Consider the following 225588-nt stretch of genomic DNA (forward strand, 5'->3'; position numbering starts at 1 on the left):
TGTCTCGTCCGGGCAAACCAAGCTGGGCACTGACCAAATAGACCAATAGCGCTGAACCAAAGACTGCTTTGCCGCGCATGAGTGTTATGCCCAAGGCATTAAGCAGCTTGCTCATTCGGCACATGTTTGCATCGCGGTTCGGGAAGCTGGCCCATAGTCTTGGAAACTCCCCGGTCGACCGTGAGTTGTTTCCGATTTTCTTTCCAACGGGGAAGGCGGCGCATTGGGAATGCCAGCAACTGACGGAGATTGGGCAACCCTTGGATTTGAATGGCCGCCTAAAGAGCGATTTTGTCTAAAGCATCGCGACGACCTACGAGGCCGCCGCCATCTCCATAAACAGGACGATGATACTTGTGTCCAAGGATGTCGGCGCGTATCCGGTCGTCTACGCCTGCGTGTAAAAGCGCATCTTCAACGTAGTGTCTTAAACTATAAGCAGTGTGGCGCGGCGTTTCCTTCAAGCCATTGTTCCCCATGTATTTGTTGACTAACGCTGACCAACCCGAAGCTTTGCGGACGTATTTCTGGATGCCGCCACGCGCTACTAATCGTCGCGCGGCCTCTAGGGACGCGCCCAGTAGCGGAATTTCGCGCCGTGTATGTGCAACTTTCAACTCGCGCCCATTGGGGGCAATTCTGATAAAAGGTATGTTTTCTTGAATACAGAAGTCCTCAAGGGGTGCGTCCGTGACCTCGGAGGGCCTTAGGCCAGTGTTGATCATGACCAGCAGGATATCGGCTGCCTCTGAATTTAAACCGTCAAACGCTCCTTTCGCCAATAGTCGGTCCTGAAGCCATTCTCGGCTGAAAGATGGGCGTTGTATCTCCTTTGCGCCGTCCAGAGCCAACTTGGAAAACGGGTTTTCAAGATGGGTCGCGGTTAGCTCACACCAGGTTCCCCAAATCTCTGCCAAGTGCCCAAAGTCCTTGTTAGCAGTTTGTGCTGCCAGGCCATCAGTCTCGATGCGTTTCGACCACCAATTCCGAAACTTCAACGCATCTGAGCGTGTGATTTGATCAATCGGCGGTGAATGGGATGGGAACACGACCGAGACGAAGTTCCTGACTGCCCGCTCTTTGGACAATTTCCAACGGCGCTTTTGCGCGTCTGATTTACTCAAGTGACGGGTTTTAGTTAGGTCGATGTACTCATTGAGGACACTCTCGAGATCAGGGCGAGTGACCGGCACAGTCCCAAGAACGGCTCGGACTACTTCGGGTGTTTCAAGCTTTTTAGGTGTGCCAAGGGAATTTAGTCGACCAACGATTTCTTCAATTGGCGAACTAAGTAGGGTGTTCAGTGCGCGATATTGAAAACCTCGCACTCCAGCAAGTTTCTTTGCCGACTCGTAGTGCGCGCGGGCCGTGCCGCTATCACCAGCGGCCAGAGCTTCCCATTCCGCCATTCGTGCGACCTCAATTTGGGCAGCTTTAGCCAATGCCTCAGCTTTGCTGTCTGTATGAAGGGCTTGTCGCACCTGGGTGATCGGTTGTCCATCTTGGCCGCGAACAAGTCCTTTGAAACGCTTGGGAACGCGCTTCACCCAATAGTAACGCCCTCGGGCATTGACGATCCCCATTGCAATCCTCTCGCGCGCTCCGTTAAACGGTTCGATTTAGTCTCTGTTGCGGGATTTCTGACGACAGTCAATTGAATTTTTGAGTAACTAACTGGAAAAAATAAGTAAATTTTTCGAGCGAGCTTTGTTTCGGTCCGATTTTGGAGGCGAGTACCGGAATCGAACCGGTGTACACGGATTTGCAATCCGGAAAACTTCGTTGATTTCAAAGGGAAAAATTGTAAACGGACTTGTTTCGTTCAGGGTCATTTTTCAATAGGTTACGAAGCCCAAGTAAACGGTTTTTCGCAAGCTTCTCTACCAGCCTGCAGGCAAAGAAAAACCGCTGAGGGGGCGGCCACCCACCTCAACGGCATAGAAGAATATTTCCTTCCCCATACCTACGGCATTTCCGGTCTGACCTCAACCCAATTGGCGGTGAGATCATGAGCTGGCGCATAGCGAATGAATGCGCCGAGCGCCGCTTTGGCAGCGCCGCACGCAAGCAGATCATCATGTTCCTGGCCGACAAGGCGAGCGATGACGGCTCGGGCATCTGGTGTTCCAAGGGGACGATCCAGCGCCACACAGAGCTCAGCGAGAGCACGGTGAAGCGCACCATCATCGACTTCCTGCGAGAAGGCATTCTGATCGAGACAGGACGGCGGCACTGCAAGAACGGCTACACCGTCATTTACCGCATTGTTCTGGAGCGCGTGGCCGCGCTCGAACCCACTGCCGAGCCCGATATTGAGACGGGGGTCACTGTGAACCCCGTCCAGCCTGAACCCGGTACGGGGTCCACGGTGAACGGGGTACGGGGTTCACGGTGGACCCCAAACCATCCTAAAACCATCCATAAACCACCTACGCGCAGGCGCGAGGCGGCGGAGGAGGTTGAAGATCTTGAAGCTGAGAAGATCTTGGCGGCCTATCCCGAAGATAGGATCCGAGACCGGCGGACTACTCTGCGCCTGATTGCAGCGGCTGTGAAAGCCGGTGTGGAACCCGATGATCTGAAGCAGGCGGTCAAAGCCTATGCGAAGGAAAGCGAGGGCTACACGCGCAGCAAGGTCTGTTTCTCGGACAATTGGTTCAAGATGCGCAGGTGGGAGAAGGGGCTTGCACAGGTGCAGTCCGACCGCGAGAAGGCACGAGAGGCCAAAGCCAAAGGCCGTGCAAGCCTCGCCGAGTGGATCCACGAGCGCCATCCCCTGTGCCGCCATATCACGAACCGCCAGATCGAGGATTTGATCGCATCACAGCTGGTGACGCCCGAGCAGGTGCGCGCTGCGGGGCTGCAGGCATGACTTTCGAAGGAAGGCGACGCAATCGCTTCCTTCGAGCAGACGCGTTGTATGAGTGTGGTGAGGTGACCGGGTTGTGTTTCGTAATGGTAACCTTAATGCGCCCAATGTTATGCTGAGTTAACATAAGATGGGGTTCGTGTGGCGGCGTTGGGTTATGGAGCTAAGCGGTGAAAATTGACATTAATGTTTTCTCAGTGTAACATTTTTGGGCTTAGTGTCGCCTGGAGATATCATTATGGCTGTTCCGATCAAAATGCCCAGAGCGGCACGCAAAGAGCTCGTGACACTTGGGGAAAACATTCGTGTTGCGCGACTGCGTCGCAAACTGACCGCTGAGATTGTCGCGCAGCGCGCTGGCACAACGCGGCAGACCATTGCCAAGATCGAAAGCGGAAACCCCGCAGTCAAGATCGGCACTTACGTGGCTGTGTTGCAGGCGCTCGGCCTCTTGAAAGGTTGGGGGGATATCGATGATCCGGTTGGCGAGCAGATGGCCCTGGATGACCTCCCGCAGCGCGCGAGACTGAAAAATGGTTGAGGTATGGATCGACTGGAAGGGGCTGAAACAGGTCGGCACGCTCCACCGCACAGCAGGGCGCGGCCGAGAGCGGGTGTCCTTCACCTATCATGACGATTGGCTTGCCGACGAAAACGCCTTCGGGCTTTCGCCGGACATGCCCCTAGTCAAAGGACAATTCGTGCCTGGGGCAGGGCAGGACATGCTTGCACCGCTTGGGGATTCTGCCCCTGATACCTGGGGCAGAACGGTGATGCGGCGCTATGAGGGGCGCATGGCAGAGGTCGAGGGGCGACGTCCGAGAGTGCTGCAAGAAACCGACTACCTGCTTGGCGTAAATGACGAGACACGTTTGGGTGCGCTGCGCTTTAAGGTTGATGGTGAGTTCCAAGCGCGCGAGGGTATCGGGGTGCCTGCGCTCGTGAGCCTTGGGGATTTGCTTCATGCGTCTCAGCGCGTTTTGCGCGGGGAGGAGACCGCTGAGGACCTCAAAATGCTGTTTGCACCGGGGAGCTCGCTAGGAGGCGCTCGGCCGAAGGCCAGCATCCTTGACCAGCACGGCCGTCTTTCTGTTGCCAAGTTCCCGAAAGAGACGGACACCTATTGCGTCGAGCGCTGGGAAGCCATTGCACTGGAGCTCGCAAGACGCGCCGGAATTACGGTTTCGGACCACACGCTTGAGATGGCGGGCGACAAGCCTGTTTTCTTGTCCCATCGGTTTGACCGGAACGAGGACGGCAGGATCCCGTTTATCTCAGCGATTGCGATGCTGGGCGGAAAAGATGGCGAAAGCTACAGCTATTTGGACCTGGCAGACATTATCACCTCAGAAAGCGTCACACCCGATCAAGACCGCGAAGAGCTGTACCGGCGGGTCGCCTTCTCCATTCTCGTGACGAACCTGGATGACCATATGCGCAATCACGGATTTCTGCGCGGGCGTGGCGGCTGGCACCTCTCACCGGCTTACGACATCAACCCTGTGCCGAACCAACCGCGTGTGCTCAAGAGCTACGTTGATGACGACAATCCGGATGCGAGTATCGCTCTGCACCGCGCGCAACATGAATCCTATCTTCTTGAACGCGGGGAGGCCGATCGCATCATTTCTGAGGTAGCCGAAGCGACTATCGCTTGGCGTGATGTTGCCCGTGCCTTGGGAGCTCCGGAGAGGGAGATCAGGGAGATGGCAACAGCCTTCGAGCACGAGGAAGCGGATCTGGCGCGAGCGTGAACCGCGGTAGCTGTCGCCTCGCGTTGATTGAGCTCGAGGGCAAAGCAACACACCAGTGTGAAATTTACGCTGAAGCGCAAATCTAGAAAAATTACGCTGAAGCGTAAGATGTCGAGAATAATGGCTGCTGCGGTCTTTGAAGTTCCTGCGCCCTTATGGAGCAGGTTGACGAGACCAGTTAAATTCTGAGTTCCAAGTCCGTTCCTCAACGCCGTGTTTCTGATTGCTGAACATAAGCAGGCAGCCGTAGCAGACGCGGTGCAAGGCCCGCTTCAACAAGAAAATTCCCCTGCGCCAGCGCATTCCTCGCGAGGCAAGTTTCTCGCTGACAACCCCTTGGTGCCAGCTTTGGTCATGTTCATCGAAACACTCAAAGTGAGGATCAAAAAATGGCTACTCAAACTCTGAAACTGAACGTCAAATCCGGCGAAAAAGACGGCAAGAACTTCTGGGACCGCTGCGGCGTCGTCTTCGTCAACACCGACGACAGCGGCAACATCACTTCGATCAACGTCAAGCACAGCATGTTCCCCGACGTCGACATGGTCGCCTTCCCTCGTCGCGATGAAGACCCGGTCATCGAGTGATCTTAGCGCCAGGGCGGGATTCCCGCTCTGGTGCCCCGTTGCTCAAGGCTCTGGATCTTTTCTCAGAAGCGTCCCTTGTTCCATTCATGCTCTTCCGCACGCGAAAGGGGCTGCGATGATCCTTCTTTGCGTACGAAGAACTCCTCCTTACCTTCGGAAATCACGTAAACGGGTTTGTTCGCCCTTGTGACCTCAACATGACAAATCTGTTTGTCGTCATAGGTGGGCCAGTTGAGCTTCCAGAGCTTCATAACGTCCTTGCCGAGGAACTTGTCGAAGATATTAGCAATGTGGAGTTGAAAGCCGTCCCGATCTTTCTTTGAAAGTGTGCCGCAGTCGAGTTCGAGGCCAATGGCATTCCCATGGTCATCTACACCAATGAAGAGGCTTCCACCGTCAGAATTCATGAATGCCGCAACTGTCTTGGCGACCACATGCTCGAGCTTCTTGTTCACTTCGCCAGTACGCATGTCGTATCGCAGAGTGGATTTAAACTCTACCAGCTGGCCTTCCCCCTCGAGGATCATTTCGTGGATGGGATCGATCTGAGCAGGTGCCTCGGATGGTTCGATGCGCTTCAAGATCTCGGCATAGAGAACTTCTGAGCGACGCTTCAGGAATGCAGTGAAATCGGCTTGAACAACTGAGGCATCATCCAACTCGATGAGATGGCTGCTCAGCGCGTGTTTCAATTCTGAGTTCTCATCTGCAAAATCCGCTAGATAGACCGAGGGGGCCTTTGCGCCGATCCGCTTCTTGTTCAGTTCGGCGCTGACCAAAGTGATGTTGACAATCGAGTTGGCATAGGGGGTTTCTGCATCGCTGCCGTGTTTACGGACAAATGCCCTCGGAAAGAAATGGTGGTAGTTCTTACTGCTGGCGATCTTGAGATAGGAGTTATCCAGAAGCACTTTACCATTTGTGTCGAAATCTTTTGGTTCATGATATGCGAGAATGCACAGGATCGACTTGCAGATGGCGTTCCCGGTCGAGAAGTCTGTTTCACGAAGATCTTGAGCTGAATTGATGAAAAGTTTGAACTCGGGGTAAGCTGGCCGCTGGCCTGCTATGATTAGATCAACTTTCTTGATATCAGCCGCCAGCTTGGATTCAGTTGCCGATGAATACCGCAGCGACAAGGAAGAACGCCAGAAGAGCTCTTCCAGATATTTCCGTTGCTGCCCGCTGGGTGACTTGCCCGTTTTCAAGAAGAAGTAGGCAAAAGGCACGATAAGAGTGTCGTAGGGCAGAATTTGGGAAACAGGTATCCGCAATACTGTTCGGAAGTGATCGATGGTCTTCTCGATCGCAGAGATGACATCATCCCACCTTGCAATGATGTCCGCCTTGTCCAGGCCAAGGATCGTCTTTCGCTTGCACTCCTTCGACTCACTTATGACGAGACTCAGGATTTGCAGAAGAACAGAGGGAGAAATGTTTTCGTACTTGCTGTCATTAAGCCTTTTCTGGAACTTCTCCCAACGGGCCTGCATGTCGAAATCAGCGGCTTCGTCGTAGGTCTTGGCCGACATGATTTCGAAAAGCGTGAGAACCTTTCCCCCCGTATTTATTCGAGTAAACACCTCAATGGCGGACTCGATATCGTTCTGTCGAAGGGTGACGGTTGAGAACGCATAGGTCTTAAAGGCGCTGGAATAAGCACTGATCTGATTGATTTGTGGTTTCTCAAAACCACGCTGTTCCAGTTCATTGCCCATCTGGTAATCAAAGTTCAGAACGTCATGCAGAGGTATGAAAACCTCCGCCTCGTCTTTCACGGTGACGATGTCCTTTTCCTTCTCCTCGAGGTTCTCTTCCAGGTTCACGACGATGTCTTTGTAGTCGGTCACCTTTTTCTCGGTGGGTTTTCTGATCTGCGCACCAAGATAAGCCGCGAAGAGGGAAGTGATGCGTTGCTGCCCATCAAGGACATACTGAACATTGCGCCCTATGGGCGTCTCGGGTAGGTCAAAGCCACCAATGTTTTTTATATCATTGATGCGTTGATCCGTTTCCCAAAGGATGAAGGTTCCGATGGGATAACCTTTGAGGATAGAATCCAGAAGTTTGGCAGTTGCCTTCAAGTCCCAGACGAAATCCCGTTGGAACTTGGGCACCTTGATGATGCCTTTTTTGACGTCCGAGATCAGGTCATCGTATGTCTTCGAATCTGGCTTTGGCTGGTTATTCATTCTTTCGTCCGTTTAAATTCAATGCTTGTGCAATTTCGGAAGGTTGGCCAACAACGATTGCAGACCGTTGCGCTCACAATGGATCAGGTCAGCGAAGCGCCGCTGGGATAAGTGGGACAAACAGTTTTGGTTCAAATCAACACCGACCAAAGGTTATCTCCAAAGCATCGCTAGTTGCCCCGAACTGCGGACATGAGCTCAGAAAAGTCTGATACCACATCATACTTAACCCGGTCATTTGGGACGCTGTTTGCAATTTCCTCAAAAAACTTCCTAGCGCACTTGATTTTCTCTCGCTCCAGCTCGCGGAACTTGAGAGACGGCTGGGAACCCTTTGTTTCCGCCACAAAATAGATGTGTTGCACCGATTGCTCTTTGAAAGCTATCGCCCAGTCGGGGTTGTAGTCTCCGACAGGCGTGGGGATGAGAAACCCCTGCGGAAGCTTCGAGTAGACGACGATTTCATCGCTTGTATCCAGGTCTTCGACAAATTTGCGTTCGACCCCAGAGTCGACCACCGCATAGTCATAGATGTGGTTTCGCAACTTCCCGACGGCTTGCGTCAGATCAGTGCCACTCTGGGTCGCGGGGAAAATATCGGTGTCGTATCTGTCGGCAGTTGCATCATAGGTCAGATGCTCGATGACAGTCGTGGCCTTTTGCTCTTTGATTATGCGTGAGGCCTCAGAGATGAACTGTTCAGGGTTGGCCTGGAACGTCGAGAACTTCGCAGCGCTCATTCCGGTCAGAATTTTCCCGATCGTCCCACGCGTCAAGTCTGCACCTTCGGCAAGTTTGCCGATGACATCATATGAAACCAGCGAGTGGGCAGAGCTGCTTTCCTCACTGCGTATACCCGATTGCTTGAACGCAGCTCCGGTTCGAAGCTGAGCCTCAGTCAGCTCATCCGAAAGTTTGCCTTCGGTGACGACGTATTGCAGAGGCGAGACAACGAGATCCCGATCCAAAGCATTGACGCAGCGTCTGACCAGGTCATTGGAGTCAAATTCGACCTGATAAACAGCCTTGCGGTTGATGCGCTGCCAAAGTTCTTGAAACTCCTTCTTTTCGAAGTTCTTGTTTCGTGGGATTGCTTTGGGCTTGCGGCCATCGCCCATCATGTTCTCGAGCTGGCTTCCGTTGAACACGGTGTCGATCAGTTGCAGGATCTGTTCCTGTTGGTCCAGCAGTTCTTCGGGCAACGCAGCCAGCGTGCCCGCCTCACGCGCGTCATGATACGCTTGAGTGATGCCATCATTATCATCGATGTAGTCGTTCTTGACGAGATACCGCTCGATGCGTTTGGCCATGTCCTTGGTTACAGTGGTTTCACTGCCGTTGACCGTGATCGACTTGCCTTCGAAGTACTCGGCGTTCGCTTGGCGCGGGCGCTCCGACAGGTTTTCAGCGATTTCCTTCTGAAGCCCGCCGACAAAGTCTTTGTAGCTTTCACTGGCCACCACGGTCAGGACGTTGATGTCATGCACGGTTGCCGCGTGATCCATACGATCGCCGTTCTTGTTGACCGAAATGCGGAGGCCCCGGCCAACCTCTTGACGACGCGATATGGTGTTGTCGCTGTGCTTGAGCATGCACATCACAAAGACGTTCGGATTGTCCCAGCCCTCGCGCAAAGCGGAGTGGGAGAAGATGAACCGCGTCGGCTCTTCGAAGGAAAGCAGGCGCTCCTTGTCCTTCAGGATCAGGTCGTAGGCCGAAACGTCATCTGTCAAACCAGCGAACTCACCGCGCGCTTTGACCTTCGGGTCAACCAGCTTGCCCTTCTTGTCGATCGAGAAATAGCCGTTGTGGGTTGCACCGACGTCGATGCTGTCCAGATGCTTTCGGTAGGCTTCATCCTCCAAGGGCAGCTCGCCAAGATACTCGGTTTTCAGCGCTTCGTATTCCTCTTCGAAGACGCTGGCATATTCGCCTTTTTCGTCCTCAGCATCGTAGTCCCGATACTTCGCCACTTCGTCGATGAAGAACAGGGACAGCACTTTGATGCCCTTGGCGAAAAGCTGCTTTTCGCGCTCGAGATGGGCCGCGATGGTCTCGCGGATCTGAATGCGGCGGATGTCACGTTCAGTGATATCGCCACTGGCTTCACCAGCCTTCAGGACAGCGCCGTTCGTGAAATGTACCTCGTCCACTCGTGCGTCGATGTCAGAGACGACAAAGTCTCGGTATTGATCAAGCCCCTTGGACAGGTCGAACAGGTTGCGACCTTTCTCGACCTTCCGCAGCACCCGCTTGATGCCCGAGCCCGTCTTCACCTCCATCTCAATCCGCGCCACAGGGTCGCTTTTGGAAATCTGGATGCCTTCCAGATAGAGATACGCATTCGTGCCCGTCAGACCCTTGGCTTGAATGCCGCGCACCTCGATTTTCTTGACCAGCTTCTGGCTGAACGCGTCGACCGCATCCAGACGATGCACCTTGTTGTGGATCGTCTTGTGGGTCGCGGAATAGCGCAGGATGAAAAGCGGGTTGAACTTGGGCAGGGCATTCTGCGTTGCCGTGCCTTCCATCTTCTGTGGCTCGTCGAGGATCAGGATGGGGCGGTTCTTGGCAATCACGTCGATGGGGCGGCGGGACTGGAAATCATCCAGCTCTTCATAGATTCGCCGGTTGTCAGCGCCGCTCGCATTGAACGCCTGCACGTTGATCACCATCACGTTGATGCCCGCGTCCGAGGAAAAGCTCTCCAGCTCATGCAAACGCTTGGAGTTGTAGATGAAGAACCGCGCCTTCTTGCCGTAGCTTTCGACGAAATGCTCGGCCGTCATCTCCAGCGACTTGGCCACGCCTTCGCGGATCGCAATCGACGGCACCATGATGATAAACTTGGACCAACCATAGCGCTTGTTCATCTCGAAGATCGACTTGATATAGCAATAGGTCTTGCCCGTGCCGGTCTCCATCTCAATGTCGAGGTTGATGGCCGCGCCCGCCTTGTAGCTGGCCTTTTTGGGCTTGCCCTTGTCATCGACAAAGGTGCTCAGGCTTTCGGACAAGGGAAGGTTCTGGCGCTGCTGCACCTTGCGGATGTTTTCCAGCACTTGGCTCGTAGGCATGGCAATATCGGCGTTACGAAAGCCGTCTTCATCGGACCGCATCTGCTTACGGACACCGGGGTCGATCCGATAGACCTGGGCCGCCGTGTTGGGCTGGCCCTCGAAACAATCGACCACGGCCTCGACCGCCGCTGTCTGATAGGGTTGCGACTTGAACTTGATTTTCATGGTGTCAAATCGCCTTCACTTCGGTCTCGGGCGACATGGCTTTGAAGATTTGGCGCACGTTGATCTTGGTCTGGTCGTCGGCAAAGCCGGTGTCCTTGAACACGATCCGCATGGGAGCAAAGCCTGCTAGCTCTTTGACCAAATCTTCAGAGATACCATCGTCGAAACAGGCCATCAGGGCGGTGTCGGCGACGAAGAAGACTGTTTTGCCCTGAACCGTCTCGCGGTGGATGGGCAGGGTCAGGTCAACGCCCCAGTCGAGCAGGACCTGGAACAGCAAATCCTCGGCCGTGCGGTCCGGTTTGATATTGTCCACGCGGGATAGCAGATCGGCCTGAGCGGTCTGATCCGGCGTGTAGAACACATCCGCCATGTTGGAGCTGTCGATCTTGAGCACGCGGAAGCCGACATCCTTGTTCCAATCGGGGTGACACTCCCCTTCGAGGATTTTATGACCCGCGCGGCGGATGCGTTCTTTGGAGATTTCGGCGATGGTTCGATATCCGGCCTTCGCCGCATCCGTGGTTTCGCCTAGTTCTTCGGGGATCTGGATCATTACAAAGTGGCGATCGACGCCATCTTTTGCAGAAGTATCCATCAAAGCGTGAGCGGTTGACGATGACCCCGCAAAGAAGTCGATAACTATGTCGCCGTTGTTGGTCGCGGCCTGTTCGATGAAGGTTGTGATCAGTTCAGTTGGCTTCGGGAAGTCAAAATACTTGCCCGCAAGAAGCTCTGTCACTTGTCTTGTGCCATTTGTGTTGAAGCCTACCTGCTCTGAATCCAACCAAGTTGAAAAGCCGGTGACGCTACTCTGCAGGTTCGCGAGGAACTTCTTCTCCCTTGGCCGACCTTCGGGTTTGGAAGGGAATAGAATTCGTCCTTCCTCAATCATCTTCTCAACGTTGTCTTTGCTTTTGGACCAGCCGCGATTGGGGTTTGGAGGAAATACATTGCCGGTTGCTGGATCGACAATGTCGTAGTGCAAATTGGGTCTTTGGGTGGCGGTCGCGAGACCTGAAAGATCGATGCTGGCCCACGGACCTCGGGGGTCGTTGTCCGGATTCTTGTATTTGGCGGTGTCGATGTCGCGCCCCTTTAGGCGACCCTTGTCGCTTTTCGAATAGGCAACAATGTACTCATTGTCGAAAGAGACCCGCGTGAAATTCCGGTTGTCGGTCGTTTGCCTTCTTCGCCATTGAAAGACGCCAAGCAGGTTCTCATTCCCAAAGACTTCGTCGCAAACTTTTCGGAGGTTTTCGACTTCATTGTCATCGATTGAAGCAAAGACAATGCCGTCGTCGGAAAGCAAGTTGAAAGCAACCTTCAGCCGCGAATAGATCATGCTCAGCCAGTCAGAGTGAAAGCGGCCATTGGAAGTTGAGTTGGCAACGAGCCGATTGCCTTCGTCATCCTTCTGGTTCGACCGTTCTAAAAACTCTGCAGAACTTTCGGCAAAATCATCATCATAAACAAAGTCATTCCCAGTGTTATACGGCGGGTCGATATAGATCATCTTGACCTTGCCCAGATAGGTCTCTTGCAGCAGCTTCAGCGCCTCGAGGTTGTCACCTTCGATGAACAGGTTCCGGGTGGTGTCGAAATCCACGCTTTCGTCCCGCGCGGGGCGCAGGGTTTTGGCGATGGGGGCGTTGGCGGTGATCAGCGCCTCGCGCTTGCCCGGCCAGTTCAGGTGATAGCGTTCTTGCGGCCCCTCGACGATGCTGTCCGACAGCTCTTGGCGCAGCTGATCAAAATCCACCGCCAGACGCAGTTTGCCATCCTCACCCGCCGCCTCGGTCACGCAGCCGGGGAAGAGCGCGCGGATCTTGGCGATGTTGTCCTGCGTCAGGTCAGGGCTGTGCATTTTCAGCTTTTCGATCTCGTCACTCATTCTCGTCCCTCTGCCTATTCCGGCTTTTTCAGATGCTCGAAGTCCGCCTGCGCCTCACGCAGCTGACCGTGCAATGTCATTTTGATGTTGAATTGCGTCTCGCGTTTCAACTTGGATTTCAGCTGGCTGATCTCACGCTCTTTGGTTTTCAGAGCGTGCGTCCGGTCCATCCGCGCGCTCAAGGATTCCGCCGTTTGCGGCACAATCGGCATGAGCGCCGTCAGGATCTGTTCATAAAGCACGCCAAGGTTCAGCGCCACAGGCAATGGGCTGCGGGGCGTGTCGGCAGGCAGCCAGTCCGAGCGCAGATAGTCCGAAAGCACCCATTTGGCCGCGTCCGCCTCTGACGGGCGTTTATGGGCGGCGGCGATTTGGATTTGACCGTCCTGTTCCAGTTCGAACAGAATCGGAAAGGGGATGGCGCGGTCGATGGCCCTAAGCACGTCGTCCTGCACCGCGCCCGATTTCAGCGTGACGCGGAACACCTGAATTTCCGGCACGGATTTGGTGGCGGGCAGGTTGATGGTTTCCGGGGCCAGCTTGGCGCGCCATGTGATCTGGTCCACCTGGGCGACGAATTTGTCCTTGAGCGCGGTGGTGGCCTGATCGCGGTCATAGATCCGCGTTTTCGGAACGACACGTTTCAGGAGCGCGGTTTTTGGGTAGTCGTAGAGCGCTGTCATGCGGCGTCTCGCACGACGATGAAAGCGAGCAGCTCAAAGTCATCAAGTCCGGCGATGGTGTGGGTCAGCGCCGTGGTGTGTCCGCCCGAAAAGAGGCTGTCGAGGTCGCGCTCTTCCTTCACCTCGATCATCGACTTGATCGCGTCGCTGAGCAGTTCGGAATACTTGCCCATCTCGCGCCCGTCCTTGGTTTCCGCGTTGAAGGCGTCGCAGAGCGCCTTGATCGGTTTGTCCAGACCCTTGCAGCTGGAGCGGATCAGGTCGAGCAGGCGCTTCACCTCGGTGTGGTCCGCGATGACGTTCGCGTCGTTGTCGAGATAGATGAGGTAGTAAGGGTGCAGCCGGTTCTGCTGGTTGACGTTCACATCCTGGTGGATGTTGCGCAGAGCGAAGATCACGCCGGATCGCAGCCCCTTGGCAGGGTTGGACGGGACGATGGCGTGCAGGCCTTTGGGTTGGCCCGCCAGATCGCCATGTTCCTTGGTGTAGTTCAGCAGGTCCATGCGGAAGTCGTTCAGCCCGAGGTCTGTGATGGAAACGCCGGTTTTGACGTCTTCGAGCTCGATCACTTCTTCCTGCAGGCGCTGTAACTGGTCCTTGCGATAGGCGACGTCACTGCTTTTCGCCGTCAGCACGTTGTCTTCGCCGGTGCCAGTGAGGTCGACGATGTGCATCCGGTTTTCGACCCGTTCCTTGAGGTTGATGTACTCGTCGAGCGAGATGTCGGGCCAGTAGTTGACCAGCTGAATGGCGGTGTTGGGCGAGCCGATCCGGTCAACCCGGCCAAAGCGCTGCACGATGCGAACCGGGTTCCAGTGGATGTCGTAGTTGATCAGGTAGTCGCAATCCTGAAGGTTTTGCCCTTCGGAAATGCAGTCGGTGCCGATCAAGATGTCCAGCTCTTCTGGCACCTCCGGCATGATCAGCGCCTTCTCTTTCGCCTTGGGGGCGAAGAGCGTGAGAACCGACTGGAAATCGTAATGAGGTTTCAAGGTCGTCTTGGGGTTCCCTGAGCCCGTGACAATGCCTGTTTCGGACCCCATCGCGCCTTTGAGGGTGGGCGCGACGTGGCGATAAAGATATTCGGCGGTGTCTGCATAAGCGGTGAATATCAGAACCTTGCGATTGCCGGGGTTCAAGGGAGTAGCCATCTTCTGCTTGATTACGTCAATCAGGTGCTGCAGCTTTGCGTCTTCTTCGACGCCAACTTTTTCCATCTCGGTCAATAGACCTTGTATGATTTCGCGGTCGCCCCCCAAATCAGCCTTCCACGTTGGGATATCCATATCAGCGAGGTCGATTTGGATCTTTTTGCCGATGGTAAATTCGCCAAGTCCCGACAAGTCATCATCGTCGGTATCCAAGTTGTCCACGTCATTGAAGACGTCTTCGATCCTGCCGTTGCCGCCACTGGTTTCGAAGCGATCGATGGCATCCAGCATCGCACCGATGTTTCGGTCGAGCGCGCCAAGTGTAAGGCGGAAAGCCTCTACTGAGCTCTCAAGCCGCTTTAGAAGGTTCGTCGTCATTAGCGCTTGCAGGCTTCGCTCACGATCGGCCTGGCGCAACGTTCCTTTGGAGCCCTCGGTCTTTGTGTCGTAGAGCTCTTCGTATTTTCGGAGTCGGCTTGGTTGGATGTAGTTCACCGGCGCGTAGACGGCCATTTTTAGGAGGGACAAGTCGCTATATATCTCGTCAAACCCCACGACATCCTCGCGGAATGTGATCGGGAGATGATGGGAAATGGGCTTCTTACGCTCAGGGAACTGCCCAATGTCGGCCGTATCGTAGAATTGCTCGATGTGCTTGCGAGAACGTGCGATCGTCACCGAGTCCAAGAGCTCAAAGAAATCAAGATCCAGCGCTCTGAGAATGGATTGTGCCGTGCGTTCCGCTGGAGGGAGCTCTGACCAAGTATTGAAGGCGGTTTGAGCCTTCCGGAAAATCTCTTCAACACTGGATTTGGTCTTCAGGTTTCGGCTCAACGTGTCCGAATGCCCCTCGTATGCCAATGCGAGCTGGTTGCGAAGGTCGGTGAACCTGTTGTTAACGGGGGTCGCGGAAAGCATCAGAACTTTTGTCTTCACGCCGGACCTGATGACCTTGTTCATCAGCTTCTGGTACCGAGTTTCCCGATCCTTGTAGACGTCGTTGTTTCGGAAGTTGTGAGACTCATCGATGACGACCAGATCATAATTGCCCCAATTGACCCGATCGAGGGGGATGCCCAGAGACTCGCCCGATGTTCTGGAGAGGTCGGTGTGGCAGAGGACATCATAGTTGAAGCGGTCGGCTGCAAAGAGGTTTGTCTTGAGGTTCGTGTTGTAGTTGCGCCAATTGTCAGCAAGCTTTTTGGGGCAGAGAACCAGGACAGATTTGTTCCGTAGTTCATAGTATTTGACGACAGCAAGCGCGGTGAACGTTTTTCCCAAGCCGACGCTGTCCGCAAGGATGCAGCCGTTATAGGTTTCCAGCTTGTTAATTACCCCAGTGGCTGCGTCTCGTTGATAGTTGAACAGCTTGTTCCAGACGAGGCTATCCAAGTATCCCGTTTGGTCATTGGGCAGCACATCCTCGTCGACCTCCTCAAGGAATTCCCTGAAGATGTTGTACAGGATCAGGAAGTAAATCCTTTGCGGCGAATTCTCTTGGTAGACGGCCTCAATGTGCTGAAGGACTTGATCCGTCACATCTTGAACATTTGCGGGGTTGGCCCAGACCTGATCAAACAACGAAAGATACGTTTTTGCAGACAGATCATCTTGGAAAGCATGCGTGAAATTCGAAACAGCGTTGCCAGGCTGGTAGCCCAAATCGACGGCTGAAAACCCACTGATAGGCGAGAAAACCTTGTTTCCTTTGCGCGCTTCGATAGTCGCGAATTGCTGCATCGGGGCGTCAGTAGCGTTGGATTTGAAGGTGGCTTTCCTCCGGATCCAGTCCGCGCACTGTTTTGCAATGGCCTTTTGGGTCAATTTGTTCCGAAGATGAATTTCAAACTCTGTGCCGTACAGAGCAGTTTCTCTGAGCTGTTTCGGGATAAAGAACTCTCTTTTCTCTTTCCTCGAACGCCCGAGAGCTTCGTTCGGAATGAACGTCGGATCTGTCAAGATGAACTCGAGCTCTTTGACGCTTTCCAATTCATTCCGCAACGCTTCGTATGCAAAGATTGAGAAGCAACTGGCCGCCACCCGTATTTTCGCACCGGCTTCGGACCCTGCTTTCAGCTCATCTCCCAAGAGGACAGAAATGTTGTCGATGATTTTCAATAGATTGCCCTGAATTCGAACGGTTTTTTGTAAACGTATCGTGTAACGGCCTGTGTTCACAGCCCAAATTCAACCTATGTACACGGATTATCTCTTGGATCATCGCCAAGGCTGAATGATGATCAGAAGCGCCGCAACAGATTGTGGCGACACGCCAAGCTGATAATCGTCTTGTTTTGAGCCCACGCTTAAGCGCGCGGGCAACCTCATCCAATCGACTGAACAGGGGCTCAACGGGCCTTTGGCCCGCTCACCCCAATCCAGGCATCCTTCTTCTGATTTGGTCCGCCCAACATCCCTGACCGTGGCGGTCAACCTTAGTCCATCCCCAAAATCAGCACCAATTTCCCCTGTCTCGCGGACGAGCCATTCCTCGCAGGGCAAATTGGCGTCTGATTTTGGCGCAGACATTTTCTTCGCAAATGTGGCCGATTGACAGCCCCGTTCAGGGCCATGGGTCGGGCTTTGCCCTCTCCCACTCTGTTCCGCCGAATACATGCGTATTCGGTCAGATCAGGTGGCCGAGGCGCAGCCCATCGGCGGAAGGGGGCGCGAAGCCTCACCCGCGTCACTTTGATCGAGGAGGCCACAAATGGCACCGAAGTTTGATATTTATGGCCATGTTACCGAAACCATTATTGCAGAGATCGAGGCAGGCACGCCGCCATGGCGCAAGCCGTGGACAGGGAGCGCATCGGGCATTGCCCTGCCAACCCGACACAACGGGGAGGAGTATCGCGGGATTAACATCCTGATGCTCTGGGTCATGGCGGCGAAGCATGGCTATGTGTCCAGCCGCTGGATGACCTACAAGCAGGCGCAGGAACTGTGCGGCCAAGTCCGCAAAGGCGAAACGTCGTCGACCGTGGTCAAATACGGGACGTTCACCCGAGAGAACAAATTGGGCATTGAGGAAGAACTGCCCTATGCGCGCGCATACCGCGTCTTCAATGCCGATCAGATCGAGGGTTTGCCTGAGGACTACTACATGCGGCCCGAAGCCCCGCGAGACCTTGGGACGGCCGAAGATCCGGAGCTTGAGGCGTTTTTCAGCCGAACAGGGGCAGAGATCCTCACCAGTGATGATCCGCGCGCCTATTACAGCCCCGCCAAGGATCACATCCACATGCCGCCGATTGCCACGTTTCACGATGCGGCAGGCTATTATGGGACGTTGGCCCATGAGGTTATCCATTGGACCGGCAGCGAAAGGCGGCTTGAGCGGATCAAAAAGTTTGCGAACCGCGAAGCCTATGCCTTTGAAGAGCTGGTGGCGGAAATCGGGGCTTGCTTCCTTGGTGCTCAGATTGGCGTCGCGCCGGAATTTGGCCAAAGCGCAGCCTATGTTGAAGGGTGGTTGAAAGCGCTCAAAGAAGACAAACGGGCGATTTTTCGCGCGGCGTCCGAGGCGCAGAAGGCAGCCGATTTTGTATTAGCAGCCGCGGGACAATCGAAAGCGGCCGCAGCATGAGCCGCACCGCAATCCTGCCCCCGATGACGTGCCGCAAATGCGCCGCGTCAAACCCATTGATCTTTCTCGCGCCAGTCATCGTGAAAGGCAGTTGCACCTGTATTTGCTTGGATTGCGCAGAGGCGCGCAAATGGCTGGATCCGGACGGCAACTTGAAGGCCGGTGTTGAGCTTTGAGCACCTGCGCCCCGCCTCACGTGGCGAGGAGCAGGCATCGTGAATGAGATGAGAAATTGTGGCCCGTGCTGCTGCGCACGGGCCGCTCTGAAAAACGGACTGTGCGGAGGATCGACTGGCTTACAGCCCGCTCACCTCCTTCAGGCCTCTTTCAATTTGCTTGGTCCGCCCAACATCCCTGTCTCGTCCCGTCAATGGGCAAGCGCCGCGCGGGCGCGTCGTCAAAGCCTGCAACCCGTGTCCTCGCGCAAAGGCGCGCTGCGGGCCGCACCAGTTGCTGGCTTTGACCCATTGACTGGCCGCTCCAGGGCCGTGGGTCGGGCTGTGCCCCCACCCACTCTTTTCCGCTGAATACATGCGTATTCGGTCAGATCAGATTGGCCGGTGTGCAGCCCATCGGCGGAAGGGGAACCAAGCCCCAACCGCAGCACCCAAAAGGAGGCCACAAATGGCTCAAAAACATCAGCCCCAAAAATTCTGGACCTGCGACTGTGATCGCACGACCGGCGGTCACATCATCGACGGGCTCAATAGCACCTGCGTCTATTGCGGGAAGCATCGGCACGAGCTGAAGGAGATCGTTGTTCCGTCGGGTTTGGGCGGCGTGTTCTGCGTCGAGATCCTCAGCGTCGAGGATGATTGCGCCAAGGTGAAGGTGGTCAAAAGCTCGAACGGCTTTGACGCGCTACCGCCCTTCACTGTGCCGTTCAAAGACATCGCGCCGCGTTGGAAACACAAGGCGGGAGAAATCCGATGATCCCTGACTATCACAGCGATGATTTTGCGACGGCACGTCTGGAAGACACCGTCAGCTTGCGTAGCGCTGCCCGTGAGGCCCGCGCCACGCTTTACGCGGTGTTGAACCGGCTGGAGCTGAACGATCTGGAGGGTGAGGAGCAGCCCTATATCGAAGATTGTCTTGGGGCTCTCGCAATCCTTGAAGAGGCGTTGCGATGACCATGGAAGACATCAAAGCAGCAGTGGACGCGGGCAACCGCGTTCATGAACTCTTGAGATGGAAGCGCATCTTTGGGTTGAAACCAGTTGGTTGGTCGAGCAATGTTGCTCAAACAATTGAGGTTTGAAGAATTTATCTTGGGCGGAATGTGGGAAATTGGAAAATTCACAGTTTGAAATTCATGAAACACGGCAACTCAGCAGAGAACTTGACCGAGATTGGGAGCAAGAGCTTGTTGTATCTCGAGCAGGGGAAGCTTTCTTACGTTTGGCCGGAGATGGCACGGACTACCGTGTAATGACCGCAACGGCAGGCGAAAATGACCTCAGACTTGAGGCTTGCAAACATCCCGATATCCTTCTTCAAGCTGCGCATGATCTGGCCGTCAGAAAGATCGACGGATTTGACGGAATCGAGCGTGATCGAAAGGGAAGGAACTATGTCCAGCTGTTCCAGTTTTCGCAAGATGAGGGCGTTTCAGATGAAGACTTCACGAACGAACTCCGAGAGCTTCTTGAAGAGTTTTTTGACATCTACGATGGCTTGAGAGAGCTGAAGTAAATGAAAACAATCAAGTGGCTTTGGATCGCAGCCCTATTGGCAATAGGCTTCAAGTTCTAAGGTTTGATTAGTTCCGGGCCGGACGGCTACGGGGCGAATGAAATGGAAGCCTTTGTTGGCATGGTCTTAACTTTTGCCCTGCTATCCGCGGTCTGGTTGGTTCTGTGGGCAATTGGTCGAGCCAAACAGGCAGTTGCCAGCAGATTAGCTGATCGCGGCTAAAGGCAACGCACCACATAACTCTGCAGAATGAAAAGGAATGAGCCGCCAGTCTTGGCGGCTTTTTTGATTTGGCTCGGTAAGCAAACGTGATTGCGTATGTGGCCGGGCTTTGCCCGGCGGTCGCAGCCTGTGGCTGCTCCAAGCGGAATACAGGCAGTTGATTCAATATTATAATATTGAATCAATTATGGCGAAATGCCATAACAGGGCTGCCTGTATGATGCTGGCAAGAAATAGGGGTGATTACTTCACATGGGCCGACCGCGCGCACCACGGCACAAGCGACTGACGCAGAACCAGCGTTTTGCCATCGTGCGCAAGCGTGCCGAGGGGGTGCCGATCGAGGATCTGGCGCGCGAATTCGGCGTCACGACCCGCAGCATCTTCTACACGTTGAAGGCCGATCAAAGCCGCAAGTTGGATGCACGCGTGCGTTCAGAACTGGTGAATGTCCGGCTCACGCCAAAGGAGCTTGCGGGCTTCGATGCGGTGCTGACGCGGCATGATATTAACAGCCGGGCGGAGGGGTTGAGGCGGCTGATCCATGCTTCAAACGGTCTTTTTGTTCCCGACGACGAACTGGCCAATCAGATGCAGGGGCTCTCTGCCTCGCTCAATCGCACAGGCAACAACATCAACCAGATTGCACAGCGACTGAACGAGGCAAAGCGCCAGGGCAAGACGCCGCCCTATGGCAATTCTGCCCATGCCCAGGTGCGCGCTTTGGCCGGGCTTATCTTCGATATCGCCGACCAGGTTCAGGGCATGGCGCAGCGCCGCCGAAGCGCGCTGTCTGGCGAGGTTGCCCGCGTACTGGGAGGCTTTACCGATGGCCCGCAATAGCGCCGTTGCTGCCGCGCAAGAGGCCTTCTTCGATCGCGACTGGAGCCGCATTCGCGGCAGCGTCCCGCGCGCCCGCGCGAAGCAGATGGCCCGGGCGGCGATGGGGCAATCCCCCGCGATCTTCAAAGCCATTCGAGACGGCGGAACACACAACAAAACACAGCTGCGCAACCAGCTGGAATACCTGACCACCAAGTCGAGCTTCATAATCGACAGTCGTGGCACTTATGACGGTCAAAGCAATCTGTCAGCCAAAGAGATCGAGCAGGTCACGCGCCGATTTTCGGCGCAGTGGAATGAGCGGTTTTATCCCAAGCTGGGTCATACCTCGCATCTCTTGATGGCTTTCCCGATTGGCACGTGCGGCGAGGATGTTGCCGAGATCACGCGCGAGATTTGCGAGCGGTTCTTTCAGGGCGAAGGCAGCCATTTTGACTACATCGCAGCCGTGCATGAGGACCGGGATCACCCGCACGCCCACATCGTCCTGAACCGGCGCAGCAAGGATGGTGAATTCTTCTTTTTGAAAGAAGGGCACCATTTCAACTACGACAGTTTTCGCGAAGCGATGGTGGAGGTGTCGGACCGCTATGGGCTGAGGCTTGAGGCGACGCGAAAGCTGGAGCGTGGGGTCACGACGAAGAGGCCAAGTGATGTTAACCAACGTCGCGCAGAAATCACGGGCCAGAAGCTGACCGAGCGTGAGCGCGTGGGGCCGGAGCTTGACCGTGCCTTGGCTGAGGTGGCGCAGAACGCGCGGCTTTATCGCGGCTTAGCGGCCGAGGCCTCGCGCGAGAACCAGCATGACATTGCAGCAGCCTTGGACAAGGCCGCGACGCTTTTGGAGCAGGGCAAACCGATTGAAGCAGATGGAAAGGTATATGGCATGGCCGAAGAACAGCATTCGTTTGATGAGGTCGTGGATGCCTTTCACGACAAGATCAACCAGGCCGAATGCATTGTGGCGGACGCTCCAGTGGAGCGTCGCGCGGCGCTGGAGCATGAGCTGAACGACATCTATCGCTCTCTGTCGCATCTCAGCCCAATGGGAACGCAGTCCCACACCTTGCTCGAAGATGCGTCCCAAAGTGGGATCTATTCCGCTGCGAATATTGGGGCCGAGGCCCAAGGCGCTTTGCAGGATCCGGCGCTTGCCGAACGCCTCGAACAGGCTTTGAAAGGCACCGGCATTGACGCGCGTGAGGTGACACGTCGTGTCGAAATTGGCGCGGGCAATGCCGCGCTGGAACGCCAATGGCTTGGACAAGATCTGAAGGCGATTGCCGAGAAGGACGGCTTTGACCTGTCACGCGCCGACGAGCTTGAGAAAGCGATCGACCGTCTCGACCAAGTGCACAGTGATCTGGGCCGTGTGTTGGCAGATGCTGAGGTTCTTAAAGACAGTGGGGCGGTGGAGACCGACCGGCAGGAAACCATCATCGACCAGCTGCCGCCGACCACTGCTGAAATCCTGAGCCGTATGAGGGACGACCCAACCGCAGATCCATTCCGAAACGATCAGGAACGCGAGACCTTGCGTGCTGAGATGGAGGAACTGGTCGGTGAAGAGGGTAGCCCGGACTTGGCGATTGGCGATGAGACCACGCTGGAGGAGCATATCGAAGACCGCCTGGACCGGCTCTATGCGGCCAAGGCATATCTCCAGAGCGATGCTGCTCAGGCGAACAGCGTGGCGATGGAGCATGTCCTCGACGAGATCGCCAATGAAGAAATTGATGTTCAACGCGAGCGGCACGTCGATGTCGATGGCGAAAAGGGTGTGACGCATGGGTAAGGCGCGGATCGCACTTGGCGTCATGTGCTTTGCTCTTCTGGGCGCGGTGCTAGGGTATGTTCTGGCGTCGGCCTTTCTGACATTCCGCTGGTTCGGGGTCGGGGCGGACATCGATTTCTTGATGTTGGCGCGCAGCTATCGGGTTCTTCGAACGACCCACCCTGGCGATATGCAGATTGTTCACTTGATCGTGGGGATCAGCACAGGTTTCGGTGTTTTGCTTAGTGCCGTCTTGATGAACGACGCGCTGACCAAATTCGGTGAAACCCACTGGCAGCATATGTCCGAGATGAAGCGGAACGGCTTTTTCGGCAAGCCTGGCCATGGGTTTGTTCTTGGCAAAATGAGTAAGCCTAAGAGCCGAAAGCCCTTCGTGATTTCCAAGGTTTTTCCCCATGCTTTGATCGTGGCCCCGACCGGACGCGGCAAGACGACGGGTTTCGTCATCCCAAACCTTCTGACCTATCAGGGCAGCGCGGTTGTGCTGGACGTGAAGGGTGAAAACTTCGAGGCAACCGCCCGCCACAGGGCTGCGCAGGGTGACAAGGTGTTCCGGTTCGCGCCAACAGACTGGAAGGATGGCCGCTCGCACCGCTACAATCCTTTGTTGCGCATATCGGCGCTCGAAAATGTCGACCGTCAGCAGATGGAGCTGCAACTCCTGGCCTCTTTGTTCCTGCAAGCAGATAACGACCGGGTTCAGGGACTCCTCGATGGCGGTGTCGATCTATTCGTGGCGGCGGGGCTTTTGGCGTTCGAGCGCAAGCGGCCGACCTTGGGCGAGATCTATCGCATCACCGCATCTGGCGGGGACAAGCAGAAGGAATATCGCCGCCGCGCCGACGAAGTGGTCAATCCCGCTGCCAAGCTAATCTTCATGCGCATGGCCTCGACCAACAACGACACGCTCACCTCTTATCTGTCGCTCTTGATGACGTCCGGCCTGAAGCAGTGGTCAAACCCCGCCATCGACCGTGCGACCGCAACGTCAGACTTCGATTTCCGCGACATCCGAAAGTCGCCGTTTTCGGTTTATCTCGTGGTCGAACCGCTGATGGTAAAACCGCTCGCGCCGTTGATCCGCTTGTTCTTCTCGGATTTGCTGGCATCGCTTCAGGATCATGAACCCGGCAAGGACGAACCCTGGCCGGTGATGATCATGCTCGATGAGTTCAACCGCCTGGGCAAAATGCCGATCGTTCTGGACAGCATTGAAACCCTGCGATCGTACCGAGCCAATCTTGCGATTGTCACACAGACGATCCCTGCGCTGGACGAAATCTACGGCGAGAACGCCCGTCGCGCCCTGCAGGGCAACGCGGGTATCAAGCTCTATCTGACCCCTTCAGATGAAAAGACCATCGAAGAGCTCAGCAAAGCCGTCGGCAAAACCACAAAGCGTGTTGTGACCCGCTCACGGTCGGTCGGCCGCAACCCCTTCGCCGGTCGCAGCATGTCTGAACGGACCGAAGAAACTGCGTTGCTGCCCGAGGATGAAGCGCGGCGCATGGACCTTGATGACATCGTTCTGGTGGTTGACGCGCAAATGCCCGTGCGGGCAAAGCGGATCAAATACTATGAGGATCGGTTCTTTCAGCAGATCTTCGACAAGCAGGCAGGCGATATGCCATATCCCTCAGCCGGTGACCAAATGCGCGGGCTGCAAGGACAGATCAAGGCACTGGAGGCGAAGATTGGGGCGCTTGAGGTGCCTAAGGTGGTTGCTGCTGAGGTATCAAAAGTTGGTGGGGAACGGCGCGAAGAGATCGAAAAACTGGCGTCTTACGGGCAGGGCGTGCAGTCCAGCGATGAACCTAGTCTGGATGATTATCGGTCTGGAACAGAAAGGGTGGATCGTTTTTTGGAAGATGCGTTCCGGTAGTTTGACCGGGAGGTTTTTTGCACAGAAACTCTCAGGCTCGATGTGCAGTCAGTTTGGTGAGCTATGGCGTCTTAAGTCATCGAAGACACTCCCTCGGGGTTGCTGTTGATGGATGGGGGTACAATTCTGGCGCGAGTTTTCGGTTGCCAGTTCACTGGCCTCTGACACATAGTGAGAGGTGGCAATGAACTTCATTGTAAAATTTGAGTATTTGGAAATTTACATGATCCAACACTTCTTGAAGATTGAAAATCTTGGCGTTTTTTCAAACTACAAAAAGCCTGCGGGGATGGAACCCTTTAAGCGATTTAACTTGATCTACGGGCTCAACGGCTCGGGAAAGACGACACTGTCCCGTTTTTTTGCAGACTTGAACACGGGACAAGCGGAAGGTTTCCCAAACCTCAAGTATAAGATCAAGACCGAAGATGGAGATTTTCAACAGGGAGCCCCCTATTCGCGCAAGATAAGAGTATTCAATGCGGAGTATGTGGATGCCAACATTGGCAAACTCGAAGGCACGCTGAATCCAATATATGTCATAGGTGAAGAAAATAAGGCGCTTGCTGAGACTGTGAAGTCGGACGAAGCTCAGCTTGCCTTGCTGAAACAGCAGCTTGAGGAAAAGTCGTCTGAAAGAGATAAGTTGGTAAAAAAGAAGGGGAAGCTCTTCACCGATGTGGCCCCAAAAATTACCGAAGCCTCCAAAGGGGCCGTCACTAGGACTTATAACAAACGAAACGCCGAAAAAGCCTATGGCGAATTGTCCAGTGCCAAGCAGCTTTCCATCGATGAGTTGGCCGTCACGTCTGCGGAAATGAAACAGACTGCTCTAGACCGTTTGGATGAATTTCCAACTGTTAAAATGGAAACTCATAAAGGTGAGCAAACTCTCTTTGAGGCGCTAAAACTGCTGAGAGACGTAATCCTAAACCTCGGGCGAAAAAGTGCAACATCTGCTGCAATAGAGCGCATAAAAACCAATCCCGAATTGGCGGATTGGGTCGAGCGTGGGAGAGATCTTCACGATAGGAAAGATGACCAGATTTGCGAGTACTGCCTGCAAAAAATCCCCGAGGACCGTGAAGCGGAGTTAGCTGCACACTTCAACGAATCTGATAGTAAACTAAAGTTAGAGATCGAGAGTGCGATTTCCTCAGTTCGTGCAGCCAGAGACAAAATTGAACGTATAAAAGGCTTGAGTGAAAAAAATCTTTACCCTGAACTTCAGGAAGAATTCTCAAAGAATTCAAAGGTCCTTTCCGAAGAACAAGCCCAGATACTGTCAAACCTGAAAGAAATGGATGAAGCGCTTAAGGACAAGCTCACTAGGCGTACAGAGAGCTATGAGGTGATGATTTCCGCACTCAGCAGTTCAACCTGGGATGCGGCAGTAGAAGCACTCAACACACTTATCAGACGCCACAATGCAGAAACTGATGATTACCAGAATCGGCTCGACAGTAATTTTTCGAAGATCGAAACACATTTCTTGTTGGTGATCCAACAAGATGTTCAAGATGTTTCAGATGAAATCAGTGTCTTGGATGACGAGATTAAGGCGTGCATTGACGGTGATGCGAAGAACAGCACTCTGGGTACTAAGGATCTAGAGACACGCATCAAAGACAACCGAGCTAGAATATCTAACTCCCATCAAGCGGCCGCTGACTTGTCTCAGAAACTGGCCTCTTTTTTGGGCCGTGATGATCTAAGGTTTGAACCTGAAGGAGAGGGTTATCGAGTAATGCGTTTTGGCCGAGCGGCAAAGAGGCTAAGTGAAGGCGAGAAAACAGCCATCACCTTCCTGTATTTCGTTGTCGGCTTGAATGACCAAGATTTTGACCTTGAAGATGGGATTGTTGTGATCGACGATCCGATCTCCAGTCTAGACTCCAGTTCAGTTTATCAGGCCTTTTCCTATTTGAAGAGTGCAGTGAAAGATGCGCGGCAGGTCTTTCTTTTGACACACAATTTTGAGTTCCTAAAGCTTCTTCTAGGATGGTTTGCCTATGGCAATCAGAAAGATAAGTCGTATTGGATGCTGCACTGCACCAATACCAGTCCTGGTGCCAGAGAGACCGACCTTAAGCCGTTGGATAAAGTTCTCATAGAAAACCGAAACGAATATATATATCTGTTTAGAACTCTTGCGGAATTTGTTTCAGATGGGACGATTGCTCAGTCTTATCCAATCCCAAACATAGCAAGAAAAGTGCTCGAGACCTTTCTAGACCAGCATTCTACCGGAAAATCTTTTTTCAAGAAGCTGGAGAATCTTGACTATGATGAGCAGATCAAGTCATCTTTGTATAAGTATACCAATGACTTATCACACCCGACCATGTCGGGCCTTGACCCAGCATTGGTTGGAGAAACTCAGACAAATATTAAGCACCTCTTAGAGATGATCCAAACCGTTGCACCAGTGCACTACAAGGCTCTTACGGGTGCGGAAAGTTGATTTGGATCGATCTCGAAAAGTTGGATGGTCTTACCCCAATTTGCGAGGGAGGCACTACGATTTCAGGCCAACTGCGAAACTGTTGCATCGGGGTAAGAGCCGCACCATTCGCGGAATACGGACGGAACAATTATGCGCCTACTAGTTTCAGCTGACACTCACCTCGGATCACCCATAAGATCTGTAGCACTACGCAATCCCGACCTCGGAGATCGTTTGAAGCAGGCCAGCCGTGATACCTTTGTCGAGATCGTTGATCTGGCGATATCGGATCAGGTCGATGCGTTTGTGCTAGCGGGTGACATTTTTGACAATGGTTACCCGGATCTTAAGTCCCGCGCTTTCCTTATAACTCAGCTGGCGCGTGCCTCAGAAGCTGGTGTGCCCACGGTGCTGATCAGGGGCAACCACGATGCACTGTTGGATCACAATGCACATGGAGAATTGGGACCGAACATCCACCTTTTGCACAAAGGCGCGCCCACGGTCGAAATCGGTGATGCTGCGTTCCATGGTTTGTCCTTCGATACGGCGCATGTGTCGAAGAGCTTCCTGCCTGACTACCCGGTTCCAGTTCCTGGAAAACGAAATATTGGGCTTATGCACACCTCGCTAGATGGTGCCCCAGGTCATGATCCCTATGCGCCTTGCGCTGAACAGGATCTGATGGGGCACGGTTTCGATCTTTGGTGTCTGGGGCACATTCACGCACCGTTTGAGCGAGTGGATGGATCGGTTCTGGCGGTTATGCCAGGTATCCCGCAACCGCGTCATTTTGGCGAGCGTCGCGGGGGCACGGTGACCTTGGTTTCGCTGGGGGATGGGGGAGCGGAATTTGAACGCCGAACGGTTGGGCGACTTGGCTTTTTCGAATGCTCACTAGACCTAAGCACCTGTTCTGACCAACAAGAGGTACTTAGAAAATTGCGCGACGGCTTGATGACCGCGCAAGCGCCAGGGCGCGATATAGCTGTGCGTCTTAGCACTACTTCGAAGCGATACGGTACGGAGCTTGTTACAGAACTGGCGTCAGAAGTCCTGGACAGTATTAGTGGCGTATTCCTCGACAAAGTAAAATCGGTACTGCCGGTCAGCCAATCCAGTGCCGAGACTGATGATTTGGTTCGCTTGATGCAGGAGGAATTGACCGAAGATGGTTTTCGACAAGCTGCTCTCCAACAGCTCGAAGAACTGCGTCTAGCTATGCCGTCAGAAATCACAGACGAGTTTTCTGAGGACAGATTGGACGCGCTTCTCGAAGAAGCGATTGCGGAAGTCTCTCTAACTCTGCATGCGGATATCTCCCAATGAGATTGAACCGGTTGGATCTTATCCGTTATGGGCGCTTTAAAGATGCCGATATTTGTTTTCCCAAACCGGTCGATGGGAAGCCTGATGTAACGGTGGTTTTCGGACAGAACGAGGCAGGCAAGTCTACCGCTTTCAATGGTTTTCTGGAATTGCTTTTCGGTTTCAAAGGCGGGGCCCATCCCTACGCTTTCCGGTTCGATCGAAGTGATCTTGTGGTGGGTGCTGAACTTGATCTGCCTGAACGTGGAACCACCGTATTGCGTCGCAACAGCAAGAGAACCCAATCACTGCTGGACTCGAACGAACGCCCTATCAACGAGGCGATTTTGTCTGGAGCTCTGCACGGCCTGACTCGAGACACCTATGAGGAACGGTTTTCACTCAATGAGAAAGGTCTGCGAGAGGGCGGCGAGCGGATAGCCGGAGCGCAGGGTGACCTTGGCCAACTCCTGCATGCAGGTCTCTCCGGCCTGACAGGGATGGCTCAAACTCTAGATTCCTTGGCTGAGCGAGCAGACAAATTCTACAAGAAACGTGGTCGGGGTACGGTATTGAAGACCGGCAGTGATCGCCTCAAAGAGATTGGTCGCGAATTGCGTGCTGATCACTTGACGACTGAGCGAGAGTGCAAACTTCGCCAAGATCGTGACCGGACAGTAGCCGATTTCGAAACTGCCGATGCTGAGCTTCGACAAGTTTATCAACGACAAGCAGCGTCGAAGGCTGCGGAGTTATGGTATGATCGGACCGAGAAGATGGGGCAACTAACTGAAGTCTTGGCCGATTTTCCCGGCGGTCCCGACCTTGCCCCCGATGCGGCAGAGCGTGTCGCTGCCCTGGTCGAGAAAATCGCGGCTCAGTCGATCCGAGTCACTGAAGCGGAAGAAGAAATCGTCAAACTAGATCAGATCATCGAAGACCACCCAATCGACAACTTGGCCCAGCCTTTGAAGGCAGAGTTGGAACGGCTTGATCAACTAACTTTTGATGGTGCACCGCTTTTGGGGCGCGCGAGCACCGCGAAGGCTGACCTCGACCGTCGCCGCGAAGACTTGGACAACCTCGGACAGCAAATAGACAAAATTTTGGTTCTCCTCGAGGTGCCGGATGCGCCGCCATCCACAATCGCCTTAGAGGCAAATGATTTGGAGGACCTCGCCACGGCAGTACAGGAGTGCTTGACGGCCAATCTTTCAGCCGGTGCTGCAAAGGAAGCCGCTGAAGTCGCTCTCGCCCAACATGGCAAAGCGCCCCGTGAGCCGCAAGATTTGACGGCTCTGAGACACGCCTATGAAAAATGGAAAGCCGTGGCGGATATGTCCGCTTTCGAAGTTGCCCATGGCCAAGCTTTGGCGCGCCTGACTAAGGTCGCAGCTGGTCTGCCGCAGTCATGGATGGACCTTGTTGCATCAGGCCTACCTGCGCGAGAAACGCTCGACGAAGTCAGTCAGGATTGGGCGACCCTAACTGCCGATCTTGCGTCGGCCCGGAAAGGCCTCGAGGCCCGCGTAGCCGAGTTGGTGGAGGCCCGGGCAGATCTATCTACGCAGGAGGCTGCACCTGACGCCGTTGACATCGTCAAGACAGAAGAGACGCGGCGGCAGCGTGATATCGAATGGCAGCAGCATCGGGGCGATCTGACGGGTGAGACGGCTGACCAGTTCGAGGCGGCGATGTACGCTGATGACAGCGCCCGAGCACATTACCTTACGGGGGCTGAGGCTCGACAGCGGCTGCAGGCGGCACAGGGGCAGGTGCGGAGCGCTGAAGCCCGGCATGAAACTGCAAAGAACCGTCACGACGACTTGATTGCGAGACATGACCGCTTGTCAGAAAGTTGTTCCAGATTGGCGCTGGCACTGGGGTTTGAAGCAGACACGCCCCCTTCGGCCTTCAACGCTCGCCAACAAGCTTTGACGACGGCGGCCGAAGCCGCGGCCGATGTTTCCAATGCTGAAAAAGCGTTGAAAGACCGTCTTGTGCAACAAGCGGAGGCTTGCGATGCGTTGACTGTAACGGCGCGTCCCCTCGGGTATGATCCCGCGCAAGGTGATCTGCCCACGCAGATTCAGAGAGCGCTCACGTTGGAAGAGAGCGATCGCGAGGCTTGGGCCAAATGGCAGGATGGCGAGAAGATCATTGCTGAGCTTGAAAAAAAGGCAGAGCAAACGCGCGACGATCACGACGTCGCTTTGAATAAGCTTGAACAGTTAACTGCTGCGTTGCCTTTGCCGGATTGTTCGTTTGACGGTATGCGAGCCGCTTTACCGAACCTGCGGAGCCTGCAGCAGCTTTATGGAGAGCATAGAAAGCTCTCGGTGCGGATTGGGGCCTTGGAGCAAGCAATCGCAGCGCTGGCAGATAGCGCGGAGCGCTTGGTTCGAATTTTGGGGGATACTGAAAACGATGCAGATCCTGTCCAGATCATCGACCGCGCTCGCTCGCGTCAAGCTTTGGCCGTGCGGGCAGATGAAAAACGGGAAGGGGCCGCATTGCGACGGGATGAACTTGATCGTTTCAAACGTCGCGCAGAGACGGAGCGACAGGATGCGAACGCCGACCTAGAATCTTGTTTCGAAGGGCAAGGTGGTCAGGACTTGATGCCTCGCGATCGTGTTGCAAAGTTGGTCGAACGTGATCGTTTGCGAGCGGAAAAGGCAACTGCGGCACGTGATCGCGAAAAAGCCCGTGAAGGAGTCGATGCCGATCTTTTCTCCGAGGAACTAGACCGGATGCCTGACGCAACGCGCTCGACAGAGCTGGAACAGGCTCAGCAAGACGCGCAGCTCACCCGCGACAGCGCCCGCGATGCTCAGCGAGAAGCTGACCGTTTATATCGCGAAGCTTTTCAGGCCGCCGACCGCAGCGATCTCGCGACTGAACAAGCGACACTGCTGGAAGAGCTACGGAGCGGCGCGCGTCAGGCTGCCGTGGCTCGACTCGGAGTGCTGGCGGCACGAGGAGCGCTCCGTCGCCTTGCGGCAGAGCGGCGCGGCAGTATGCTGCGCGACGTCGAAGAGGCTTTTGTCACCATGACCACCCCGGCCTGGACAGGCGTTGATGTCTGGACACAGTCGGAAGGTGAAAAGCTCGTCGGTATTCAGCCAGATGGAAACACGGTTCCCGTGGAGCAGATGTCGACGGGCACCATGGGGCAGTTGTACTTTGCGTTGCGTCTTGCTGGATATCGCAGCTTTGCGCGTGACCCTGGCCCACTGCCGATGGTCCTGGACGATATCATGGAGACATTTGACGATGTGCGGGCACGAGCGGCCTTGCAACTCTGTGCCGAGATCGGCGAGAACGGACAAGCAATCCTCTTCACACACCACGCGCATCTGGTCGAGTTGGCAAGAGACTGTATCGATGGGGTGGCGATCGTAAACATGCCAGACTGAGAGCTTTAGTCTGAACTAATGACGAGACTGCCGCACAAAACCCTGGAAGCTTGCTGTAGCGTTCTAAGGCCAACTTGCCCCATTACCATTATTCCAACCGCTTCGCCCGTTCAGCAACTCTCTGAACGATCGAAACGGCCGAGCCACCTGCCTGACGTATTCCAGCCCCAGCGATCTCCGCATTTGACCTTGTCCCAAAACGTGCTCGCGCCCGGGACCCCTTGGTACCGACCAATCCCTTGGCGAAGCCGCCGGGCCCCGGAATGCTTGGCGGTCCGGCCATCATGAAATTGCCTGAGATTGAGCGGACGATCAGCGGAGTCGCGATGATCATGCCACCTGCGAGAAACATCATCATAAAGAAAGGCACCAGCGCGCCGATGTTGCTTGCGCTGGAAGGATCTCCAAGTTCGGTCATCAGCGAGCGCGACATGCCGACGACCGTCGAAAACACGCCCGCGATCACGAGGGGGTAGAGCGCGTAGGACACCGTGCTGGACAGCCAGCGGTGGAAATAGTCCTTGCTCACGTCGAACAACGACAGCGCGATCATGATTGGTGCGATGCCGATCATGAAGGCCAGCATGATCTTGGCGAAGATCAGGACCAGGCCGCAGAGCGCGCCGATGACGCCCAAAAGGAACGCACCAATCGCGCCGATCAGGGCTCCGGCCATCCAATGCATGTTGTCTCCGGCGGCGTTCAGGTAGTCACCAAATTCGTCGATGAGATCGTCAAAGGCCCCGGCAAAGTAGGATGCACCTGCTCCGCCCCCGCCAAGTCCTGCCACCATGCCGCCCGCGAGCTGGTCGAGACCGTTGATGAGGGCGCTGGCGACCGCGTTGAATTGGACCCAATTCATCGCAAAGAGGGTGATCAGCATCAGCTTGATGGCGAACCAGAACGCGGTCCGCCCATCCATGGATTTGTACTGAAACACCATGTTGAGGAAGACGCCGATCACGGCGAGCGTCGAGGCCACCGCAATGACGCCGCCAAGCTGCCCGGCGACGTTGCCAAAAGTGGTTTGGGCCGCGTCGTCCAGAAAGTTGTCGGTTGTCTCAACCATCCAGGTGACGACGGCCATCGGATCCTCCTCGGTTTGGCTCTAGACGCTCGCGCCTGTTCGACGCTTCAAGAAGGCCTTCAGGATATGCTCGCCATCGAAATCCGGCACGACCGAGACTAGCTCCCCGCCATCTTGGCCAAGGGCGGTCAGCTGAGCTTCGATCTTCGGGGGCTTTGTCTTGGCGGTGTTAATCTGTTCAATCTTGTATTCAAACATGGGCTGTTTCCTTCGCTTGGGCCGGATCAATCGGCAGGTAAAATTCGGTGATGCCGCGCGCGCCTTCATGCCGACCGGCCTGGATAATCACATCGATCGAGCGAGTGATGTAGTCGTTCATATCCTGGTAGGTCATGGGCACGTCGGTCTTCAGGGCCGCGATGGCGAGGCGCTGGACCGCCAGCTGAGGTGTTTCAGCGTGCAGCGTGGTGAGTGAGCCACCATGGCCGGTGTTTATCGCCTCGAGGAAGGTCATGGCCTCTTTGCCACGCACCTCGCCCAGGACGATACGGTCCGGCCGCATGCGTAGGGTGGAGGTCAGCAGGACATCAGCGCTGCGCGTGGCCTCATCGCGGTCAGACATCAGCGTGACGACATTCGGCTGTGTCGGACGCAGCTCGGCGGCCTCTTCGATCGTAATAATACGCTCGTCGACGGGCACAAAGGAAAGGATTTTGCGTGCCGTAACGGTCTTGCCGGTCGAGGTGCCGCCGGACACGATCATGTTGAGCTTGTGCGTGACGCAGAACTTTATCGCCGCGTCGATGTCGCCTGTGGCCACGACATCGCGCAATTCGGCGTTGCGCCTGCGCCGGGCACTTTCATTGCTGCGCTCTTTGCCGAAAAGGTAGGATAGCTTGATCTGTTCAAGCGGCAGGTCGGCAAAGAACCGCAGGGAAATCGCGTAACCGCCATCGACAGCGGGGGGCTGGATGACTTGCGCGCGGATCGGGCGGTCGCGATAGGTGATGCTGACCGAGACGATAGGCTTGGTCCGGCTGAGCGTGGTGTTCGCGGCGGACGCAATCTGATTACCCAAGTCCTTGATCTCGTTCTGCGAGAGCTGTCGACTGACGCGCCGCATAAAGTGATCCCCCTGAAACTCGGCCCAAAGCGTGCCGTCAGGGTTGATACAAAGCTCAATCAGCTTTGGGTCACGCGCCTCGGGGATCTTGTCCATCGAGCTTTGCAGATAGCTGGCGGCCATTATCAGAAAATCTCCAGATCGCGGTCGACCATCACTGTGACGCGGGCACCTTGATCGACGTAGATCACAGGCGAGACCGAGAGATATTCGCCGATGACGCTTTGCGCGCTGTCTTGTAGGTCTTCGCCAATGCCTTCGAGCACGTCCGAGGTGATCCCGTCTTCGGTGTTCTGCGCGGCGACGGCAGGCAAAGCTCCGATCAGCGATATCAGGGCGGCGGACCCGAACCGCGTGCCAAAACGGCTGACGACGAACCCGGTGGTGCCGGAGCGACCCAATTCATCGCCACCGAAGGCACTGATTTCGACGGTCTGGTTGCTGGGCAGAATGATCCGGTCCCAGGCGATCGTCACGCGTTGTTGCGCGATGTCGAGGCCGGATTGATAGCGCCCGATCAGACGCGCGCCGCGCGGGATCAGAACCCGTGAGCCGTCATAGGCGTGGACATCTTCAGACACAATCGCGCGGACCTGACCGGCGAGAGAGCTGTCGATTGCGGTTTCCAGCACGGCCTGGATCACTGTGCCCTGAACGACGGTGTTTGACGGGTTCACAATCAACTGGGCTTGCGTCACCTCAGCGGGTTCAGCGCCATTGCGGACAAAGTCTGTGTCGCCATCAAGTCGACGCTGCTCGGCGGCGGTCTCTGCATTGCCGCCGCCGGAACCGCCAAAGGCGATGATTGGGCTGGCGATACGGGCTTGGAGTTCCTCAAGTTCGGCTTGCCGCCGCCGCTCGAGTTCCTGAAGACGCAGTTCTTCAGCCGTGGGGCCGGTTGGTGCGGGCGTGCGCGGCGTTTTCAGGCGTGCGAGCTCCAGATCATTCTGCAGTCGCTGGATTTGCCGCGCGCGTTCTTCCAACTCCTCGCGCAAGGCGGCTTGCGACGCTGCAGCCTCACTGCGCAGGGCATCGATCTCTGCACCCAATGTGTCCAGCGCTTCTGTATCGACGGTCGGAGTCTCAGGTGCAGGTGCGTTGCGCATGGCTTCGAGCTCGGACCGCATGGCGTCCATTTGCGCGCGCAGCTCTTCTGTTTCGCGGTCTGGTTCCGGCTCCGGCGGCGGGGTTGTGTCAATCGGTGCAGGCGTGGGCTCGAGCGCACCAAAGCCCGGTCCGGCTGCTTGGAACTCATCAGGGGACGCGGTTTCCAGGCTGTCGGGTTCAGAGCTGCCAGATAACAACAGCAAGAGGCCGCCAAGGGCAGCGATTGCCCCAATGCCCAAGGCAATCGTGATAACAGACGGCCGCACCTTTGGGTTTTGTGGTTTTCCTTCAAGCGCTTCGAGGCGCTTCTTAAGCTCAGCTGTTTCACTCATCCTGATTTGCCTCGCTCATCTCTTGGACGCAGATCTCGTCCTCACCGAGTCTGAGGACCCATTGATCGCTGACACCTGACACGCGGATCACGCCGTCTGGCCGCGCGAGCGCATTCACACTGCGTTCATTGCCTGCAGACCAGCGAAAGATCGCGGGCAGTGGCGCGTTCGCGGCAAAGCGGAAGTAAGTGAATGTGCCATCGTCCCAGATTTCTCGCGGGGTGATCTCGGATCGCGCGCTGACGCCATAGGCGTGGTTTGCAGGTTGGCTTGCTGCCACACGCGATTGCTGGGGAGCGGACTCGGGATAGGCGAAGCGGATGACGTAGAAGGTCGGTGAGCTCGCCTCGGTGACGTTGAAATAATAGCTACGCCGGTTGGTATAGACGGTGATGTTGGTATGCGCGCCGCGCGTGACGGGCTTGATCGCAAAGGCCTGGCCACCGGGCACGCCGTCCAGAAGGAAGCCTTCGGTGTCGCCCGCAATGATCGAGCGGATTGTCTCGCCCTGGCCGAATTCAATGCTGGTCACATGGGTCAGGCTGGTGCGGATGCGGTAGACCTGCCCATCCTGATAAGTGGCCAGCCGGACGCGGGCATCATAGGGGCCTTGTCGCGGCTGAGTTTCGGCGAAAGCCGTGCCAGCAAGCGGAACAATGAGGGCGAGGGTCAAGAACAGGCGGCGCATGGGTTACTCCAGACGATCCGAGCGGATCGCATATTCGGTGACAGTGAAGCCGAAAGGGTTCTGCCAGACATCGTCGATCAACCGGCTGTTCTCGGGACGAAACTCAAACATCAGGGTTGCGGTGAAGAGCCCGTTTTGACTGCCGCGCGGCGAGTTCAGCCGCTTGCGCAGGCGCACCTGGGCGCGATTGGCGCTGATATGCGTGATCGACAAAACTTCGACATCCAGACGTGCATCTGTGCCGTAGCTGTCCGGCGGATAGGCCTCATGACCGCTGGTCCATAATGCGCGCAGTCCTGCAGCGGCCGCGCCGTCCGACTGGTCTAGGACCCGCCGCACCCGCACGTCATTGTCGAGCTGATTGTAGGTCTCTCGATCGATGACATAGCGGTAGACCTGTGCCTCGATGATAGCGGGGCGTTCCGTGAGTGAGACCGCTTCAACCACGGCATTGGGGAGGGCCATGCCGGTTTCGCTATCAAAGGGCACGATCATGGGCGGCGGGTCCACGTCGAGCAGGGCAACAAGGGCAGCGGCGAGGCAGCCTGCCATGCCAAACGCCATGCCTGTCAGCCCCAGCTTCTGCCACAAGAGCTCGCGTCGTCGTGCGCCGTACACGAGCTCTTCTTCGATGATTTCTGCTTCACTGTTCATGGGTCAGTCCGCGCGCAGGTCTGGCAGGGTGAAGTCCATATAGCGGCGCTCTTCAGCTAGCGTGGCGGCATCCACCACGCCGGACTGGCCCGCGCCGACGGTCTGGATGGCTTCGAGTTCCCACATGCGCGTCATGGCAATGGCCAGCTCGGCTGTGACGCGGGTGTTGTGATCGACGGCTTCCTTGAGCGTTTCCATGTCCGGGATCAGGGAGACCAGCTGCTCGACCCGTTCGAGAGATTGCGCGGCCTCGTCATAGCTGTTCTCTGCCGCCGCAGACATTACCGCCCCGGTGCCCGCTTGGCTTGCTATGCGTTCAGCTCCTGGATTGCCGCTGCTGGCCATGTCAGAGAGGGTGTCTTGGTCAAAACCTGCATCCTCCAAGGCTTGCGTCATCCGGCCTTCCATCTGAGGGGCGGCGTTGCCGATAAGGCCGCTGAAGTCACCGCTTTGAATTTGTCGGATAGTCCCCAAGAGATCGCCGAATTCTTGATCCAGGAGGCCGTCGAGATCACCGCCCATGGCCATTTCGATGATATCCGTCGCGCCAGTCAGGGCGGCGTAGGTCTCATTGAGTGTGTCGAGTTGCTGCTGCAAGAGATCGAGTTGTTCGAGAAGCGTGTCGAGCTGGTCGGTCTGGATCCCGAAATCCTCCAGCATTTGCTGCAGCTGGCGAATTTCCTGCGCGATGTTGCGCGTGTCGACCGTGGGGACACCTTGGGCAAATAGGGGTGAGGCAACCAGCAACGCGCAGGAGGCTACGGCAGAAAGAAAGCGGATCATCGGAGTACCTCCAGATCGAATTGCATGAAGTCCTGTTCGCGCGCCTGCGCGGCCGCCATGGCCAGCTCTGCCGCGCTGAGCGGGCGGGTGTGGGCGGCCTTGAGGCGCGTGCGGATCGCGATCAGGCGGGCGAGTTCGGCCCGCGCGTAGGTGTTGAGCGACATCGCCGCGTGAATGTCATCTGTCTCGCCAATGCGGGTGATGATGTCCTGCACGCGCAACGCGGCCGCTTGCACGGAGACCAAGGAGTAATCGCCATAGACCCCTGCGCCGAATGAGGTCAGGCTCATTGTGGAGTTGGCGAGCAAAACTGGATCAATGGTGCCAAGCGCGTCGACGCCGCCCACGCGGGCAAGGTAGAGATTATAACGCTCGGGGATCACCTGAACGTAGTGTTGGGTTTCAGCGAAGGGCGGCACACCGCCGTAGCGCTGCACATTGCCGGGACCGGCATTGTAGGCGGCCAGCCCGTAAATGATGTTGCCATCAAACATGGCCAGCATCTGCGCCAGATAGCGCGCGCCGCCCGTGACCTGGATATAGGGATTTTCGTAATAGTTTGGGTAAATACCCAGATCCTGCGCCGTGCCGGGCATGATCTGGGTCAGGCCAAACGCACCAACCGGTGAACGCGCGCCGATGGTGAAGCGGCTTTCTTGCCAGATCAGCGCCTGCAAAAGACAGCGCCACTGCTTGGGCGATAGACCCGCTGCGCGCACGCCAGACATGCGGTGCGTTTCTTGCGCGGCACGAATGATCAGCTCTTCAATCGATCCCGAGGCATCGCCGAACATCTGGGCTGCGCCTGGGTTCGGGTCGACCGAACCATAGAGCGTGTCTGCGGCGCTTTCAGGTGTTGAACCAACTTCCAGGCTTGCGACCAGTGCGCCGGAATTCCCGCTGGCCAACGTCGTGGCATCGAGAATGTCTTCCAGCGCCTGGAGCTGTTCTTGCTCGAGTTCTTCAAGCTCTTCTTCTTTGGTCAGCCGGTCTCGCTGCAGCGCCAGATCTTGTTCGCTTTGTTGCAGCACGCGCTCGCGCTGCAAGAACATGCCTGCATCAAAGGTTGGCACGCCTTGGGCAAAGGCCATTGGCGCGGCGAGCGACACCAAGCCTGCAAAGATATGCAGGCGGTGCTTACTCACCAAGACCACCAATCGGTCCGAGCAGTTCGAAATTGCAGTTGCTGCGGCTGACCTCGGCAAAGGACTTGAAGCATTCGGCCTCTGATGGCCGGTATTCCGCGCAGGCTGTCAGGGTCAAAAGGGTGAGGGTCAGCACACAAAGGCTACGCATCAATCTGTCTCCAAAATTCGGGATTCTGGCGGTAATCCGCGCCGACCAGCGCCTCGCCTTTTTCCATGCCGCCAAGGATCGTGAGGTAAGGGCCAAGCGCGCTGAGATCGGCGTCGATCACGACCGAGCCTTGATCGTCACGCATCAGCGCCAGGCGAGAGTTGCTGCCCGTGCCGAGCAAAACGCTGAGCTCTTTCTCAGATAGTCCCAGCATGGTGTAATCGCTGGCCGAGGCGCGAATGTTGGGAAGCAAGAGTTGCGTCGGCACAGCCTCGACAATCGTTTTGCCGGTGCGAGTTTTCTCAAGTTGGCTTGCGTATTGAGTCATCATCACGACGACCGCGTTCTGTTTGCGCGCGGTCACAAGCCAGTTGCTGAGCCGGGCAGCAAAATACGGGTTATCCAGCGCCTTCCAGGCTTCATCGATGATGATCAACGTCGGCTTGCGGTCCTCGATCACCCGCTCCACTCGCCGAAACAGGTAGGACAAGACCGCCATGCGTTCCTTCTCGCTTTCGCTGTCGAGAATGCCGGTCAGGTCGAAACCGACCACATCACCATCGAGTGAGAAGGTATCCTCGGCGCTTTGCCCAAAGATCCAGCCGTAGCGGCCATCTGAGGTCCATTCCTGAATCCGTTCGAACAGATCCCCTTCGTCAGCTCCTGCCACAAAGAGCGAGGCCAAATCCTGCCAGTTGCGTAGGGCGGCATCGCTCGCTCCGGCGTTCTGGCGCACCACTTCTTGGATGCGATTGATCTGAACAGGGCTCAGGGGCTTGTCGGCACGATGCAGTAGCGTGGCCAGCCAATCAGAAAGCCAGGCTTGCCCGCGCCCGTCGATTTCGGTGCGGAGCGGGTTGAGACCGGTTGCTTCACCCGCCTTGATAGCGCTGTAGCGCCCGCCATTGGCCCGCACAGCCATTTCCATGCCCGCGCGATAGTCGAAGACAAACACGCGCGCATCGCAGCGCCGGGCTTGGGTCATGAGAAAGGCTGACAAGACCGACTTGCCGGAGCCAGGTCGGCCGAGGATCAAGGTATGCCCGCCCGTCGGTTCTTTGTCCGGCTGACCTGTCTCATGGTAGTTGAACAGGAAGCCCGAGCGTTCAGGTGTCGGAAAGAGGGTAATCGGTTTGCCCCAAGGCACTTTGTGTCCGGGTTTGCCAAGTTGACCGCGATGCAGCGCTGCGAGGTCCGCAAAGTTCGTGTTGGTGATTGCGGCCTTACGGCTGCGCATCTGCCCATTGCCCGGATGCTGCGCGAAATAATGTGTCCGAGCCGCAAAACTCTCATTCACCAGATTGACGCCTTCACTTGCCGCGATGTTGCGCACTTCAGCGGCAATCGCTTCCAGCTTTTCTTCTGTCTCGGCGAAAACAGTCACCGTCATGTGATGATCGCCGAAACTGAGCCGCTTGGATTCCAGATCGTCTAGCGCGTCGACCAGTTCTTCGGCGAGCGAAATCGCGCCATCATCGCTGGCCTTCATCAGGCGCTGTTGACGCTTTATCCGGCTGGCCATGATGTTGCTGTTGATGGGAGTGAAGGAATGCGTGACTACCATGTCTACGGGCAGGTTTAGCTCATCGAACATGGTGCAGCTGGTTTTGGCTGGGTAAGTCTTGATTGCGAAACTGGTGCCAAACCGCTTGCCCGCCGTCCCATCGTCGAGCGTGAAGCCTCGCCCCTGAAACGTGACGCGGGTGTTGGCTACATCTTCGGCAATGACGCCAAGGCGGGATTTTGCGAAGAGCGGTCGCTCCTGGCCAATGTTGAGCGCGCCGAGGAACCCGAGAAGCTCGCCGCTTTCGGCCCCCAGCAGATGCGGGTTCATTTCCGCAAAAGACGACAGCAGAAACCCAACGACCTCCTCGAGCTTGCGCAGCTGCTTGGCCGTCTGGTCTTTCAGCTGGGCGATCGAATCTGAGCGCTTCAGGCGCAGCCGCGCGCCGAGGGGAGGACGTTTCAGTACCGTGAGTGTGAGTGTCTTGTCTCGCAGATCCGCCCGCGCCAAGGCCAGTTGCCAGCGGGTATCCAGCGCTTGCGCAAACCCTTCCTCGCGAACCGGTGGCAAGGCCGGCTCGATCGCTTTTGAAACCTTGTGGACGTAGAAACTGTACTCTGGCCCAATCTGCGCAATGATCGCTGCAAAGAGCGCGCGGATCTTCTCCAAATGCACGTCATCGCTGGTCATGCTATTGACGCCATTAAGACGGATGCACTGGAACAGAGCATTGCCGCGCGTGCGGATCGTCACATCATTCACCAGGCTGACATAGGGCAGCATGCTGGCCATCGGGCGCTCTTTGCGCGCCCAGTCTGGCAGCGTTGCAAGATCATCCGAAGGATCACGGAGCATAGCTGTCCCCCGAATGGATCTTGCGGTTCGGGGTAAGCGGCGTTTCCTGCAGGGCAGTGACCATCACCTCAAGAAAGGCCGGATCCCAATCTGCCGCTTTCCACAGCGCGGGATAGGCCAGAGCGGCGATGATGATCACCGGCCAGCTTTGAACCCAAAGAAACAGCAACACAAACCCGAAGAGCCAAACCATGGCATACATGATCGGCAAGCCGATAAGCTTTGGTGGCCGGATCAGGCCGAGGAAGAGGCGGGTTTGCGTTGCCATGCCGGATCTACGCGCCCCAGATGGCGGTCACGATGGTCGGCGCAGCTGCAATGCCTGCGATAGCAACCAGCACCCAAAGGGCCTGGCGGAAATCCAGAATGCCAAAGAGCCAGGAGAGGAACACACCGATCAAGGCCAAGGTTCCGATGACAATACCCAAGGGACCGGTGATCGTGTCGACGATGCCCTGCAGCAGGTTCTGGACCGGCGAGAGGTCGATGCTTTGCGCAAGGGCGGGATTGGCAATCATCAAACTGGCCAGAGCCAGCGACAGGATCGTGCGGAATTGAATGTGCATCAGGAGGCTCCAGTCAGTCGGTCACGCACGGCCATGACCCGGCGCACGTGATTTTGGGTTTCTCGGTAGGGAGGAATGCCGCCATAGCGCGCGACCGCGTCTGGCCCCGCGTTGTAGGCGGCAAGCGCGAGTTCGGGCGTGCCGAACTGTGCCAACATCATCAGAAGGTAGCGGGCGGACCCGTCGAGGTTGGCCTGCCAATCATGCGGATCGACGCCGAGCTGCGCGGCCGTTGCGGGCATCAACTGCCCGAGGCCGATCGCGCCTGCGGAACTGCGCGCATTCGGGCGATAGGCGCTTTCAATCTCAATATTGGCTTGGAACAGTGCCTGCCATTCGGACACAGAGAGGCCAGCACGGCGCAGTGCGGGGTGCCCGCCATAACGGTGTGCGGTACTTTCAAGGGCTTCGAGGATTTCGGGGCGAGGAACTGCGCGGGCGGGTGCAGTAGGCGACTCTACAGGCTCAGGCGCTGCAAAAACGATCAGCTCTGGTGGGTTTGCACCATTCCCGTCGACATAGCTTTGCGCAAAATCGGATTGCGGTGCTTTGGTCTCCAGCTGGCCATCGGCCCGTATGGAAAGCACGAAGCCTTCAGAATAAGCGGGTGCAGCGACGATTGCTGCGAGTAAGGCAAGTGGCTTAGCCCGCGTCGTCCAGCTTGTGTGAGGCGACTTTGCCTTCGAGCATCGGGATCGAGACGATCGAAACACCAAGGCCCGCAAGGAAGCTTGATAAGCCGTTGATTGTCTTGAATTCCCGAGCTGCCATGTTGTTGCGCGCGGTGACGAGCAGGCGACGCGTCTCGCCATCTGGCGAGACGCAATGCACGGTCCAAACTCCGGACCACTGAGCACCTGTACGCTTGGGCGTAACCCGGCACACAACATCCGCCGAATGACCCTCGGCAAGTAGTGTGCGCAGCCCGTCTTCACTGACAACATTAGGGGCGTCTTGCATCAAATTCATAGGATCGAGCCTTGCAGAATTGTGCATTGGCCCGGCAGTCCCTCATGGACTACCGAACCGATACAATATTATAATAATGCAATCAATAGGTGCAATTTGAGTTATCGCGCCATTCATGCGTTGAAACAAATTTACTGCAACGGAGTGGCTGAGCCAAGATAATATGGCGCTTTTGAAACAAAATGGGCGGTTATGGTCGTTCTGAGCTGGGGTTCCGCCGCGATTGCGGGCACTTGCCTGCCGCCTGCGCCGCCTTGCCTGCCGCCTGCGCCGCCTTGGATGCCGACCAATGCCGACGACGTGCGGGCATATGCTCACCTGTTGAGGCGCGATGCGGAGACGTATTTTACCTATGTCGAGCGGTACTTCCGTTGCCTAGATCAGCAGAGGCGAGAGGTTTTTGAGCAGGCCCGCGAGGTCAGTGAAGACTATGCGCGCGTTCTGGAGTTCCTGGATGACATTAGGAATTGATACCCGTCATCGCATAAAGAAAACGGCCTTTCGAAAAGGCTGCATCGAAGGTGGGAAAGTGGACAATTTTGCTGTTCTTTCTGGGTGGAACAAGTCCCCGACCGATCGCCAATTGTGAGGCCTCAAAGTGGCAGTAAGCCAGTGTGGCTTTTGGTTCGGCGCGGTTATAGGTCAAATGAGTACGGAGTAAAGCCGCTAGGACTGATAGTCGTATCGCCAAGCTGCTCCGAATTCAAAAGGGTGGGCGACCGCTAGCAGCGCTCAATCGTAGCACCGGGCAATCATCAGCCGTCGTCGTCTTTTCTGGAAACCCGCCCAAGTCTTGAGAGCATACGTGCCCACTCATCTACATCATTGGAGAGCCGAGCTGCGGGTTCGGAACGTGGCTTGTGGGTTTTTTTGGCTGATTGCGAAACCGAATTGCCAGACAGGGTTCCAGATGAACGTGAGCGCTTCTTGGTGCGTGCATGTGGTTGCGGCTTCCGAGCCTTTTGAGGTTTGCTACCTGCGGTTCGTTTCTTTTGCCTAACCGGTTTTTCTTGGGAAACGCCGGATAGGGCAATCAGAAAAAAGGCAAGGCGAGGAGTCCAAAGCGAGCCATCAGCAGTCGTACGGCCGGTTTCATTCAAATAGTGAGAAACAAGTTTGGGCCCCACGATTCCCTTTTTGGCGAAATCTTCGAGGGTTGACCTCAATGTGCCTGATACCTTAGCAGTTATGCCGCTTCCTGACCCAAAGTGCCTTCTTTCGGATGGCATTAGCTCTGAAACCTCACCAGGAATTTGGCTAGGGTCGATTTCCTTTTCCAGCACTTCGAAGTTTACAAGCCGGTCACCGTTGACAACGGTAGTGTCTTCAAGTGACTGCGGGTGGAGAAATGAGAAAGTCTGCCTACGGCGACTGACGAGGTCACCTTCAACCAAAAGCGGCTGGTCACAGTAGATGAAAAAACGATATTTCTGGTGATTTTGGCTTGAAAGGTCTTCAATCTGAACGTCCATGCCGAAGTTAGCGAAGTGGACTTCAACAACCACCGCAAGCTTCCAGGAATCTCTTCTCGCTTTCCGGCCTACAGGTAGTATTCTCTGTTCGATTTTTTGTTCGGCACCGAGAATTTCTTTGATTTCGGCAACTGGTCGACTGGAGGGGCGAGTACGCACAGAGCCAGAGGCAGTGCGCTCGTTGTCCGTGCAAGGGTGCTTCGCCCAAGGTTTCCCGAGTTCATCAAAGAATACACGGCTGCCGTGTTCATTGGCATAAAAATAGACGGGCTGACCGCAGACGGGGCAGAATGCATTGGGATTCACGAAGCAGCGAGAGTAGCTTGTTGCGCCGTAGCCTTTCAGTGTTTGCGTCGCTTGAAGCTTTTCATAGTCGGAATAGACCGGCTGAGGGGACTTTGTTGCTGGCGCGGCGGAGACGCCTCCACCGTTTCGGTTGCCTCCGCCGACGCACCATCCGCATGTGCACCATGGGTAATGATTGTGTCCTGTCAATTTAACACCAATATGGTTTTGGTTATTTCCGTAGACTGAACCAAGATTGCGCCGTTAGGTAGCCCTTTTCCCATTTACCAAGAGCCTCAAGCCGCAGAGCAAGGCGACGTTACTTTCCAACGAACGTAATGTTTGATTTGGGCGGCTAGACCGGCGCGTGCGCGTGAAGCATGGATCCGTTCTGGCGAGCGCACTTTGTGCGGTTTTCAGCCGCTAGCCGCGTTTTGCGCCAAGGTTCGGTTCAGTAACCTGATTTTGGAAGCTTGGCGGCTTGCTTGATCCGTCTACATAAAGCGCGGCCTGCGTCTCGCCGTTATCCCACTGATACAGTAGACCGATTTCTTCGCCTGTTTGGATGCATGAAATACGACCGATGGCTTCGGCCGTTGAGCGAAAACTCTCAAGTTTGGGCAAAACTAGCCCCTCTCGTTAAACAATTCCTTGGGATCGACCTCGAGAGCATCCGCGATCCGCTCCAGAACATCGATTGATGCTGAATTTTTGGCGAGTTCAATCTCGCTGATATAGCTGCGATCTACATCCGCAGCCAAAGCTAGCTGTTCTTGGCTCAATCCTCTGGAACTTCTTAGATTCCGGACATTTAGCCCTACTCGTTCCCGTAATTTCATGGCCTCTATTCGGCCAGATCACAAGAATCGCTCTACGGAATATATTCCACAAAACGCGCGCGAACATCATAAGCCATATGCCCGCATATGGTGTGAAGGTCGGGGTTTGGGGTAGTGTATCAATAATACGATAATGTAATCATAAGGCATTTATTGACATGTGGTGCAGACTGATCAGAAATTGGACCGCCGGAGCTCTAGTGGCTCTGCTTTCAACCGTGGCCCCGCAGGCGGCAAAGGCCTATCAGGTTGACTGCGCCATTCTGCTTTGCCTGGCTGGTGGGTGGCCCGCGTCAGCAGAATGTGCCCATGCCCGTGCTGTGTTTATCCGCCGGATCACGCCCTGGCCGATTGAGCCGCCGTTGCAAATCTGGCGCTGCCCCATGGGTGTTTCTGAGCGCGCGCCGATGCAAAGCACGGCCCCGAAAATCTGGGAGGCCAGCAACCAAACAGGTCAGACGCTCGGCCAAGTCATTTTTGCACAGGTGGCCGAAGATGGTGCCGATATCGACATCAGTGGTCTGGAATTCGATTTTGTGCGCTCGATCCGTGTTTGGGATGTTCGGCACTACAGCCATCGCGAACGTGGCCGCGACGATGATTGTTCTGAGAGTTACAGCATGCGCCTCGGGACCTACGGCACCCAGGGCGAATTCGGATGGCAACGCACGACACCAGCGGCCGCCCCGCAATGGGTTCTGCCGTCCCGGCGCTGTTCGTCATCAAACTGGCGGCGCGGGGTTGGCGTTGAATGGGAAGATCACGAAGGCAACCATGGATATGAGTGGGTGGGCTACTAAGGCTATTCGCCGATGTCCTTCATACGTTCTGCGATATCGCCCGCAATGCGCTCATACAGGGCGGCTTGTTTGTCCCTTGGCGTCCCAGGCTTTGGGTTTCTTCGACGGATGCGTTTGGCGAGCCAGAACAGCATACGGGCCGCTGGATCGGATGTCGCATCCGGTTCTGCGGCCGGATACTTCTCCTCAAGGGCGACAACGATTTCCTGAGACAGGCTGCGCCGGTTCAGTGTTGCATGCGTTTCCAGACGCTTCTTGAGCGCGGCGGGAAGCAAGAGTTTGAATTGGACCAAGGCTTCTTCTTTCATGATTGCATGATGGACAATATTTGTCCTCAATGATATGGACATTTTATGTCCTTTTGTTGAGGTGTAAATATGAAGACAACCCAGTTCAAACTTAACCTTCCAGCGGACGTGAAAGCCTGGCTCGAAGAGGAAGCAGTGCGGAACTTGCGCTCGCAAGGCGCTCAGGTGGTGTCTTGTTTGCGGGCAGCCATGTCGCGGCAAGAAGCCGTAGGTGAGAGGGCTGAAAAATGAGCCCAAGCCATATTCAGCTGATTCCGACCCCAGAGCTTGCGCTTCTCTTCGGGTACAGCGAGCCGAGCACGTCCTTCTATGATTTCTGCCGTAGGACGGGTATCGCTCCGGTGCCAGGGCGGCGCGGGTGGTATGACCCGAAACTCATTCGCGCGCGATTGGATGCTGTTCAGGGCATCAGCGCGGCAGAACGCGAAGTCGCTTCGCAACCGAGCCTCGTTGCCCAGCGGAGAGCGCGCCGTGCCCAGAAGTAATCTTCCCAAGGGCGTCCACCGTGTCCGGCGCAAGGTCGTGTCTGGTGTTCGCTACCATTTCTATGCCTGGCGGGGCGGCCCCAAATTTTGGGAAGGGACGGACCCAAACCCCAAAGAACCCGAATTCTATCATGCGTTTTCACAGTGCGGCACGCCTGTGAGTCCGGCTGAATATCTGACGACTCACTTGGTCGACGAATTTCTGTCCAGTGCGTCCTTGCCCAAGGCTGAGCGTTCAAAGGCTGATATCCGCAAATGGCTGGAGCTGTTCCGCGAAGAATTCGGTGCCGATCCTGTCGCAATGTTCGAAGAGCGCGCCTCTAGGGGCGAGGTTAACAATTGGCGCAAGAAGTGGCTTCATTCGCCCAAGCAGCACGATATGGCGGGCACCCATGCGACGCGCGTCCTAAATTGGGCGGTGGAAGAGGGGAAGTTGAAAGAGCATCACTGCCACAAGCTCAAGAAGCTCTACCAATCGAACCGCACAGAAATCATCTGGACGAGCGGCGATATCGCACAGTTTAATAAACATGCACCCAAGTGGGTCCAAAGGATCCTGACCGCCGGATGCGAAACCGGCTTGCGAGCGGCCGATCTGGTTCAGGTTAAAATGGACCAATTCGAAGACACGCCGCACGGCAAGCGCCTTCGTTTCAGGACCAGTAAGCGAGGCCAGATCGCTTATATCCCAGCTACGTCCGCCCTCGAAAAACTGATCGCTGAGACGCCGAAGGAACAAGAAGTGCTGCTGGTATCAGAGCTTGGCAGGCCTTTGACGGCACGTTGGGCATCGAACCAGATCACTAAGTGGCGGCGCGAAGCTCAGATCCCCCCTTGGATCGATGGGCGAGAAAAGACTCTGTCTGATACTCGCGGGACGGCGGCGACAAGATTGCTGAATGCCGATCTGTCTTTGCGCCAGATTGCGGTGCTGATGGGGTGGTCGGTTCGCTACGCGGCGCAGGTTATCGAGCATTATGCGCAGGTTAGCCCGGACGAAAGCGATGCAGTTCTGCGCAAGCTCAATCGAGCAAAATCACTGTCTCTAGACACAAAAATGTAAACGCCCCTGTAAACGCGGGGCCCCAAACACGGCAAGGAGTGATGTAAGTGATTGTTTTTAAATGGAGGCGAGTACCGGAATCGAACCGGTGTACACGGATTTGCAATCCGCTGCGTCACCACTCCGCCAACTCGCCTTTTCAAGTAAAATCAAATACTTGCCGTGGTGTGACCGGCGTTTTAGCAGCTTTCGACAGGAGCGTCCAGAGGGGGGAGCGCAAATTTCAGGGTCGGGTGCAAACTTAGTCTTCCGTTGCGACGTTGTATCTTGTGAAGATTGGAAAGTTTCCGTGTCTGGGCCGTTGCTGGTTTTTCAAGGATGTGGCAGAACTCAATCACCCAAGGGAACAAGATGAGCGATCCAATGACAGATTTCGCAGCCCGCCGCCGAACGATGGTCGATACCCAGATACGTCCTTCTGATGTTACGAAGTTTCCCATCATAGACGCGATGCTTACCGTCAAGCGCGAGAATTTCGTGCCGGATGCACAGCGCGAGGCCGCCTATGTCGAGGGATTGATCGAGCTGGGTGACGGGCGCTGCATGCTGGAGCCGCGGACCCTGGCTAAGATGCTGGACATATTGAACATTTCCACCGACGAGTCGGTTTTGGATATTGCTCCGGCCTTGGGGTATTCGACCGCTGTGGCTGCGCGCATGGCACAGCTGGTTGTCGCCGTAGAGGAAGACGAGAGCCTTGCGGCCGAATCCCAGTCCATTCTGATGGAGGCGGAGGCAGACAATGCGATTGTCCATGTCGGTCCGCTTGGGCTGGGTGCCCCTGAACATGGACCCTATGACGTGATCATGATCCAAGGCGGCGTTGAACAGGTTCCCGATGCTTTGATCGCACAGCTTAAGGATCATGGGCGAATTGCCTGCCTTTTTGTCCAGGGTGCGCTGGGGGTCGTCCGTATCGGCCATAAATCAGGGGGTCGTGTGACCTGGCGGGATGCGTTTAACGCCAATGCACCGATTTTGCAGACATTTTCCAAAAATCGTGTATTTTCGCTATAGTTTGACAGCTGATTTTTCTGCCGCCTTGATTAGTTTAACGCAAACGCGCAAACTATAGGCAGAGCAGGGTAAATTCGATTTGAGAGGATTTCGTTATGGGTTCTATGGCGGGAGGGAAGCTGGTCAAAGCGCTGGCGCTGACTGCAGGGGTCGCACTTAGCTTTGTGCCGGGACGGGCCGTTTGGGCCGACAATATAACTGACGCATTCATTGGCGCTTACAATACCAGCGGTTTGTTGGAACAAAACCGCGCCTTGTTGCGTGCAGCAGACGAAGACGTGGCAATCGCGTTGTCGGCGCTTCGACCGATCATCAACTGGACGGTTGCAATTAGCCACGACTACACGCGTCGCGAAGTCAACAATGTGGTGACAAGACCCGACCCGAACAACTTCTTCACGGGGCTGACCCTCAGCCAGTTGCTCTACGATGGTGGGGCTGCTGTTCTGGGCAAGCAATCGGCGCAAGAAACGGTGCTGTCCACTAGGCAGACCCTTATTGATATCGAACAACAGGTTCTGTTCCGCGGAGCCAATGCTTATCTCGAAGTTCTTTTGCAGGAAGAAACCGTACAGATTCGCCTGAACAACGTCGACGTATCGGCCGAAGAACTGCGCGCATCGCAGGACCGGTTCGATGTAGGCGAGGTCACGCGTACGGACGTTGCGCTGTCACAAGCCCAGCTTGCAAGCTCGCAAGCTGATCTGGCTGTTGCGCGCGGTAACCTCGATACGGCACAGGCGGAATATGTGAATGCCGTTGGCAAATCGCCCGGACGCACGGCCGGTCAACCGAGCCTGCCAAACCTGCCAAACTCGGAACCGCAGGCCGTCAGCCTTGCGCAGCGTAATCACCCGGCCATTCTTTCGGCTCAGCACCAGGTGCGTGCCTTCGATCTGATCGTGGCGCAGCAGCGCGCCAACCTGGGTCCGAATGTCAGCCTGAATGCCGATGCCGGTATCACCGAGAGCTATGACAACGACGACAACACCAGAGACGGCACGGTTTCGTTGAATTTCAACCAGCCGATTTATGCTGGTGGCCGTTTGGCCGCAAGCGTGCGCCGCGCCATGGCCACACGGGATGCATCGCGTGCCAACCTGTTGAATGTGCAAAAAGATATCACTCAGGGTGTGACCGAAGCCTATGCCCGTTTCCAGGCGGCATCTGCAAGCCTGCGGGCATCAAGCGAACGGGTGCGCGCATCGAAGGTGGCGTTTGACGGTATTCGCGAAGAGGCCACTTTGGGTGCACGGACCACGCTGGATGTTTTGAACGCCCAGCAGGATCTGCTGGATGCGCAGCTGGCCGAAGTCGCGTCGCGGATCGAGCGTTCGCGCGCCGCCTACCAGCTGTTGCAGGCACAGGGTCTGCTGACTGCAGAACGTCTGGGGCTGGCGGTGCAGATCTATGATCCGACGCTGTATTATAACCTGGTCAAGAAAGCGCCGGCTCAGGTCAGCAGACAAAGCAAGGACCTGGATCGCGTTCTCAAAGCACTGCGCCGCGACTAAGAGCCAATACTATCTGTTGTGACGCCCGGCTTGTTTGGCTACACTCAATCCTGAGGATAGAGCGGTAGAGAACAATGACGGAAAAAGTCGTGAACGGCAGAGTAGAGGACGTGCTGTCCTCGATCAAACGGCTGGTCGGTGAAAGAGGTGAGCAAACCTCTGAACCCACGCCTTCAATCGCCCGCAAGCCCGGGCGATTGGTGCTTACCGATGCATTGCGAGTCGGCGGAACGTCCAGCATTCAAGACAGCCCGGAGATTGAAGCCGAAGCCAAAGCAGGCTACACGGCCGACGCGTCGGTCAAGCCGATGCTTTTGCGCGCGTGCGACATCGTAAATCGTGAAGATCCCGCCAACAAAGAACAAGCCGCGCCAGAGCCGCCCAAAAACCCGACCAACAGCCTGAGCGCAAAGATCGAAGCCCTAGAGGCGGCGATTGCACGCACTGAGGACCAGTGGGAGCCGGACGGCGACAGCGAAGACGAGTACTCCGGTACTCCGGCGAAAGCCCTTGAATTCAGCGCACGCAAAGAATTTTCGGATACCGGGGGAAAGAAAGCCGAACCCACTCAGGCAAAGGCTAAAGAAGCTGTGGCAACGACCAAGGCAACTTTCATTCGCGACCCCGAGGTGATCACCGCACCACCTGCTCACCCTGTCGAAGCAGCAGCGGAAGATTCTGCGATAGCTGGCATAAGCGAAGACGCATTGCGCAAAATGATCGCCGAAGTTGTTCGTGAAGAATTGCAGGGTGTTTTGGGCGAACGCATCACCCGCAACGTCCGCAAGATGGTTCGGCGCGAAATCTACAAGGCCCTGGCCGAGCAGGACCTCTAGTAGCGCTCAGGCCCTTTGGGGCGCTTCTGCAAGCGCCAGCAGGCGGTCCAGATCCATATTCCGTTCAAGGTGATCCGCCAGCGCGTCCAGCGTCTCTTCGACTCCGTCTTCATAGGCCAAGTCCGAGGTCACGCCCAACTGCGACAGGTAAGACGCGCGGAATGCATCCGAGCTGAAGATTCCATGCAGGTAACTGCCACGGATACGACCAGAGGCGTTTGCGGCACCTTCTGGCCGCCCCTCGACCTCCAGCCAAGCGCGGGCGCAATCAGGGCCTTCGGTACGGCCCATGTGGATTTCGTAGCCTGAAACCGGTTCTCCTCCGTCTAGGGCGAGGGCTGATGTGAGTGTTACCTGTTTCTTCCCTGCCATCACGGTCTCAACATCCAGCAGGCCCAACCCTTCGACAGCCCCCGGTTGCCCGTCGACGCCATCCGGATCAACGATCGTCTTGCCCAGCATTTGATAGCCGCCGCACAGGCCCAGAACATGGCCGCCCCGGCGGACATGGGCATATAGGTCGATGTCCCAGCCCTGCGCCCGGAAGTAAGCCAGATCACCGATGGTGGACTTGCTGCCGGGCAGCAGTACCAAATCGGCATCACCGGGAAGGGGGCGTCCTGCTGGCACGATTTCGACCGAGACACCGGGTTCGGCAGACAGCGGATCGAGGTCGTCAAAATTGGCCATGCGTTCCAACTGCGGAACAACGACCTTGCAGGCCCCGCCAGAGTGGGACCGGATATCCATCATATCCTCGGCCGGTAGTTTCCACGCATCATGGAACCAGGAAACGACGCCGAGACAGGGCCATCCGGTACGTGCTGCGATTTCATCGCGACCTTCGTCGAAAAGGGATACGTCGCCCTTGAACCGATTGACGGCAAAACCCCGGATCATCTCAAGATCGCCTGCATCCAATACCGCCTGGGTGCCCACGATCTGGGCAATGACCCCCCCGCGGTGAATATCACCTACCAGAATAACCGGTACGCCTGCAGCGCGCGCAAATCCCATATTGGCGATGTCACCCTTGCGCAGGTTGGTTTCGGCCGGGCTGCCCGCACCTTCGATCAGGACAAGATCCGCGTCACTGCACAAGCGGTCAAAGCTTTCAAGTGCCGCGCCCAGCAGTTTGGATTTATCCTTGCGGTAATCGCCCGCTTTCATCGTGCCCGCGCGTTGGCCTTGTACGATGATCTGAGCGCCAGTGTCGGTTTCCGGTTTCAGCAGAATCGGGTTCATGTCCGTATGCGTCGCACGCCGCGCCGCCAACGCTTGCAAAGCCTGTGCGCGCCCGATCTCTCCGCCATTTTCGGTGACGGCGGCATTGTTCGACATGTTCTGCGGTTTGAACGGTGCAACGCGCAACCCGCGCCGGGTAAAAGCCCGCGCCAGACCGGCCACTAGAACCGATTTCCCAACATTGCTGCCGGTGCCCTGAATCATGATGGATCGAACCATGGCCTGTCTCCTATGTTGACGCGCAGATGACCTGATTTGCAGGCAAAGGAAAAGCCAAAGTTGAATACGCCAGCGCATCTTTTGATCGGAGCTGCCGCCTTTGCCCGCCCCGCCCACGGACGAATCCTGTGGGCAGCGCTGCTTGGATCGTTATTGCCGGATCTTTCCCTTTATGTGATGGCGGGCACGTCCCTCTTCCTGCTTGGGATACCGCCAAATGTGGTCTTCGATCAGCTTTACTTTTCCGACGGCTGGCAGACCGTGTTTGCGATCGACAATTCATTTGTCCTTTGGGGGTCTGCTTTGATTGTTGGGGTCTGGGCACATCGGGCGGCCTTGACCGTCGGCGCATCTGCCGGACTGTTGCATCTTGCGATGGATTTTCTGCTGCATGCAGGGGACGGGCGGCCTCAGTTCTGGCCGTTCAGCGATTGGGTGTTTCACAGCCCGGTCAGTTATTGGGACAGTTCACATCACGCCGTGTGGGTCGCTCCCCTTTCCGCCGTGCTTTGTGTCGCGTGTTATACCGTTTTGTGGCGTCGCGGTATGTCAGTCTGGGCGAAAATATTCTTCGCGGTGCTGTTAGTGGCCGAGCTATGGGTTGCACGGCAGTGGTTGTTATTCTTTTGACAGTTGGCATAAGAAAAGCGCGCTCCCAAGTTGGGAGCGCGCTTTTTCATGCGATAGTCGCCCTGGATCAGGCGGCTTCTGCTTGCTGGGCGGCGTTGCGGCGCTCGCTTTCTTCACGCGACAGTGCAACCGAAGTGCGCACACCGCGTCCAACGAACTCCATCAGTCCGCCAACAACGCGCTCATTCGGGTCGATGCCCGCGCACGACAGTACTTCGCGACCATCGCGAGAACGTGCCCAACGGGCGATTTGTTCCGGGCCATTGCCATACTTCTTGTCGTCGGCAATAGCGTCATCCAGCGCAGCCAGTACGACGGCCGCGAAAAGTTTGCGTGCACGATTGCCTTGCTCGTTGTTAAAGGCAGTGCCGTCAACGAAATCTCTCATCTCGTCTTCCTTGTTGTTCTTGCTCTTGCATTTTCGGCGTGACGGTTCTTATGACCGATTAAGTGCGATTCGGATACACTTAAAATGCATAGTTGCGTTGCGTCATTTGCATAGCTTGCTGCAAGTGCAGCACTAGGTCTCGTCATCTTGTCAGGTGTGTTCCCGCCAGATATAGGAGCGGGAACTGACGCATCAACCGTTTGTGAAGGATTTAAGTCATGCCCAAGATAAATGGGAACGAAATTCGCCCCGGAAATGTGCTTGAGCATAACGGCGGGCTGTGGGCCGCAGTCAAAGTTGACCACGTAAAGCCCGGTAAAGGCGGCGCTTTTGCGCAGGTCGAACTGCGCAATCTGCGCAATGGCTCGAAGTTGAACGAGCGGTTCCGCTCGGCGGACAAAGTGGAACGCGTGCGTCTTGAACAGAAAGATCAGCAGTTCCTGTACGAATCTGACGGCATGCTGGTCTTCATGGATTCCGAGACCTACGAGCAGATCGAACTGCCCGCGGAACTGCTGGGTGAACGCCGCCCGTTTCTGCAGGACGGCATGACAATTGTCGTCGAATTTTATGAAAGCGAGGCTCTGAACGCCACGGTGCCTCAGAAAGTGACCTGCAAGATCGTAGAGACCGAGCCTGTGGTCAAAGGTCAGACCGCCGCGAATTCGTTCAAGCCAGCCATTCTGGACAACGGTGTCAAAGTCATGGTGCCGCCATTTGTTGGTCAGGATGAGATGATCGTGGTGAACACCGAAACCATGGAATACTCCGAACGCGCGTAACCACGCGTTTACCAGAGTAAAGAAAAACCGCGTGGACTGGTGCCACGCGGTTTTTCTTTATCAACTGCCCCGTCTGATTTGGCGATACCGTTCGGGGTTGGGGCCAAACAGTTCAAGCATCAGTTCATACTTGATGCGATTGGCGCTGACCTGCCGGTAAAAGGCGATCAGGAATGCTGTGGGCCCCTGAATGCGGCTGAGGCCGCTTGTGGCGGCGACAACAGTGCCGACATCCGTTTTCCCGTTCAGAACCAAATAGCCACCCAGCATCAGCACGCCAACGGTTCCCGCTCCATTTATGACGCTCAGTAGAAACTTGGCAGAAAGCTTCCAGATGAACATCCTGCGCCGCGTTTCGTAGATATCGTCGAACTGCGCCTCAACCTCGCGCGCGACTTCGTTGATCCGCTCGACATTCAGCTTATCGTTGGCTCCGCGTAGTATCCGGACACGTTCGGCGACAAACACGTTCACCTTGCGTTGGGATACCAGCACGATGATGATCTGCGGCACGATCATCGAAAAGGCGATCATGCCCAGCCCCGGTTGCGTTGACGAGATATAGCCGATCACACTGATCAACGTGCCGATCTGAACGACCGGGTCCGAGAAAGCGCCGCCCGCGAATTTCCCCAGCTCTTCTGCCTCGGCTGAAATCGCCGTGGTCATCGTGCCCTTGCGCATCGTTTCGCCCGAGACATTGATATCTGAGGCGCGCAGTAGCAGCCTTTGGCGGATCATGCGGATCAGGTCTTCGCCCAACGTTCCTGCGCGATAGCTCAAAAGCCACTTTAGGGCGAGGCTGAGTAAGATGACCGACATCATTCCGGCACCCAGGTAGATCAGCTTGTCCGTAGTTACGTCGGCTGAGGTCAGGTGGTTGATGATGTCGCGCTGAAACTCCAGCGGAACTGCAGCCAGACCCGCGATCGCGATGGACAGAACGATGAGGATGATCTGCCGTCCGGCGCTGGCGCGCCAGATTGCCCTGTATAGCTGGAACATACGTGCATCCGGATTGCTGAATTCAAACCAGTGTGACAGCGCACTTGGCTATGTTCAAACCACGCCAATTCAGTCAGCTGGTCAGCCGTGCCGGTTCGGCAACACGTTAAGTGTCCAACTGTATGGTGGCGTCACCAGCCTGCATGTCGTCACCTACGCGGTCCAATCGCAAATAGGCGATCCCGCGGCCATTGGATTGGGTGAACAATGTACCGGCCGGTTTTCCGCCAGAAGTAATTGCAGTTCCAACTGGTGCTGAACCACTGACGCTGACGCCACGCAAGCCTTTGCGCAGCTCGGTCTTGTGTTTCATCCTCGCGGTGACTTCTTGCCCGACATAGCAGCCTTTCTTGAAGTCCACGCCGTTTAGCGTCTCGAACCCGGCCTCAAGGATATAGCTGTCGGGGGTCAGTTCGATGCCGGTTTCCGGAATGCAGTGTCGCACGCGAATTGCATCCCAATCTGTATCGTCGTCGTTTTCCGCACCCGCAGTATAGGCCCGCCACCCCATGTCTGGATGGCGCGGGTCGGGTAGGGCACCTTCGGGGGCAGGGCCAGTACCGCGCTGCAGGTTCAGGCCACTGTCTTCGATGCTGACATCTGCACGCAGTTTGTACATGCCCAACCGTTTGGCAAATCCATCGGCAAGGATTTCGGCAACATCCAGTAAAACCGCGTCGCCCTCGCGCTTCAGGAAGAAGTCCGCCAAGTATTTGCCTTGTGGGGTCAGCAGAGCGGCGTAGACCAGCCCATTGTCTAATCCTGCGATGTCGTTGGTGATCAACCCTTGAAGAAAGCTGTCGGTGTCCGAGCCGCTCAGGCGCAATATACGGCGGTTGGGCATCTGGGTTGTCCTCGTCTTTTCCTCGGACCTCGTGATATAGGGGTTTCCGCTGCCATGACCAGAGGGTTTCCGCCGTGCCTGCGCCGATTAGCATCGTTATCCCGACCCTGAATTCGGAAGGAACCCTTCCCGCGACCCTTGCGGCCTTGATGGAAGGCCTGCATGCGGGGCTGATCCGCGAATTGATCGTCTCGGACGGTGGGTCGACTGATCTGACTTTAAAGATTGCGGATGAGGCCGGTGCTGAGATCGTGACCGGGCCACCTTCGCGCGGGGGGCAATTGGCCAGAGGATGCGCAGCAACCAAAGGGGACTGGCTGCTTGTTTTGCATGCCGACACAGTTTTGCAAGCAGGGTGGGTTAAGGTTGTAGTCGACCATCTTTTCACCGGAACCCCGGCTGCTTTTCGCTTGGCGTTTCGGGCGTCAGGCTTTGCGCCGGCATGGGTGGCGGGTTGGGCCAATCTGCGCAGTCGCCTGTTTGGCCTGCCATATGGCGATCAGGGCCTGTTGGTCCCGAGTGAGATGTATCGAAAGGCGGGGGGCTTTCCCGATCAACCCTTGATGGAGGACGTCGCTTTGGTCCGCAGCTTGCGCGGCATCACCTTGCTGCCCAGCCGGGCAGTTACGAGCGCGGATCGCTATGAGCGTGCGGGCTGGTTGCGTCGGGGAGGGCGGAACCTGTGGACTCTGACGCGGTATTTTCTGGGGGCAGATCCTGCGAAGCTGGCGCAGGACTATCGGCGCTGAGCGACGCGCGCAGCTCGACCACGGACTTGCCCAGCCGGAACGGCGCTGCGAAACTGACCAGACATAACGCGATGATCTGCAGCACAAGTATGTGCGCATTGTCTTGCAGGTATTCCCATTCGTCCTTCAACTTGCCGACCTGTTCCACCAGATCATCATAGCTTTGCGCCAGGATCAGATAGTCACCGGCAATCGCGGGAACCTTGCGGCGCATGTTGTCGATCGCGGCCTGTGTTATGTCGTCCAGAGTGGTAAAGACTAGGAACTGATCGATGTTGAACGCATCAGCCTTGTCGGCCATTGCGCGCATTTCGTCCTGTTCGTCTTTTGCCTGACTGCCAAACAAAAAATGCAGCCCCTGCAGTGGCGCGACCTCATTTGTGACTGCGATGAACAATGGCAGGTCGGCATTGCTGGCGGTTGAGGCCGACAGGAATTCAACCTTTTCGCACAGAATAGCAGTATCCGGGTCAAAGGCCGGGTCGCAGAACCGCAGGCGGAACCGCGCGGCATCGCGGTCAAAGGCCAGCCCGGCGGCGTAAGCCACGTCTATCTGGCGGTCCAGTCGCGAGCTATCCGAAGTGTAAAGCCCGGCCAAAACCGCGACCAGCGCGCCAACGCCACCCAGTACAACCCAGACGAGGTCCGCGAGTTTCCAGGCGCGATGCCCGGCGGGTTTACGGAAAAGAAAGGCGGTGCCAATCAATCCAATCAGAAAGAACAGGATCAAAAGCGGTAGTTGGTTTTGGGTCACGAAACTCATGCCTTCAAAGTGACGGCCTGCTATGCGGCTGGCAACACTCCTCACGCTCAGTTGTTCCGTTTGGGTGGTAAAAAGCCGTTATGAGCCCGAGCTTTGGCCGAATTTCCGGAACAGTTTGGTGCGGTCAAAGGCCTGTTCCAGCTCATCTGTGCGCTCTTTAACCGAATCCCACAGCCTTTCCTGTACTTCGGCGATGACGCATTCCATCAAAACCAGAATGGCTGCCATTGAATCCCACGCCGACGGCACGGCAATACGCGCCGCAAAGGTGTGTTTGGCCAGCCGATGAATGGGTGAGCGCCACTGATCGGTGAACAGAACAATTTCAGCCTCGCGTTCATGGCACAGCTGGCCGATCAGTAGGGACGCGTTTTCATATCGGCGAACATCCAGTGCGACCAGCACATCGTCTTTGCGTACGTCCAGCAAATCGTGTGTCCACGATGCCGCAACGGGAAGCAGCCGCACGTCGGGGCGGATCATCTGCAGGTGCAGGTACAGGTATTGGGCCAACGTGCCGGTAATGCGTCCACCGGTGATAAAGATGCGCCGGTTGGGGTCACATAACAAGTTGCAGAAACTGTCGAATTCGTCTGGATCAACCTCATCAATCGTGCGTTTTTGATTGGCGAGTGTCTGTTGGGAATACCGGTTCAGGATATGCTCTTCAGGCAGATCGTTTTGCCACAAGTCACGTTTGGCGACCGGCCCCGAGATCATTTCTTTCACTTCGCCCCGCAGGGCGGCCTGAAACTGCGGGTAACCTTGAAACCCGGTCTTTTGCAGCATCCGCGCGACTGTCGTGGTGGACACCGAGGCCGCGCTGGCCAGTTCGGTGATGCTGCCGAGACCGGCCATAGGGTAGTCGTCCAGCAATACACTTACCAGTTGACGCTCGGATGGGGTCATCTTGTCTTTGTGGGCCAGCAGCCTGTCCGTCACCCGCACGCGGCGTTCCTCCTGCATCTTTTCGATCTTAGTGTGAATAATTTTTCAGCAATATCAAGAGTGGTGAAATTTATACAGGAAAAATATTGACAGGTTAAGGTCTCTTGTGGAAATTTTTCCACACGCATCTTAATTGGAATCGCAAGGCGGTATTTTGGACTTCGGAACAGTCGTTCACACGGACACAGTGGATGGTCCCCTTTCGGTAATGCTGGTCTGCGAACACGCGTCCAGCCGCATTCCCGCGTTTTTGGGGGATATGGGTTTGCCTGTGGGCGCGCTGCAAAGCCACATCGCGTGGGATCCCGGGGCATTGGCTGTGGCCAAGCTGATGGCGGCACGCCTGTCGGCACCTCTGGTGTATGGCGGGGTGTCCCGGCTGGTCTATGACTGCAATCGCCCGCCTGAAGCCGCAGGGGCCATGCCGGCGCGCAGCGAGGACTATCAAATCCCAGCGAATGTCGATCTGTCCGAGGAAGAGCGTGAAGGCAGGATTGAGAGCATCTACCAGCCCTTCAGCAAGGCACTGTCTGACCTGATCTCCCAAAATGGGGATACGCTTGAACTTATGGTGACGGTCCACAGCTTTACACCAGTCTACCATGGTCAGACGCGTGAGGTGGAACTGGGCATATTACACGGGGTGGATGACCGGTTCGCCCGGGCAATGATGACGACAGCACCCGCCGACCAAACCTATGAGACTCGCTTGAATGAGCCGTATTCGGCGGCGGACGGGGTTGCCCATACACTTGACGCGCAGGCGCTGCCGAACGGGCTATTGAACGTCATGATCGAGATCCGCAATGACCTGATACAAACGCCCGAGCAGCAGGAGGCTATGGCCGATTGCCTGGTTTCCTGGATCGCGCGGACCCTTGCAGATTTTCAGAAAGGGGGCGCGGCGTGATCAAAGCGATGGCGTCATATGTGCGGGTCGTCGATGCGGTGAATTACCGGATCGGGCGGGTCATGATGTGGGGCCTGTTTGTCATGATGGGCATCCTGCTGTGGTCCTCGATCTCAAAAACGTTTTTCGTGCCATCGCATTGGACGCTGGAAATGGCGCAGTTTGCGATGGTGACCTATTACATTATGGGCGGACCGTATTCGATCCAGCTGGGATCGAACGTCCGAATGGACCTGTTTTATCACAACTGGAGCCCGCACCGGAAAGCCTGGTTCGATGCCTTCACCGTTCTGCTGCTGATCTTCTACCTGGGGGTATTGTTTTATGGCGGGCTTGGGTCGACGGCCTACAGCCTTGGCTATTGGGGCGATGAACCGGTCTCCTACTTTTTTGGACTGTTGACAGGCAGTGAGGAAATTGGCCGGCTTGAACGCTCATCAACAGCGTGGCGGCCGTATATCTGGCCAGTAAAAACCATCATGGTGTTCGGCTTCTTCCTGATGCTGCTGCAGGCGATATCGGAATTCTTCAAAGACATAGCCCGGATCAACGGGCAGGAAATCGGGGTCGTGCGGGCATGAGCCAGGAATATATCGCCATCTTCATGTTCGCATTGATGATGCTGATGCTGTTCACAGGTCAGCGGGTCTTTGGCGCGATTGGCGCGGTGGCTACCATTGCCGCGCTGGCGCTTTGGGGCACAGGCGGGCAGGACATCACGTTCTCGGCCGCGATGAAGCTGATGAAATGGTATCCGCTGCTGACACTGCCGATGTTCATTTTCATGGGCTATGTGCTCAGCGAAAGCCGGCTGGCGGATGACCTGTACAAGATGTTCCACGTCTGGATGGGGCCCATCAATGGTGGTCTGGCCATCGGCACTATCGGGTTGATGGTGCTGGTCTCGGCCATGAACGGCCTCAGCGTTGCGGGTATGGCCATTGGTGCGACCATTGCGCTGCCGGAACTGCTTCGGCGCGGCTACGACAAGACGATGGTGACCGGGGTCATTCAGGCGGGTTCTAGTCTTGGTATTCTGGTTCCACCCTCGGTGGTTCTGGTCCTCTATGCGATGATCGCGCGGCAACCTGTCGGGCAACTGTGGCTGGCGGGGATTATCCCGGGTCTTCTGATGGCCGCGATGTTCATTCTGTACATCTGGATTCGCTGCCGCATTCAGCCCGAGCTGGGACCCGCAATGGAAGACGCGCATGAGGTGCCATGGGCCGAAAAAATCAGGCTGTTGGGAGCAGGGGCGCTGCCGCTGATAATCTTCGCGGCGATGATGGTACCGTTTGTGAATGGTTGGACCTCGCTGGTGGAAAGCTCGGCGATCGGAGCGCTGACCGCTCTGGCTGTGTCCGTCATCAAGCGCCGCATGACTTGGAAGATTTTCGAAGACTGCACCAAGCAGACGTTGGCCATTTCCTGCATGTTCATGTGGATTATTCTGGCCGCGCTGGGCTTTGGGGCCGTATTTGACGGTCTCGGCGCGGTGAAAGCCATCGACAACCTATTCACAGACCAGCTGGGCCTGTCACCCTGGATGATCCTGATCCTGATGCAGCTAAGCTTTATCGTCATGGGCACGTTCCTGGACGATACAGCAATGCTGGTCATCGTGGCACCGCTGTATGTCCCGCTGGTCGGCGAGTTGGGCTTTGATCTGATCTGGTACGGGGTGCTTTATACGATCACGACGCAGATCGCCTATATGACGCCGCCCTTTGGCTATAACCTGTTCCTGATGCGCGCGATGGCCCCGCCAGAGATCACCCTGCGGGACATCTATGGTTCGATCTTTCCTTTTGTCGCGGTGATGGTGCTGGCGCTGACAATCATCATGATTTTCCCGGAAATCGCTCTGTGGTTGCCCGGGTATGTCTATGGAAACTAATAAGAATGCTCGGTGAACGGGCACAGAAACTTTAACGGAGAGGAATTGACATGACGACAAGACGTAAGTTTCTGAAAACCGCTGGGGTTGGCGTTGCTGCCGCACCACTGGCGACGCCTGCCTTGGCGCAGAACACGATCACATGGCGGATGCAGACCTATGCAGGTCCTGCGCTGGCTGAGCATGTGATTGATCCTGCGATCAAGATGTTCAACCAGATCGCCGGTGACCGGATGCAGATCGAGCTGTTCTATGCTGATCAGCTGGTTCCCACGGGAGAGCTGTTCCGGGCGATGCAGAAAGGCACCATCGACGCGGTTCAGTCGGACGATGACTCGATGGCATCACCTACCGAAGTAACTGTGTTCGGTGGCTATTTCCCGTTCGCTTCGCGCTATTCTCTGGACGTGCCTGTGCTGTTCAACCAGTGGGGCCTGAACGAGATCTGGGACGAGGAATACTCCAAGGTCGGCGTCAAACACATCAGCGCTGGCGCATGGGACCCGTGCCACTTTGCGACCAAGGACCCGATCAACTCCCTGGCGGATATGAAGGGCAAACGCATCTTCACCTTCCCGACGGCGGGGCGCTTCCTGTCTCAGTTCGGCGTCGTGCCGGTAACCCTGCCGTGGGAAGACATCGAGGTTGCGGTTCAAACGGGCGAACTGGACGGTATCGCTTGGTCGGGCATCACCGAAGACTACACCGTCGGCTGGGCCGATGTGACCAACTATTTCCTGACCAACAACGTGTCGGGCGCATGGGCGGGTCACTTCTTTGCCAACATGGACCGCTGGAACGAACTACCCGAAGATCTGCAGACCCTGTTCAAGGTTTGCTGTGATCAGTCACATTACTACCGTCAGTGGTGGTATTGGGGTGGTGAGGCCAACCTGCGCGTCAACGGCACCAAGATGCAATTGACCTCTATCCCGGACGAAGAATGGGTAACCGTTGAGGAAGCCGCCGTGAAGTTCTGGGACGAAGTGGCAGCCGAGTCCGAGACCAAAGCGAAAGTTGTCGACATCTTCAAGCGTTACAACGCCGAGATGCTAAAGGCTGGTCGGCCCTATCGTTACACCTAAGAAACCCTTCTTCCCGACGCGTGGGGCACCCCGTGCGTCGGGATTGGACATCAATAAGCGACATCATTTATGCTCTCGTCTGTTCCAAGAATAGAAAAACAAAACCGGAAGCACATTTGTGCGCACCGGTCAGACGAGGTGTGAACATATGGCTATCGCGAGCTTTTTGATTGAGATTTTTGCCGCAACCATGTTGCTGCTATTCGCCGTACGCTTGGTTCGTACCGGTATCGAACGGCGCTTTGGTGCGCTGTTTCAGTCGATCCTGACACGCCACTCCAACAGCTTCGTTGCAGGGGGGGCTGGCATGGTTCTGGCCACGATCCTGCAAAGCTCGGCCGCCGTTACGGTTTTGCTGACCGGTTTCGCTGCGGCGGGGATGGTGACGTTTGGGATGGCGCTGGCGGGTGTTCTGGGCGCGGATTTGGGCGCCGCTTTAGTCATTCAGGTTCTGTCCTATGATCTGGGCTGGCTTCAACCCGCATTGTTGGCGTTGGGCGGTTGGCTGTACCTGAAATCCGAACGGTCGAATGTACGGCTTATGGGCCGGATCGTTCTGGGCGTCGCCTTTATCCTGATCTCGCTTCAATTCCTGCGCGAAGCAGTTGAGCCGATCCGCGAAAGCGCGTTTTTGCCCGCAATCGCAGGGTATCTTGAGACCGATTATTTCAGCGCCTTTATCGTTGGTGCGGTGCTGGCCTTTGTCATGCACAGCTCGGTCGCGACGATCCTGATGTGCGTGGCCTTGGTTCAGATCGGTGCAATTCCCTTTGCCGCCGGTTTGTCGCTGGTGCTGGGAGCAAATCTGGGTTCGGCCTTTATTCCAATGTGGCTGACGCGCGATATGACCGTCTCAGCCCGGCGTATCCCTCTGGCCAACCTCTTATTGCGGGGAAGCGCGGCGCTGGTAATGCTGATCGTCGTGAATGTTGGCGGTTTGCACGAGGCGCTATTGGTGACGAGCCCGGCGCAGTCTCTGATTTTTGCACATATCGGATTCAATTTGGCTGTATTCCTTCTGGCCACGGGTTTCGTGAACCAGTTGGAACAGCCGATGGCCGTTCTGATGGCGGAGCCCAAAGCCGAGGCCAATGCGCTGGATCAGTTTTCGGATGCGCTGACACCGCTGGGGGACCCCAGCGGCGAAAGGGCCAGCGTTGCGATGTCCTCGGTGCGTCACGAACTGTTGCAGATGATCACGCAGGTCGAGCGTATGTTCCGCCCCGTTTTGGATATCTACGAACAGGATGACAGCGACGCGATTTCCGCGCTTTGGCGGCAGGATGAGCGGGTCAATACGCAACTGACCGAGATCCGCCGTTTCGTTGCGCGCATGCCGCGGCAGAATATGAGCAAAGGGCAGATCAAAGCCGCACGAGGGTTGGTCGAATATGCCATCCGTCTTGAAGCTGCGGGCGATGTCGTCTCCAACCGGATGACCCGGACGGCGCAGATCAAGCATACTGAACGTTCGGAGTTCTCGGCGCAGGGCTGGAAAGAGCTGAAGGATTTGCACGCGGCCATTCTGGAAAGCTTCTCGCTGGCGCGTCACGTGCTGTTGGTGGACGACATGGATTGTGCCCGCCGGCTGGTGTTGGACAAGGCCGAGGTCAAGCGGATGTCCCGCAATAGCCGCAAGGCGCACCTGAAACGGTTGGAGCGCGGTCAGACCGAGAGTTTTCAGTCCAGCGACCTGCATTTGGAAACCCTGCGGTCCATGCGCGACTTGCACGGGCACATCGCCGCCGTCGCCTATCCGATCCTCTACAAAAGCGGTCAGGTTCTGGAAACGCGCCTGGTGATGGAAATGGAAAAAGAAGCCAACGATGACTGAAGGCAGGTAATCGAAACCGAGGTCTTTCTGAGTGACAAAGGAAACCAATGATGGGCAATGAAGCGATTTTGGCCGATCTGAAAGCCAAATTCGAAACGGGCGAGGTCGACACCGTACTGGTTTGCATGGTGGACATGCAGGGCCGGCTGATGGGCAAGCGGTTTCACGCAGGTCATTTCGTAGCAGGTGCGTGGGAAGAAACCCATTGTTGCAATTATCTGCTGGCCACGGATCTGGAGATGGGCACGCCGGACGGCTATGCCTCGACCAGTTGGGAGCGGGGTTATGGCGATTATGTCATGAAGCCGGACTTGAGCACGCTGCGCCCGGTGCCGTGGCTGGAAGGCACGGCGATGGTGATGTGCGATGTGCTGGATCACCACACGCATGAGGAAGTGCCGCATGCGCCGCGCTCGATCCTGAAGAAACAGGTCAATCGCCTCAAAGCCATGGGTTATGACGCGATGTGCGCCACCGAACTGGAGTTTTTCCTGTTCGAAAAAAGCTTTGACCAGATCCGCAAGGAAGGCTTCCGCGATCTGGAGCCGATCTCGGGCTATAACGAAGATTATCACATCCTGCAGACCACCAAGGAAGAGCATGTGATGCGCCCAATCCGCAACCATTTGTGGAACGCGGGGATACCGGTTGAGAACTCGAAGGGTGAGGCCGAGACCGGGCAGGAAGAGCTGAACATCAAATACGCCCCGGCGATGGACACGGCCGAATACCACTCGATCGCCAAGAACGCGGTGAAAGAGATCGCCTGGCAACACGGTCACGCGGCGACGTTCCTGCCGAAATGGCATCACGACAAAGTCGGCAGCTCGTCCCACGTGCATCAGTCGCTTTGGGCGGATGGCAAGCCAGCGTTTTATGATGCGGATGACGCGTTGGGTATGTCGGCGCTGATGAAAAGCTATATGGCGGGTCTGCTCAGATATGCCGCTGACTATACCTATTTCATGGCTCCCTACATCAACAGCTACAAGCGGTTCATGAAAGGCACCTTTGCGCCGACAAGGATTATCTGGTCGGTGGACAACCGAACGGCTGGCTTCCGTCTGTGCGGCGATGGGACTAAGGCCGTGCGGGTTGAGTGTCGTATTCCGGGCTCAGATATGAACCCGTATCTGGCGATGGCTGGCATGTTGGCCGCCGGGATTGCCGGTATCGAAGAAGGCCTGGAACTGCAATCGCCCACCACCGGTGATGTCTATCAGGGAGACACCGGTATGATCCCCGGCAATCTGCGTGCAGCACGCGATGCGTTGCACGGGTCATCGATGCTACGCGCGGCTATGGGTGATGATGTGGTCGAACACTATGCCCGTGCAGCGGAAGTCGAGATTGAGGAATTCGAGCGCGTCGTGACTGATTGGGAAGTTGCCCGCGGGTTTGAGCGGGCTTGAGATCGGGTCAGGCTGGGGGCGATGCCCCCACGCCCCCGGGATATTTTTAGCCAGATGAAGCAGGGATCCTGTTTCTTTCGGAAATGGAGTGGTTATGGGGCAGATGTTGAAATGTGTCTCGCCGATTGATGGATCGGTTTTTGCTGAACGTGAGGTGTTGTCACGGGATGCAGCGTTTGAAGCGGCAGCGCGATCGCGGGCGGCACAGGCAGAATGGGCAGCGCGGCCGTTGCAGGAACGTATCGATCTTGTCATGGCCGGTGTGGCTGCGGTTGGGGCGATGAACGATGAGATTGTGCCCGAGTTGGCGCATATGATGGGGCGTCCGGTACGTTATGGCGGTGAGTTCGGCGGCTTTAACGAACGTGCGAGCCATATGGCTCAGATTGCCGAGGCGTCTCTGGCTGATATCGCAGTGGGCGAGGACGAAGCCTTCAAACGCTATATCAAGCGCATTCCGCATGGCGTGGTCTTTGTGGTGGCGCCCTGGAACTATCCCTACATGACCGCAATCAACACCGTGGCCCCGGCCCTGATCGCGGGGAACACTGTGATCTTGAAACATGCCACGCAGACGCTGCTGGTGGGCGAGCGCATGGCGCAAGCGTTTCATTCCGCGGGTGTGCCCGAAGATGTATTTCAGAATGTCTTCCTGAGCCATGACGTGACCAATGACCTGATTGCAGGCAATGCGTTCGACTTTGTAAACTTCACCGGTTCAGTAGGTGGTGGCCAAGCGATGGAGCGCGCGGCTGCAGGGACATTCACCGGTGTTGGCACCGAGCTGGGTGGCAAAGATCCGGGCTATGTCATGGACGATGCCGATCTGGATGCTGCGGTGGATACGTTGATTGACGGCGCGATGTTCAACTCGGGCCAATGCTGCTGCGGGATCGAGCGGATTTACGTCCACGATAGCCTGTATGATGCCTTCGTCGCCAAGGCGGTTGAGGTTGTGAAAGGCTATAAGCTGGGCAATCCTCTGGACAGCGATACAACGATTGGTCCAATGGCCAATGTGCGCTTTGCCAAAGAGGTGCGCGCGCAGATCACCGAGGCTGTTGCGGCCGGGGCGGTGGCTCATATCGGCACGTTCCCCGAGGACGATGGTGGGGCCTATCTGACACCGCAGATCCTGACCAACGTCACCCATGACATGCGGGTGATGCAGGACGAGAGTTTCGGCCCCGTGGTCGGCATTATGAAAGTGTCCTCGGACGACGAAGCCATCGCCTTGATGAATGACAGTGAATTTGGTCTGACCGCCAGCCTGTGGACCCGCGATGTAGACCGGGCCGAACGCGTGGGCGATGCGATCGAAACCGGAACCGTGTTCATGAACCGCGCCGATTACCTGGATCCGGGCCTTTGTTGGACTGGTTGCAAGAATACCGGCCGCGGCGGCGGTTTGTCCGTCATTGGCTATCACAACCTGACACGTCCTAAATCCTACCACCTGAAAAAGGTCACGGGCTAAGGGCAACGGCCTGCCCGGTTCAGACCCCCTCGGCCGGGCAGGTCTCAAATCACAAAGGAAACCTGACATGTCACTTGTTGGAAACTGGTCCTATCCGACCGCTATCAAATTCGGCGCAGGCCGTATCAAGGAACTGCCCGAGGCATGTGCTGCCGCTGGTATGAAAAGGCCGTTGTTGGTCACCGACAAAGGGTTGGCCGATCTACCGATCACCGCGGCGACGCTGGATATCATGGAGGCCGCAGAGCTGGGGCGCGGGCTATTCAGCGACGTGGATCCTAACCCGAACGAAAAAAATCTTGAGGCAGGGGTCGCGGCCTACAATGCGGGCGGCCATGATGGTGTGATCGCTTTTGGCGGCGGTTCCGGGTTGGATCTGGGCAAGATGGTTGCCTTTATGGCAGGGCAGACGCGCCCGGTTTGGGATTTCGAGGATATCGGCGATTGGTGGACACGCGCGGATTCGGATGTCATTGCACCGATTATCGCTGTGCCGACCACAGCCGGGACCGGGTCCGAGGTCGGGCGCGCCAGTGTCATCACGAATTCCGAAACCCATGCGAAAAAGATCATATTCCATCCCAAGGTTCTGCCGACCGTGGTGATCTGCGACCCCGAGCTAACAGTTGGCATGCCCAAATTCATCACGGCGGGCACCGGTCTTGATGCATTTGCGCATTGTGTCGAGGCGTATTCCAGCCCGCATTATCATCCGATGAGCCACGGCATTGCGCTGGAAGGTATGCGGCTGGTCAAGGAGTACCTGCCACGCGCCTATGCAGATGGCACGGATATTGAGGCCCGCGCGCAGATGATGAGCGCGGCAGCGATGGGGGCGACCGCCTTCCAGAAAGGCCTAGGCGCGATCCACGCCATGAGCCACCCGATTGGCGCTGTTTTCAACACTCACCACGGCACCACCAACGCGGTTTGCATGCCCACAGTGCTGGAATTCAATGCCCCAGCTATCGCTGACCGGTTTCAGTCAGCGGCGGCCTATCTGGGAATTGATGGCGGCTTTGACGGCGTCCGCGGCTTTGTGCAGGAGTTCAACGACGCGCTGGGTATCCCAACCAGACTGTCCGAACTGGGTGTGACCGAAGCTGCAATCCCGAAACTGGTGCAAGGCGCGATCATCGATCCGTCTTGTGGTGGTAACCCAATCGAATTGACAGAGGACAATCTGACCGCTCTGTTTAAGGCTGCATTGTGATCGGTCTTGCTCTGTGCAAGTAACGAAACCGGCCCGTTTCTTGGGCCGGTTCTCTCTGCGCGAAAGGTTCGGACGTGACTCTGTTTGTCATCGCCATCATTTTGACGGCTGCGTTGCTGCATGCGGTGTGGAACGCCATCGTCAAAACAGCCGCCGACCGAACGACTACATTGGGCCTTGTCGCATTTGGGCATGTTATCCCTGCAACGGCCATGGTCCTGCTGCTGCCTCTGCCCAGCGCTGAGAGCTTTCCCTATATCCTGATCTCGACCGTCGTGCATTTTGGGTACTACTACATGCTCGGCAAAGCCTATCAGCATGGGGATCTGAGCGTCGTCTATCCGATCGCCCGCGGTATCGTGCCTGCGTTGGTCTCGCTCTGGGCGATGATCCTGGTGGGCGAGGTTCTTCCGCTGCAGGCATGGGGCGGGATTGCGCTGATCGCACTTGGTATTCAGCTCAGCAGTTGGAGTGCCTTGCGGTCCGGCGTCGGGCGCTGGGCGCTGTGGTTTGCACTGGGTACCGGGTTTTGCATCTCGATTTATTCGGTCGTGGACGGCATCGGCGTGCGGTTGTCGGGCAATACGCTTAGCTACTGGGCCTGGGGCGCGTTCCTGCACCTGTTCATTGCCGGGTTTGTTGGCATCAAAAAGCGGGATACGTTGGCACAGCTTCCGACCAAGGTCTGGATGATCGGAATCCTGGGCGGGCTGGTGTCGATGACGGCCTATGGTCTGGTGCTTTACGCCAAGAATTTCGCACCACTGGGTGCGGTTTCAGCACTGCGCGAGACTTCGGTGATCTTCGCTGCGTTGATCGGGTTTATCTTCCTGCATGAGGGCAACTGGATGCGTCGCCTTGGTGCGGCCTTACTGATGGCCGTTGGCGTAGCCCTGATCGGTATGTCGGTCTGATCCCGGCGGCCTTGCCGCGCGCGCCTGTCGTCTCGCATAGTGGGGGCAAGTGACGAGAGGGCGTTTTGATGACCAAAGAGATTGTTCTGATCCACGGGGCCTTTGCCGGACCTTGGTGCATGGCGGACTACGCGGGTTTCTTCCGCGCGCGCGGCTGGACGGTGCACACCCCTGCACTGCGCTTTCATGGCGGGGACCCCAAGGCCGAACCTGACCCCGGGCTTACGGATACCAGTGTCGCGGATTATACCAATGATATTGCCGAGTTCGTACAGGGCTTGGACAGCAAGCCGGTCATCCTCGGCCATGCCATCGCGGGCGTTGTGGCGCAGCAGGTGGCCGAGCGTGGGTTGGCCAGTGCCATTGTCCTGATCAACCCGAACGCGCCGTGGGGCACCTTGCCCGAAACCGACGATGAACGCGCCATCCCGCGCGCGCTGATGGAGGGCGGGGCGTTCTGGAAACAACCCATGCATGTCGAGTTCAACCTGATGGCCCCTTTTGCGCTGAACAAGATGCCCGAGGCGCAGCAGCGTGAAGTGTTCGACCAGCTGGGTGCAGAAAGCGGGCGGGTGATGTTCGAGATGTTCTTTTGGATGTTCGACGACCACCACGCAATGAAGGTCGATATCGACAAGGTCGATTGCCCGGTGCTGATCGTGTCGGGCACCGAGGATCGTGCCGTCAACCCCGATACCTGCCGTGCGCTGGCCAATCTGTACGGGGATCGCGCGACGTTTATGCCGGTGGAAAACCACGCGCATTTCCTGTTCATGGAGCCCGGCTGGGAACAACCCGCCGGCCAGATTGCAGACTGGCTGGAGGAGAAGGTGGGCTAGATGGCCCGACCATTTAATTCAGCGATTGACCTGAATACCGCTCTCTGGTTTCCACTTCATGGCACCGTCGCCGCCTTTGATACAACGCAGAAGGTGTTCTTCGCGCGCACTGGACGTTTCGGTCACGGTGTTGTTGCCAGAGATCACAACATAGGCGTCCACCGAATAAGCGAGGCCATTGTAATAGCAGAACCGTAACTCTGCCCCGACTGGAATAGGCGATGCGCCGATCAGCGACTGCTGCGCGCTTGCCTGACTGGCCAACAAGGCAAAGGCCAGCCCGAGGGTTAGTGCTTTCATGTCGTCCTCCCGTTCGAAATTTGTGTTCGTTCAAATTGGGTCTTGGACGCTCGGAACCTCAAATGTCGTTCTTCGATGACAATTGCGCGCAAGTGTGAACGGGATCAACGGGTTAGGCAAGGGGGGTGTTGGGGAGGCTTGAGCAGATGCTCTAAACAATCCATCCAATGCTTGATGCAAAGCACCATGTACGCGCCCACCTATTTCGCGCGTGGCGTGTTACAATGCGATGAACCCCAACTAACAGGGGTTACTTTGCAAGGTTGGCTGACTTTTGCTCAACAATTTTGAAGTTTCGAAATGATGCTCGGGCTGTTTTTATATCGACACCATCGTAGCCAGATAAAGCGCTTTCAAACTGATTAGATTCAAGTTCTGAATTGGCTCCTATTATAACTTCCCTAAGCCGTAATCCGTCTTGAAAGTTTATAAAAAACAGAGGTTTGCCAAGGGACTTTTGTATCACTTCTTTCTTCGAAAGAGTGACGAATACTCGGTGTTCATTCTCGTATTTCCAGTGCTTACTCTTAGTTCTCTGGGCATATCGGATTTCGGCAGTGCGTTCTTTTCCGCGTCTACGGGCCTTGGGGTCGATTTCGCGAAAACTATCTTTGTAGTTAATCTTAGTTACTTCGCAAGAAACGTCGAACCCATAACATACACCTTTATGTCTTTGGGCGTAATGTCCCCACATGGTGGGGACATCCCATGTTCTGCTAAGAGAAATAAATCCAGCTTGCTGAGACACCTCGGCGATGCTCTTACGCCATATACACCTGAACTCCCTATCGTCACCGAAATCAAATGGCATCATTTCGAAGACGTCGTTTACTTCATCATAAAACGAAATCTTCAGGTGGCGTTTTTCTACGTTTTCTAGTGCAAAGTCTGGGCCTGTAAAGTAGTACAAACGCTTGGGTTTACTCAAACATCCAACTCCTCCACAAACCGCGCGTTCTCCTGAATGTACTGGAACCGCAGTTCGGGTTTTTTGCCCATCAGGCGCTCGACCAGATCGCCGGTCTCGCCGGGTTCGTCCTCGTCGATGGTGACGCGGATCAATTTCCGGGACGCGGGGTCCATCGTGGTCTCTTTCAGGTCCTTGGCGTCCATTTCGCCCAGACCTTTGAAGCGGGAAACGTCGATCTTGCCCTTGCCGCCCAGACCTTTCTCAAGCCACTCATCGCGCTCGGCCTCGTCCAGACAGTAAACCCGTTTGGCGCCTTGGGTCAGGCGATAGAGGGGCGGGCAGGCCAGGTACAGGTGGCCCGCGTCAATCATCGGGCGCATCTGGGTAAAGAAGAACGTCATCAGCAGCGCCGCGATATGCGCCCCGTCCACATCCGCGTCGGTCATGATGATGATTTTGTCATAACGCAGGTCGTCGACGTTGAACTTGGTGCCAAGTCCCACACCCAGCGCTTGGGTCAGATCGTTGATCTCGGCATTGGTGCCCAGTTTCGAACTGGCCGCGCCCAGCACGTTCAGGATCTTGCCGCGCAGGGGCAAAAGGGCCTGCGTTTTGCGGTTTCGGCCCATTTTTGCAGAACCGCCCGCAGAATCTCCTTCGACGATGAATAATTCTGTTCCGTCGCGTGTTGAACTAGAACAGTCCACCAACTTGCCGGGAAGACGAAGTTTTTTAGTGGCGGACTTACGTTGTGTTTCTTTCTCGGCGCGTCGGCGCAGACGTTCTTCGGACCTCAGAATGAGGAAATCGAGAATAGCACCGGCGGATTTCGTGTCCGCGGCCAGCCAGTTATCGAAATGGTCGCGGACCGAATTTTCCACCAGCCGTTGTGCCTCGACCGTGGCCAGACGGTCTTTGGTCTGGCCCACGAATTCCGGTTCACTGATGAAGCAAGACACCAGCGCGCAGCCGCCGGTGATCAGGTCGTCGCGGGTGATCTGGGCGGCCTTCTTGTTGTTGATCAGCTCGCCGTAAGCCTTGATCCCTTTCAGGACCGCAGCCCAGAAACCTGCCACATGGGTACCGCCTTCGGGGGTGGGGACAGTGTTACAGTAGGACTGGATGAACCCGTCGCGCGAGGGCGTCCAGTTGATCGCCCATTCGACCTTGCCGGGGGTGCCGAACTTTTCCCGAAAGTCCACGGTGCCTGCAAAAGGTTGCTCGGCATAGGTGGACGAGCCGTTCATCGTTTCCTTCAGGTAGTCCGATAGACCGCCGGGAAAGTGGAAGCTGGCCTCGGTTGGCGTTTCGCCGTCGTCGATATGGGATTTCCAGCGAATTTCGACGCCCGAGAACAGGTAGGCCTTGGAGCGGATGGATTTGAACAGCCGCGCCGGTTTGAACTTGTGGTGGCCAAAGATCTCTTCATCTGCGTGGAATGTCACAGTGGTGCCGCGCCGGTTGGGTGCCGCGCCGACTTTTTCGACAGGGCCCAGAGGGATGCCGCGTGAAAAGCGCTGTTCGAACAGCTGTTTGTCACGCGCCACCTGAACGACCATCGAATCCGACAGCGCGTTCACAACCGACGCACCCACACCGTGCAGACCGCCCGAGGTCTGATAGGCCTTGCCCGAGAATTTACCGCCCGCGTGTAGGGTGCAGAGGATCACCTCTAGCGCTGATTTGTCGGGAAATTTCGGATGCGGATCGATCGGAATGCCGCGCCCGTTGTCGCGCACGGTCAGGGCGTAATCTGCGTGCAGCTCAACCTCGATCCGGTTGGCGTGGCCCGCGACCGCTTCGTCCATCGAGTTGTCGAGGATTTCGGCCACCATATGGTGCAAAGCACGTTCATCGGTGCCGCCAATATACATGCCGGGGCGTTTGCGGACCGGTTCCAGACCTTCAAGCACCTCGATTGAGGAGGCGTCATAGGTATTGGTCGCTTCTGGCGTCAACAGATCGTCGGGCATGGGTGCTGCTCTTGTTTTTGGGTTTGGCCCCATTATGGCAGGGGATGTGGTCCGGGGGAAGGGGCGCGCGAAGTGTTGTGTGCGGTTTGTCGGCTATGGTGCGCCGTGATTGGGAGCTGAGGTTGAAACGCTACATGTTTGACCCAGCTGGAACCATGGTCACAACGCCAGCCAGAGAGCCCCATTCCGATAACCACCCTGCACAAGCTCTTTGGCCTGCAGCACATCCGGATAATCGTCAACCCAATCGCGAAAACGGTCATTTGTGACAATGGTAGCACTTAGGTCGCGAGCGACCTGTAGAACAAGCGGGTCGGCTGGCGTTCCCTTGGGGGCGACCATAACGCGGTCAACGGGCAACCCAAGCAATGAGGCAAGGGCTTTGTCGTTCATGTAGCGATCCGAGATTTTGTAGCCGACATTTGCATCGAACACGACGCCGGGAGTCAGGCCGGAGGTGGTCAAAGCGTCGACAACTTCGCGCACGGTGGCAATGTCCGGAATGCCCTCTCGCCAGTGCAAAATATTTGATCCATCAACTACGGCCCAGTTCTTCGGGGCTTTCGATCTGCGCAACCATTTTCCAAGCAGCAATATCGCGCTTGCGATGGTGCAAGGCCCCGCGACCATTGCCCAATCAGAAAGAGCAGGGTGGAACAGTGCCGCAAACAGGCCGCAGATTGACAGGACAAACAAGAACAGAGGAAGGCGCATCGCTGAAAAATCAAAATTGTGAAACGGGGGGTCGGCAGTTCTTTATCAGGTGGCGGTGGAGAATGCCCAGAGCGATCTCATTGCAGTCAGTTGAAATGTTCCAGGTAGACGTTGCCGCCAAGGCCTCGCACTTTTCCTGCATTCTGTTTAGGTTTGGCTGCAAAAGCAAATGGATACCGGAGGCAAAGAGATGAGCTGGATCAGAACCATCCCTTTTGATGAAGCAACAGGAAAACTCAGGAAACTGTACGACCGTGTTACGGGCCCCGGCAACAACGTCGACAACATCATGATGGTGCATTCCTTGCGGCCACATTCGATGGAAGGTCACATGGCCATGTACAAGAACGTGCTGCACCATTCGGCCAACACGATCCCGAAGTGGTTTCTTGAAGTGCTGGGCGTATGGGTCAGCGCACTGAACAAATGCAGTTATTGTGTTGAGCACCATTACAGCGGCCTGCAGCGCTTGTTGGGCGATCCGAAGCGTAGTCAGGCAATTCGCGCGGCGATTGAGGCAGGCGAACCGGAGGGTGCTCCGTTGGATGCGGCCCAGATCGAGGCGATGCACTATGCGCGCAAACTGACCGAGGCCCCGTCGGAGTTGAAACAGCAAGACGTGGAAGCCCTGCGCACGGCCGGATGGGACGATGGTGAGATCCTCGAAATCAATCAGGTCTGCGCGTATTTTTCTTATGCGAACCGGACCGTTTTGGGGCTGGGGTGTTCAACGGATGGCGACATATTGGGCCTGTCGCCCAACAACTCGGATGACCCGGCGGATTGGGGGCACCGGTAACCGGATTTAGCGCGCCATCCAACCAAGGATTGCCTGCGCCACCGCTTTGGGTTGTTGGTGATGCAGCCAGTGATCAGCGTTCGGAATGTCGATGCGCGTCAGGTCCGGTGCGTAGTCTTCCAGCCCCTCAGTCGATTCTGGCAGCAACGCCTTGTCTTCACGCCCCCACAGCAACAGGTGGGGGCAGCGAACCATCAACCGGTCCTTCGGCAACTCTGGCAGATCCGTGCGCGGTGCGCCGGGTTTCGCAACCACCAGCGGTGACGCCCGGTACCAGTTCAGCATAGTCTCCAGCCGCCCGGGCCGGGCCCATTCTGTACGATAGACCTGCATTTGCTGGTCCGTCAGCCAGTCTGTACCCATCCCGAAACGAAAGAACTGTTCGAGCTTGGAGAAATTGTCCGCCGACAAACGCTCTGCCGCGTCAGGTGCGCGCAGGGCATTGATGTATTGCGAAGCCTCGGATTGCGCGCCTCCTGCGGCCATGGCCCGTTGGAAGGGCGCTGGGTGAACGCCGTTGGCGATGATCAACCGGTCCACCAGATCAGGGCGGAACATGGCCAAACCATAGGCCACGGACGCTCCCCAATCGTGGCCAAGAACAAAAAACGGACGGGCGAACCCCTCAATCAGCGTCACCATATCCGAGACCAGTCGCGACAGGGCATAATGGCCAACGCCTTCCGGCGCCCAGCTTTGCCCGTAACCGCGTTGATCGGGGGCGATGCAATGAAAGTCGGAGGACAAATGCGGGGCCAGGTCCTGCCACGCGCCGCTATATTCGGGAAACCCGTGAAGCATCAACAAGGGCGGAAGGTCGGGGTCCCCCCAGCTGCGCAGTAGGAACCTCTGGCCGTTAAGATCAATGAACTTGTTTTCCATAGCCGAAGCCCTTTGTTGTACCTGAAGCACACGCCCAGAAAGATGTAGAAATTTGACACCAATCAAAGCGTGTTTTTCACCCGACTGCTAGGCGTTTTTCCGGACAGTGAGACAAGGAGAACCTGAATGGAAGTAGTGACGCAGATCGAGGATGTGCAAGACCCTGCCAACCTGTCGGCGATAGCCAAAACCTCACCGACCGAGCCAAGCCCCGAGAGAATTCGTCAAGCCTTTGAAAGCGGCAAATATCCTTATGATCGCAAGATGGCGCGCAAAGCGTATGAGGCGGAAAAGGCGAAGCTGCAGGCAGAATTGCTGAAGGTGCAGCTGTGGGCGCAGGAAACCGGGCAGCGATTTGTCCTGCTGTTCGAGGGCAGGGACGCCGCGGGCAAAGGTGGAACGATCAAACGCTTTATGGAGCACCTGAACCCACGCCAAGCGCGTGTCGTTGCCCTGAACAAGCCCACCTGGGAAGAGAAGGGGCAGTGGTACTATCAGCGTTATGTTCAGGAATTGCCCACTGTGGGTGAAATGGTTTTCTACGACCGATCCTGGTACAACCGCGCCGGGGTTGAACGGGTGATGGGTTTCTGTTCGCCCAACGAATATCTCGAGTTCATGCGTCAAACGCCCGAGCTGGAGCGGATGCTGGTGCGCTCGGGCATCCAACTTTACAAATACTGGTTCTCGGTCACGCAACCCGAACAGCAACGCCGGTTCAAAAGCCGCGAAACCGATCCTCTGAAACAGTGGAAACTGTCACCGATCGACAAAGCGAGCCTTGATAAATGGGACGATTATACCGAGGCCAAAGAGGCGATGTTCTTCTATACCGATACCGCCGACGCCCCGTGGACCATCGTGAAATCGAACGACAAAAAGCGCGCGCGCCTGAACTGCATGCGCCACTTTCTGTCCACGCTGGAGTATCCGGACAAGAACCATGAAATCGTCGACAGCCCTGATCCCTTGATCGTCGGGCAGGCACATCACGTGATCCAGCATTCGGAACATATTCTGGGCAATTCACTGCATCCTGAAACGGTGTGACAATAGTCCTCTTAGGTAACATTTGAACCTGCGGGTGTAGTCTCAAGGTGAAATTTCGTCGTTCGCCTCTTGTCCCGGCCTCGGGCCGGGCATAAGGCTGTTCGGATGAGTAAGGTGATGACATATGGTGGCCACTTCCGGGCCATTTCTGTGCTGGGCCTGCCGCTGATCGGCGGGCACCTGGCCCAATTTGCTATTGGGCTGACGGATACAGTCATGCTGGGTTGGTACGGTGTCGAGGCGCTGGCCGCCGTGACCCTGGCCAGCAGCTATTTCTTTGTGTTGTTCCTGTTTGGGGCCGGATTCGGTTTGGCCGTCATGCCGATGGTGGCGACGGCTGCGGCTGAAGAAGACGAAACAAGTATTCGCCGTACAACGCGCATGGGGTTGTGGTTGTCGCTTATCTATGCGGCCGTCATGATGCCAATGCTCTGGTGGTCGTACCCTATTTTCCTTGCGTTGAAGCAGGACCCGCAAGTCGCTGAAACCGCGTCCCAGTACCTCAGGGTTGCTGGGTGGGGCCTAATTCCGGCGCTTTTGGTGATGGTGCTGAAATCCTATCTGGCCGCGTTGGAGCGAACACAGATCGTTTTGTGGATCACCGTGGCCGCGGCAGTCGTCAACGCGATCACCAACTATGCCCTGATCTTCGGCAATTGGGGCGCCCCAGAACTGGGTGTGATGGGTGCCGCCATCGCGTCGGTTGTCACTCAGATCGTATCGTTGGTTTGCGTGGTGATTTACGCCATGCGCGTTTTGCCCGAACATAGCCTGTTCCAACGGTTCTGGCGCCCGGATTGGGAGATGTTTCTGAGCGTTCTCCGCCTTGGCGTCCCGATTGGCCTGACAACCCTGTCCGAGGTCAGCCTGTTCGCAATGTCAGCGATCATGATGGGCTGGCTGGGTCAGGTTCCGCTGGCGGCACATGGCATTGCACTTAATTTGGCATCCGCGACGTTCATGGTGCATCTGGGGTTGTCAAACGCTGCGACGATCCGGGCAGGGAATGCGTTGGGCCGGAAAGATAGGCCGCATCTGGAACGCGGCGCGATTGCGGTGACGGGGATGTCTTTGGTGATCTCGGTCCTGACTGTCATCCTGTTCCTAGCCTATGCCGAGCCTTTGATTTCCCTGTTCATGGAACCGGATGACCCGCAGCGTCCGGAAATCCTGATGATCGGTACAGGCCTGCTGGCCATGGCGGCTTTGTTCCAATTGGTGGACGGGGCACAGGTCATTGCGCTTGGCCTCCTGCGTGGGTTGCAGGATGCAAAGATCCCGATGGTCATGGCCGCGCTCAGCTATTGGGGCGTAGGGATCACGTCGTCGTATTACTTTGGCTTCGTATTGGGCATGGACGGAATCGGGGTATGGCTTGGCCTTGTTCTGGGCCTGGCCTGCGCAGCGGTTATGCTAATGGCGCGGTTCTGGATGCGCTCGGTCCGCGAGGTCGGGGTGCCCGCCGAGTAAGATTCGGCGGGTCAGTCTTTGCTGAAGCGGTCTGCCTTTTTTCGCACCAGGACAGAGCGTAGATCATGCATGGCCAGCAGCAACCGGTCGGTTACGTCTTCAAGCTGCTCTGGTGTTGCCTTGGATTGCGCCCATTGCGTGGTGAGGTTCAGATAATCGACAGCCCGATGAATGTCGTCGATGTCGCGCTGGGCCAGCAACGCTTTTCGCGCCTCCATCCAACGGGCAATCTCAGCCTTGTCGGCGTCGGACAACGTGCGTTGGCCTTGCGATTTCACCTCGCCATTGCGGATGTTGATGACCGCAATCTGATCCATCTCGATCCGGCGCTGGCGGTTTTCAGTGTCGATCCTGAAAACCGCCGCACCATTTTCGCGAACGCGGAAATAATATTCGGGCAGTTCCGCCGTCATTTGCGCCTACTCAAGTCAATGATGCGCAAAAGCGCTGGATGCGGGTGCAGGCTTCGGTCAGCGCCTCGTCCGAGGTCGCATAGCTGACGCGAAAGTTTGGCGACAGGCCAAAGGCCGCACCGAACACGACGGCCACGTCCACCTCTTCCAGCAAAGCGGTGGCAAACGCCTCATCCGAGTCGATCACAGTGCCTGCAGGGGTGGTTTTGCCAATCAACCCGGCAATGGACGGATAGACATAGAACGCGCCTTCGGGTGTCGGGCAGCTGATGCCGTCGATATCGTTCAACATGCGCACAACAAGATCACGGCGGCGTTTGAACGTTTCGTTGTTGGGGGCCAGGAAGGACTGAGTGCCGTTCAGTGCCTCCACCGCCGCCCATTGGCTGACCGAGCAGGGGTTCGAGGTCGATTGCGATTGAATCTTGCGCATGGCGGCGATGACCTCGACCGGTCCTGCCGCGTAACCTATGCGCCACCCAGTCATGGCGTAGGCCTTGGAGACACCGTTGCAGGTCAGCGTCCGGTCATAAAGGCGGGGCTCGACTTCGGCCGGGGTGCAAAATTCGAACCCGTCATAGGCCAGATGTTCATACATGTCGTCGGACATGACCCAGACATGCGGATGACGCATCAGAACATCGGTCAGTTCTTTCAGCTCTTCACGGCTATAGCCTGCACCAGTGGGGTTCGACGGTGAGTTGAAGATAAGCCATTTGGTCTTTGGCGTGATCGCAGCCTCAAGCTGATCTGCAGTGAGTTTGAAGTTGGTCTGGATCGAAGTTTCCGCGATTACCGGAGTGCCCCCGGCCAAAAGCACCATGTCGGGATAGCTAACCCAATAGGGTGCAGGGATCACAACTTCATCGCCCTCATTCATCGTAGCCATCAGGGCATTGTACAAAGTTTGCTTGCCGCCGGTGCCGACCGAAATCTGCGCGGGCGTGTAATCCAACCCGTGGTCACGCTTCATCTTGGCGCAGGCGGCTTGCTTCAATTCTGGGATGCCGTCAGGCGCAGTATATTTGGTTTTACCGGCCGCGATGGCCGCAACTGCTGCGTCCTTGATGTTCTGCGGAGTGTCGAAATCGGGCTCGCCCGCGCTTAGGCCGATGACATCGCGCCCGGCAGCTTTCAACTCGGCCGCTTTAGCGGTTATCGCAATGGTGGGCGATGGCTTCACGCGTGACAGTGTCGCAGAAAGGAAACTCATGGTCGGCCTCGATTTGTATGTTCAGCTTGACTGTCATAGGGTGCGCCGGAATGACGATCAAGCGATATGAATTATGGAATTGGAGAGCCCGATGAACGACGAGAATGACTGGTACGGACCGGACTCTGCGACATTCGGGGACAGGCTGGCAGGGGCACGCGAAGCGGCTGGTATGACCCAGGCCCAGATGGCCCGCAGGCTTGGCGTGAAAAAGACAACAATTGCAGCTTGGGAAAACGATCTGTCCGAACCGCGGGCGAACCGTCTTTCCATGATGGCAGGCATGGTCAACGTGTCGATCATGTGGTTGCTGACCGGTGAAGGCGAAGGCATGGATGCCCCCGTCGAAGCGGAAGAGGGCGCACCCGAGCTTGCGGATGTCGTGGCTGAGCTGCGTTCCATTCGCGGCGAGATGCGCGCCAGTGCCGAGCGGGCAGCGAAACTGGAAAAACGGCTGCGTCTGATGCTGGAGCAAGGTCGGTGAACGAACCTCGGGACGTTAGAATTAAGCGGCTGAAGATGCGATCCATGCGACGTGGGATCAAGGAAATGGATCTGATCCTGTCGGCCTATGCTGACCGAAACCTGACGGCCATGGAGCCGTCGGATCTGGATAACTATGATGCGTTGCTGCACGAAAACGACCAGGATCTTTATCAGTGGGTCACAGGGCAGGTGCAGCCGCCCGAAACCTATTCCGAATTGATATCGGACATCGCTCAGACCTTTCAAAAATAAAAGAAAACCCGGCTTAACCGATTTTTCGGGATTTCCATTCATCCTGCCTGAAACAGCGCGACTGAATCGGAGGATCGGATGAGTATGGAAATGCAGGTCTCCGCGCCGGGAACCAAAGGGTTCATGACCAGCTATCTTGAGGCACTTGCCTTGGTGGAACGGCTGCACCGGTTGCTATTGGACGTCATCAAGGACGAGTTTGAGCGTGTTGGCGTATTGGAGATCAACGCTGTGCAGGCCTTGCTTTTGTTCAATATCGGCGACCATGAAGTCACCGCGGGTGAACTGAAAAGTCGCGGGTATTATCAGGGCAGCAACGTCAGCTACAACCTGAAGAAACTGGTCGAAATGGGGTACATGCACCATCAAAGATGCGAGATCGACCGCCGATCCGTAAGGGTTCGATTGACCCCACGCGGTCGTGAGATACGCGATGTCGTATCTGAGCTGTTTTCGCGCCACGCTGAGGGGCTGCAAAATCGCGGCGTGTTGGGGCTGGAAGGCATCGATGATATCACCACATCCCTGCGGCGGGTCGAGCGGTATTGGACGGACCAAATCCGGTACATCTATTGATCAGGGGCGCAGGGTATCTGTGGCATCGGACAGGGTGAGCCCATCTAGCTCGCGTATCAGTTTTCGGGTCATTGCGTCCTCATAGGCCTCAAAGCCCAAAGCGACTTCGACGAATGCTCCGGGCCCCAGTATAACCCATTTGTTGTAATAGGCGGAAAGCTCACCGACTTGGACATAGCGTTTGTCGCCATGACTGGGATCGTCGGCTCCGATCACCAGCCCATTGATCGTGATGCCGGTGTTTTCCAGTTCGGCTTTCACGCTGCGTGGATGAGGGCCCAGATTGTGCTTGCCGTCCCCTGACAGATCCAATGTGCGTTTCCAGCAATTCGGTTGCTGCGACAGTAGATTGGCTCCGAACCGCATTGCTGACCCAACAGCCGTGCCCTGTGGTGCGTTACCCCGCGCGACGGTCTTCAATTGGTCGCTGATCCGTGCAAGATCTTGTGCCGTGCTGATCTCAGTCCAGTTTACCAACATGCGTTGATGGCGGGGCTCGCTCCATTCGTAGATCGCCAATCGCACAGGCGCGCCGATGTCGGACAGGATCAGTTGAACAACTTCAGGGCGTTGCAGGGCCGCCGCCAGACCTCCGGTTTGCATCCTATACTCGGTGCTGTCGACCGAACCGGACACGTCCAGCCCCAACGCCAGTGCTTGCCTGCATTCCGACGCGGCGGCGCTGGCGAACATGGCAAATATCGCGGCCAAGAGGCGGATCATTGATGCGCACCCTCCTTCAACGCACCGATCTGCAATCCTTTCAATTCTCGTTCCAGCTTGCGGCGCATCGCGCGCTCAAAATCTTCGAACCCTTGCGCGATTTCCAGAAACGCACCGGGGCCGTGCAGAACGTTGTTCTCGAAGAACGGGATGAGGAACAGCTCTCCTTCAAAATCAGCAGCGTTGATCACCAGCCCGTTGACCACGACGTTTTGAAAAGGAAAGTGCCGGTATGCCGAGTCCGGCCCATAGCCGTCATTGTTTGAGCCATCGCCGGACAAATCGATGGTGTTAAAAAGGCAGGGTGGCGCTTGCTGCATCAAAGTCGCGCCAAACGCCAAGGCATAACCCATTGCCGTGGCCGAGGCGCTGTCCGAGCGAACCGATTGCTGCACCGTTGAGGCGGCAACCAGCAGGTCGGCTTCGGTGTTGATCATGGTCCAGTTCAGAATAACGCGTTGGGTGGTGCGGCCGCTCCACTCATACACGGCCAGCGCGACCGGCGCGGGCGACGAAAAAAATGCCTCGACCACTTCTGGTGCGATCAATGCAGCCGCAAGACCCTGCCGTTGCAAAACGTCTTCGTTCTCGTCCACGGAAGTCGAGATATCCATAGCGAGCGCCAGTGCAAGCCGGCAGGTCTCGGCCCGAACGGGGCTGGCCAGAACGGCCAGACCCAGCGCTATCAGCCAGCTGATCACCAGCTGCCGGTGCTTTCCATGCTGGCCCAGGGCTCGGCTGGTTCCAGCGCTTTGCCGTTTTGGAGCAGTTCGACCGAGATATTATCCGGAGACCGCACAAAAGCCATGCGACCATCGCGCGGCGGGCGGTTGATAACGACGCCGTTGTCTTGCAGGTGCTGACAAACTTCGTAGATGTTATCGACGCCGTAGGCTAAGTGCCCGAAATGGCGGCTGTCGCTGGGCAGGTTATCGTCGCCGTCCCAGTTATGCGTCAGTTCGATAGGCCGGTCATCTTGCCCTGGGGGTGCCATGAAGATCAACGAAAACCGGCCCTGTTCGCTGTCATACCGGCGGGTTTCCTTCAGGCCCAGCAGTTCATAGAACGCCATCGACTTCTCCAGATCCTTCACGCGGACCATGGTGTGAAGATATGTCAGCCCCATTGTGGCTTCCTTTCTATTCAGGTGATGCGCTGCAGCTTAGCGCGCGGACCAAGCGTGTCGAGGGGCAGGGCGGACACAATTTGGAAATTGCGACGCTTGGTGCACATGTCGCGGTTCCGGTCTGGGAATTGCCGATATATAGTGGTGAGCGACTCATTGCTGGAAAGGAACTTTCATGCCGCTGTCCTCTGACCAACTGGCCGAGATCGAAGCGCAACGGGCGCAATCGCATCCAACACGCCGCGTTGTGGCTGAGGGGATGGAAGACCACCTCTATACCGCGCATCAGGTGCTGGACCACGGCTTTGTACGCGTGATTGATTACATGGGGGATGACGCAGCGATTTGTCAGGCGGCACGTGTATCTTATGGCAAGGGCACCAAATCGGTGCAGAATGACGAGGGCCTGATCCGCTATCTGATGCGGCACTGGCACTCGACCCCGTTCGAGATGTGCGAGATCAAGTTGCATGTCAAACTGCCGGTCTTTGTCGCGCGACAGTGGATTCGCCACCGGACCGCAAATGTGAATGAGTATTCTGCGCGGTATTCGATTCTGGACCGAGAGTTCTATATCCCTGCGCCGGACCATGTGGCCGCGCAGTCTGAAGTGAACAATCAGGGCCGGGGCGACGCTCTGCAAGGGGAAGAGGCGGCCCGCGTTCTTGAGATGCTCAAGGCCGATAGCGCGCGGTGCTACGACAATTATGAAGCGATGATCAACCAGGATGGTCAGCAGGGGCTGGCGCGAGAACTGGCGCGCATGAACCTGCCTGCGAATATCTACACGCAGTGGTACTGGAAGGTGGATCTGCACAACCTGTTCCATTTCCTGCGCTTGCGGGCCGATCCACATGCTCAGTACGAAATCCGCGTTTACGCCGACATGATGTGCAAGATCGTCGCCGACTGGGTGCCCTTCGCGTATAGAGCGTTCGAAGATTACCGTTTGGGCGCGGTCAACCTTTCGGCGCAGATGGTTGATAGCCTGCGGCGCATGTTGGCCGGCGAAGCCGTGACGCAGGAAAACTCGGGCATGACAACACGGGAATGGCGCGAGTTCGAGGCAGTCATTCGCGAGGGTTAAAACCGACAAGACTCTTTCTTCTGATGTCATGATGCCATTTCGAGCGGTTCATGACATCAGTCATCAATGTTATGTGTGAACGCTCGGAAATCGTGGTGTTCGGCGAAAACTAAAACACTCATGCCGATTCCAAACCGACGCGAGGGTAAGGTTTCAAACCCTTGAGAATGGACAACGGCCGGAAATTGGCCGTTGGCCTGCTTTTAGTACCCGCAGATGACGGGGTGTTTTATAACGGCTTCAAATCAGAGGCCATTTGTCGGCCGTCGCGTCCGTCTTCCAACTCATACGAGACTTTCTGATTGTCAGCGAGTCCGGTCAGACCGGACCGTTCTACGGCCGAGATATGAACAAAAACGTCCTTGCCACCTTCGTCAGGGGCAATAAACCCATAGCCTTTCGTGGTATTAAACCATTTCACGGTGCCAGTTGGCATTTCCCGTGTCTCCTTCTACTTACACGTTGTCCCACAAATTGGTGGGGGCAGTGGTTGACGCAACCACAACGCATCACCGCTTCGCCCACACGACGCAGCCCGAATTGTGTGTTTCGTCTTTTTCAACATTGCACGGTGAAGTAAAAAATCAAGAATTACTGGAAGCAGCAGGCAAAAATGCCCAAAATTCATACTAGTACAGGAACGGTCCCAAAATGCGTCTATATGGCCTGAAAAATTGCGATACGTGCCGTAAGGCATTAAAAGAAATAGAAAATATAGAATTTGTAGACGTTCGGACGCAAGGTGTTCCCGATTCTGTCCTGACAGAGGCGTTTGATACGTTCGGCGAAGCTTTGCTCAATACCCGGTCAACAACTTGGCGTGGATTGGACGCGGAACAACGCACGCGACCACCTTTGGAGCTGCTGAAGGAACACCCGACTTTGATGAAGCGCCCCTTGATCGAAAATGACGGTACGTTGTCGTTGGGCTGGACCGCAAAAACCAAGGCAAGTCTTGGCGTTACCTGATTGGGCGCTTATGTGTCTGACGTAATTATGAGGGTTTAAATGCGCAACGCATCAATGATTTTGGGCGTCATTGCCGGTTTGATCGGAATGATTGTTGGCTTTTTTGGCTATGGCTATATCGAATTCATAGACCATTACGGTGAGATCGAAGGCCTTGCTGAACAAGTGGACAACGCACAGTTCATCCAGACTGCTTCCATTATTGCACCTTTGCTGGCCATCGCGGGGGGCGCAATGGCCCATGCGCGGGCTCTGATCGGTGGAATATTGCTGCTGATCTCAGCCGTCGGGATGTATTTCGCGTTTGGTTTCAACGTCTTTACGATGTTCCCGGTGGCCTTTGCCGCCGTGGCGGGCATCCTTGGGCTGGCCGCGGGAAAGCCGGACGAGCCCAAGGCACATTTCTAGTTCACTTAATGCGCAGGATTCGGTCGGCCGAGAGCGGACCTGCGCCATTAATGACGATGACGAGGAACAGGAAAGTCCACATCATGCGTTGGTCTATCAATGAGATCGCATTGTCGAACAGGCTGCCAAGTTTCACTCCGTGCCCGGTAACGTCAGTGGCGGTCTGAACCCAGATAAAACCGATCATGCCCAATGCTGCCAGGCGTGTAAGTAGGCCAACCAGCAGCAGCGCGGGCAGAACGAACTCTGCAACGGTACCTAGGAAAATCACGATACGCTGGACAATGGTCAGCTGAGAAATATCGTACAAGGCGGCTTCGGCCGCTTTTGGAAAGATCTGACCAAACGCGCCTGCAGACGGCGAGAATATCGAACCGTCGATTTTTGTCATTGCTGAATTCCAGAAATAGAACAGCAGAACCGCGATGAACACGACCCGCGCCAGGGTCGGCGTCAACCAGCCAGAGGTCAATTCCAACCTTCCCAGGGTATTGTTGTGCAATGAGATCAGGGCAGTCATGTTGCCAGCCTTTCGATAGTCACAGAGGTTATTGCGCCGCCCTGCAAAAGCAGCGCCAGAGTGGCCCCAAGGTCAAATTCGGGGAATTCGGCAGAGGTTTGTTCAAATGCCTCGCCAATGGTAAGTCCGGCCTGAACGTGCGCGATCCAGTCCGCTCCGCCTTTGGGCAGAAAATGCGGGGCCGGGTCGAATTCGGGCCGGGTGATCAGGATATCTTCGGATCCGGGGGCAGGTTTTGGTGCACCGTCTTCTGAATTGAAGCGCCAGATCGAAAACAGCGGCCAATCTGACCGAAGAACCTTCATGGATGGCGCAAATTCCAGCTTTGCCAGAACGATCTCTTCCGGTGGGATGGCCAGCGCATCAGGCGGTGCAGGTTGGCTGTCAGCAGAGTGGTAGGACCGGCGCAGCGCCAGTTCCAGACGCGCGACGTCGGCAAGGTAGCCAAGGTGTGACAGCTGCTCCATCCCGGCAAGGAACTCCGGAAATTCCTCACCGTAGAACATCATCAGCGGTGAAGACGGGGGATGTTTGCGCAGGAAAAGCCCGGCAAGCCCATCCATGTTCTGAGATCCCAACAGCCGTGAGATCACCGGAAAGGCCTGATGCATCGCTTCGGTCAGCGAAACAGCCACGTTGTTGCGGTAAACGCTGAACCGTCGCCCGGCGGGGCGTTCTGCGGCATCCCACAAACCGTCCGGAACGGCCGCCGACGGGTCAAGCAGGGCTGCGCGGAACGTGGTTTGCGAAACGCTCATGCTGGGATGCGGTCCAGTGCCGCCTGCGCCCGATCTGCTTCAGCCCGAAGAACGGACCAGTCGGGTACGTCCGTATCCCATTCGATCAGTACGGGTTTCGGGCCGGAACGGTCCAACACGTAATCCAGCAACGTCCACACGGGATCAACGACTTCGCGACCGTGGCTGTCGATCAGCAAGGGACGACCATGGTCGTCTTCGTCTTCGTCATGACCGCCAAGGTGGATCTCGTGGACGTTGTCCAGCGGGTAGGCGTCGATGTAGCTCTGCGGCGAGAAGTCCAGATTGGTGGCCGACACAAAGACGTTGTTCACGTCCAGTAAAAGACCACATCCTGTCCGACGTGCGATTTCCCGCAGGAAGTCAGGCTCGGACCATGTACTTTCTTCAAAAGCCAAATAGCTGGATGGGTTTTCCAACAGCATTTGCCGCCCCACGGTTTCCTGAACCTGATCTATATGGGCACAGATACGCTCCAGCGTTTCGTCCGTGTAGGGCAGGGGCAGAAGATCGTTCAGGAAATGACTGTCATGGGTCGACCAGGCCAGATGCTCGGAAAAGCTGGCCGGATTCAGCCACCCCACCAAGTGTTTCAGGCGCGCCAGGTGATCGGGGTCCAAGGGGCCTTCTCCACCGATCGAGAGGCCGACGCCGTGGACGGAAATGGGGAATTTTTTAGAGAGGTGGCGCAATTGAGCCAGCGGCCTGCCGCCATCACCCATGTAGTTTTCGGCATGGATCTCAAGCCAGCTGACCGGATGCGCATGGTCCAGAATCTGGTCGTAATGCTGGGGTTTATACCCGACGCCCGGTGCCGCGGGCAGTCTGTTCGATCGAAGTGAACTATCCAGCATGTGCAAATCCTCCGGTCACGAAAAGAGGCGGGCGATAGGGCCCGCCCCTCCGATTCTCAGATGCTTGGGCTTATGCCGGCAGGTCGCGCTCCAGCGGTTCCAGCGAACCTTCGCGCGCTGCACCATCTGCCGACTTGGGCAGTTCGATATCGGCGCAGGTTCCAGCGTCGACCAAGGTCCAGGCATTGCCCTGATAGTCAACGGTCGAGGTGCCCGCGCAGGTGGTGCCGGGGCCAGCGGCACAGTCGTTCTGACCGGCCAGCGAAACGCCATAGCATTTTTCTTTGGCTTGTGCGGAGGCGGTTGTGGCGACGCCAGATACGGCTGCTGCAACTGCGCTTGCGATAACCAGGGTTTTTGCGGTGTTCGACATCTCGGTAATCCCTTTTGATGACTGCGTATGTCTTCTTGTGACAATGACAAAGGTAGTAGCTAAATCGGGGCAGGTGAATTCACGAGCCCGTGTCTCACAACCCCGTCAAAGAGCGTAATGCCCTCTTGAAGGTTAACAAACTGTTTTTGAAATGAAAAATTGAAAATGTTTCAATCCGGCCTCTAATTCGAGGCCGGATTTCGTGCAAATTATCGCCGAATGTTACAGAAGGTCGGGCGGGGTAGCCGCCAAAGACAACTCTTTTGTTACAGCCTCAAGCGATTGAACCTGTGTCTGTTTTTCGCCAAGGCGGCGCACACTTACCGTACGCTCGTCAACTTCGCGGTGACCGACGGCCAGAATGATCGGCACCTTGCCGACCGAGTGCTCCCGGACCTTGTAGTTGATCTTTTCGTTGCGAATATCCGCCTCGGCACGCACGCCCGCGGCCTTCAGCGTTTCGACAACTTCCAATACATAGTCATCCGCCTCTGACGTAATCGAGGCGACCACGACCTGTCGCGGGGCCAACCAGAACGGCAACTTGCCAGCGTGCTCTTCGATCAGGATTCCTATGAAGCGTTCGAACGAGCCCAGTGTCGCCCGGTGCAGCATGAACGGACGATGCTTTGCGCCATCGGCTCCGATAAAGTTTGCATCCAGACGTTCGGGCAAGTTGGGATCAACTTGCAGGGTGCCGCACTGCCATGTCCGGCCGATCGCGTCGGTCAGAGTGAATTCCAGCTTGGGGCCATAAAACGCGCCTTCGCCTTCCAGAACCTCATAGTCATAGCCCGCTGCCTTACAGGCATCCCCCAGCGCCTTTTCGACCAGATCCCAGCTTTCGTCCGATCCGATCCGTTTTTCCGGTCGAGTCGACAGTTTAATAGTCCAGTCATGGAACCCGAGGTCAGCATAGACCTTGGACAGGAACGCGATGAACTTGGCGGTCTCAGATTCGATCTGTTCCTCGGCGCAGAAGATATGGCCATCGTCCTGCGTGAAACCACGGACCCGCATGATCCCATGCAAAGCGCCCGAGGGTTCGTACCGGGCGCACGATCCAAACTCCGCCATACGCAGGGGCAGGTCGCGATAGGACTTCAGGCCTTGATTGAACACTTGCACGTGGCACGGGCAGTTCATCGGTTTCAGCGCATTGATCGCCTTTTCGCGGGCATGCTCTTCGTCCACTTCGACGATGAACATGTTCTCCTGATACTTGTCCCAGTGGCCAGACGCTTCCCACAGTTTGCGGTCTACGACCTGCGGCGTGTTCACCTCGACGTAACCGTCGCGTTCCTGCATCCGGCGCATATAGTCCTGCAGAGTGGTATAGATTTTCCAGCCATTCGGGTGCCAGAAAATCTGACCCGGTGCCTCTTCCTGCATGTGGAACAGGTTCATCTCGCGGCCCAGCTTGCGGTGGTCACGTTTGGCGGCCTCTTCCAGCATGTGCAGGTGCGCTTTCAGCTTTTCCTTGCCGGTGAAGGCCACGCCATAAATACGCTGCAGCATCGCACGCGAACTGTCGCCACGCCAATAGGCGCCAGCAATGCTCATCAGCTTGAAGGCGTCGCCCGGCAGTTGGCCGGTGTGCTGCAAGTGCGGGCCACGGCAGAGGTCCTGCCAGTGGCCGTGCCAGTACATGCGAAGCGGTTCGTCACCCGGAATGGCTTCGATCAGCTCGACTTTATAAGGCTCGTTATTGGCCTTGTAGAATTCGATTGCGCGCTGACGGTCCCAGATTTCGGTGGTGACGGGATCGCGCTTATTGATGATCTCCTTCATCTTTTTCTCGATGAGGCCGAGATCTTCGGGCGTGAACGGTTCTTCCCGGTCGAAATCATAGTACCAACCGTTGTCAATCACGGGGCCGATGGTGACCTTGGTTGCAGGCCAGATTTCCTGCACTGCACGCGCCATCACGTGCGCCAGATCGTGACGGATCAGCTCGTTGGCCTGTTCCTCATCTTTCATGGTGTGGATGGCGATCTGCGCGTCAGATTTGATGGGCCACTGCAGGTCCCAGTGCTGGCCGTTCACGGTGGCCGAGATGGCCTTTTTGGCCAATGAGTTCGAGATATCAGCAGCGACCTGAGCTGGCGTGACGCCTGCGTCATAGGATCGTGCATTGCCATCGGGAAAAGTAAGGGAGACTGGCTGTGAGTCTAGGGCCATATCGGCTCTCCTCGTCGGTTTGGCGCCCACTGAACGCCCGGTTGCGGGTTATGTGTGTTCGATCCATTTGGCAGTTGCAGCATGACCTGTCAAGCACCCAACCGCGCTGTGGTTGACGCGGCGGGAGGTTCGAATTCGGGAATTGCAGCCACCGGGCAGCCGTGCATGATGAACCCCAAAAGGAAAGAGGGCGACATGGCAGCGACGGATTTTCTGGAAACGGCGCAAGGGCGGCGGCTGGCTTATCGCAAAAGCGATGGGGCAGGGCCGACGGTTGTGTTTTTGGGCGGGCTGAAGTCTGACATGGAGGGCACCAAGGCGGTGCATCTTGAGGCTTGGGCCAAGGCGCGCGGTCAGGCATTCCTGCGGTTTGATTATTCTGGTCACGGTGAAAGTTCGGACAAGTTTGAGGACGGCTGTATCGGGGACTGGCACGATGACACTCTGGCCGCCGTGACTGAGCTGACAGTTGGGCCTTTGATTATTGTTGGGTCGTCAATGGGCGGCTGGCAGGCGCTTTTACTGGCCAAAGCGATACCGGACCGGATTGCCGGTATGGTCACAATTGCCGCGGCCCCGGATTTTACCGAGGACGGGTATTGGGCATCGTTTTCTGACACGCAAAAACAGGTGTTGGAGACCGAAGGGTATGTCGAACTGCCCTCGGACTATATGGAGCCCTACATCATCACGAAGCGTATGATCGAAGATGGAAGACAACGGCTGGTTTTGCGGGATGGAATGAACCTTCCTTTTCCGGTTCGTTTTCTGCAGGGGACTGCAGATACGGCGGTTTCCAGTGCAACCGCAATGCGTCTATTGGACCACGCCACGGGACCTGACATGCGTCTGCTGTTGGTCAAGGACGCTGACCACAGATTCTCGGACGGGCCATGCCTTGAGATCATCGAAAACGCCGTGCTTGAAGTGATGGGCGTGCAATGATCCGGGCATTCGGCAAAATTATAGGTCGTTTTCTTCTAGTGCTGGTTGCGGCTGGCGCTTTGATCTATTGGTTCGGCCCCCGCGAAGAGGTGAACCTGAATCCGACATTTGAACCCCGCAAGTTTGGCGAAGGGGTGCAGGTCTATTTCGAAAGCGTCGAGTCCACTTTCGATGACATTACTCCGGGTGTTGAGAAACGGGTTATCTGGCGAGACGGGTTCAAAGAACAGCGCACGCCGGTTTCCATCCTGTATGTGCACGGGTTTTCCGCCTCGTCCGAAGAAATTCGCCCGGTCCCCGATATGGTCGCAGAGGCTTTGGGGGCCAATCTGGTCTACACCCGCTTGCAGGGCCACGGGCGCGGTGGGGATGCAATGGCCGAAGGCACCGCCTCGGGCTGGATGCAGGATATGGCCGAAGGGTTGGCTGCCGCTCGGGCGGTGGGCGATCAGGTTGTCGTGATTTCGACCTCGACCGGCGGAACGCTGGCTGCGGCTACGGCATTGGACGACGCGCTTATAGAAAACGTAGCCGGTTTGGTCTTTGTCTCTCCGAATTTCGGAGTGAACACGCCCGGTGCCTGGATACCCGGCCTTCCATGGGCGCGCAGCTGGCTGCCATTGATCATGGGGGAAGAACGGGACGTCTCTGGCCCGGACCCGGAAAAGAACAAGTACTGGTCGTCGGTTTATCCGTGGGAGGCAGTTGTGCCTATGACCGCCTTGGTTGAGACTGTTTATGCATTGGACTTCTCGCAGGCGCGTGTCCCAGCGCTGTTCTGGTTCTCTGACGATGATCAGGTTGTGCGTCCGGACTTGACCCACAAGGTGGCCGATGCCTGGGGCGGGCCTGCAAGTGTTCAGACGGTAACGATGGGGCCGGGTGATGACCCGTCATCCCATGTGATCGCCGGACGCTTGATGTCTCCGGGGCAGACGGATGCCGCGGTCGCTGGTATTCTGGCATGGCTGAAAGAGCAGGGGATCGAATGATGGAACAGCGCGTCAGCTTAATAACGGTTGGGGTCGAGGACCCGGAAGCCGCGGCCGTGTTCTATGAAAAGATTGGCTGGAAACGTGTCGACAGCCCGGATGGTGTGATTGCCTTTGATCTGATCGGGCAGACGCTGGGGCTGTATCCTCTGCCGGCATTGGCCGATGAGATTGGTGTTGACGTGGGCACCTTGGGCCGTGGGGCGCTGACGCTTAGCTATAACTGCCGGTCAAAGGAAGATGTCGCGCAGGTTTTAAGCAAGGTTCAGGCCGCTGGCGCCGAGGTTCTTAAACCGGCCTCGGATGTGTTCTGGGGCGGGCATCACGGTTACTTCCGCGCGCCCGAGGGGACGATATGGGAGGTCGCTTTCAACCCGTTCTCACCTCTGGCCCCTGATGGGGCGTTTCGTTGGAACGGGTACGGGTAATGCGCAAGCCGGGCAGCATGTGGAGCCTTGAAACTCTTGGCCGCGTGCGCCTGTCCCGGCACTTTTTCATGCGGGATTTCCTGTATTCAGAGATTGGAAATTTCCATGAAAAACAGAACCTTCCCGACAACCCTGATCTTGCCATCGAAACTGGTCGGGCCTTTTGCCAGACGTTGCTCGACCCGTTAGAGGAAACGTTCGGACGTGTTGCCGTGCGCTCGGGCTACCGGTCGCCGTCTCTAAACCAATTTGGCAATGAAAACCGGCTGAACTGTGCCCGAAATGATAATCCGCTGGAGTGCCATATCTGGGATTGGGGCACCGGCGATTATCGGGTTGCTGGGGCGTCGATTGTCATTCCGTGGTTCGCGGATCGTTATGCGGAAGGCCGGGATTGGCGCGATCTTGCGTGGTGGATGCACGACCATCTGGAGTATTCCGAGATTTGGTTCTTTCCAAAACTTTGTGCCTTCAATCTGGTGTGGCGACCAATTCCCCTCAAGCGTATCGACAGCTACATCGCCCCGCGCGGCTGCCTGTTGCGTGCGGGCGAAAATCCGGGCGAAGACCTGAAGACTCGTCAAAGGCGCTACGCGGATTTTCCCACGTTTCGCGGTATTGCCTATCCGTGAAGTTTGACTTGCTCAGACTTATAAAACCTCTCATCTTGTTAAAAAACAAAGCCGCTCAAGAGGCTGAGACGAAGGAGGCCGCGATTGATCGAGCCGTTGGTTCTATTGCCCGGATTGATGTGCGATTCTAGGGTGTTCGCCCCTCAGATCGCCCACTTTTCTCGTCAACGCGCGGTCACGGTTGCACCAGTTTCGTTGGGCGAGCGGATTGAAGAGATCGCATCGGGCCTTTTGGATCAACTGCCCCATCGTTTCGCGCTGGCCGGGTTGAACATGGGCGGCGCCGTGGCCTTGGAACTTGTTCGCCGTGCACCCGACCGAATCTCGCGCCTGTGTCTGATGGCGACGGATGCGCAGGCCGACACGCCCCAGATCGCAGCAACGCGAGAAGAGCATATGGTCGGCGCGAAGGCCGGACGGCTTGAAGAGGTGATGCGAAAAATCATTGGGTCAGACACACTGGCCCCAGGGCCAAGACGCGTTCCTATCCAAAATGACGTGATAACAATGGCTCTGGACCAGGGGCCGGATGTCTTTGACCGGCAGATGCGCGCTTTGCAGCGGCGCGCTGATCAGCAAGGGGCGCTGAGGACGATCAAGTGCCCCACGCTGGTGCTGTGTGGGGCGCGTGACCTGCTGTCACCTGTGCGCAAACACGCCTTTATGGCGGAATTGATCCCGGATGCCGAACTGAAAGTGGTTGAGGACGCGGGACATTTGCCAACCCTCGAGACCCCTCAGGTCGTCAATGAAGCGCTTGAGAACTGGTTAAGCACACCTGCGCGAACCACCTACGGATAAAGGGCTGCGCGTTCGGATTTGCTGAGGATCACAGGCTCGGCAACCGGGTCAAAAGTGCCTGGGTCGAAGAAGGGTGTGTTCTTCCAACTGCCTGACACCCGCGATTTCGCGACACGGGTCACTAGCCCATATACGGCTGACCCAATCTTTTCATGGGTCTGTTTGCCGTGTCCTGTGGGGATAAACCCGCGCGTGGTGATCGGCCCCAACCCACTTGGGTCGGGGATACGTTTGACGATAAAACCCGCGAATGGGAACTTCGGCGTTGTTGGTGTGGTCGCCAGTGGCGCATTGCAGCAACTGGCATACCAGCGCATCATCCCTTTGGGGCTTAGTTGCATCAGCGCGAGATGCTCTGCGCCACCGTCGAAATGGATCTCTTCCGGAAGCATCTGCAGGATTTCAACAGGACCGGGGGCAGGATCGGGTTGCCCAAAGTACAATTGCGCCGCGCGGCAATCGTGACAGTAGCACACGACATGTGTGCCGTGTTTCACGCCTGCGGCGCTGATCCGTCCATGTAGGGAACCGCAAGAGCAGGAAAACGGGGTATCTTTCACCGTCTTCCTGCTCATCGTTTTCAGGCCACTTTGTTTTTGTTTGCCGCGCGACGCTGTGGTTTGCGCGTGTTGGCGTTCATGAAGTCGATCACAAGCGGCCGGATATTGTCGCGCCAGCTGCGCCCCGCGAAGATGCCGTAATGGCCGGCGCCGGGTTCGACATGACTTGCCTTTTTGTTGGCCGGCAAGCCGGTGCACAACTCAAGAGCGGCGATACACTGACCTGGGGCCGAGATGTCATCGTTTGCGCCTTCGACCGATTTGACCGCAACATCAGTGATTTTGCCGATATCGACTTTGTGCCCCGCAACAATGAACTCGTTGCGCGCGATTTCGCGGTTTTTGAAAACGCGCTCGACTGTGGACAGGTAAAACTCGGCTGGCATATCCATAACGGCCAGATATTCATCGTAGAACCTGTTATGGGCATCGTGATCCGATGCTTCACCCCGCATCACGCGCTGGATCTGATCTGTAAACGCCTTGGAGTGGCGGTCTGCATTCATTGACATGAAAGAGGCAAGCTGCAGTAGTCCGGGATAGACCATGCGCCCAACGCCTTTATATTTGAAGCCCACGCGTTGGATCATGGTTTCTTCCAACTGTCCCATGGTGACGCGGCGGCCGAAATCTGTCACGTCGGTCGGAGTGGCGTCAGGGTCAACCGGCCCACCGATCAGGGTCAGTGTGCTTGGCTGGGCTTTGGGTTCAACCTCGGCCAGATATGCGGTCGCGGCCAGGGTCAGCGGAGCGGGTTGGCAAACGGCGACGACATGTGTGTCCGGGCCCAGTTCCTTCATAAAATCGACAAGGTAGAGCGTGTAATCCTCGACATCGAACTTGCCTTCGGAAACGGGAATATCACGCGCATTATGCCAATCAGTTACGTAAACCTCGCAATTGACCAGCAGGCTCTTGACTGTCGAGCGCAACAAAGTCGCGTAGTGCCCCGACATAGGTGCAACCAACAGTACCTTACGGGGTTGTTCTTCCCGTCCGTTGACGCGAATATGGATCAGGTCGCCAAATGGGCGCTCCATTACGGGAACAATATCAACAAGGTGGTCTTTGCCATCCTCACACGTGAACGTTCGAATACCCCAGTCCGGCTTTGCGATCATGCGCTGAAACGTGCGCTCGGTCACTTCGCCCCATGCGGCCATCATGCTGAACGCTGGGTTGGGGATCATGGAGAACAGTGGGTAAGACGCCATAGCACTGGCCGTTGCCCCCATCCATTGGTTCGTGTTGCGCATGGTTTCCATAAGGTCGTAGGTCATCATGTAGCGCATATAGGGGGCCTCCTGGCTGCCGGTGTGAGTGTCGGACCATTCGTCGCTTTGTTCCCCAAGCCCACGACGATTATTCTGCATAGCAGCGAGGTTAAGGGGGAATTGTTAAAATGACAACAAGTGAACACCAGACACAGGAGCTATCCCCGGAACACCTTGAGAGGCTTAAAGAAAATATGGACAAGGTGGAGGAGCTTTCGAAGCGGCTTGTTGATGCGATGTCGGGAAAGAAGGGTCATAACCCAGCGTTAGACGGTCCGAATCAAGAGCTTTATGCAAAGGCAGCATCGGCGTATTGGGCTGAGGCGATGCAGAACCCGGCCAAGCTGTTGGAGCAGCAGATCGAGTTCTGGGGCCAGTCTGTTCTGAACTTTGCCGAGGCGCAGCAGGCGCTGGTGAGCGGCGAGGAGGCGGAAGAGGCCGCCTCCGCCCCCCGGGACAAGCGGTTTTCCAACCCTCTGTGGGAGACAAACCCGTATTTCAAATTCATCCGCCAGCAATATCAGACCAATGCCGAAGCCATCGCGCAAGCAGTGGCTTCGGTCGAGGATCTGGATGTGCAGGACAAGCAGCGGCTGGCGTTCTTCTCGCAGCAGATCATCGACATGATGTCTCCGACGAACTTTCTGGCGACCAACCCGGATGCGCTGGAAAAGGCGGTTGAGACGGAAGGCCAGTCACTGATCCAGGGGCTGGAAAACCTCGTGGCCGATCTCGAGGCTAATGACGGTGAGATGGTGGTGAAGCTGGCCGATGACAGCGCCTTTGAGGTTGGCGGCAATATCGCGACAACGCCCGGCGATGTGATCTATCGCAACCGGCTGATGGAGCTGATCCAGTACAAACCGGCGACCGAGACGGTGCACGAAACACCGCTGGTGCTGTTCCCGCCCTGGATCAACAAGTTCTACATTCTGGACCTCAAGGCGCAGAACAGCCTGATCAAATGGGTGACCGAGCAGGGCTATACCCTGTTTGTGGTCAGCTGGGTGAACGCCAATGAATCCCACGCCGATATTGGCATGGAGGATTATATCCAGGAGGGATTCCTGACCGCGATCGAAGAGGTCAAATCGATCTGCAAGGTCAAACAGGTCAACGCTGTCGGTTACTGCATCGCGGGCACCACGCTCAGCCTGACGCTGTCGCTGCTCAAGCAACGCGGCGACAAGTCGATTAAGTCGGCCACGTTCTTCACGGCCCTGACCGACTTTGGAGACCAGGGAGAGTTCACGCCCTTCCTGCAGAACGACTTTGTGGACGGGATCGAGGATCAGATCTCGGAGGACGGTGTACTAAAAGCGTGGATCATCGGGCGCACGATGTCATTTCTGCGCTCAAAGGACCTGATCTATGGGCCTGCGATCCGCAGTTATATGATGGGTGAGACACCGCCCGCGTTTGATCTGCTGTTCTGGAACGGGGACGGGGCCAATCTGCCCGGCCGCATGGCGGTTCAGTACCTGCGCGGCCTATGTCAGCGCAATGACTTCGTCACCGACGGGTTCGAATTGCTGGGGCACAAGCTGCATGTTCGCGACGTGGACGTGCCGCTGATGGCGATCACCTGCGAGACCGATCACATCGCGGCGTGGAAGGCGTGTTATCGCGGAGTGCAGCAGATGGGGTCGCAGTCAAAGACCTTCATCGTCTCGGAATCGGGGCATATCGCCGGAATCGTGAACCCGCCCAGCAAGAAGAAATACGGGCATTACACCAACACCGATTTGAAGGCAGACCCCGAAACCTGGCTAAAAGAGGCCACGTATCACGAAGGGTCCTGGTGGCCCCGGTGGGAGGCTTGGTTGAAGAAGCGGTCAGGCAAACAGGTGCCAGCGCCCACGCCCGGCGATTCGGGCCACCCCAGCTTGGCGCCGGCGCCGGGGACCTATGTACGGGTCAAGGCAAGCGGTTGATTTTAAATTATTTCGTGGAAAAATTCTGCAATGCAGCAAGAAAAATCTTGCAATGCTGCATTGCGGCATCCATATTGTCCTCAAGCTGATGAAAACCGGGGTGGGCCCGGTTCGGCAAAAGGATTTAGGACAATGGCAAAGACGCAAGATTTCACCGCGACCCTGAAAGACGTTATGGGCGCGTTCCCCGTTGACACCACCGCTCTGGAAGGAGCTTTCAAATCGACCGCGACGCTGAACGAAAAGCTGTCGGGTGTTGCACTGGAAGCGGCTGAAAAGTCGGCTGAGATCTCGAACAAATGGACCAAGGACACCCTGGCCAAGCTGACCGAGATGTCGAAAGCCAAGGCAGAGCCTGCAGACTACGCCAAAGCGGCCACCGACTTCGCCAGCGCATCGGCTGAAGTTGCAGCTGAAAACATGGCAGCCTTCGCAGAGATCGCGAAAAAAGTTCAGTCCGAAACCGTTGAGCTGCTGATGGCAGCTGGCAAAGACGTAGCCGAAGACACAACCGCGGCTGTCAAAAAAGCCACCAACGACGTGACCGCAGCTGCCAAGAAAGCAACTGCTGCCAAGTAAGCAAACGCCGCGAGGCGCACCCACTCCTCCCAATCGGTGCTATCGCGCAGGGCAGGTCGAAAGACCTGCCCTTTCTTTTTGTGCTGCGCTCGCATAATCTCTGCTGCAATGCATCATCCTTGGGGAGGGTAAACGGTGTCGGAACAAGAAAAACCACTGTTGATCAAACGTTACGCCAGCCGTCGGCTGTATAACACCGAGACCAGCGACTACGTCACGCTTGAAGACATTGCGTCGTTTATTCGGGACGGGCGCGAAGTACAGATCATAGACCTGAAGTCAGGTGATGATCTGACGCGGCAATATCTGCTGCAAATCATTGCTGAACACGAAAGCCGCGGCGAAAATGTGCTGCCGGTCAATGTGCTGAACGATCTTGTGCGCAGCTACATGCTGCCGGGTGGCGGTGTGATGCCGCAATTCCTACAAAGCTCATTCGAGATGCTGCGGGAAAACCAGAGCAAGATGATGGAAAACATGAGCGCGATGAATCCGATGTCTCAGATGCCGGGATTCGATGCAATTCAGGCGCAGCAGCAAGCATTCCTGAAAGCCATGACAGGTGGTCTGTCCGGCGGATGGTCCGGTCCGGACAAAGACGATGACGCCAAATCCGAGCCCAAGGAAGATTTGGACGACATCAAAAAACAGTTGGCGGAACTGCAGCAAAAGCTGTCCAAGCTTAACTGACGTGGCCCAAGATGCGCTGGTTGATCCTGAGTATCACGCTACTTTGGATGCAACCCGCGTCGTCGCAAGGTGTTTTCTCGGACCAGTGGACCCAAGTTTGTACATTGGGGACACGGGCCGAAGCCGGATGTGATGCGATTCGTGCACGCGAAATTCTTGCGGCCGATCAGCCCCCGTGGCGGGCGATTGGACGTGTTAATTTTGCCAGTCGGGATCAGAAGTCTCACTGCACCGGTGTTCTTGTTTCGGACAATCTTGTCCTGACCGCCGCGCATTGCCTGTACAACACACCGCGTCAGCGGTGGATTCCACCCTCAAGCATCCGTTTCGCCGCCGGTTATCAGCGCGGAGAAGCTGCTGCGGTTTCACGCGTGAAAGGGTATCGGCTCCATCCCGAACAGGGCGTTGAAGGTCGGTTTGATGACAGAGCAGACCTGGATTGGGCGGTTCTGGAACTCAGCGCGCCGATTGGGCAGCAAGTCGGCTATCTGCCGCTGGGGGATGATAGCGCCACTAGCACGTTTGTTGCGGGGTATCCCGGTATCCGGCCCCATGTGCTGAGCAAAACAAAAACCTGCCAACCGCACCGCCATTCAAGCGGGGTTTTGCTGGCGACATGTCCGGTCATGATGGGCGATTCTGGTGCGCCTTTGTTGGTTAGGACGGAAACCGAATTGCAGGTTGTCGGAATCCTATCCCGCGTGGCTGAAACCCCCAAGGGGATCACAGCACTGTTTTTGCCGGTCGATCTGTTTGACCTTGGACCTTAGTCGTCGTCAGGTTCCGTAGACAGGAACCGGGCCTGTAACCTCGCCCACAGACGCCAGCAGGATATCCGAAATCACGTCCAGCTCTTCGCGCGTCAGGCGGACAGGCAGCCGTACGTCGCAGGCTTTCATAAGCATTGTGCGGGTTTGCGGTAGCTCGAACTTTTCCGGCAGGAATTTCCAGTTCCAGAATGCGCGTGCGTTGTCCTGGCTCAGGCCAAAGACCTGAACTTTGACGCCCCGCGCCTCAGCTGCCGCAGCAAAGGCGCGGATTTCGTTGTCGTCCATGTCCACAAGGTTGAACTGAATAGAATCCGGTGCCCGGCGTTCAGGCGCTAGTGGGGCGGGGACATCGATATGGGGCGATGTATTCAGCCGGTCTGCTACATAGTCGTGGTTGGACAGGCCATCACGCACACGACGCGCAAGTTCCGGGATTTGGGGCCGGATCACCGCAGCGCTCAGATTGCTCATCCGCAAATTATAGAGCGGCAATTGGTTCTGCCAGCGAGCAAATGCCTGCTCCAACTCGGGCGAGTTGTCGCCTTGCGGTCCCTTATGCTTCTTCCAGTTATGTTCATACGCGCCCGACATGATCACGGCTTGCGCCACCAGATCGGCGTCGTCGGTGATCAGAATACCGCCTTCGCCCGCGTTGATCATCTTGTAGGACTGAAATGAGAAGCAGCCGATCTTGCCAATCGTTCCGATATTGCGCCCATGCCAGGTTGTGCCCAGCGAGTGCGCCGCGTCCTCGATCACAGGGATGCCGCGCGCGTCACACAGCGCCATGATGGCGTCCATGTCTGAAGTGTGGCCGCGCATGTGGCTGATGATCACGGCCTGAACTCCGTCCAGCTTGGCCTCGAAATCCGACATGTCGATGCGGTAATTCTCACCCACTTCGCACAGCACCGGAATGCAGTCCGCATGCACGACCGAGGACGGAACGGCGGCGAAGGTGAAACCGGGGATCAAAACCCGCGCATCCCGCGGGAGGCCGAGCGCCTTGAGCGACAGGAACAGGGCAGCCGAGCAGGACGAAACGGCCAGCGCGTATTTACTGCCCAGCAGCTTGGCAAACTCGGCCTCAAGCAAGGCAACCGGCGCGTCCTGCGGTGCGGTATAGCGAAACAGATCGCCTGACTGCATCAGGGCGTCGATGGCTTCTTTTGCTGCTGGGGGGATTGGTTCGGCGGCATGAACGTTTGGCGGAAGCGTCATATTTGATTTTCCCAAATTCTATCTTTGGGAAAGTTAAAGCTAAACGAAATGCAAGCCAAGCCCTCATTCGCCCCTAAGGCGAAATTTCACCGATATGCCAAAATTCCTAAAGGTCAGAAACCCAACCGGTCCCGCAGCGCGAACCATGTCATCGCCAGCACCAGCAGAGGGCTGCGCAGGGCAGGGCCTCCTGGAAAGGGCATGGCGGGGACGCGGGCCATCGTGTCGAACCCTTCGGCTTGCCCCCGGATGGCCAGTGCCATCAGTTGGCCCGCATGCGTGGCCGTGCCGACCCCGTGCCCGGAATAACCCGACGCGGAAAGGATATTGGGCGCGATCCGCGTCAGATACGGCATCCGACGCATTGTGATGGCCAGAGTGCCGCCCCAAGCGTAGTCGATCTTTACATCCCTCAAGTGCGGGAAAATCTCGGTCATCGGTTTGCGCACTGTTGCCGTGATGTCACTGGGAAAACGGTAGCCGTAGCTTTCGCCGCCGCCGAACAGCAGGCGGCCATCGGCGCTAAGGCGGAAGTAATTCACCACGAACTTGGTGTCGGCGACAGCCACGTCTTTTGTCAGAACGCGGGCGGCATCCGCGCCCAAAGGCTCGGTCGCGGCGATGAAGTTGTTGATGGGCATGACCTTGGTGGCCACCTTGCGGTTCAGATCGCCGAGATATCCGTTGCAGGCCAGAATGACGTGGTCTGCCGTCACATTGCCCTGCGCGGATTTCACAACGGCTGGGGTGGTTTCTTCGACGCCAAGAACCTCGGTGCTTTCATAGATGCGTACGCCTGCTTTTGCCGCTGCCTGAGCCAGCCCCAACGCAAAATTCAGCGGATGCAGATGCGCCGCGCCCATATCCAGATAGCCGCCCCGATAAGAGGGCGAAGGACACAATGCCTGACCTGCGCCTTCGTCCAGAACCTCCATCTGGTCATAACCATAGCGGTCGGACAGATGTGCCGCGTGATCGTGAAGCTCTTGCTGTTCACCATTGCTGAGGCCCAGAACGGCTACGCCGGGTTTCAGATCACAGTCGATCTGGTGCTTCGCGATCAGGGACTTGACCAGATCTTTTGCGTCTTCGGCTAGGTCCCACAGCTTGGCGGCGTCATCATCGCCGACCAGCCGCTCGAGGTCTTCCTGATCCATCCGCTGTGCGCTGCCCAATTGCCCGCCATTGCGGCCCGAGGCCCCAAAGCCAACGCGGTGCGCCTCAAGCAGAACAACATCGAACCCTGCTTCGGCCAGATGCAATGCGGCGGACAGGCCGGTATACCCGCCGCCGACAATGCAAACATCAGCCTTCACATCGCCGGACAGCGCGGGGAAGCGATCCACCGGATTGGCCGTCGCAGCGTACCAGCTGGCCGGGTACTCGGCCTTGCGGTCATTGGAATAAAGCAGGTTCATCGGGTGCCTCAGACATTCATCAGCAGATGCTCGCGCTCCCACGGAGAGATGACCTGCAGGAATTCCTCGTATTCGGCCCGTTTGACGATGCCATAGACGCGGGCGAACTCAGGGCCCAGAACTTCGTGCAAGGCAGTGGCCTCATCAAACAGGTCCAAAGCGTTGCCCATAACCTGCGGGATATCACCTTCGCCCTCATAGGCGTCACCATAGAATTGGCGGCGCGGGCGCTCTTGCCGGGTCAGGCCCAGATAACCACAGGCCAGAGACAACGCGATGCCCAGATAGGGGTTGCAATCCATGCCGGCGATCCGGTTTTCCACGCGGCGGGCCTCGGGGCCGGACAGGGGTACGCGAATGCCGGTGGTACGGTTGTCGCGCGCCCATTCCAGATTGATCGGCGCGGCGTGGTCTTTCACATAACGGCGGTAGGAATTCACGTATGGGGCCATCACGGCCAGACCAGCTGGCAGGTGGTTCTGCAACCCGGCAATGAAGTTGTAGAACGCATCCGTTTCACCGCCTTGAGGACCGGAAAAGATGTTCTGGCCTGTTTCCATGTCGATAATCGAGTGGTGGATGTGCATGGCCGAGCCCGGCTCATCCTCGATCGGTTTCGCCATGAAGGTAGCAAAGCAGTTGTGGCGCAGCGCGGCCTCGCGGATCAGACGTTTGAAGTAGAACACTTCGTCAGCCAGCTTGACCGGGTCGCCATGGCGCAGGTTAATCTCCAACTGACCCGCGCCGCCTTCCTGCGTGATGCCGTCAATCTCGAACCCTTGATGTTCAGCAAAATCATAGATGTCGTCGATCACAGGTCCGAACTCGTCCACCGCGGTCATCGAATAGGCCTGCCGCGCGGCTGCCGGACGACCCGAACGGCCCATCATCGGTTTGATGCCCTGTGCCGGGTCGACATTGGGGGCGACCAGAAAGAACTCCATTTCCGGTGCTACGACCGGTTTCCATCCCTTGTCATGATACAGCTGCACGACGCGTTTCAGAACATTTCGCGGGCTGAAAGGGATCGGCTTATCGTCCCGATCGTAGGCGTCGTGAATAACCTGCAATGTCCAGTCACCCGTCCACGGCGCGGCAGATACGGTCGAGAAATCAGGTTTCAAGATCATGTCCCGCTCGATAAAGCCGTCTTCACCCGCTGCTTCGCCCCAATCGCCGGTGATGGTTTGATAAAAGATGCTGTCGGGCAGGTGGAAATAAGTCTGCCGCGCGAACTTGCTGGCAGGTACGGCCTTGCCGCGCGCAATGCCCGGCAAGTCCGAGATGATGCATTCGACCTCATCCAGCCGGTGGCCGGAGATATAGGTTCTTGCTGCTTCTGGCAGCTGGTCTGTCCAGTCGGCCATCAGGCCCTCTCTTTCTTCAGAAATTCTGCCATGTGCCGTCCGATGGTCGCGTTGTCGTCGGGGCCGGGCAGCCGGTTAGCGGCAGCTTCCATCAACGGGTCGGGAACCACACCCTTGCCGCGCGTTTCCATCAGGCCCTGGATAAAGGCATCGCCGTATTCCGGGTGGGCCTGCACGGTCCAGATGTTGTCGCCATAACTTACCATCGCATTGCGGCAAAAGTCGTTGGTGCCGATCACACGCGCGCCTTCGGGCAGCTCAACCACCTGATCCTGATGCCAGGCATTCAGGGTGACGGATTGGCCTTCCAAGTCATATTCGGTGCGCCCGACGGCCCAGCCACCGGTGAATTTTTCGACTTTGCCGCCAAGCGCCTGCGCGATGATCTGGTGGCCAAAGCACACACCGATCAGCGGACGGCCGCTGCGTTGAATGGCGCGGATCAGATCCTCGAGCGGTGGTATCCACGCATGATCTTCATACGCGCCATGGCGCGAGCCGGTGATGATCCAGCCATCAGCCTGAAACGCGTCCTTGGGGAATTGGCCGTCTACAACGGCGAAGGTTTCGTAGGTAAAACCGTTGCCGTCCAGCAGCGCGGCAAACATCGCGTCATATTCGCTGAATTTGTCCTGCAGTTCATCAGGTGGATGGCCGGTCAGTAGGATGCCGATTTTCATGGGTCACCAAATTTGATCAAATTTATTCTAGCCCAGCGGATGCGGGCGGGCAAGGGGGCTCATACGGCTTCGACATAACTCAGCCAATGGTTTTCGGATGGACGCTCGGCGAACCGCTTGATTTCCTGTCGCTTGGTCATGGCGAAATAGCGGATCAGGTCGGCCGGAAAGATGCGCGCGACATTGGGGTCTGTTTCGAATGCTGCAATGGCTTGGGTCCAGTCGGCAGCCAATTGCGGCAGCCCGTCGACCTCATAGGCATTGCCCGAAATCGGGGCAGGCGGTTCCGACTGATCTTCGATGCCGTTCATAGCGGCCCCCAGAACAGCGGCCAACATCAGATAGGGGTTGATGTCCCCACCGGCGACGCGGTGTTCGATCCGCCGTGCGGCCGAAGCACCACCGGGAATGCGCACAGCGGCAGTGCGGTTTTCATAGGCCCAGCACGCACCGGTCGGGGCGTGCGCGCCCGGGACCAGGCGCGTGTATGAATTCCCGTGCGGCGCAAAGACAAGCGTACATCCGGGCATCGCGGTCAGGCATCCCGCCACGGCCCAACGCAGTAGATCGGTGCCTTCGGGGCCGCCATTATCGAAAACGTTTCGGCCGTGTTGGTCCACGACCGAGAAATGGACATGCATCCCGTTGCCAGCATCATCGGCGTAGGGTTTCGCCATGAAGGTTGCGGTGAACCCGTGTTTGCGGGCAAGGCCACGCGCCAAGGTCTTGAAAAGCCATGTATCATCGGCACAGCGCATGGCGTTTTGGTGATTCAGGTTGATTTCGAACTGGCCGATACCGCTTTCCGAGATGGCGGTCTGCGCGGGAATATCCATCGCAGCGCACCCGTCATAAAGGTCGGTGAAGAACGCATCGAAGGCATCCATTTCGGCCATCGACAGGACTGCTTCATCCTCCAGTCGTCGCCGGGTCACAGGATTGACCGGCGGCTGCGGATGCGCACCCGAGGCGTCTAGCAAGGTGAACTCCAGCTCTGTCGCCGCAATGACCGACCAGCCGCGCTGTGCATAGCGATCAAGGACAGAGGCAAGTGCATGCCTGGGGTCGCCAGCAAACGGGGTGCCTTCGTCGTCATACAGGCACATGGGGACAAGGGCGGTTTCCGTTTCCAGCCAAGGCACTGGCACCGGGCCGCGGTCGGTCGGAAGCAAGACACCATCTGCGTCACCGGATTCGAATACCAGCGGGCTGCCGTCGATATCCGCGCCCCACAGGTCGACATTCAACGCTGAAAACGGCATGCGCAGCGTGCCTTTGTCCAGCTTGTCGGCGTAAGAGGGCGGCACACGCTTGCCTCGCATCTGACCATTCAGGTCACATGCGGCAATGCGAAAACTGTGCAGGGCGCTCAGATCCATCACTGACTCCATTACTCTGGCTACCCGAGGTGTAATAGAGGAGTGACCTGTTGTCACGAAATTTGATCAAATTTTCTTTGGCTGAGAAAAACCCCGCGCACGTCCAGTGGGACAGGCGCGGGGTTGGCCGTCAGACGAAGCTGACGCCGTTTTCCACCATCGGCAGAGTGGTGACTTTCACGCCGGAAAGCGCCCGGATCGCATTAGCCAGCGCGGGGGCCGAAGGCGGTGTGCCGGGTTCTCCAACACCAGTGGGGGCTTCGGCGGAAGGCACGATATGAACGTCAATCTCGGCAATATCGCCGATGCGCAGCGGTTCATAATCAGGGAAGTTGTACTGATCCACGGCGCCTTGGGTCAGCGTGATCTGATCACGCATGACGTGGCCGATACCATATCCGATACCGCCTTCCATCTGCGCGCGCACCACGTCGGGGTTCACAGCAATCCCGCAATCCACGGCGCATGTGACCATCTCGATCTTGATGCCGTTTTCCGGATCACCGGACACCTCAACAACCTGTGCGGCATAGGACCCAAAGGACTTATGCACCGCGATACCTTGTGCGCGACCCGCAGGAGCATTCCCCCAACCGGCCTTCTCAACAGCCAACTTCAGAACTTCTGCCTTGCGTTGCTGATCCGCGTTGTTGGTATCCGACAGATGGGACAGACGGAACTCTACCGGGTCACGATCTGCGGCCTCGGCAACGGTATCCATCATCGTCTCCATGACATATCCGGTGTGCGTGTGCCCCACCGAGCGCCACCATAGAACCGTTGTTGCCTTGGGGGTGTCGGTTAGACCCAACGCCATTCCGGGGATGTCATACGGGCTGTCGGCAATGCCCTCGACAGAGCTGTGGTCGACGCCGTCATGTACCGCGACGGCCTCAAACGGTGTGCCCTTAATGACCGACTGACCGGCGACCTGATGCTGCCAGCCGACGATTTTGCCATCGGCGTCCAGGCCAACGCGCACCCTGTGTCCGAAGGCAGGGCGGTAGTAACCGCTGCGGATATCATCTTCGCGGGTCCACACCAGTTTGACCGGGCGCGAGCGGTCGGTGACCACAAAGGCCAGCGCGGCCTCAACCTGATAATCCGCATCTGGCGTCGCCCGCCGTCCAAAGGATCCGCCGGCCAGCATTGTTTTGATGTGAATCTTTTCTGGCGGCAGTTGGAAGATCTGCTGATAGGCCATATGCGGGCCGGTCGGCATCTGGGCACCATCGTGCAGGACAATGTCACCTTCGGCAGTTTGCTCGATGGTGCAGTTCAACGGTTCCATCGGGGCATGTGCCAAAAGCGGGAAATAGAAGGTCTTTTCAACGACCTTGTCCGCGCTATCAATGGCCGCGGACACCGCTGCGACATCCGCCTTGTTCACGTTATACGTGGCTTCGGCGTCCAGAGCGGCCATGATTTCGGCCTTGATCTGGTCCGAGTCGCGGGTCTCTGATCCGGACATGTCCCAGTCTACCTCAAGCGCGTCGCGCGCCTGAATGGCGGCCCAGGTGTTGTCGGCATAGACAGCGACACCAGCCTGATTGGGCAGGATGGCGGCACTGATATAGCCTTTGACCTCTTTTGACGCGCTGTCGTCAAAGCCGCTTGCGATGCCACCCTTCGATTCAGGGCGCTTGATCATGGCGACCATCTGGTTCGGCAGATGGACGTCCATCGCGTACATTGCCTGACCGTTGCCCTTGATGGCCGAATCCTTGCGGCGCACCGTTTCGTTTCCGATCAGACGGAACTCTGACGGGTCTTTCAGGCGCGGCTCGGCCGGGGCCTCCAGTTGAGAGGCCGCGGCCACGAATTCAGCGATTGGGGCCGATTTGTCGCCTGCCTTGACGATACCTTCCTCAATGGTGATGCCGGATGCGTCCAGGCCCCAGCTTTGCGCGGCGGCATTGATCAGCATCTCACGCGCCGCCGCACCTGCCTGACGGTATTGCATCCACGAATTCGCCATTGCGGTTGATCCGCCAGTGCCCTGGAAGGGACCGAACAGCAGGTTGTTATAGACCTGCGGGTTGGATGGCGCGAATTCGTATTCGATCTGGTCCATGGTCAGGCCGATTTCCTCTGCGATCAGCGTCGGCAGCCCGGTTGCCGGACCTTGGCCCTTTTCAAAGTGTTTTACGATGGCTGTAACAGTGCCGTCGGCATCGATCTTCACGAATGGGTTGAATTGAGCGGCCTCTGACGAAGCAGCCGCCAGCGCCCCATCAGGGTGAGCGCCAACCAGCAGTACGGCACCGGCAGCAGCGGCACCTTTCAGAAATCCACGGCGGGAGGTGTTGATGGTCATGGATCAGGCCTCCAGAATTTCAGATGCGCGCTGGATGCCGGCGCGAATGCGTTGATAGGTGGCGCAACGGCAGGCGTTGCCATGCATGTAATCGTCAATCTCTTCGACGCTGGGTTTGGGGTTTTCGGACAATAGTCCAACCGCCGACATCACCTGACCCGACTGGCAATAGCCGCACTGGACCACGTCCAGCTCGACCCAAGCTTGTTGAATGGCCGCGCCGATTTTTTCGTCTCCAACCGCCTCGATTGTAGTGATCTCGGCATCTTCGACATCTTCGATATAAGTCTGGCACGAGCGCACAGGCTCGCCGTTCAGGTGCACGGTGCACGCTCCGCAAGATGCGACACCGCAGCCGAATTTGGTTCCGGTCAGCTTAAGCTCGTCCCGGATCACCCATAGCAGGGGCGTGCCGGGTTCGGCGTCGACCGAGTGGGTTTCGCCGTTCAGTTTTAATGTCAGTGCCATGAGGGGGCTCTCCGTGTTGGGCTGGTTACCTGAGTCGGTAAACTGGCGGGTTTACACTAGGCCAGAAATCCGCGCGTGTAAACTGGAGAGTTTACGTAGTGTTTGACCTTGATCTGTCAATGGGTCTATAGCTTTAAAATATGAACGAATGCACAGCGCCGAATGCGTCCAAACATGCCCAGATCATCGAAGCGGCCGTAGCGGAATTCCAAGAAAAGGGGTTCGCCGCTGCCAGCATGGATCGCATTTCTGCGCAGGCCGAAGTGTCCAAGCGCACGCTGTACAAGTACTTTGAAAGCAAGGAAAACCTGTTTAGATCCATCGTGTTGGAACTGTCTAACCGGTTCGCGGCCGTTCGGGACATCCGCTATGAAAAAGGGCGCGACATTCGTAAACAGCTGACCGATCTGGCCTGGGCCGAGGGGCGCATTCTGATGCTGCCCGAAGTGATGGCGATGGCGCGGATGGTGATCAGCGAAACCCTGCGCAACCCTGATCTTGCTGCCGCTGCGCAAGGCAAACTGGACAAAACAGCGATCTTTATCGAGATGCTGAGGGATGCAGCCGAAGACGGGCAGTTGCGGATCGAAAACCCCGAACAGGCGGGACAGGAATTCATCGGCCTGATTAAGTCCAGAGCTTTCTGGCCCATGGTTTTCACTGGTAATGTTCTGAATGAAGCCGAGATGACCGCGACCATAGAAAGCAGCGTCGCCATGATCCTCAGTCGCTATGGCGTCTAGGTTCAATGCAACGACGGGGCGCGCATCTAAGTCTAAAGAAAATGCCCGCCACAGTATTGTTCTTAAGCCGTCATGGCCTGCGGTAGAATGAACGGAACTTGAGCCTTAGGAAGGGTGCTGACCGGCAAGTCGATACCATAAACCTGCTGCATAGTCTGGTCGTTCAGGATCGCAGTTGGTGTGCCTGAGCCCCAAACAGATCCTTCCGATATGACGTACACATAGTCGGCAAACAGCGCCGTCAGGTTCAGGTCGTGCATAACCACAACAACGCCGCCGCCTTGTGTGGCGAAGTTTCTTGCGACGCCCAGCACAGTGAACTGATGCGCAATGTCCAGGCTTGCAACGGGTTCGTCCAGCAACAGCCATCTGGGTTGATCGTGGTATGTCGCGTCCCAGACTTGGGTCAGAACGCGGGCAAGCTGAACCCGTTGCTGCTCACCCCCCGAAAGGTTCTGATAAGACCGGTGCTCAAACCCAGCGAGGTCGACATAGGCCAGGGCCTGCGCTGGCAGACTGTCATCCGCCGCTGCTAGCCCGTTTGCTAGGCCCAGCCGGACGATCTCGAGCACGGTGAAGGGAAATGCAACGGTTGACGATTGCGGGAGAACCCCGCGCATTGCAGCCAATTGCCAAGGCTTCAGCTCGGACATGCTGTGCCCGTTCAGAGAAATCGCTCCATAAGATTCAAGTTCGCCTGATAAGGCTTTGAGTAACGTAGATTTTCCCGAGCCATTCGGGCCGATGATGGCTGTAACTTTTCCGGGTTCTGCGTCAAAGTCCACGCCGTGGAGAATCTCCTTACGGCCGAGTTTGACGTGTATGTTTTCGCCCTTCATCACTTACATTCCCATTGTTCCGTGACGCCGCAGCAGAATCCACAGGAAGACCGGTGCGCCTAAGATTGCAGTTACGATGCCAATCGGCAGTTCGGCCGGTGCCACGATCAGGCGACTGATCATGTCTGCACACAGCAGTAAGCTAGCCCCTAACAGGGCCGAGTTCATCAACAGGCGGTGGTGGTCCGGTCCGGTCGCCAACCGCAGCAGATGCGGCACAACGATACCGATGAAGCTAATGCCTCCGGAGACTGCGACGGCGGCTCCGGTCGCGCCGGCCACGGCCAGAATGGCGATGTTTTTGCTGCGCTGAACCGGGATTCCCATGTGGTGCGCCACGGCTTCGCCCATCGCCATGCCGTTCAGCGCACGGGCAAGGAACTGGGCCGTGAACACGGAAATCAAGATGATCGGAGCGGCCGTGGCTGCTTTGGTCCATGTTGCGCCGGCCAGCGAGCCCATGCCCCAGAACGTCAGGTCGCGCAGCTGTTGGTCATCGGCCATGTAGACCAGAACCCCGGACACAGCGCCCGACAGCGCACCCAACGCGATCCCTGCCAACAGCATGGTTGCAACCGATGTTTGCCCGCCTCGTGTTGAAACGCGATAGAGCAGCAAGACGGACGTCCACCCGCCCAGAAATGCCGCCACGGCGACCAAGCTATTACCGACCCAGGCCAGAATGGAGGCGGGCAGGTACGCACCGAGGATGATCGCGGAAATCGCGCCCAGACCGGCACCTGCGCTGACGCCCACAATTCCGGGGTCAGCCAAAGGGTTGCGAAACAGGCCCTGCATCACCACGCCGGAAACCGCCAAAGCGGCGCCGACAAGAACTCCCATCGCCAGCCGGGGCAGTCGGATATCCCACAGGACGATCCGGTCGAGGTCCGACATGTCCCGCCCTGCAATCAGGTCCGTGAATGCTGCGCGAACGGATGCGTCCGACGCGCCGACCGAGATGCTGCAGATGCTGGTGAAGACCAACAGCGCCATAAGGGCCAGAGTGACTCGGCGCGCCGTCACCCGCCGGTCGCGCCCGGCCACGTTCAGGCCATCGTGATCCATTGCAAGGGTCATGAGCCGCTTCTTCTCTGCAATTCCGCCGACAGATCAGCAATCGCCTCGGCCGTTCGGGGGCCAAAGCCCAGCAGATAGGCCCCCTGCATGCGGATTAGACGTTTTTTCTGTCCAGCGGGCGTTAGCTTGATGGCTGGCATGGCAAACAGGTCTTCATTGGCGGTGATGTGGTTGCCTTGTCGATCCATCATCAGAATCACGTCCGGCGCGGTTGTGGCGATCGCTTCGGGTGTCATGGGTTTAAAACCCGATACGTTCCCAGCCGCGTTCACGCCGCCAGCCAGACGGATGATACTGTCCGCCTGTGTGTCCGCGCCGCCAACCATGATGCGATTATCCCGAGCCGACAGGATAAACAGAACCCGGAGTGTGCCGCCCACCGAAGCATCAACTGCATTCGAATGGGCCCCGTCAATCTTGGCACCGGTCTGAGTGGCAAGTTCTTCGGCGGCATCTTCGACACCCAGGGCGGCCCCGACAGCCCGGATTTTTTCCACCACGCCGTCGCGTGAATAGTCCTCACTGATCGAAACGAACGGCACGCCAGCCTCTTTCAGAACCTCTACCGCTTCGGGCGGACCGGATCCTTCCAGCGCCACGATCAGATCGGGTTTCACCGACAAGACCCCTTCGGGGGACAGCGCACGAATATAGCCGACATCGGGCAGGTCCAACACATCAACCGGGTAGGTCGAGGTCCGGTCCCGCCCAACAAGGCGGTCCTGCTGACCCAGGGCATAGACGATCTCTGTCACGGAACTGCCGATGGCGATGATGCGGTTGGGTTCTGGCTCATCTGCTGCGATGGCTGATGTTCCGATCAGCGCGCCGGCTAGCGCGACGACCGACGAAAACCTGCAAAGGGGGCTCATCACGCCACCTCGGTTTCTTTTTTGGATTGCAGGCCTGCCACCAGTTGGTCCCAGGCCGGGCGGTGATCGTTTTCGCCTGAACGGCGACCAAATATCTGCAGAATAAGACCACCTTCGGCATCGAACGCCTCAACTGACACGGCGGGACCGCGTTGGGTGGGTTTGGTCACGGCCCAAACCTCGGCAATATGGTCTGAGCGCAGGTGCAAATTGAAGCGCGGATCAAGCACGTTGAACCACGGACCCATCTGTTTAAGCGTCTCAACCGACCCACCGTGAATTTCGATGCACCCCCGGTTGCCGACGAAGACCATAACCTCAAGCCCTTGGTCTCGGACTTGTTCGAACATTTGGGAAACCGTTGCCGGTTCTAGCGCGCGAACCAGCGGTTCACCAGCGACGCGGTAGGCGCCCAATCGGTTCATCTTGAGCTTTGAGGTCAGACGCAGGAACTGGTGTGTATCCGTCATCTTGGCCCATTCCGATCGCAGAAGTTCGACCTTGTCGGTGTTCACTTTGGCGGCCCCGGTTGGCTTTCGCGGCTCGACACTCAGAGTCTGGGACTGGTCATTCGCCTTCAATTTGCTGACAAGTTCGTCCCAGTGGTTCAGGTCAGAGCCATCGCGCAGAAAGATCTTGTGCACCGCATCTCCGGCGGCATCAAAAACCTGAAGGGATCGCTTTGTCCCTTTGTCCGTTTCTCGTTCGATGGCAAAGGCGTGGACCCATTGGCCGGGGAACATGCGCAGGTCAATCTCTTCGGTCAGAACCATCGAAGCATGCGCACCGGAGTGGTAGTTGTCGTATTGCCCGACCTTTTCAATGACGCAAGAGAGGTTGCGCGTCAGCGCCATGACCTCACCCAGCCCGTTGAGCATCGGGAAGATGTCATCAAGGCTTGCCGAAAGCCGCGTTACGTCGATACCCGCAAACGCCGCAACGAGTTGACCTTCGGTTATTCCAAGTGATTCCGCCAAATCGCGGTCACGTTTTCCGGTGTTTTTAGCATAGGCTGCACGAATTTGATCCGGGGCCAGAAGCACCTGTTCCGTCATGGGTTTTTCCATCTTCGATTGTCATGGGTGTCGGGCTGGCACGGCCACCGTTGAACGCGGTGTACTGCTGGCGGCGGTCGTACGGACGACTAGGAATTTATGTTGACTGTTTTAGTCAGCTTTATTAACGAGCACAAGTCGCCAAAAAAGGCGATTCCAAAAATCATAAAAGACTGACCAAGCCAGCGCGGAGCAAGCATTTCCGGTCCTCTTAAAATTTCGAAGGGACAGAAATGCGTTCGCGTATTCAAAAGATGGGGTTGCTTGGTACGGTGTCGTGCCTGAGCATGGTAGCGGCTGGTGCTTCGGCGCAGGAACAGGATGAAGGCTTCCTGGGCACGCTGGAACTGGGTGAAAGCAAACGGGAAATCCAAACGGATACCGCCGTGCCGGTCACCAATATCGATCAGGAAGAGATCAACGACCGTCAGGCCAACACCGTCGCAGAACTGATTGACACGGTGCCCGGTGTGACGCTGGTCAATGGCTCGACACCGCAAGGGTCGGGGATCAATATCCGTGGGTTCGGTGCCAACGGCACCTTTGGGACCGACCAGAAAGTGCTGATCCTTGTCGATGGGGCAACAACCGGCGCGGAAGAGCTGTATCGGATCGGCAATCAGTTGTTCACTGATCCGCAGCTATACAAAAGCGTTTCAGTCATTCGCGGCACTGTGGGGTCGTTCGAATACGGTTCGGGTGTCGTAGGCGGCGTGGTTCAGTTGGAAACCAAAGACGCGTCAGATTTCACCGGTGGTGAGCCCGGCTTCCGGTTCCGTCAAACGCTGGAAGGGTATTCCAACGGGAACGGCTTTGCCTCGTCGTCCATCCTAGCCTGGCAGCCAAACCGCCAGACCGAATTCCTGTTCAACTACACCTACCGTGATCAGGACGATCAGAAGGACGGCAATGGCGATACGATCGGTAACAGTGCCTTCACGCTGCCGTCGCTTCTGGCAAAGGGTAAATACAGCTTTGGTGACGACCTCGAACACTCGATCACCGCGTCCTATAATCAGTCAACGTCGGAAGAACGCGATGTTCCGTATGACTCGTTCGGCACGACATCGGATTCATTTGGCAACGTAGACCGCGATATCGAAACGAAAATCGGCATTCTGCGGTATCAATACCGCCCGGCTGGCAACGACCTGATCGATCTGGACGTGAACCTCAGCTACTCGGAGCAGGAGATTGACAGCTCTTACGTGCCCGGGTCCTCAAGCCTGGAAGGAACGCCATTCTTCCCAAGCATCCGTGGACTGGCCGACGCGACGCACAACTATGAAACCACGAAGCTGACGATCAAGAATACGTCGTACTTCCAAACCGGCGTCGCCTCGCACGACCTGCGCGCCGGGATCGAAATCATCAATCGCGAGCGTCTGGACGCGCCCTCGGCTCCTGGTGGTACCGATCGTCGTGTCGCACTGTTTGCCGTGGACGATATTCAAATCGGCGATCAGCTGACCATCACTCCGGCGATCCGGTACGAGACGCAGGACATCAAAGGCGACGGTGATGCACCGGCGCCGCGCAATGAAAGCTATGACAACAACGCGCTGATGGGCGGTCTGTCTGCAAGGTACGAATTCGCCAGCGGCTTTGCCGTGTTCGGCAGTGGGGCATACACGGAAAACCTGCCAATCATCGACGATCTGGGTACTCCAGCATACATGACGCAGCCTGAAAAATCGCGTACATGGGAAGCGGGGTTATCATATAACCGTGGCGATGTTTTTGCTGCAGGCGACGTAGTTCGCGCCAAGGTAAATTTCTACAAGACAGATCTGTGGGACATCACGTCCTACGTATCTGGCCGGCCTTCGCGCCCGCTGCAGGAAGTTGAAACCAAAGGCGTCGAAATCGAGGCATCTTATGCCAGCGCCGCTGGGTACTATGTCGACTTCAATGCAAACATCGTCAAAGGGACCGAAACCAGCTCGCTTGGCGTGGACTCACCATGGCGGAACGAGCCGACAGACTCGGCGCGGGTAACAGTCGGCAAACGCTTTGGCGAAACTCTGGACGTCAGCTGGGAGCTGTTCGGCGCCAAATCCGGCATCGACTCAAGCGGAGATCCGGTTGCTGGCTACGGAGTGAACACCCTGCGCGCGACCTATCTGCCGCAGGAAGGCGCGTTTCAAGGTTTCGAAGTTCGCGCAGGCGTCGAGAACATCTTTGACAAGAACTATCTGCCGAACCTTTCGACCCGCAACTCACCGGGCCGGAACTTCAAGCTGACCCTGGCCAAAACCTTCTGATCCATACGAAAGGACCAGTCATGCAGACAACAATCAAAAGAAATGCCCGGGTGGTCCTGCTGACCCTGCTCCCAATTTTGGGGGCAGGGATTGCCAGCGCAGAGGAAACGCAAAAGCCCGACGGCGTATCAATCGAACTCAGCAGCGCCGAGGTAAAGGGCGAAAGCTGTTTGCTGAGTTTTGTCGCTGAAAACACCCATGACATCGATATCGACGGCGCAGTTTACGAGACCGTTCTTTTCGATGCTGAAGGTCAGGTGGCCCTGCTGACACTGTTGGACTTCGCCAAGCTGCCTTCGGGCAAGCCCCGTGTGCGGCAGTTTCAGTTCAACGACATGGCTTGCGATCAGATCAGCCGAATACTGATCAACGGTGCACAGGAATGCGTGACACAATCTGACATGGCCGATGCCTGCATGTCCGAGCTCACGCTCACCAGCCGCCTTGAAACGGAAGTGATCGGGTGAGGTTATGGACGCAGTTGTAAGAAAAATAATGGAAATTCTGGAATTGGGCGGGCCGGTTGTTGCCATCCTGATCGTGACCTCAATCGCAACGCTTTCGTTGGTTCTGTACAAGCTATGGCAGTTTCGGGCCGCTGGTGTCGGCCGCCATATTGAGCTTTCGCTGGCCATTCAGGCATGGGATCGTCAGGACCTTCCTGAGACAAAGGCGCATCTGGGTAAAAGTCGCAGCTACCTTGCCCCGGTGATCGCGATGGCCTTGTCTGGTGAGGATCGCACCCTGTCCGAACGTACCGACGCCGAGGCCGAAGCGCGGTTTGCCCAACTTGAGCAAGGGTTCAACGTCTTGGATATGGTCGCCCAACTTGCGCCGCTTCTGGGGCTTTTCGGGACCGTCTTGGGTATGATCGAGGCGTTCCAAACCCTGCAGGGTGCGGGCAATTCTGTTGATCCGTCGCTGCTTGCCGGCGGTATTTGGGTGGCCTTGTTGACGACCGCCGCCGGCCTTGCGGTTGCAATGCCGACTTCGATGGTCCTGACGTGGTTCGAGGCGCGCATGAACCGAGAGCGTACCTTTGCCAACCGCGCTTTGAGAACTGTGTTTGCACCGGGCTATGCTGAGGACGCGCCGGTGGCTGATCATACCCCGCAACAGGTTTTCGCCCATGGCACTTAACGTCCGCAGAAGACGGCGCAGGCGCTTGTCGATGACGTCCTTGATTGACGTAATCTTTCTGCTGTTGCTGTTCTTTATGCTGACGTCGACGTTCTCCAAATATGGCGAAATCGAATTTGCCACTGCCGCTGCCGGAGGCACAGAAACAGACCGGACAATCCGTTTTGTCAAACTCGAAGCCAACCGCATTCTGGTGGATGGCTCTCCTGCCGCGTTCGAAGATGTGGCCGCGGTGATGGCAGCTGGTAAGCCTCAGATCGCGCTGATCAGTCTTGGGCAGAACGCAACTTCGCAACAGTTGATCGACCTTCTTTCGGTTCTAAGCGGTGTAAAGCAGTTGCGCGCACAGGTGATCGGATGATTCAGCTGAAGCCCAAGGAAAAACAGGGCCGAGAGCCGACGATCGCACTGATCAATGTCGTCTTTTTGATGCTTATTTTCTTCATGATTGCCGGCACCCTTGCACCGCCGCTGAGCAAATCGGTGAAGCTGGTGGAAACCAGTGATCTGGACGGTCGCGAGCCACCCGATGCTTTGGTCATTCGTAGCGATGGTTCACTGGAATACCGGGGCGCCGAACTGACTGGAGTTGAGGCGTATGTGGAACGCGCGTCGATCAACCTTCCGCTGGATGATGTTCGCGTCGTGCCGGACCGGGCTTTGCCTGCTGTTCGGCTGAAAGAGGTCAGTGATGCCTTGCGCGCGCTGGGTGCAAAAAGGGTGTACGTGGTCACAGAAAGGGGTTTGCAATGATACCCAGATCGCGTGGCATAGCTGTTGCCGCTTTGGCGCTGGCCGCAGCCACCCATGTTTTTGCCCTGCATGACTTTTCTGCAGGTGAACAGGTGCTTGTCGAAGGTGGCGGGTCGGGCGAAGTTGCTGCGCTGGGGGATGCTTTCAAGGACTATGTGACCGGGGCCACCGCCTCGGCACCCGCTACTGCACATCAACCGACCGTCGCACCGACACAGCGACAAACTGCGGTCAGCCCAACCTCTCAGGCCCGGGCGTCAGTTCCCGGGGCGATAAAGCATACTGTCGCCGACACCAAAGCCGCCGTCGCGGTGACCCATCGACAAGCATCCGCTGAAGCGCAAGAAGCAGCGCCGTCAGAGACGGAAGCCGTCGCGAAAACCCCAGCCGTGAAACCGGCGGACCCGACCAAACAAAAGGTCGATCAGGTTGCGTCGCAGGCAGGAAATTCTGAAAAGAGCGCCAGAAAAGGCAATGCATCGGGAAAAACCAGCAAAGGCGCTGCGACGGCCAAAAAGACAAGTTCCATAGCGGCCGGGCAGGGTAACGCTGAGGTCAGCAATTACAGAGGGCACGTAATGCGCAAGATCACCCGTGCCCGTCGTAAGAACGTCAATATTCGTGGTGCGGTGTTGGTGAGTTTTCGGATTGGCGACAATGGGGCGCTTGTAAGTGTCACCGTCAAGCGCAGCTCGGGGTCGAAACGACTGGATCTGGTGGCACTTGCGCAGGTACGCGCGGCAGCGCCGTTTCAGCCACCACCTGCCGCAGCCCGTCGTGATTACATGATTGAGATCGTTGGAAAGTAAGAACGAACTGCGCTGCCCGATCAGAGTTTTGAATCGGACAGAAGGCGGCGCTTTTCGGCCATTGCCTCACGGCGGCGTCTTTCAATGCCAAGCTTGAAGGACTCTTCAACAAAGTCGATATGGTCATACGCAGCTTTTTCCGCGCGTGCTTCGTCGCCTGCGATGACCGCCATTCCCAGTTCGCGATGCTGCTCCATCAACAGCTTGCCCGTGCCGTCGATGGTCTTCAGAAAATCACGATTGTAGAATACACCTTGCCGTGTGAGCTCGTAGATTGACGCCATCATGTGGATGAGCGTCGCGTTTTGGCTGGCGTCCACAATTGCGGCGTGCAGCGCAAAATCAGCTTCGCGTGAGGCCAATGCATCCTTCTCGTGCCAGGCGCGTTCATCCTCGGCCAGGATATCCGTGATCCGTTCCTTATCCGCTTTGGTCGCCCGTCGCGCGGCGAGTTTGGCGGCAAAGCCTTCCTGTTCGCGGCGGTACTCGAGATAATCAAAAAACGCTGGCTCATGGCGTTCATACAGCGCCAACAGGGCAGGGAGCATGGCGCTGCCCGTCAGTGCGGCTACAAATGTGCCTTCACCATGCTGTGTCGTCACCAGGCCGCGTTCTTCCAGAACGGCCAGCGCCTCACGCAGTTTGGGGCGGGAGACGCGAAGGGTTTCCGCCAGATCGCGTTCCGATGGCAGCTTGCGACCCTGCTTGAGAATGCCCGAAGCAATCAGATCTTCAATCTGAGACACCACTGCATCCGAAAGTGATTCGTGCCCGATCGGTTCGAAAATCGCTGTCGTGTTCATCGTGGTTTACCCTTCTGAAAAAGATTCAGAACCCCTTTGGTAAATAAAAGTAACCTTTGAGTGTATGTTTTTCAATGCCTGATTTAGCGGAGAAATCTCTCGGATTGTTTGAATTGCAACTGGTTACCAGTAAACAAAAAAAGCCGCAACACGCGCCCAGACTCCGTCGGCGGCGGCTTTCTTAAGTCTAGGCGGTCTGGGTCGTCTTCAGGCAATTAACAATCGAACCATTGGTAAATAAAGTTGTTGACTGAAATGTTTGGTAAACTTTATTTACCAGTGTGGCGCGGAAAGATCTCGCGTCAAAATTCATCGGACGCCAAGTCCGACCGACCCTGGAGGAGATTTCATGAAAAAGACCCTGACGAGCCTTGCCGTGGCTGCCAGCCTGATGGCGGCCCCTGCGGTTGCTGCTGACAAACTGCTGCTGAAAACCCCGATTGCTTTCTCGACCGAGCTTCCAGGGCTGGGTTCCCCGATCCCTCGTGTTGCCGAGCAGCTTGACCTGATGTCTGGCGGCACACTGAAGATGAAGGTTTACGAGCCGGGCAAACTGGTCCCTCCGTTCGAAATTCTGGATGCCGTGTCGACCGGCAAGATTAACTCGGGCTACACCACTGCTGGTTACTGGGCAGGTAAAATCCCGGCTGCGCCGCTGTTCTCGGCGGTTCCGTTTGGCCCTGAGGCGGGCGAATACATGGCGTGGCTGTATTACGGCAACGGAATGTCGCTGTATCAAGAGATGTATGATCAGGCGGGATACAACGTCCACGTCATCCCCTGCGCGGTTATTGCTCCGGAAACCTCGGGCTGGTTCGCAACCGAGATCAACTCTCCTGACGATCTGAACGGCCTGAAGATGCGCTTCTTCGGACTGGGCGGCAAAGTCATGCAGAAACTGGGCGTGGCGACCTCGCTGCTGCCGGGTGGTGAAATCTTCCCCGCGCTGGAAAAAGGCGCCATTGATGCGACTGAATTCTCGATGCCTGCCATCGACGCGCGTCTTGGCTTTCACAAACTGGTCAAGTTCAACTATTTCCCCGGTTGGCACCAGCAGGCGACCGTGTTCGAGTTGATGATCAACAAGGACGTCTGGAACGAAACCAGCGAGCAGCACAAGGCGATCATCGAAAACGCCTGTAAGGCATCGATGGCTGACAGCTTTGCCGAAGGTGAGGCCATTCAGCACGCAGCCCTGATCGACAACGTTGAAAACAACGGCGTCACCATCAAGCAGTGGTCGCCCGAGATGCTGGATACTTTCCAAGCGACCTGGGAAGACGTTGCTGCCGAAGAGGCCGCCAACGATGCCTTCTTTGCCAAGGTTCTGGCCGATCTGAACGAATTCCGCGACGGTTACGACCTGTGGAAAACCAATGCGTTCCTCCCCCGTCAGTAATCTGACTTACTGACGCGTCCGGGGCGGCGGGCTCCTCCGCCTCGGACATTATCAGGATTTCAAACCTGCATTCCCTTGACCGCGCTCGCGCCGGTCAACTGAGCGAGGATTACCCATGGCCACGCAAAAGACCCTAAGTGATCCAGTCGAAGCCTATGAAGGCATCCTGGAACATCCCGACACCGACCGTCAGAAGATCGCCGTTGTTATTGATACAGGTGTCAAAGCCGTCGGGCACGTAGTGATGTGGGCCAATGTCCTGTTGATGGCCGCGATCTTCAGTCAGGTCTCGCTGCGCTATCTGTTCAGCCAGAACTATCCCAAACTGGACGAGATCCAGTGGCACTTTTACGGCGTCGTCACGATGATCGGCATATCCTATGCCTTGATCACAGACAGCCATGTGCGCGTTGACGTTTTGCACATGCAACTGTCCCGTCGCGCGCAGCGAGTGATAGAAGTGACCGGCATCCTGACCCTGCTGACTCCGTTCATCTATCTGATGATCGATCAGGGGTACGACTATTTTTACGAAAGCTTCCGCGTTAGCGAGCGCTCGGACAGCCCCACTGGTCTGCCTGCGCGCTGGGCCTTCAAGGCGGTCATTCCGATCAGTTTTGTTCTGCTGGGCTTGGCTGCGATGGCGCGGCTGATCCATGATGGGCACGCATTGATGTACGGGCCGGCATCAGAGCGCGATGGCGCATCGCTGCGTCGCATTCTGCTGGTCCTTGCTGTATTCGCAGCTGTCTGCGTTGGCCTGACTTTTCTGGTCGAAACGACCGAGGAAAAACTGGTCATCGCAATGTTCCTGACATTCATTGCGCTGCTATTTACAGGATATCCTGTGGCCTGGGTGTTGGCCGGAGTCGGCGTTGCATATTGCGGGCTGGCCTATCTTTTTGACAACGACCTGATGCTGTGGACGGGGCTTGAGAGCACCTTTACCGGACTCGACTATCTGACTCTTGGCGCGGTGGTGAACCGTGTCTATGCGACCATGTCCAACGCAGTTCTGGTGGCCCTGCCGATGTTCATCTTCATGGGCCTGATGCTGGACGAAAGCGGCGTAGCCGAACGTCTGATGTCTTCGATGCAGCGCCTGTTTGGCACCGTGCGTGGCGGTCTGGCGATCACGGTCACGCTAATCGGGATCATTCTGGCAGCCTCTACGGGCATCATCGGTGCTTCCGTTGTGCTGCTGGGCGTTCTGTCACTGCCGTCAATGATGCAGCAGAAGTATCAGCCCACCTTGGCCGCTGGGGTGGTTTCAGCCTCTGGCACGCTGGGCATCCTGATCCCGCCGTCAATCATGCTGGTGATCATGGCAGACCAGATGGCTTTGTCTGTGGGCGATCTGTTCATGGCTGCGGTCTTCCCAGGCGTCATCATCGGTGGCCTGTACCTGACTTACATCTTCATCCTGGCATTGGTGAACCGCGATGCGGCTCCTGTGCCCAAGGGCGCAACGGCCCCAGACTGGGCCGCCGTGAAGGACGTTCTGATCGCAGTCATACCGACGCTATTGCTGATCCTTGCGGTTCTGGGTTCAATCTTTGCCGGTATGACCACACCTACCGAAGCCTCGGGGATCGGTGCGCTGGGCGCGACGCTGTTGGCGCTGGGGTATCGAAAATTGACGTTCTCCAAGCTTTGGAACGTACTGGTATCGACTTTCAACACCACCGCCTACATCTTTGCGATCTTCCTGGGAGCGACCGTATTCTCTTATGTCCTGCGGGAACTCGGTGGGGATGAGTTGATTGAACATGTCGTGCAGTCCACCGGTTTTGGGGCCAATGGCACGATCCTTTTCATCCTGTTCATCGTCTTCCTGCTGGGCTTTGTACTGGACTGGATCGAGATCACGCTGATCGTGCTGCCCCTGATGCGCCCCATCGTAAATGGGCTGGGCATCGACATCCCAGGTTTCGGTGTTCTGGATGAACCAGCCTTGGTGTGGTTCGTCATTCTGGTGGCAGTGACGCTGCAGACCAGCTTCCTGACGCCGCCTGTGGGTTTCGCGTTGTTCTATCTCAAGGGCGTCTGCCCGCCCGAGATAAAGCTGACCCATATCTACAAGGGCATCATTCCGTTTGTCTTACTGCAATTGACCGGGCTGGCGCTTGTCTTCCTGTGGCCCACGCTTGCCACCTGGCTGCCATCAGTCGCCTACTAAGGAGCCTCAGCGATGCGACTGAGCCATTGTCACAACTTCCACGACTTCCGGCGGCTGGCCAAACAGCGCCTGCCGGGGCCGATCTTCAACTATATCGACGGTGGCGCGGATGATGAGGTGACGTATCGCGAAAACACTCGCGCCTTTGACCGCTGCGATCTGCTGCCCTCGGTCCTGCGCGGGGTGAAGGACGTGGATATGTCCGTCACCGTTATGGGGCAAAAGTTGGACATGCCGGTCTATTGCTCACCCACCGCGTTGCAGCGCCTGTTCCACCATCAGGGGGAGCGTGCTGTGGCAGCGGCGGCCGAAAAATACGGGACCATGTTCGGTGTGTCGTCGCTGGGCACTGTTTCGCTAGAAGAATTGCGCCAGAAGCATAAGAACCCACAGGTCTATCAATTCTACTTCCACAAGGATCGCGGCCTGAACTCTGCCATGATGCAGCGCGCCAAAGAGGCGGGCGTCGAGGTGATGATGCTGACCGTCGACAGCATTACCGGCGGCAATCGTGAACGTGACTTGCGAACGGGATTCTCGATCCCATTCCGCCTGACTCTGGGTGGGATGATCCAATTCGCAGTCAAACCGATGTGGGGCATCAATTATGTCACGCATGAAAAGTTCCGCCTGCCGCAACTGGATGAACATGTGGATATGGGTGGCGGTGCCAGCTCGATCGGTGGCTACTTCACTGACATGTTGGACCCGTCGATGGACTGGGATGATGTGGCCAAGATGGTGCGAGAGTGGGATGGCCAGTTCTGCCTTAAAGGTATCATGACAGTCGAGGACGCACGCCGTGCGGCTGAGATCGGGTGTACCGGCATCATCCTGTCGAACCACGGCGGTCGCCAGTTGGACGGCTCGCGTACGCCGTTTGATCAGTTGGCCGAGATTGTGGATGCCGTCGGCGACAAGCTGGACGTGATGATGGACAGCGGAATTCAGCGCGGAACCCATGTGCTCAAGGCGTTATCGCTTGGGGCCAAGGCGGTCGGGGTAGGGCGGCACTATCTGTATCCATTGGCTGCCGCTGGTCAGCCGGGCGTCGAACGGGCGCTGGGATTGATGCGGGCTGAGATCGAGCGCGACATGAAGCTGATGGGCGTAACGCGGATCGACCAACTGTCGCGCACCAACCTGTGCTTCCGGGACACAGCGACCAGTCCTGGCGATGCGCATCGGAACGCGGCATGATCAACGAAGCCCTCATAACCAAATTTCGCGCCATCGTTGGCCCGCGCTATGTCTCAACAGACGCAGGCGCGACCGAACCGTTCCGCCAAGGATTCACAACGGTTGAGGGTTAGGCGCTGAGCATTGTTCTACCCGGTACCCTGCTGGAGCAGTGGAATGTACTGCAGGCCTGTGTCGCCACCGAACAACGGGTGCCAAATCGTCAGCCTCCAGGATGATACGTTGTTTGTATTGGGAAAGCTGGCTGATCCAGTGGGAAACATACCACAGTCTGTGATGATGCTCGTGGGTTGGGGATTGCAACAATTTTTGGTTGCTCGTTGGTTGATCTTATGCCGGCTTGTACCTCCGTTCAGCTATACCCGTCCGGTGATCTCGAACTTACGCATTTGGTACAGCCGGTCTTTTTGCCAGCGGCGATTGGTTCCGGGGGCCGTTGTGGCCATTTTCTGAAGATCATCTGGTGAGATATCAGCTAGGGTCCTTGCTCTCTAAGCGGCTGGAGAAAGGCCGATTTATGTGGCCCGTAGCGAAGGATGGCAAGATCAGCGTGACGCTTGCGCACTTGTCGATGTTGCTGGAGGGCATCGACCGGCGGCTGCCGCAATAGACCTGACCGCGGCTCAACACGGAATAGATCAATAAACATGGGTCTTTTGTCCCTTTCAGGATCCACCTGGCTTCGTCGATCCAATACAAGATCAGCGATGCCGAACGACCTAGACATTGGATCCGATGACCCTGCCGAACCAAAGTGCTGCTGGCAGCCAAGGTCAACTCTCAGGCGTTGGCGATAGAGAAGCTCCAGCAACAACTGACTGGCCATAACCGGCATCGCTACGGGTCAATTTGGAGAATCTGATTCAGCGATAACTGTCGTTCGAAGAAGATAAACGGATTTCAACGTGAGCCAAGGTACAGGCTGATCTCACGCCTACTGTTGAAGAAAGCAAGCCCACCCGGCAACACAGCCGCAAACCGTTTCCTGAGCATCTAGATCGGCAGCAGTAGATCCTTTCGCTAGGGAAGGAATGCACGCATTGTGGCCGAATACTGAAGTCTCTGGGCGAAGATGTGACCGAAGAACTGGAATATGTTTCGGGCCGGTTTGTCGTGAACTGTAGCGTCTGGCCCGGCAAGGCTTGTCTGGATTGTGAGGCTTTTATTCAATCCGCACCTCACTCGCACCCGATAGAACGCTAGCGATCAGGGCCAGGCTTGTCGGCCCATATACTGGCCTCAAAGTATGCGGACTACCTTCCACTCTACCCAGAATTAATACCACGATGGTATCGATCTGGAACGCTCGATCCTGACCGACTGGGTGGGCCAGTCCATTGCCGTGCTGGAACCACTGGCAGATGCCATACGAGCCTATAGTGTCACAGGGTGAGGCTGTTTTTGCTGATGATATGGTGGTGAAGACGCGGGCGCTTGGTCAGAAAAAGACCAGAACCGCGCTAGTCTAAACCTAGGTTCGGGATGAACGACCGTAGCTGGGCCTGTGCGCCAAAGGTGCACAATTTGACCACCTGTCCAGCTTTGCTAGACGGGCTCCACCATGTTCTTGGTATCAGTTTGCTGTCGACTGGAAGGGGGAGAATTCCATTAGTCATCTATCCGGATACAAGGGTTGGATTCACTCCAAGTCTATTCGGGCTTCAATGGGTTGTTCGAAGAAAATACTGCCCGCGAGGTGACCTGATTGGCGCACGTCCGGCACAAGTTCATCGGATTTATGCTGCACAGGGTTCGGCAATTGCCAGGAAAGCCATCCGCCGTATTGCGAAGCACTACGTCATGAAAAAAGAGGCGCGGGTCGGATCGCTTAAGTAACCATTCGGTGTTTGTTTGTGCATCATTGCAGCCTGTTTTGCTTTCAAAGCATACGCGTTGTCCTTGCGGCATGGATACATCCTATGCTCAAACCATGATGATCATAGAGATAACCGCACCCAGATCGGCCGCGTTGTGGCCAACAATCGCAGTTTCGTTCCCAACGAAATCCATTTGGGCGGATCAGGCGAACAAGAGGTGAAATCCACAATGACAATGGTCGGTCCGTACCATCTCCGTAAAACATCAATGTGAGCCAGATCGCTCGACGCTATTTCGATTGAGGCTGAGGGTGCTGAAATTAAGAAAACGCAACACGCATCTTGGACCAGGAGAACTTGGCCCTGCGTACTCTGACTGAACCCGGCTTGTGTTGGGAATACCATTTTTAGGGTGAAATTAACTTTGGTGTTACCACGGATGGCTTCAACCCGGTTCCTCATCTCAATTCATTCTTTAGGATCATAAGCAGGACGACAGGCAAACCAACCTCCTCAAATTCGTCATGAGGTGGCTAGCGCCCAACCGAAAAACCAGGTGTTGCCGTAGTCCCGTGTGCCGCGTTCCTAAAATGTAATAGAACGGTTGGGCTCACAGGGCGGACACGTTTAGCCGGCGTCGGTGACCTATGTGCAGGTTAATGTAAGCGGTTGATTTTAAGGTCTTTCGTGGAAGAATTCCGCAATGCAGCAAGAAAAATCTTGCAATGCTGCGGTGCGGCATCCATATTGTCCTCAAGCTGATGAAAACCGGGGTGGGCCTGGTTCGGCAAAAGGATTTTAGACATGGCAAAGACGCAAGATTTCACCGCGACCCTGAAAGACGTTATGGGCGCGTTCCCCGTTGACACCACCGCTCTTGAAGGTGCTTTCAAATCGACCGCGACGCTGAACGAAAAGCTGTCGGGTGTTGCACTGGAAGCGGCTGAAAAGTCGGCCGAGATCTCGAACAAATGGACCAAGGACACCCTGGCCAAGTTGACCGAGATCTCAAAAGCCAAGGCAGAGCCTGCAGATTACGCCAAAGCGGCCACCGACTTCGCCAGCGCATCGGCTGAAGTTGCAGCTGAAAACATGGCAGCCTTCGCAGAGATCGCGAAAAAAGTTCAGTCCGAAACCGTTGAGCTGCTGATGGCAGCTGGCAAAGACGTCGCCGAAGACACAACCGCGGCCGTCAAAAAAGCCACCAACGACGTGACTGCAGCTGCCAAGAAAGCCGCTGCTGCCAAGTAAGCAAACGCCGCGAGGCGCACCCACTCCTCCCAATCGGTGCAATCGCGCAGGGCAGGTCGAAAGACCTGCCCTTTCTTTTTGTGCTGGAGTGCCTTTTAGGTACGCGTCTTGACCACAGCGCCCTTGGTTGCGAAACGCCGTCCGGTACAGTAAGCCACCTATTCAGTGTACACCGAGACCCAACCATGACCGCATCGTCACACCCTGTTTCACAGCGCCAACCGGCTTCAAATGTCCTTGTCGCCAAGGCGGCGAGATTGTCGGTCGCACCAATGATGGATTGGACAGACCGGCATTGCCGATTTGTGCACCGACTGCTCAGTCAGCAGACACTTCTTTACACGGAAATGGTAACCGCCCCGGCGTTGGTGCGAGGTGGCGCATTGCATTTGTTGGACTTCAGTTCGCAGGAACACCCCGTCGCGCTGCAATTGGGCGGTTCAGACCCAGAGGAAGTGTCGCAGGCGGCCCGGTTGGGCGCGCAAGCGGGGTATGATGAGATCAACCTGAATTGTGGTTGCCCCTCGGATCGGGTGCAATCGGGCACTTTCGGGGCCGTGTTGATGAAGGACCCCGTCCGTGTTGCCGACTGCGTTGCCGCGATGCGCGATGCGGTTGATGTTGAAGTCACTGTCAAATGCCGTATTGGGGTTGATGATCAGGATCAGGAACAGGCCCTGCCTGAGTTTCTGCAGGCCATTCATGCGGCCGGATGCCAACGTGTGACAATCCACGCGCGCAAGGCTTGGCTGCAAGGGCTTAGCCCTAAGGAAAATAGGGATATCCCGCCCTTGGACTATGATCTTGTGCACCGGATGAAGGGGGCGTTCCCGGACCTGCATATCTCAATCAATGGCGGTATCACGTCTTTGAATCAGGCGAAGGCGCAACTGGATGCCGGATTGGACGGGGTTATGATCGGCCGCGCGGCCTATCATCAACCCACGGATATTCTGGCCGAGGCGGATGCCTTGATTTTTGGCGGCGGTCAGGTGGCTGATCCGATTGATGTCGTTCACAAAATGGTGCCCTATGTCGAAAACCACCTTGCCGGGGGCGGGCGTTTGCACCAGATCACGCGTCACATGCTGGGCCTGTTTGCCGGACGTCCCGGCGCGCGCGCGTGGCGTCGAGCCCTTTCCGAGGGCGCGGTCCACGACGGGGCAGGCCCCGAAGTGATGCTGCAAGCTCTGGACAGTATCGCGCCTTTGGCAGAGGTTTGACGAGAACGGAATACGGCCAAATGGCCGGTTTGGGGGGATGATGCCCGAGACGATGTTACTGGCCCAGATGTTGGGCCTTTTGCTTGTAATCGGGGCGCTGGCCGGTGTCTTGGCTGGCTTGCTGGGTGTCGGCGGCGGCATCGTTTTGGTGCCCGCGTTTTTCTATGCGTTCCAAACACTTGGATATGGCGGCCCACAGTTGATGCAGCTGTGTCTTGCGACCTCGCTGGCAACCATCATCGTCACATCACTACGATCCGTCCTGGCGCATAACAAGAAAGGCGCGGTGGACTGGGATATCCTGCGCGGTTGGGGGCCGGGAATTGCAGTGGGTGCCATTGTCGGTGTGCTGGTCGCTTCGGCACTGCGAACCGAGGCGTTGCAGGCGTTGTTCGGCGTGTTGGGTATGGTCATTGGCGCATATCTGGGTTTGGGCAAATCAGAATGGCGGCTTGGCGATGCGATGCCAAAAGGCGTAAAGCGGGCCGTTTTGTCGCCCTCGGTCGGGTTTTTATCCGTTCTTATGGGCATCGGCGGCGGCAGCTTTGGCGTACCGTTGATGAGCCTGTTCAACACGCCCATTCATCGGGCGGTTGCAACGGCGGCCGGGTTTGGCGTGATCATCGCGGTGCCTTCGGTTTTGGGCTTCCTGTTCCTGGACATCGCGCCTGAACACCGCCCTCCGTACACAATCGGCGCGGTCAACCTGATCGCTTTTGCAATTGTTGTAGCCATGACGATGATCACTGCGCCCTGGGGCGTAAAGCTGGCGCATGCGATGGATCCCAAGCCGTTGAAGCGTGTGTTCGCGGTTTTTCTGACGCTGGTCGCCCTGAATATGCTGCGTAAGGCGCTGGGGCTGTGACCGATTTTTGGAACAAAGGTTGGATCAGGTTTCCGCACGACCCGACGCTGGCCCAATGGGTTGAACATGCTTTGCCGCGGGCGCGGGCCTCGATTACCGATCCGGCCTTTGCGGAATGGTTGGATTGCGAAGGCACGTGGTTCATCGGCGTGGACGCACTGGACAACGATCCAGAGGGCAGGGTGGCGCGATCGGACGTTTTGTCGGGTCAGGCCATGGACTTTATCTCTGAACACTATGGGCGGTTGCCGCTGCACAAGGGGCAGGTCTCGGTCGTTTATCCCGGTTATCCCCGTCCGCGTCGCGGCGAAGGTGAAGCGGCTACCAGATACCGGCGGAACCGTGATGCGGCGCATGTGGACGGATTGCGCCCCATGGGGCCGGATCGTCGACGCCGGGTAGATGAACCGCACGCATGGATTCTTGGCATCCCGCTGACCGAGGCCAGCGCGGATGCCGCGCCGATGGTTCTGTGGGAAGACAGCCACAAGATGCTGGGGGCTGCATTCGCACAAGCGATGAAAGGCCAACCCAAGGACAGCCTACACTTGATCGACGTAACCGAAATATATCAGGCGGCCCGTCGCGAGGTGTTTGAGACCTGCCCCCGGATCGAGCTGCCAGCAAAACCGGGTGAGGCCTATCTGCTGCATCGCCACTGCCTGCACGGCGTTGCGCCTTGGGCCGAGGCGGCAACCGCTGGCCCGGATGGACGGATGATCGCCTATTTTCGCCCCGAATGCGCCGGGGGAGTAGCCGAGTGGATCGAATCCCCCTAACCTGTTGCCATTATTCAGGTTTGGAGATTTTCGATGATTACGGTTCACACGGATTCTGATGGGGCCCAGATCGAGGTCGAGCTGTCCGGCGAAGTGACAAGCAAAGACTACAGCGAGACATTGGTCCCCGCGATCGAAGCGGCGCTTGAGGCGCATGATGCGGTGCGTCTGCTGGCAATCGTGCAGCCAGAGTTCAAAGGCTATGATCTTGGGGCCGCGTGGTCCGATACCAAGCTGGGTCTCAGCCACTGGCGCGGGTTTGACCGTATCGCAGTTGCGGCTGATCAGGGCTGGGTACAGACAAGCATCCGTCTGGCCGCGCCGATCCTGCCATGCCCCGTTCATGTGTTTGAACTTTCGGAACTTGAGGCCGCGCGCCGTTGGATGCGCGAGTCTCTGGGGGCCATCCATGTGACCGATTTGGGCGGACCCTGCGTGCAGATCAGCCTGATGGGCAAACTGGACCCCGAAGAATACCAACAGGCTGAGCGTGATCTGGATACCTTGCTGAGTTCAAAGAACGGGTTCCGTCTGTTGATCGACCTGCGCGAGTTTGACGGCTGGCAGGGGCTGACCGCACTGGCCGCACATTTCCGCTTGGCCCGAGGGCATGTGGGAATGCTGGATCGCGCCGCCATAGTGGGGGACAAAGCGTGGCAACATATGGCGCAGCGTGTCGCCAGTCACGTTCTGGGTGCCCGCACGCAGTTCTTCCCTTCTGAGGATTTCGAAAACGCAAAATCCTGGCTTGCAGCGGGGTAGGGCGATGCTGATCACGGCGCCAGTTCTCGCCTGACTTTACCATTACGTAAGGTTAATTTACCGACCGTTCAATTTTTCTTGATCGGTCGGTCAAAAAACGCTTAAACCTGAATTGTTCTTCCGCCCGACCACTTCGGAAGACCATTTTGCTGAAAGGCGCTGCTGTGGGTTGCCACTCACTTACGCATGTCTTCGAACTTGATCCCCCCTCGGAGTTCAGACCAACCCGCAGCAGCGCGAATTCAGCTTAAAAGCCAGAAGTGGATATCAGGATTTGTTCACGCGCGCCGCGCGTCCGCCGCGCCGTTTGGCGAGGCGTGGCTTGCGCGCGGGCAGATCTTCCATGATCTCAGCACGTTCATCGCTGCCCATTTTCGACCAGCGTGTGATCTCATCAATGGTGCGATAGCAACCAGTACAGATGCGCTCGGTCGGGTGCACGACGCATATCTGGATGCAAGGGCTTTCGACCTCGTTCCTTTTCCAGACCATGTTTGTCATCGGTGTACCCCGTCGCCCTTAAAGAAAGCGCAGCCTATCCAGCGCTCCTTGCAGAATATAGCCCGCCGCGACGTGATCGATAACCTGTCCGCGACGTTTTCGTGTCGTATCCGCCTCAAGCAGTGCCTTTTCTGCCGCTACCGTGCTGAGCCGTTCATCCCAGAATCCGATCGAAACTTCGGTCAGACGTGACAGATTTCGGGCAAAAGCGCGGGTCGATTGGCACCGGGGGCCTTCGGTTCCGTCCATGTTTTTGGGCAGGCCAAGCACAACACCACCAATCTCGCGATCCGCGATGATTTCCAGCAATCGGGCCGAATCCAGGGTAAATTTCTTGCGCCGTACGGTCTCAAGCGGGCTGGCCACGCCGCGCATCCGGTCGGACACAGCCACGCCGATGGTTTTTTCGCCCAGATCCAACCCCATCAGGGCAGTCATGGGTGACAATGCAGCGGCGAAGTCTTCGAATTCGTCATAAATCATTGTGCGATACCTGCTTGAAGCGCAGCGGCGTCGATGATTGCAAGGGCATCGGCATTGTCGGCAAAGACTGCCATGGCTTCGTTCCTGATGTCGATGGCGCGCTGTCCTTCGCCCAGAACGCCCAGTGCTGCGATCAGACGGGCCCAATCCTCGGGCGCTCCTCCTTCGGTGGCCAGCCGGTCTGAAAGCTGGTTGACCATGCCTCGGATCATCTCTTGTCGTTCGTCCGGGGTCAGCGCAGCGGCAGCCTCGACGTCATCCTGGCTTGGGCCGGGTCCGGTAGGGGCCGTAACTTCGGGCGCGTTGAACACGCCGGCGCGGAAAGCCAATTCTTCCAGTTGCGCCAGAATTGCGTCGACCCACGGCGCGCCGGCCGGTGCGTTGCGCAAGGCGTCGGTCCAGATGCGATACCCGATGTCGGGGCGCCCGACCTGCACCATCATCTGGCCAAGGTAATACAGCGCCGGACCGTGTCGCGGATCACGTGTTAACGCTTCGCGCAATGCAGCTTCGGCCTCGGGGGATACATATCCACCCGCCGAGAGGATCATCATTTCTGCCAGATGCGAATAAGCATCTGCTGGGACAGCGTCACCGGACAAGTCGATCACGCGCTGCTGCGCCTTGTATGCGGCCGGAAAGTTGCCTGCGTTCGCCTCGTGTTGCGCCAATAGGATATGGCCTTGCAGGTCATCGGGGCGCGCTTCGACGGTTTCACGCAACTGCTCTAAAAGCGCCGCGTAGCTCTCTTCCAGCTGCGGCATGGGGGCTGGTGTTGTGGTGGCTTCGAATTCAGCCTGGCTGGGGCGTTCCGCGCGCAAGGTTTCCGCTCGATCAATGCGCAGCGACAGAGGTTGGTCCGGTAGCCCCGCCGCACCCATCCGGTCGTACATCCAGGCCGCACCGCCGACCAGGATAAGACCCACGGCTGCGATCGCGGTGGCCGAGGCCCAAAGTGGCGGTCCCGGTCGGGTCGACCGTGCCTGCATCTGGGCGTCTGCGGCCAGAATACGGCGCGAAATCTCGGTGCGAACACGCTCGGCATCGGCTTCGCCGATGACACCTCGGGCCAGATCCTTATCGACGCTCGCCAGCTGTTCGCGATAGACACGCAGATCATACGCCGCTGCGGGTTCGCGTGTGTCGCGCGTTCGCAGGATGGAATAGCCCAGGAGCACTGCAGTCACGGCAGCTGTTAAGATGATCAGGACCCAGAACGACATGGCTTCTCCGAAGTGGCTGCCCTGACTTAGACCTCTCGGCGGGCCGACAAAAGGGACAAATGGCCGCTGGCCGACTTCGTGTCGCAATAATGGGGCCTATGTCGCAATAGTGCGATATTACGGCGTTGAACGGCAGGGGCGCGCTGGTGTTACGCGGCATATCTTCGCGCAATCACCGAACCGGATGGATTCGCCTATGAAACACTATTCAGCCTTTGCTGTAGCGCGCGAAGCGCTGCGCTGTCACACCGGATGGGAACGCGCCTGGCGTTCGCCCGAACCCAAGAAGAAATACGACGTGATCATTGTCGGTGCGGGCGGTCATGGTCTGGCCACGGCCTATTATCTGGGTAAGAACTACGGCATCCAGAATGTCGCCGTGATCGAAAAAGGCTGGCTGGGCGGTGGTAACACCGGTCGTAACACGACTATCATCCGCTCGAACTACCTGCAGGACCCTTCGGCAGCGATCTACGAAAAAGCGCGTAGCCTGTACGAGGATCTGAGCCAGGAACTGAACTATAACGTTATGTTCAGCCCCCGTGGCGTTATGATGCTGGCCCAGACCCATCACGAAATTCGCGGATACCAGCGCACGGCTCATGCCAACGCGTTGCAAGGTGTTCAGACCGAGTGGATCACCCCTGAGCGCGTTAAGGAACTGGTACCGATCATCAATATCGACGGTCCGCGCTATCCGGTTCTGGGCGCATTGTGGCAGGAACGCGGAGGTACCGCGCGTCACGACGCCGTGGCGTGGGGCTATGCCCGCGCCTGTTCCGCGATGGGCATGGACATCATCCAGCAATGCGAGGTCAAAGGCGTTCGGTCCGAAAACGGCCGCGTTGTTGGCGTCGATACCACCAAAGGTTCGATCGACTGTGACAAGCTGGGCATGGTGGTTGCGGGCCATTCAGGACAGTTGGCCGAAATGGCGGGCTTCCGTCTGCCGCTGGAGGCGATCGCGCTGCAGGCATTGGTGTCCGAGCCGATTAAGCCCTGCATGGACGTGGTCGTAATGGCCAACACCGTGCATGGTTACATGTCTCAGTCCGACAAGGGTGAGATGGTGATCGGCGGCGGCACTGATGCCTTCAACAACTACACCCAGCGCGGCAGCTTCCATCATATTGAGGAAACCGTTCGCGCACTGGTCGAAACCTTCCCGATGATCTCGCGCCTGAAAATGCTGCGCCAGTGGGGCGGGATTGTGGACATGACCGGCGACCGGTCTCCGATCCTGTCAAAAACGCCTTTGGGTGGTTGCTTTATCAACTGTGGCTGGGGCACGGGTGGCTTCAAGTCGATCCCCGGATCGGGATGGGGCATGGCGCAGCTGATGGCCACAGGTCACTCACCGCTGACCGAAGCCTTTACGCTGGACCGCTTCAAAGAGGGCCGCTTCATCGACGAAAGCGTCGCGGCCGGGGTGGCACACTGATGTGTGGACTAATGTTAATCCCTGCATATTCCCCTGCACACAATAGTTGCGTTGCGATACCGTCAGATCGCGCTTGTGGCTTCGTTCGTTTGGCGCAAGGAGCACGGCTGTGAACCTGAACGACCTACCGTCTTCCGTGCCGGGGCGACCCCGCAAATCCAAGCTTGCCATGCGGGACTTCCTGCTTGCCTGTTTGGATGCTCGGGCCGAGCACGTGCACGTTGTCCAAGTCGGTGCAAATGACGGTAAGCTGGAAGACCCGCTTTTTCGCTATTGGTCAAAAGACACTTGGTCAGGTGTGCTCATTGAACCGCATCCGGTGTACTTCCAGGAACTTGAGGGCTTGCATGGGAATAATCCAAACGTTGTCTTGGTGAACGCTGCGGTTTCTGAGACACCGGGTAAGATGGCATTGTATCATATGGATGAACGCCTGAAGAGCAGCTGCCCGGGATGGTTGCGTGGATGTGCCTCCGTCGAAAAAGGTCGAATGGAAAGCGCGGTGCAACGTGCCAATCGCAAACAGGGATTAACCATTCCGGAAAGCGCGGTTGTCAGCACAGAAGTGCGTACCAGACGTTTGGATGATATTCTGACTGAGCATGGAACTCGCAAAGCTGATGTACTTGTGGTGGACGTTGAGGGACACGAAGTCACTGTCCTAAACAGCGTCGACTTTTCCAGCCTCGAAGCCAAGGTTGCCTTGATCGAATGCAATGTTGGCAATCGTGAAGCCAAGGGATCGATCGTTTCCACATTGAATGCTGCTGGAATGATTGCGTATCAGATTGCGGATGACATTGTCGGAGTGCGCCCGAACGCCATCACTATCCCCATCGAAGCCATGTTCCACTTTGAAAACATGGTTCCATTGGCTGTCGAAGAACAGCCCGTACCTACTCAATGAAAATAGGTGTGATGAACAAATGCTGATCCTGAATTGCCCCTACTGTGGCGTTGACGCCGAAGAATCTGAACTGTCCGCCGGAGGTGAGGCGCATCTGAAACGCTTCGGTCCCGGCTCGTCGGATGGCGAATTCCACGACTACCTGTTCATGCGTGAAAACCCCAAAGGCGTTCATTTCGAACGCTGGCGCCACAGCAACGGCTGCGGCAAGTGGTTCCACGCCGCTCGCTGCACACAAACGCTCGAAGTGTTCGGAACCTATTCCGCCCAGACCACCGAGCCGCCGAAAGAACTCAAGGACGCGATCACTGCAAAGCGTCCTGGCTGGACGTGGAGAGAGTACGAATGATCCACGCTGCCATCCCTAATTCCGCCTGCGAAAGGTCAGCAACATGAGCACCCGTCTCGCAAAACAAGGCCGGCTGATTGACCGGTCGAAACAGGTCACCTTCACCTTCAACGGCACCTCGATGCAGGGGTACGAGGGCGACACGCTTGCCTCGGCCCTGCTGGCCAATGATCAGATGATGATGGGCCGGTCGTTCAAATACCACCGCCCGCGCGGTGTTGTGGCCAGCGGCGCGGAAGAGCCGAACGCGCTGGTCGGCCTGGGGCAGGGTAACCGGTTCGAGCCGAACCAGCGCGCCACCACGACCGAGCTGTTCAACGGTCTGACCTCAATTTCACAGAACCACTGGCCGAACCTGGAATTCGACATCGGTGCCGTGAACACGGCGCTGGCGCGGTTCCTGCCAGCGGGCTTCTACTACAAGACGTTCATCCACCCCAAGCCATTCTGGAAACACGTCTATGAGCCGATCATCCGGCGGTCGGCCGGTCTGGGTAAAGCACCCGACAAAGACAACCGCGACGCAGACACCTACGAGCACTTCTACGCCTTCACCGACGTTCTGGTGATCGGTGGCGGTGTCGCCGGGTTGCAAGCGGCCAAGGCGGCGGCCGAGACCGGTGCGAAGGTTCTGCTGATCGAGCAAACCGCGCATTGGGGTGGGCGCGCTCCGGTCGATGGCGGGACCATCAATGATGAGCCTGTGGATAAGTTCGTGGAACAATTGGTTTCCAAATTGGAAACAATGGACAACGTTATCATGCGCAACCGCTGCATGGGCGCGGGTGTCTATGACCATGGTTATGTGCTGGGGTATGAGCGTCTGAACGATCATAAACCGGGCACACAAGGTCCCCGTCATCGCCTGTGGCGTATTCGGGCCAAGCAGGTCGTCACTGCGACAGGCGCCATCGAACGCCCGCTGTCATTTGCGGGCAACGATGTTCCGGGCGTCATGCTGGCTTCGGCCATGCGCGACTATGTGGTGAATTGGGGCGTCACCCCGGGCGAGCGTGTGATCGTCGCGACCAACAATGACGACGCATATCGCACAGCGATCATCCTCAAACAGGCAGGTGTCGATGTTCTGCGTGTTATTGATGCGCGCGCTGCAGCCGGACCGCTGGCCGAAGAGGCGCGACAGCTTGGCATCCGGGTCGACCCCGGCAAGGCCATTGCCAAAGTCAAAGGCGGCAAGCGCGTCAAAAAGGTCGAAATCTGCAATCAGGAAGGTATCGGTGGCGCTCGCGAAGAAGTTGAGTGCGACGCGGTTGCCATGTCTGGCGGCTGGTCCCCGGTTGTTCATATGTGGTCGCATTGCGGCGGCAAGCTGATTTGGGACGAGGCACACGCGCATTTCCGCCCCGATCCGGCACGGCCACCACTGGGCGCGAACGGCGAGGGATTTGTTGTGGCTGCTGGTGCGTCTAATGGCCCTCTGGCATTGGGCGATGTTCTGACGGACGCGCACGCTGCGGGCAAAGCGGCCGCCAAAGCTGCTGGCTTCAAGCCAAAGAACACCAAAGCTCCGGCTGGTGAGGCCACGCAAGAGGCCGCTATGCAAGCGGTCTGGCTGATGCCCGCCAATGCCGAAGTGCAGTTACGCATGAAATCCTGGCTGGACTTCCAGAACGACGTCAAAGTCTCTGACGTGCAACTGGCCGCGCGCGAGGGCTATGAAAGCGTCGAGCATACTAAGCGGTACACTACACTGGGTATGGCGACAGATCAGGGTAAGTTGAGCAATATCAACGGACTGGCGATTCTTGCTGATGCGCTGGAATCGGAAATTCCAAAGGTAGGCACCACCACGTTCCGTCCGCCATACACGCCCATTTCGATGGGTGCGATTGGCGGCGAAGCGCGGGGCGACGTGTTCCAACCGATCCGTCAAACGCCGATGCATGACTGGCACGACAAGAACGGCGCGGATTGGGAGCCGGTCGGCCACTGGCGCCGGACCTACGCTTATGTACGTCCTAGTGAATCTGTGCACGACGCAGTAAACCGCGAGGTCAAGAATACCCGCGAAAACCTTGGTCTGCTGGACGCGTCGACACTGGGTAAACTGATCGTCAAAGGCCCGGACGCCGGCAAGTTCCTCGACATGATGTACACCAACATGATGTCCACGCTGAAGGTCGGCAAATGCCGCTATGGCCTGATGTGCTCGGAAAACGGTTTCCTGATCGACGACGGTGTTGTTGCTCGTATCGAAGAGAACACTTGGCTGTGCCACACAACCACCGGCGGAGCCGAACGCATCCATGCCCATATGGAAGAATGGCTGCAGACCGAGTGGTGGGACTGGAAAGTCTACGTCGCCAACGTGACCGAGCAATACGCTCAGGTCGCGGTTGTTGGCCCCAACGCCCGCAAGGTGTTGGAGAAATTGGGCGGTATGGATGTTTCGAAAGAAGCGCTGCCCTTCATGGAATGGCGTGATGGCAAGATCGGAGATTTCGATTGCCGGGCCTACCGCATCTCGTTCTCAGGTGAACTGTCGTATGAGATTGCAGTGCCCGCCAGCCAGGGTCAGGCATTCTGGGATGCATTGATGGACGCAGGTAAAGAGTTCGGCGTCATGCCATACGGCACTGAATGTCTGCACATCCTGCGGGCCGAGAAGGGCTTTATCATGATCGGGGACGAGACCGACGGCACCGTGATCCCGCAGGATCTGGGGCTGAACTGGGCGCTTTCGAAAAAGAAAGAGGACTACCTCGGAAAACGTGCCCATTCACGCAGCCACATGGCCGATCCGGACCGCTGGAAACTGGTTGGTCTAGAGACTGTGGATGGTTCGGTTATCCCTGACGGAGCTTACGCAGTCGGCGAGGGCGTCAACGCCAACGGGCAGCGCAATATGATCGGACGGGTGACCTCGACCTATTACTCGGCCAATCTGGGCAAGGGCATCGCTATGGGTCTGATCAAGCACGGTCCCGACCGCATGGGCGAGATCGTCGAGTTCCCGGGTACCGATGGCAAAACCTACAAAGCTAAGATCGTGGACCCGATCTTCTTCGATAAGGACGGGGAGAAGCAGAATGTCTGAACCCATCAGCGCACTGAACCATGCAAGGTATGATGGCATCGCCAAGGTCCGGGAATGTGGCCTGCAGGGTATGATTACCTTGCGCGGCGACCTGTCCGACAAGGTGTTGGCCAAGGCCGTCAAGGACGCAACGGGTCAGAAGATGCCCGATCAGCGCGAAGCCTTGGTCGACGGTGAGTCCGGCGTCTGCTGGATGTCCACCGATGAATTGTTGGTGCTTGTTCCTTACGCCGAGGTTGAGGCCAAACTGGCGGCGTTGACCAACGCGCTGAGCGGTACACACGCGTTGGCGGTCAACGTCTCGGACGCCCGCGCGGTTTTCCGTATCTCGGGCAGCAATGCGCGTGAGGTGCTGGGCAAACTTGCCCCGGTCGAGCTGTCGGCTGAGGTATTTCAACCGGGTCAGATCCGCCGCTCGCGCTTGGCGCAGGTGGCAGGGGCGTTCTGGATGGATGACGCCGATACCTTCCGTGTTGTCTGTTTCCGGTCGGCCGCAGACTACGTGTTCAAGCTGCTTAAAGTTGCGGCGCAGCCCGGCAGCGAAGTCGGGGTTTACTGAACCGAAGTGAAGTGAAAAGCCCCGGCCACACCGAGGCTTTCTTTACCCGGTGGTTACGCTGCAAACTCCCGAACCATATGGTTTGTTGGCAGCGCTTGTATGCGCAAAACTGGCGCGATTCAGCCATGGCCGTCCGACTTCGTGATTTCACATTTGTATTCGACAGTATCCGCCAGAACTGATTGTGCGGAAAAGATCGTCTCAGCAATCCCCGTAGGCGATGCTGTCATTTTGCTTTCTCAAAAACTCTTCCGTGGGTGCTATTCAACGAGCACCCGCCAGATTGGTAAGTGAGGAAACAACTACTTAGACAGGGCTAGCGGCCGCATTACTAGATAGAAAAAAGTACCGTGCGGTACCGCGTTATTTCCGTTGGGCTGAGCGCTTTTTGCACATCCAGCGGGCTTCCGGTTTCGTCGCTTACTTCAGAATAAAAGGAGAGGCTTTCCAGCAGGTCCGATGTCCGCTGGTACCTGTCTTCTTCGGGCAAAAGCGGTGAGTGGAGTGAGAGGTACAGAGTAGGTCGCGTCCGTTTCAACCAGGGCAGGATCGTTGGCAGCACAAAAAACTCAGCCCCCTCAATATCCATCTTGACCAGAGATACACCCGACAGGTCATTCGCGGCCTCGAACTGGTCCCATGCGATCGTCAAGGCGTCGTTGCCGTGTGTTCCGTCATGCAAAAGTGAGCTGGTGGAATCGCCCGGCTCGCCGCGTACCGACGCCATGCGTGCCACTCCGAACTGATCCGACAACGCCACGCCAAAGGCCGAAACATTGCGGATGTCGTTCAGGTCGAGGTTCCAGGCCAAATGCCGAAAAGCCGTCGGATCCGGTTCGAAACACCAGACGTGCCGCGCTTGGCGGGCACCGTACAGAACCGTGGGGCCAATCCACGCACCGATGTCCAGATAATCCCGATCTGCCGACAGATACTTGTCGAGCACCGCGAAAGTTTCAGGCTCCCACTTGCCATCAGACGCCTTGCGCCAAAATTTCGAATGATAAGGGTCCAGACGAAACGGCTCGCCATTCAGCTGGCCCGCATAGTATCCGCGGGCGCGGTAAAACATCTTGCGCGCCTGTGTAAGCATCGCCTGCCTCCGGGTTTTCTTGTCTCGGCTCTTGACCTGCGGCGGCTGCCAAAGCATTTAACCTTGGGAACCGCAACTTACATTTTTAACAGGGGGCCGATATGGCTTTTGAACTTCCTGATCTTCCTTATGCACATGACGCGCTGGCAGCCAAGGGTATGTCCGCGGAAACACTGGAATATCACCACGACCTGCACCACAAGGCCTATGTCGACAACGGCAACAAGCTGATCGCTGGTACCGAGTGGGACGGCAAGTCGCTGGAAGAGATCATCGTTGGCACCTACGACGCAAACGCCGTCGCGCAAAACGGCATCTTCAACAACATCAGCCAGCTGTGGAACCACAACCAGTTCTGGGAAATGATGGGGCCCGGCGGCAACGCAATGCCCGGTGAGCTTGAAAAAGCACTGACTGAAAGCTTTGGCTCGGTTGACGAGTTCAAGTCGCAGTTCAGCGCTGCTGGTGCCGGTCAGTTCGGCTCGGGCTGGGCGTGGCTGGTCAAGAACGCAGACGGTTCGTTGGCTGTGACCAAGACTGAAAACGGCGTGAACCCGCTGTGCTTTGGTCAAACCGCGTTGCTGGGTTGCGACGTGTGGGAGCACTCCTACTACATCGATTTCCGCAACAAGCGTCCGGCTTACCTGTCGAACTTCCTCGACAATCTGGTGAACTGGGAAAACGTTGCATCGCGGATGTGATTGTTAACCCAATAAGGGTTTTTCAAGGGCCTGTTGGCGGTGACGCTGGCAGGTCCTTTCTTGTTTAGATAGCTGTTTTTGATGGTGATGCTGCGTTTTGCAATCCGCATCGATTGACTGCTTCGAGCCCGAAGCAACTGATGCTTCAGGTCGTACGATTGTCGGCAATTAGAAAACCGTTTTTTTCGTTTGTCAGCGCCTCAGTTCTGCACGAGTAGGTTTTGCCTGATCGCCTCCACCTCCTTATCACTGATGCCAAGAATATCGCGGCGATAAGTGTCAAAAGAGCCATGAGCATCCTTGACCGCCTGAAGAGAGGCTGTGATTTGTTCCGGATGCGCACCGAAGGCCGGGCGCAGCGAGTGGGGGCCCTTGCCAACCAGTTGCTCGAGCTCGTCGTAGGTGAAGGCATTGGTGGTCAGGTAATCGCGCACGACATCCTCTTCGGAATAGCCTAACGTCAACATGGTGACGGCCGCCATGTATCCTGTGCGGTCCTTTCCGCCTGCGCAGTGAAATAGCATCGGAAAGTTGTTCGCATCGGTGAGCAGATGCAGGAACCGGGACACCTGCGGATCAAACTTGGTCGCAAAGTCCCGGTAGCGGTCAATCCTGATCTGGCGCAGGTCGACATCGTGATCCGCAAGCATCTGGTCGATCTCATCGAACTTGCCGTCAAACCACATTGGGCGGATTTGAGACGCGATCTCGATGGGCATGATCTTGGCGATGTCGGCTGGATCCGAGCCAATGGGCAGATTGGCGTTGAAATCCACCGAAGGAATCTGCGCGTTTGGGTGCGTTTCCAGTTCTTCCGGGGTACGCAAATCAACGATGGTCTCGATAGCGAGGCCATTCAGCTCGGCAATGGCGGCATCGGAAAGGCCATCCAACTGATCCGAGCGAAAGAGCACACCGGGCCTGATCCCCGCATCAGGAGTTGTGAGTTCGCGAAAATTCTCAAGCCCATGGACCGGATGGGTAACTTTCACGTCTTCGCACTCCGATGGCAGATCAATGTCCAAAGCAGTATTGCAGGCTGTTGTTTGCGCGGTCGCTGCTCCGCCAGTGAATGTGCACGCAATTACCGCTGCCAAGCTCAATGGGGAGTGCGCTTTCATACCGTTTGTCCTCAATGCAAAAAATCTCTTGATCAGATGCTCTTTAATCAGAGGAAGGATAGATATAGAAAGTTAAAGTCCATAGGATTTTTAGATGGAGTTACGAATGCCCGAAATCGAGCAGTTACGCGCTTTTGTCACTGCTGTTGAGTGTGGTTCGTTCTCGGCCGCTGCGCGAAAGCTGGGCAAAGCTCAATCTGCCATTAGCGCGACGATCTCCAATCTGGAAATCGATCTGGATCTGTCGTTATTCCACAGAGATGGTTATCGCCCCGTGTTAACGGAAGCCGGTGAGTCACTGCTAAAGCACGCAAGGTCGGTATTGAGCAGCATGGACATGCTTCGGGGGCAAGCCGAGGCGTTAAGCGGATCTGTTGAGCCAAGGTTTTCCTTCTTTGTCGAAGATGGGTTGTTGGTGGATCGTGTTCGAAGTTTGTTAACAGGCACAGCCGATAGGTTCCCAAGCCTGGAACTCCGGGTGGAGCAGCTTTCGAGGCCTTCTGTTCTAAAGGCAGTTCAATCAGGTGATGCAGACGCTGCTTTCGTATGTGAGGCGCCCAAGGAGGCGCAAAGCTACAGATGCCTGGGCGTCGGGTTTCAGAGGGTGGTGCCCGTGTGTCACGCTGACCACCCGCTGGCTAAACTGGCGACCGTGGGGCGGAAAGACCTGTCCCAATACCGTCAAGCGGTGGAACCGAGTTCAGAAGCCTCAGTCGCTGGAGACCGCATATTCAGCCCGGACGTTTGGATCTCAAGTACTTCGATCACCAGAAAGGCGCTTGTGATAGGTGGCTTGGGCTGGGCAGAGTTGCCGGTCGTTTCGGTGGAGCGAGAAATCTTAGGCGGCGAGTTGAGGGTTCTGGAGTACGAATTCGCGCAGAACGCGATCCTGAGGACGGTGGATTTCCTCACAACAAACGCGACCAACCAAGGGCCTGTGATGAGGTGGCTGACGAGTGAAATCACAACTTGGGATCAGCGCGCCTGGATTGGCGATCATCAGGTTGGCAGGCGATAGCAATGCCGACATTCAAGCAAATTCAGCGAATTCACTGTTTGTCTGCAAAGCTGAATTGAATCGGCAGAAAACCTGCCATTTCAACTTTCTGTACTGCCGCAAGTCCGGTCTGAGCCTAATTTGCACAATGCTGCACTAAACACCTATGACTGCTCTGCGCGGCGAATGAGCTTCGCAGGGGCTAGTGCTTCCTTTCAAAAGGCCAACTACAATTGCATTTCGTTTAAAGGTTTTCAGCACTCGGCAGCGCATCAAGGCAAAACCTTAAGGGAGTGCTTTTGGGCAGCGCACAGTAACCTTTTGACGGCAAGATGTCCGAAGGTGAGCTTCCGCCTCCGATCAATATAAGGAGGAAATCCTCCAAAGGCGGCAAAAGCTCACGTGAGTTTGCTGCCGTCTGCTCCAATGACAGTGATTGAAAAGCGCTAAAAAGCGGAATTTCGATAGTGCCGTCAGTACCCTCGGGATATTCGTGCAGGTATTGTCGCGCACCCCAGACAGGCTCAGTAAAAAAATCGCGATAGTAAGCCCGGTCCAACCGACTGAACTGAATCCCCAAACCTTCTTGTTCAATTTTCCCGCTGCGGACACTCTGGTAAATGTCCGTTATTCTCTCATAGACTTCGGGCCAGTTCACGGCCTCAACTGTGGCGCTTAGCGAGATAATCGCCTTTTTCTTACCCATGACAACGAAGTCTGAGCGTGGATCGTAAGCCGCGCGCAATTCCTGGCGGATAATACGAAACATCTCGGATCCTTGACTGGCACCGATGTAATCCACCAAGACATTTGTCCCAACCTGGTCAATCTCATCTTCAAACTCTTCAGCTTTGACAAAAAGGATCAGCATCTCGGTAGAGTCAGGATCGGCAAAGTGAATGACACCCGTCGGAAGGCTGAAATCTTCCTCATTCGTGCCAATCAACGCTTCAGCCCATTTTGCGAAAGGCAAATTCCACTTTCCCTTCAGGCGCGGAAGCTTGCTGACCAATCGAAGAGTGCGGCGTTCTACTTCTTGGTCTCCGGATCATAGGATTGCCTGAATGGGTTGACCAAAACGAAATTCGCCACCCCCAACCTCAGCATCTGCGTCGCCAGGTTCGTACTCCAGGAAATGCGCCACTTCCTTCAGAACATCTTCTGGCCTCCTGGTTCTGGTAGACTTGGTAGAGTTGAAATACTGCAGCTCTCTTGCATACCAGTCGTCCGAGCATTCCGCCTCAAGCAAGAGGTTTTCGAGGTGAACGATGGTCTCTGGAAAGACTTCGTTTGGCGCCGAGACCGTGAGCATCAGACTACGGCGACTTGTTTCGACGTAATGCTTGATCCCTTTCAACTGCTTGTACTCAGCAATTTTGTAGGAAGAACGGCTTGATGTTCCTCCAGAAATTACACTTGAGAGACCTGCACGCAATGCGGCCACCCGGTCTATCGTCGGTCGATCTATCGGCCAAACCAAGGTGAGCTCAGAAATGCCGTTTTCCAGAGGCATCAGATAGGCAAAATTTGCATCACCGGTCGTTGCGATCAGCTCCGCACGGACCTGCTGCGCTGACAGCAGGCTGAGAACCAATAAGAGAGAGGAAATGAACCGGCTTTTTAATGTCTGCATGTTACTCTGCTTTTTCGGCCAACACGACCGAAGTGGCTGATGGCTTGATGACCTTTTCGGCAAAATCAATAACGTCCTGATCTGTCGTATCGTTCAAGATGTCGACAAATACAGTCGGTGTGAGAGGGGGGAAACCATCAGAAGCCACATTCGACAGGAATGATAGAAACTCTGTGGGCCGGCGCGCGGCATTTCTGGATCCAACGACCTGCATCCGGCGCGCTTGATTGATTTCATCCCTTGTGATCGGTTCGTTCAACAAATTGGCCAGAGTTTCTGTCAGATGGTTATGCGCCGCGTCCAAGCTGAAGCCGGGCATTAGGTGCAAATCTATGGTAAGTTCCAGATCAGCATTTTTGGCAAAAAACCAGTCAGCGTCGACGCTGAAAACGCGCTCGTCTTGATAGTACAGGGCCTTGTAAAGCCTTTCGTTCAAAACATCGGTGGCGATAAAAAATGCGCCCTGCATATCGATGCTGGTTGATCGATCTTCGAAGTCCACGAATTTCGCAAACTGGATTGTGTCATGCGCCAACTTGTCCGACCGAATGCGTTCAACAAACCGAACCTCAGGGTCTGGTTTGTCGTCTAACCAGCGTTTTTGAGGGGCCTCAGAAGGTTCGGTGTCCTCAAATATACGAGCAACGAGTTCTTCAGCTTTACTAGGTTCAATTTGTCCCGACACGATTAACGTCACATTGGACGGCGTATAGTGAGTTTTGTGAAACTGATAGGCCTTCTCAAGGTTCAATTGCGGAAGATCTTCAATGGTGTTGTCTGCACGGCCGCGCAAAGTGCCGTAGAGGTTTTGAAGTGCAATTCTTCTGAGCCAACGAAGCGGAGACTGCCTTTCACGAAGAAATGTTTCACGCTGCACGATATCAATTTCGCTTTCCGCAAATCCTTCTGGCAGCGATGGCGTGTCAAGGACTGCCCGAGACAGCTGCAGCAACATTTCTATGTCAGAAGGTACGCCGGAATTCGTGTACACCGTTGATACGTTATGCGTTGTCGCGTAGATATCGCGCCCTCGGGGCTTTCTAAGTATTGTGGCGTCCGCTGAAAACGCGGCCAGATGCTCAGCTAGATGAGCTGTACCGGATGGTTCTGGATCATCATACGCCCCCGATAGAACAATTAGCTGCACGTCCACACGGTCGAAGTCATCCCTCGGAACCACATAGGCTGCGTATAATCCGCCTTTCTCAGAAAGAGGGGTGACGCCTTGAGCATGAGCAGTTCCAGCAAACACCAAGAGGACAAGCGAAAAAAACAATACGACTGTGCGCATCATAATCCTTTAAATTATGTCACTTAGTCCAAAAAAAAATCCGTCATCAGGCGTTTAACGAATGCGACAGTGATTTACTAAATGCTTGTGGGATACGAGCTGCTATTTCAAGCCGCCAATTGAAAACTTGCCGAAATGTGTTCGACACGAGACTAAATACGCGCGGAACTCGCACCTCAGCTCTCTATGGAGAGATCACCCAAAAGTAATACATCGTAGAGCAGCAGCGAGTGACAGTTATCCTCCAGAGATCAAGAGGGAAGCGTCTGCTTTGCCCGGCGATCCAGCTCTCAGTAGGTTCTGTACAGCATCACGCGTGCATCTAGGAGCGGCAGAAGCGCACGCGCGAGATCTGGATGCCTCGATCAATGGTATGACCCGTTCGTCGAAAGACCCCTGATCAACATGCGACGGCAATTGCTGGCCGAAGACCCTGAACAAGCCGCGGACTTCGTTGGTCAAATCGATGCATTTCCTTTGAACAGCCGTGCGGCTTCTCAGTAGTGTTCTTAGCGCGTGTGCCTTGCGGCTCTTGATGAAAAATTTACAGAATCAATTAGATCGCAACACCTGTGCAATCCCTCGCGCATCCGTTTTGTCGGTCTTGTTACGTATCGCCGAACGAGTCGCGTTCACTTGCCGTGCTTCCATCCAGACCACATCAAGACCAGCGGCCCGAAGCCCATGACACAGGTGCCGGCTCATTGAAGCAAAACCAAATTCAATCCGACACTGACTGGCAGACCCATCAATTTGGTTAGCCCAAATACCCATGCTTCGTCCCGCAAGCTGACATTAGCCAAAAAGCTATTCGACAGTGCCGGCGTGACCCTGCAACTCCGCCGCAGGAGAAAACCTGCCTATACGTCAACTTTCGAATTGAGACCTATTGTACGCCGCCCCGCAATACCTAGCTAAAGTATGCGGAGGGAGAGAGCTGCAAACCACTAAGAAAACGGTCAGGCACCGCGCTGAATGACTTTGGCGCGTCTCGGGTAAGCTGTGCCTGACGCATGAGGGATGGCCAAAAAAACGCCATTACAGGAGAACACAATGGTCGAACTTGCACAGGGAACATGGGTTGTCATCGCCGACGGGGAAAAGGCGCTGTTCATGGAGAATATCACCGACGCTGAAGATCCCAATCTGGTTGTCGTATCCGTAGAAGAAAGCGACGGACCAAGGACCAAGCCCTCGGACCGGGCCGGTCGTCGTTTTGACACGGCGCCACATCAGAAATCGGCCGTGGAAGAGAGCAAATGGAAAACCCATGCGAAATCCCTGTTCGTGCAGGATGTCGCCAACCTGTTAAACCGTAAGGGTTTAAAAGGGGCCTATAAACGATTGGTCCTGGTAGCCAGCCCGCATGTTCTGGGGTTGTTGCGTCGGCGGTTGCACAGCGAAGTGCTGGGTAAAGTGGTTGCCGAGGTCGATAAAACTCTGACCAATCATCCGATGCATAAGGTCGAACAGGTGCTGCGACAGCGCCTTGCTCCGGCGACTTGAATTTGGCGATGGCAAACGGGCGGTTCTGGCCGCCCGTACATCTGTCAGCCTAAGTCAGAACTTTCCTGAGCGTTGACATTGCAGCCTTCGGGCCATCGACCCAAGTGATGAAATCCGACAGCGATGCGTCTGCAAAGCCTTGGCCGATGACCTGTTGCAACAGCTCGTGCAGCGTATCCCAATAGCCATCCACATTCATGACCAGAATGGGCTTTTCGTGCAGGCCCAGCTGCCGCCAGGTGAGCGCCTCGAACAACTCATCCAGCGACCCCGGGCCGCCGGGCAGGACAATAACCGCATCGGCGTTCATGATCATGACCTTCTTGCGCTCGTGCATCGTCTCGGTGACCACGAAACGGGTCAGGTCCGTCTTGCCGACTTCGCGTTGCAGAAGGTGCACGGGGATGACGCCGAACGTGTCACCACCAGCGGCTTGCGCAGCTCGCGCGACCTCGCCCATTAGCCCCACATCCCCGGCCCCGTAGACCAGCCGCCAGCCTTCTTTGGCCAAAAGGGTTCCAAAGTGTTGCGCCGCGTCGGAATAGGCCGGATTCGCGCCATTTCGTGACCCGCAATACACACAGACAGATTTCTGAGACATGGGTTGGCTTCTCCGGGCTTGTATATGGTGTTTTGACCCGTGATAGCGGGATTGATAGATTGGCTCAACCGTTAGGCAGAATGTGTTTTGCTCAAAGCACTTGCGCTGCGGAGCGAAAGGAAAAGAATGAACTCCAAGTCGGGAAGCGAAAGCTCCGGTACTTTCATCTGGGGGGTGATTGCCGGCATCGTTGCATTAGTCGGGGCGGGCGGGTTGTACCTGTCCGGCGTCTTCGGGACGGGTCCTCAGGAAGCTTCACCGCAGCAAGACACCTCTGTCCAAACCACGGAAGAGGCCAGTTCGGTTTCCACACCGTCCGAGGATCAGAGCACAGCAATTGAGGAACCGGAAACCGCTGATCCGTCTGAATCCGCGACCGCACCGGCGACGGAAACGGCTGAGGCTGACCCGGGTGTCGCGCCACCGACTCTGGACCAGATCTTTGTTGAGCCGGACGGCAATACCGTTCTTTCTGGCAATGCAGAGCCAGGCACGGATGTTCGTGTCCTGCTGGATGGTGAGCAAGTGCACAGCTTTACCGTCGATAACACCGGTCAGTTTGCCGAGTTCCTTTCGATTCCATTTTCAGACGATGCGCGCGGGCTTACGTTGGAAACTGCGGGCCAGGATCAACCCGTTCGTTCGGACGACTATTTGATTGCAGCCTTGCCTGAACCTGAACCTGAACCTGAACCTGAACCGACGACCGAGCAGGTCGCCGCTGCCGAAACGGGTGACGCTGCGCCCTCCGGCGACGAAACAGCAGGGGCACAAGACACACCCTCGTCAGAGCCAACAGATGAAACGACGACCGGGGATGTCGAAACGGCGGATGCGCCCGCAGAACCGTCTGCGGATCAACCCCAGGAGACGGCACAAGAAACCGCTGAAGAAGGCGATGAAAATCAACAAGTTGCCATTCTGCGTTCCGGCGAGGACGGGGTTGAGTTGGTTCAGTCTCCAACCGCCGAACCCGACGCCTCGGACGAGGTGGCTTTGGACACGATCGGCTATTCCGACGTTGGCGACGTAGAGCTTACCGGCCGGGTCCCGGACGGGTCTGCGGTGCGACTGTATCTGGATAACCAGCTTGTTGATGATCTGTCGCCGGTTGATGATGGTAAATGGCGCAGCGAACTCGAGGGAATTGATCCCGGTATATATACATTGCGCGTCGATGAAATCGCCTCGGATGGTACAGTGGTCAGCCGCCTGGAAACCCCGTTCAAGCGCGAACCGCTAGAGGTGCTGCGCGCGGCAGAGGCCAGTGATGAGCCCGAGGGCGAACCAGATACGCCCCCGATCCGCGCGGTCACCGTGCAGGAAGGCGACACGCTTTGGGCCATTTCGCGCGACCGGTTCGGTGATGGTATCCTGTACGTGAAACTGTTCGAGGCCAACCGCGGCGCGATCCGCGATCCTGACCTGATTTATCCCGGTCAGATATTCACCATCCCGGAATAAACTATTGCCGCTGGCCCTCGGTGGGCCGGCGGTCTATCTCTGACCGCAGATCAGGTACGTGATGAGACGAGCAGCGCCAATGACATCAGCCGATACGCCCACGTCCGACGAACGCAGCTCTGGCTGGCGCACGATCCGGAAAGTTGCGCCCTATATGTGGCCCGAGGACGAGCCTTGGGTAAAACGACGCGTCGTTCTGGCCATGGGCATGCTTGTTTTGGCCAAGCTTATCGCGGTCTATACTCCGATCCTTTACAAGGGCGCAGTTGATAGTTTGGCGGGTGAGGGCGTACCGCCGCTTGCGTTGGGTGCTATTGGTCTGACGGTGGCTTATGGCGTCGCGCGGATGATGACCGTCGGCTTCCAGCAGCTTCGCGATGCGGCCTTTGCTCCGGTGGGGCAGCGGGCCTTGCGCGCGCTGGCGTTGGAGACGTTCCAGCATATCCACCAACTATCCATGCGTTACCACGTGACGCGTCGCACCGGAGGGCTTAGCCGGATTATCGAGCGTGGTGTGAAAGGCGTGGAATTCCTGTTGCGCTTTTTGCTGTTTTCGATTGGTCCGCTGATCCTGGAACTGCTGTTGGTCGCGATCATCCTGATGTGGCTGTTCGACGTCTGGTATCTGGTTGTCGTTGCTGTCACCATCGCGCTGTACATCTGGTTCACCTTTGCGGTGACGGAATGGCGCGTGAAGTTGCGCCGCGAAATGAACGATCAGGATACTGAGGCCAATCAACGTGCCATCGACAGCCTGCTGAACTTTGAAACCGTCAAGTATTTCAATGCTGAATCGCGCGAGGCGGCACGGTATGATGTGTCGATGAAGGCCTATGCCGGGGCTGCGCTTAAAACGGCGTATTCGCTGGCCTTCCTGAATTTCGGTCAGTCCCTTCTGATCACTTGCGGGCTGATCGGCGTGATGGTTCTGGCGGCCATGGGGGTGCAACAGGGAACGCTGACCGTCGGCGATTTCGTCATGGTCAACGCCTATATGATCCAGATCACCGTGCCGCTGAACTTTCTGGGCACTGTCTACCGGGAAATCCGCCAATCGCTGGTGGATATGGGGCAGATGTTCGACTTGCTGGAACAACCGACCGAGGTGCAGGACAAGCCCGGCGCGCCAGATCTGGTGGTCAGTGGTGGTGAGGTGGCATTGGACAATGTGCGCTTTGGTTATGATGCGGACCGCGAGATCCTCAAAGGTGTGTCGCTGACGGTACCTGCTGGTCAGACTGTTGCAATTGTCGGTGCCACAGGTTCGGGTAAGTCAACGATAGGCCGCTTGCTGTTCCGGTTCTACGATGTCACCGGGGGCGCGTTGAAGATCGACGGGCAGGACGTGCGCGACGTGACCCTGAACAGCCTGCACTCAGCCATCGGTGTCGTGCCGCAGGACACGGTGCTGTTTAATGATACGATCCGGTACAACATCGCTTATGGCCGGGACGGGGCCACTCAGGATGAGGTCGAAGCCGCAGCCAAAGCGGCACAGATCCACGACTTCATCGTGACGTTGCCCGAAGGTTATGACACCAAGGTAGGCGAACGGGGCCTGAAGCTGTCGGGTGGCGAGAAACAACGGGTGGGCATTGCGCGCACCCTTCTGAAGAATCCGCCGATCCTGCTGTTGGATGAGGCGACCTCGGCGCTGGACACAGATACCGAACAGGACATCAAGGACGCGTTGGCGCGGGCTGGTGAGGGACGGACCGTGCTGACGATCGCGCACCGCCTGAGCACCATTGCCGAAGCGGACCGTATTGTTGTTCTGGAACGCGGAGAAATCCTTGAACAAGGCACCCATGACCAGCTTTTGCAGCGCGAGGGCCGTTACGCGCAGCTCTGGAGTCGCCAGCAAGCGGACGCGGCCTGATCCGGTCATGAGGGTAATTCCTGAGGCCGGGCAGAACAGCACTGCAAAAATGCGTTCATTCCCGCAGGTTTAATTTGACGTTCATTTTCCTTGGTGACAAATCACCTAAAGTCACGGTGCCAGGTTCTTTGGCCGGACCTTAATCAAAGGAATATCTAATGAAAATGCGTGCAGCAGCAGCCTTGGCCGCAACTGTTCTTATGGCGACTTCGGCATTTGCCGAGGATCTTGAATTTCTGGTTGTGAATGAATCCAGCGCGGATCTGGTCGAGTTCAATGTCTCACCTGCGTCTTCCGGCAGCTGGGAGGGGAACCTGCTGAGCGGTGGCTATGTCGCGCCCGATTACGAAATCGATGTTGTCATCGCGGATGGCCTGACCACATGTGTCTACGATATTCGGGGGGCGTTCGACGATGGGTCGTCGGCTGAAGACTTCGGTCTGAACCTGTGTGATTTGGGTGAATATGTATTCACCGATTAAGTCTTAGAGACTAAGTCCTGGAGAAGAAAAATGGCGAACCTTGCGGTTCGCCATTTGCATTACTCGGCCGCCTTTAGGGGTGACGTTGGCGGGTGATCGGGACGCTCATCTTTGCCTGCATCCGGTGCGGGCGCAGTCGGCGTCTCATCCCCCCAGACAACCTCGGTGGCCTGTACCTGACGGGCAGCGTGACCAACAGCCATATCCTGGGCGATTTGGCTGGAACGACCTGCAGTGGCCCGTGCCAGCGCCTTGGCCAGCCATACCGCATAGGTGGTGACCCACACCCGCAGCGCCAGGAACGATGGCGTCACAATCAGGGTCAGAACCGTTGCAATACCCAGCCCAAACACAACCGCCGTAGCCAGCTGTTTCCACCACAGCGCAGTTGGGCTGTCGATAGAATAGCCGCCATTGATGAAGTCCAGCGACAATCCGAACATCATCGGCGTCAAACCGGCCATCGTGGTCAGGGTGGTTAGCAGAACCGGGCGGATACGCGCCTCTGCCGTGCGGATGATCGCTTCGATCCGGGGCATATACCGGCTGTATTCCTGATAGGTATCGATCAGAACAATGTTGTTGTTCACCACGATCCCCGCCAAGGCCACAATCCCTGTCCCGGTCATGATGATCGAGAAAGGCTGCTGCATGACCATCATCCCGATCAAAACGCCGGTGGTCGAAAGCACAACAGCCAGCAGAACCAGCACCGAGTTGTAGAACGAGTTGAACTGCGCCAGCAGGATCACAAACATCAGGCCTAAAGCAGCCAAGAAAGCGCTGGACAGGAAAGCCTGGCTTTCTGCCTGATCTTCCTGATCGCCGGTCCATTCCCAACTGACGGTGCTGCCGAAGGGATTGGTTTCAAGCCACTCGGTCAGCACGGCAATGCGTTCGTTGGGGTTGATCAGGCTAATCCGGGCGTTTCCAGATTCCAGATCGGCGCGCACTGCATCGACATCTTCCGCACCCGTCAACATTACAAGCTCAAAATTGTTGCCGGTCGGTCCAGTGATGATCGCGCCTGTGGGTTCTGTACCTTCCACGACGCCGCGCACGACCGCCAGCCGCTGTTCCGTGCCATCCGCGTTATCCATCACAACTTTGCTCAGGCCCGGTTCAACGTCGGCCTTCACGTCATAGTAACGCTGCTGGTTGATCCGGTTGATCTCGGCCAGTTTGGCCACTGGCTTGCGGGTGACAAAGTTCGACAAAGGCACCAGCCCATCTGGTGTACGCACTTTGAGCGTATCCAGAGTCGACAAAACCCGATCTTCGTCGGGCAGGCGAACGCGGATTTCGATTTCCTCGTCCACGCTGTCGGGGCGCATTTCGCCCAGCAGCAGCCCGCGCGTGACCAGTTGCACCATCGCGCCGACGGTTGCCACATCCGCGCCGAAACGACCCGCTTTGGCAACATCCACGTCGATTTGCCAGTCGATGCCGGGCAAGGGCAGGGTGTCTTCGATCTTGATCAGGCCGGGTGTTTCATCGAACATCTTACGGGCCGCAGCAGTGGCTGAGTTCAGTTCTTCCCAGCCGTCCGCCTTGATGCGCAAATGAACGGGTTTGGCCGAGGCCGGGCCCTGTTCCAGGGGCAGGATTTCCACGATGAAGCCCGGAATCTTCGCAAGTTCGGCGTTCAACTGATCGAGCACGAAGTCACCGTCATATTCCGGGGCAACCGTTTCACGGTCGATCAACCCGCCGAAGATCGGTTCGGACACGTTGGGCCGGTCTTCCCACGGGATGATTTCGAACTGGACGCGACCGACAGTGTCTGCCGGTGCTTGCGCACCTCCATTGTTTTGGTTGAGCCCGCCTTCTCCGGCAAAGGAAAACACGTTCACGACTGCGGGATGTGCGCTGATAATTTCTTCGGCCGCCAGTACCATCTGGTCCTTTTCGACCAGTGATATGTTGCCACGTGCACGAACATAGGCCGTGGCTTGCTCGGGTTCGCTTTCGACGAAGAACTCTACACCCCGATTGTTGTTCCCAAATGCGGTCATGACTGACATCACGGCGAAGCCAATGACGACAATCGAAACAATCGGCATGATCGGGTTGCCGACCAGGAACTTGATGACATAGCCAAAGGGGGTGTGTTCGCGCGCTGTATGTACATGCTGATCTGGTGCGCGTTCTATTTTGGCGGCACTCAACGTAACAGAACCAGCAAATGCTCCAAAAATGAACAGGAAGGCACCAAGCAGAACTGCTCCGAATGCGCCTTCGGGCAACAGATAGGTCGGATTCAGCAGTTGCATCGCACCAAGGAAGATCAGGTACAGCGATGGCGGCACCATAACCGCACGAACCCACCACCGGGTGCGCGCGCGCAGCCAGTCAGATGTGCGGTCAAAAACCCGGCTCAGACGTCCCGAAACACCGCCCATGACAGGCAGATAGATCAGTGCAACGATCAACGAGGCAGACAGAACGAAGATCAGCGTGACAGGCAGCATGCCCATGAATTCACCCGGGACACCCGGCCAAAACAGCATCGGCAGGAAGGCACATAGGGTTGTGGCTGTGGATGACACGATAGGCCAGAACATGCGCTGCGCAGCCTCGACATAGGCGTGCATCGGGCCAACGCCCTCTTTAATGCGCCGGTCAGCGTATTCCACAACAACAATGGCCCCGTCGACGAGCATACCCACTGCAAGGATCAGGCCGAACATCACGATGTTCGAGATGCTGATGCCCATGACTGCCAGGAAGGCGAAACACAGCAGGAATGAGGTCGGGATCGCAAAACCCACCAGCAATGCCGCGCGTGTGCCCAAAGAGGCCAGAACAACGATCATCACCAGTGCGATGGCCGTCAGAACCGAGCCTTCGAGCTGGCTGACCATCGAACCGACGATGCGGCTTTGGTCGTTCGAGGTGCCCAGCTGGATTGCGGCCTGCATCTCGGGCGGCCATTTGGCCTGCGCAGCGGCAATGGTTTGTTTCACACCCTCGACTGTGTCGATCAGGTTGTAGCCCTTGCGCTTGACCACCTGCAACGCGACGGTTTGTTCGCCGTTGAAACGGGCAGTGCCTTCGCGGTCCTCAAAGGTATAGTTGATCTGCGCCAATTCCCCCAGGGTGACGACCCGGTCGCCATTCACTTTGACCGGCAGGCCATAAACATCCTGCGCGGTTTTGAAGGAAGAGGGGATCTTGACCGAGAATGTGCCCTGTGCGGTTTCGACCTCACCGGCAGCGATCAGCTGATTGTTGTTACGCACAACGTCGATAAGCTCGGCGGCGGTGACGTTGTATGCCTCAAGCCGAAGAGGGTCGATAATGACCTCAAGCAATTCGTCGCGGTTGCCCGCGATACCGGCTTCGAGCACCGAATCCATCGCCTCAAGGTCGTCCTGCAACGCCTTGGCGACTCGCGCCATAGTGCGCTCGGGGACTGCACCCGTCAGGTTGACGATAACGATTGGGAACTCTGAGAAATTGATCTCGGTCAGCGAGTATTGCTCGGCTCCGTCGGGGAATTCGGCCTGCGCGCTGTTCATCGCGTCGCGCACATCAGCCATGATCGCGGTCTTGTCCCAGCCGAAATCGAACTCCAGCGCCACGCCCGCATACCCTTCGGCGGCGGTCGAGGTCATCTCTTTCAGCCCATCTAGGTCAGCAAGTTCGGTCTCCATTGGTTTGACCAACAGATTTTCCGAGTCCTCGGCTGAGATGCCCGGAAACTGAACCGAGACAAACAGGGCAGGGATTTCAATGTCGGGCTCGCCTTCTTTCGGCAGGCTGACATAGGCAAAGCCGCCAACCACCAATGAGATGGCGATGAAGGCCAGAACCATTCTGGCCCGGCCGGCGGCCCAACTGACGATTCCAGTCATTTCGAAGCTTCCCGATATGTGGGTTCAACTGTGACGCCGCGGGTCACGAACTCTTGCCCGATGACGATCACGTCCAATGTTTCGGGCAGGCCGCCGACCCAAACGCCTTCGGCTGAATCACGCAGAAGAACGACGGGCTGGAAATCGACCACGTTGCTCTGGCCAATGGTGCGGACACCGAGTTGACCGTTATTGCTCAGGGTCAGTGCCGATTGCGGCAGGAAATGCGCCTTGGCCCCGGCGGCCGAAATGCGGATGTCGGCGGTTTGGCCGTCCCGAATGGCCAGTTCCGGGTTCGGAACAGTGATTTCGACCTCGAACGTGCGGGTTGTTTCATCGGCCGAGCGGCTCAGGAATGTCACACGACCAGAAACCTGCAGGCCAGTGACCAACTGCGCCGTGGCTTCGGTTCCGACGATGATGCGGTTAACCTCGGTTTCTGGCACAAAACCCACCAGCTTGATCGGGTCCAGTTGGATAACGGTCGCGCATAGCGCACCGGGCTGCATCAAGCTGCCCAATTCTGCGGTATCGCTTTCCAACAATCCCTTGAAGGGTGCTGTGATCGTCTGGCGATCGATTTCGCGTTCCGCGGCTTTGACCTCGGCAGTTGCGGCTTCGATCCCGGCGCGGGTGGCCTCAAGACCGGCTTCGGCGGTCTTGATACCGGCCTCGGCGGTTCTCATCGCCGCCTCGCTTGAGATTCTGCGTGTCTCAGATCCAAACCCGGAGTCGGACAGTTTATTCGCAGCCGTCAGGTTGATCTCGGCCTCGGCGACACGCGCATGTGCCTCTTCCAGGCGGGCTTCGGCTTCTGGAATGCGGCTTTCCGCCTCTAACTTGGCAGCCTTCGCTTCGGCCAAACTGGCGGGGCGGGTGCCTGGGTCAAGCTCGCACAGAAGATCGCCGGCTTCGACAAACGTGCCTTTGCGCTTGGGTTCTGAGATGACCGTCGATGTGGTTTCGGCCAGAACTTCGACCTGGCGATTGGCCTTGGTCTGGCCCCGCAACAACACGGCGCTGTCAATTTCACGTGCAGTTGACCTAACGGCAACGACGCCAATCGTCGCCTGATCCACGTCCACGACTTCGCCAGATTCGCTGGCAACCTCAGGGCTGGCCTCGGCTTCCGCGCGCCCGGCGAAAGAGAACAGGCTGTCCCGTTCGAAAACCAAAAAAAACAAAACAACAATAACCAAAGCGGCGTTTGCTAATGAAATCAATCGCATGCAGGACTACTCCCAGAATTCTGCGCCACATTTTTTTTGCGGTCATGCTAGAAAGTGGGGACGATTATGTATCGTTTCCACACTAAACTGAATAGTTCGGTTTATTTTTTTCTACAAGAGGGCAGGCCACGGGTTGGATTGTAAAAAATCGGGCTCTTGGCTTGGCGATTGCGCCGGGGTATGACATGGCGCCATACACCAAGGATGCAGCCCCGGAGGGCAGGGATGAGCGACGTCGACAGTTTTATTGATGAGGTGACCGAAGAGGTACGCCGGGACCGCCTGTTCTTGCTATTGCGCAGATGGGGTTGGGTCGGTGTGCTTGTGGTTGTCCTGATCGTGGGCGGTGCTGCGTTCAATGAAGTCCGCAAGTCGCGCGCAACCAGTCAGGCGCAGGATTTGGGTGATTCAATCCTGGCGGCGCTGGCACAGAATCAGTCGGATGACCGTGCAGCCAGTCTTGCCGCTGTCGAAACGCAATCGCCGGGTGGGGATGCGGTTCTTAACATGCTGTTGTCGGCTTCTCAGATTGAGGCCGGATCGGAGCAGGATGCGGTTGCCAGCCTGAATGCCATTACGTCCCAAGGGGATCTGCCGGAAATCTACCGCGCGATCGCGGCTTTTAAGGCGCTGCTGCTGCAGAGCGACACTTTGCCCGCAGCCGATCGTCGTCTTCAGTTCGAAGCGCTGGCCGCGCCGGGCGCTCCGCTGCGGTTGCTTGCCGAAGAACAATTGGCCCTGATTGATGTGTCCGAGGGCAATGTTGACGCGGCCATCACGCGGCTTCAAGCTTTGCGTCAGGACGCTGAGGTTGGCGTGGATTTGCAACAGCGTGCGGCTCAGTTGATTGTAGCACTGGGTGGCGAACCAGAGCCGCTGATCGCCCAACAGGGCTGATCTGGTGGCGGCAGGAAAACTTACAGGCGAGTTCGGAATATCATGGTAGCAAGTCTATTCTCCCGTATTGGATTGCCGATGGCAGCCCTTTCATTGACCTTGGTCGCCGCCTGTCGGGAACCCGAGGTTATCTTGCCGGGACCGCGGGAAGATATCCGACCTGCTGCCGATACCGAAACGGTGGAAACCCGCGGCTCAAAACCGATCAGCCTTCCGGCGCAAAGAGCCAACGCGAGTTGGCCGCAAAGCCCGGGCACGGCCGCGTTCCGGACGACCAATGCACAGTTGCGCGCAACACCGCAGCGCATTTGGTCCGCTTCAATCGGACAGGGTGACTCGCGCAAGCAGCGGATCACGGCTGATCCCGTTGTTGCGGGCGGGTTGATCTATACGCTTGATGCCGGCGCAACGGTGTCTGCCGTGTCGCCGCAAGGGCAGGTCGTTTGGAACACCGATCTTATTCCGCCAAGTGATGGCGACTCGGATGCCACGGGTGGCGGCATGGCCTATGACAACGGTGTGCTTTATGTGTCTTCCGGATACGGCCGCCTGACAGCGCTGGATGCCAAAACCGGTGCAGTTCGTTGGCAGAAAAGGTTGAACGCGACCGGCAGCGGCGCGCCTTTGGTCAGCAACGGTCTGCTGTATCTGGTGGCTGGTGACGAAACTGGCTGGGCGGTCAACACCAAGGACGGCCGCATTGCCTGGCAAATTCAGGGCACCCCAAGCGTTGGAAACGTTCTGGGTGCGCCGGCGCCAGTGATAGCATCAGATTTTTCCGTGTTCGCCTTTGGCTCGGGTGATGTCGCAGCGACCTTCCGTCGTGGGGGTATTCGCCGCTGGAACGCATCAGTGGCCGGGGGACGTCGCGGACGTGCGGCGGCGCAGATCGTTGATGTGACCGGCGGACCGATGGTGGTGGGTGATAAAATCTATATCGGCAACCATTCCGGGCGCACGGTCGCGTTTGACGCCAATTCGGGCGAACGGATGTGGACCGCGGACGAAGGGGCCGTCGATACGGTCTGGGCCGCTGGCAACAGCATTTTCCTGATCAGTGATCGCAGCCAACTGGTCCGATTAGACGCCGCGACCGGAGCGATTGTTTGGGCGCAGGACCTGCCGGGTTTTGTCAAGGATAAGCCGGGACGCCGGGGGGCGGTCTACGCGCATTATGGTCCGATCATGGCGGGTGGGCGCATCGTCATCGCCTCGAACGATGGCTATGTTCGGTTCTTCAGCCCTGTTGACGGAGCACTGGTGAACCGTGTCGAAGTGCCAGGTGGCGCGACCACGGCACCGGTTGTGGCGGGCCAAACACTGTACGTCGTGTCGACCAAAGGTGATTTGCACGCTTTCCGTTGACCACAAGATGCGCTAAAGGGCGCGTCTGAGTCTTGAAAGTTGAGTATCATGTCGCTGACCCTCGCCATCGTGGGGCGCCCGAATGTGGGCAAATCCACCCTGTTCAATCGCCTTGTGGGCAAACGTCTGGCTTTGGTCGACGACCAGCCCGGCGTGACGCGCGACCTGCGCGAAGGCCAAGGGCGTCTGGGGGATCTGCGCTTTACCGTGATCGACACTGCGGGGCTTGAGGACGCGACCGACGACAGCCTTGAGGGCCGCATGCGCCGCCTGACCGAGCGTGCGGTGGACATGGCAGATGTCTGTCTGTTCATGATTGACGCGCGCGTTGGGGTCACGCCGACCGACGAACTGTTTGCCGAGATTCTGCGCAAACGTTCCAAACACGTGATCCTCGCGGCCAACAAGGCCGAAGGAAACGCAGCGGATGCGGGTGTGCTTGAAGCCTATAACCTTGGCCTGGGTGAGCCGGTGCGCCTGTCGGGCGAGCATGGCGAGGGAATGACCGATCTTTATTCCCAGCTTATGCCATTGGCCGATGCCGCTGAGGAAAAGGCGGTCGAGGATGCACCGGAAACCGATATCGAACTGGATGAGGACGGCGAGGGCGAGACGCCCCTGATCAGCGCTGAAAAGCCGTTGCAGGTGGCAGTTGTTGGCCGCCCGAATGCCGGTAAATCCACATTGATCAACAAGATCATTGGCGAAGACCGCCTACTGACCGGGCCAGAGGCCGGTATTACGCGCGATGCCATCAGTCTGCGGATCGATTGGGCCGACCCGGACGGAGACAGCACACCGATGCGTATCTTTGATACCGCCGGTATGCGCAAAAAAGCCAAGGTGCAGGAAAAGCTTGAAAAGCTTTCAGTCTCGGATGGTCTGCGTGCCGTGAAATTTGCCGAAGTGGTGGTGGTTCTGCTGGATGCGGCCATTCCCTTCGAACAGCAGGACCTGCGTATTGCCGATCTGGCCGAGCGCGAGGGTCGTGCCGTTGTTGTCGCCATCAACAAATGGGACATCGAAGAAGATAAACAGGAAAAGCTGCGGGATCTGAAAGAGTCGTTCGAGCGCTTGCTGCCTCAATTGCGTGGCGCACCGCTGGTGACGGTCTCGGCAAAAACGGGCCGGGGGCTAGAGCGCCTGCGCGCCGCGATTCTGCGGGCCCATGACATTTGGAACCGCCGTGTGCCGACGGCCGCGCTGAACCGCTGGCTGACGGCCATGTTGGAACAGCACCCGCCGCCAGCCCCGCAAGGTCGCCGGATCAAGCTGCGTTACATGACACAGGCCAAAACCCGTCCGCCGGGCTTTGTTGTCATGTGTTCGCATCCTGACAAAATGCCAGCCAGTTACACCCGGTATCTGGTCAACGGTCTGCGCGAATCTTTTGACATGCCCGGTACTCCGATCCGCCTGACTTTGCGCGGACAGGGGGACAAGAACCCGTACAAGGGACGCCGTAAGAAAAACGCGGGTGCCTTGGCCAAACATCTCAAGGGTCGCGCGTAACTGCGCCAATTTTCAGCATTTTCGGCTGAGGGGCGTGACAGCCCCAATTCCCCACGCTAGCATTCACTGGCGTGCATCTGTTTTGTGCGCGCGTAATTTCACGCGGAGCTTCCGCACCAGTTTTTGACAACCATTGGACCTGACCAACGTGAGGAGCGGCTGGATGGATCTGAGGGAATACACTCGGCAATACGCGGTTCAGGACAACAGATTGGCCGCGCTGAGCTATTTTGGAACCTTCGCGATGTATTTCACATCGCTAGCGCTGGCGATTGCCTTTGTGGATCGCTGGTATGTCATGATCCCGGCCGGGGTCGTCTTTGCCTTTTCGGCGGTGCGCCTGTACGTGCTTCAGCACGATTGCGGGCATCACTCGCTGTTTGAAACACGTCACCAAAACGAGTGGGCGGGGCACGGGCTTTCGCCGTTCACCTTTGCGCCTTTCGAGGTGATGAAACAGAATCACAACCTGCACCACGCCGGTATCGGCAATCTCGAGCACCGCGAGACGGGCGAAATCCACACAATGACCGTGCGGGAATGGAACAAGGCGGATTGGAAAGGGCGCTTGTTTTACAGGCTCTACCGAAATCCCTTCATCCTGGTTCCGGCTGGGGCGCTGTTCACGTATTTCATCCGCTACCGGTGGCCCAAGAACACGGTTCGGTTTGGCGTGAAGGGCGTATTGCTACACAACTTGTCGATCATCGTATTTCTTGGCCTTCTGTATTTGATCGCCGGCACCATGGGTATTCTGGTGTGGTTGGTATTCTCTTTGTTGGGCGGGATGCTGGGTGTTTTTCTGGTCTATCTACAGCACAATTTCGAGGACACGTATTGGGATCGCCGTCCGGATCTGGACCCGCAACTGGCCGCGCTGCAGGGATCATCGGCGCTGGATTTCGGGTGGTGGTTCGACAATGCGGTTGCCTGCATCACGCTGCACGACATCCACCATTTCAATGCGCGTATTCCGTCATATCGGCTGCGTGCATGCCACTATAACCTACCGCCCGAATTCACGCCGCGCCGGATCAAATTCCCCGAGGCAGTCGCGGCTTTGAACCTGAAACTGTGGGACGAAGACGCCAAGCGGCTTGTTCCGTTTCCCGGAAAAGATCAATCCGGTAACCTTGCACACAGTAGCTGACACAAATGACCTGCAACTCTGAGCACTGGCTTGTGAGAGCGTGTTTCTGGTATACATAAGATAATGCAGGGAAAATCGGAAAGGACAAAGAATGACCGCAGTGACCGCAATAAAAGGCGTTGGAGAGGGGCTAGGAAAGTCACTTACCGCCAACGGTTTCAAAACCGCTGAAGCCGTTGCCAAGGCAACCCCCGCTGCACTGGTCAAAGTTCCTCGTATCGGCAAAGCCCGCGCAGCCGTTTTGATCGCCGCCGCGAAAGAGGCGATTGCGGCGAAACCGGCAGCCGCCAAGCCCGCCGCGGCCAAGCCTGCCGCCAAGCAACCTGCTGCTAAAAGAGGAACGCGCCGCGCACCTGCCAGAAAACCCGCAGTGCGCCGACCAGCGACCCGCAAGACCATTGCCGCCGCCGCTGCCGAGAAACGGGCGGAAGAGGCTGCGCGCAAAGCGGCTGAGGAAAAGGCCGCAGCCGAACTGGCAGAAGCCAAGGCAAAGAAGAAGGCCAAGGCCAAAGCCAAGGCTGAAAAGGCCGCTAAAAAGCTTCAGGAGATGGAAGCCGTCTTCTCGAAAGCCAAGGACAAGGTGAAGGCCAAGGCGAAGAAAGATAAAAAGAAAGACAAAAAGAAAAAGGCCGACAAGACGGACAAGAAGAAAGATAAGAAAAAAGACAAGAAGAAGGATAAGAAAAAGGCGAAGAAGTAACCCTTCTCCGACCTTAACCCTCTTGAACCGGCGCCCTGTTGGCCGCCGGTTTTTTTATGCCAGCGTGCCGTCCAGTTGCAGCGTCAGCTTGCCGCCCAGATAGGGGGCCAGAACCTTGGGCAGGGTGACGGTACCGTCTGCGTTCTGGCCGTTTTCCAGCACTGCGATCAGGCATCGGCCAACGGCAAGGCCCGATCCGTTCAGCGTGTGAACATATTCCGGTTTGCCGCCACCTTCGGGCCGGAAGCGCGCATTCATCCGACGTGCCTGAAAATCACCACAGGTCGAGACCGAGCTGATCTCACGGTACGTATCCTGACCCGGGAGCCAGGCCTCGATGTCAAAGGTTCGGCGCGCACCAAAGCCCATATCGCCTGTGCACAAGATCACTGTGCGATAGGGGATGCCCAGCTGTTCCAGAATACCCTCGGCACAGCGCAGCATGCGTTTCTGCTCATCATCTGACTTGTCAGGATGGGTGACCGAGACCATTTCGACCTTTTCGAACTGGTGCTGGCGCAACATGCCGCGCGTGTCTTTGCCGGCCGATCCGGCCTCAGACCGGAAGCACAGGGAATGCGCGGTGTAGCGGCGGGGCAGATAGCTTTCTTCGATCATCGTGTCGTTGACGATATTGGTCAGCGACACCTCGGACGTCGGGATCAGCCACCAGCCTTCACGGGTCTGATAGCTGTCTTCGCCAAACTTCGGCAATTGGCCTGTGCCCTGCATCATCTCGGACAGAACCAGAACCGGGCCGTTCACCTCGGTCAGTTCGTTTTCGTTGATGTGCGTGTCCAGCATGAACTGCGCCAGCGCACGGTGAATGCGGGCAACACCACCGGACAACAGGACAAAGCGCGAGCCGGACAGCTTTGCCGCCGTTTCAAAATCCATGCCGTTCTGAACGGCTTCGATTTCAAAGTGCTCTTTCGGTGCAAAATCCAACTCACGCGGAGTGCCCCAGCGGTTGACCTCGACATTGTCGTTCTCGTCCGCACCTTCTGGCGCGTCCTCGGCGGGCAGGTTCGGGATGCGGATCAGTTGATCAGTCAGCAGTGCGTCCAGATCCTTGGCCTCGGTCTGCATCTGGGCGATTTCGGCCTTTTTTTCCGCGACCAGCGCGCGCAGGCGTTGAAATTCAGCCTCGTCGCCGCGCCCCTTGGCGGCACCGACTTCTTTGCTGGCCTTGTTCTGTTCGGCTTGTGCCGTTTCTGCGGCCTGAATCTTGGCCCGGCGGCTTTCGTCCAACCTTAGCAAATCTGACGACACCGGCGCGTCCCCACGGCGCGCAAGTGCGGCGTCGAAGGCGGCGGGGTTTTCGCGAATGGCGCGGATGTCGTGCATGGTTCAGATCCTTAAATGCGTGAATCACTGAAACCGCTTATGCACCATCTGAAAGGCAGGGTGTAGCGCCGGTTACGACTTATCGGCATCCGCGTGTGTTTCATGCGCCAGATGGCCATCCCAATGCTCGGTCGGGATCTTGGGATCAGGTGGATCAGCCATGTAAGAGGGCGTCATGATCTGCACACCGTTTTCATTGAACACGGCTACGATATTGCGATGCAGGTCTGACCGGATTTTCGGAATGATGCTGCCACGGGTCGTATAGCCGTTGATCTGATAGTTGATCGCGTAATCCGCCAATGCGGTCCACAAAACAAAGGGTTCAGGCTTGGCCTTGATGCCTTTGGTTCGGTTGGCGGCCTCAATCAGCATCGCCTCGACCTTCTCGGGCGGCTCTTCATAGCCGATGCCAACCGTGGTGTGCAGCAGCAGACCGCTGCCGTCCGTTTTCTTCGAGAAGTTCACCACATCCGAATTCATCAGTTGCGCGTTTGGGATCGAGATCAGTTCGTTCTTGATAGATTTCAGATGCGTCTCCATCAGTTTGATCTGAACCACATCGCCGATGTGGTCGCCGATCTGAATCCGGTCCCCGATCGAGGTCGAGCGACGATAGATCACGAACAGGCCGGCTAGCATGTTTGAGACGACAGAGTTTGCACCCAGCGACAGCATGGCGCCCACCAGGATCGTCAATCCCTGGAACGCCGCCGAGTCGGACCCGGGGATGTAGGGAACGGCAAAGACCAGGGCGATCATGATCACCACAACACGGGCAATGTTGAAGGTTGGGCTGACCCAGTGCTTTTCGAAATCGCCCATGTCGAAGGAACCCGCTTCGACCGCGTCGAAGAACACCCGCATCCCCTTAATGATGTACAGCGCCACCCAAGAAATCAGGCCCAACATGATTAAATTGGGGATGTAACTGATAATGCCTTTGAAGATCAGCAGTACCGGCTCGGTCAGATAGGTCAGCAATAGCTGCGCAAAATAGCGGGTTTCGGCGAAAGCCAGCAGAACAAACGAGAGGTAGTAATAAAAGCCGAGAAAGAAGATGATAAGCAGAACGAAGTTCAGCCCATATCGTACCAGCGCAGCGATCGCTTCGGCCTGAACGCTTTTGGCTGTGGCAGTTTCCACGTCCTTGAGGTGAAGTGAGACAAACTTTAATGTCTTCCGTCGAATCCGACGGTGCACCCACAGGATTGCCACCACAAACGCCACAAAACCAATGGTCCATGCCACTGCCTCAATTGCACCGGACACGCGCGCCCGATCGGTGCGGTTGGCGCGGTAGTCTTCGATGGATTGTTTGATCGCGTTCCCGTGCAAAACGCTTAGAACGCTAAGCTCCATCTGATCCAACTCGGCATCGGCTTCGGTGACGATCGAAACTCTCTCGCCATCGGCCAGAGTCCAAATGCCGAACTCGGTCTCTTCGTATGTCACCTCAACCGTCAGTGCATCCGAGGCTTCGGCGATTTCGATGATCTTGTCCTGAACGTCTTCCGCCCGCTCTGGCGCGGGCAGGGCACTGGATCCCCGGACCTGGAACAATACGTCCCCGTCCACGATGACCGGCGCCACGAAACTGTCCGAGTCCGCCCCGTCAGAAGCAAGGGGCTCCGTCGGTGTTTCCTGTGCCAGTACGACGTCTGAAAACCAAAGGCTGGACGCCAGGGCCGTCAGAAAATAAACCAGCAAAAGGAAGGGCTTGAATTGCCTTGCCATATGTCCCCCTTAACCCGAACTATACCCAGTTTCAGCGAGGTGCCTAGGACATATCTGCAACGCCTGGCTTGTTCTTTGTGCACTGTGGCCGGGTCAGGGCGGTGTACAGCGTTGCCTTCGCTTGCAAAGGCGCAATTCAGAGCATAGGTTCCCGCCAAATTTGCGGAGCATTTCCGCAGCACCAAAACAAAGGAATATCCCATGGAAGGTGGCGCAATCGCCCAGTTTCTCCCGCTGATCCTGATCTTCGCGATCATGTATTTTCTGCTGATCCGTCCGCAGCAAAAAAAGATGAAGCAACATCAGGCCATGGTCGAAGCCGTGCGTCGCGGCGATCAGGTTGTCACCCAGGGTGGAATGATCGGCAAGGTGTCCAAGGTCAAGGAAGGCGACAACGAGATCGAAGTTGAAATCGCCGAGGGTGTGAAGGTTCGTGTGGTCAAGTCGACCATTGCGCAGGTTCTGAACAAGACTGAGCCCGCGAAGTAACTTCGCGCCACAATTCCTTGAAAAGGCAGGGTAATGCTGCAAATTGATACCTGGAAGCGGGTTCTGATCTGGCTGGTCTGCGTGATCGGTCTGATCCTTGCCCTGCCGAATGCGTTTTATACGCGCGTCGAGCAATCCAACGATGCCAAGGCCGCAATTGAGCTTGGTATCGACACTCCCGAAATGCAGGCCGAGGCGGCGCAATGGCCGAACTGGCTGCCGTCGTCGCTGGTCAATCTGGGCCTCGATCTGCGCGGTGGTGCGCATCTGTTGGCCGAAGTTCAGGTCGGCGATGTGTACGAATCCCGGATGGAGGCCATGTGGCCCGAAATTCGCGATGCACTGCGGGATGAGCGCGCCACGGTTGGCACCATCCGCAAACAAGAGTCGGCCCCGGACGAGATTCGGGTGCGCATCAGCCAGCCCGAGGGCATGTCCCGCGCGCTTGAAGTTGTGCGCGGCCTGGCCCGTCAGGTGCAAACCCTGACCGGTGTAGGTGCAACCGATATCGAGGCACGGGCTGAGGGCGACACAATCGTCGTTCAACTGTCAGAGGCGGAAAAACTTGCCACAGACGACCGCACTGTGCGCCAGTCGCTTGAGATTGTGCGCCGCCGTATTGACGAGGTTGGAACGCGTGAACCCACGATCCAACGTCAGGGTGCGGATCGTATCCTTATTCAGGTGCCGGGTATCGGCAGTGCTGGTGAACTGAAAGAGATCATCGGCACCACCGCTCAGCTGACATTCAATCCCGTAGTGGGGCGGGGTACCAACCCGGACGCAGTGCCGGGGATTGGCGAACAGGTCCTCCCCTCCATCGACGAAACCGGTTTGTTTTACACAGTCGAGGCGGCCCCAGTCGTCACCGGCGAAGAGCTGGTGGACGCGCAGCCAGCCTTCGACCAGAACGGTCGCCCAGCGGTCAGCTTCCGGTTCAACACATCTGGGGCGCGCAAGTTCGGCGACTATACGCTGGAAAATATCGGCCAGCCGTTCGCAATCATTCTTGATGATGAGGTCATCTCGGCCCCTGTTATTCAAAGCCACATTCCCGGCGGTTCGGGCATCATCACCGGCAACTTCACCGTTGAAGAAAGCACCAATCTGGCTGTTCTGTTGCGCGCAGGTGCTTTGCCAGCGGGGCTGGAGTTCCTCGAGGAACGGACCATTGGTCCGGAATTGGGTCAGGACAGCATTGATGCCGGTAAGGTCGCGACGATCGTAGCCTTTGCCGCAGTGCTGGTTTTCATGGCGCTCAGCTACGGCCTGTTTGGTATCTTTGCCAACATCGCTCTGATCATCAACGTGGGCCTGCTGTTTGGCCTGCTGTCCTTGATCGGAGCGACCCTGACACTGCCTGGTATCGCTGGTATCGTACTGACGGTTGGTATGGCGGTGGATGCCAACGTGCTGATCTTTGAACGTATCCGCGAAGAACTGAAATCCGCCAGAGGCCCGGCGCGCGCGATCGAACTGGGTTATGAAAAGGCGTTGTCGGCCATTCTGGACGCAAACGTGACCACTTTCATCACCGCTGTAATCCTGTTTGCCATGGGCAGCGGTCCGGTGCGCGGTTTTGCCATCACGTTGGGTCTGGGCATTCTGACCTCGGTCTTCACCGCGATCTTCGTGACGCGTCTGATGATCGTCATCTGGTTTGAACGCCGCCGCCCGAAAATGATCGAGGTTTGACATGAGACTGAAACTCGTACCCCAGAATACCTCGTTCGATTTCTTCAGCCGCTGGAAAATCTGGCTGGGTATCTCGGCCTTGATGATGATCGTGGCGTTCACGTCCTTCATGCTTCAGGGGCTGAACTTCGGCATCGACTTCCGCGGTGGCACGACGATCCGGACGCAAAGCACCCAAGAGATTGATGTTGGAGTTTATCGTGACGCCCTTGCCCCGTTGGAATTGGGGGATGTGACAATCACAGAGATCTTCGATCCAAACTTTGGACCGGATGAGAATGTCGCGATGATCCGTATCCAAGCGCAAGAAGACGCCGAGGCAGTTACATCGGACGTGATCACTCAGGTCGGCGAGGTGCTTGCCGCTGCTGATCCAGGCCTCAAATTACCATTTGAAAGCGTTGAATCCGTCGGCCCCAAAGTCTCCGGTGAGCTGATCCAAACTGCGGTTATCGCGGTGGTGTTGGCGATCGGGGCGGTGCTGGTATATATCTGGCTGCGTTTCGAATGGCAGTTCGCCTTGGGCGCGGTGGCCGCATTGGTTCACGACGTAATCCTCACCATCGGCATCTTCTCGGAACTGCAAATCCGGTTCGATCTGGCCATCATCGCGGCATTGCTGACCATCGTGGGGTATTCGCTGAACGACACCGTGGTCGTCTTTGACCGTGTTCGCGAGAACCTGCGGAAATACAAGAAAAAGGACCTGAAAGAGGTTCTGAACATCTCGATCAACGAAACGCTCAGCCGGACGGTGATGACCTCGGTTACCACCCTGTTAGCGCTGATCTCGCTTTATGTGCTGGGCGGGGACGTGATCCGCGGCTTTGTTTTCGCGATGATCTGGGGCGTGATCGTAGGGACGTATTCCTCGGTCTTTGTGGCCTCGACCATCCTGCTGTGGCTGGGCGTCAAGCGCGACTGGTCGAAGCCGTCCAACAACGCGGGCAACCAGTTCGCAAATGTGGATGCCTGATCTTCTCGGCCAGTCCCCCACGGGGCTGGCCGTTATACTTTTTGCAGCGACACTGGGTGGCATCGTTCGCGGGTTTTCCGGCTTTGGCACCGCGCTGATTTTTTTACCTCTGGCCACACCGTTCCTCGGCCCGTTTGGGGCGCTGATCGGACTGACGATCATGGATATCTTCGGGCCACTCCCCAACCTGCGACGGACGTGGCGCGTCGTGGACCGCGGCGACCTGGCACGGTTACTGCTGGGCTGCGCCCTGGTCCTGCCCGTTGGCCTGTGGGTCCTTACGCAGGTCGAACCTGAGGTTTTTCGATACGCGGTCAGCTTTCTGGCCTTATTCATGCTTGCAATCCTGATCCTCGGATTACGCTATCAAGGCCGCGTGCGGCGCGCGATGGTGACCGCAATCGGTGGCGCTGCGGGCTTTCTCGGTGGCGTCGCTGGGTTGCCTGGACCGGCGGTGATCTTGTTCTACATGTCTCGCCCACTTCCTGTAGAGGTTATCCGGGCCACAATCCTGCTGTTCCTTTTTGGATTCGATTTTCTCATCTTTGGCTTCCTGTCCGGCATGGGGCGTGTGACCCTCGACAGTGTCGTTTTGGGTTTGGCTCTGTCCGCCCCGAACCTTCTGGGCAATTGGCTGGGCGGATGGCTATTCAATCCGGAAAGGGCAAAGCTCTACCGTGCCGCGGCTTATGTGGTCATCGCCCTTGCTGCCTTGTCGGGCCTGCCGCTTTGGGGCATAGAAGATATCCATGCGGTTGAATGAGATCACATATAACAACGCAACACCGGTTGATGGCTACGGGCCCGGCTTTTTCCGTATTGGTGGCCAGGTTCACCAAGGGGCGGTTCTAACCGGTCCATCGGGCACCACTGGTTGGGGCGGATACGACGATCAATCCTCTTTGCTTGCATTGGCTGGGCATGTGGATGTCCTGTTGATCGGAACGGGCGCTGATCTGGCCCACATCCCCTCTGACCTTCGAGCGGCGCTCGAGCAGGCCGGCATGGGCGTTGAGATCATGAACTCACCTGCAGCCTGCCGGACTTATAATGTACTGCTCTCCGAAGGCCGTCGCATCGCGCTGGCTTTGCTTCCCACCTGACGGGATCCGTTTCATCTGGCCAAAAATATCCCAGGAGCGCGAAGGGCTGCCCCCTCATTTTCATGCTTATCCGACAGCGGCTCGGGCATTGCCCTGCGGCAAATCCCGCCTTTTGCCCCTATGCGCAATAAGATAAGCGGGAACGTATGACACTGACCGTAACCGATCTTGCCATCACCCGCGGGGGTATCCCCGTGCTCGAGGGGCTCAACTTCTCGCTTCAATCCGGGCAAGCACTGATCCTGCGTGGGCCAAACGGGATCGGCAAAACAACTTTGTTGCGTACACTTGCGGGGTTGCAGCCGGCGTTGAGCGGAACCATTGTCGGGGCCGAGGATCAAATTGCCTACGCCTCGCATTCCGACGGGTTGAAGCCAACGTTGACGGTTGTGGAAAACCTGACCTTCTGGGCCTCGGTCTTTGGGACAGATGACATCCAACCGGCATTGGATGCCTTTGCTTTGAACGAGCTGTCGGACCGCCATGCGGGAAACCTGTCCGCCGGGCAGAAACGTCGCCTTGGACTGGCCCGGATGCTGGTCACCGGGCGGCCGATCTGGATGCTGGACGAACCGACGGTGTCACTGGACAAAAGCGCCGTCCAGATGTTCGCCGATACCGTTCGTGCCCATCTGGGGCAGGGCGGTTCCGCCCTGATCGCCACCCATATCGACCTTGGTCTGGACGGTGCGGTTCTGGATGTGGGTCCCAACAAAGCCAAACCAAAACCCATCGACGACTTTGACGGAGGCTTCCTGTGATCGCCCTGCTGCTGCGCGACCTGAAACTGGCGTTCCGCGCGGGCGGGGGTTTTGGCCTTGGCCTTGCATTCTTTCTGATTGTGACCGTTCTGGTGCCGTTCTCAGTCGGCCCGCAATCTTCGCTGCTGTCGACCATTGCCCCGGGTGTGCTTTGGCTGGGCGCGCTGTTGGCTTGCCTGTTGTCGCTTGATCGTCTGCTTGCGCTGGATTGGGAAGACGGATCGCTTGACCTCCTAGCAACGGCGCCCTTGCCGCTTGAGGCGGTTGTGACGATCAAGGCGCTGGCCCACTGGTTAACGACGGGTTTGCCCCTGGTTCTGGCCGCGCCGTTTCTGGGTGTGCTGTTGAACCTGCCGGTGCCGGGATTTTTCTGGTTGGTGATCTCACTTTTGGTCGGCACCCCGGCCATGAGTGTAATCGGGACTTTTGGCGCAGCTCTGACAGTCGGCCTAAAGCGTGGTGGTCTATTGTTGTCATTGCTTGTTCTGCCGCTTTATGTTCCCACACTGATCTTCGGGGCCGAGGTCGCGCGCCGTGGTGCCACGGGGATGGAAACTCAGACGCCGCTTTTGATGCTGGCGGGGATCACCGCCGCCACGATTGCGCTGTTGCCTTTTGCCAGCGCAGCAGTATTGCGGATCAACCTTCGGTGACGCTGTCGCAGTTTGACTGATGTCAATTGAGAACAAACACGAGTCGGACTAAATAGAGCCCATGTCTATCGCAGCCAAAGCCAATACCCTCTGGGAATACGCCAACCCGCGCAAATTCCTCGCGACCAGCGAGCGGATCCTGCCGTTCTTCTGGATGACTTCTTTTGTGTGTCTGTTCGTTGGGCTGGTTTGGGGTTTTTTCTTCACACCGGATGACTACAAACAGGGCTCGACGGTCAAGATCATCTATCTGCATGTGCCTGCGGCGCTGATGGCGATTAATTGTTGGCTGATGATGCTGGCGACCTCGCTGATCTGGCTTGTACGGCGTCACCATGTCAGCGCGCTGGCAGCCCGGGCGGCTGCGCCGGTCGGTATCGTGATGACAATGGTCGCCTTGGCAACCGGCGCGATCTGGGGGCAACCGATGTGGGGCACGTGGTGGGCCTGGGATCCTCGCCTGACCGCGTTCCTGATCCTGTTCCTGTTCTATTTGGGCTACGTTGCGCTATGGGAAGCGATCGAAGATGCCGACACAGCCGCCGATCTGACCTCGGTCCTGTGTCTGGTGGGGTCGGTTTTTGCCTTGCTCAGCCGCTATGCGGTGAACTTCTGGAACCAAGGCCTGCACCAAGGAGCCTCTGTGATGCGCGCTGCAGCCGTCACGGGCTCGGATACCGAGGAAAAGGTCAGCAACATCTATTTCTACCCGCTGCTGCTGTGCATCATCGGATTTGTGCTGCTGTTCATCGCGTTGGTTCTGTATCGCACAGGAACAGAAATCCGGGCGCGGCGGATCAAGGCTCTGCTGGCGCGAGAAAGGCTAAACGGATGATCCCTGATCTTGGAAAATATGCCGACGCGGTCCTGTGGTCCTATGCTGCCTCGCTGGGGTTGCTGATTGCACTGGTCGTTCTCAGCGTAATGCGCGGGCGCAAAGTCCGGGCGGAAATGGAAAAGGTCGAACACAGGATGTCGCGCAATGGCTAAAATCTCACCCCTGATGATTGCGCCGCCGTTGATCTTCGGCGCTTTTGCCGTTCTGGCAGGCATTGGAATGTTCCGCGACGACCCTGATGCTTTGCCATCTGCACGCGAAGGGCAGCCCGCGCCACCTGTCGTTCTGACAGAGTTTCCGGGCAAAACGTTGTTCGACGATGACACCCTGCGTGATGGTGAGGTCAAGCTGGTCAACTATTGGGCCAGCTGGTGTGCGCCCTGCCGGGCTGAGCACCCCAACCTTGAGGCGCTGTCCGAAGAGGGCATCCCGGTCTATGGCGTCAACTACAAGGATCAGTTGGCCAATGCCGAAGGTTTTCTGACCGAACTGGGCGACCCTTACGAAGCCATCGGACGGGATGAGCAAGGACGCATGGCGCTGGACTGGGGTCTCTACGGTGTTCCGGAAACTTATGTAATCGACGGAGAGGGCACGATCATTCTGCGCTTTGCCGGTCCGATCACGCAGCGCGTCATCGAAAGCAGGATCCGCCCGGCATTGGAAAAAGCCAGCCAGTGATCTGATCCGTTGCCATCCGGAGCGTGCCTGCGGCACGCGCTCTATTTCTTATTGGTGCTGGTGGCGCTGGCACTCAAGAAAAAGCCCCGGCGCATTGGCCGGGGCTTTGTTGCTTTAAGCTTCCTTGGCAAGGTTCCGCAGCACATATTGCAGCACGCCGCCGTTTTCGATGTATTCGATCTCGGGCGCGGTATCGATCCGGCATTTCAGCGTGATTGTTTTCTCGGTTCCGTCGCCGAAAATGATGGTGCAGGGCACCTCTTGCAGCGGCTCGACCGAATCCAAGCCGTGGATTGATACGGTTTCATCGCCTGTCAGGCCCAATGTCTTGCGGGTGTCGCCGCCGGTGAACTCGAACGGGATTACGCCCATACCAACCAGGTTGGACCGGTGGATACGCTCAAAGCTTTCGGCGATCACGGCTTTGACGCCCAGCAGGGCCGTGCCTTTGGCAGCCCAGTCCCGGGATGAACCGGCGCCGTATTGCTCGCCACCAAAGACGACCAGCGGAAGGCCTAGTTCCTGGTAGGCCATCGAAGCGTCGTAGATCGAAGCCTGCTCGCCGTCAGGACCTTTGGTATAGCCACCTTCGACGCCGTCCAGCATTTCATTCTTAATGCGGATGTTGGCGAAGGTACCACGCATCATGACCTCATGGTTGCCGCGGCGGGAACCGTAGGAGTTGAACTCACGCGGTTGGACCTGACGTTCGATCAGGTACTGACCGGCAGGCGAGGTGCTTGCAAAAGACCCTGCGGGTGAGATGTGGTCGGTCGTGACCATGTCCCCAAGAACCGCCAATACCTTGGCCCCTTCGATATTTGTGATCGTGCCCGGCTCGGCACCCATCCCCTGAAAATAGGGAGGGTTCTGGATATAGGTCGAAGTCGGCGGCCAGTCATAGGTTTCCTGTTGCGGAACCTCGACGCTCTGCCATTTCTCATCGCCTTTGAAGACGTCCGCATATTTCGACTGGAACGCTTCGCGGGTGACAGTTTCTTGCACCAGCTCGGCAATTTCGCTTTGGGTTGGCCAGATGTCCTTCATGAAGACGTCATTGCCGTCCTTGTCCTGGCCGATCGGCTCGGATGTCAGGTCGATATCCATGGTGCCAGCCAGTGCGTAGACCACGACCAGTGGCGGCGAGGCCAGATAGTTGGCCCTCACGTCCGGCGAAATCCGGCCTTCAAAGTTGCGGTTGCCAGACAGAACGGATGTGGCGACCAAATCGCCCTCGGCAATTGCTTCACTGATTTCCCGCTGGATCGGGCCAGAGTTGCCGATGCAGGTGGTGCAGCCATAACCAACCAGGTTGAACCCGATGGCATCCAGATGCTGCTGCAGGCCTGCTGCCTCAAGGTATTCAGACACAACCTGCGAACCGGGGGCCAGCGATGTTTTGACCCACGGTTGACGGTTCAAGCCCAGTTCATGTGCCTTTTTTGCGACCAGACCGGCACCGATCATCACATAAGGGTTCGAAGTGTTGGTACAGGAGGTGATCGAGGCGATCACAACCTTGCCCGATTCCATGCCGTAGTTTTCGCCCTTGACCACGACCTGCTTGCCCATCGGGCGCTTGAAGGTTTCGGCCATTTCCTTGGTAAAGGCAGCTTTGGCGTCGGTCAGCGCAACATAGTCCTGTGGACGTTTTGGCCCCGAGATTGCGGGAACGATCGTGCCCATGTCCAGCGTCAGAGTGTCGGTGTAGATGGGCGCGTAGTTCTCATCACGCCAAAGGCCGTTTTCCTTGGCATAAGCTTCGACAAGTGCCAGACGATTCTCATCCCGGCCGGTGTTACGCATATAGCGCAGGGTCTCGCCGTCAATTGGGAAGAAACCGCAGGTCGCGCCATACTCGGGGGCCATGTTGGCAATCGTTGCGCGGTCAGCCAGCGGCAGACGATCCAGACCGCTCCCGTAGAACTCGACGAATTTGCCCACCACGCCCTTCGCGCGCAGCATCTCGACGACTTTCAGAACAAGGTCAGTGCCAGTGGTGCCTTCGAGCATCGCGCCGGTCAGCTCAAAACCTACAACTTCAGGGATCAGCATCGAGATCGGCTGGCCCAGCATCGCGGCCTCGGCCTCAATCCCGCCGACACCCCAGCCCAGAACGGCCATGCCGTTGACCATCGTGGTGTGGCTGTCGGTACCAACTAGCGTGTCGGGGTAGGCGACTTCGTCGCCGTTCTGGTCGGTGTCGGTCCAGACGGTCTGGGCCAGATATTCAAGGTTCACCTGATGGCAGATACCGGTTCCGGGGGGAACAACGCGGAAGTTGTTAAATGCCGATTGCCCCCATTTAAGGAACTGGTAACGCTCCATGTTGCGCTCATATTCACGGTCCACATTCATCTGGAACGCGCGCGGGTTGCCGAATTCATCAATCATGACCGAGTGGTCGATGACCAGATCAACAGGGTTCAGTGGATTGATCTTCTGCGCATCGCCGCCCAGCCCTTTGATGCCATCGCGCATCGCGGCCAGATCAACAACAGCCGGAACGCCGGTAAAGTCCTGCATCAACACGCGGGCAGGGCGATACGCAATCTCGCGCGGGTTCTTGCCGCCATTACGTGCCCATTCGCCAAAGGCTTTGATATCGTCGACCGCGACGGAAAAGCCATCGTCCTCGAACCGCAGCATGTTTTCCAGAACCACTTTCAGCGCGGCGGGAAGCTTGGAAAAATCACCCAGACCAGCCTCTTGCGCGGCAGGGATCGAGTAATATGAAATGGATTTGCCATTCACGCTAAGGTTGCGGCGTGTTTTGGCGGTATCTTGTCCGACTTTGATGGGCATCTGTGGCCTCCCTCTGAAATGACTTAGATCCCGGGATTCGCTAATAGTTATCTGCATCACCAAAGCCTTTGGTTCAAGGACCAAGGTGATGAGCTTGTTGAGTTATGTATACCATTGCACACAAAATTTAAGGGTAACGATGGTCGCATGTCTCAAGAAACGTTGATTGGAGGTTGAACGGGCTTGCGTTTAAACCGGTCGGTACATCCAGCCAAAGGCCCGAGACCCGTAATGTTCAGATCCATCCGCGCAACAGCGCTAGTTTCCTTGTTTCTCTCCACAGCAGCCCTGGCCGAGGGCGACCCGGTTGTGGTTGAGTTGTTCACATCTCAGGGCTGTTCGTCCTGTCCGCCTGCCGACCGGATCATGCATGATTTGGCCAAACGCGACGATGTGATCGGCCTGGCACTACATGTGGATTACTGGGACTACATCGGCTGGAAGGATGAATATGCAGACCCGGATCACACTCTGCGCCAGCGCACTTATGCGCGAGAAGGTGGGCGGTCGATGATCTATACGCCTCAGATGGTGGTGAATGGCCAGCAGGATGTGGTCGGGGTGCAATCCCGGGAACTGGATCGCCTGATCAATGCGCATCTCAAGGCCGCCCCGCAAGCATCCGTGACGGCCGTGCGCTCGGGCGAAGACGTATCGGTGGATGTGACGCCGGTCGAACTGCCGGCCGGAGAAACCTATGACATCCGGGTCATTCAGTATTCACCTATGCGCCATGCCTCGATCCGACGCGGAGAGCTGGCTGGCCACGATCTGGACTATGCCAATGTTGTCGAGGCCTGGCATATGGCAGGTCAATGGGACGGTGTCGCGCCTCAGGCGTTTTCGGTAACCGTCGACACAGATTTTCCGGCAGTTGTGCTGGTGCAAAGGGCAGGGCACGGCCCGATTGTGGCAGCAGCGCGGGTCAAGTAATCAGGGCATATCCTCGGGCTGAACGCCCAAACCGTTCCAGGCTTTCCAGCGCCGGTGGATCCAGAACCACTGACCCATATGCTGTCTTACCATAGCCTCAAGATCGTCATTGGTGAACTGGGTCATGGTTCTGGGGTCTGTGTGCGGCACCGGTTCGTGCAGCACGATTTCGAAATCCACGCCGTTTGGTTGCCGCACCGCGTAACACGGGATCAGGACGGCGTTGTATTTCATTGCCAGTTCTGCATTCAGGACTGAGGTCACGGCGGGCTTACCAAAGAATGTCAACTCTTCACCGCCATGTGCGTGCAGATCGGATACGATCGCGATGATCTCATTTTTCTTGAGCGAACGCACCATCTCGACCATTCCGCGGCGGCCCTGTTCGAACATCGGCGAGCCGGTCTTATGGAACGCCTCGACATACATGTCGTTGAAATAAGGGTTCGCCATGCGGCGATAGAGGCACCCAATCGGTTGACCGCTGCGTTCCTGCAGGGCGATGCGTGCTGCAAGATAGTGACCAAAATGCGCGGTGATCATCATGATCGGTCGCCCTTCGGCGACGGCAGTGTCAAATGCGGCAACACCCGAACCGCTTACCTTTGCCGTGCGCTGGCGTTCGGTGAACCCTTCGGGCGAAAAATGCTCCATAATCGCGCGACCGGCATTGTCCGGAACGGCACTGCAAATTCTGTTGACCTCGGCCTCTGACAGGTCAGGGCGGGTCAATTTCAAGTTGCTGCGCACGCGTTTGGTAAAGCCGATCAACGGTGAAAGTCCACGTGCGATTACGCCCATGGTGGCCAGGCGAGCTTCATAGGGCAGCAACCGCAAGGTCCCGATGACGCCCTTCATGAACAATCCAGTGATGTAGTATTTTCTAAGCTCTGTGCGGCTTAGTTCCGACTTTTCGACGGGCATGAATAGGTCTCACCGGCTGTTGCGATTTGCCGGGCAAGACATACAAGGCGGAAACCGCAACCACAAGCGTTGCAAACCAAAGCCATGCTTTGACTTGCCGGATCGGACTTGCCGGTCACTCTTCGCTATCCTCTTCGATCAACGCTAGTGCGCCTTCATCCACCAGTGTTCGAATTGCAACAACGACTAGGGTCATCGCGTCTTCGGCTTCGGACAGTTTCACCTTGCCGCGTTCGGTGATTTCTTCGCGCAGGTTATCCGCCATACGCGTGGACATGTTGGACAGCAGAAACTCGACCGCTGATTTGTCATCTTCGCCCTGGGCTCCGGCCAGGGCGGTAACAAGGTCTGCCTGTTCCACGCCACGCAGAATCGCAGGCACGTCCCGGGGCAGGATGCGGGCCGGGATATGGGCGAAGGTGAATATCGATTGGCGCACCAAAGCTGCAAAGTCGGTGTCTTCCTCGTCCAGGGCCGTCAAAAGCCCGTCGCGCGTCGCTGCGGCTGATTGGTTCAGAATCGCACCGACCCGCGCTCCGGGGCCATCCGAAAAGGCCGTGGCCGGGCGTCGATCAAGTTGCGCCGCCAGCGACCAGCCAATCCGTTCAACCGCCTCGGGTGTGATGTTGGCCGTTTTGGACACGGCATAGGTGATGCGCCGCGCGACCGGGCCGGGCAGGTGACCCAGAAGTTGCGCGGCATTCGCAGTTTCCAGCTTGGACAACATGACCGCTGCAATTTCAGTGCTTTCGGCCAGAGCGATGGTGGCCAAATCTACTGTCGGGATTTCGCGCAGCCGTTGCCACGGATCGCCGATCTGGCGCACCCCGGCTTCCTTCCGCAACCTGGCCGCTGTTGCCGGCGTAATCTTGTCGCTGACCGCATCCAGAGCACCGGCCAGCCCATGCGGAAAGGACAGGCCGACACTGTCCAGATCTTCGGCAAACTCTTGTGCGACGGATGCCAGCGTGATGCGATCCACAAGGCCCATCTGACCCAGCTGGTGCGTCAGCTTTTCCTGCAAATCGTCGGGAAGCTCTTCCAGGGGGATATCTGCGCCCTCATTCAACAAAAGACGCACCACGACGGCGGCTTTTTGTCGGTTGCTCAACGCCTTGGGGACGACGCGGGGCGCGTCGTTCTGGGCGTCGGCTGCGGGTGTTGATGTTCCCGGTGCCAGTTGAACCAAAGAGTTTGTGTCCTGCATCTGCCTGTGGTGCCAAGTTTCTGTTCCACAGGCAGATTACGGAGAGTCGGGTAAAGAAAGGCTGAAGTTTAGTAGTTGTAAGTCAGCCCGGTGCGGATCGCCTCGCGCAAGGATGCCTCGGCCCAGGTGCCTTCACCGCCGCGCGCCTTGATCTCGCGCCACTGTGCGATGGCAAGATCGGTTTTGCCTTCGGTGACAAAGCCCTGACCCATATAGCTGCGCGCCAGTATGTTGTCGGGATTCGCCTCAATGGCGTTCGAATAGAAGGCATTCGCCAGATCAAGCTCACCCATTTTGCGGTAGGTGAAACCCCAGTAGGTCAACACGCGATCATCATCCTGATCCATGATGCGCAGGATGTCTTGTGCATTTTCGAACTGTCCGTCATAGGCCAGTTCGCGCACGGCGTCATACAGCTCTTCTTCGGTAAAGTTGGTCTTGTCCGGCTTCACGCACCGTCCGGCGTCTTTGTCATAGACGCGACCGAAGAAACACTTCTTGGTCGTGTTGGTCGGTTTTGGCGGGCTGCTGTCACCGCCAGCGGCAAGCGCGACCGGCGCGAATGCAAAGGCCTGAAGGGCGATGGCTGAAGCGAGTACTAGGCGCATATTCCTACTCCGTTGTCTGGGCTACTTACAGAAAGCATAGTGCGTTCTTCTCAAAAGCTAACAACCGAAGGCTCGCGTTTATTCACAAATGGGAAAAAATTTTCTCAGCTGTTCGTAATTTTGGCGCAGGTTTGAGTTTCAGCATCCCAAACCGAACCTGGTGCGCAGGACTGGGTTTGCTTGGAATGGCCACTACAAGCCAAGGCAACGGAGGCTGAACAACTAAGGGCCACAGCGCAAATCAAAGTGCGGATCATCGTGTTTCTCCTGTCCGGATTTACACCCACATCATAGCTTGTTTTGACCCGTCTGGCAAAACACCAAGGCCCGGAACGCGTCCTGCGATCCGGGCCCTGCGAACCAACTGATCAGATTGGGTTATTCGCCGAACACGCGGGCGAAGATCGTATCAACGTGTTTGGTATGATAGCCGAGATCGAATTTCTCTTCGATTTCTTCCGGACTCAGCGCGGCGGTGACGTCCGCGTCTGCCAGCAGTTCTTCTTTGAAATCGGTGCGGTGTTCCCAGACTTTCAGCGCGTTGCGCTGAACCATGGCATAGGCATCTTCGCGGCTGACACCTGCTTGTGTCAGCGCCAGCAGAACCCTCTGGCTCATCACAAGACCGGGGAACTTGTTCATGTTTTCGATCATGTTCTCGGGGAAGATCAACATCTTGTCGATCACGCCTGTCAGTCGCGCCAGTGCAAAATCCAGCGTGATTGTGGCATCCGGGCCGATCATGCGTTCGACCGAGGAATGCGAGATGTCACGTTCATGCCAGAGCGCCACGTTTTCCATCGCAGGGATCACTGCCGCGCGCACCATGCGCGCCAGACCAGTCAGGTTTTCGGTCAGCACCGGGTTTTTCTTGTGTGGCATAGCTGAGGAGCCTTTCTGACCCATCGAGAAGAACTCGGCCCCCTCCAGCACCTCGGTGCGCTGCATGTGGCGGATTTCGATGGCGACGTTCTCGATGCTGCTGGCAATAACCCCCAGCGTCGCAAAGAACGCAGCATGACGGTCGCGCGGGATGACCTGAGTGCTAATCGGCTCGGGCACCAGACCCAGCTGGTCGCAGACATGCTCTTCCACACGCGGGTCAACATTGGCGAAGGTGCCAACCGCGCCGCTGATCGCGCCAGTGGCGATTTCAGCGCGGGCGTCGCGCATGCGGGACAGGTTGCGGTCCATCTCGGCGTAAAAACGCGCGAAAGTCAGGCCCATGGTGGTTGGCTCTGCGTGGATACCGTGGCTGCGGCCGATGCGGACCGTGTCTTTGTGTTCGATTGCGCGGCGTTTCATTGCAGCCAGTAGACCTTCGAGATCTGCGATCAGCAGGTCGGCGGCGCGCGTCAGTTGCACGTTGAAACAAGTGTCCAAAACGTCAGAGCTGGTCATGCCCTGATGGACAAAACGCGCCTCTTCACTGCCGACATGTTCGGACAAATGGGTCAGGAAGGCGATGACGTCGTGCTTGGTAACCGCTTCGATTTCGTCGATGCGTGCCACGTCGAATTCCACGTCTTTGGCTTTCCAGACGGCCTCAGCATTTTCGCGCGGGATCACGCCCAGATCAGCCATGGCGTCGCAGGCATGTGCCTCGATCTCGTACCAGATGCGGAACTTGGATTCGGGCGACCAGATGGCGACCATATCGGGGCGGGAATAGCGTGGAATCATTGGCAGCGGCACCTTATTGTGATTTGGCAGGAGGCGTTGCGGCGGGGTTTAAACCCGCGCAGACAAAGGAACAAGGCGCGAGTGCGAATATGAGACGGTTTGCCCTGATTTTGGCCCTTTGGCCCGGTTTTCTGGCGGCTGAGGAGTTCAGAACGCTGACGGGGGATGAAATTCTGTCGGTATTGACCGGACAGAAGCTCGATTACGGGGAAGGTATCTGGCAGACCTTCGATGACACGATGCTGACGCAGTATTTCTCGGGCGGGCCCAGCGCAGGGCGGTGGGCAGTGCGCGAGGATCGTTATTGCTCGATCTGGCCGCCTTCGGATTTTTGGGCCTGCTATGATGTCGAGCAAAGTGGCAATGTGATCCGGTTCGTGGATGATAACGGTGCCACGACCGACGGGACAATTGCCGAATGAGCCTGCCGCGCAGACTGTCGGATTTCGAAGGCCATTGGAGCCTGACCCGGACCATTCTGGATACGCAGGCGGGGCAGGTGGTGCAGGCCGATGGTCACACGGTCCTGAGCCCGACCGAGGACGGCTTGACATACGACGAAGAGGTCACGCTGCGTGTGCCGGGGCAAGCCGAGATGAAAGGCACGCGCAGGTACCTGTGGCAAGCAGCGGGTGCGACGATTGCCATACATTTTGACGACGGCCGCTATTTTCACCGGCTGGCCTTGGGGCAGGCACATGCGTCTGACCACCACGATTGCCCGCCCGACAGCTACGATGCTGTCTACGATTTTTCGGCCTGGCCGGTCTGGTCAGTGCGCTGGATCGTCTCGGGACCTAGAAAATCTTATGAAATGAGCACCGAATATCGGTTAAGATAGCGTAATCATGTTGCAGTCAAAGCTCTGAGCGGGCATTTCTGCAGTTGAAAATAGGTGGAGACATAAGAATGAATGCGAATGTACTGGCCAATGCGATTGGCCCGCGCGAAGGCACCGCGCTGCGCGTCAAACAGGTTGTGCTGGTCGCTCTGGGTATTCTGGCGCTTGCAATTGCCGCAAAGATCAAGGTCCCGATGTGGCCCGTCCCGATCACGATGGGCACCTTTGCCGTGCTGACCATTGGCACCGCATATGGCACGCGTCTGGGTCTGGCCACCATGCTGGGCTACCTGCTGATCGGCGCGCTGGGCTTTGATGTGTTCGCAGGTTCCTCGGCTGAGAAATTCGGTCTGACTTACATGATGGGCGGTACCGGCGGTTATCTGGTCGGTTACCTTCTGGCAACCGTTCTGCTGGGCGCACTGGCCGCGCGAGGCTGGGACCGTTCGTTCGGCAAGATGGCGTTGGCTCTGGTTCTGGCAAATGTCGCGATCTACGTGCCCGGTCTGTTGTGGCTGGGTCAGCTGTACGGATGGGACCAGCCGATCCTGCAGTGGGGTCTGACACCCTTCTTGGTGGGCGACGCGATCAAGCTGGTGCTGGCTGCACTGCTGATCCCTGGCCTGTGGAAACTGGTGGGCGACGCTCGTTCGTAATTTCCAACCAATCCAAATCTGACGAAGCCGCGCCCGGAGATATCCCGGCGCGGTTTTTTGTGCCCGCACATTGGAATGCTGGACAAAAGGGGCCACTGCAGGTCAATCTGCATTCAATGAAATCATTAGGTTATTGAGATATGCGTATTCAATTAGCTTCGGCACTCGCGGTTTGTGCTTCGCTTATGCTGAGCGGCGGGACGGCATCCGCCGACACTCCGGTTACCTATACGGACAATGGACGCGCGCTATTCGGCTTTTCCGTGCCCGACTTCTGGGCGCTGCGCACCGGTGGCCCGCGCGAAATTGAAGATACCGAGCTGGGCGATGCACGTGCCGTGGCTCGGGTCATGGGGATGCGGCCAGTCACGGACGATAATGTCTGGATGGGCTTTGTGTCGCCTGCCGGCGTGGCCTCGATCGAGGGCGGTCTGCGGTATCTTGAAGACATAGACAGGTTTCTGGTCAAGGATCCGACCGTATCCGAAACCACCACGACGCGTATCGGCGGATTGCCCGCACGGGTTATTCGCGGGACCGGCAATCGCGAAGGACGTGGTGTTAACTTTACGATTTCAGTGATCGACTTGCCGAGGGGGCGCGTAGCCATTGCCGTGGCGATCCTGCGCGACGGCGCCGATCCAGCTTATGTGAACGACCTGAACGCCGTGTTCGCGTCGTTCCGGTCCCTTCAGTGAGGAGGCGCACATGACACGCAAATTGATCAAACGTGCAACCCTTGCCCTTGGATTGGGTGCTGCCACACTGACGCTTTCGGCCTGTGATGGCGTCACCGTTGGCGTGGGATACGGGTATGACCCCTTCTACGACTCGATGTTGTGGAACGACTACTATCACGACGTGGATGTAGATATAGACATCGACCGACCGGATCGACCCAGACCGCCGGATGGACGTCCACCTGCGCGTCCTGTTCCGCCAATCGCCAAGCCACCGAACAGACCGCCGGTGTCCCGACCACCGAACCGTCCAAGACCACCAGTCGCACGGCCTCCGGCGGCTCGGCCACCCATTCACCGCCCCGCAGGGCGGCGCTGAGCTAGCGGGTCAGTCCAGTAATTCCGTCGTGATCTGGGCTGACCCTTCCAAGGTTCTGTGGACCGGGCATTTGTCCGCGATTTCCAGCAGTCGCGCGCGTTGCTCGGCCGTCAGCGGACCTTCAAGGCGGATCTTGCGGCGGAACTGATCGACTTTTCCTTCGTTGGCCAGCCCGGCATCTTGTGCGTGGACCTTGTTGTGGCACACATCGACTAAAACGGTTTTCAGCGGCCACCGCTTGCGCCGCGCATACATGCGGATGGTCATCGATGTGCAAGCCCCAAGACCAGACGACACGAATCCATAGGGAGACATGCCTCGGTCGGTGCCGCCGTATGAGGCGGGCTCGTCCGCGACGGCGTGGTGGCGTGGGCCGGACTGAATGTCCTGCAGGAACCCTTCCGGATCAGCTTCGGTCACTCGAACGACACCTTCGGGCGCCCCCGGTGGCGGGGCAGGCGGGCAGAGCTTGACGTATCGCGTCACCCACGCGGTGATCACGTCCGCCGCGTATTCTGCATCGGATGCGCGGGTAATCAGGTGATCGGCATCGTCGAGGGTCACAAAGCTCTTGGGGTGTTTGGCGGCCAGAAAGATTGTGCTGGCATTGTCGATGCTTACGGTCTCGTCCCGAGGGGCGTGCAAGATCAGCAAAGCGGCCTTCAGATCTGCGATAGCGGGCATCAGGGCTGCTTCGGAAATATCATCCACAAAAGCTTTGCCAATGCGGAAGGGACGCCCGCCCAACATCACGTCCGCCGATCCAGCCTGCTTGATCTCCGGCAGCGCATCTTCGAAGTGATGCGCTACATGGCCCGGATCTGCGGGTGCACCCAAAGTGACCACGGCCTTGACGCTGGGAATTCCGGCGCGGGCGCGCAACACAGCCGCACCACCCAGCGAATGGCCGATGAGCAATGCCGGAGCCATGTTGCGGCCCGCCAGATAATGTGAGGCGGCGATCAGGTCTTCGACATTGGAGGTAAAGGTTGTGTTGGCAAATTCCCCACCGGAATGACCCAGCCCGGTGAAATCAAATCGCAGCACGGCGATGCCCATTGCCGCCAGTCGGGCCGCGATCCTGCGCGCGGCAGGGATGTCTTTGGAACAGGTGAAACAATGCGCAAATAGCGCCGTGGCCAGAACCGGTCCGTCCGGCAAATCCAGGCGCGCGGCCAATTGGTTGCCGTCGTGACCGGCAAAGGTAATGCGTTCGGTGGGCATGGCAGTTCCTTGTTCGTCGGGATGACTAATAGTGTGTGCTTCCGTCTGGCCGCTCAACCCCATTGTAAGAAGCGTCACGGGAAGGTGAGTGAAGCGAACGGATTGCGCGCATTCCTTTGTCTTTGCTGTGAACCTAAAGCATCAAGTTTCGTGAAGTATAATGCAAAAAGTATTTGTTTTACTAATTCATATCACACCCCCATCTTACGACCATCGCACACGTGCAGCCCAGGAGGTTCAAATGGCACATACTGCAATGGATCAAAGGGGCGTGGTTCTACGCCCGGATATACTGGCCGTGATTGCCCTGACCGGCGTGATCGGATTTGCGCTTGGTCAAACTCTGCCGCCGGTGACATCCACTGAGGCCCAGGTTTTTGATCCCGTGTCCGAAGACTGGCACGGAAATGTCAGACGGTCACATTGGTCGAACTGAAACGTCAGCTCAGCCCCATGAGCTGCGGATCAAAGGGATAAGTGGTCAGGTTCTCATACCCGTCCTCGGTGATTAGAACCTGATCCTCCAGCTTGATAGAGAAATCTCCGCCAACCTCTCCAACGGCAGCCTCAACACACAGGACCATGCCGGGTTCGAGCGCGTAGTCGTAAGAGCCCGCCACTGCCTTGTCCGGATAAGCAACCAGAGGCCACTCATCGCACAAGCCGACGCCGTGCATCAGGCAGCCGTATTTCTGCGCCTGGAACTTGTCGTCCAGCTTATGCGCATTGGCCGTCAGTTCGGGGATCATCACGCCGGGCTTCAGCATCTCCATATTGGTCATGATATGCTCATGCGCGTGCTGCATGGCATAGACCATGTCGGGCCGGGGTTTTTCGTCGCCGATCCACCATGTGCGCGAGATATCAATACAGATGCCATATGAACCGATGAGGTCGGTGTCAAAAGCGATGATCTCGTTCTGTTGCGTGATCCGGGGGCCGCATTCCTGAAACCACGGGTTTGTTCGCTGGCCCGAGGCCAGCAGGCGGGTTTCGATCCATTCGCCGCCGCGCCGGATGTTTTCGCCGTGCAGAACTGCCCAAATGTCGTCTTCCGAGGTTTTGCCGTCTCCCACATTGGCGCGCGCGAATTTCTCCATTTCCGCCACAGCGGTTTCGCAGGCGTGATTGGCACAGCGCATGGCAAGGATTTCGTCCGGGCCTTTGATGGCGCGGGTCTTTTCCGTCGCCTCTTCGCCTTCCATGATTTCGAAGCCTTGCGCCTCAAGCGCACGCAAGCCGTGCAGCATGATCTTGTCCACGCCGAGGCGTTTGTTGCCGCCACCATGTTCGTCGATCAGAACGCGCACCTCGTTTGAGAACACGTCCGCGGCCACGTCGACCTTGTCACCGCGGTCAAAGTAGAACAGATCAGCTCCGGATCGTTGCTCGCGCACCAGTGGATTGAACGTGGAAAGAAACGGAGAGTTCTTATAGTCCCAAATCACCATGTAGCCGTCGGCGCACAACAAGACGGCGCGGAATGGGTTATGCGTGTTCCACAACTGCATGTTGGTGCTGTCGGTGGCATAACGGATGTTCAGCGGGTCGAACATCAACAGCCCGCCATAGCCGCGATCGACAATGGCCTGCGTCAACCGTTTCCACCGGTGTTCGCGCATCCGGGCCAGATCAGGCAGGGCAAGGCCAGCCTTTTCCCATTCTGAAAACGCAAGCTGCGTCGGGCCGATCTCGATCCGGTCGTTTTCATTCGGGGTGCCATCACCAAGGGTCGCACCTTTGGTCGGGTCGATCTTGCGAGTGTCGCGGTAGTGTCGGTTCATGGTGGGTCTCCCTGCCTGTTCTTTGAGCGTGAAGAATCAATCTCCGGACGTCTTGAAGGTTTGCGACCGTGCGTTCGTCGCTTTTTGACCGACAAGCGGAAATTCTGATGATACGTCAAATTCATGACGACCATTCTTCAGACTTCAATTCCGTATGACCCGTTGGACAAACGCCCATTGCCAGGCATTCAGCCAGCAAGCATGGACAGCTGGTTGCACCACGATGATGCGTTCGCCGCCCAGATGCAAAGACGCGAGGACCTTTTGGTCAGTCATCGTTCGGATGTTCTGGCGATGGATGCAGGTGCTAAACCCGCTGCGCAGGAGTTGTTGGATCTTGTCCTGAACCAAGTCTATCCCGAGTGCACAGATCACGTCGCTCGCCCGGACGGGACAGGTGTTTCGATCGATCAGGATCAGCCATTGGATACGCTGTGCCGATTGGCGCAGGAAGATTTCTGCATCCTGCAAAAGCAGGGGGATGAACACGTGCTCACTGGAGCCATCCTGTGTTTTCCTGCCAGTTGGCGTTTATCCGAAAAATTCATGCGGCCCCTGATCGACATCCATCTGCCTGTTGACAGCTACAACGTCGACATCGCCCGGCGGGTTCAGCGTTTGTTTGACGGGATACAACCGGGGCGCCCTCTGTGGCGGTTCAATGCGCTGTGGTATGAGGACGCCGAGCTGCATCAACCCCGCAGCGCAAACGACCGGCGGGCCCCGCAGAAACCAGGACACGCGCGGTTCCTGCGAAGTGAGCGGCAGACGCTGTTGCGACTGCCTGAGACACAGGCCGTGGTTTTCTCAATCCATACATATGTTCTGGCGGCAGAGCAGGTGTCAAAAATGGAAAACCCCGCCTGATGGCGGGGCCTCCAAGGAGGGTCATTTCATACCAGGCTACATGCCCAGCGCGCTGGCAGCGCCCGCAAGTGCCCCGCTTGTGCTGAGAGCGGAGATCGCGACCGAATATACCAGCACCTGAGTGTTCAGGCGGAAGTCTTCGCCCCTTATCAGGTTCACAGCGGCCAAAGAGGCCGCAATCGGGACGGACACGCTTGCCACGGCACCCGTCAATCCCCAACTGGTCAGTCGGAGGATATCGCTGGGTTGCTCGTGGACGAGGGGGGGCGTGTCGTCCCGATCGGTAGGCTGCTCGATAGGTTCTGTCCGAAAAGCGATGCTGAGCAACTGCTCATCCGACAGCTGGATTGGCCGGGCTACTGGGGTCAGCGCCTTTTTTTCTGGCTCATCCAGGTCTTCTGCGTCAGTGACATTCAGTCCGGCAAACGGGCCTGTCACTGCCTCGAAAATCTGCTTTCTGTCACGCGGCCTGCTTGGGGCCAGCGTGTCAAATGCGCTCATGAATTGTTCGATAGTCAAAACGGTGTTGGGCGACAGCCATTCGACCCGCTGGGTCGCGCAGACGTCAACCATTCTGTAAAGGATTACGACCAGCATCAACTCGGTAACTTCGCTGTCATCCAATAGGGGGGAAACTGGAGTCACTGTGATCGTCAGCCGGTTATTCGGCAGGGTGACAATAGGTCTCTGGATTGTCTTCAGACCTGCAGCGCGGTTAAGGCGATCGAACCGGTCTTCGGTTTCGGCGACCTTGGTATCCAGCGTCAGGCGCACCAAATACTGGCTGGACACAATGCTTGCTTCGGTGTCGTTCTGCAGAGACTTACGCTCGACCAGGTGACCATAGTCCGCAAGGGTCTTGGCAACGATGTCGCTGAACCGCTCGACCGCGTTTTCGGCCTTACCGTTGAATTGCAGACCACCGTGATAGCTGTGCTTCGGAGTCACTGCGCTGTCCTTTGTCGCATCCTGTGTTTGGAAACAATCTAGCAAGCGATCTGGGGCAGATTTGGGCAAAAATGGAAAAAAATGAGAAATCGCGGGGATTGATTACGCTATGGAAACCTAGGCATTTTAAGGGCTTTTTGACGTCTGTGGCGACAATGTGGCCGAAATCGGGTGTAACTGCCGGAATCCCGAGCCTGCTTCAACCGTCGATTCGGGCAGCCATTATTGCAATGGATTGTTGGTAAACCGAGGCGGCATTCCACTGTTGAATGACAGCAAAGTTTGGCTGACCCTGTTGATAGCCGCGACCGGGTTTCCAGCCCTTCTTACGTAGAAAATTAGCGGTTGAGGCCAGAGCATCCGTCATATTGTAAAAGTCGACCTGACCGTCGCCGGTGGCATCAACCCCGTATTGCATGGCATTGCCCGGCAGGAACTGGGTGTGCCCAAGTTCGCCATGTTTTGCCCCTTTTGTCGCCGTCGTAATGCTGCCTTGATCGACCAGCTTCAGCGCTCCGATTGCGTGAGGAGTGAAAAAGTCGGACCTGCGGCAGTCGTAGGCCAGTGTTGTGATTGCGGAAACAACCTGACTGTCGCCCATGAAGTTTCCGAACCCGGTTTCCATACCGTGAATGGCGATCAGTACCCCGGCCGGTACGCCGTATTGGCGTTCTAGCGCTGCATAGAATTGCGGGTTGCGTGCTTTACGTTTGCGCCCCTGCGCCACGATGGTGTCTGCCCCGCGTACGCGCATGAACTTGTCCAAGGAATATTTAAAGCTTTTCTGATTGCGGTCCGCAGCGATCGTGCGCGTGGCGTACTGCGTTTGTGCCAGCGCCTGCAGCCCCTTCTTTTTGACGCCAGCACGCTTGGCCTGTTTCGCAAAGTCCTTTTTCCATGCTTCGAAGCCGTTACTGGTGTTTCCGCAAGGAGCGGCGGCTGCAACTGTGGGAAGGGACAGGGCAAGTATAAGAGCAAATCGCAGCATCAGTGAAATCCAGGCAAGTGAAATGTTATGGATAGGGTACGTGGCATTCGCTAATCCGAAAAGAGGTTAGTACAGGTCCAACTCTCCGGTACCTTTCAAGCTTTCAAACCACTCTTCAGGCGTTTTGTCTATCTTGGCGTGTTTGACCATCATCGCGTTCATGTTCGGTAACTCAGACGAGTCCGGCCATTCCTCCGGCCGCCACAGGTTCGCGCGTATCACACATTTGGGGCAGTGTGCGAACACTGTTTCGACATGGATGACCAAGGCCAGTTTCGGCGAGCGGTTGTTTATTGTCATGCTATCCAGCAAGTCGCGATCTTTGCATAAACGGGCAGTGCCACGAAGACGCAGAGTTTCCATCTTGCCCGGCACGAAGAATATCAGGCTGACGCGTGGGTCCAGCAAAATATTGTGGAATGTATCCACGCGCTTGTTGCCGGGTCGGTCAGGGATTGCGATCAGGGTGTCGGATACCACATTTACGAAGCCTTCTGGATCACCTCGGGGCGAGATGTCCAAATGACCACCTGGATTGGCCGACGCAATCAGGCAGAATGTGGACTTGGCAATAAAGTCGCGGCACATCTGGTCCAGCCCGGACAGCTCTTTGGCGATGATCTGGGGCAGGGGCGCGCCGGTTATTCGCTCCAGTTCATCGCTCGAAGTCACGAAATCTGTGAATTGAGAAAAGGGGGCGTCTGATGACATGCGATCTCTCCTAACCGGGTGGGCCGAGTGTGAGAGATCGTACCAAACGAAACAAGGGCGCCCAAATGGACGCCCTTGAGTATTCTAACCCTGAACAGGATCAGCAGCTGTAGTACATGCCGTATTCAACCGGGTGCGGGGTGTGCTCGTAGGTTTCGACTTCTTCCATCTTCAGTGCGATGTAGCCGTCGATCTGGTCTTTGGTGAACACGTCACCCTGCAGCAGGAAGTCGTGATCCGATGCCAGAGCTTCCAGAGCTTCGCGCAAGCTGCCGCAGACGGTCGGGATGTCGGCCAGTTCTTCGGCAGGCAGATCGTACAGGTTCTTGTCCATGGCTTCGCCCGGATCGATCTTGTTCTTGATACCGTCCAGACCAGCCATCAGCAGAGCGGCAAATGCCAGGTAGGGGTTCGCCGCTGGATCGGGGAAACGAGCCTCAACGCGCTTGGCTTTCGGGCTTTCGGTCCACGGAATACGGACGCAACCCGAACGGTTACGGGCCGAATAGGCGCGCAGAACTGGGGCCTCAAAGCCCGGGATCAGACGCTTGTAGCTGTTGGTCGCCGGGTTGGTGAAGGCGTTCAGCGTTTTGGCGTGCTTCAGGATGCCGCCGATGAAGTACAGTGCCTCATCCGACAGGTCGGCGTATTTGTCGCCTGCAAACAGCGGCTTGCCGTCTTTCCAGATCGACATGTTCACGTGCATGCCGGTGCCGTTGTCACCTGCGATGGGCTTCGGCATGAACGTGGCCGATTTGCCGTATGCGTGCGCGACGTTGTGGATGATGTATTTGTACTTCTGCAGCTCGTCCGCCTGTTTGGTCAGGCTGTCGAAGATCAAGCCCAGCTCGTGCTGGCACGAGGCAACCTCGTGGTGGTGCTTGTCGACCTTCATACCCAGACGCTTCATGGTCGACAGCATTTCCGAGCGCAGGTCCTGCGCTTCGTCGATGGGGTTGACCGGGAAGTAGCCGCCCTTGACGCCCGGACGATGGCCCATGTTGCCCATCTCGTACTCGGTATCGGTGTTCCACGACGCGTCAGTTGCATCAACTTCGTATGATACTTTGTTGATACTGTTCGAGAAACGGACGTCATCGAACAGGAAGAATTCGGCCTCGGGTCCCATGTAAGCAACGTCGCCGATACCGGACGCTTTCAGGTACGCTTCGGCTTTCTGGGCTGTGCCGCGCGGGTCACGTTCATAAGCTTCACCGGTGTCGGGTTCGACAACCGAGCAGTGCACACAGATGGTTTTTTCCGCGTAGAACGGATCGACATAGGCGCTGTCGGTATCGACCATCAGTTTCATGTCCGATGCTTCGATCGACTTCCAGCCCGCGATGGACGAACCGTCGAACATGAAGCCTTCTTCCAGGAAGTCTTCGTCAACCTGGTCGGCCATCAGCGTGACGTGCTGAAGCTTGCCGCGGGGATCAGTGAAGCGAACGTCGACGTACTCGGCGTCCTCGTCTTTGATCAGCTGAAGAACTGCGTCCTTGCTCATAACTTAATATTCCTCTGCTTTGAGTTTGTTACAGTGCTTCCGGGCCGGTCTCACCGGTCCGAATGCGAATGGCTTGTTCAACAGGCGAGACAAAGATCTTGCCGTCGCCGATCTTGTCGGTCTTTGCTGCCGCGACGATAGCGTCGATGGCTGCGTCGACCTGATCGTCGTCCAGCACAACCTCGACCTTCACCTTGGGCAGGAAATCGACGACATATTCCGCGCCGCGATACAATTCGGTGTGGCCCTTCTGACGGCCAAAGCCCTTAACCTCGATCACGCTGAGACCCTGGACGCCGACATCCTGCAGCGCCTCTTTAACCTCATCGAGTTTGAACGGCTTGATGATCGCTTCGATCTTCTTCATCCCGGGCTCCTATTAACTCTTGTCAGTCAGGCACTGACCACGTCTAAAATCGGGCGGCAATGTGATTGCGATATCGGCCCATACAAGGTGTTGAGAAACTAGGCGATGGGTCAAATTTTGATCGACTTGCACAAAAAATAAGCGAAATTGAATCGCCAAGGGATTTGAGATGACGGAATTGCTGACAGCGGCGCAGATGCGAGCAATTGAAACAGCGGCGATTGAGTCAGGTCAGGTGACCGGGCTGGAAATGATGGAGCGAGCCGGTCGCGGGGTCGTCGAGGCGATTTTCGAGGAGTGGCCTGAACTGTCAAGAACGTCTGGCACTGCCGTGGTTTTGTGCGGTCCCGGCAACAATGGCGGTGATGGGTTCGTCGTTGCGCGGCTGTTGAAAGAGTGGGGTTGGGAGATCGAGGTTTTTCTGTTTGGCGATCCGGAAAAGTTGCCGCCGGATGCGAAGGCGAACTGTGAACGGTGGAGCAAAATTGGAGATATCGAAGGCAGTAATCCAGTAGCGGGCGAATTGCTGAAAGCCGACTTTGACCTTGTTATTGACGCCGTGTTCGGAACAGGGTTGTCGCGACCGCTTTCTGGAGACGCCAAGGCGTTTTGCCGTGAGATGTTCAAGGTTGGCATTGATGTGGCTATCGATGTTCCCTCTGGATATTGTTCCGATAGCGGGAAGTTTCTGGACGAGGAAACACAGTTCTACGATGGACCCGAGGTCGTCGGTCTCATTGTAACGTTCGAACGCAAGCGGCTTGGCCATAAAATTGGCCTTTTGGCGGATCAGGCGGAAACGTTGAAGGTCAAGGAAATTGGAATTGCCGATTTTGTTCCGTCTTTTCGACGGAACTCTTCCATTCAATACGAGACCGGGAATTCCCGCTGGCAAGTGTCAGAAAAGTACCCTTCCAATCTCCGAACGAACAAAGCGATGCACAAGTACTCTCATGGTCACGCCCTGATTATTTCTGGTGACTCCGGAAAGACTGGCGCGGCGCGATTGGCAGCGCGCGGTGCTTTGCGGATTGGGGCCGGGTTGGTAACGTTGGGTGTCCCGCCGGCCGCGCAGATGGAAGTTGCGGCGCAGGTCACGGCCATCATGTTGCAACGGGTTGAGGGTGGTGAGGGGTTGTCCGATGTTCTCAACGACGAGCGGTTGAATGCGCTTTGTCTTGGCCCTGGTCTGGGATTGGAGCGTGCGCGGGCTTTGGTTCCGGTTGCTCTGGCTGCAAATCGGGCGACAGTTTTGGATGCGGACGCTTTGACCGCGTTTGCGGACGACCCTGCGGTTCTGTTTGACCAATTGCACGATAATTGCGTTCTCACACCGCATGGTGGAGAGTTCGCCCGGCTTTTCCCGGATGTTGCTGAGAAGTTGACTGCGGTTCCCACCAAAGGCCCAGCCTATTCCAAGGTCGACGCAACGCGTGAGGCGGCCACGCGGGCAGGATGTGTGGTTCTGTTCAAGGGGCCGGACACGGTGATTGCCGCGCCGGATGGGCGCTGTGCGATCAATTCGGCCCATTATGAGCGTTCGGCACCGTGGTTGGCGACGGCTGGCTCTGGCGATGTGCTCGCCGGGTTTATCACCGGGTTGCTGGCGCGAGGGTTCGCCCCAATGCAGGCAGCGGAAACGGCAGCCTGGCTGCATGTTGAATGCGCGCGCCAATTTGGCCCCGGGCTGATTGCCGAGGACTTACCCGAGCAATTACCTGCGGTTTTTCAAAGTTTGGCTAAATGACGCATGGGCGGAAATTAGCTGCTTTTTTCAGCGCTCGGCAAGAAATGGCCGCACGTATACGCATCAGTGCATGTCATTCCTTTTGAAAGACTTCGGACAGAGTGGCAGACTTGTACGTGGATTTTCCTACCAACGAAATCTTGGTGGCCAAATCTTTGATATGATTAAAATTTACTTTCTGCCGATTTGAGCCGTAAGGCAGAAACTCTAAACGCGACTAACTCGGTTCCTTGCGGAGTGGCCCGTCACATCGGTTTTTCTTTTGGCGGTTGCCACAAACGAAACGTTCAAGGTGAATAAAATGACAGTGAATTTGAAACTCCCCTCGGTTGCCGCTGTTCTGGCGATGACCACGGCGATCCCTGCTTCTGCTGAACTAAAGTACGAAAACAACAGCGGCGGTTATGTGGTGCTGTACGGTCAGCTCGATCCGGTGATCGTATCGGTCGATGACGGCCAGGAGACCGAGACCCGGTTGTTGGACAATGACCTGTCCAACAGCCGCGTAGGTTTGCGCGTCATGCAACCCTATGGCAGCAATGAGTTCATGTTCCGGTTTGAAACCGGTCTGGGTCTGCCAAGTACCGGGACAGCCAACCAGGATGGTACCAACACCAACGGTTGGAGCCGGGAAGATATCCGCCACGTCGATTTCTCACTCAAGGGTGGATACGGCAAGTTCTCTGCCGGTCAGGGCAGTATGGCCTCGGACGGAGCTGCCGAGACTGATTTGTCCTACGTCGGGACGGCTTTGTATTCTTTCACGAACGATGAAAACGGCGCTTTTTTCTACCGGGGAGCAGATGGTATCCTGAGTGGCATCACCGTTGGCGACTCGGCCAGCAACTTTGATGGCGCGCGTCGGGGCAGGGTCCGGTATGACACGCCCGATTTCAATGGCTTCTCAGCGGCGATTGCTTATGGTCAGAACATCCTGTCCAGCAGCGACGACGACGATTATTACGATCTTGCGGTCAAGTACCGGAACACTTTCACCAACGGTGTCGAGTTCGCAGCGAGCCTTGCCTACGCAGTAAGGGATTTCGACGGCCAACCCGGCGAGCGCAAGGATACCATCGGGTCCGCGTCGGTCCTGTTGCCCAGCGGGTTCAGCTTTACTGCAGCCCTCGGCACGCGGGACGATACCTCTACCGGCGCCAGCGACCCGGACTATTGGTACACTAAACTTGCTTATGAAGGGGATTGGGTGTCCTGGGGTAAAACCGGCGTTGGTATCGACTATTTCGACGGTTCTGATTTTGAAAATCAGGGGTCCAGCACCAAGTCCTGGGGTATTGCCGTTGTCCAGCGGATCGACGCGATCAACACAGACGCCTACCTGAAATACCGTAACCACGATTTCGACGACACGGTCGACTTTGACAAGAACGAAGCCTGGGTACTGGGTGCGCTCTGGAAGTTCTGACGACGTTTCCCCGTAAACTAACGGCGCCCCAGTCTGGCTGGGGCGTTTTTTTTGTTCAAATCGGCGGCAAAACAAGGCTGATCTGGCCATTGCCTCTTGCACGTAAGCGGCTGGGCAAATAGAAGGCGTCAAATTTGCCCGGCGCGCCGTTTTGCGCGCCCCGAATCCTATGGGGACTACCATAATGCAGGTTACCGAGACGCTGAACGAAGGTCTGAAACGCGGCTACAATATCATCGTATCCGCAGCCGAGCTGGACGACAAAGTTAACGAGAAACTGGTCGAAGCGCAGCCGGAAGTCGAAATGAAGGGTTTCCGCAAAGGCAAAGTGCCGATGGCATTGCTGAAAAAGCAGTTCGGTCAGCGCCTGTTGGGCGAAGCGATGCAGGAAAGCATCGATGGTGCGATGAACCAGCATTTTGAAGACAGCGGCGAGCGCCCTGCGCTTCAGCCTGAGGTCAAAATGACCAACGAAGACTGGAAAGAAGGCGACGACGTCGAGGTCGCAATGTCCTATGAGGCGCTGCCCGCGATCCCCGAAGTTGATCTGAAATCTGTCGAGCTGGAGAAGCTGGTCGTCAAAGCAGACGACGCAGCCATCGAAGAAGCCCTGAACAATCTGGCCGAAACCGCTCAGGATTTCAAAGCGCGCCGCAAGGGTTCCAAAGCCAAAGACGGCGATCAGGTTGTGATCGACTTCGTCGGCAAAGTTGACGGCGAAGAGTTCGAAGGCGGTTCGGCTGAAGACTATCCGCTGGTTCTGGGTTCCAACAGCTTCATCCCCGGCTTCGAAGAGCAGCTGGTTGGCGTGAAGGCCGAAGAAGTCAAAGACGTCAACGTTTCCTTCCCCGAAGAATACGGCGCAGAGCATCTGGCCGGTAAAGACGCCGTATTCACCTGCACCATCAAAGAGGTGAAGGAACCCGTTGCTGCAGAAGTAAACGACGAGCTGGCGACCAAGTTCGGCGCAGAAGATCTGGCCGCACTGAAAGGTCAAATCGCCGAGCGTCTGGAAGCGGAATATTCCGGTGCATCCCGCGCGGTTATGAAGCGTGGCCTGCTGGACGCGCTGGACGAGAAGGTCTCGTTCGACCTGCCTCCGTCGCTGGTTGAAGCCGAAGCCAAGCAGATCGCACATCAGCTGTGGCACGAGGAAAATCCGGAAGTGGAAGGTCACGACCACGCCGAGATCGAGCCCACAGACGAGCACAACAAGCTGGCCGAACGCCGCGTGCGTCTGGGCCTACTGTTGGCTGAACTGGGTCAGAAGGCCGAGGTTGAGGTCACCGACTCCGAGATGACCCAAGCGATCATGAACCAGGCACGTCAGTACCCTGGTCAGGAACGTCAGTTCTTTGAATTCGTGCAGCAGAACGCTCAGATGCAGCAACAGCTGCGCGCGCCGATCTTCGAAGACAAAGTCATCGACTATGTCTTTGAACTGGCTCAGGTCGCGGACAAAGAAGTCAGCAAAGACGATCTGCAGAAAGCCGTCGAGGCACTGGACGAGGAGTAATCCTCGTCCGCCCATCCCCATGGGCACAAAAAAATACGGAGCCGTCTGGAAAAAGACGGCTCCGCTTGGGTGGCTTTAACCTATGAGGTGAGGGGGTCAGGCCTCATGAGCAAAAGCACGGGGGGTTCTTAGCAGAGCGGTCTTCTGCTCCGGCGTGAAGCGGTCCGAAAGCGCTTCGATCAGTTTCAGCACTGAATCAACTTCGGCTTTCGATGTTGCCGAACTCATCTGTTCGACAAAGTATTTTTCCAACTGCGTCAGAGGCTGGTGGTCATAATTCGCGGCACTTGGCTTGGCCTTTGCCCGTTCGACCAGTTCCAGAGCCTGTTCGTCGGTCAGGAAGACATCGTGTTCAATGTCGGCGTAATCCCGAATTCCAGCGATCCGTTCGTCCGAGCAATCCATCAACGCAGCCATGGCGACAACCTTACCCATCGGCTTGGCAGTTCCAAGATAATCGTAAGGCGCATTGCCGGATCGTTGCAGGACGCGGTTCATCACCGGGTCGATCACGGCGATAGAGTCCAGAACACCGGCCATCTTGGCATATTCGAACGAGCCGATCATTACCTCGCTGGTGACGTAAGAAACGGAGTTTTCTCCGCGTCCTCGCCCAAGCTTTTTGGTATCGACGCAAAACCGGGTTGCTTCCCAGACCTGCGCGCTGCGGATCGGCGGTTCGCCGTCCAGAATTGAATGAAAAACGTCGGACAGCATGTGTGGCCCGGTCGTTTGCAGTAGTCGCATGCACCCAACGACGTCCCCCTCGTCGTTGATGCTGACTACATGTGCTGGATGAAGGTCGTCAAAATGGTCGCGTTCGCGCCCATCGACAATGTTTACATCCCAACCAAGGCGGTCGCCGAAAACGCGCGCGCGCAGTTTGTACATCTCGTCCAAGACATGCTTAAACTTATTTTGGTTGATACCATCAATTACGATGATCATTTCCATCCCCCTACAGTCTGGTTACCGTAAGGATGACGTTAACTTAGATTTGAGCTAAGACTATTGGGGGTTTCCCGTATTTTTTAATCTTTTTTGATTATCCTGGGGCAATTAGGCCCAATCCAATAGCTCTTCCAATGGCTTGCGGTGTTGTCAACGCGCCCATTTTTTCGCGGCCAGACCGCATGTGAACTTCGACGGTTCGGTGTGAAATTGACAGGATATCACCGATGTCCTGCTGTGATTTTCCATCCGCAACCCACTGCAGGATCTCTTTCTCTCGCGTCGAAAGAGCTGGTAAATAGAGCGCTTTGGCCAACAGGCCAGACTGCATCACGGTATCATGCGCTGTAACTGCGGCCATCTGCAGGTCCCCCATCACATGTTTCTTCAGCTTTGCCCACTCGGAATCCGAGCAATTTCGGGTCACATTCAGCAGGCCACATTCCCCGTACGGGCCACGTACCGGAACGGTTAAGCCACGGGAAGTAATGCCAAAATCATGCGCATCCCGAAAAACCGAATGGAACTTTTCGTCGTGATTAAATCTGCCCCAGTCCACCGGAGCGATGCTGAGCGCAGATTGATACAAGGTCGGATCGAAATGGTGGAAACCTTGGCTGCCATAGTGAATCTTCCATTCGTCCGGGTAGTTGGCATATCCCTGAACATCACCCTTTACAGGGTTAAAAGTGGCGTAAGATGCGTAATCGAATCCCAATTCATCGCAGACAGCATTAATTATGTCGGCTGCCGACTTTTCCTCGTGGTCGATCGCGGCCAAGTCTATAAGTTTCACCTGTCCAACCTTTGCGGCGGCAAATCTTTCCCCAAAGAAATGCCAAGTCTGTCCATTTCACCGAATACGTTGCGTCAACTGTGGTGCCTGACGCAAGCTAATTATACATATCGCTTAAGCATAATGCGTGGTTATGGCAACAGAATACCTTAGCGATTGCATAAGTCATTATTGCAACCTTTACGCTAATGACAAGTTATATCCTTACCCAACGTCACTCTGACCTTAGGCCAGTTTCAACCAGCATCCCGGCGGCCTTCGCCTCGGGGTAGTAACCTTTGGCATAAAGGAAGATAGCCCGCTTCTGGTCGCCATCTGACAAGAGCCACGCCCCACGCAGGTATTTTCCGGCGAACTCCAGATTGGTGTCTGCATCCAACAAACCCTGTGCGTTGCCTTTGTACCCCATGGATCGCGCTGTCGCGGGTAGGATCTGCAGCAACCCGTAATAGGGGCTGTTGACCGCCCATGGCCGGTGCGTGCTTTCCCTTATGGCGAGCTTGTGCAACAGCTCGCGTGGCAATTCATAATGGTCAGCCCACTTGTTGATTGAGGCGCGCAATTCAGGGGTTTCGTTGGGGTATAGCGGCGGATCAAAAGGGGCATTGCGAGAGCTCTGCTTGCCATCCAGGCCACCGCAGGCAGCCAGGGCAGGTGCGCCGAGTAATGCAACAAGTAGAGCGCGTCGCGTGTAGTGGGGCATGTGTAGTCTCCGGATGGGGTTTGGGGCATGATAGTCCTGCCGAACGCAACCGCAAGCAGACAGCCAGCCCGCGTGCTGATTTATGCCGGGTCTCGCTGCGTCACAATCCGGTGCCAGAGTGTTCCTTATTGATCAGCTCGAAAAGACGGGTTGTCACATATCGACCTGGAACCACAAAATGATATCCGCAAACCAGATCTTGTTCTCTGTCGCGCGAAACTGAACGGTGTTATTGATCCCCGGGTTCAGAACAGTTCCGGGGAAGGTCTCCCATAATCCACGAATGTCGCCGCCCGACATGGATGGGCCGTAGATAAAGGTATCGTTTATCTCGATCTGAAAGGCCCCTCCGGACGGCGTTGCCCAGGCTTTGAAGGCGAGGATCGGTTTCGCGCGGTTGGTTCCGATGATCAGGTTGGAAGGGATTGGGTCGCTGAAGGTTTGGCTTTCTCCGGGGTTTAAAGAGAATGAGCCGTCGTTCACAACGATGTAGTCGCACAAGGATGCCATGGTGGTTTCTCCTGCCGGATCGCGGTCCGCCCAGATGCGCGATCACGCAATTTGCTAATAAAATGAACTTCAAAAAAATACGACTGGGGCGGCAGGGGCCGCGTGACCATAGGATAGCACAATTTCCATCCAGATTCATGGTCGGGCCGGACGTCGCTCGTTGTCACGGCCTGAGGGTCGAACACAAAAAAGGCCGCGCCTTTCAGCGCGGCCAATCAATCTTTCAAAAGTAGCCAGATCAGGCTTTGGCTTCGTCTTCCTCAGCCGGGGCCTCTTCGGCAACCAGATCGTCATCGTCAGAAGCTGCGGATCCGATATCGTCAAACAGTTCGGCGATTTCGAATTCTGCGGCGGCCTCTTCTTCGGCAGCCAGTTCCTGGATCGACTTGCCCGAAGCCTGCAGTTCGGCTTCTTCTTGCGAGCGGGCAACGTTCATCTGGATCTTGACTTCGACTTCGGGGTGCAGCTTGACCGCCAGCGAGTGCAGGCCCAGCTCTTTGATCGGTGCGATCAGAGCGATCTGCTTTTTGTCGACGGTGAAGCCAGCCTCGGTTGCGGCATCTGCGGCGTCACGCGGGGTGACCGAACCGTACAGAGCACCAGCATCCGATGCCGAGCGGATCACGATGAACTGCTGACCGTCCAGCTTTTCAGCCAGAGCTTCAGCTTCTTTCTTGGTTTCCAGGTTGCGCGCCTCAAGCTGCGCTTTCTGGGCTTCGAACGACGCGATGTTGGCGTTCGATGCGCTCAGCGCTTTGCCTTGGGGCAGCAGAAAGTTGCGGGCGTAGCCAGGCTTGACGTCAACGACGTCGCCCATCTGACCCAGTTTCGCAACGCGTTCCAGCAGGATAACTTGCATTTCAGTCTCTCCTTACTTCACAGCGTAGGGCAGCAGGGCGAGGAAGCGGGCGCGCTTGATAGCACGGGCCAGTTCACGCTGCTTTTTCGCCGAAACGGCGGTGATGCGCGAGGGAACGATCTTGCCACGCTCAGAGATGTAGCGTTGCAGCAGACGGGTGTCTTTGTAATCGATCTTCGGCGCGTTATCGCCCGAGAACGGGCAGACCTTGCGGCGGCGGAAAAATGGTTTTGCGGCCATGGTATATGTCCTTTCGTCAGGCGTTGATCAGCGGCGCTCGCGGCGGCCTTCGCGCTCGTCGCGCTTCTGCATCTGGACCGAAGGGCCCTCGTTGTGCTCGTCGACCTTGATGGTCAGAACGCGCATAACATCGTCATGCAGGCGCATCAGGCGCTCCATTTCCTGAACGGCGCCAGCGGGGGCGTCGGTCTTCAGGAAGGAATAGTGACCCTTGCGGTTCTTGTTGATCTTGTAGGCCATCGTCTTGACGCCCCAGTACTCGCTTTCGACGACGTTGCCGCCGTTGTCAGCCAGAACGGTGCCGAAATGTTCGACGAGGCTTTCTGCCTGCGCGTTGGACAGGTCCTGACGCGCGATCATTACATGCTCATACAGTGGCATGTGCACTCCTGTTTATATCAAGGCGCATTTCAAAGGCGGGGCCGGTTCGTCCTTCGCGACCCTGCCACGAGAGGCTGCGCGATTCATAACTCTTGCGAAGGATGGCCCCATATACACCATTCGCGTCGGGGGGCAAGGGCCGTCACACATGCCTTGGTGAAGTCGCGCTATTTCCATTGCGCTGCCCAATTCCTGACTCTTTTCGGCTCAAAGTTGTTTTACATACCGGGAACTAACCGGACAGACCGAACCAAAGACGGCAACGTGAACTAGGGTACAGAGAAATGACCGCGATGAACACGAATACCATCGAGAAGTCTGCGAACAGCACGACTTATGATCAATCGGTTCCAATTCTTATCGCATTTGCGCCGAATTGGAGGGCACGCACTATTCTGGCACGCGTCGCCGGGGCGTTTTTGATCATTGTGGCGTTTTCCATGTGGCTGATGTCGGGTGCGGTGATGGCAACCGAGGTTTGGCCGATCAAGCTGGCTGCGTCGCTGACGTTCCTACTGATCGGTGTCAGCCTGCTGACCATTCAGGTGCTCGATGCGCGCCCCGATGCCTATTTTGATCCGATCCGCCGCGAAGTACGCGTGCTGCAAAAGAATGAAAACGGGCGTCCTCAGACAGTACTGCGCCGCAGCTATGACACCCTGGGTGGTGCCCGGTTCGATGATGATCAGGTCGAACTCTATGACGTGGACGGTAGCCTGCTGATGAAATTGCCGCTGCAATCGGCGGATGTTGGCCGAGCGCTGAAGGGCCAATTGAGCGGAAGTGTAACGATCTTCGCCTGATTTTCACTTCTGTTCATTTAGGAACAGAAATTGTTAGAGAATAAGTCTTGTGTGCCGCCCTTGGGCGGCACATTTTCTTTATCGAGCATTCCGATTGGTTTGCATTCACAACATTTTTGGAGATTTTCATGAAATCCACCCTTCTTGCTGCTGCACTGGCCGTATCGGCGACCTCGGCATTTGCCAGCGCCGAGAAATACGTTTTGGACCCCAGCCACAGCCAGGTTGTCTTCAACTATAACCACCTTGGTTTTTCCACCACGACTGGCATGTTCTCGGGCTTTGAGGGCGAGATCATGTTCGATCAGGAAAACCCGGCAGATTCCAGCGTGAGCGTGTCGATGCCAGTGGTCGAAATGATCACCGGCTGGAAGCCGCGCGAAGATCACTTCATGACCGAAGACTTTTTTGGCGTCGCCGAGGGTGACCTGATTTCGTTCACCTCGACCGGTATCGAAGTCACCGGTGAAAACACCGCGAACATCACCGGCGATCTGACCATGAATGGCGTGACCAAGTCGGTCGTTCTGGACGCGAAGCTGAACCAGGTTGGCGAGCATCCGATGGCGGGCAAGCCCTGGGCCGGATTTGATGCCACCACCACACTGGTCCGCAGCGAGTTCGATCTGGGACAGTTCGCACCGTTTGTTAGCGATGAGGTTGAGGTTCGTATTTCGGTAGAGGCGCAAAAGGCCGAGTAAGCCTGCCTTACGTGCAAAAAGAAACCGCCGGGACCCGTCAGGTCTCGGCGGTTTTTTTCTGTTCGACTATCTTTATTCAGCCTGAATGGCCGTCAGTTCGACGGTGACTTTGACTGCAAAAGCCAGCGAGTCTTCGGTCGGTTGTGACGTCCCGACATCATAGTCTAATCGGTTCAACTCCAACTCACCCTGCATCTTCGCGGTCCCATCTTGCAAGTCCAGCTCGAACGGAAGGGTAACGTCCATGGTTTTGTCCCGGATGGTCAATGTGCCGCGCGCCTCATAGGCCAAATCTGTTTTGAACAGATCCGCTTTAAAACTCGCGGTTGAAAACTGAGCGCTGTCAAAGAAATCCGCAGCAAGGGCTTGCTGTGTTACGGTGCCGATGGTCAATGAGCCGATGGCGATTGTCACATCGGCAGATCCCGCTGGTCCGGGTTCCGCCGGTTCGTCAAAAGTGATTGCCGCAGTCCAATCGGAAAACGCGCCGCTGACGGGGCTGCCCAACTGGGTGATCGTGATTGCCAAAGTGCCTTCCTGCACCTGCCAGTCGGATTGGACGGCCTCCAGTTCGGCAGATGCATTATCACCGGTCGGATGTGCCGAGTAGGCTCCGTCGAACCACCCGATGCTAAGAGCAACAGCCCAGATCACGACTGCTGCTACGACGGGGGCAGGTGAGTGCCATTGCGTTGGTGGTTCCGGCAATTCCACCTGTCCGGGCAGCATGCGGCGCAATGTGCTGTCTTTGTCGATTACATGGTGCTTGAGCGCGCCAACGATATGCAAAACCAGCGCACCCACCAGCACAAGCATCAGGACGAAGTGTAACCCGCCGCTTGCTTCGGCCAATGCGGGGGATTTGGGCACAAACGGCAGGTTCTGCCCGAACGGCCAGAGGATCGGTGCAAACCCTTCGGTGGCCGCATGGTGAATCCAGCCTGTCAGAGGAACCAGAACCAGCGAGCCATACAACAGCCAGTGGACGGTTTCCGCAGCAAATGCCTCGGGCTTGTTTTCAGCATTGAGCAACCCAGGCTTGGGTTGGCTGATCGCCCACAAGATACGGGCAAGCGCCACGAAAAAGACCGTGACACCGATAGTTTTGTGCAGCGAGAACAGCCGGGCCGCCTGTTGCAGGTCTTCCGGTGTCGTTGGAATGGCCGGGTCTTCAATTGCGTGGGCCAGTTCGTTCGCAAACCATCCAATCGGAAGCGCCGTCAGAATGAGCAAGGCCGTCAGCCAGTGGAAGGTTTTTGAAACGCCCCCGTAGCTTTGGGTGGTGTTGGCAATGGGCATTGGTTCACGACTCCGATCTGTTTGCTGCGACCACCCTAAATGCAGCGGAGGCCGACACAATAGCCTCTGACGCACAGAATGCGTGTCAGGATGCAGAGCTTGTGCCGCTCGTTCACTCGGTTTACACCCCATCGCAACCTAACGTCATCCAAGAGGTTGCAATGACACGCGCGTTCGTTTTTCCGGGGCAGGGCGCCCAAACCATCGGTATGGGCAAAGCACTGGCCGAGGCCTATCCGGCTGCAAAGGCAGTTTTCGACGAGGTCGATGAAGCGCTTGGTGAAAAGCTGAGCAACCTGATCTGGGAAGGTGATATTGCCGACCTGACGCTGACGCAGAACGCACAGCCGGCGCTGATGGCAACCTCGATGGCCGCGATGCGCGCGTTGGAGGCCGAAGGTGTTGCGGTCACGGACGCTGCATTTGTAGCTGGGCATTCGCTGGGGGAATACTCAGCGCTTGCGGCAGCTGGTGCGCTGTCGATTGCGGATACGGCGCGTTTGTTGCGGACACGTGGTCAGGCGATGCAAAGCGCCGTTCCGGTTGGTGAAGGCGCAATGGCCGCAATTCTGGGACTGGACCTTGAGGCCGTGCGTGCAGTCGCAGAAGAGGCCGCACAAGGCGCGGTCTGTCAGGCCGCGAACGACAACGACCCTACACAGGTTGTTGTTTCGGGAGCGAAGGCGGCCGTGGAACGTGCTGCCGAGATTGCCAAGGAAAAAGGTGCCAAGCGTGCTGTGATGTTGCCTGTGAGCGCCCCGTTCCATTGTGCGTTGATGCAACCCGCTGCTGATGAGATGGCAGAGGCGCTGGCTGCAGTTGAAATCAAGGCCCCGGCAGTTCCGCTAATTGCGAACGTGCGCGCCGAGGCTGTCAGCGACCCGGACCTGATCCGTCAGTTGCTGGTCGAGCAGATAACCGGTTCTGTGCGCTGGCGTGAAAGCGTGCTGTATATGGCGGCACAAGGCGTGACCGAGACGTGGGAGATCGGTGCAGGCAAAGCGCTTTCGGGGATGATCCGCAAGATCGACCGCGCGATTGCTGGCAAGGCTGTAGGCACGCCGGATGACGTGCAGAATATGGTTAAGAGCGAATCATAAGAACAACGTGCGACGCAAGTTGCGCTGCAAAGGGAAGATCGAATGTTTGATTTGACAGGTAAGAATGCGTTGATCACCGGTGCGTCCGGCGGGATTGGTGGCGAGATTGCGCGCGTGCTGCACGGTGCGGGGGCCACGGTTGCGCTGTCCGGCACACGTGTCGAACCGCTGGAGGCATTGGCCGCCGAACTGGGCGAGCGGGCGCATGTTCTGCCATGCAACCTGAGCGACGGCGAGGCTGTTTCCGCACTGCCAAAGCAAGCGGCTGAGGCGATGGGGTCGGTTGATATCTTGGTCAACAACGCTGGGATTACCCGGGACAACCTGTTCATGCGTATGTCGGATGACGAATGGCAGAGCGTGATCGACGTGAACATGACCTCGACCGCCAAGCTGTGCAAAGGCGTGCTGCGGGGTATGATGAAAGCGCGCTGGGGTCGGATCATCAACATTTCATCCGTCGTCGGTGCCACTGGGAACCCCGGTCAGGCAAACTATGCAGCGTCCAAGGCAGGTATGGTCGGTATGACGAAGTCGTTGGCCTATGAAGTTGCCAGTCGTGGGATCACGGCTAACGCGGTTGCGCCCGGCTTCATCACCACAGCCATGACCGACAAGCTGACCGACGATCAGAAATCGGGCATTTTGGGGCAGGTTCCCGCCGGTCGTATGGGCGATGCGTCGGAAATTGCGGCGGCTGTTCTGTATCTTGCCAGCCCCGAAGCTGGATATGTTACCGGAACCACCTTGCATGTTAACGGCGGTATGGCCATGTTGTGAGCGCGGACAGGGGCAGGTGCGAAAGCGTTTGCCTCGCGCGTTGTCTATGCTATAGGCGGCGCATAAATGCTGGGGTCGACCAAATGGTCGGCCTTCTACTTTCCCGGTCATCCGGGACCCAACCGCCCGCACCGGGCAAATCAAAGCCAGCCTGAGCGGGCAAGGGCAGAACCGGGCACTAGGCCCTGAAAACGGAATGAGGAATAGACATGAGCGACGTCGCAGATCGCGTTAAAAAGATCGTTGTTGAGCACCTGGGTGTTGAAGAAGACAAAGTGACCGAAAACGCGTCCTTCATCGACGATCTGGGCGCAGACAGCCTGGACACTGTTGAGTTGGTTATGGCCTTCGAAGAAGAGTTCGGCATCGAAATCCCCGATGACGCAGCCGAGACCATCCAGACATTTGGCGACGCCGTCAAATTCATCTCGGAAGCTTCCTAAAGCTTCGAAATAACTAAAAAGCGGCGCTTCCGGGCAACGGAGGCGCCGTTTTTTTGTGCCTTGTTCAATTCTGCCTTGCAAGGTGCCGTATTCGTTCGCAACCTTTTGCCCGAGGCACATAATTCAAAGCGGGCAGGGCATGATACGATCCACCCCTATGATCAATACGGCCCGTTTGACGCTGTGCGCCATGCGGCCAGAAGATTTCAACCGGTTCGCCGAGATTTGGCGCAACCCGTGCATCGTGCGACATATCGGCGGCAAGCCGCGGTCGCGCGGAGAGGCGTGGGATTCATTCCTTCGAAATGCCGGGCACTGGCAAATGGCCGGTTTTGGGCAATGGGCCGTGGTCCAGCAGTCGAATCGCCAGATGGTCGGTCAGGCGGGGTTCTTTTACGGTAACCGTTCGATTGGCGAGGATTTTGACAGTTTCCCCGAGGCAGGCTGGATTTTGGTCCCCGAGTCACAAGGGCAGGGCTTGGGGTTAGAGGCCGCGCAGGCCGCGCATGATTGGTTTGACCGGATCATGCCTGGGCCATTGGTTGCTATGGTGAATTCTGGGAATTCTGCCTCGAAAAAGCTGGCGAACAAGCTGGGGTATGCCCCGATGCGTGAATGCGCGTACAATGGCAGCGACGTTACGCTACTGCGCCGAAATGGTCCGCCGCCACGCCACTGACAATTTGAGACTTCCTGAATGCCGCAAACCGAACTTGGTTTGCCGATCCTGGTAAAACGGGCCGATCTTCCGCGTGTATGGTACTCTGGATTTGCAGAGCGATTGAGCGGAGGAGCAAGCTCATGAGGATTTACCCCACGATGGAATTGCAGAACGGCCGGTGTGTCACACTGGACAAGGGCCGTCTGGACGACGCGATGATCTGGCATGTGAATCCGGCGGACACGGCGCGTAGCTGGTCTGCGGCCGGTGCCACGTGGATGCACCTGACGGATTTCGATGCAATCGAAGGCCGCGACACCAACGCCGAATTGGTCGAGGAAATCATCCGCACGTCTGAGATGTCAGTGCAACTGGCCGGCGGTATGCGGACGCGAGAACAGGTCGAGTATTGGATCGACAAAGGCGCGGGACGGATCGTGATTGGCACGCTGGCGGCCTGGGACCCGAATCTGGTCAAGGAGCTGGCCAAGCTTTACCCGGACCAAATCGTTCTGGCTGTGGATGTCTGGCAAGGACAGGTCATGACCGAAGGCTGGCGCAGCCAGAGTGCGTTTACGCCGGAAGCATTTATTGAGGCGTTCGAAGGTACGCCCTTTGCGGCAATTCTGGTGACCGATATCGACAGCGACATCGAAGACGTCGACGCGCAGCTGGGTCTGATCTCGGGTCTGGCGCAACTTTCGCGCACACCGGTAATCGCCAGCGGTGTCGTTCGGACATCAGATGACATCTCGCGCCTGGCCTATGTGCACAACATCTCGGGCGCGTTGGTTGGACGGGCATTGTTCCGCAAGACGGTTGACTTAGCGGATGCGCTTGATGTGGCCGAACAGGCTCACGAGCCGGTCGCTGAGTTCCAGTAAGTTTATCCCACAAGATATTGCTCCGGCTCTTTCAAATCTGCGAAAGGGTCGGGGCAAATTGTTTCGGCACAACCCGCACCGACGGACGGCCCGGCGAAATGGCGCCGGGATGGAATGTGCCGTTGCTCTTGCCCCCGGACCCCGGGCCGGGGTATGAGCGGTTCTCAAATAGGAAGCAGGCAAGAGGCATTTCATGCGCAGAGTCGTTGTAACCGGTCTGGGATTGGTCACTCCTTTGGCCAGCGGGGTCGAGGAATCTTGGTCACGGTTGTTGGATGGGGAATCCGGCGCAGGCCCGATCACCCAGTTTGATGCCGTAGAGAGCGGTGTCACCACGACCTATGCCTGCGAAGTTCCGCGCGGCGATGGAACCGAAGGGACGTTTAACCCCGACGATTGGTTGCCGCCAAAAGAGCAACGCAAGATCGAAGACTTCATTCTGTATTCGATCGCAGCCGCCGACATGGCCTGCCAAGATGCCAACTGGCTGCCTGAGGATGAAGAAGACCGCCTGCGTACAGGCGTTCTGATCGGTTCCGGTATCGGCGGTTTGGGCTCTATTGCTGAAACGGCAAACCTGATCCGCGACAAAGGTCCGCGTCGTGTGTCGCCGTTCTTTATTCCCGGTGCGCTGATCAACCTGGCATCCGGTCAGGTGTCTATCCGCCACGGGTTCAAGGGGCCCAACCATTCGGTCGTGACAGCTTGTTCGACCGGTGCGCATGCCATTGGCGATGCCAGCCGCATCATTCGTGCAGGTGACGCTGACGTCATGGTTGCCGGTGGCGGTGAAGGCTGCATCTGCGAGATCGGTATCGCTGGTTTCAATGCGTGCAAGGCGCTGTCGACCAAGTACGCAGACGACCCAAAGAAAGCCAGTCGGCCGTATGACGTGGACCGTGATGGCTTTGTCATGGGTGAGGGCGCAGGCATCGTGGTTCTGGAAGAGTACGAGCACGCCAAGGCGCGCGGTGCAAAGATCTATGCCGAAGTGCTGGGCTATGGCATGTCCGGCGACGCTTATCACATCACCGCACCGTCCGAGGATGGTGATGGCGCTGAGCGTTCCATGAAAGCCGCATTGCGCAGCGCGGGCCTTGAGCCTTCGGATCTGGACTATATCAATGCGCATGGCACATCGACTATGGCGGATACGATCGAACTGGGCGCGGTAGAGCGCCTGTTGGGGGATCACGCCAGCAAGGCCACCATGACCTCAACCAAATCGGCCACTGGTCACCTTTTGGGTGCGGCTGGCGCGATTGAGGCGATCTTTTCGATCCTGGCGATCCGGGATCAAGTGGCTCCGCCGACGATCAATCTGGATAACCCCGCCGTTGAAACTCCGATCGATCTGGCGCCCAACGCCAAGCGTGAGCGTGAGATCAATGTGGCGTTGTCGAATTCGTTCGGCTTTGGCGGCACCAATGCCAGCGTGATCTTCGGAAAGGTCAGCTAAATGTTCCGGGCTCTTGCTTCGAATGCGCTGACCTTGCTGATCGTTGCCTTGTTCCTGATGGGCGGGCTGGTTGTGTGGGGGCAGTCGCAATACAAGGCCGAGGGTCCGCTAGAATCCGCCATGTGCCTGCAGGTCAGAAGCGGGTCGAATATGACCCGTGTCAGCCAAGAGCTTGAAGATGACGGAGCCATCAGCAGCGCCATGATCTTTCGCATGGCGGCGGACTACACGGATAAATCGCAGCAGCTGAAAGCCGGTAGCTTTCTGGTGCGCGAAGGCGCGTCGATGGAGCAGATCATCGACGAGATTACCAGCAGCGGGGCCAGCACCTGTGGGTCCGAGATTGAATACCGTATCGGTGTCACCCGCATCCAAACCCGGGTACGCGAGTTGGACCCGGCAACGCTGGAATTTGTCGAGATCGCATCGTTTGATGTGACCGACGAGGACATCCCTGCCGAATACGGTCAAAAGCGTGAAGAAGCCGACACCCGGTACCGTGTGTCTGTTGCTGAGGGCGTGACCTCTTGGCAGGTAGCGCAAGGCTTGCAGGCGATTGAACCGCTGACAGGTGAGATTGCCGAGATCCCGGCCGAAGGGATGTTGGCACCTGACAGCTATGATTTGGCACCGGGCGATGACCGGACGGCTGTTCTGCAGGCGATGCAAGACAAGCAACAATTGCGCATCAACGCAGTGTGGGAGAATCGCCAAGGCGACCTTCCTATCAGCAGCCCAGAGGAAATGCTGATCCTCGCGTCGATCATCGAAAAGGAAACCGGTGTTCCCAATGAACGCGGGCAGGTTGCGAGCGTCTTTGTGAACCGGCTTGAGCAGGGCATGAAGCTGCAGACAGACCCGACGGTCATCTATGGTGTCACCAAGGGTCAAGGCACGCTGGGGCGCGGGCTGCGTCGCAGTGAACTGCGCCGTGCAACACCTTGGAATACTTATGTGATAGACGGTTTGCCGCCAACACCGATTGCCAACCCGGGTTTGGCCAGCCTTGAGGCTGCTGTCGCGCCGGAAGAGACCAACTTTGTATTCTTTGTTGCGGATGGCACCGGGGGGCACGCGTTTGCGGAAACCTTGCAGGAGCACAATCGGAACGTCGCCAAGTGGCGAGAGATTGAGGCTGAAAGAAACAGTTCAAGCAACTAAGAAAAAAAGGCCGCGTCGAAAACGCGGCCTTTTCTTTTTTATGCAGCGGGACGTCCGCGTGGGCGACGACGTTTCGAAGACGCGGGCTTCGATGTCGAATTTGCCCCCTGCGGTCTACGCCCCCGGAAGCCTCCGCGATTGCGGGTTTTCTTGGGCTCGGAAAATTCTGGCATGGTGCCGCTGGCGACCGGAATTTCGATCTTCATCAGTTTCTGAATCTGGCGCAGCTGATCCACCTCGTCCGGTGAGCAGAAGGCGATAGCCTCACCTTCGCGACCAGCACGGGCTGTGCGCCCGATGCGGTGGACATAGTTGTCGGGCACTTCGGGCAGGTCATAGTTGATCACATAGGCAACACCGGGAATGTCGATGCCACGCGCGGCCACGTCGGTCGCGACCAATACGTTGATCTCTCCGGCCCGGAACGCCTTGATCGCGCGGTCGCGCTGTCCCTGGCTTTTGTTACCGTGAATCGAGGCCGCGTTGAATCCATCGGCCACAAGGCCTCTCATCAGTTTCTCGGCACCGTGTTTGGTACGGGAAAATACCAAGGTCAGAGCGTCCATGTCAGCGGACAGAATTTCGCGCAATTTCCGCGGTTTGCCGGCCCTGTCGACGAAATGCACAGACTGCGTGATCTTGTCCGCCGCTTTACCTGGAGGCGAGACCTGCACTCGCTGCGGGTTGGTCAGATAGGATTGGCTAAGCTCTTCCATCTGTTTTGGCATAGTGGCCGAGAACAGCATGGTTTGGCGCGGCGTGCCCAGCTTGGGTGCGATTTTGCGTAGGGCGTGGATAAAGCCCATGTCCAGCATCTGGTCGGCCTCGTCCAGTACAAGATGTCGCACCGAGCCAAGGTCAACAGCACCGCGTTCCATCAGGTCGATCAAACGCCCGGGTGTGGCGACCAGAATGTCGGTGCCGCGCGACAGGAACGAAATCTGTCTGCCGATCGACTGACCACCGACCACGGTGGCCACGCGCAGTTTGGTCTTGTCGGTCAGGTTGCGCAGGCTATCCGCGATCTGGTTGACCAGCTCGCGGGTTGGGGCAAGGATCAGCGCTTTGGCGGTTTTGGGCGCGGGTTTGCCGGGCTGCGCCAGCAAGTGGTCGATCAGCGGCAGGCCGAAGGCTAGCGTCTTACCGGTGCCGGTCTGCGCCAGGCCCAGGATGTCGTGACCGTTCAGCGCCAGCGGGATGGCCTGGTTCTGAATAGGGGTCGGTTGTGAGAAATTGGCACGTTTCAGTGCATCGTTGAGGGCTGGTGCAAGGCCCAGCATGTCGAAGTCGAACAAATAACTATCCTTTGTAACCCGCAAGGCAATAGCCGTGCGGACAAGACGTGTCTGGCCACGCAGCGCGTGACCGGCAGGGTTTCCGCTAAACCTCGGGACGTGCAGGCGAACCCTGCGCCATCTGGCGTCGCGTCAAGAACCCTGCGTGAATGGGAACTAGGAGAAGTAGTGATGCGCTGTGGGGTCTGCTGCGACCGTCAATGCTCACGCGTCAGCGCTGTCTTAAGGTGGCACATGCTAGTTTTGTTAGCATTTGTCAAGCCATGAATTGCGAAGTGGGAACACGTACTTGCCGCGGCCGCCAGGGAACGGATTGTTCAAATAGAAGAACCTTGTCCAGCTGGGCTTTGAAAATCCCGAAGTGCTTCTTGGCTTTCATAACATCGGAAAATACCCGATCCTTAGGGGAGATGACTTTTTGTGTATGACCAAAAAAGGAATCCAGAAATGTGCGCTAAAATACTTGTAGCTACCACTCTGACCGTGGTTCTAGCCGCGTCTTCAGCAATCGCATGCTCTCGGATCGTCTATGAAACGGCAGACGGATCCTTCCTCACGGGGAGGACGCTTGACTGGTTCGAAGATACTTCAACAGACATTTGGGCCTTCCCGCGGGGCATGGACCGTGATGGTGGTGCCGGAGAGAATTCGGTCAAATGGACGTCCAAATACGGCTCTGTCGTGGCAACGATCTATGACGGAGCAACTGTTGACGGCATGAATGATGGCGGGCTGGTCGGCAACGCTCTCTATCTTGCCGAAGCGGATTACGGGACGGAAAATGCCGGAGACAAACCTCTCATTTCTGTCGGAGGGTGGTTGCAGTATTTTCTGGATAACTTTGCAACAGTTGAAGAAGCCGTTGCAGCTATGGAGCAAGAGCCATTCGTGATTGTAGCGCCGATGTTGCCTAGCGGACATGAGGCAGGGGGGCATATTGCGCTATCCGATGCGTCTGGTGACAGTGCAATATTCGAGTATCTCGATGGCGAGTTGGCTATCCACCACGGCCGCGAATTTACTGTCATGACGAACTCTCCTACTTTTGACGAACAACTCGCAATCACCACTTATTGGGGTGAAGTTAATGGTCTTTCATTTTTGCCCGGAACCCATCGGTCTTCCGACCGATTTGCGCGGTTGAGCTGGAATCTGAATGCCGTTCCCTCGTTTGACGACAAAAACGATGCGACGGCGGCGGTGTTCTCTCTCGTGCGATCAATTTCCGTACCATTTGGTGTGACGGACCCAGAGCGCCCAAACATCGCATCAACAACCTGGCGTACGGTCGCTGATCATGAGCTGGGTCGGTACTACTATGAGAGCGTGTTCAGCCCTACATTGTTTTGGGTGGATATCGAGAACCTTGATCTCTCCGATGGGGCTTCTACCCTGAAATTGGAACTTGGCGAAAAGCCCATCCTTGCGGGCGAGGTTTCGGCCAGCTTTGAACCTTCCGAGCCATTTCTTTTTCTCGGCGATACGTAACGTTGTAGTCACGGGGCTCAACCACTGACGACCGTCTGCCACATAGTCCTATCAGTAAAGGTCTCTTAACTATCAGCGCACGCTACCCGTTGCGCCGTTGTTGCGCAACACATTGACTTTGCGGACTTTCTTGCGTATAAGTTGTGTCATGCTAGAAGAGGTGGACGACGGCCCCGGGGCGACCCGGTGGCCGTTTTTCGTTTCTCTCGTGCGGAGATCACTCACGCATGAGGTCACAGGCACACATGACTTTGATTACCCCGGAAGAGCGGATGTCCCAGACGGCTGATTTGTTGCAGTCGCTTGAGAGATCCATTCGCGATCTGCGCCAAGCAGCGGAAGAACTGCGCAAACAGATCGGTGCCGGGGAGGATGCAGATCTTGCTGGTTCAGCCAAGCAACTCGGGCAGTTAGAGGGGCTGATCCGAAGTTGTCAGAAAGTGGAGACAAGCTTTGTCGAACAACATCACAGACAAGCCGGAATTGCCCAAGGGGGGTATGCGCTCGACCTTGAGCGCGCTCGATTTGAGATTGGGTGCAGGCTGGCTCGCCTCCGCGCCTGCTGCGGTTCGGGACAGATTTCTGAGTGAGATCGGGGAGGGGGGGCTGTGCGCCCTCCCTTTCCTGTTCGAGTTCTGGGCACTGCCGCATCAGTTGCCGCCCGAAGGCGACTGGCGGTCCTGGGTTATCATGGGCGGGCGCGGTGCTGGTAAGACGCGGGCCGGGTCAGAATGGGTGCGACAGGTGGTCGAGGGGGCTTTGCCGCTGGATCGCGGCGAGGCGCGTCGTGTGGCCTTGGTCGGTGAGACTTTCGATCAGGTGCGCGATGTGATGATCTTTGGCGATAGCGGGATTTTGCAGTGTTCGCCGCCGGATCGGCGACCTGTCTGGAAGGCGTCCGAACGGAAACTGATCTGGCCAAACGGAGCTGAGGCGCAGGCGTTTTCGGCGCATGATCCTGAGGGGTTGCGCGGGCCGCAGTTCGATGCGGCCTGGGTGGATGAGTTGGCCAAGTGGAAGAAGGCTGGCGAGACCTGGGATATGCTGCAATTTGCCTTGCGGTTGGGGGAGCGACCTCGGGTCTGTGTGACGACCACACCGCGCAATGTGAAGGTTTTGAAGGAATTGCTGGCGTCTCCGTCCACCGTGCAGACCCATGCGCCGACCGAGGCGAACCGGGCCAATCTGGCGGATTCGTTTCTGGACGAAGTGCGCGCGCGTTATGCGGGTACGCGGCTGGGGCGGCAGGAGTTGGACGGCGTGCTGCTGTCGGATGCCGAGGGGGCGTTGTGGACCGGGGCGATGCTGGACGCGGCGCGAGTTGAGAATGTACCAGAGTTGGACCGTATTGTGGTCGCGCTGGACCCAGCGGTGACGGCGGGCTCGGATGCGGATGCCTGCGGGATCGTGGTGGTCGGCGCGCAAGTGCAAGGGCCGCCCGAGGACTGGCGGGCCTATGTACTGGCCGACCGGACGGTGCAGGGCGTTGGCCCGGCGGGCTGGGCGCAGGCGGCGATTGACGCGATGGATGAATTCAGGGCCGAAAGACTGGTGGCCGAGGTCAATCAGGGCGGGCAACTGGTGGAAGAGGTCGTGCGGCAGGTGGACCCTCTGGTGCCTTATCGCGCGGTGCGGGCCTCACGCGGGAAGGTCGCGCGTGCCGAGCCTGTTGCGGCATTGTACGAACAGGGGCGGGTGGCGCATGTCGCGGGGCTGGACGCGCTGGAGGAGCAGATGTGCCAGATGACCGCGCGGGGGTTCGAGGGGCAGGGCTCCCCCGACCGGGTCGACGCGCTGGTCTGGGCGCTGCATGAGTTGGTGGTGGGGCCTGCGGGGGCGTATCGGCGGCCTCGCGTGCGGACTTTGTAGATGCAATCAATGAATATGTTTTTCCTTTGTATTGCGATACATCACAGCTTGACGTTCTCATATGGATAGCCCAGCTTTTGCGTGACTATTATCTAAGGTTGCGCACTCGATGGGCGATGTAACTCACCTAGATCACTCTAGTTCGGTGTTTCGAATAATGCCGCCAACGACTAATGTATTGGGCCGAACTTTCCTTTTTCGATCTTCACAGTTAGGAACCGCTGTTTCAGTCCAGTATAAAGGCAATCATTATTTTATCACGGCCAACCATTTAGTTGATGACAGGCTAGAAAAACCGATTGCAATAAAGAGTCGATCTGGCTGGGAGTACCTCAGTTCTGCTGTTTTGCTAACTAAGTCAGTCGATCTTGATATCGCTGTATTCAGTAACCCTCTATACCCTGTCGATTTTCTTGATAAGCTGTCGCTTCCGCTAGATATGGATGGCCTTGTTTGCGGGCAGCACGTACACTTCCTAGGTTTCCCTCTGTCGCTTGAGGAATACGTTGACTTCTCGGGTTTGGAGGGGCGCCCTTTCCCATTTCAGAGAGGGGGCTATTGTATCAGCTATTACCGGAAACCGTATGATATTGGACGGGTTCAATACGATAGGTTTCTCTGGTGGACCGGTTGTTCATTATAGAGATGGCTTACATAGAGTTTGCGGTGTCGTTACTGGCTACAAGGAAGAAATCAGACCAGTCGAAATGCCAGATTCCGATTGGCAGTCAGAACTAGATGCCGTTTACAAGCAAAACACTGGAATCACCTACGCAACATGCGCCAGCTCGATTAGAAATCTAATAGACGAAATCGGTTAAGAGCCTGTAAGTGTTTCTCTTTCCATGAATGGTAAGCGCGATTTGCCGTTGCCCAACCTCCGCACGCTCCATTCCCGAGGCTTAAACCTCTTTCCCTCATAACTCTTTTCAACAAGCCGGGCAGAGCGGCGGCAGAAAGGAGCACAGATGGTATTCGATTTCTTGCGTCGTGGAACGGCCGGGGAAGCGCCCGAAGCAAAGGCGAGCGCGGCGGGGCCTGTGGTGGCGTGGCAGACGGGTGGGCGCGTGGCGTGGAGCCCCAGGGACGCGGTGTCGCTGACGCGGACGGGGTTTTCGGGGAACCCGGTGGGGTTCCGCTCGGTCAAGTTGATCGCCGAGGCGGCGGCGGCACTGCCTCTGGTGCTGCAGGATCAGGCGCAGCGCTATGACGTGCATCCGATCATATCTCTGATGCGCCGCCCGAATGCGGCGCAGGGGCGGGCGGAATTGATGGAGGCTTTGTTTGGGCAGTTGTTGCTGTCAGGAAACGCCTATGTCGAGGCGGCACAGGCCGAGGATGGATTGCCGGTTGAACTGCACGTCCTGCGCTCGGACCGAATGAGCGTGGTGCCGGGGGCGGATGGATGGCCCAAGGCGTATGACTATACGGCGGGCGGCAAGAAGCATCGTTTCCCGGCTGATGCGATCTGTCATATCAAGTCATTCCACCCCCAAGACGACCACTACGGGTTCTCGCCGATGCAAGCTGCGGCGATGGCGATTGATGTGCATAACAGCGCGTCGCGGTGGTCGAAATCATTGCTGGACAATGCTGCGCGGCCTTCGGGCGCGTTGGTGTGGAAAGGCGGCGATGGACATGGGGTGATGGCCGAGGATCAATTCCGCCGCTTGTCCGATGAGATTGAGCAAAACTATCGCGGGGCGCGCAATGCAGGCCGTCCGATGGTTCTGGAAGGGGGGCTCGATTGGAAGCCGATGGGTTTTTCACCCTCTGACATGGAGTTTCAAAAGACCAAGGAAGCCGCCGCCCGCGAGATCGCACTGGCCTTTGGGGTCCCGCCGATGTTGCTGGGAATTCAAGGCGACGCGACCTATTCGAACTATCAGGAGGCCAACCGGGCGTTTTACCGCCTGACCGTTCTGCCCTTGGTGACGCGGGTGGCGGCGGCGGTGTCGGAATGGTTGGCGGGCTTTACAGGCGAAGAACTGGTGTTGAAACCCGACCTGGATCAGGTGCCGGCGCTGTCGGCGGAGCGGGATGCGCAATGGGCGCGAGTCAACGGCGCCGAGTTCCTGACAGACGCTGAGAAACGCGTGATGCTGGGGCTACCGGAGCGTGCAGATGGCTGAGGGGTATCCGCCGTTTGATTGTGCGCCGGGCCTGCGCTTGGCTGCGCATGAACGGGTGGCCGAGATCCAGCACGCGCATTTATGCAGGCGGCTGGATCAGATCGAAGAGATGATGGAGCGGCTGGAGAAACGGCTGTGGCTGACGGTCTATGGAGTCGTTGCGGTGATCCTGGCGCAAGCGTTTCAGTCAATTCTGGTGGTGTCGCCATGAATTCAGAGGCTTATGAGGAGGTGTTCATGGATTTAGAACACAAGTTTGCGCGGTTTAGCGATGGATTGTCGGTGACCGAGGACGCGGTGATCGAGGGCTATGCCAGCCTGTTTGGGCAGGTCGATCAAGGGAGCGATGTAGTGCAGAAAGGCGCATATCGCAGGTCGTTGGCTGGGCTAACGGCGGCAGGTCAGCGGGTCAAAATGCTGTGGCAGCACGACCCGGCGCAACCCATCGGTGTCTGGGACGACGTGCGCGAAGATGAACGCGGGCTTTGGGTCAAGGGACGTATGTTGGAAACCACGCAGAAAGGCCGTGAAGCTGCGGAATTGATCCGGGCCGGGGCCATTGACGGGCTGTCGATCGGCTATCGCATCAAACGGGCCATAAAAAATGAAAAGGGCCATCGGGTCCTGACCGAACTGGAGCTGTGGGAGGTGTCGCTTGTGACTTTTCCGATGCTGCCCAGTGCGCGGGTGGCGGCAAAGGGGACGATCCCGGACGCCGAGGACACCCTGCGCAATATTGCCGAGGTGTTTGATCACGCCCGGCAGGAGCTGGCGCGAACCTAGCGCGCCTCAATCCCACCCAAACAAGGAAGTTCTGATGAGCAAGACCGAGACCCCGGCCTTGACCGGAGAGGGTGTGCCCCTGGTTCAGGAGGTGAAGCAGGCGATGACTGGCTTCGTGAGCGAATTCAAGGGCCTGAAGGCTGAAGTTAAAACCAAACTGCAACAGACAGAAGAGCGACTGACCATGCTGGATCGTAAATCAATCACCGCGGCGCGCCCGCATCTTGCGGCTTCAATCGAGGACGGTGCGCCGCATCAGAAGGCTTTCGACGCCTATGTGCGATGCGGTGACGATGACGGCCTGCGCGGCCTTGATATGGAAGCCAAATCGCTGTCCAGCGCCGTTAACAGCGATGGCGGATATCTGGTCGATCCGCAAACCGCCGAGATGATCAAGTCGGTGCTGAAATCCACGGCCTCGATCCGTTCGATCGCTTCGGTGGTGAATGTCGAGGCGAACTCGTTCGACGTGTTGATCGACCACACCGACGTGGGCGCGGGCTGGGCGGATGAAAGTTCTGCTGCGACCGAGACGGCGACCCCGTCTATTGATCGCATCTCGATTGCCTTGCACGAGCTGAGCGCGCTGCCAAAGGCGTCGCAGCGCCTTTTGGATGACAGTGCGTTCGATGTCGAGGGATGGCTGGCTGGTCGTATCGCTGACAAATTTGCCCGCGCCGAAGCGGCGGCGTTCATCTCGGGCGATGGTGCGGACAAGCCAAATGGCATTCTGAACCATGCCAAGGTCGACAATGATGTTTGGACCTGGGGCAATCTGGGCTATGTCCCGACCGGCATTGACGGTGGTGTCGATGCGGACGCGATTGTCGATGTGGTTTATGCGCTGGGCGCGCAATACCGCGTCAATGGCACCTTCGTAATGAATTCGAAAACTGCTGGTGTGATCCGCAAGCTAAAGGACAGCGATGGCCGCTTCCTGTGGTCGGACGGTCTGGCTGCGGGTGAGCCTGCGCGCCTGATGGGCTATCCGGTTCTGATTGCCGAGGACATGCCGGATGCGGGCACCGACAGTTTCTCGATTGCCTTTGGTGACTTCCAGGCCGGCTACACTATTGCCGAGCGCCCTGATCTGCGCGTCTTGCGTGATCCGTTCAGCGCCAAGCCGCACGTTCTGTTCTATGCGACCAAGCGTGTCGGCGGCGACGTGAGCGACTTTGCCGCGATCAAGCTGGTGAAATTCGGCACCGCCTAAGCGGTGACGGATCCGGGGGGTCATTGGCCCCTCGGGCGCGGGCGCGGGCCGGGGTGAGATCCCCTGCGTTGTCTAGCTGCTCCCCTCCGTCCGAGCAACGTGGGGCGGTGCGTGCCCGTCATTTTCTTGAGTGAGGCCCCCGGAGGGGTCCGAGATTGCGGAGTGAATGGATGATGTTGATCGAAGAAACCGCCATCGCGGATGCGGCGCTGCCGGTGGATCAGTTTAAAGCGCATCTGCGGCTGGGCACAGGCTTTGCCGAAGGCAGCGTTCAGGACGATGTGCTGAAAGGCTTTCTGCGCGCAGCCGTTGCGGCGATCGAAGCGCGCACAGGCAAGGTTCTGATCGAGCGCGATTTTTCCTGGAGCCTGACCGTCTGGCGAGACCAGTCGGGTGAAGTGTTGCCGGTGGCTCCGGTCACCGAGGTCAAGAGTGTGACGCTGGCAGATGCAGACGATGCAGAGACGGTTGTCACCTCGGATAGATACCGGTTGGAAAAAGACGCGCAGCGTCCCCGGCTACGCTCCGTTGGGGCACTGATGCCGAAGATGACAAAGGGTGGTTCTGTCAGGATCGTCTTTGGCGCTGGGATGGCAATGGATTGGGGCGGGTTGCCCGCCGATCTGGGGCAGGCGGTGCTGTTGTTGGCCGCGCATTACTACGAATACCGCGATGAGACAGCGCTGGGTGCCGGGTGCATGCCGTTTGGTGTCACCAGCCTGATCCAGCGCTATCGCACAGTTCGGTTTGTTGCAGGGGTCGTGCAATGAAAGCGCCGCGGTTGAACAGAAAGCTGGAGTTGGAAGCGCCGGTGCGCGTGGCCAATGGATCAGGCGGATACACCGAAACCTGGGTACCGCTGGGCACGGTATGGGCCGAGGTGACCGCGCGCAGCGGGTCAGAGCGGCAGGTGGCTGGCGTCCCGGTATCGCGGGTCGGCTATCGCATCGTGGTCCGGGGCGCGCCCACAGGCTCCACCATGCGGCCATCGCCGGATCAGCGCTTTGCAGAGGGCGCACGTCGTTTTGTCATCCGCGCTGTCGCCGAGTGTGATCCGCGTGGCCAGTACCTGACCTGTTTCGCAGATGAGGAGGTGGCAGCATGAGCTATGGCGTTTCAGCAGCCCTGCAGGCGGCGGTGTTCAAGCAGATTTCAGAGGATACGCAGGTTAACAATTTGTCGGGTGGCGCGATCTATGACGCGGTGCCGGCCGGAGCAGTACCACAGACTTATGTGACGCTGGGACCGGAAGAGGTTCGTGATGTCTCTGACCGATCGGGTGGAGGTGCGGTGCACCGGTTCACGGTCTCGGTCGTATCCGAAGCCGCAGGGTTCGGGGCCGCCAAGACCCTGGCAGGAGCCGTGTGTGACGCGCTGGAGGGTGCCTTGCCCAGCCTTGATCGCGGGCGTCTGGTGGGCCTGTGGTTCGAGCGCGCATCAGCCCGGCGCACCGGGACCGGTGGAGCGATCCGCCAGATCGACCTGAAATTCCGCGCCCGCGTGGAAGATGACTAACCAATCAACGGAGAGAGCATATGGGTGCCCAGAACGGCAAGGACCTGTTGGTCAAAGTGGATATGAACGGCAGCGGTCTGTTTGAAACGATCGCGGGATTGCGCGCCACGCGTGTCAGCTTCAACGCGGAAAGCGTGGATGTCACCAGCCTGGAAAGTCAGGGAGGTTGGCGCGAACTTCTATCGGGTGCCGGGGTCAAATCGGCTTCCATATCCGGCTCGGGAGTGTTCAAGGACGCCGGGACTGATGAACGCGCGCGGCAATTGTTCTTTGACGGCGAAACACCGGATTTTCAGGTCATCATCCCGGATTTCGGCATTGTTGCCGGGCCGTTTCAGGTCACAGGTGTCGAATATGCGGGCTCGCACAACGGCGAGGCGACTTATGAGATGAGTTTGGCCAGCGCCGGCGCGCTGAGTTTTACGGCGCTGTAAGCCGATGGCCAATCCGTGGACAGGCGAGGTGGCTTTGACCATCGATGGAGAACGGCGGGTGCTGAAGCTGACGCTGGGTGCTTTAGCGGAATTGGAACAAGAGCTGGGTGCCGGTTCGCTGGTGGAACTCGTGCAACGGTTCGAAGGCGGAGCCTATTCCAGTGGTGACGTATTGGCACTGATCGTGGCCGGGTTGCGAGGCGGTGGCGGCGACGTCAACCGCACCGATCTGCTGAGCGCCGAAATTGAGGGTGGCCCGATGGCAGCTGCGCGTGCGGCAGCGGAGTTGTTGGCGCGGGCCTTCATGGTGCCGGATCAGGCATGAGCGGGTTCGACTGGCCCGCCTTGATGCGGGCCGCGCTTGTTGGCCTGCGTCTGACGCCGGATCAGTTCTGGCGACTGACCCCGGCCGAATTGCAACTGATGCTGGGGCAGGGCGCAGGGATCCCGGCGATGAACCGGGCTGGCCTGGATGCGTTGCTGAAGGCCTACCCGGACAAATTACAAGGAGAGCGTGATGACGGATCGTGACGGGTTTGACGACTTGCAGGAACGCGGCGATGCGCTGGGAGACTCGCTGGGTGACGCGGCATCTATGGCGGCTGCTTTTGACGGCCAGATGAAACGGATCAGCGCGGCGTTTGAGGAAACGGGCAAGGATGTCGCGACGCTGGAACGCGGCATGTCCAGCGGGTTGCGCAAAGCCTTCGATGGCGTAGTGCTAGATGGGATGAACCTGTCCGATGCGCTGGACGTTTTGAAGAACTCAATGATCCGCACGGCGTATTCGGCAGCGATCAAGCCGGTGACGGATCACTTTGGCGGGATGCTGGCCGGAACCGTTGGCGGTCTGGTGCAGGGGCTTTTGCCATTTGCCGACGGTGGCAGTTTTTCGCAAGGCCGGGTGATGCCTTTCGCCAATGGCGGCGTTGTCAGCGGCCCAACCACATTTCCCATGCGTGGCGGAACCGGGTTGATGGGGGAAGCCGGACCCGAAGCGATCATGCCTTTGGCGCGCGGGTCAGACGGTAAGCTTGGGGTGCGCACCTCGGGAGGTGGGCGTGCCGTCAATGTCGTGATGAACATCACCACCCCGGACGTTCAGGGGTTCCGTCGCAGTCAAAGCCAGATTGCGGCGCAGATGAGCCGCGCACTGGGGCGCGGCAATCGCAACAGGTAACTTGAGGGAGCAGGCCATGAATTTCCATGAGGTTAGATTTCCCGCCAGCTTGAGCTTTGGTTCGGTTGGCGGCCCCGAGCGGCGCACAGATATCGTGACACTGGCCAACGGGTTTGAAGAACGCAACACGCCCTGGGCCCATTCAAGACGACGCTATGATGCCGGGCTCGGGATGCGCTCGCTTGACGATATCGAAGCGCTGATTTCGTTCTTCGAGGCGCGGCAGGGGCAGATGTTCGGATTTCGGTGGAAGGATTGGTCTGACTTCAAGTCGGGCGCAGCAACGGCTGAGGTAGACAATGCCGATCAGGTCATTGCACGTGGCGACGGCAAGACGACCGAGTTCCAGTTGTTGAAAACTTACAACTCTGGCGGGTTCAAATACGTCCGTCCGATCCTCAAGCCAGTTCTAGGGACCGTCAAACTTGGCCTTGAGCAGGACGAAATGCGCGAAGGCGTGGATTTCGAGGTAGATCTGGCGCGGGGCCAGGTCACGTTTACGAACGCGCCACCGCAAGACGTCGAGATTACGGCAGGGTTCGAATTTGACGTGCCCGTTCGTTTTGACACCGACAAGATCCAGACCAGCGTGGCCAGCTTTCAGGCAGGCGACGTGCCCAACGTTCCGGTGGTCGAGGTGCGGGTCTGATGGGCGGTAATGCACAGGGGTTGCAGGAGCACCTGCAAAGCGGGCTGACGACAACCTGTCGATGCTGGGCCATCACGCGCACGGATGGGCAGGTTTACGGCTTTACCGATCATGATATGGAGCTGCGCTTTGACGGGCTGGTCTTCAAGGCGAGCAGTGGTCTGACCGCGGCAGCGATCGAACAGGCGACAGGCCTTTCGATTGACAACTCCGAGGCGATGGGCGCGCTGTCTGATGCGGCAATCAGGGAAGAAGACATCGAAGCCGGGCGGTTTGACGGCGCTCAGGTACGGGCCTGGCTGGTGAACTGGGTGAACCCTGAACAAAGGGTATTACAGTTTCGTGGCTCGATCGGGGAAATGCGGCGCGGTGGCGGGGCGTTTCACGCTGAGTTGCGAGGGTTGACCGATCTGCTGAACCGGCCCTTGGGGCGGATTTACCAAAAGCCATGCACCGCAGTGCTGGGCGACGGCGCTTGCCGATTCAACGTGGCAACGCCCGGTTTTCAGGCAGAAGCGGAGATCGTCAGTCTGTCGTCGGGCAGTTTGCTTCAACTGAAAGGGGCGGACGCGCCGGATATGGCATGGTTCGAACGTGGTCGTTTGGATGTGATTTCCGGCACGGCCTCGGGTCTTTGGGCGTCGGTGAAACAGGATGAGCGTATTCCGGGGGGGCGCAATGTCACCTTATGGACGGGGATCAGTGGCGGGCTGACAGTCGGTGATCGTGTCCGGCTGACCGCCGGGTGCGATAAACGTATGGAGACCTGTCGAAGAAAGTTCAACAACCTCATCAATTTCCAAGGTTTTCCGGACTTACCAGGCGAGGATTGGGTGATGGCTGTTCCTAAGAAAGACAAACCGAATAAAGGGGGCAGCAGACGATGACAGTAGACCGGCAGGACATAGTTGCAGAAGCGCGCCGATGGCTAGGCACGCCGTATGTGCATCAGGCGTCCGTCAGGGGCGCGGGGGCGGATTGTTTGGGATTGCTACGCGGCATCTGGCGCGCGCTGTACGGAGCTGAGCCGGAGTCCGTGCCGAACTACAGCATGGACTGGTCAGAGCCACAGGGGGATGAACGCATGTGGGATGCGGCCCGCCGAAATTTGACATCAAAGCGGCCCTCGGAACTGGCAGTAGGCGACGTTTTGCTGTTCCGCATGCGTGATGGCGGCGTCGCCAAACATGTGGGTGTTGTCAGCGAAACCGGCGCGGTCCCTCGGTTCATTCACGCATATTCCGGGCACGGAGTTGTAGAAAACGCCCTGAGCGACCCTTGGCGTCGCCGGGTTGTCGCCTGTTTCGCATTCCCGCCGGAGGTCAAGTAAATGGCTACGATTGTACTTTCCGCAGCAGGCGCTGCCCTTGGTGGCTCGATCGGTGGCACTGTCGCGGGTCTTTCCACGGCAATCATTGGCCGGGCTGTCGGCGCGACTTTGGGGCGGGTAATCGACCAGCGGTTGATGAGTCAATCTGTGATGGGTGGCGGCAGCGAGGTTGTCGAAACCGGGCGTCTGGATCGTTTCCGCCTGACCGAAACCGGAGAGGGGGCTTCGGTCACTACCGTGTTCGGCCGTATGCGTGTTGGCGGGCAGATCATCTGGGCATCGGACTTTCTGGAAACCCGCAGCACCAGCACGACAACCCAATCCACGCGGGGTGGAAAAGGGTCTCGTCGGCCAAGCTCGGCCACAACAACCACGACCACGCATACCTACAGCTATTCGATCTCGCTGGCGATTGCCGTGGGCGCTGGGCAGATCTCCGACATCTCACGTATCTGGGCCGATGGTGAAGAGCTTGAGCGCGTCGGGCTGAATATGCGCCTGTACAAGGGCACCGACAATCAATTGCCTGACCCGTTGATCGAGGCGGTCGAGGGCACCGGACAGGTCCCTGCGTACCGGGGCACCGCATATGTGGTGATCGAGGACCTACAGCTTGCTGCATTCGGCAACCGGGTCCCGCAGTTTTCCTTTGAGGTTGTCCGACAGGAACAGCCGGGGCTGCCCGACACACTCGGTGCTGTATCCCAGATCGTGCGCGGCGTGGCGATGATCCCGGGTACGGGCGAATATTCTCTGGCCAGCAGGCAGGTGAATTATTCCAAAGGGCAGGGGCAAAGCTGGGCTGCGAACGTGCATTCGGCTTCGGGCGTTTCCGATCTGATCACCTCAACTCACGCGCTGAATGCTGAATTACCCGCCTGCGAAGCGGTGTCGCTTGTCGTGTCGTGGTTTGGCGACGATCTGCGGTGCGGTCAGTGCAAGGTGCAGCCAAAGGTCCTGCACAAAGAGTTTGATGGCGAGAACATGCCGTGGAGCGTATCAGGCGTATCCCGAGCTGCTGCACAGGTTGTTCAGATCGAAAATGATCGACCAGTATATGGGGCGACACCTGCGGATGCGTCGGTGGTCGAGGCGATCCGGCATCTGAACACATCCGGCAAGCGGGTGATGTTCTATCCCTTCATCTTGATGGACCAGTTGCGCGGCAATGGCCTGCCGGATCCGTGGTCTGATGCCACCGATCAACCGCACCTGCCTTGGCGAGGGCGGATCACGCTGAGCCAGGCACCAGGCCGCAACGGATCTCCGGATAAGACAGCCGGGGCTGACGCGCAGGTTGCGCAATTCTTTGG

227 protein-coding genes, 1 tRNA gene and 1 pseudogene (1 of these 229 only partly in view) are annotated in these 225588 nt (G+C 57.0%); 133 read left to right on the forward strand and 96 right to left on the reverse strand.

Annotated features, from left to right (window positions below; translation table 11 throughout):
* Window positions 1-278: 278 nt before the first annotated feature.
* Window positions 279-1583 (reverse strand): tyrosine-type recombinase/integrase, encoded by a 1305-nt coding sequence (locus AC2FFH_RS06995; protein ID WP_496766861.1) that lies wholly within the window; start codon window positions 1581-1583, stop codon window positions 279-281.
* A 425-nt stretch (window positions 1584-2008) separates the two neighbouring features.
* On the opposite strand from AC2FFH_RS06995, the gene AC2FFH_RS07000 reads away from it, so the two are divergent.
* From AC2FFH_RS07000 to AC2FFH_RS07015, 4 genes are all read left to right on the forward strand, one after another.
* Window positions 2009-2872: a hypothetical protein gene (locus AC2FFH_RS07000; RefSeq protein WP_496844052.1), complete on the forward strand. Its 864-nt coding sequence runs from the start codon at window positions 2009-2011 to the stop codon at window positions 2870-2872.
* A gap of 235 nt (window positions 2873-3107) precedes the next feature.
* Window positions 3108-3410 (forward strand): helix-turn-helix transcriptional regulator, encoded by a 303-nt coding sequence (locus AC2FFH_RS07005; RefSeq protein WP_171186123.1) that lies wholly within the window; start codon window positions 3108-3110, stop codon window positions 3408-3410.
* A complete protein-coding gene (locus AC2FFH_RS07010; protein WP_496844053.1) occupies window positions 3403-4623 on the forward strand; it encodes a type II toxin-antitoxin system HipA family toxin in 1221 nt (406 codons plus the stop codon). The genes AC2FFH_RS07005 and AC2FFH_RS07010 overlap by 8 nt, the downstream gene beginning before the upstream one ends.
* Before the next feature lie 389 nt (window positions 4624-5012).
* Window positions 5013-5210 carry a hypothetical protein gene (locus AC2FFH_RS07015; RefSeq protein WP_108800533.1) on the forward strand — a complete coding sequence of 66 codons (198 nt, stop codon included), beginning with the start codon at window positions 5013-5015 and terminating at the stop codon, window positions 5208-5210.
* A 62-nt stretch (window positions 5211-5272) separates the two neighbouring features.
* Here the strand turns inward: AC2FFH_RS07015 and AC2FFH_RS07020 are convergent, their stop codons facing one another.
* The 5 genes from AC2FFH_RS07020 to AC2FFH_RS07040 form a co-directional block, all read right to left on the reverse strand.
* A complete protein-coding gene (locus tag AC2FFH_RS07020; RefSeq protein ID WP_496844054.1) occupies window positions 5273-7402 on the reverse strand; it encodes a GmrSD restriction endonuclease domain-containing protein in 2130 nt (709 codons plus the stop codon).
* Window positions 7403-7572: 170 nt separating this feature from the next.
* The gene (locus tag AC2FFH_RS07025; protein WP_496844055.1) at window positions 7573-10647 is read right to left on the reverse strand and encodes a type III restriction-modification system endonuclease; all 3075 of its coding nucleotides are present in this window, start codon (window positions 10645-10647) and stop codon (window positions 7573-7575) included.
* A gap of 4 nt (window positions 10648-10651) precedes the next feature.
* Window positions 10652-12541 carry a site-specific DNA-methyltransferase gene (locus AC2FFH_RS07030; RefSeq protein WP_496844056.1) on the reverse strand — a complete coding sequence of 630 codons (1890 nt, stop codon included), beginning with the start codon at window positions 12539-12541 and terminating at the stop codon, window positions 10652-10654.
* Between the two features lie 14 nt (window positions 12542-12555).
* Window positions 12556-13224, reverse strand: coding sequence for a DUF4391 domain-containing protein (locus tag AC2FFH_RS07035; protein WP_496844057.1), 669 nt, complete (start codon window positions 13222-13224; stop codon window positions 12556-12558).
* The gene (locus AC2FFH_RS07040; RefSeq protein ID WP_496844058.1) at window positions 13221-16493 is read right to left on the reverse strand and encodes a helicase-related protein; all 3273 of its coding nucleotides are present in this window, start codon (window positions 16491-16493) and stop codon (window positions 13221-13223) included. The genes AC2FFH_RS07035 and AC2FFH_RS07040 overlap by 4 nt, the downstream gene beginning before the upstream one ends.
* 592 nt (window positions 16494-17085) lie before the next feature.
* On the opposite strand from AC2FFH_RS07040, the gene AC2FFH_RS07045 reads away from it, so the two are divergent.
* The 12 genes from AC2FFH_RS07045 to AC2FFH_RS07100 all read left to right on the forward strand — a co-directional run bounded on the left by AC2FFH_RS07045 (window position 17086) and on the right by AC2FFH_RS07100 (window position 31574).
* Entirely contained in the window at window positions 17086-17964 is an 879-nt protein-coding gene (locus tag AC2FFH_RS07045) for an ArdC family protein (RefSeq protein ID WP_496844059.1), read from the forward strand.
* Window positions 17961-18140, forward strand: a complete 180-nt coding sequence (locus AC2FFH_RS07050) for a hypothetical protein (RefSeq protein WP_496844060.1) — start codon at window positions 17961-17963, stop codon at window positions 18138-18140. The genes AC2FFH_RS07045 and AC2FFH_RS07050 overlap by 4 nt, the downstream gene beginning before the upstream one ends.
* Window positions 18141-18588: 448 nt before the next feature.
* Window positions 18589-18897, forward strand: coding sequence for a hypothetical protein (locus AC2FFH_RS07055; protein ID WP_496844061.1), 309 nt, complete (start codon window positions 18589-18591; stop codon window positions 18895-18897).
* On the forward strand, window positions 18894-19097 hold the full coding sequence (locus tag AC2FFH_RS07060) for a hypothetical protein (RefSeq protein WP_496844062.1): 204 nt from the start codon (window positions 18894-18896) through the stop codon (window positions 19095-19097). The genes AC2FFH_RS07055 and AC2FFH_RS07060 overlap by 4 nt, the downstream gene beginning before the upstream one ends.
* On the forward strand, window positions 19094-19225 hold the full coding sequence (locus AC2FFH_RS07065) for a hypothetical protein (RefSeq protein ID WP_496844063.1): 132 nt from the start codon (window positions 19094-19096) through the stop codon (window positions 19223-19225). The genes AC2FFH_RS07060 and AC2FFH_RS07065 overlap by 4 nt, the downstream gene beginning before the upstream one ends.
* Before the next feature lie 29 nt (window positions 19226-19254).
* A complete protein-coding gene (locus AC2FFH_RS07070; protein WP_496844064.1) occupies window positions 19255-19659 on the forward strand; it encodes a response regulator in 405 nt (134 codons plus the stop codon).
* Between the two features lie 474 nt (window positions 19660-20133).
* Entirely contained in the window at window positions 20134-20724 is a 591-nt protein-coding gene (locus tag AC2FFH_RS07075; RefSeq protein ID WP_496844065.1) for a hypothetical protein, read from the forward strand.
* Window positions 20711-22519: a relaxase/mobilization nuclease domain-containing protein gene (locus AC2FFH_RS07080; protein WP_496844066.1), complete on the forward strand. Its 1809-nt coding sequence runs from the start codon at window positions 20711-20713 to the stop codon at window positions 22517-22519. The genes AC2FFH_RS07075 and AC2FFH_RS07080 overlap by 14 nt, the downstream gene beginning before the upstream one ends.
* Window positions 22512-24401, forward strand: coding sequence for a type IV secretory system conjugative DNA transfer family protein (locus tag AC2FFH_RS07085; RefSeq protein ID WP_496844067.1), 1890 nt, complete (start codon window positions 22512-22514; stop codon window positions 24399-24401). Before AC2FFH_RS07080 ends, AC2FFH_RS07085 begins: the two co-directional genes overlap by 8 nt.
* 184 nt (window positions 24402-24585) lie before the next feature.
* Window positions 24586-26865, forward strand: coding sequence for an AAA family ATPase (locus tag AC2FFH_RS07090; RefSeq protein ID WP_496844068.1), 2280 nt, complete (start codon window positions 24586-24588; stop codon window positions 26863-26865).
* A 132-nt stretch (window positions 26866-26997) separates the two neighbouring features.
* Complete coding sequence (locus tag AC2FFH_RS07095) at window positions 26998-28176, forward strand: metallophosphoesterase family protein (RefSeq protein WP_496844069.1); 1179 nt, start codon at window positions 26998-27000, stop codon at window positions 28174-28176.
* Complete coding sequence (locus AC2FFH_RS07100; RefSeq protein WP_496844070.1) at window positions 28173-31574, forward strand: AAA family ATPase; 3402 nt, start codon at window positions 28173-28175, stop codon at window positions 31572-31574. The genes AC2FFH_RS07095 and AC2FFH_RS07100 overlap by 4 nt, the downstream gene beginning before the upstream one ends.
* A gap of 88 nt (window positions 31575-31662) precedes the next feature.
* Here the strand turns inward: AC2FFH_RS07100 and AC2FFH_RS07105 are convergent, their stop codons facing one another.
* From AC2FFH_RS07105 to AC2FFH_RS07170, 14 genes are all read right to left on the reverse strand, one after another.
* Window positions 31663-32661 carry a TrbL/VirB6 family protein gene (locus tag AC2FFH_RS07105; protein WP_496844071.1) on the reverse strand — a complete coding sequence of 333 codons (999 nt, stop codon included), beginning with the start codon at window positions 32659-32661 and terminating at the stop codon, window positions 31663-31665.
* Window positions 32662-32682: 21 nt separating this feature from the next.
* A complete protein-coding gene (locus AC2FFH_RS07110) occupies window positions 32683-32859 on the reverse strand; it encodes a hypothetical protein (RefSeq protein ID WP_496844073.1) in 177 nt (58 codons plus the stop codon).
* Entirely contained in the window at window positions 32852-33847 is a 996-nt protein-coding gene (locus AC2FFH_RS07115; RefSeq protein ID WP_496844074.1) for an ATPase, T2SS/T4P/T4SS family, read from the reverse strand. The genes AC2FFH_RS07110 and AC2FFH_RS07115 overlap by 8 nt, the downstream gene beginning before the upstream one ends.
* Before the next feature lie 2 nt (window positions 33848-33849).
* Window positions 33850-35163, reverse strand: a complete 1314-nt coding sequence (locus AC2FFH_RS07120; RefSeq protein ID WP_496844075.1) for a TraB/TrbI/VirB10 family type IV secretion system protein — start codon at window positions 35161-35163, stop codon at window positions 33850-33852.
* A complete protein-coding gene (locus tag AC2FFH_RS07125; protein ID WP_496844076.1) occupies window positions 35156-35851 on the reverse strand; it encodes a TrbG/VirB9 family P-type conjugative transfer protein in 696 nt (231 codons plus the stop codon). Before AC2FFH_RS07125 ends, AC2FFH_RS07120 begins: the two co-directional genes overlap by 8 nt.
* A gap of 3 nt (window positions 35852-35854) precedes the next feature.
* On the reverse strand, window positions 35855-36505 hold the full coding sequence (locus AC2FFH_RS07130; protein WP_496844077.1) for a VirB8 family type IV secretion system protein: 651 nt from the start codon (window positions 36503-36505) through the stop codon (window positions 35855-35857).
* Between the two features lie 3 nt (window positions 36506-36508).
* Entirely contained in the window at window positions 36509-37288 is a 780-nt protein-coding gene (locus AC2FFH_RS07135; RefSeq protein WP_496844078.1) for a type IV secretion system protein, read from the reverse strand.
* Window positions 37285-38379, reverse strand: a complete 1095-nt coding sequence (locus AC2FFH_RS07140) for a lytic transglycosylase domain-containing protein (protein ID WP_496844253.1) — start codon at window positions 38377-38379, stop codon at window positions 37285-37287. The genes AC2FFH_RS07135 and AC2FFH_RS07140 overlap by 4 nt, the downstream gene beginning before the upstream one ends.
* A 46-nt stretch (window positions 38380-38425) precedes the next feature.
* Window positions 38426-38584 (reverse strand): hypothetical protein, encoded by a 159-nt coding sequence (locus AC2FFH_RS07145; protein ID WP_496844079.1) that lies wholly within the window; start codon window positions 38582-38584, stop codon window positions 38426-38428.
* Window positions 38577-40943, reverse strand: coding sequence for a VirB4 family type IV secretion/conjugal transfer ATPase (locus AC2FFH_RS07150; RefSeq protein ID WP_496844080.1), 2367 nt, complete (start codon window positions 40941-40943; stop codon window positions 38577-38579). Before AC2FFH_RS07150 ends, AC2FFH_RS07145 begins: the two co-directional genes overlap by 8 nt.
* The gene (locus AC2FFH_RS07155; RefSeq protein WP_496844081.1) at window positions 40933-41211 is read right to left on the reverse strand and encodes a VirB3 family type IV secretion system protein; all 279 of its coding nucleotides are present in this window, start codon (window positions 41209-41211) and stop codon (window positions 40933-40935) included. Before AC2FFH_RS07155 ends, AC2FFH_RS07150 begins: the two co-directional genes overlap by 11 nt.
* 7 nt (window positions 41212-41218) lie before the next feature.
* Entirely contained in the window at window positions 41219-41509 is a 291-nt protein-coding gene (locus AC2FFH_RS07160) for a TrbC/VirB2 family type IV secretion system protein (protein ID WP_114885057.1), read from the reverse strand.
* The gene (locus tag AC2FFH_RS07165) at window positions 41509-42087 is read right to left on the reverse strand and encodes a lytic transglycosylase domain-containing protein (protein WP_496844254.1); all 579 of its coding nucleotides are present in this window, start codon (window positions 42085-42087) and stop codon (window positions 41509-41511) included. Before AC2FFH_RS07165 ends, AC2FFH_RS07160 begins: the two co-directional genes overlap by 1 nt.
* 64 nt (window positions 42088-42151) lie before the next feature.
* A complete protein-coding gene (locus AC2FFH_RS07170) occupies window positions 42152-42469 on the reverse strand; it encodes a hypothetical protein (protein WP_253282779.1) in 318 nt (105 codons plus the stop codon).
* Window positions 42470-42670: 201 nt separating this feature from the next.
* Between AC2FFH_RS07170 and AC2FFH_RS07175 the strand changes: the two genes are divergently transcribed.
* The gene (locus AC2FFH_RS07175) at window positions 42671-42949 is read left to right on the forward strand and encodes a hypothetical protein (protein ID WP_496844082.1); all 279 of its coding nucleotides are present in this window, start codon (window positions 42671-42673) and stop codon (window positions 42947-42949) included.
* A 284-nt stretch (window positions 42950-43233) separates the two neighbouring features.
* Here the strand turns inward: AC2FFH_RS07175 and AC2FFH_RS07180 are convergent, their stop codons facing one another.
* The 3 genes from AC2FFH_RS07180 to AC2FFH_RS07190 all read right to left on the reverse strand — a co-directional run bounded on the left by AC2FFH_RS07180 (window position 43234) and on the right by AC2FFH_RS07190 (window position 45074).
* A complete protein-coding gene (locus tag AC2FFH_RS07180) occupies window positions 43234-44256 on the reverse strand; it encodes a hypothetical protein (RefSeq protein WP_496844083.1) in 1023 nt (340 codons plus the stop codon).
* A 402-nt stretch (window positions 44257-44658) separates the two neighbouring features.
* Window positions 44659-44859: a hypothetical protein gene (locus AC2FFH_RS07185; RefSeq protein ID WP_496844084.1), complete on the reverse strand. Its 201-nt coding sequence runs from the start codon at window positions 44857-44859 to the stop codon at window positions 44659-44661.
* 2 nt (window positions 44860-44861) lie between these two features.
* Window positions 44862-45074 (reverse strand): helix-turn-helix domain-containing protein, encoded by a 213-nt coding sequence (locus AC2FFH_RS07190; protein ID WP_055190692.1) that lies wholly within the window; start codon window positions 45072-45074, stop codon window positions 44862-44864.
* Between the two features lie 158 nt (window positions 45075-45232).
* Between AC2FFH_RS07190 and AC2FFH_RS07195 the strand changes: the two genes are divergently transcribed.
* Entirely contained in the window at window positions 45233-45874 is a 642-nt protein-coding gene (locus tag AC2FFH_RS07195) for a hypothetical protein (RefSeq protein WP_496844085.1), read from the forward strand.
* Between the two features lie 2 nt (window positions 45875-45876).
* Here AC2FFH_RS07195 and AC2FFH_RS07200 read toward each other — a convergent pair whose 3' ends face one another.
* Window positions 45877-46182: a hypothetical protein gene (locus AC2FFH_RS07200; protein ID WP_050673817.1), complete on the reverse strand. Its 306-nt coding sequence runs from the start codon at window positions 46180-46182 to the stop codon at window positions 45877-45879.
* A gap of 522 nt (window positions 46183-46704) precedes the next feature.
* On the opposite strand from AC2FFH_RS07200, the gene AC2FFH_RS07205 reads away from it, so the two are divergent.
* Window positions 46705-47730, forward strand: coding sequence for a tyrosine-type recombinase/integrase (locus AC2FFH_RS07205; RefSeq protein WP_496844086.1), 1026 nt, complete (start codon window positions 46705-46707; stop codon window positions 47728-47730).
* Window positions 47731-47792: 62 nt separating this feature from the next.
* On the opposite strand, the gene AC2FFH_RS07210 is transcribed toward AC2FFH_RS07205, so the two are convergent.
* Window positions 47793-47866: transfer RNA gene (locus AC2FFH_RS07210), tRNA-Cys, on the reverse strand.
* Window positions 47867-48093: 227 nt separating this feature from the next.
* On the opposite strand from AC2FFH_RS07210, the gene AC2FFH_RS07215 reads away from it, so the two are divergent.
* The 3 genes from AC2FFH_RS07215 to AC2FFH_RS07225 all read left to right on the forward strand — a co-directional run bounded on the left by AC2FFH_RS07215 (window position 48094) and on the right by AC2FFH_RS07225 (window position 51097).
* Window positions 48094-48747 (forward strand): protein-L-isoaspartate O-methyltransferase family protein, encoded by a 654-nt coding sequence (locus tag AC2FFH_RS07215; RefSeq protein ID WP_496766862.1) that lies wholly within the window; start codon window positions 48094-48096, stop codon window positions 48745-48747.
* A 95-nt stretch (window positions 48748-48842) separates the two neighbouring features.
* On the forward strand, window positions 48843-50261 hold the full coding sequence (locus tag AC2FFH_RS07220) for a TolC family outer membrane protein (RefSeq protein ID WP_496766863.1): 1419 nt from the start codon (window positions 48843-48845) through the stop codon (window positions 50259-50261).
* A gap of 74 nt (window positions 50262-50335) precedes the next feature.
* Complete coding sequence (locus AC2FFH_RS07225) at window positions 50336-51097, forward strand: hypothetical protein (protein WP_496844087.1); 762 nt, start codon at window positions 50336-50338, stop codon at window positions 51095-51097.
* Between the two features lie 6 nt (window positions 51098-51103).
* On the opposite strand, the gene AC2FFH_RS07230 is transcribed toward AC2FFH_RS07225, so the two are convergent.
* Window positions 51104-52561, reverse strand: a complete 1458-nt coding sequence (locus AC2FFH_RS07230) for a cobyric acid synthase (RefSeq protein ID WP_496844088.1) — start codon at window positions 52559-52561, stop codon at window positions 51104-51106.
* 60 nt (window positions 52562-52621) lie between these two features.
* On the opposite strand from AC2FFH_RS07230, the gene AC2FFH_RS07235 reads away from it, so the two are divergent.
* On the forward strand, window positions 52622-53191 hold the full coding sequence (locus AC2FFH_RS07235; protein WP_496844089.1) for a cobalamin biosynthesis protein CobQ: 570 nt from the start codon (window positions 52622-52624) through the stop codon (window positions 53189-53191).
* A gap of 67 nt (window positions 53192-53258) precedes the next feature.
* On the opposite strand, the gene AC2FFH_RS07240 is transcribed toward AC2FFH_RS07235, so the two are convergent.
* Complete coding sequence (locus tag AC2FFH_RS07240) at window positions 53259-53579, reverse strand: DUF6280 family protein (protein ID WP_008757056.1); 321 nt, start codon at window positions 53577-53579, stop codon at window positions 53259-53261.
* A gap of 218 nt (window positions 53580-53797) precedes the next feature.
* Between AC2FFH_RS07240 and efp the strand changes: the two genes are divergently transcribed.
* Entirely contained in the window at window positions 53798-54361 is a 564-nt protein-coding gene (gene efp / locus AC2FFH_RS07245) for an elongation factor P (RefSeq protein WP_496723679.1), read from the forward strand.
* A 60-nt stretch (window positions 54362-54421) separates the two neighbouring features.
* Here the strand turns inward: efp and AC2FFH_RS07250 are convergent, their stop codons facing one another.
* The gene (locus AC2FFH_RS07250) at window positions 54422-55366 is read right to left on the reverse strand and encodes an ABC transporter transmembrane domain-containing protein (protein WP_496844091.1); all 945 of its coding nucleotides are present in this window, start codon (window positions 55364-55366) and stop codon (window positions 54422-54424) included.
* Between the two features lie 106 nt (window positions 55367-55472).
* Window positions 55473-56210, reverse strand: a complete 738-nt coding sequence (gene ygfZ, locus AC2FFH_RS07255; RefSeq protein ID WP_496766868.1) for a CAF17-like 4Fe-4S cluster assembly/insertion protein YgfZ — start codon at window positions 56208-56210, stop codon at window positions 55473-55475.
* A gap of 74 nt (window positions 56211-56284) precedes the next feature.
* On the opposite strand from ygfZ, the gene AC2FFH_RS07260 reads away from it, so the two are divergent.
* The gene (locus AC2FFH_RS07260; protein WP_496766869.1) at window positions 56285-56959 is read left to right on the forward strand and encodes a TIGR04283 family arsenosugar biosynthesis glycosyltransferase; all 675 of its coding nucleotides are present in this window, start codon (window positions 56285-56287) and stop codon (window positions 56957-56959) included.
* 7 nt (window positions 56960-56966) lie between these two features.
* On the opposite strand, the pseudogene AC2FFH_RS07265 reads toward AC2FFH_RS07260, so the two are convergent.
* Window positions 56967-57722: pseudogene (locus AC2FFH_RS07265) on the reverse strand (hypothetical protein); the annotation flags it as partial.
* Window positions 57723-57800: 78 nt separating this feature from the next.
* Window positions 57801-58688: a MurR/RpiR family transcriptional regulator gene (locus AC2FFH_RS07270; RefSeq protein WP_058274161.1), complete on the reverse strand. Its 888-nt coding sequence runs from the start codon at window positions 58686-58688 to the stop codon at window positions 57801-57803.
* Window positions 58689-58803: 115 nt separating this feature from the next.
* On the opposite strand from AC2FFH_RS07270, the gene AC2FFH_RS07275 reads away from it, so the two are divergent.
* From AC2FFH_RS07275 to AC2FFH_RS07320, 10 genes are all read left to right on the forward strand, one after another.
* Entirely contained in the window at window positions 58804-59580 is a 777-nt protein-coding gene (locus tag AC2FFH_RS07275) for an N-formylglutamate amidohydrolase (protein WP_496844092.1), read from the forward strand.
* On the forward strand, window positions 59577-60161 hold the full coding sequence (locus tag AC2FFH_RS07280; RefSeq protein WP_496766871.1) for a TRAP transporter small permease subunit: 585 nt from the start codon (window positions 59577-59579) through the stop codon (window positions 60159-60161). Before AC2FFH_RS07275 ends, AC2FFH_RS07280 begins: the two co-directional genes overlap by 4 nt.
* Complete coding sequence (locus AC2FFH_RS07285; protein WP_113790362.1) at window positions 60158-61477, forward strand: TRAP transporter large permease; 1320 nt, start codon at window positions 60158-60160, stop codon at window positions 61475-61477. The genes AC2FFH_RS07280 and AC2FFH_RS07285 overlap by 4 nt, the downstream gene beginning before the upstream one ends.
* Window positions 61478-61527: 50 nt before the next feature.
* Entirely contained in the window at window positions 61528-62562 is a 1035-nt protein-coding gene (locus tag AC2FFH_RS07290; protein WP_058274157.1) for a TRAP transporter substrate-binding protein, read from the forward strand.
* Between the two features lie 148 nt (window positions 62563-62710).
* Complete coding sequence (locus AC2FFH_RS07295; protein WP_496844093.1) at window positions 62711-64396, forward strand: Na/Pi cotransporter family protein; 1686 nt, start codon at window positions 62711-62713, stop codon at window positions 64394-64396.
* A 50-nt stretch (window positions 64397-64446) separates the two neighbouring features.
* Window positions 64447-65808, forward strand: coding sequence for a glutamine synthetase family protein (locus AC2FFH_RS07300; RefSeq protein WP_496766873.1), 1362 nt, complete (start codon window positions 64447-64449; stop codon window positions 65806-65808).
* Between the two features lie 94 nt (window positions 65809-65902).
* A complete protein-coding gene (locus AC2FFH_RS07305; RefSeq protein WP_496766874.1) occupies window positions 65903-67285 on the forward strand; it encodes an aldehyde dehydrogenase family protein in 1383 nt (460 codons plus the stop codon).
* Window positions 67286-67352: 67 nt separating this feature from the next.
* Window positions 67353-68498, forward strand: coding sequence for an iron-containing alcohol dehydrogenase (locus tag AC2FFH_RS07310; RefSeq protein ID WP_496766875.1), 1146 nt, complete (start codon window positions 67353-67355; stop codon window positions 68496-68498).
* A gap of 74 nt (window positions 68499-68572) precedes the next feature.
* Window positions 68573-69412 (forward strand): EamA family transporter, encoded by an 840-nt coding sequence (locus AC2FFH_RS07315; protein WP_496766876.1) that lies wholly within the window; start codon window positions 68573-68575, stop codon window positions 69410-69412.
* Between the two features lie 68 nt (window positions 69413-69480).
* On the forward strand, window positions 69481-70251 hold the full coding sequence (locus AC2FFH_RS07320) for an alpha/beta hydrolase (protein WP_496844094.1): 771 nt from the start codon (window positions 69481-69483) through the stop codon (window positions 70249-70251).
* An 18-nt stretch (window positions 70252-70269) separates the two neighbouring features.
* On the opposite strand, the gene AC2FFH_RS07325 is transcribed toward AC2FFH_RS07320, so the two are convergent.
* From AC2FFH_RS07325 to AC2FFH_RS07340, 4 genes are all read right to left on the reverse strand, one after another.
* Window positions 70270-70551, reverse strand: coding sequence for a hypothetical protein (locus tag AC2FFH_RS07325; protein ID WP_496774945.1), 282 nt, complete (start codon window positions 70549-70551; stop codon window positions 70270-70272).
* A gap of 250 nt (window positions 70552-70801) precedes the next feature.
* On the reverse strand, window positions 70802-71479 hold the full coding sequence (locus AC2FFH_RS07330) for a DUF2971 domain-containing protein (protein WP_496844095.1): 678 nt from the start codon (window positions 71477-71479) through the stop codon (window positions 70802-70804).
* On the reverse strand, window positions 71476-73434 hold the full coding sequence (gene parE, locus AC2FFH_RS07335; RefSeq protein WP_496844096.1) for a DNA topoisomerase IV subunit B: 1959 nt from the start codon (window positions 73432-73434) through the stop codon (window positions 71476-71478). Before parE ends, AC2FFH_RS07330 begins: the two co-directional genes overlap by 4 nt.
* A 159-nt stretch (window positions 73435-73593) precedes the next feature.
* Window positions 73594-74148 (reverse strand): NYN domain-containing protein, encoded by a 555-nt coding sequence (locus AC2FFH_RS07340; protein ID WP_496844097.1) that lies wholly within the window; start codon window positions 74146-74148, stop codon window positions 73594-73596.
* 190 nt (window positions 74149-74338) lie between these two features.
* On the opposite strand from AC2FFH_RS07340, the gene AC2FFH_RS07345 reads away from it, so the two are divergent.
* On the forward strand, window positions 74339-74947 hold the full coding sequence (locus AC2FFH_RS07345) for a carboxymuconolactone decarboxylase family protein (protein ID WP_496844098.1): 609 nt from the start codon (window positions 74339-74341) through the stop codon (window positions 74945-74947).
* 6 nt (window positions 74948-74953) lie between these two features.
* On the opposite strand, the gene AC2FFH_RS07350 is transcribed toward AC2FFH_RS07345, so the two are convergent.
* Window positions 74954-75829, reverse strand: coding sequence for an alpha/beta fold hydrolase (locus tag AC2FFH_RS07350; protein WP_496844099.1), 876 nt, complete (start codon window positions 75827-75829; stop codon window positions 74954-74956).
* Window positions 75830-75955: 126 nt separating this feature from the next.
* On the opposite strand from AC2FFH_RS07350, the gene ppk2 reads away from it, so the two are divergent.
* Both ppk2 and AC2FFH_RS07360 read left to right on the forward strand, forming a co-directional pair.
* Window positions 75956-76879: a polyphosphate kinase 2 gene (gene ppk2, locus AC2FFH_RS07355; RefSeq protein ID WP_496844100.1), complete on the forward strand. Its 924-nt coding sequence runs from the start codon at window positions 75956-75958 to the stop codon at window positions 76877-76879.
* Between the two features lie 105 nt (window positions 76880-76984).
* On the forward strand, window positions 76985-78349 hold the full coding sequence (locus AC2FFH_RS07360; RefSeq protein ID WP_496766881.1) for an MATE family efflux transporter: 1365 nt from the start codon (window positions 76985-76987) through the stop codon (window positions 78347-78349).
* A gap of 11 nt (window positions 78350-78360) precedes the next feature.
* Here AC2FFH_RS07360 and AC2FFH_RS07365 read toward each other — a convergent pair whose 3' ends face one another.
* Window positions 78361-78762: a hypothetical protein gene (locus tag AC2FFH_RS07365; RefSeq protein WP_496766882.1), complete on the reverse strand. Its 402-nt coding sequence runs from the start codon at window positions 78760-78762 to the stop codon at window positions 78361-78363.
* A gap of 10 nt (window positions 78763-78772) precedes the next feature.
* Window positions 78773-79975, reverse strand: a complete 1203-nt coding sequence (locus AC2FFH_RS07370) for a pyridoxal phosphate-dependent aminotransferase (RefSeq protein ID WP_496766883.1) — start codon at window positions 79973-79975, stop codon at window positions 78773-78775.
* A 91-nt stretch (window positions 79976-80066) separates the two neighbouring features.
* On the opposite strand from AC2FFH_RS07370, the gene AC2FFH_RS07375 reads away from it, so the two are divergent.
* From AC2FFH_RS07375 to AC2FFH_RS07385, 3 genes are all read left to right on the forward strand, one after another.
* A complete protein-coding gene (locus AC2FFH_RS07375; protein ID WP_496766884.1) occupies window positions 80067-80459 on the forward strand; it encodes a helix-turn-helix domain-containing protein in 393 nt (130 codons plus the stop codon).
* Between the two features lie 44 nt (window positions 80460-80503).
* On the forward strand, window positions 80504-80713 hold the full coding sequence (locus AC2FFH_RS07380; protein ID WP_496777586.1) for an FAD assembly factor SdhE: 210 nt from the start codon (window positions 80504-80506) through the stop codon (window positions 80711-80713).
* A gap of 78 nt (window positions 80714-80791) precedes the next feature.
* Window positions 80792-81289, forward strand: a complete 498-nt coding sequence (locus AC2FFH_RS07385; RefSeq protein WP_282169244.1) for a MarR family winged helix-turn-helix transcriptional regulator — start codon at window positions 80792-80794, stop codon at window positions 81287-81289.
* On the opposite strand, the gene AC2FFH_RS07390 is transcribed toward AC2FFH_RS07385, so the two are convergent.
* Genes AC2FFH_RS07390 through AC2FFH_RS07400 form a run of 3 tightly spaced genes read right to left on the reverse strand, consistent with a single transcriptional unit; the run spans window position 81290 to window position 83138 of the window.
* Complete coding sequence (locus AC2FFH_RS07390; protein ID WP_496844101.1) at window positions 81290-82012, reverse strand: DUF1194 domain-containing protein; 723 nt, start codon at window positions 82010-82012, stop codon at window positions 81290-81292.
* A complete protein-coding gene (locus tag AC2FFH_RS07395; protein ID WP_496844102.1) occupies window positions 82009-82713 on the reverse strand; it encodes a DUF1194 domain-containing protein in 705 nt (234 codons plus the stop codon). The genes AC2FFH_RS07390 and AC2FFH_RS07395 overlap by 4 nt, the downstream gene beginning before the upstream one ends.
* The gene (locus tag AC2FFH_RS07400; RefSeq protein WP_496844104.1) at window positions 82710-83138 is read right to left on the reverse strand and encodes a VOC family protein; all 429 of its coding nucleotides are present in this window, start codon (window positions 83136-83138) and stop codon (window positions 82710-82712) included. The genes AC2FFH_RS07395 and AC2FFH_RS07400 overlap by 4 nt, the downstream gene beginning before the upstream one ends.
* A gap of 175 nt (window positions 83139-83313) precedes the next feature.
* Between AC2FFH_RS07400 and thyX the strand changes: the two genes are divergently transcribed.
* Entirely contained in the window at window positions 83314-84225 is a 912-nt protein-coding gene (gene thyX / locus AC2FFH_RS07405; protein WP_496723627.1) for an FAD-dependent thymidylate synthase, read from the forward strand.
* A 229-nt stretch (window positions 84226-84454) separates the two neighbouring features.
* On the opposite strand, the gene AC2FFH_RS07410 is transcribed toward thyX, so the two are convergent.
* Window positions 84455-84661, reverse strand: a complete 207-nt coding sequence (locus tag AC2FFH_RS07410) for a cold-shock protein (RefSeq protein WP_010439113.1) — start codon at window positions 84659-84661, stop codon at window positions 84455-84457.
* Between the two features lie 215 nt (window positions 84662-84876).
* Here AC2FFH_RS07410 and AC2FFH_RS07415 point away from each other — a divergent pair, with 215 nt between their 5' ends.
* Both AC2FFH_RS07415 and AC2FFH_RS07420 read left to right on the forward strand, forming a co-directional pair.
* Window positions 84877-85194, forward strand: coding sequence for an ArsC/Spx/MgsR family protein (locus AC2FFH_RS07415; protein ID WP_496723625.1), 318 nt, complete (start codon window positions 84877-84879; stop codon window positions 85192-85194).
* A 39-nt stretch (window positions 85195-85233) separates the two neighbouring features.
* Window positions 85234-85602 carry a hypothetical protein gene (locus tag AC2FFH_RS07420; protein ID WP_496723624.1) on the forward strand — a complete coding sequence of 123 codons (369 nt, stop codon included), beginning with the start codon at window positions 85234-85236 and terminating at the stop codon, window positions 85600-85602.
* A 1-nt stretch (window position 85603) separates the two neighbouring features.
* Here AC2FFH_RS07420 and AC2FFH_RS07425 read toward each other — a convergent pair whose 3' ends face one another.
* From AC2FFH_RS07425 to thrS, 5 genes are all read right to left on the reverse strand, one after another.
* Window positions 85604-86122 (reverse strand): DoxX family membrane protein, encoded by a 519-nt coding sequence (locus tag AC2FFH_RS07425; RefSeq protein WP_282169248.1) that lies wholly within the window; start codon window positions 86120-86122, stop codon window positions 85604-85606.
* Window positions 86119-86880 (reverse strand): HvfC/BufC family peptide modification chaperone, encoded by a 762-nt coding sequence (locus tag AC2FFH_RS07430; protein WP_496766889.1) that lies wholly within the window; start codon window positions 86878-86880, stop codon window positions 86119-86121. Before AC2FFH_RS07430 ends, AC2FFH_RS07425 begins: the two co-directional genes overlap by 4 nt.
* Entirely contained in the window at window positions 86877-87734 is an 858-nt protein-coding gene (bufB, locus tag AC2FFH_RS07435) for an MNIO family bufferin maturase (protein ID WP_496766890.1), read from the reverse strand. The genes AC2FFH_RS07430 and bufB overlap by 4 nt, the downstream gene beginning before the upstream one ends.
* Window positions 87735-87804: 70 nt before the next feature.
* Window positions 87805-88107 (reverse strand): BufA1 family periplasmic bufferin-type metallophore, encoded by a 303-nt coding sequence (locus AC2FFH_RS07440; protein ID WP_058275886.1) that lies wholly within the window; start codon window positions 88105-88107, stop codon window positions 87805-87807.
* 222 nt (window positions 88108-88329) lie between these two features.
* Window positions 88330-90288 (reverse strand): threonine--tRNA ligase, encoded by a 1959-nt coding sequence (gene thrS / locus AC2FFH_RS07445; protein WP_496844106.1) that lies wholly within the window; start codon window positions 90286-90288, stop codon window positions 88330-88332.
* Between the two features lie 195 nt (window positions 90289-90483).
* Between thrS and AC2FFH_RS07450 the strand changes: the two genes are divergently transcribed.
* The 5 genes from AC2FFH_RS07450 (at window position 90484) to AC2FFH_RS07470 (ending at window position 94086) form a co-directional block, all read left to right on the forward strand.
* On the forward strand, window positions 90484-91233 hold the full coding sequence (locus tag AC2FFH_RS07450) for an alpha/beta fold hydrolase (protein ID WP_496782564.1): 750 nt from the start codon (window positions 90484-90486) through the stop codon (window positions 91231-91233).
* Complete coding sequence (locus AC2FFH_RS07455; protein ID WP_496777600.1) at window positions 91230-92225, forward strand: alpha/beta hydrolase; 996 nt, start codon at window positions 91230-91232, stop codon at window positions 92223-92225. Before AC2FFH_RS07450 ends, AC2FFH_RS07455 begins: the two co-directional genes overlap by 4 nt.
* Complete coding sequence (locus AC2FFH_RS07460; RefSeq protein WP_496777798.1) at window positions 92225-92653, forward strand: VOC family protein; 429 nt, start codon at window positions 92225-92227, stop codon at window positions 92651-92653. Before AC2FFH_RS07455 ends, AC2FFH_RS07460 begins: the two co-directional genes overlap by 1 nt.
* A 17-nt stretch (window positions 92654-92670) precedes the next feature.
* A complete protein-coding gene (locus AC2FFH_RS07465; protein ID WP_496766895.1) occupies window positions 92671-93285 on the forward strand; it encodes a hypothetical protein in 615 nt (204 codons plus the stop codon).
* 84 nt (window positions 93286-93369) lie between these two features.
* The gene (locus tag AC2FFH_RS07470; RefSeq protein ID WP_496844109.1) at window positions 93370-94086 is read left to right on the forward strand and encodes an alpha/beta fold hydrolase; all 717 of its coding nucleotides are present in this window, start codon (window positions 93370-93372) and stop codon (window positions 94084-94086) included.
* Here AC2FFH_RS07470 and AC2FFH_RS07475 read toward each other — a convergent pair.
* Window positions 94077-94661: a DUF6151 family protein gene (locus AC2FFH_RS07475; RefSeq protein ID WP_496741113.1), complete on the reverse strand. Its 585-nt coding sequence runs from the start codon at window positions 94659-94661 to the stop codon at window positions 94077-94079. The two genes, AC2FFH_RS07470 and AC2FFH_RS07475, sit on opposite strands and share 10 nt — an antisense overlap.
* Window positions 94662-94666: 5 nt before the next feature.
* Entirely contained in the window at window positions 94667-95938 is a 1272-nt protein-coding gene (gene phaZ, locus AC2FFH_RS07480; RefSeq protein ID WP_496723867.1) for a polyhydroxyalkanoate depolymerase, read from the reverse strand.
* Between the two features lie 110 nt (window positions 95939-96048).
* Here phaZ and AC2FFH_RS07485 point away from each other — a divergent pair, with 110 nt between their 5' ends.
* The 4 genes from AC2FFH_RS07485 to AC2FFH_RS07500 all read left to right on the forward strand — a co-directional run bounded on the left by AC2FFH_RS07485 (window position 96049) and on the right by AC2FFH_RS07500 (window position 99893).
* Window positions 96049-97854, forward strand: coding sequence for a PHA/PHB synthase family protein (locus tag AC2FFH_RS07485; RefSeq protein WP_496766897.1), 1806 nt, complete (start codon window positions 96049-96051; stop codon window positions 97852-97854).
* 132 nt (window positions 97855-97986) lie between these two features.
* Window positions 97987-98433 (forward strand): phasin family protein, encoded by a 447-nt coding sequence (locus AC2FFH_RS07490; protein WP_058274073.1) that lies wholly within the window; start codon window positions 97987-97989, stop codon window positions 98431-98433.
* Window positions 98434-98568: 135 nt separating this feature from the next.
* Complete coding sequence (gene phaR, locus AC2FFH_RS07495; protein WP_496723607.1) at window positions 98569-99123, forward strand: polyhydroxyalkanoate synthesis repressor PhaR; 555 nt, start codon at window positions 98569-98571, stop codon at window positions 99121-99123.
* An 11-nt stretch (window positions 99124-99134) separates the two neighbouring features.
* A complete protein-coding gene (locus tag AC2FFH_RS07500) occupies window positions 99135-99893 on the forward strand; it encodes a trypsin-like serine peptidase (RefSeq protein WP_496844112.1) in 759 nt (252 codons plus the stop codon).
* Window positions 99894-99899: 6 nt separating this feature from the next.
* Here AC2FFH_RS07500 and AC2FFH_RS07505 read toward each other — a convergent pair whose 3' ends face one another.
* From AC2FFH_RS07505 to AC2FFH_RS07535, 7 genes are all read right to left on the reverse strand, one after another.
* Window positions 99900-101114 (reverse strand): DegT/DnrJ/EryC1/StrS family aminotransferase, encoded by a 1215-nt coding sequence (locus AC2FFH_RS07505; protein ID WP_496766899.1) that lies wholly within the window; start codon window positions 101112-101114, stop codon window positions 99900-99902.
* Between the two features lie 113 nt (window positions 101115-101227).
* Window positions 101228-102532 (reverse strand): NAD(P)/FAD-dependent oxidoreductase, encoded by a 1305-nt coding sequence (locus tag AC2FFH_RS07510; protein WP_496844114.1) that lies wholly within the window; start codon window positions 102530-102532, stop codon window positions 101228-101230.
* Window positions 102533-102540: 8 nt separating this feature from the next.
* Window positions 102541-103899: a glutamine synthetase family protein gene (locus AC2FFH_RS07515; RefSeq protein ID WP_496844116.1), complete on the reverse strand. Its 1359-nt coding sequence runs from the start codon at window positions 103897-103899 to the stop codon at window positions 102541-102543.
* Complete coding sequence (locus AC2FFH_RS07520) at window positions 103899-104579, reverse strand: type 1 glutamine amidotransferase (protein WP_496766902.1); 681 nt, start codon at window positions 104577-104579, stop codon at window positions 103899-103901. The genes AC2FFH_RS07515 and AC2FFH_RS07520 overlap by 1 nt, the downstream gene beginning before the upstream one ends.
* Before the next feature lie 59 nt (window positions 104580-104638).
* The gene (locus AC2FFH_RS07525) at window positions 104639-105958 is read right to left on the reverse strand and encodes a glutamine synthetase family protein (protein ID WP_496844118.1); all 1320 of its coding nucleotides are present in this window, start codon (window positions 105956-105958) and stop codon (window positions 104639-104641) included.
* A 130-nt stretch (window positions 105959-106088) separates the two neighbouring features.
* Entirely contained in the window at window positions 106089-108275 is a 2187-nt protein-coding gene (locus AC2FFH_RS07530; RefSeq protein ID WP_496844120.1) for a xanthine dehydrogenase family protein molybdopterin-binding subunit, read from the reverse strand.
* 3 nt (window positions 108276-108278) lie between these two features.
* Entirely contained in the window at window positions 108279-108743 is a 465-nt protein-coding gene (locus tag AC2FFH_RS07535; protein ID WP_496777622.1) for a (2Fe-2S)-binding protein, read from the reverse strand.
* Window positions 108744-108883: 140 nt separating this feature from the next.
* On the opposite strand from AC2FFH_RS07535, the gene AC2FFH_RS07540 reads away from it, so the two are divergent.
* Window positions 108884-109486 (forward strand): TetR/AcrR family transcriptional regulator, encoded by a 603-nt coding sequence (locus AC2FFH_RS07540; RefSeq protein ID WP_496737727.1) that lies wholly within the window; start codon window positions 108884-108886, stop codon window positions 109484-109486.
* 62 nt (window positions 109487-109548) lie between these two features.
* On the opposite strand, the gene AC2FFH_RS07545 is transcribed toward AC2FFH_RS07540, so the two are convergent.
* The 4 genes from AC2FFH_RS07545 to AC2FFH_RS07560 are packed head-to-tail and all read right to left on the reverse strand — an operon-like array spanning window position 109549 to window position 113332.
* Entirely contained in the window at window positions 109549-110325 is a 777-nt protein-coding gene (locus AC2FFH_RS07545; protein WP_496766906.1) for a heme ABC transporter ATP-binding protein, read from the reverse strand.
* A gap of 3 nt (window positions 110326-110328) precedes the next feature.
* Entirely contained in the window at window positions 110329-111405 is a 1077-nt protein-coding gene (locus AC2FFH_RS07550; protein ID WP_496766907.1) for a FecCD family ABC transporter permease, read from the reverse strand.
* Window positions 111402-112277 carry a heme/hemin ABC transporter substrate-binding protein gene (locus AC2FFH_RS07555; RefSeq protein WP_496844123.1) on the reverse strand — a complete coding sequence of 292 codons (876 nt, stop codon included), beginning with the start codon at window positions 112275-112277 and terminating at the stop codon, window positions 111402-111404. The genes AC2FFH_RS07550 and AC2FFH_RS07555 overlap by 4 nt, the downstream gene beginning before the upstream one ends.
* On the reverse strand, window positions 112277-113332 hold the full coding sequence (locus AC2FFH_RS07560) for a hemin-degrading factor (protein ID WP_496766909.1): 1056 nt from the start codon (window positions 113330-113332) through the stop codon (window positions 112277-112279). Before AC2FFH_RS07560 ends, AC2FFH_RS07555 begins: the two co-directional genes overlap by 1 nt.
* Before the next feature lie 233 nt (window positions 113333-113565).
* Between AC2FFH_RS07560 and AC2FFH_RS07565 the strand changes: the two genes are divergently transcribed.
* From AC2FFH_RS07565 to AC2FFH_RS07590, 6 genes are read left to right on the forward strand one after another with little or no spacing between them, the layout of a single operon-like run.
* Window positions 113566-115596 carry a TonB-dependent receptor domain-containing protein gene (locus tag AC2FFH_RS07565; RefSeq protein ID WP_496844125.1) on the forward strand — a complete coding sequence of 677 codons (2031 nt, stop codon included), beginning with the start codon at window positions 113566-113568 and terminating at the stop codon, window positions 115594-115596.
* Between the two features lie 20 nt (window positions 115597-115616).
* On the forward strand, window positions 115617-116063 hold the full coding sequence (locus tag AC2FFH_RS07570; RefSeq protein WP_496844127.1) for a hypothetical protein: 447 nt from the start codon (window positions 115617-115619) through the stop codon (window positions 116061-116063).
* A gap of 28 nt (window positions 116064-116091) precedes the next feature.
* Complete coding sequence (locus AC2FFH_RS07575) at window positions 116092-116736, forward strand: MotA/TolQ/ExbB proton channel family protein (protein WP_496844129.1); 645 nt, start codon at window positions 116092-116094, stop codon at window positions 116734-116736.
* Between the two features lie 31 nt (window positions 116737-116767).
* The gene (locus AC2FFH_RS07580) at window positions 116768-117097 is read left to right on the forward strand and encodes a biopolymer transporter ExbD (protein ID WP_496844130.1); all 330 of its coding nucleotides are present in this window, start codon (window positions 116768-116770) and stop codon (window positions 117095-117097) included.
* Window positions 117094-117489, forward strand: a complete 396-nt coding sequence (locus tag AC2FFH_RS07585) for an ExbD/TolR family protein (protein ID WP_496844131.1) — start codon at window positions 117094-117096, stop codon at window positions 117487-117489. The genes AC2FFH_RS07580 and AC2FFH_RS07585 overlap by 4 nt, the downstream gene beginning before the upstream one ends.
* Window positions 117486-118298, forward strand: coding sequence for an energy transducer TonB (locus AC2FFH_RS07590; RefSeq protein WP_496844132.1), 813 nt, complete (start codon window positions 117486-117488; stop codon window positions 118296-118298). Before AC2FFH_RS07585 ends, AC2FFH_RS07590 begins: the two co-directional genes overlap by 4 nt.
* Window positions 118299-118318: 20 nt before the next feature.
* On the opposite strand, the gene AC2FFH_RS07595 is transcribed toward AC2FFH_RS07590, so the two are convergent.
* Window positions 118319-119101: a FadR/GntR family transcriptional regulator gene (locus AC2FFH_RS07595; protein ID WP_496844133.1), complete on the reverse strand. Its 783-nt coding sequence runs from the start codon at window positions 119099-119101 to the stop codon at window positions 118319-118321.
* Window positions 119102-119450: 349 nt separating this feature from the next.
* Here AC2FFH_RS07595 and AC2FFH_RS07600 point away from each other — a divergent pair, with 349 nt between their 5' ends.
* The 10 genes from AC2FFH_RS07600 (at window position 119451) to AC2FFH_RS07645 (ending at window position 130576) form a co-directional block, all read left to right on the forward strand.
* Complete coding sequence (locus tag AC2FFH_RS07600) at window positions 119451-120500, forward strand: TRAP transporter substrate-binding protein (RefSeq protein WP_496844134.1); 1050 nt, start codon at window positions 119451-119453, stop codon at window positions 120498-120500.
* Window positions 120501-120615: 115 nt separating this feature from the next.
* A complete protein-coding gene (locus AC2FFH_RS07605; protein ID WP_496844135.1) occupies window positions 120616-122679 on the forward strand; it encodes a TRAP transporter large permease subunit in 2064 nt (687 codons plus the stop codon).
* Between the two features lie 12 nt (window positions 122680-122691).
* Window positions 122692-123879, forward strand: a complete 1188-nt coding sequence (locus AC2FFH_RS07610; protein ID WP_496844136.1) for an alpha-hydroxy acid oxidase — start codon at window positions 122692-122694, stop codon at window positions 123877-123879.
* 517 nt (window positions 123880-124396) lie between these two features.
* Window positions 124397-124489, forward strand: coding sequence for a hypothetical protein (locus tag AC2FFH_RS07615; RefSeq protein WP_496844256.1), 93 nt, complete (start codon window positions 124397-124399; stop codon window positions 124487-124489).
* A gap of 401 nt (window positions 124490-124890) precedes the next feature.
* Window positions 124891-125082, forward strand: a complete 192-nt coding sequence (locus AC2FFH_RS07620; protein ID WP_496844257.1) for an IS66 family transposase zinc-finger binding domain-containing protein — start codon at window positions 124891-124893, stop codon at window positions 125080-125082.
* Between the two features lie 1418 nt (window positions 125083-126500).
* A complete protein-coding gene (locus AC2FFH_RS07625) occupies window positions 126501-126947 on the forward strand; it encodes a phasin family protein (protein WP_496766919.1) in 447 nt (148 codons plus the stop codon).
* Window positions 126948-127132: 185 nt separating this feature from the next.
* A complete protein-coding gene (gene dusA, locus AC2FFH_RS07630; protein WP_496766920.1) occupies window positions 127133-128170 on the forward strand; it encodes a tRNA dihydrouridine(20/20a) synthase DusA in 1038 nt (345 codons plus the stop codon).
* Window positions 128171-128210: 40 nt separating this feature from the next.
* Window positions 128211-129035, forward strand: coding sequence for a sulfite exporter TauE/SafE family protein (locus tag AC2FFH_RS07635; RefSeq protein WP_496766921.1), 825 nt, complete (start codon window positions 128211-128213; stop codon window positions 129033-129035).
* Window positions 129032-129814, forward strand: a complete 783-nt coding sequence (locus tag AC2FFH_RS07640) for a hypothetical protein (protein ID WP_496844137.1) — start codon at window positions 129032-129034, stop codon at window positions 129812-129814. The genes AC2FFH_RS07635 and AC2FFH_RS07640 overlap by 4 nt, the downstream gene beginning before the upstream one ends.
* A gap of 33 nt (window positions 129815-129847) precedes the next feature.
* Window positions 129848-130576, forward strand: coding sequence for a SpoIIAA family protein (locus AC2FFH_RS07645; protein WP_496782593.1), 729 nt, complete (start codon window positions 129848-129850; stop codon window positions 130574-130576).
* Between the two features lie 267 nt (window positions 130577-130843).
* Here the strand turns inward: AC2FFH_RS07645 and AC2FFH_RS07650 are convergent, their stop codons facing one another.
* From AC2FFH_RS07650 to ccmI, 3 genes are read right to left on the reverse strand one after another with little or no spacing between them, the layout of a single operon-like run.
* The gene (locus AC2FFH_RS07650) at window positions 130844-131077 is read right to left on the reverse strand and encodes a DUF1289 domain-containing protein (RefSeq protein ID WP_496844138.1); all 234 of its coding nucleotides are present in this window, start codon (window positions 131075-131077) and stop codon (window positions 130844-130846) included.
* An 18-nt stretch (window positions 131078-131095) separates the two neighbouring features.
* The gene (gene ruvX / locus AC2FFH_RS07655; RefSeq protein ID WP_496777644.1) at window positions 131096-131560 is read right to left on the reverse strand and encodes a Holliday junction resolvase RuvX; all 465 of its coding nucleotides are present in this window, start codon (window positions 131558-131560) and stop codon (window positions 131096-131098) included.
* Window positions 131557-132783: a c-type cytochrome biogenesis protein CcmI gene (gene ccmI, locus AC2FFH_RS07660; protein WP_496844139.1), complete on the reverse strand. Its 1227-nt coding sequence runs from the start codon at window positions 132781-132783 to the stop codon at window positions 131557-131559. Before ccmI ends, ruvX begins: the two co-directional genes overlap by 4 nt.
* Window positions 132784-132979: 196 nt before the next feature.
* Here ccmI and AC2FFH_RS07665 point away from each other — a divergent pair, with 196 nt between their 5' ends.
* The 5 genes from AC2FFH_RS07665 to AC2FFH_RS07685 all read left to right on the forward strand — a co-directional run bounded on the left by AC2FFH_RS07665 (window position 132980) and on the right by AC2FFH_RS07685 (window position 139097).
* Complete coding sequence (locus tag AC2FFH_RS07665) at window positions 132980-134224, forward strand: sarcosine oxidase subunit beta family protein (RefSeq protein ID WP_496844140.1); 1245 nt, start codon at window positions 132980-132982, stop codon at window positions 134222-134224.
* Between the two features lie 109 nt (window positions 134225-134333).
* The gene (locus tag AC2FFH_RS07670) at window positions 134334-135131 is read left to right on the forward strand and encodes an FkbM family methyltransferase (protein WP_496766926.1); all 798 of its coding nucleotides are present in this window, start codon (window positions 134334-134336) and stop codon (window positions 135129-135131) included.
* A gap of 19 nt (window positions 135132-135150) precedes the next feature.
* Window positions 135151-135480, forward strand: coding sequence for a sarcosine oxidase subunit delta (locus AC2FFH_RS07675; protein WP_109311456.1), 330 nt, complete (start codon window positions 135151-135153; stop codon window positions 135478-135480).
* A 43-nt stretch (window positions 135481-135523) separates the two neighbouring features.
* Window positions 135524-138538 carry a sarcosine oxidase subunit alpha family protein gene (locus AC2FFH_RS07680; protein WP_496844141.1) on the forward strand — a complete coding sequence of 1005 codons (3015 nt, stop codon included), beginning with the start codon at window positions 135524-135526 and terminating at the stop codon, window positions 138536-138538.
* Window positions 138531-139097 (forward strand): sarcosine oxidase subunit gamma, encoded by a 567-nt coding sequence (locus AC2FFH_RS07685; RefSeq protein WP_496766929.1) that lies wholly within the window; start codon window positions 138531-138533, stop codon window positions 139095-139097. Before AC2FFH_RS07680 ends, AC2FFH_RS07685 begins: the two co-directional genes overlap by 8 nt.
* A gap of 331 nt (window positions 139098-139428) precedes the next feature.
* Here AC2FFH_RS07685 and AC2FFH_RS07690 read toward each other — a convergent pair whose 3' ends face one another.
* Complete coding sequence (locus AC2FFH_RS07690; protein WP_496766930.1) at window positions 139429-140190, reverse strand: FkbM family methyltransferase; 762 nt, start codon at window positions 140188-140190, stop codon at window positions 139429-139431.
* Between the two features lie 101 nt (window positions 140191-140291).
* Between AC2FFH_RS07690 and AC2FFH_RS07695 the strand changes: the two genes are divergently transcribed.
* Window positions 140292-140891, forward strand: a complete 600-nt coding sequence (locus AC2FFH_RS07695; protein WP_113789565.1) for a superoxide dismutase — start codon at window positions 140292-140294, stop codon at window positions 140889-140891.
* A gap of 200 nt (window positions 140892-141091) precedes the next feature.
* Here the strand turns inward: AC2FFH_RS07695 and AC2FFH_RS07700 are convergent, their stop codons facing one another.
* A complete protein-coding gene (locus tag AC2FFH_RS07700; protein ID WP_496844142.1) occupies window positions 141092-142012 on the reverse strand; it encodes a tyrosine-protein phosphatase in 921 nt (306 codons plus the stop codon).
* A 106-nt stretch (window positions 142013-142118) separates the two neighbouring features.
* On the opposite strand from AC2FFH_RS07700, the gene AC2FFH_RS07705 reads away from it, so the two are divergent.
* Window positions 142119-143030 (forward strand): LysR family transcriptional regulator, encoded by a 912-nt coding sequence (locus tag AC2FFH_RS07705; RefSeq protein WP_496766932.1) that lies wholly within the window; start codon window positions 142119-142121, stop codon window positions 143028-143030.
* Between the two features lie 223 nt (window positions 143031-143253).
* On the opposite strand, the gene AC2FFH_RS07710 is transcribed toward AC2FFH_RS07705, so the two are convergent.
* From AC2FFH_RS07710 to AC2FFH_RS07725, 4 genes are all read right to left on the reverse strand, one after another.
* The gene (locus AC2FFH_RS07710) at window positions 143254-143982 is read right to left on the reverse strand and encodes a hypothetical protein (protein WP_496844143.1); all 729 of its coding nucleotides are present in this window, start codon (window positions 143980-143982) and stop codon (window positions 143254-143256) included.
* A gap of 75 nt (window positions 143983-144057) precedes the next feature.
* Window positions 144058-144642 (reverse strand): hypothetical protein, encoded by a 585-nt coding sequence (locus AC2FFH_RS07715; protein WP_496844144.1) that lies wholly within the window; start codon window positions 144640-144642, stop codon window positions 144058-144060.
* Window position 144643: 1 nt separating this feature from the next.
* Complete coding sequence (locus tag AC2FFH_RS07720) at window positions 144644-145936, reverse strand: M16 family metallopeptidase (RefSeq protein ID WP_496844145.1); 1293 nt, start codon at window positions 145934-145936, stop codon at window positions 144644-144646.
* A gap of 549 nt (window positions 145937-146485) precedes the next feature.
* The gene (locus tag AC2FFH_RS07725) at window positions 146486-146707 is read right to left on the reverse strand and encodes an IS110 family transposase (RefSeq protein WP_496844146.1); all 222 of its coding nucleotides are present in this window, start codon (window positions 146705-146707) and stop codon (window positions 146486-146488) included.
* Window positions 146708-146986: 279 nt separating this feature from the next.
* Here AC2FFH_RS07725 and AC2FFH_RS07730 point away from each other — a divergent pair, with 279 nt between their 5' ends.
* Window positions 146987-147439: a baeRF12 domain-containing protein gene (locus tag AC2FFH_RS07730; RefSeq protein WP_496844148.1), complete on the forward strand. Its 453-nt coding sequence runs from the start codon at window positions 146987-146989 to the stop codon at window positions 147437-147439.
* A 49-nt stretch (window positions 147440-147488) separates the two neighbouring features.
* On the opposite strand, the gene AC2FFH_RS07735 is transcribed toward AC2FFH_RS07730, so the two are convergent.
* A complete protein-coding gene (locus AC2FFH_RS07735) occupies window positions 147489-148040 on the reverse strand; it encodes an LOG family protein (RefSeq protein WP_496844149.1) in 552 nt (183 codons plus the stop codon).
* Between the two features lie 126 nt (window positions 148041-148166).
* Here AC2FFH_RS07735 and AC2FFH_RS07740 point away from each other — a divergent pair, with 126 nt between their 5' ends.
* The 3 genes from AC2FFH_RS07740 to AC2FFH_RS07750 all read left to right on the forward strand — a co-directional run bounded on the left by AC2FFH_RS07740 (window position 148167) and on the right by AC2FFH_RS07750 (window position 151865).
* The gene (locus AC2FFH_RS07740) at window positions 148167-149504 is read left to right on the forward strand and encodes a LysM peptidoglycan-binding domain-containing protein (RefSeq protein ID WP_496844150.1); all 1338 of its coding nucleotides are present in this window, start codon (window positions 148167-148169) and stop codon (window positions 149502-149504) included.
* A 79-nt stretch (window positions 149505-149583) separates the two neighbouring features.
* Window positions 149584-151383, forward strand: a complete 1800-nt coding sequence (locus AC2FFH_RS07745; protein ID WP_496844151.1) for an ABCB family ABC transporter ATP-binding protein/permease — start codon at window positions 149584-149586, stop codon at window positions 151381-151383.
* Between the two features lie 158 nt (window positions 151384-151541).
* Complete coding sequence (locus AC2FFH_RS07750; RefSeq protein ID WP_496844152.1) at window positions 151542-151865, forward strand: hypothetical protein; 324 nt, start codon at window positions 151542-151544, stop codon at window positions 151863-151865.
* A gap of 59 nt (window positions 151866-151924) precedes the next feature.
* Here AC2FFH_RS07750 and AC2FFH_RS07755 read toward each other — a convergent pair whose 3' ends face one another.
* Entirely contained in the window at window positions 151925-155722 is a 3798-nt protein-coding gene (locus AC2FFH_RS07755; protein ID WP_496844153.1) for an efflux RND transporter permease subunit, read from the reverse strand.
* Window positions 155719-156951, reverse strand: coding sequence for an efflux RND transporter periplasmic adaptor subunit (locus tag AC2FFH_RS07760; RefSeq protein WP_496844154.1), 1233 nt, complete (start codon window positions 156949-156951; stop codon window positions 155719-155721). Before AC2FFH_RS07760 ends, AC2FFH_RS07755 begins: the two co-directional genes overlap by 4 nt.
* Before the next feature lie 225 nt (window positions 156952-157176).
* On the opposite strand from AC2FFH_RS07760, the gene AC2FFH_RS07765 reads away from it, so the two are divergent.
* The 5 genes from AC2FFH_RS07765 to AC2FFH_RS07785 all read left to right on the forward strand — a co-directional run bounded on the left by AC2FFH_RS07765 (window position 157177) and on the right by AC2FFH_RS07785 (window position 162575).
* A complete protein-coding gene (locus tag AC2FFH_RS07765; protein WP_496782609.1) occupies window positions 157177-157848 on the forward strand; it encodes a hypothetical protein in 672 nt (223 codons plus the stop codon).
* A gap of 42 nt (window positions 157849-157890) precedes the next feature.
* Complete coding sequence (locus AC2FFH_RS07770) at window positions 157891-159213, forward strand: PQQ-like beta-propeller repeat protein (RefSeq protein ID WP_496782611.1); 1323 nt, start codon at window positions 157891-157893, stop codon at window positions 159211-159213.
* A gap of 48 nt (window positions 159214-159261) precedes the next feature.
* Window positions 159262-160725 (forward strand): ribosome biogenesis GTPase Der, encoded by a 1464-nt coding sequence (gene der / locus AC2FFH_RS07775; protein ID WP_496740460.1) that lies wholly within the window; start codon window positions 159262-159264, stop codon window positions 160723-160725.
* A gap of 163 nt (window positions 160726-160888) precedes the next feature.
* Window positions 160889-161875 (forward strand): fatty acid desaturase, encoded by a 987-nt coding sequence (locus AC2FFH_RS07780; RefSeq protein WP_496766942.1) that lies wholly within the window; start codon window positions 160889-160891, stop codon window positions 161873-161875.
* 91 nt (window positions 161876-161966) lie between these two features.
* A complete protein-coding gene (locus AC2FFH_RS07785; protein WP_496766943.1) occupies window positions 161967-162575 on the forward strand; it encodes a helix-hairpin-helix domain-containing protein in 609 nt (202 codons plus the stop codon).
* 54 nt (window positions 162576-162629) lie between these two features.
* On the opposite strand, the gene serS is transcribed toward AC2FFH_RS07785, so the two are convergent.
* Entirely contained in the window at window positions 162630-163922 is a 1293-nt protein-coding gene (serS, locus tag AC2FFH_RS07790) for a serine--tRNA ligase (protein ID WP_496766944.1), read from the reverse strand.
* 72 nt (window positions 163923-163994) lie between these two features.
* Window positions 163995-165659 (reverse strand): mechanosensitive ion channel family protein, encoded by a 1665-nt coding sequence (locus AC2FFH_RS07795; RefSeq protein WP_496766945.1) that lies wholly within the window; start codon window positions 165657-165659, stop codon window positions 163995-163997.
* Window positions 165660-165860: 201 nt separating this feature from the next.
* Between AC2FFH_RS07795 and yajC the strand changes: the two genes are divergently transcribed.
* The 10 genes from yajC (at window position 165861) to AC2FFH_RS07845 (ending at window position 172855) form a co-directional block, all read left to right on the forward strand.
* The gene (gene yajC / locus AC2FFH_RS07800; protein WP_058274044.1) at window positions 165861-166148 is read left to right on the forward strand and encodes a preprotein translocase subunit YajC; all 288 of its coding nucleotides are present in this window, start codon (window positions 165861-165863) and stop codon (window positions 166146-166148) included.
* 33 nt (window positions 166149-166181) lie between these two features.
* Window positions 166182-167843 (forward strand): protein translocase subunit SecD, encoded by a 1662-nt coding sequence (secD, locus tag AC2FFH_RS07805; protein ID WP_496766946.1) that lies wholly within the window; start codon window positions 166182-166184, stop codon window positions 167841-167843.
* Between the two features lies 1 nt (window position 167844).
* Window positions 167845-168819 (forward strand): protein translocase subunit SecF, encoded by a 975-nt coding sequence (secF, locus tag AC2FFH_RS07810; RefSeq protein WP_058277475.1) that lies wholly within the window; start codon window positions 167845-167847, stop codon window positions 168817-168819.
* On the forward strand, window positions 168812-169582 hold the full coding sequence (locus tag AC2FFH_RS07815) for a sulfite exporter TauE/SafE family protein (RefSeq protein ID WP_496766947.1): 771 nt from the start codon (window positions 168812-168814) through the stop codon (window positions 169580-169582). The genes secF and AC2FFH_RS07815 overlap by 8 nt, the downstream gene beginning before the upstream one ends.
* Window positions 169569-169922: an Mth938-like domain-containing protein gene (locus AC2FFH_RS07820; protein WP_496723503.1), complete on the forward strand. Its 354-nt coding sequence runs from the start codon at window positions 169569-169571 to the stop codon at window positions 169920-169922. Before AC2FFH_RS07815 ends, AC2FFH_RS07820 begins: the two co-directional genes overlap by 14 nt.
* A 146-nt stretch (window positions 169923-170068) precedes the next feature.
* The gene (gene ccmA, locus AC2FFH_RS07825; RefSeq protein ID WP_282169318.1) at window positions 170069-170683 is read left to right on the forward strand and encodes a heme ABC exporter ATP-binding protein CcmA; all 615 of its coding nucleotides are present in this window, start codon (window positions 170069-170071) and stop codon (window positions 170681-170683) included.
* Complete coding sequence (gene ccmB, locus AC2FFH_RS07830; RefSeq protein ID WP_496723499.1) at window positions 170680-171336, forward strand: heme exporter protein CcmB; 657 nt, start codon at window positions 170680-170682, stop codon at window positions 171334-171336. The genes ccmA and ccmB overlap by 4 nt, the downstream gene beginning before the upstream one ends.
* 61 nt (window positions 171337-171397) lie before the next feature.
* Window positions 171398-172171, forward strand: coding sequence for a heme ABC transporter permease (locus AC2FFH_RS07835; protein WP_496766948.1), 774 nt, complete (start codon window positions 171398-171400; stop codon window positions 172169-172171).
* The gene (gene ccmD / locus AC2FFH_RS07840; RefSeq protein ID WP_496723495.1) at window positions 172168-172326 is read left to right on the forward strand and encodes a heme exporter protein CcmD; all 159 of its coding nucleotides are present in this window, start codon (window positions 172168-172170) and stop codon (window positions 172324-172326) included. The genes AC2FFH_RS07835 and ccmD overlap by 4 nt, the downstream gene beginning before the upstream one ends.
* Entirely contained in the window at window positions 172319-172855 is a 537-nt protein-coding gene (locus AC2FFH_RS07845) for a DsbE family thiol:disulfide interchange protein (protein ID WP_496723493.1), read from the forward strand. Before ccmD ends, AC2FFH_RS07845 begins: the two co-directional genes overlap by 8 nt.
* Before the next feature lie 114 nt (window positions 172856-172969).
* On the opposite strand, the gene acnA is transcribed toward AC2FFH_RS07845, so the two are convergent.
* A complete protein-coding gene (acnA, locus tag AC2FFH_RS07850) occupies window positions 172970-175660 on the reverse strand; it encodes an aconitate hydratase AcnA (protein WP_496777699.1) in 2691 nt (896 codons plus the stop codon).
* 231 nt (window positions 175661-175891) lie between these two features.
* Between acnA and AC2FFH_RS07855 the strand changes: the two genes are divergently transcribed.
* Window positions 175892-176593: a DUF1223 domain-containing protein gene (locus AC2FFH_RS07855; protein ID WP_496766950.1), complete on the forward strand. Its 702-nt coding sequence runs from the start codon at window positions 175892-175894 to the stop codon at window positions 176591-176593.
* On the opposite strand, the gene AC2FFH_RS07860 is transcribed toward AC2FFH_RS07855, so the two are convergent.
* From AC2FFH_RS07860 to purB, 4 genes are all read right to left on the reverse strand, one after another.
* A complete protein-coding gene (locus AC2FFH_RS07860; RefSeq protein WP_496766951.1) occupies window positions 176594-177517 on the reverse strand; it encodes a lysophospholipid acyltransferase family protein in 924 nt (307 codons plus the stop codon). It abuts the gene before it with no gap.
* Between the two features lie 115 nt (window positions 177518-177632).
* Window positions 177633-178724 carry a flagellar motor switch protein FliG gene (locus tag AC2FFH_RS07865; protein WP_496844156.1) on the reverse strand — a complete coding sequence of 364 codons (1092 nt, stop codon included), beginning with the start codon at window positions 178722-178724 and terminating at the stop codon, window positions 177633-177635.
* Window positions 178725-178792: 68 nt separating this feature from the next.
* Complete coding sequence (locus tag AC2FFH_RS07870) at window positions 178793-179332, reverse strand: tetratricopeptide repeat protein (protein WP_108860321.1); 540 nt, start codon at window positions 179330-179332, stop codon at window positions 178793-178795.
* Between the two features lie 378 nt (window positions 179333-179710).
* The gene (gene purB, locus AC2FFH_RS07875; protein WP_496766953.1) at window positions 179711-181015 is read right to left on the reverse strand and encodes an adenylosuccinate lyase; all 1305 of its coding nucleotides are present in this window, start codon (window positions 181013-181015) and stop codon (window positions 179711-179713) included.
* 89 nt (window positions 181016-181104) lie between these two features.
* Between purB and AC2FFH_RS07880 the strand changes: the two genes are divergently transcribed.
* The 5 genes from AC2FFH_RS07880 to AC2FFH_RS07900 all read left to right on the forward strand — a co-directional run bounded on the left by AC2FFH_RS07880 (window position 181105) and on the right by AC2FFH_RS07900 (window position 183571).
* Window positions 181105-181437 carry a hypothetical protein gene (locus tag AC2FFH_RS07880; RefSeq protein WP_496766954.1) on the forward strand — a complete coding sequence of 111 codons (333 nt, stop codon included), beginning with the start codon at window positions 181105-181107 and terminating at the stop codon, window positions 181435-181437.
* Window positions 181434-181856 carry a DUF6314 family protein gene (locus AC2FFH_RS07885; RefSeq protein WP_496723478.1) on the forward strand — a complete coding sequence of 141 codons (423 nt, stop codon included), beginning with the start codon at window positions 181434-181436 and terminating at the stop codon, window positions 181854-181856. Before AC2FFH_RS07880 ends, AC2FFH_RS07885 begins: the two co-directional genes overlap by 4 nt.
* Window positions 181857-181924: 68 nt before the next feature.
* Window positions 181925-182512, forward strand: coding sequence for a biotin transporter BioY (locus AC2FFH_RS07890; RefSeq protein WP_496723476.1), 588 nt, complete (start codon window positions 181925-181927; stop codon window positions 182510-182512).
* Window positions 182513-182652: 140 nt separating this feature from the next.
* Window positions 182653-183210, forward strand: coding sequence for a hypothetical protein (locus tag AC2FFH_RS07895; RefSeq protein ID WP_496844157.1), 558 nt, complete (start codon window positions 182653-182655; stop codon window positions 183208-183210).
* Window positions 183211-183220: 10 nt separating this feature from the next.
* A complete protein-coding gene (locus AC2FFH_RS07900; RefSeq protein WP_082649311.1) occupies window positions 183221-183571 on the forward strand; it encodes a hypothetical protein in 351 nt (116 codons plus the stop codon).
* 9 nt (window positions 183572-183580) lie between these two features.
* Here AC2FFH_RS07900 and AC2FFH_RS07905 read toward each other — a convergent pair whose 3' ends face one another.
* The gene (locus AC2FFH_RS07905; RefSeq protein ID WP_496766957.1) at window positions 183581-184795 is read right to left on the reverse strand and encodes a bifunctional alpha/beta hydrolase/OsmC family protein; all 1215 of its coding nucleotides are present in this window, start codon (window positions 184793-184795) and stop codon (window positions 183581-183583) included.
* A 241-nt stretch (window positions 184796-185036) separates the two neighbouring features.
* On the opposite strand from AC2FFH_RS07905, the gene AC2FFH_RS07910 reads away from it, so the two are divergent.
* Window positions 185037-185231 (forward strand): hypothetical protein, encoded by a 195-nt coding sequence (locus tag AC2FFH_RS07910; RefSeq protein WP_496723470.1) that lies wholly within the window; start codon window positions 185037-185039, stop codon window positions 185229-185231.
* A 4-nt stretch (window positions 185232-185235) separates the two neighbouring features.
* Here AC2FFH_RS07910 and dddP read toward each other — a convergent pair whose 3' ends face one another.
* Window positions 185236-186579 carry a dimethylsulfonioproprionate lyase DddP gene (dddP, locus tag AC2FFH_RS07915; RefSeq protein WP_496844158.1) on the reverse strand — a complete coding sequence of 448 codons (1344 nt, stop codon included), beginning with the start codon at window positions 186577-186579 and terminating at the stop codon, window positions 185236-185238.
* A gap of 123 nt (window positions 186580-186702) precedes the next feature.
* On the opposite strand from dddP, the gene AC2FFH_RS07920 reads away from it, so the two are divergent.
* Window positions 186703-187446, forward strand: coding sequence for a heme-dependent oxidative N-demethylase family protein (locus AC2FFH_RS07920; RefSeq protein WP_496844159.1), 744 nt, complete (start codon window positions 186703-186705; stop codon window positions 187444-187446).
* A gap of 36 nt (window positions 187447-187482) precedes the next feature.
* Here AC2FFH_RS07920 and AC2FFH_RS07925 read toward each other — a convergent pair whose 3' ends face one another.
* From AC2FFH_RS07925 to AC2FFH_RS07945, 5 genes are all read right to left on the reverse strand, one after another.
* Window positions 187483-188394: a hypothetical protein gene (locus tag AC2FFH_RS07925; RefSeq protein WP_496723464.1), complete on the reverse strand. Its 912-nt coding sequence runs from the start codon at window positions 188392-188394 to the stop codon at window positions 187483-187485.
* A 199-nt stretch (window positions 188395-188593) separates the two neighbouring features.
* The gene (locus AC2FFH_RS07930; protein WP_496766959.1) at window positions 188594-189382 is read right to left on the reverse strand and encodes a lytic murein transglycosylase; all 789 of its coding nucleotides are present in this window, start codon (window positions 189380-189382) and stop codon (window positions 188594-188596) included.
* A 66-nt stretch (window positions 189383-189448) separates the two neighbouring features.
* On the reverse strand, window positions 189449-190093 hold the full coding sequence (locus AC2FFH_RS07935; RefSeq protein WP_496844160.1) for an MSMEG_1061 family FMN-dependent PPOX-type flavoprotein: 645 nt from the start codon (window positions 190091-190093) through the stop codon (window positions 189449-189451).
* Between the two features lie 100 nt (window positions 190094-190193).
* Window positions 190194-191600 (reverse strand): type I glutamate--ammonia ligase, encoded by a 1407-nt coding sequence (glnA, locus tag AC2FFH_RS07940; RefSeq protein ID WP_496723459.1) that lies wholly within the window; start codon window positions 191598-191600, stop codon window positions 190194-190196.
* A 28-nt stretch (window positions 191601-191628) separates the two neighbouring features.
* Window positions 191629-191967, reverse strand: a complete 339-nt coding sequence (locus tag AC2FFH_RS07945) for a P-II family nitrogen regulator (protein WP_058274017.1) — start codon at window positions 191965-191967, stop codon at window positions 191629-191631.
* Between the two features lie 169 nt (window positions 191968-192136).
* Between AC2FFH_RS07945 and AC2FFH_RS07950 the strand changes: the two genes are divergently transcribed.
* From AC2FFH_RS07950 to tig, 3 genes are all read left to right on the forward strand, one after another.
* Entirely contained in the window at window positions 192137-193714 is a 1578-nt protein-coding gene (locus AC2FFH_RS07950; RefSeq protein WP_496844161.1) for an NAD(P)H-hydrate dehydratase, read from the forward strand.
* Between the two features lie 301 nt (window positions 193715-194015).
* Window positions 194016-195140 carry a porin gene (locus AC2FFH_RS07955; protein WP_496766962.1) on the forward strand — a complete coding sequence of 375 codons (1125 nt, stop codon included), beginning with the start codon at window positions 194016-194018 and terminating at the stop codon, window positions 195138-195140.
* A gap of 184 nt (window positions 195141-195324) precedes the next feature.
* Window positions 195325-196656, forward strand: a complete 1332-nt coding sequence (gene tig / locus AC2FFH_RS07960; protein WP_496740435.1) for a trigger factor — start codon at window positions 195325-195327, stop codon at window positions 196654-196656.
* A 96-nt stretch (window positions 196657-196752) separates the two neighbouring features.
* Here the strand turns inward: tig and AC2FFH_RS07965 are convergent, their stop codons facing one another.
* From AC2FFH_RS07965 to rpsF, 7 genes are all read right to left on the reverse strand, one after another.
* Complete coding sequence (locus tag AC2FFH_RS07965; protein WP_496766963.1) at window positions 196753-197604, reverse strand: acyl-homoserine-lactone synthase; 852 nt, start codon at window positions 197602-197604, stop codon at window positions 196753-196755.
* A gap of 97 nt (window positions 197605-197701) precedes the next feature.
* Entirely contained in the window at window positions 197702-198403 is a 702-nt protein-coding gene (locus tag AC2FFH_RS07970) for a LuxR family transcriptional regulator (protein WP_058274014.1), read from the reverse strand.
* A gap of 214 nt (window positions 198404-198617) precedes the next feature.
* The gene (locus AC2FFH_RS07975; protein WP_496723451.1) at window positions 198618-199106 is read right to left on the reverse strand and encodes a transglycosylase SLT domain-containing protein; all 489 of its coding nucleotides are present in this window, start codon (window positions 199104-199106) and stop codon (window positions 198618-198620) included.
* Between the two features lie 153 nt (window positions 199107-199259).
* On the reverse strand, window positions 199260-199616 hold the full coding sequence (locus tag AC2FFH_RS07980) for a hypothetical protein (RefSeq protein WP_496844162.1): 357 nt from the start codon (window positions 199614-199616) through the stop codon (window positions 199260-199262).
* Window positions 199617-199854: 238 nt separating this feature from the next.
* Window positions 199855-200475 (reverse strand): 50S ribosomal protein L9, encoded by a 621-nt coding sequence (rplI, locus tag AC2FFH_RS07985; protein ID WP_496777736.1) that lies wholly within the window; start codon window positions 200473-200475, stop codon window positions 199855-199857.
* A gap of 12 nt (window positions 200476-200487) precedes the next feature.
* A complete protein-coding gene (rpsR, locus tag AC2FFH_RS07990) occupies window positions 200488-200715 on the reverse strand; it encodes a 30S ribosomal protein S18 (RefSeq protein WP_005982441.1) in 228 nt (75 codons plus the stop codon).
* Window positions 200716-200742: 27 nt separating this feature from the next.
* Window positions 200743-201096 (reverse strand): 30S ribosomal protein S6, encoded by a 354-nt coding sequence (gene rpsF / locus AC2FFH_RS07995; RefSeq protein ID WP_082637099.1) that lies wholly within the window; start codon window positions 201094-201096, stop codon window positions 200743-200745.
* A 284-nt stretch (window positions 201097-201380) separates the two neighbouring features.
* Between rpsF and AC2FFH_RS08000 the strand changes: the two genes are divergently transcribed.
* Both AC2FFH_RS08000 and AC2FFH_RS08005 read left to right on the forward strand, forming a co-directional pair.
* A complete protein-coding gene (locus tag AC2FFH_RS08000) occupies window positions 201381-201899 on the forward strand; it encodes a hypothetical protein (RefSeq protein WP_496723447.1) in 519 nt (172 codons plus the stop codon).
* Between the two features lie 128 nt (window positions 201900-202027).
* Window positions 202028-202600, forward strand: a complete 573-nt coding sequence (locus AC2FFH_RS08005) for a YceI family protein (RefSeq protein WP_109311412.1) — start codon at window positions 202028-202030, stop codon at window positions 202598-202600.
* A gap of 72 nt (window positions 202601-202672) precedes the next feature.
* On the opposite strand, the gene AC2FFH_RS08010 is transcribed toward AC2FFH_RS08005, so the two are convergent.
* A complete protein-coding gene (locus AC2FFH_RS08010; protein WP_496844163.1) occupies window positions 202673-203899 on the reverse strand; it encodes a cytochrome b/b6 domain-containing protein in 1227 nt (408 codons plus the stop codon).
* Between the two features lie 161 nt (window positions 203900-204060).
* On the opposite strand from AC2FFH_RS08010, the gene fabD reads away from it, so the two are divergent.
* The 7 genes from fabD to mltG all read left to right on the forward strand — a co-directional run bounded on the left by fabD (window position 204061) and on the right by mltG (window position 210387).
* Window positions 204061-204999: an ACP S-malonyltransferase gene (fabD, locus tag AC2FFH_RS08015; RefSeq protein WP_496844164.1), complete on the forward strand. Its 939-nt coding sequence runs from the start codon at window positions 204061-204063 to the stop codon at window positions 204997-204999.
* Between the two features lie 42 nt (window positions 205000-205041).
* Entirely contained in the window at window positions 205042-205779 is a 738-nt protein-coding gene (gene fabG, locus AC2FFH_RS08020; protein WP_058274008.1) for a 3-oxoacyl-[acyl-carrier-protein] reductase, read from the forward strand.
* 209 nt (window positions 205780-205988) lie between these two features.
* Entirely contained in the window at window positions 205989-206222 is a 234-nt protein-coding gene (locus AC2FFH_RS08025) for an acyl carrier protein (protein WP_005982462.1), read from the forward strand.
* Between the two features lie 139 nt (window positions 206223-206361).
* Window positions 206362-206901 carry a GNAT family N-acetyltransferase gene (locus AC2FFH_RS08030; protein ID WP_496844165.1) on the forward strand — a complete coding sequence of 180 codons (540 nt, stop codon included), beginning with the start codon at window positions 206362-206364 and terminating at the stop codon, window positions 206899-206901.
* A gap of 122 nt (window positions 206902-207023) precedes the next feature.
* Complete coding sequence (locus tag AC2FFH_RS08035) at window positions 207024-207767, forward strand: 1-(5-phosphoribosyl)-5-[(5-phosphoribosylamino)methylideneamino]imidazole-4-carboxamide isomerase (protein WP_496740430.1); 744 nt, start codon at window positions 207024-207026, stop codon at window positions 207765-207767.
* Window positions 207768-207960: 193 nt separating this feature from the next.
* Window positions 207961-209226: a beta-ketoacyl-ACP synthase II gene (gene fabF / locus AC2FFH_RS08040; protein ID WP_496766971.1), complete on the forward strand. Its 1266-nt coding sequence runs from the start codon at window positions 207961-207963 to the stop codon at window positions 209224-209226.
* Complete coding sequence (mltG, locus tag AC2FFH_RS08045) at window positions 209227-210387, forward strand: endolytic transglycosylase MltG (protein WP_496766972.1); 1161 nt, start codon at window positions 209227-209229, stop codon at window positions 210385-210387.
* Between the two features lie 38 nt (window positions 210388-210425).
* Here the strand turns inward: mltG and AC2FFH_RS08050 are convergent, their stop codons facing one another.
* A complete protein-coding gene (locus AC2FFH_RS08050; protein ID WP_496723430.1) occupies window positions 210426-211682 on the reverse strand; it encodes a DEAD/DEAH box helicase in 1257 nt (418 codons plus the stop codon).
* Window positions 211683-212102: 420 nt separating this feature from the next.
* Between AC2FFH_RS08050 and AC2FFH_RS08055 the strand changes: the two genes are divergently transcribed.
* The 17 genes from AC2FFH_RS08055 to AC2FFH_RS08135 form a co-directional block, all read left to right on the forward strand.
* Entirely contained in the window at window positions 212103-213170 is a 1068-nt protein-coding gene (locus AC2FFH_RS08055) for a linear amide C-N hydrolase (RefSeq protein ID WP_496844166.1), read from the forward strand.
* Between the two features lie 498 nt (window positions 213171-213668).
* Window positions 213669-215039 carry a DNA-packaging protein gene (locus tag AC2FFH_RS08060; protein WP_496844258.1) on the forward strand — a complete coding sequence of 457 codons (1371 nt, stop codon included), beginning with the start codon at window positions 213669-213671 and terminating at the stop codon, window positions 215037-215039.
* Between the two features lie 968 nt (window positions 215040-216007).
* A complete protein-coding gene (locus AC2FFH_RS08065) occupies window positions 216008-217171 on the forward strand; it encodes a phage portal protein (RefSeq protein WP_496844167.1) in 1164 nt (387 codons plus the stop codon).
* Entirely contained in the window at window positions 217164-217382 is a 219-nt protein-coding gene (locus AC2FFH_RS08070) for a GTA head formation protein, RCAP_rcc01685 family (protein ID WP_108860356.1), read from the forward strand. Before AC2FFH_RS08065 ends, AC2FFH_RS08070 begins: the two co-directional genes overlap by 8 nt.
* Window positions 217383-217408: 26 nt before the next feature.
* A complete protein-coding gene (locus AC2FFH_RS08075; protein WP_496844168.1) occupies window positions 217409-217954 on the forward strand; it encodes an HK97 family phage prohead protease in 546 nt (181 codons plus the stop codon).
* A gap of 34 nt (window positions 217955-217988) precedes the next feature.
* Window positions 217989-219167 (forward strand): phage major capsid protein, encoded by a 1179-nt coding sequence (locus AC2FFH_RS08080; RefSeq protein ID WP_282169346.1) that lies wholly within the window; start codon window positions 217989-217991, stop codon window positions 219165-219167.
* A gap of 170 nt (window positions 219168-219337) precedes the next feature.
* On the forward strand, window positions 219338-219937 hold the full coding sequence (locus tag AC2FFH_RS08085; protein WP_496844169.1) for a head-tail connector protein: 600 nt from the start codon (window positions 219338-219340) through the stop codon (window positions 219935-219937).
* Window positions 219934-220272 (forward strand): phage head closure protein, encoded by a 339-nt coding sequence (locus tag AC2FFH_RS08090; protein WP_496844170.1) that lies wholly within the window; start codon window positions 219934-219936, stop codon window positions 220270-220272. The genes AC2FFH_RS08085 and AC2FFH_RS08090 overlap by 4 nt, the downstream gene beginning before the upstream one ends.
* Entirely contained in the window at window positions 220269-220682 is a 414-nt protein-coding gene (locus AC2FFH_RS08095; RefSeq protein ID WP_496766979.1) for a DUF3168 domain-containing protein, read from the forward strand. Before AC2FFH_RS08090 ends, AC2FFH_RS08095 begins: the two co-directional genes overlap by 4 nt.
* A gap of 20 nt (window positions 220683-220702) precedes the next feature.
* Window positions 220703-221116, forward strand: coding sequence for a phage major tail protein, TP901-1 family (locus AC2FFH_RS08100; RefSeq protein WP_496696792.1), 414 nt, complete (start codon window positions 220703-220705; stop codon window positions 221114-221116).
* 4 nt (window positions 221117-221120) lie between these two features.
* A complete protein-coding gene (locus tag AC2FFH_RS08105; protein ID WP_496723416.1) occupies window positions 221121-221441 on the forward strand; it encodes a gene transfer agent family protein in 321 nt (106 codons plus the stop codon).
* The gene (locus AC2FFH_RS08110) at window positions 221438-221647 is read left to right on the forward strand and encodes a rcc01693 family protein (protein WP_496844171.1); all 210 of its coding nucleotides are present in this window, start codon (window positions 221438-221440) and stop codon (window positions 221645-221647) included. The genes AC2FFH_RS08105 and AC2FFH_RS08110 overlap by 4 nt, the downstream gene beginning before the upstream one ends.
* The gene (locus tag AC2FFH_RS08115) at window positions 221634-222296 is read left to right on the forward strand and encodes an RcGTA-type gene transfer agent tail tape measure protein (RefSeq protein ID WP_496722543.1); all 663 of its coding nucleotides are present in this window, start codon (window positions 221634-221636) and stop codon (window positions 222294-222296) included. The genes AC2FFH_RS08110 and AC2FFH_RS08115 overlap by 14 nt, the downstream gene beginning before the upstream one ends.
* 16 nt (window positions 222297-222312) lie before the next feature.
* A complete protein-coding gene (locus AC2FFH_RS08120) occupies window positions 222313-222945 on the forward strand; it encodes a phage distal tail protein, Rcc01695 family (protein WP_496766981.1) in 633 nt (210 codons plus the stop codon).
* Entirely contained in the window at window positions 222945-223832 is an 888-nt protein-coding gene (locus tag AC2FFH_RS08125) for a phage/gene transfer agent baseplate hub protein (protein ID WP_496844172.1), read from the forward strand. The genes AC2FFH_RS08120 and AC2FFH_RS08125 overlap by 1 nt, the downstream gene beginning before the upstream one ends.
* A complete protein-coding gene (locus tag AC2FFH_RS08130; protein WP_496766983.1) occupies window positions 223829-224275 on the forward strand; it encodes an NlpC/P60 family protein in 447 nt (148 codons plus the stop codon). The genes AC2FFH_RS08125 and AC2FFH_RS08130 overlap by 4 nt, the downstream gene beginning before the upstream one ends.
* Window positions 224276-225588, forward strand: the 5' portion of a protein-coding gene (locus AC2FFH_RS08135; RefSeq protein WP_496766984.1) for a baseplate multidomain protein megatron. Its footprint extends 2656 nt past the window's final position; 1313 of the gene's 3969 nt are visible here — the first part of the coding sequence; it begins with the start codon at window positions 224276-224278; its stop codon lies off the right edge, out of view.

The organism is Ruegeria sp. YTSC003 (assembly GCF_059609785.1).

Bases quoted from the DNA above. Each gene is read 5' to 3' on its own strand.
- AC2FFH_RS07130 (WP_496844077.1), bottom strand. From the start codon at position 36,505: ATGAACAGTGAAGCAGAAATCATCGAAGAAGAGCTCGTGTACGGCGCA.
- fabD (WP_496844164.1), top strand. From the start codon at position 204,061: ATGACACGCGCGTTCGTTTTTCCGGGGCAGGGCGCCCAAACCATCGGT.
- AC2FFH_RS07785 (WP_496766943.1), top strand. From the start codon at position 161,967: ATGACCGCAGTGACCGCAATAAAAGGCGTTGGAGAGGGGCTAGGAAAG.
- AC2FFH_RS07000 (WP_496844052.1), top strand. From the start codon at position 2,009: ATGAGCTGGCGCATAGCGAATGAATGCGCCGAGCGCCGCTTTGGCAGC.
- AC2FFH_RS07675 (WP_109311456.1), top strand. From the start codon at position 135,151: ATGCTGATCCTGAATTGCCCCTACTGTGGCGTTGACGCCGAAGAATCT.
- ccmI (WP_496844139.1), bottom strand. From the start codon at position 132,783: ATGTCGTTCTGGGTCCTGATCATCTTAACAGCTGCCGTGACTGCAGTG.
- AC2FFH_RS07705 (WP_496766932.1), top strand. From the start codon at position 142,119: ATGCCCGAAATCGAGCAGTTACGCGCTTTTGTCACTGCTGTTGAGTGT.
- dddP (WP_496844158.1), bottom strand. From the start codon at position 186,579: ATGAACCGACACTACCGCGACACTCGCAAGATCGACCCGACCAAAGGT.
- AC2FFH_RS08100 (WP_496696792.1), top strand. From the start codon at position 220,703: ATGGGTGCCCAGAACGGCAAGGACCTGTTGGTCAAAGTGGATATGAAC.
- rplI (WP_496777736.1), bottom strand. From the start codon at position 200,475: ATGCAAGTTATCCTGCTGGAACGCGTTGCGAAACTGGGTCAGATGGGC.
- AC2FFH_RS07190 (WP_055190692.1), bottom strand. From the start codon at position 45,074: ATGAAATTACGGGAACGAGTAGGGCTAAATGTCCGGAATCTAAGAAGT.
- AC2FFH_RS07225 (WP_496844087.1), top strand. From the start codon at position 50,336: ATGACGGAAAAAGTCGTGAACGGCAGAGTAGAGGACGTGCTGTCCTCG.
- tig (WP_496740435.1), top strand. From the start codon at position 195,325: ATGCAGGTTACCGAGACGCTGAACGAAGGTCTGAAACGCGGCTACAAT.
- AC2FFH_RS08080 (WP_282169346.1), top strand. From the start codon at position 217,989: ATGAGCAAGACCGAGACCCCGGCCTTGACCGGAGAGGGTGTGCCCCTG.
- AC2FFH_RS07815 (WP_496766947.1), top strand. From the start codon at position 168,812: ATGCCTGATCTTCTCGGCCAGTCCCCCACGGGGCTGGCCGTTATACTT.
- AC2FFH_RS07285 (WP_113790362.1), top strand. From the start codon at position 60,158: ATGAGCCAGGAATATATCGCCATCTTCATGTTCGCATTGATGATGCTG.
- AC2FFH_RS07700 (WP_496844142.1), bottom strand. From the start codon at position 142,012: ATGAAAGCGCACTCCCCATTGAGCTTGGCAGCGGTAATTGCGTGCACA.
- AC2FFH_RS07140 (WP_496844253.1), bottom strand. From the start codon at position 38,379: ATGGCCTTTGCCCAAGGCGTGCCAACCTTTGATGCAGGCATGTTCTTG.
- AC2FFH_RS07005 (WP_171186123.1), top strand. From the start codon at position 3,108: ATGGCTGTTCCGATCAAAATGCCCAGAGCGGCACGCAAAGAGCTCGTG.
- AC2FFH_RS07730 (WP_496844148.1), top strand. From the start codon at position 146,987: ATGGTCGAACTTGCACAGGGAACATGGGTTGTCATCGCCGACGGGGAA.
- AC2FFH_RS07885 (WP_496723478.1), top strand. From the start codon at position 181,434: ATGAGCCTGCCGCGCAGACTGTCGGATTTCGAAGGCCATTGGAGCCTG.
- AC2FFH_RS07035 (WP_496844057.1), bottom strand. From the start codon at position 13,224: ATGACAGCGCTCTACGACTACCCAAAAACCGCGCTCCTGAAACGTGTC.
- AC2FFH_RS07170 (WP_253282779.1), bottom strand. From the start codon at position 42,469: ATGCAAGACGCCCCTAATGTTGTCAGTGAAGACGGGCTGCGCACACTA.
- acnA (WP_496777699.1), bottom strand. From the start codon at position 175,660: ATGCCCATCAAAGTCGGACAAGATACCGCCAAAACACGCCGCAACCTT.
- AC2FFH_RS07665 (WP_496844140.1), top strand. From the start codon at position 132,980: ATGAAACACTATTCAGCCTTTGCTGTAGCGCGCGAAGCGCTGCGCTGT.
- AC2FFH_RS07360 (WP_496766881.1), top strand. From the start codon at position 76,985: ATGAGTAAGGTGATGACATATGGTGGCCACTTCCGGGCCATTTCTGTG.
- AC2FFH_RS08010 (WP_496844163.1), bottom strand. From the start codon at position 203,899: ATGCCCATTGCCAACACCACCCAAAGCTACGGGGGCGTTTCAAAAACC.
- AC2FFH_RS07975 (WP_496723451.1), bottom strand. From the start codon at position 199,106: ATGCCCCACTACACGCGACGCGCTCTACTTGTTGCATTACTCGGCGCA.
- AC2FFH_RS07680 (WP_496844141.1), top strand. From the start codon at position 135,524: ATGAGCACCCGTCTCGCAAAACAAGGCCGGCTGATTGACCGGTCGAAA.
- secD (WP_496766946.1), top strand. From the start codon at position 166,182: ATGCTGCAAATTGATACCTGGAAGCGGGTTCTGATCTGGCTGGTCTGC.
- AC2FFH_RS07120 (WP_496844075.1), bottom strand. From the start codon at position 35,163: ATGAGTGAAACAGCTGAGCTTAAGAAGCGCCTCGAAGCGCTTGAAGGA.
- AC2FFH_RS07300 (WP_496766873.1), top strand. From the start codon at position 64,447: ATGGGCAATGAAGCGATTTTGGCCGATCTGAAAGCCAAATTCGAAACG.
- AC2FFH_RS07560 (WP_496766909.1), bottom strand. From the start codon at position 113,332: ATGACGGAACAGGTGCTTCTGGCCCCGGATCAAATTCGTGCAGCCTAT.
- rpsF (WP_082637099.1), bottom strand. From the start codon at position 201,096: ATGCCACTGTATGAGCATGTAATGATCGCGCGTCAGGACCTGTCCAAC.
- AC2FFH_RS07525 (WP_496844118.1), bottom strand. From the start codon at position 105,958: ATGGATCTGAGCGCCCTGCACAGTTTTCGCATTGCCGCATGTGACCTG.
- AC2FFH_RS07415 (WP_496723625.1), top strand. From the start codon at position 84,877: ATGCGTCTATATGGCCTGAAAAATTGCGATACGTGCCGTAAGGCATTA.
- AC2FFH_RS07920 (WP_496844159.1), top strand. From the start codon at position 186,703: ATGACGACCATTCTTCAGACTTCAATTCCGTATGACCCGTTGGACAAA.
- AC2FFH_RS07530 (WP_496844120.1), bottom strand. From the start codon at position 108,275: ATGACCATCAACACCTCCCGCCGTGGATTTCTGAAAGGTGCCGCTGCT.
- AC2FFH_RS08130 (WP_496766983.1), top strand. From the start codon at position 223,829: ATGACAGTAGACCGGCAGGACATAGTTGCAGAAGCGCGCCGATGGCTA.
- AC2FFH_RS07650 (WP_496844138.1), bottom strand. From the start codon at position 131,077: ATGACAAACATGGTCTGGAAAAGGAACGAGGTCGAAAGCCCTTGCATC.
- AC2FFH_RS07965 (WP_496766963.1), bottom strand. From the start codon at position 197,604: ATGATCATCGTAATTGATGGTATCAACCAAAATAAGTTTAAGCATGTC.
- AC2FFH_RS07230 (WP_496844088.1), bottom strand. From the start codon at position 52,561: ATGGTTCGATCCATCATGATTCAGGGCACCGGCAGCAATGTTGGGAAA.
- AC2FFH_RS07765 (WP_496782609.1), top strand. From the start codon at position 157,177: ATGAGCGACGTCGACAGTTTTATTGATGAGGTGACCGAAGAGGTACGC.
- AC2FFH_RS07550 (WP_496766907.1), bottom strand. From the start codon at position 111,405: ATGACCCTTGCAATGGATCACGATGGCCTGAACGTGGCCGGGCGCGAC.
- AC2FFH_RS07625 (WP_496766919.1), top strand. From the start codon at position 126,501: ATGGCAAAGACGCAAGATTTCACCGCGACCCTGAAAGACGTTATGGGC.
- AC2FFH_RS07460 (WP_496777798.1), top strand. From the start codon at position 92,225: ATGGAACAGCGCGTCAGCTTAATAACGGTTGGGGTCGAGGACCCGGAA.
- AC2FFH_RS07020 (WP_496844054.1), bottom strand. From the start codon at position 7,402: ATGAATAACCAGCCAAAGCCAGATTCGAAGACATACGATGACCTGATC.
- AC2FFH_RS07420 (WP_496723624.1), top strand. From the start codon at position 85,234: ATGCGCAACGCATCAATGATTTTGGGCGTCATTGCCGGTTTGATCGGA.
- efp (WP_496723679.1), top strand. From the start codon at position 53,798: ATGCCCAAGATAAATGGGAACGAAATTCGCCCCGGAAATGTGCTTGAG.
- AC2FFH_RS08095 (WP_496766979.1), top strand. From the start codon at position 220,269: ATGAGCTATGGCGTTTCAGCAGCCCTGCAGGCGGCGGTGTTCAAGCAG.
- AC2FFH_RS07380 (WP_496777586.1), top strand. From the start codon at position 80,504: ATGCGACGTGGGATCAAGGAAATGGATCTGATCCTGTCGGCCTATGCT.
- fabG (WP_058274008.1), top strand. From the start codon at position 205,042: ATGTTTGATTTGACAGGTAAGAATGCGTTGATCACCGGTGCGTCCGGC.
- AC2FFH_RS07065 (WP_496844063.1), top strand. From the start codon at position 19,094: ATGACCATGGAAGACATCAAAGCAGCAGTGGACGCGGGCAACCGCGTT.
- AC2FFH_RS08000 (WP_496723447.1), top strand. From the start codon at position 201,381: ATGACCGCGATGAACACGAATACCATCGAGAAGTCTGCGAACAGCACG.
- AC2FFH_RS08120 (WP_496766981.1), top strand. From the start codon at position 222,313: ATGAATTTCCATGAGGTTAGATTTCCCGCCAGCTTGAGCTTTGGTTCG.
- AC2FFH_RS07770 (WP_496782611.1), top strand. From the start codon at position 157,891: ATGGTAGCAAGTCTATTCTCCCGTATTGGATTGCCGATGGCAGCCCTT.
- parE (WP_496844096.1), bottom strand. From the start codon at position 73,434: ATGCCCGACGATCTGTTGACGCCAGAAGCGACCAATACCTATGACGCC.
- ruvX (WP_496777644.1), bottom strand. From the start codon at position 131,560: ATGATTTATGACGAATTCGAAGACTTCGCCGCTGCATTGTCACCCATG.
- AC2FFH_RS07055 (WP_496844061.1), top strand. From the start codon at position 18,589: ATGGCTCAAAAACATCAGCCCCAAAAATTCTGGACCTGCGACTGTGAT.
- AC2FFH_RS08005 (WP_109311412.1), top strand. From the start codon at position 202,028: ATGAAATCCACCCTTCTTGCTGCTGCACTGGCCGTATCGGCGACCTCG.
- AC2FFH_RS08070 (WP_108860356.1), top strand. From the start codon at position 217,164: ATGGCTGAGGGGTATCCGCCGTTTGATTGTGCGCCGGGCCTGCGCTTG.
- AC2FFH_RS07720 (WP_496844145.1), bottom strand. From the start codon at position 145,936: ATGATGCGCACAGTCGTATTGTTTTTTTCGCTTGTCCTCTTGGTGTTT.
- AC2FFH_RS07270 (WP_058274161.1), bottom strand. From the start codon at position 58,688: ATGCAGGAGGAACGCCGCGTGCGGGTGACGGACAGGCTGCTGGCCCAC.
- AC2FFH_RS07905 (WP_496766957.1), bottom strand. From the start codon at position 184,795: ATGCCCACCGAACGCATTACCTTTGCCGGTCACGACGGCAACCAATTG.
- AC2FFH_RS07155 (WP_496844081.1), bottom strand. From the start codon at position 41,211: ATGGCAACGCAAACCCGCCTCTTCCTCGGCCTGATCCGGCCACCAAAG.
- AC2FFH_RS07430 (WP_496766889.1), bottom strand. From the start codon at position 86,880: ATGAGCGTTTCGCAAACCACGTTCCGCGCAGCCCTGCTTGACCCGTCG.
- AC2FFH_RS07540 (WP_496737727.1), top strand. From the start codon at position 108,884: ATGAACGAATGCACAGCGCCGAATGCGTCCAAACATGCCCAGATCATC.
- AC2FFH_RS07150 (WP_496844080.1), bottom strand. From the start codon at position 40,943: ATGCTCCGTGATCCTTCGGATGATCTTGCAACGCTGCCAGACTGGGCG.
- AC2FFH_RS07025 (WP_496844055.1), bottom strand. From the start codon at position 10,647: ATGAAAATCAAGTTCAAGTCGCAACCCTATCAGACAGCGGCGGTCGAG.
- AC2FFH_RS07390 (WP_496844101.1), bottom strand. From the start codon at position 82,012: ATGATCCGCCTCTTGGCCGCGATATTTGCCATGTTCGCCAGCGCCGCC.
- AC2FFH_RS07795 (WP_496766945.1), bottom strand. From the start codon at position 165,659: ATGGCAAGGCAATTCAAGCCCTTCCTTTTGCTGGTTTATTTTCTGACG.
- AC2FFH_RS07125 (WP_496844076.1), bottom strand. From the start codon at position 35,851: ATGCGCCGCCTGTTCTTGACCCTCGCCCTCATTGTTCCGCTTGCTGGC.
- AC2FFH_RS07515 (WP_496844116.1), bottom strand. From the start codon at position 103,899: ATGGCCGACTGGACAGACCAGCTGCCAGAAGCAGCAAGAACCTATATC.
- AC2FFH_RS07930 (WP_496766959.1), bottom strand. From the start codon at position 189,382: ATGCTGCGATTTGCTCTTATACTTGCCCTGTCCCTTCCCACAGTTGCA.
- AC2FFH_RS07440 (WP_058275886.1), bottom strand. From the start codon at position 88,107: ATGTCGAACACCGCAAAAACCCTGGTTATCGCAAGCGCAGTTGCAGCA.
- AC2FFH_RS08030 (WP_496844165.1), top strand. From the start codon at position 206,362: ATGATACGATCCACCCCTATGATCAATACGGCCCGTTTGACGCTGTGC.
- AC2FFH_RS07145 (WP_496844079.1), bottom strand. From the start codon at position 38,584: ATGCGTAGCCTTTGTGTGCTGACCCTCACCCTTTTGACCCTGACAGCC.
- AC2FFH_RS07030 (WP_496844056.1), bottom strand. From the start codon at position 12,541: ATGAGTGACGAGATCGAAAAGCTGAAAATGCACAGCCCTGACCTGACG.
- AC2FFH_RS07685 (WP_496766929.1), top strand. From the start codon at position 138,531: ATGTCTGAACCCATCAGCGCACTGAACCATGCAAGGTATGATGGCATC.
- AC2FFH_RS07345 (WP_496844098.1), top strand. From the start codon at position 74,339: ATGAGCTGGATCAGAACCATCCCTTTTGATGAAGCAACAGGAAAACTC.
- AC2FFH_RS07835 (WP_496766948.1), top strand. From the start codon at position 171,398: ATGTCTATCGCAGCCAAAGCCAATACCCTCTGGGAATACGCCAACCCG.
- AC2FFH_RS07135 (WP_496844078.1), bottom strand. From the start codon at position 37,288: ATGATCCGCTTTCTTTCTGCCGTAGCCTCCTGCGCGTTGCTGGTTGCC.
- thyX (WP_496723627.1), top strand. From the start codon at position 83,314: ATGCCGCTGTCCTCTGACCAACTGGCCGAGATCGAAGCGCAACGGGCG.
- phaZ (WP_496723867.1), bottom strand. From the start codon at position 95,938: ATGCGCTACATGATGACCTACGACCTTATGGAAACCATGCGCAACACG.
- AC2FFH_RS07370 (WP_496766883.1), bottom strand. From the start codon at position 79,975: ATGAGTTTCCTTTCTGCGACACTGTCACGCGTGAAGCCATCGCCCACC.
- AC2FFH_RS07725 (WP_496844146.1), bottom strand. From the start codon at position 146,707: ATGGGTATTTGGGCTAACCAAATTGATGGGTCTGCCAGTCAGTGTCGG.
- mltG (WP_496766972.1), top strand. From the start codon at position 209,227: ATGTTCCGGGCTCTTGCTTCGAATGCGCTGACCTTGCTGATCGTTGCC.
- AC2FFH_RS07860 (WP_496766951.1), bottom strand. From the start codon at position 177,517: ATGCCCGTCGAAAAGTCGGAACTAAGCCGCACAGAGCTTAGAAAATAC.
- AC2FFH_RS07780 (WP_496766942.1), top strand. From the start codon at position 160,889: ATGGATCTGAGGGAATACACTCGGCAATACGCGGTTCAGGACAACAGA.
- AC2FFH_RS07295 (WP_496844093.1), top strand. From the start codon at position 62,711: ATGGCTATCGCGAGCTTTTTGATTGAGATTTTTGCCGCAACCATGTTG.
- AC2FFH_RS07980 (WP_496844162.1), bottom strand. From the start codon at position 199,616: ATGGCATCCTTGTGCGACTACATCGTTGTGAACGACGGCTCATTCTCT.
- AC2FFH_RS07600 (WP_496844134.1), top strand. From the start codon at position 119,451: ATGAAAAAGACCCTGACGAGCCTTGCCGTGGCTGCCAGCCTGATGGCG.
- AC2FFH_RS07750 (WP_496844152.1), top strand. From the start codon at position 151,542: ATGAAAATGCGTGCAGCAGCAGCCTTGGCCGCAACTGTTCTTATGGCG.
- AC2FFH_RS07615 (WP_496844256.1), top strand. From the start codon at position 124,397: ATGTGGCCCGTAGCGAAGGATGGCAAGATCAGCGTGACGCTTGCGCAC.
- glnA (WP_496723459.1), bottom strand. From the start codon at position 191,600: ATGAGCAAGGACGCAGTTCTTCAGCTGATCAAAGACGAGGACGCCGAG.
- AC2FFH_RS06995 (WP_496766861.1), bottom strand. From the start codon at position 1,583: ATGGGGATCGTCAATGCCCGAGGGCGTTACTATTGGGTGAAGCGCGTT.
- AC2FFH_RS07455 (WP_496777600.1), top strand. From the start codon at position 91,230: ATGATCCGGGCATTCGGCAAAATTATAGGTCGTTTTCTTCTAGTGCTG.
- AC2FFH_RS08085 (WP_496844169.1), top strand. From the start codon at position 219,338: ATGATGTTGATCGAAGAAACCGCCATCGCGGATGCGGCGCTGCCGGTG.
- ccmD (WP_496723495.1), top strand. From the start codon at position 172,168: ATGATCCCTGATCTTGGAAAATATGCCGACGCGGTCCTGTGGTCCTAT.
- AC2FFH_RS07010 (WP_496844053.1), top strand. From the start codon at position 3,403: ATGGTTGAGGTATGGATCGACTGGAAGGGGCTGAAACAGGTCGGCACG.
- AC2FFH_RS07365 (WP_496766882.1), bottom strand. From the start codon at position 78,762: ATGACGGCGGAACTGCCCGAATATTATTTCCGCGTTCGCGAAAATGGT.
- AC2FFH_RS07890 (WP_496723476.1), top strand. From the start codon at position 181,925: ATGAATGCGAATGTACTGGCCAATGCGATTGGCCCGCGCGAAGGCACC.
- AC2FFH_RS07350 (WP_496844099.1), bottom strand. From the start codon at position 75,829: ATGGAAAACAAGTTCATTGATCTTAACGGCCAGAGGTTCCTACTGCGC.
- AC2FFH_RS07580 (WP_496844130.1), top strand. From the start codon at position 116,768: ATGACGTCCTTGATTGACGTAATCTTTCTGCTGTTGCTGTTCTTTATG.
- AC2FFH_RS07385 (WP_282169244.1), top strand. From the start codon at position 80,792: ATGAGTATGGAAATGCAGGTCTCCGCGCCGGGAACCAAAGGGTTCATG.
- AC2FFH_RS07715 (WP_496844144.1), bottom strand. From the start codon at position 144,642: ATGCAGACATTAAAAAGCCGGTTCATTTCCTCTCTCTTATTGGTTCTC.
- dusA (WP_496766920.1), top strand. From the start codon at position 127,133: ATGACCGCATCGTCACACCCTGTTTCACAGCGCCAACCGGCTTCAAAT.
- fabF (WP_496766971.1), top strand. From the start codon at position 207,961: ATGCGCAGAGTCGTTGTAACCGGTCTGGGATTGGTCACTCCTTTGGCC.
- AC2FFH_RS08110 (WP_496844171.1), top strand. From the start codon at position 221,438: ATGAGCGGGTTCGACTGGCCCGCCTTGATGCGGGCCGCGCTTGTTGGC.
- AC2FFH_RS07085 (WP_496844067.1), top strand. From the start codon at position 22,512: ATGGGTAAGGCGCGGATCGCACTTGGCGTCATGTGCTTTGCTCTTCTG.
- AC2FFH_RS07115 (WP_496844074.1), bottom strand. From the start codon at position 33,847: ATGGCCGCCAGCTATCTGCAAAGCTCGATGGACAAGATCCCCGAGGCG.
- AC2FFH_RS07215 (WP_496766862.1), top strand. From the start codon at position 48,094: ATGACAGATTTCGCAGCCCGCCGCCGAACGATGGTCGATACCCAGATA.
- AC2FFH_RS07820 (WP_496723503.1), top strand. From the start codon at position 169,569: ATGCGGTTGAATGAGATCACATATAACAACGCAACACCGGTTGATGGC.
- AC2FFH_RS07595 (WP_496844133.1), bottom strand. From the start codon at position 119,101: ATGAACACGACAGCGATTTTCGAACCGATCGGGCACGAATCACTTTCG.
- AC2FFH_RS07895 (WP_496844157.1), top strand. From the start codon at position 182,653: ATGCGTATTCAATTAGCTTCGGCACTCGCGGTTTGTGCTTCGCTTATG.
- AC2FFH_RS07045 (WP_496844059.1), top strand. From the start codon at position 17,086: ATGGCACCGAAGTTTGATATTTATGGCCATGTTACCGAAACCATTATT.
- AC2FFH_RS07880 (WP_496766954.1), top strand. From the start codon at position 181,105: ATGAGACGGTTTGCCCTGATTTTGGCCCTTTGGCCCGGTTTTCTGGCG.
- AC2FFH_RS07555 (WP_496844123.1), bottom strand. From the start codon at position 112,277: ATGAGCCCCCTTTGCAGGTTTTCGTCGGTCGTCGCGCTAGCCGGCGCG.
- AC2FFH_RS07865 (WP_496844156.1), bottom strand. From the start codon at position 178,724: ATGCAGGACACAAACTCTTTGGTTCAACTGGCACCGGGAACATCAACA.
- AC2FFH_RS07535 (WP_496777622.1), bottom strand. From the start codon at position 108,743: ATGGCACTGACATTAAAACTGAACGGCGAAACCCACTCGGTCGACGCC.
- AC2FFH_RS07400 (WP_496844104.1), bottom strand. From the start codon at position 83,138: ATGGGGCTGACATATCTTCACACCATGGTCCGCGTGAAGGATCTGGAG.
- AC2FFH_RS07475 (WP_496741113.1), bottom strand. From the start codon at position 94,661: ATGAGCAGGAAGACGGTGAAAGATACCCCGTTTTCCTGCTCTTGCGGT.
- AC2FFH_RS07325 (WP_496774945.1), bottom strand. From the start codon at position 70,551: ATGAAAGCACTAACCCTCGGGCTGGCCTTTGCCTTGTTGGCCAGTCAG.
- AC2FFH_RS08035 (WP_496740430.1), top strand. From the start codon at position 207,024: ATGAGGATTTACCCCACGATGGAATTGCAGAACGGCCGGTGTGTCACA.
- AC2FFH_RS07340 (WP_496844097.1), bottom strand. From the start codon at position 74,148: ATGCGCCTTCCTCTGTTCTTGTTTGTCCTGTCAATCTGCGGCCTGTTT.
- AC2FFH_RS07520 (WP_496766902.1), bottom strand. From the start codon at position 104,579: ATGAAAATCGGCATCCTACTGACCGGCCATCCACCTGATGAACTGCAG.
- AC2FFH_RS07645 (WP_496782593.1), top strand. From the start codon at position 129,848: ATGATTACGGTTCACACGGATTCTGATGGGGCCCAGATCGAGGTCGAG.
- AC2FFH_RS07605 (WP_496844135.1), top strand. From the start codon at position 120,616: ATGGCCACGCAAAAGACCCTAAGTGATCCAGTCGAAGCCTATGAAGGC.
- AC2FFH_RS08025 (WP_005982462.1), top strand. From the start codon at position 205,989: ATGAGCGACGTCGCAGATCGCGTTAAAAAGATCGTTGTTGAGCACCTG.
- AC2FFH_RS07250 (WP_496844091.1), bottom strand. From the start codon at position 55,366: ATGTTCCAGCTATACAGGGCAATCTGGCGCGCCAGCGCCGGACGGCAG.
- AC2FFH_RS07075 (WP_496844065.1), top strand. From the start codon at position 20,134: ATGGGCCGACCGCGCGCACCACGGCACAAGCGACTGACGCAGAACCAG.
- AC2FFH_RS07060 (WP_496844062.1), top strand. From the start codon at position 18,894: ATGATCCCTGACTATCACAGCGATGATTTTGCGACGGCACGTCTGGAA.
- AC2FFH_RS07935 (WP_496844160.1), bottom strand. From the start codon at position 190,093: ATGTCATCAGACGCCCCCTTTTCTCAATTCACAGATTTCGTGACTTCG.
- AC2FFH_RS07910 (WP_496723470.1), top strand. From the start codon at position 185,037: ATGGCACATACTGCAATGGATCAAAGGGGCGTGGTTCTACGCCCGGAT.
- bufB (WP_496766890.1), bottom strand. From the start codon at position 87,734: ATGCTGGATAGTTCACTTCGATCGAACAGACTGCCCGCGGCACCGGGC.
- AC2FFH_RS07845 (WP_496723493.1), top strand. From the start codon at position 172,319: ATGGCTAAAATCTCACCCCTGATGATTGCGCCGCCGTTGATCTTCGGC.
- AC2FFH_RS07545 (WP_496766906.1), bottom strand. From the start codon at position 110,325: ATGAAGGGCGAAAACATACACGTCAAACTCGGCCGTAAGGAGATTCTC.
- AC2FFH_RS07855 (WP_496766950.1), top strand. From the start codon at position 175,892: ATGTTCAGATCCATCCGCGCAACAGCGCTAGTTTCCTTGTTTCTCTCC.
- AC2FFH_RS08060 (WP_496844258.1), top strand. From the start codon at position 213,669: ATGCGCTCGACCTTGAGCGCGCTCGATTTGAGATTGGGTGCAGGCTGG.
- AC2FFH_RS07575 (WP_496844129.1), top strand. From the start codon at position 116,092: ATGGAAATTCTGGAATTGGGCGGGCCGGTTGTTGCCATCCTGATCGTG.
- AC2FFH_RS07195 (WP_496844085.1), top strand. From the start codon at position 45,233: ATGTGGTGCAGACTGATCAGAAATTGGACCGCCGGAGCTCTAGTGGCT.
- AC2FFH_RS07100 (WP_496844070.1), top strand. From the start codon at position 28,173: ATGAGATTGAACCGGTTGGATCTTATCCGTTATGGGCGCTTTAAAGAT.
- AC2FFH_RS07160 (WP_114885057.1), bottom strand. From the start codon at position 41,509: ATGCACATTCAATTCCGCACGATCCTGTCGCTGGCTCTGGCCAGTTTG.
- rpsR (WP_005982441.1), bottom strand. From the start codon at position 200,715: ATGGCCGCAAAACCATTTTTCCGCCGCCGCAAGGTCTGCCCGTTCTCG.
- serS (WP_496766944.1), bottom strand. From the start codon at position 163,922: ATGCACGACATCCGCGCCATTCGCGAAAACCCCGCCGCCTTCGACGCC.
- AC2FFH_RS07240 (WP_008757056.1), bottom strand. From the start codon at position 53,579: ATGAGAGATTTCGTTGACGGCACTGCCTTTAACAACGAGCAAGGCAAT.
- AC2FFH_RS07050 (WP_496844060.1), top strand. From the start codon at position 17,961: ATGAGCCGCACCGCAATCCTGCCCCCGATGACGTGCCGCAAATGCGCC.
- AC2FFH_RS07310 (WP_496766875.1), top strand. From the start codon at position 67,353: ATGTCACTTGTTGGAAACTGGTCCTATCCGACCGCTATCAAATTCGGC.
- secF (WP_058277475.1), top strand. From the start codon at position 167,845: ATGAGACTGAAACTCGTACCCCAGAATACCTCGTTCGATTTCTTCAGC.
- yajC (WP_058274044.1), top strand. From the start codon at position 165,861: ATGGAAGGTGGCGCAATCGCCCAGTTTCTCCCGCTGATCCTGATCTTC.
- AC2FFH_RS07095 (WP_496844069.1), top strand. From the start codon at position 26,998: ATGCGCCTACTAGTTTCAGCTGACACTCACCTCGGATCACCCATAAGA.
- AC2FFH_RS07760 (WP_496844154.1), bottom strand. From the start codon at position 156,951: ATGCGATTGATTTCATTAGCAAACGCCGCTTTGGTTATTGTTGTTTTG.
- AC2FFH_RS07745 (WP_496844151.1), top strand. From the start codon at position 149,584: ATGACATCAGCCGATACGCCCACGTCCGACGAACGCAGCTCTGGCTGG.
- AC2FFH_RS07220 (WP_496766863.1), top strand. From the start codon at position 48,843: ATGGGTTCTATGGCGGGAGGGAAGCTGGTCAAAGCGCTGGCGCTGACT.
- ppk2 (WP_496844100.1), top strand. From the start codon at position 75,956: ATGGAAGTAGTGACGCAGATCGAGGATGTGCAAGACCCTGCCAACCTG.
- AC2FFH_RS07080 (WP_496844066.1), top strand. From the start codon at position 20,711: ATGGCCCGCAATAGCGCCGTTGCTGCCGCGCAAGAGGCCTTCTTCGAT.
- AC2FFH_RS07015 (WP_108800533.1), top strand. From the start codon at position 5,013: ATGGCTACTCAAACTCTGAAACTGAACGTCAAATCCGGCGAAAAAGAC.
- AC2FFH_RS07450 (WP_496782564.1), top strand. From the start codon at position 90,484: ATGGCAGCGACGGATTTTCTGGAAACGGCGCAAGGGCGGCGGCTGGCT.
- AC2FFH_RS07490 (WP_058274073.1), top strand. From the start codon at position 97,987: ATGGCAAAGACGCAAGATTTCACCGCGACCCTGAAAGACGTTATGGGC.
- AC2FFH_RS07950 (WP_496844161.1), top strand. From the start codon at position 192,137: ATGACGGAATTGCTGACAGCGGCGCAGATGCGAGCAATTGAAACAGCG.
- AC2FFH_RS08065 (WP_496844167.1), top strand. From the start codon at position 216,008: ATGGTATTCGATTTCTTGCGTCGTGGAACGGCCGGGGAAGCGCCCGAA.
- AC2FFH_RS08115 (WP_496722543.1), top strand. From the start codon at position 221,634: ATGACGGATCGTGACGGGTTTGACGACTTGCAGGAACGCGGCGATGCG.
- AC2FFH_RS08105 (WP_496723416.1), top strand. From the start codon at position 221,121: ATGGCCAATCCGTGGACAGGCGAGGTGGCTTTGACCATCGATGGAGAA.
- AC2FFH_RS07305 (WP_496766874.1), top strand. From the start codon at position 65,903: ATGGGGCAGATGTTGAAATGTGTCTCGCCGATTGATGGATCGGTTTTT.
- ccmA (WP_282169318.1), top strand. From the start codon at position 170,069: ATGACACTGACCGTAACCGATCTTGCCATCACCCGCGGGGGTATCCCC.
- AC2FFH_RS07570 (WP_496844127.1), top strand. From the start codon at position 115,617: ATGCAGACAACAATCAAAAGAAATGCCCGGGTGGTCCTGCTGACCCTG.
- AC2FFH_RS07900 (WP_082649311.1), top strand. From the start codon at position 183,221: ATGACACGCAAATTGATCAAACGTGCAACCCTTGCCCTTGGATTGGGT.
- AC2FFH_RS07175 (WP_496844082.1), top strand. From the start codon at position 42,671: ATGGTCGTTCTGAGCTGGGGTTCCGCCGCGATTGCGGGCACTTGCCTG.
- AC2FFH_RS07105 (WP_496844071.1), bottom strand. From the start codon at position 32,661: ATGGCCGTCGTCACCTGGATGGTTGAGACAACCGACAACTTTCTGGAC.
- AC2FFH_RS07320 (WP_496844094.1), top strand. From the start codon at position 69,481: ATGACCAAAGAGATTGTTCTGATCCACGGGGCCTTTGCCGGACCTTGG.
- ygfZ (WP_496766868.1), bottom strand. From the start codon at position 56,210: ATGCCCAACCGCCGTATATTGCGCCTGAGCGGCTCGGACACCGACAGC.
- der (WP_496740460.1), top strand. From the start codon at position 159,262: ATGTCGCTGACCCTCGCCATCGTGGGGCGCCCGAATGTGGGCAAATCC.
- AC2FFH_RS07755 (WP_496844153.1), bottom strand. From the start codon at position 155,722: ATGACTGGAATCGTCAGTTGGGCCGCCGGCCGGGCCAGAATGGTTCTG.
- AC2FFH_RS07585 (WP_496844131.1), top strand. From the start codon at position 117,094: ATGATTCAGCTGAAGCCCAAGGAAAAACAGGGCCGAGAGCCGACGATC.
- AC2FFH_RS07945 (WP_058274017.1), bottom strand. From the start codon at position 191,967: ATGAAGAAGATCGAAGCGATCATCAAGCCGTTCAAACTCGATGAGGTT.
- purB (WP_496766953.1), bottom strand. From the start codon at position 181,015: ATGATTCCACGCTATTCCCGCCCCGATATGGTCGCCATCTGGTCGCCC.
- AC2FFH_RS07955 (WP_496766962.1), top strand. From the start codon at position 194,016: ATGACAGTGAATTTGAAACTCCCCTCGGTTGCCGCTGTTCTGGCGATG.
- AC2FFH_RS07740 (WP_496844150.1), top strand. From the start codon at position 148,167: ATGAACTCCAAGTCGGGAAGCGAAAGCTCCGGTACTTTCATCTGGGGG.
- AC2FFH_RS07635 (WP_496766921.1), top strand. From the start codon at position 128,211: ATGCCCGAGACGATGTTACTGGCCCAGATGTTGGGCCTTTTGCTTGTA.
- AC2FFH_RS08075 (WP_496844168.1), top strand. From the start codon at position 217,409: ATGGATTTAGAACACAAGTTTGCGCGGTTTAGCGATGGATTGTCGGTG.
- AC2FFH_RS07565 (WP_496844125.1), top strand. From the start codon at position 113,566: ATGCGTTCGCGTATTCAAAAGATGGGGTTGCTTGGTACGGTGTCGTGC.
- AC2FFH_RS08090 (WP_496844170.1), top strand. From the start codon at position 219,934: ATGAAAGCGCCGCGGTTGAACAGAAAGCTGGAGTTGGAAGCGCCGGTG.
- AC2FFH_RS07510 (WP_496844114.1), bottom strand. From the start codon at position 102,532: ATGAACCTGCTTTATTCCAATGACCGCAAGGCCGAGTACCCGGCCAGC.
- AC2FFH_RS07695 (WP_113789565.1), top strand. From the start codon at position 140,292: ATGGCTTTTGAACTTCCTGATCTTCCTTATGCACATGACGCGCTGGCA.
- AC2FFH_RS07485 (WP_496766897.1), top strand. From the start codon at position 96,049: ATGACAACAAGTGAACACCAGACACAGGAGCTATCCCCGGAACACCTT.
- AC2FFH_RS07870 (WP_108860321.1), bottom strand. From the start codon at position 179,332: ATGCGCCTAGTACTCGCTTCAGCCATCGCCCTTCAGGCCTTTGCATTC.
- AC2FFH_RS07465 (WP_496766895.1), top strand. From the start codon at position 92,671: ATGTGGAGCCTTGAAACTCTTGGCCGCGTGCGCCTGTCCCGGCACTTT.
- AC2FFH_RS08125 (WP_496844172.1), top strand. From the start codon at position 222,945: ATGGGCGGTAATGCACAGGGGTTGCAGGAGCACCTGCAAAGCGGGCTG.
- AC2FFH_RS07425 (WP_282169248.1), bottom strand. From the start codon at position 86,122: ATGACTGCCCTGATCTCATTGCACAACAATACCCTGGGAAGGTTGGAA.
- thrS (WP_496844106.1), bottom strand. From the start codon at position 90,288: ATGGCCCTAGACTCACAGCCAGTCTCCCTTACTTTTCCCGATGGCAAT.
- AC2FFH_RS07505 (WP_496766899.1), bottom strand. From the start codon at position 101,114: ATGACGCTTCCGCCAAACGTTCATGCCGCCGAACCAATCCCCCCAGCA.
- AC2FFH_RS07500 (WP_496844112.1), top strand. From the start codon at position 99,135: ATGCGCTGGTTGATCCTGAGTATCACGCTACTTTGGATGCAACCCGCG.
- AC2FFH_RS07200 (WP_050673817.1), bottom strand. From the start codon at position 46,182: ATGAAAGAAGAAGCCTTGGTCCAATTCAAACTCTTGCTTCCCGCCGCG.
- AC2FFH_RS07110 (WP_496844073.1), bottom strand. From the start codon at position 32,859: ATGTTTGAATACAAGATTGAACAGATTAACACCGCCAAGACAAAGCCC.
- AC2FFH_RS07690 (WP_496766930.1), bottom strand. From the start codon at position 140,190: ATGCTTACACAGGCGCGCAAGATGTTTTACCGCGCCCGCGGATACTAT.
- AC2FFH_RS07375 (WP_496766884.1), top strand. From the start codon at position 80,067: ATGAACGACGAGAATGACTGGTACGGACCGGACTCTGCGACATTCGGG.
- AC2FFH_RS07090 (WP_496844068.1), top strand. From the start codon at position 24,586: ATGAACTTCATTGTAAAATTTGAGTATTTGGAAATTTACATGATCCAA.
- AC2FFH_RS07590 (WP_496844132.1), top strand. From the start codon at position 117,486: ATGATACCCAGATCGCGTGGCATAGCTGTTGCCGCTTTGGCGCTGGCC.
- AC2FFH_RS07410 (WP_010439113.1), bottom strand. From the start codon at position 84,661: ATGCCAACTGGCACCGTGAAATGGTTTAATACCACGAAAGGCTATGGG.
- AC2FFH_RS07610 (WP_496844136.1), top strand. From the start codon at position 122,692: ATGCGACTGAGCCATTGTCACAACTTCCACGACTTCCGGCGGCTGGCC.
- AC2FFH_RS07735 (WP_496844149.1), bottom strand. From the start codon at position 148,040: ATGTCTCAGAAATCTGTCTGTGTGTATTGCGGGTCACGAAATGGCGCG.
- AC2FFH_RS07290 (WP_058274157.1), top strand. From the start codon at position 61,528: ATGACGACAAGACGTAAGTTTCTGAAAACCGCTGGGGTTGGCGTTGCT.